This is a genomic window from Aminobacter sp. BA135 (genome assembly GCF_050859125.1).
Taxonomy (GTDB): domain Bacteria; phylum Pseudomonadota; class Alphaproteobacteria; order Rhizobiales; family Rhizobiaceae; genus Aminobacter; species Aminobacter ciceronei.
The window spans coordinates 1-227220 of sequence record NZ_CP139573.1 but is presented as its reverse complement, the minus strand read 5'-3'; the positions used below and the strand labels follow the sequence as shown (position 1 = coordinate 227220).

The 227220-nt window shown below is 63.7% G+C and carries 212 protein-coding genes, 8 pseudogenes and 1 riboswitch (1 of these 221 only partly in view); of the genes and pseudogenes, 124 read left to right on the top strand and 96 right to left on the bottom strand.

Features of this window, described 5'->3' with window-relative positions; translation table 11 throughout:
- The 5 genes in view from SLT36_RS29075 to SLT36_RS29055 are tightly spaced (at most 22 nt apart) and all read left to right on the top strand, a layout consistent with a single transcriptional unit that may run on beyond the window.
- Window positions 1-1103 carry the 3' portion of an FGGY-family carbohydrate kinase gene (locus tag SLT36_RS29075; RefSeq protein WP_432289133.1) on the top strand. Its footprint begins 175 nt before the window's first position, so only the last 1103 of its 1278 coding nucleotides appear in the window; its start codon lies beyond the left edge, outside the window; the stop codon is at window positions 1101-1103.
- On the top strand, window positions 1103-1939 hold the full coding sequence (locus tag SLT36_RS29070; RefSeq protein ID WP_432289131.1) for a TIGR01459 family HAD-type hydrolase: 837 nt from the start codon (window positions 1103-1105) through the stop codon (window positions 1937-1939). Before SLT36_RS29075 ends, SLT36_RS29070 begins: the two co-directional genes overlap by 1 nt.
- Before the next feature lie 22 nt (window positions 1940-1961).
- Window positions 1962-3251 (top strand): L-rhamnose catabolism isomerase, encoded by a 1290-nt coding sequence (gene rhaI / locus SLT36_RS29065; RefSeq protein WP_432289129.1) that lies wholly within the window; start codon window positions 1962-1964, stop codon window positions 3249-3251.
- Window positions 3252-3263: 12 nt separating this feature from the next.
- Entirely contained in the window at window positions 3264-3581 is a 318-nt protein-coding gene (gene rhaM, locus SLT36_RS29060) for an L-rhamnose mutarotase (RefSeq protein WP_192320604.1), read from the top strand.
- Window positions 3582-3584: 3 nt separating this feature from the next.
- Window positions 3585-4262, top strand: coding sequence for a class II aldolase/adducin family protein (locus SLT36_RS29055; RefSeq protein ID WP_432289127.1), 678 nt, complete (start codon window positions 3585-3587; stop codon window positions 4260-4262).
- A 31-nt stretch (window positions 4263-4293) separates the two neighbouring features.
- Here the strand turns inward: SLT36_RS29055 and SLT36_RS29050 are convergent, their stop codons facing one another.
- From SLT36_RS29050 to urtA, 12 genes are all read right to left on the bottom strand, one after another.
- A complete protein-coding gene (locus tag SLT36_RS29050; RefSeq protein WP_432289126.1) occupies window positions 4294-5355 on the bottom strand; it encodes an ABC transporter ATP-binding protein in 1062 nt (353 codons plus the stop codon).
- A gap of 73 nt (window positions 5356-5428) precedes the next feature.
- Window positions 5429-6250: a carbohydrate ABC transporter permease gene (locus SLT36_RS29045; protein ID WP_067967215.1), complete on the bottom strand. Its 822-nt coding sequence runs from the start codon at window positions 6248-6250 to the stop codon at window positions 5429-5431.
- Window positions 6250-7134: a carbohydrate ABC transporter permease gene (locus tag SLT36_RS29040; protein WP_432289124.1), complete on the bottom strand. Its 885-nt coding sequence runs from the start codon at window positions 7132-7134 to the stop codon at window positions 6250-6252. The genes SLT36_RS29045 and SLT36_RS29040 overlap by 1 nt, the downstream gene beginning before the upstream one ends.
- A gap of 241 nt (window positions 7135-7375) precedes the next feature.
- Window positions 7376-8704, bottom strand: coding sequence for an ABC transporter substrate-binding protein (locus SLT36_RS29035; protein WP_432289122.1), 1329 nt, complete (start codon window positions 8702-8704; stop codon window positions 7376-7378).
- A gap of 19 nt (window positions 8705-8723) precedes the next feature.
- Window positions 8724-9572, bottom strand: a complete 849-nt coding sequence (locus tag SLT36_RS29030) for an ROK family protein (protein ID WP_432289120.1) — start codon at window positions 9570-9572, stop codon at window positions 8724-8726.
- Window positions 9573-9577: 5 nt separating this feature from the next.
- Entirely contained in the window at window positions 9578-10264 is a 687-nt protein-coding gene (locus tag SLT36_RS29025; protein ID WP_432289119.1) for an N-acetylmannosamine-6-phosphate 2-epimerase, read from the bottom strand.
- Window positions 10265-10333: 69 nt separating this feature from the next.
- A complete protein-coding gene (locus tag SLT36_RS29020; RefSeq protein WP_432289118.1) occupies window positions 10334-11080 on the bottom strand; it encodes a GntR family transcriptional regulator in 747 nt (248 codons plus the stop codon).
- Window positions 11081-11178: 98 nt separating this feature from the next.
- Entirely contained in the window at window positions 11179-11874 is a 696-nt protein-coding gene (gene urtE, locus SLT36_RS29015; RefSeq protein ID WP_067967235.1) for an urea ABC transporter ATP-binding subunit UrtE, read from the bottom strand.
- Window positions 11875-12045: 171 nt separating this feature from the next.
- Window positions 12046-12792: an urea ABC transporter ATP-binding protein UrtD gene (gene urtD / locus SLT36_RS29010; protein ID WP_432289116.1), complete on the bottom strand. Its 747-nt coding sequence runs from the start codon at window positions 12790-12792 to the stop codon at window positions 12046-12048.
- Window positions 12793-12796: 4 nt separating this feature from the next.
- Complete coding sequence (gene urtC / locus SLT36_RS29005; protein WP_432289114.1) at window positions 12797-13948, bottom strand: urea ABC transporter permease subunit UrtC; 1152 nt, start codon at window positions 13946-13948, stop codon at window positions 12797-12799.
- The gene (urtB, locus tag SLT36_RS29000) at window positions 13945-15564 is read right to left on the bottom strand and encodes an urea ABC transporter permease subunit UrtB (RefSeq protein WP_432289112.1); all 1620 of its coding nucleotides are present in this window, start codon (window positions 15562-15564) and stop codon (window positions 13945-13947) included. Before urtB (SLT36_RS29000) ends, urtC (SLT36_RS29005) begins: the two co-directional genes overlap by 4 nt.
- Window positions 15565-15648: 84 nt before the next feature.
- The gene (urtA, locus tag SLT36_RS28995; protein ID WP_432289110.1) at window positions 15649-16920 is read right to left on the bottom strand and encodes an urea ABC transporter substrate-binding protein; all 1272 of its coding nucleotides are present in this window, start codon (window positions 16918-16920) and stop codon (window positions 15649-15651) included.
- Window positions 16921-17290: 370 nt separating this feature from the next.
- On the opposite strand from urtA, the gene SLT36_RS28990 reads away from it, so the two are divergent.
- Window positions 17291-18073 (top strand): SDR family NAD(P)-dependent oxidoreductase, encoded by a 783-nt coding sequence (locus tag SLT36_RS28990; RefSeq protein WP_432289108.1) that lies wholly within the window; start codon window positions 17291-17293, stop codon window positions 18071-18073.
- Between the two features lie 29 nt (window positions 18074-18102).
- Here SLT36_RS28990 and SLT36_RS28985 read toward each other — a convergent pair whose 3' ends face one another.
- A complete protein-coding gene (locus tag SLT36_RS28985; protein WP_432289106.1) occupies window positions 18103-18900 on the bottom strand; it encodes a DUF1365 domain-containing protein in 798 nt (265 codons plus the stop codon).
- The gene (locus tag SLT36_RS28980; RefSeq protein WP_432289105.1) at window positions 18897-20255 is read right to left on the bottom strand and encodes an NAD(P)/FAD-dependent oxidoreductase; all 1359 of its coding nucleotides are present in this window, start codon (window positions 20253-20255) and stop codon (window positions 18897-18899) included. The genes SLT36_RS28985 and SLT36_RS28980 overlap by 4 nt, the downstream gene beginning before the upstream one ends.
- A gap of 260 nt (window positions 20256-20515) precedes the next feature.
- On the opposite strand from SLT36_RS28980, the gene SLT36_RS28975 reads away from it, so the two are divergent.
- The 3 genes from SLT36_RS28975 to SLT36_RS28965 are packed head-to-tail and all read left to right on the top strand — an operon-like array spanning window position 20516 to window position 22156.
- A complete protein-coding gene (locus SLT36_RS28975; protein WP_432289207.1) occupies window positions 20516-21058 on the top strand; it encodes a sigma-70 family RNA polymerase sigma factor in 543 nt (180 codons plus the stop codon).
- Window positions 21055-21705 (top strand): ChrR family anti-sigma-E factor, encoded by a 651-nt coding sequence (locus SLT36_RS28970; protein ID WP_182574697.1) that lies wholly within the window; start codon window positions 21055-21057, stop codon window positions 21703-21705. Before SLT36_RS28975 ends, SLT36_RS28970 begins: the two co-directional genes overlap by 4 nt.
- A gap of 34 nt (window positions 21706-21739) precedes the next feature.
- Complete coding sequence (locus tag SLT36_RS28965; RefSeq protein WP_432289205.1) at window positions 21740-22156, top strand: DUF2177 family protein; 417 nt, start codon at window positions 21740-21742, stop codon at window positions 22154-22156.
- 141 nt (window positions 22157-22297) lie between these two features.
- Here SLT36_RS28965 and SLT36_RS28960 read toward each other — a convergent pair whose 3' ends face one another.
- Complete coding sequence (locus tag SLT36_RS28960; protein ID WP_432289104.1) at window positions 22298-22660, bottom strand: LysR substrate-binding domain-containing protein; 363 nt, start codon at window positions 22658-22660, stop codon at window positions 22298-22300.
- Between the two features lie 119 nt (window positions 22661-22779).
- On the opposite strand from SLT36_RS28960, the gene SLT36_RS28955 reads away from it, so the two are divergent.
- The 22 genes and pseudogenes from SLT36_RS28955 to SLT36_RS28850 all read left to right on the top strand — a co-directional run bounded on the left by SLT36_RS28955 (window position 22780) and on the right by SLT36_RS28850 (window position 43909).
- Window positions 22780-23184 carry a MarR family transcriptional regulator gene (locus SLT36_RS28955; RefSeq protein WP_432289102.1) on the top strand — a complete coding sequence of 135 codons (405 nt, stop codon included), beginning with the start codon at window positions 22780-22782 and terminating at the stop codon, window positions 23182-23184.
- The gene (locus SLT36_RS28950) at window positions 23151-23993 is read left to right on the top strand and encodes an ROK family protein (protein ID WP_432289100.1); all 843 of its coding nucleotides are present in this window, start codon (window positions 23151-23153) and stop codon (window positions 23991-23993) included. Before SLT36_RS28955 ends, SLT36_RS28950 begins: the two co-directional genes overlap by 34 nt.
- A complete protein-coding gene (locus SLT36_RS28945) occupies window positions 23990-25249 on the top strand; it encodes a M20 family metallopeptidase (protein WP_432289099.1) in 1260 nt (419 codons plus the stop codon). The genes SLT36_RS28950 and SLT36_RS28945 overlap by 4 nt, the downstream gene beginning before the upstream one ends.
- 28 nt (window positions 25250-25277) lie before the next feature.
- Window positions 25278-26339 (top strand): substrate-binding domain-containing protein, encoded by a 1062-nt coding sequence (locus SLT36_RS28940; RefSeq protein ID WP_432289097.1) that lies wholly within the window; start codon window positions 25278-25280, stop codon window positions 26337-26339.
- A gap of 72 nt (window positions 26340-26411) precedes the next feature.
- The gene (locus SLT36_RS28935) at window positions 26412-27470 is read left to right on the top strand and encodes a substrate-binding domain-containing protein (protein WP_432289095.1); all 1059 of its coding nucleotides are present in this window, start codon (window positions 26412-26414) and stop codon (window positions 27468-27470) included.
- Between the two features lie 37 nt (window positions 27471-27507).
- The gene (locus SLT36_RS28930) at window positions 27508-28485 is read left to right on the top strand and encodes an ABC transporter permease (protein ID WP_432289094.1); all 978 of its coding nucleotides are present in this window, start codon (window positions 27508-27510) and stop codon (window positions 28483-28485) included.
- Between the two features lie 10 nt (window positions 28486-28495).
- Window positions 28496-29710 (top strand): alanine racemase, encoded by a 1215-nt coding sequence (locus SLT36_RS28925; RefSeq protein WP_432289092.1) that lies wholly within the window; start codon window positions 28496-28498, stop codon window positions 29708-29710.
- Window positions 29707-30465 carry an ATP-binding cassette domain-containing protein gene (locus SLT36_RS28920; RefSeq protein ID WP_067967304.1) on the top strand — a complete coding sequence of 253 codons (759 nt, stop codon included), beginning with the start codon at window positions 29707-29709 and terminating at the stop codon, window positions 30463-30465. Before SLT36_RS28925 ends, SLT36_RS28920 begins: the two co-directional genes overlap by 4 nt.
- Before the next feature lie 573 nt (window positions 30466-31038).
- On the top strand, window positions 31039-31935 hold the full coding sequence (locus SLT36_RS28915; RefSeq protein ID WP_432289203.1) for a LysR family transcriptional regulator: 897 nt from the start codon (window positions 31039-31041) through the stop codon (window positions 31933-31935).
- Window positions 31936-32040: 105 nt separating this feature from the next.
- Window positions 32041-32844: a carbon-nitrogen hydrolase family protein gene (locus tag SLT36_RS28910; protein WP_154384453.1), complete on the top strand. Its 804-nt coding sequence runs from the start codon at window positions 32041-32043 to the stop codon at window positions 32842-32844.
- Between the two features lie 14 nt (window positions 32845-32858).
- Complete coding sequence (locus tag SLT36_RS28905; protein WP_067967307.1) at window positions 32859-33521, top strand: RraA family protein; 663 nt, start codon at window positions 32859-32861, stop codon at window positions 33519-33521.
- Between the two features lie 57 nt (window positions 33522-33578).
- Window positions 33579-34634, top strand: coding sequence for an ABC transporter substrate-binding protein (locus SLT36_RS28900; protein ID WP_432289090.1), 1056 nt, complete (start codon window positions 33579-33581; stop codon window positions 34632-34634).
- Entirely contained in the window at window positions 34634-35740 is a 1107-nt protein-coding gene (locus SLT36_RS28895) for an ABC transporter ATP-binding protein (protein WP_432289088.1), read from the top strand. Before SLT36_RS28900 ends, SLT36_RS28895 begins: the two co-directional genes overlap by 1 nt.
- Window positions 35737-36600 carry an ABC transporter permease gene (locus SLT36_RS28890; protein WP_154384454.1) on the top strand — a complete coding sequence of 288 codons (864 nt, stop codon included), beginning with the start codon at window positions 35737-35739 and terminating at the stop codon, window positions 36598-36600. Before SLT36_RS28895 ends, SLT36_RS28890 begins: the two co-directional genes overlap by 4 nt.
- A 10-nt stretch (window positions 36601-36610) precedes the next feature.
- Window positions 36611-37405 carry an ABC transporter permease gene (locus SLT36_RS28885; RefSeq protein WP_432289086.1) on the top strand — a complete coding sequence of 265 codons (795 nt, stop codon included), beginning with the start codon at window positions 36611-36613 and terminating at the stop codon, window positions 37403-37405.
- Between the two features lie 40 nt (window positions 37406-37445).
- Window positions 37446-37962 (top strand): annotated as a pseudogene (locus SLT36_RS28880) (molybdopterin dinucleotide binding domain-containing protein); the annotation flags it as partial.
- 92 nt (window positions 37963-38054) lie between these two features.
- Window positions 38055-38216 (top strand): hypothetical protein, encoded by a 162-nt coding sequence (locus SLT36_RS28875; protein ID WP_432289084.1) that lies wholly within the window; start codon window positions 38055-38057, stop codon window positions 38214-38216.
- 540 nt (window positions 38217-38756) lie between these two features.
- Window positions 38757-40283, top strand: a complete 1527-nt coding sequence (locus SLT36_RS28870) for an ABC transporter substrate-binding protein (protein WP_432289082.1) — start codon at window positions 38757-38759, stop codon at window positions 40281-40283.
- A gap of 77 nt (window positions 40284-40360) precedes the next feature.
- Complete coding sequence (locus SLT36_RS28865; RefSeq protein WP_432289080.1) at window positions 40361-41302, top strand: ABC transporter permease; 942 nt, start codon at window positions 40361-40363, stop codon at window positions 41300-41302.
- Window positions 41302-42177: an ABC transporter permease gene (locus SLT36_RS28860; protein WP_067967330.1), complete on the top strand. Its 876-nt coding sequence runs from the start codon at window positions 41302-41304 to the stop codon at window positions 42175-42177. Before SLT36_RS28865 ends, SLT36_RS28860 begins: the two co-directional genes overlap by 1 nt.
- 1 nt (window position 42178) lies before the next feature.
- On the top strand, window positions 42179-43384 hold the full coding sequence (locus tag SLT36_RS28855; protein ID WP_432289078.1) for an amidohydrolase/deacetylase family metallohydrolase: 1206 nt from the start codon (window positions 42179-42181) through the stop codon (window positions 43382-43384).
- 87 nt (window positions 43385-43471) lie between these two features.
- A complete protein-coding gene (locus tag SLT36_RS28850; RefSeq protein ID WP_067968411.1) occupies window positions 43472-43909 on the top strand; it encodes a RidA family protein in 438 nt (145 codons plus the stop codon).
- Window positions 43910-43918: 9 nt separating this feature from the next.
- Here SLT36_RS28850 and SLT36_RS28845 read toward each other — a convergent pair whose 3' ends face one another.
- The gene (locus tag SLT36_RS28845) at window positions 43919-44737 is read right to left on the bottom strand and encodes an IclR family transcriptional regulator (protein WP_154384458.1); all 819 of its coding nucleotides are present in this window, start codon (window positions 44735-44737) and stop codon (window positions 43919-43921) included.
- A 95-nt stretch (window positions 44738-44832) separates the two neighbouring features.
- On the opposite strand from SLT36_RS28845, the gene SLT36_RS28840 reads away from it, so the two are divergent.
- From SLT36_RS28840 to SLT36_RS28770, 15 genes are all read left to right on the top strand, one after another.
- On the top strand, window positions 44833-46029 hold the full coding sequence (locus tag SLT36_RS28840; RefSeq protein ID WP_432289076.1) for an aminotransferase class V-fold PLP-dependent enzyme: 1197 nt from the start codon (window positions 44833-44835) through the stop codon (window positions 46027-46029).
- A 37-nt stretch (window positions 46030-46066) separates the two neighbouring features.
- Window positions 46067-47899: an ABC transporter ATP-binding protein gene (locus SLT36_RS28835; RefSeq protein WP_432289074.1), complete on the top strand. Its 1833-nt coding sequence runs from the start codon at window positions 46067-46069 to the stop codon at window positions 47897-47899.
- A 185-nt stretch (window positions 47900-48084) separates the two neighbouring features.
- Window positions 48085-49038 (top strand): DUF1403 family protein, encoded by a 954-nt coding sequence (locus SLT36_RS28830; RefSeq protein ID WP_432289072.1) that lies wholly within the window; start codon window positions 48085-48087, stop codon window positions 49036-49038.
- Window positions 49039-49040: 2 nt separating this feature from the next.
- Window positions 49041-49718 carry an SMC-Scp complex subunit ScpB gene (scpB, locus tag SLT36_RS28825; protein WP_432289070.1) on the top strand — a complete coding sequence of 226 codons (678 nt, stop codon included), beginning with the start codon at window positions 49041-49043 and terminating at the stop codon, window positions 49716-49718.
- Window positions 49719-49906: 188 nt separating this feature from the next.
- On the top strand, window positions 49907-50278 hold the full coding sequence (locus SLT36_RS28820; protein WP_432289068.1) for an antitoxin Xre/MbcA/ParS toxin-binding domain-containing protein: 372 nt from the start codon (window positions 49907-49909) through the stop codon (window positions 50276-50278).
- Window positions 50271-50789 carry an RES family NAD+ phosphorylase gene (locus SLT36_RS28815; RefSeq protein ID WP_432289066.1) on the top strand — a complete coding sequence of 173 codons (519 nt, stop codon included), beginning with the start codon at window positions 50271-50273 and terminating at the stop codon, window positions 50787-50789. The genes SLT36_RS28820 and SLT36_RS28815 overlap by 8 nt, the downstream gene beginning before the upstream one ends.
- Before the next feature lie 477 nt (window positions 50790-51266).
- Window positions 51267-52376 carry a transporter substrate-binding domain-containing protein gene (locus SLT36_RS28810; RefSeq protein ID WP_432289064.1) on the top strand — a complete coding sequence of 370 codons (1110 nt, stop codon included), beginning with the start codon at window positions 51267-51269 and terminating at the stop codon, window positions 52374-52376.
- Between the two features lie 43 nt (window positions 52377-52419).
- Window positions 52420-53085, top strand: a complete 666-nt coding sequence (locus SLT36_RS28805) for an ANTAR domain-containing response regulator (RefSeq protein ID WP_432289063.1) — start codon at window positions 52420-52422, stop codon at window positions 53083-53085.
- 312 nt (window positions 53086-53397) lie between these two features.
- The gene (locus SLT36_RS28800; RefSeq protein ID WP_432289062.1) at window positions 53398-54435 is read left to right on the top strand and encodes an alpha/beta fold hydrolase; all 1038 of its coding nucleotides are present in this window, start codon (window positions 53398-53400) and stop codon (window positions 54433-54435) included.
- 87 nt (window positions 54436-54522) lie between these two features.
- Window positions 54523-55770 (top strand): urea ABC transporter substrate-binding protein, encoded by a 1248-nt coding sequence (locus tag SLT36_RS28795; RefSeq protein ID WP_432289060.1) that lies wholly within the window; start codon window positions 54523-54525, stop codon window positions 55768-55770.
- 76 nt (window positions 55771-55846) lie between these two features.
- On the top strand, window positions 55847-56713 hold the full coding sequence (locus SLT36_RS28790; protein ID WP_432289058.1) for a branched-chain amino acid ABC transporter permease: 867 nt from the start codon (window positions 55847-55849) through the stop codon (window positions 56711-56713).
- Window positions 56710-57741, top strand: a complete 1032-nt coding sequence (locus tag SLT36_RS28785) for a branched-chain amino acid ABC transporter permease (RefSeq protein ID WP_432289056.1) — start codon at window positions 56710-56712, stop codon at window positions 57739-57741. Before SLT36_RS28790 ends, SLT36_RS28785 begins: the two co-directional genes overlap by 4 nt.
- Entirely contained in the window at window positions 57738-58466 is a 729-nt protein-coding gene (locus SLT36_RS28780; protein ID WP_432289054.1) for an ATP-binding cassette domain-containing protein, read from the top strand. The genes SLT36_RS28785 and SLT36_RS28780 overlap by 4 nt, the downstream gene beginning before the upstream one ends.
- Window positions 58459-59151 (top strand): ABC transporter ATP-binding protein, encoded by a 693-nt coding sequence (locus SLT36_RS28775; protein WP_432289053.1) that lies wholly within the window; start codon window positions 58459-58461, stop codon window positions 59149-59151. The genes SLT36_RS28780 and SLT36_RS28775 overlap by 8 nt, the downstream gene beginning before the upstream one ends.
- Before the next feature lie 61 nt (window positions 59152-59212).
- Window positions 59213-59665 carry an urease accessory protein UreE gene (locus tag SLT36_RS28770; protein WP_432289051.1) on the top strand — a complete coding sequence of 151 codons (453 nt, stop codon included), beginning with the start codon at window positions 59213-59215 and terminating at the stop codon, window positions 59663-59665.
- 71 nt (window positions 59666-59736) lie between these two features.
- On the opposite strand, the gene SLT36_RS28765 is transcribed toward SLT36_RS28770, so the two are convergent.
- Together SLT36_RS28765 and SLT36_RS28760 are read right to left on the bottom strand one after the other, a co-directional pair.
- Window positions 59737-62154: a putative bifunctional diguanylate cyclase/phosphodiesterase gene (locus SLT36_RS28765; RefSeq protein WP_432289050.1), complete on the bottom strand. Its 2418-nt coding sequence runs from the start codon at window positions 62152-62154 to the stop codon at window positions 59737-59739.
- A gap of 10 nt (window positions 62155-62164) precedes the next feature.
- A complete protein-coding gene (locus SLT36_RS28760; protein ID WP_432289048.1) occupies window positions 62165-62695 on the bottom strand; it encodes a molybdopterin-dependent oxidoreductase in 531 nt (176 codons plus the stop codon).
- A 218-nt stretch (window positions 62696-62913) separates the two neighbouring features.
- On the opposite strand from SLT36_RS28760, the gene SLT36_RS28755 reads away from it, so the two are divergent.
- Complete coding sequence (locus SLT36_RS28755; RefSeq protein ID WP_067968412.1) at window positions 62914-63285, top strand: 6-pyruvoyl trahydropterin synthase family protein; 372 nt, start codon at window positions 62914-62916, stop codon at window positions 63283-63285.
- Window positions 63286-63321: 36 nt separating this feature from the next.
- Here the strand turns inward: SLT36_RS28755 and SLT36_RS28750 are convergent, their stop codons facing one another.
- Window positions 63322-64731, bottom strand: a complete 1410-nt coding sequence (locus SLT36_RS28750) for a PLP-dependent aminotransferase family protein (protein WP_432289047.1) — start codon at window positions 64729-64731, stop codon at window positions 63322-63324.
- 247 nt (window positions 64732-64978) lie between these two features.
- On the opposite strand from SLT36_RS28750, the gene SLT36_RS28745 reads away from it, so the two are divergent.
- The 25 genes and pseudogenes from SLT36_RS28745 (at window position 64979) to SLT36_RS28625 (ending at window position 87827) form a co-directional block, all read left to right on the top strand.
- A complete protein-coding gene (locus tag SLT36_RS28745) occupies window positions 64979-66115 on the top strand; it encodes an ABC transporter substrate-binding protein (RefSeq protein WP_210283806.1) in 1137 nt (378 codons plus the stop codon).
- A gap of 116 nt (window positions 66116-66231) precedes the next feature.
- Window positions 66232-67092 carry a branched-chain amino acid ABC transporter permease gene (locus tag SLT36_RS28740; protein WP_067967374.1) on the top strand — a complete coding sequence of 287 codons (861 nt, stop codon included), beginning with the start codon at window positions 66232-66234 and terminating at the stop codon, window positions 67090-67092.
- A 7-nt stretch (window positions 67093-67099) separates the two neighbouring features.
- On the top strand, window positions 67100-67609 hold the full coding sequence (locus tag SLT36_RS28735) for a branched-chain amino acid ABC transporter permease (RefSeq protein ID WP_432289045.1): 510 nt from the start codon (window positions 67100-67102) through the stop codon (window positions 67607-67609).
- Window positions 67597-68127, top strand: a complete 531-nt coding sequence (locus tag SLT36_RS28730) for a branched-chain amino acid ABC transporter permease (RefSeq protein WP_432289043.1) — start codon at window positions 67597-67599, stop codon at window positions 68125-68127. Before SLT36_RS28735 ends, SLT36_RS28730 begins: the two co-directional genes overlap by 13 nt.
- A complete protein-coding gene (locus SLT36_RS28725; RefSeq protein WP_432289042.1) occupies window positions 68120-68890 on the top strand; it encodes an ABC transporter ATP-binding protein in 771 nt (256 codons plus the stop codon). Before SLT36_RS28730 ends, SLT36_RS28725 begins: the two co-directional genes overlap by 8 nt.
- Window positions 68887-69603 (top strand): ABC transporter ATP-binding protein, encoded by a 717-nt coding sequence (locus tag SLT36_RS28720; RefSeq protein WP_182574681.1) that lies wholly within the window; start codon window positions 68887-68889, stop codon window positions 69601-69603. The genes SLT36_RS28725 and SLT36_RS28720 overlap by 4 nt, the downstream gene beginning before the upstream one ends.
- 9 nt (window positions 69604-69612) lie before the next feature.
- Entirely contained in the window at window positions 69613-70356 is a 744-nt protein-coding gene (locus tag SLT36_RS28715; RefSeq protein WP_432289040.1) for an aspartate/glutamate racemase family protein, read from the top strand.
- Window positions 70357-70394: 38 nt separating this feature from the next.
- Window positions 70395-71303 carry an allantoinase PuuE gene (gene puuE, locus SLT36_RS28710; protein ID WP_083948812.1) on the top strand — a complete coding sequence of 303 codons (909 nt, stop codon included), beginning with the start codon at window positions 70395-70397 and terminating at the stop codon, window positions 71301-71303.
- A gap of 25 nt (window positions 71304-71328) precedes the next feature.
- Window positions 71329-72576, top strand: coding sequence for an allantoate amidohydrolase (locus SLT36_RS28705; RefSeq protein WP_432289039.1), 1248 nt, complete (start codon window positions 71329-71331; stop codon window positions 72574-72576).
- Window positions 72576-73836 (top strand): annotated as a pseudogene (locus SLT36_RS28700) (ArgE/DapE family deacylase). Before SLT36_RS28705 ends, SLT36_RS28700 begins: the two are co-directional and overlap by 1 nt.
- 267 nt (window positions 73837-74103) lie before the next feature.
- Entirely contained in the window at window positions 74104-75258 is a 1155-nt protein-coding gene (locus SLT36_RS28695) for a transporter substrate-binding domain-containing protein (RefSeq protein ID WP_432289037.1), read from the top strand.
- Window positions 75259-75271: 13 nt separating this feature from the next.
- Window positions 75272-75880, top strand: a complete 609-nt coding sequence (locus SLT36_RS28690; protein ID WP_067967401.1) for an ANTAR domain-containing response regulator — start codon at window positions 75272-75274, stop codon at window positions 75878-75880.
- Window positions 75881-76369: 489 nt separating this feature from the next.
- Entirely contained in the window at window positions 76370-77617 is a 1248-nt protein-coding gene (locus tag SLT36_RS28685) for a transporter substrate-binding domain-containing protein (RefSeq protein WP_154384470.1), read from the top strand.
- A 73-nt stretch (window positions 77618-77690) separates the two neighbouring features.
- The gene (urtB, locus tag SLT36_RS28680; RefSeq protein ID WP_154384471.1) at window positions 77691-78581 is read left to right on the top strand and encodes an urea ABC transporter permease subunit UrtB; all 891 of its coding nucleotides are present in this window, start codon (window positions 77691-77693) and stop codon (window positions 78579-78581) included.
- A 25-nt stretch (window positions 78582-78606) separates the two neighbouring features.
- Entirely contained in the window at window positions 78607-79767 is a 1161-nt protein-coding gene (gene urtC / locus SLT36_RS28675; RefSeq protein ID WP_432289035.1) for an urea ABC transporter permease subunit UrtC, read from the top strand.
- Between the two features lie 3 nt (window positions 79768-79770).
- Window positions 79771-80565: an urea ABC transporter ATP-binding protein UrtD gene (urtD, locus tag SLT36_RS28670; RefSeq protein ID WP_432289033.1), complete on the top strand. Its 795-nt coding sequence runs from the start codon at window positions 79771-79773 to the stop codon at window positions 80563-80565.
- Window positions 80558-81253 (top strand): urea ABC transporter ATP-binding subunit UrtE, encoded by a 696-nt coding sequence (gene urtE, locus SLT36_RS28665; RefSeq protein WP_432289031.1) that lies wholly within the window; start codon window positions 80558-80560, stop codon window positions 81251-81253. The genes urtD (SLT36_RS28670) and urtE (SLT36_RS28665) overlap by 8 nt, the downstream gene beginning before the upstream one ends.
- A 51-nt stretch (window positions 81254-81304) precedes the next feature.
- Entirely contained in the window at window positions 81305-81757 is a 453-nt protein-coding gene (gene ureE, locus SLT36_RS28660; RefSeq protein ID WP_432289030.1) for an urease accessory protein UreE, read from the top strand.
- Window positions 81754-82224 (top strand): annotated as a pseudogene (locus SLT36_RS28655) (urease accessory protein UreF); the annotation flags it as partial. The gene ureE and the pseudogene SLT36_RS28655, both read left to right, overlap by 4 nt.
- A gap of 223 nt (window positions 82225-82447) precedes the next feature.
- Window positions 82448-83143 (top strand): urease subunit beta, encoded by a 696-nt coding sequence (locus SLT36_RS28650; protein WP_432289028.1) that lies wholly within the window; start codon window positions 82448-82450, stop codon window positions 83141-83143.
- 14 nt (window positions 83144-83157) lie between these two features.
- A complete protein-coding gene (ureC, locus tag SLT36_RS28645) occupies window positions 83158-84870 on the top strand; it encodes an urease subunit alpha (protein WP_432289027.1) in 1713 nt (570 codons plus the stop codon).
- Between the two features lie 25 nt (window positions 84871-84895).
- Window positions 84896-85522: an urease accessory protein UreG gene (gene ureG / locus SLT36_RS28640; RefSeq protein ID WP_432289026.1), complete on the top strand. Its 627-nt coding sequence runs from the start codon at window positions 84896-84898 to the stop codon at window positions 85520-85522.
- A complete protein-coding gene (locus tag SLT36_RS28635) occupies window positions 85519-86397 on the top strand; it encodes an urease accessory protein UreD (protein WP_432289024.1) in 879 nt (292 codons plus the stop codon). Before ureG ends, SLT36_RS28635 begins: the two co-directional genes overlap by 4 nt.
- 45 nt (window positions 86398-86442) lie before the next feature.
- Window positions 86443-87045: a HupE/UreJ family protein gene (locus SLT36_RS28630; protein ID WP_432289022.1), complete on the top strand. Its 603-nt coding sequence runs from the start codon at window positions 86443-86445 to the stop codon at window positions 87043-87045.
- A 68-nt stretch (window positions 87046-87113) separates the two neighbouring features.
- The gene (locus SLT36_RS28625) at window positions 87114-87827 is read left to right on the top strand and encodes a helix-turn-helix domain-containing protein (RefSeq protein WP_432289020.1); all 714 of its coding nucleotides are present in this window, start codon (window positions 87114-87116) and stop codon (window positions 87825-87827) included.
- Between the two features lie 30 nt (window positions 87828-87857).
- Here the strand turns inward: SLT36_RS28625 and pta are convergent, their stop codons facing one another.
- The 8 genes from pta to tauA form a co-directional block, all read right to left on the bottom strand.
- Entirely contained in the window at window positions 87858-88856 is a 999-nt protein-coding gene (gene pta / locus SLT36_RS28620) for a phosphate acetyltransferase (RefSeq protein ID WP_432289019.1), read from the bottom strand.
- Window positions 88856-89887: a YeiH family protein gene (locus SLT36_RS28615; RefSeq protein ID WP_432289017.1), complete on the bottom strand. Its 1032-nt coding sequence runs from the start codon at window positions 89885-89887 to the stop codon at window positions 88856-88858. Before SLT36_RS28615 ends, pta begins: the two co-directional genes overlap by 1 nt.
- A 74-nt stretch (window positions 89888-89961) precedes the next feature.
- A complete protein-coding gene (gene xsc / locus SLT36_RS28610; RefSeq protein WP_432289016.1) occupies window positions 89962-91737 on the bottom strand; it encodes a sulfoacetaldehyde acetyltransferase in 1776 nt (591 codons plus the stop codon).
- 68 nt (window positions 91738-91805) lie between these two features.
- Complete coding sequence (locus tag SLT36_RS28605; protein WP_432289014.1) at window positions 91806-93206, bottom strand: NAD(P)/FAD-dependent oxidoreductase; 1401 nt, start codon at window positions 93204-93206, stop codon at window positions 91806-91808.
- 23 nt (window positions 93207-93229) lie between these two features.
- Complete coding sequence (locus tag SLT36_RS28600; RefSeq protein ID WP_432289012.1) at window positions 93230-93616, bottom strand: nuclear transport factor 2 family protein; 387 nt, start codon at window positions 93614-93616, stop codon at window positions 93230-93232.
- A gap of 144 nt (window positions 93617-93760) precedes the next feature.
- Window positions 93761-94588 (bottom strand): ABC transporter permease subunit, encoded by an 828-nt coding sequence (locus SLT36_RS28595; protein WP_432289011.1) that lies wholly within the window; start codon window positions 94586-94588, stop codon window positions 93761-93763.
- On the bottom strand, window positions 94581-95393 hold the full coding sequence (locus tag SLT36_RS28590; protein WP_067968425.1) for a taurine ABC transporter ATP-binding protein: 813 nt from the start codon (window positions 95391-95393) through the stop codon (window positions 94581-94583). Before SLT36_RS28590 ends, SLT36_RS28595 begins: the two co-directional genes overlap by 8 nt.
- 83 nt (window positions 95394-95476) lie before the next feature.
- Window positions 95477-96496 carry a taurine ABC transporter substrate-binding protein gene (gene tauA / locus SLT36_RS28585; RefSeq protein WP_432289009.1) on the bottom strand — a complete coding sequence of 340 codons (1020 nt, stop codon included), beginning with the start codon at window positions 96494-96496 and terminating at the stop codon, window positions 95477-95479.
- A gap of 155 nt (window positions 96497-96651) precedes the next feature.
- On the opposite strand from tauA, the gene SLT36_RS28580 reads away from it, so the two are divergent.
- Complete coding sequence (locus tag SLT36_RS28580; RefSeq protein ID WP_432289007.1) at window positions 96652-98136, top strand: PLP-dependent aminotransferase family protein; 1485 nt, start codon at window positions 96652-96654, stop codon at window positions 98134-98136.
- Between the two features lie 16 nt (window positions 98137-98152).
- Here the strand turns inward: SLT36_RS28580 and SLT36_RS28575 are convergent, their stop codons facing one another.
- Window positions 98153-98449, bottom strand: coding sequence for a hypothetical protein (locus tag SLT36_RS28575; protein WP_432289006.1), 297 nt, complete (start codon window positions 98447-98449; stop codon window positions 98153-98155).
- A gap of 169 nt (window positions 98450-98618) precedes the next feature.
- Between SLT36_RS28575 and SLT36_RS28570 the strand changes: the two genes are divergently transcribed.
- The 12 genes from SLT36_RS28570 (at window position 98619) to SLT36_RS28515 (ending at window position 112443) form a co-directional block, all read left to right on the top strand.
- On the top strand, window positions 98619-99779 hold the full coding sequence (locus tag SLT36_RS28570; protein WP_432289005.1) for a mandelate racemase/muconate lactonizing enzyme family protein: 1161 nt from the start codon (window positions 98619-98621) through the stop codon (window positions 99777-99779).
- A gap of 36 nt (window positions 99780-99815) precedes the next feature.
- Complete coding sequence (locus SLT36_RS28565; RefSeq protein ID WP_067967471.1) at window positions 99816-100988, top strand: M24 family metallopeptidase; 1173 nt, start codon at window positions 99816-99818, stop codon at window positions 100986-100988.
- Between the two features lie 153 nt (window positions 100989-101141).
- Window positions 101142-102581 (top strand): amidohydrolase family protein, encoded by a 1440-nt coding sequence (locus SLT36_RS28560; protein ID WP_432289003.1) that lies wholly within the window; start codon window positions 101142-101144, stop codon window positions 102579-102581.
- Between the two features lie 66 nt (window positions 102582-102647).
- A riboswitch (glycine riboswitch) is annotated at window positions 102648-102750 on the top strand.
- A 145-nt stretch (window positions 102751-102895) separates the two neighbouring features.
- Complete coding sequence (locus SLT36_RS28555; RefSeq protein ID WP_192320497.1) at window positions 102896-104149, top strand: D-amino acid dehydrogenase; 1254 nt, start codon at window positions 102896-102898, stop codon at window positions 104147-104149.
- 10 nt (window positions 104150-104159) lie between these two features.
- Window positions 104160-106439, top strand: coding sequence for a malate synthase G (locus SLT36_RS28550; protein WP_432289001.1), 2280 nt, complete (start codon window positions 104160-104162; stop codon window positions 106437-106439).
- 220 nt (window positions 106440-106659) lie between these two features.
- Window positions 106660-107091, top strand: a complete 432-nt coding sequence (locus SLT36_RS28545) for a GlcG/HbpS family heme-binding protein (protein WP_432288999.1) — start codon at window positions 106660-106662, stop codon at window positions 107089-107091.
- A gap of 164 nt (window positions 107092-107255) precedes the next feature.
- Complete coding sequence (locus SLT36_RS28540; RefSeq protein ID WP_432288997.1) at window positions 107256-108344, top strand: NAD/NADP octopine/nopaline dehydrogenase family protein; 1089 nt, start codon at window positions 107256-107258, stop codon at window positions 108342-108344.
- Complete coding sequence (locus SLT36_RS28535) at window positions 108341-109228, top strand: dipicolinate synthase subunit DpsA (RefSeq protein WP_263005315.1); 888 nt, start codon at window positions 108341-108343, stop codon at window positions 109226-109228. The genes SLT36_RS28540 and SLT36_RS28535 overlap by 4 nt, the downstream gene beginning before the upstream one ends.
- Window positions 109228-110574, top strand: coding sequence for a dihydroorotase (locus tag SLT36_RS28530; protein WP_309402599.1), 1347 nt, complete (start codon window positions 109228-109230; stop codon window positions 110572-110574). Before SLT36_RS28535 ends, SLT36_RS28530 begins: the two co-directional genes overlap by 1 nt.
- On the top strand, window positions 110571-111254 hold the full coding sequence (locus SLT36_RS28525; RefSeq protein WP_067967491.1) for a resolvase: 684 nt from the start codon (window positions 110571-110573) through the stop codon (window positions 111252-111254). The genes SLT36_RS28530 and SLT36_RS28525 overlap by 4 nt, the downstream gene beginning before the upstream one ends.
- 2 nt (window positions 111255-111256) lie before the next feature.
- Window positions 111257-111454, top strand: a complete 198-nt coding sequence (locus SLT36_RS28520; protein ID WP_018431063.1) for a 2-hydroxymuconate tautomerase — start codon at window positions 111257-111259, stop codon at window positions 111452-111454.
- On the top strand, window positions 111454-112443 hold the full coding sequence (locus SLT36_RS28515; protein ID WP_182576175.1) for an isochorismatase family protein: 990 nt from the start codon (window positions 111454-111456) through the stop codon (window positions 112441-112443). The genes SLT36_RS28520 and SLT36_RS28515 overlap by 1 nt, the downstream gene beginning before the upstream one ends.
- 76 nt (window positions 112444-112519) lie before the next feature.
- Here the strand turns inward: SLT36_RS28515 and SLT36_RS28510 are convergent, their stop codons facing one another.
- Window positions 112520-113872 (bottom strand): cytosine deaminase, encoded by a 1353-nt coding sequence (locus SLT36_RS28510; RefSeq protein ID WP_432288996.1) that lies wholly within the window; start codon window positions 113870-113872, stop codon window positions 112520-112522.
- A gap of 250 nt (window positions 113873-114122) precedes the next feature.
- Between SLT36_RS28510 and SLT36_RS28505 the strand changes: the two genes are divergently transcribed.
- The 9 genes and pseudogenes from SLT36_RS28505 (at window position 114123) to SLT36_RS28465 (ending at window position 122788) form a co-directional block, all read left to right on the top strand.
- On the top strand, window positions 114123-114866 hold the full coding sequence (locus SLT36_RS28505; RefSeq protein WP_432288994.1) for a GntR family transcriptional regulator: 744 nt from the start codon (window positions 114123-114125) through the stop codon (window positions 114864-114866).
- Between the two features lie 25 nt (window positions 114867-114891).
- The gene (locus tag SLT36_RS28500) at window positions 114892-115359 is read left to right on the top strand and encodes a RidA family protein (protein ID WP_432288992.1); all 468 of its coding nucleotides are present in this window, start codon (window positions 114892-114894) and stop codon (window positions 115357-115359) included.
- 2 nt (window positions 115360-115361) lie between these two features.
- Window positions 115362-116360 (top strand): CobW family GTP-binding protein, encoded by a 999-nt coding sequence (locus SLT36_RS28495; RefSeq protein ID WP_432288991.1) that lies wholly within the window; start codon window positions 115362-115364, stop codon window positions 116358-116360.
- Between the two features lie 344 nt (window positions 116361-116704).
- Complete coding sequence (locus tag SLT36_RS28490) at window positions 116705-117697, top strand: ABC transporter substrate-binding protein (protein WP_432288989.1); 993 nt, start codon at window positions 116705-116707, stop codon at window positions 117695-117697.
- Between the two features lie 64 nt (window positions 117698-117761).
- Window positions 117762-118535: an ABC transporter permease gene (locus tag SLT36_RS28485; RefSeq protein ID WP_067968434.1), complete on the top strand. Its 774-nt coding sequence runs from the start codon at window positions 117762-117764 to the stop codon at window positions 118533-118535.
- A 71-nt stretch (window positions 118536-118606) separates the two neighbouring features.
- A complete protein-coding gene (locus SLT36_RS28480) occupies window positions 118607-119407 on the top strand; it encodes an ABC transporter ATP-binding protein (RefSeq protein WP_432288987.1) in 801 nt (266 codons plus the stop codon).
- A 201-nt stretch (window positions 119408-119608) separates the two neighbouring features.
- A pseudogene (locus tag SLT36_RS28475) lies at window positions 119609-120744 on the top strand (Re/Si-specific NAD(P)(+) transhydrogenase subunit alpha); the annotation flags it as partial.
- 225 nt (window positions 120745-120969) lie between these two features.
- The gene (locus SLT36_RS28470) at window positions 120970-121392 is read left to right on the top strand and encodes a proton-translocating transhydrogenase family protein (protein WP_432288986.1); all 423 of its coding nucleotides are present in this window, start codon (window positions 120970-120972) and stop codon (window positions 121390-121392) included.
- Window position 121393: 1 nt separating this feature from the next.
- Window positions 121394-122788: pseudogene (locus tag SLT36_RS28465) on the top strand (NAD(P)(+) transhydrogenase (Re/Si-specific) subunit beta).
- Between the two features lie 99 nt (window positions 122789-122887).
- On the opposite strand, the gene SLT36_RS28460 reads toward SLT36_RS28465, so the two are convergent.
- The 8 genes from SLT36_RS28460 to SLT36_RS28425 all read right to left on the bottom strand — a co-directional run bounded on the left by SLT36_RS28460 (window position 122888) and on the right by SLT36_RS28425 (window position 132251).
- Entirely contained in the window at window positions 122888-124126 is a 1239-nt protein-coding gene (locus tag SLT36_RS28460) for a phenylacetate--CoA ligase family protein (RefSeq protein WP_432288984.1), read from the bottom strand.
- 47 nt (window positions 124127-124173) lie between these two features.
- Window positions 124174-125010 carry an ABC transporter ATP-binding protein gene (locus tag SLT36_RS28455; protein ID WP_182574300.1) on the bottom strand — a complete coding sequence of 279 codons (837 nt, stop codon included), beginning with the start codon at window positions 125008-125010 and terminating at the stop codon, window positions 124174-124176.
- 62 nt (window positions 125011-125072) lie between these two features.
- Window positions 125073-126401 (bottom strand): ABC transporter substrate-binding protein, encoded by a 1329-nt coding sequence (locus tag SLT36_RS28450; RefSeq protein ID WP_432288982.1) that lies wholly within the window; start codon window positions 126399-126401, stop codon window positions 125073-125075.
- Between the two features lie 47 nt (window positions 126402-126448).
- Window positions 126449-127525 (bottom strand): branched-chain amino acid ABC transporter permease, encoded by a 1077-nt coding sequence (locus SLT36_RS28445; RefSeq protein WP_067967530.1) that lies wholly within the window; start codon window positions 127523-127525, stop codon window positions 126449-126451.
- Window positions 127526-127529: 4 nt separating this feature from the next.
- Window positions 127530-128504, bottom strand: a complete 975-nt coding sequence (locus SLT36_RS28440) for a branched-chain amino acid ABC transporter permease (protein WP_432288980.1) — start codon at window positions 128502-128504, stop codon at window positions 127530-127532.
- Between the two features lie 102 nt (window positions 128505-128606).
- A complete protein-coding gene (locus tag SLT36_RS28435) occupies window positions 128607-129386 on the bottom strand; it encodes an ABC transporter ATP-binding protein (RefSeq protein ID WP_432288979.1) in 780 nt (259 codons plus the stop codon).
- A complete protein-coding gene (locus tag SLT36_RS28430; protein WP_432289226.1) occupies window positions 129383-131269 on the bottom strand; it encodes an AMP-binding protein in 1887 nt (628 codons plus the stop codon). Before SLT36_RS28430 ends, SLT36_RS28435 begins: the two co-directional genes overlap by 4 nt.
- 307 nt (window positions 131270-131576) lie before the next feature.
- Complete coding sequence (locus SLT36_RS28425) at window positions 131577-132251, bottom strand: Crp/Fnr family transcriptional regulator (protein ID WP_432288977.1); 675 nt, start codon at window positions 132249-132251, stop codon at window positions 131577-131579.
- A gap of 512 nt (window positions 132252-132763) precedes the next feature.
- On the opposite strand from SLT36_RS28425, the gene SLT36_RS28420 reads away from it, so the two are divergent.
- The 3 genes from SLT36_RS28420 to SLT36_RS28410 all read left to right on the top strand — a co-directional run bounded on the left by SLT36_RS28420 (window position 132764) and on the right by SLT36_RS28410 (window position 135742).
- Window positions 132764-133450 carry a hypothetical protein gene (locus SLT36_RS28420; RefSeq protein WP_432288975.1) on the top strand — a complete coding sequence of 229 codons (687 nt, stop codon included), beginning with the start codon at window positions 132764-132766 and terminating at the stop codon, window positions 133448-133450.
- 314 nt (window positions 133451-133764) lie between these two features.
- Entirely contained in the window at window positions 133765-134820 is a 1056-nt protein-coding gene (locus SLT36_RS28415) for a porin (protein ID WP_432288974.1), read from the top strand.
- 157 nt (window positions 134821-134977) lie between these two features.
- Window positions 134978-135742 (top strand): IclR family transcriptional regulator, encoded by a 765-nt coding sequence (locus SLT36_RS28410; protein WP_432288972.1) that lies wholly within the window; start codon window positions 134978-134980, stop codon window positions 135740-135742.
- A 49-nt stretch (window positions 135743-135791) separates the two neighbouring features.
- Here SLT36_RS28410 and SLT36_RS28405 read toward each other — a convergent pair whose 3' ends face one another.
- The 3 genes from SLT36_RS28405 to SLT36_RS28395 all read right to left on the bottom strand — a co-directional run bounded on the left by SLT36_RS28405 (window position 135792) and on the right by SLT36_RS28395 (window position 139685).
- Complete coding sequence (locus SLT36_RS28405) at window positions 135792-136967, bottom strand: Rieske 2Fe-2S domain-containing protein (RefSeq protein ID WP_432288971.1); 1176 nt, start codon at window positions 136965-136967, stop codon at window positions 135792-135794.
- A gap of 14 nt (window positions 136968-136981) precedes the next feature.
- On the bottom strand, window positions 136982-137947 hold the full coding sequence (locus SLT36_RS28400) for a PDR/VanB family oxidoreductase (protein ID WP_432288969.1): 966 nt from the start codon (window positions 137945-137947) through the stop codon (window positions 136982-136984).
- A gap of 70 nt (window positions 137948-138017) precedes the next feature.
- Window positions 138018-139685, bottom strand: a complete 1668-nt coding sequence (locus tag SLT36_RS28395; RefSeq protein WP_432288967.1) for a thiamine pyrophosphate-binding protein — start codon at window positions 139683-139685, stop codon at window positions 138018-138020.
- Between the two features lie 316 nt (window positions 139686-140001).
- Between SLT36_RS28395 and SLT36_RS28390 the strand changes: the two genes are divergently transcribed.
- Window positions 140002-141186: an aromatic amino acid transaminase gene (locus SLT36_RS28390; protein ID WP_432288966.1), complete on the top strand. Its 1185-nt coding sequence runs from the start codon at window positions 140002-140004 to the stop codon at window positions 141184-141186.
- Between the two features lie 128 nt (window positions 141187-141314).
- Here SLT36_RS28390 and SLT36_RS28385 read toward each other — a convergent pair whose 3' ends face one another.
- From SLT36_RS28385 to SLT36_RS28335, 11 genes are read right to left on the bottom strand one after another with little or no spacing between them, the layout of a single operon-like run.
- Window positions 141315-142487, bottom strand: coding sequence for a 4-hydroxybenzoate 3-monooxygenase (locus SLT36_RS28385; RefSeq protein WP_432288965.1), 1173 nt, complete (start codon window positions 142485-142487; stop codon window positions 141315-141317).
- A gap of 46 nt (window positions 142488-142533) precedes the next feature.
- Window positions 142534-143202: a 4-carboxy-4-hydroxy-2-oxoadipate aldolase/oxaloacetate decarboxylase gene (locus tag SLT36_RS28380; RefSeq protein ID WP_432288963.1), complete on the bottom strand. Its 669-nt coding sequence runs from the start codon at window positions 143200-143202 to the stop codon at window positions 142534-142536.
- Complete coding sequence (locus SLT36_RS28375; RefSeq protein ID WP_432288961.1) at window positions 143199-143855, bottom strand: RraA family protein; 657 nt, start codon at window positions 143853-143855, stop codon at window positions 143199-143201. The genes SLT36_RS28380 and SLT36_RS28375 overlap by 4 nt, the downstream gene beginning before the upstream one ends.
- Window positions 143852-144514, bottom strand: coding sequence for an RraA family protein (locus SLT36_RS28370; protein WP_432288959.1), 663 nt, complete (start codon window positions 144512-144514; stop codon window positions 143852-143854). The genes SLT36_RS28375 and SLT36_RS28370 overlap by 4 nt, the downstream gene beginning before the upstream one ends.
- A complete protein-coding gene (locus SLT36_RS28365; protein ID WP_067967568.1) occupies window positions 144511-145527 on the bottom strand; it encodes a hypothetical protein in 1017 nt (338 codons plus the stop codon). Before SLT36_RS28365 ends, SLT36_RS28370 begins: the two co-directional genes overlap by 4 nt.
- Window positions 145528-145574: 47 nt before the next feature.
- A complete protein-coding gene (locus tag SLT36_RS28360) occupies window positions 145575-146600 on the bottom strand; it encodes an amidohydrolase family protein (protein WP_432288958.1) in 1026 nt (341 codons plus the stop codon).
- A 41-nt stretch (window positions 146601-146641) separates the two neighbouring features.
- The gene (locus SLT36_RS28355; RefSeq protein ID WP_432288956.1) at window positions 146642-148303 is read right to left on the bottom strand and encodes an FAD-dependent oxidoreductase; all 1662 of its coding nucleotides are present in this window, start codon (window positions 148301-148303) and stop codon (window positions 146642-146644) included.
- A complete protein-coding gene (locus tag SLT36_RS28350) occupies window positions 148300-148710 on the bottom strand; it encodes a Rieske (2Fe-2S) protein (protein ID WP_210252501.1) in 411 nt (136 codons plus the stop codon). Before SLT36_RS28350 ends, SLT36_RS28355 begins: the two co-directional genes overlap by 4 nt.
- Window positions 148707-149006, bottom strand: coding sequence for a hypothetical protein (locus SLT36_RS28345; protein ID WP_157097240.1), 300 nt, complete (start codon window positions 149004-149006; stop codon window positions 148707-148709). The genes SLT36_RS28350 and SLT36_RS28345 overlap by 4 nt, the downstream gene beginning before the upstream one ends.
- A gap of 11 nt (window positions 149007-149017) precedes the next feature.
- Window positions 149018-150271, bottom strand: coding sequence for an amidohydrolase family protein (locus SLT36_RS28340; protein ID WP_432288955.1), 1254 nt, complete (start codon window positions 150269-150271; stop codon window positions 149018-149020).
- An 11-nt stretch (window positions 150272-150282) separates the two neighbouring features.
- On the bottom strand, window positions 150283-151722 hold the full coding sequence (locus tag SLT36_RS28335) for an NAD-dependent succinate-semialdehyde dehydrogenase (protein ID WP_432288954.1): 1440 nt from the start codon (window positions 151720-151722) through the stop codon (window positions 150283-150285).
- A 164-nt stretch (window positions 151723-151886) separates the two neighbouring features.
- Here SLT36_RS28335 and SLT36_RS28330 point away from each other — a divergent pair, with 164 nt between their 5' ends.
- From SLT36_RS28330 to SLT36_RS28305, 6 genes are all read left to right on the top strand, one after another.
- Window positions 151887-152663 carry a FadR/GntR family transcriptional regulator gene (locus tag SLT36_RS28330; protein WP_067967588.1) on the top strand — a complete coding sequence of 259 codons (777 nt, stop codon included), beginning with the start codon at window positions 151887-151889 and terminating at the stop codon, window positions 152661-152663.
- A gap of 129 nt (window positions 152664-152792) precedes the next feature.
- On the top strand, window positions 152793-154322 hold the full coding sequence (locus SLT36_RS28325; protein ID WP_432288952.1) for an ABC transporter substrate-binding protein: 1530 nt from the start codon (window positions 152793-152795) through the stop codon (window positions 154320-154322).
- Between the two features lie 14 nt (window positions 154323-154336).
- Window positions 154337-155317 (top strand): ABC transporter permease, encoded by a 981-nt coding sequence (locus SLT36_RS28320; protein ID WP_246765456.1) that lies wholly within the window; start codon window positions 154337-154339, stop codon window positions 155315-155317.
- 3 nt (window positions 155318-155320) lie between these two features.
- Complete coding sequence (locus tag SLT36_RS28315) at window positions 155321-156130, top strand: ABC transporter permease (RefSeq protein WP_432288950.1); 810 nt, start codon at window positions 155321-155323, stop codon at window positions 156128-156130.
- Window positions 156127-157719 carry an ABC transporter ATP-binding protein gene (locus SLT36_RS28310; protein ID WP_432288949.1) on the top strand — a complete coding sequence of 531 codons (1593 nt, stop codon included), beginning with the start codon at window positions 156127-156129 and terminating at the stop codon, window positions 157717-157719. Before SLT36_RS28315 ends, SLT36_RS28310 begins: the two co-directional genes overlap by 4 nt.
- A 67-nt stretch (window positions 157720-157786) precedes the next feature.
- On the top strand, window positions 157787-159196 hold the full coding sequence (locus SLT36_RS28305; protein ID WP_432288947.1) for an aldehyde dehydrogenase family protein: 1410 nt from the start codon (window positions 157787-157789) through the stop codon (window positions 159194-159196).
- 123 nt (window positions 159197-159319) lie between these two features.
- Here SLT36_RS28305 and hpaI read toward each other — a convergent pair whose 3' ends face one another.
- The 6 genes from hpaI to SLT36_RS28275 are packed head-to-tail and all read right to left on the bottom strand — an operon-like array spanning window position 159320 to window position 164730.
- Window positions 159320-160126 (bottom strand): 4-hydroxy-2-oxoheptanedioate aldolase, encoded by an 807-nt coding sequence (gene hpaI, locus SLT36_RS28300; RefSeq protein WP_432288946.1) that lies wholly within the window; start codon window positions 160124-160126, stop codon window positions 159320-159322.
- A gap of 8 nt (window positions 160127-160134) precedes the next feature.
- Complete coding sequence (gene hpaH, locus SLT36_RS28295) at window positions 160135-160941, bottom strand: 2-oxo-hept-4-ene-1,7-dioate hydratase (protein WP_432288944.1); 807 nt, start codon at window positions 160939-160941, stop codon at window positions 160135-160137.
- On the bottom strand, window positions 160938-161810 hold the full coding sequence (locus tag SLT36_RS28290; RefSeq protein WP_432288943.1) for a fumarylacetoacetate hydrolase family protein: 873 nt from the start codon (window positions 161808-161810) through the stop codon (window positions 160938-160940). Before SLT36_RS28290 ends, hpaH begins: the two co-directional genes overlap by 4 nt.
- Window positions 161811-161818: 8 nt before the next feature.
- Window positions 161819-162799 (bottom strand): 3,4-dihydroxyphenylacetate 2,3-dioxygenase, encoded by a 981-nt coding sequence (gene hpaD, locus SLT36_RS28285; RefSeq protein WP_432288942.1) that lies wholly within the window; start codon window positions 162797-162799, stop codon window positions 161819-161821.
- Between the two features lie 15 nt (window positions 162800-162814).
- Window positions 162815-164332, bottom strand: coding sequence for a 5-carboxymethyl-2-hydroxymuconate semialdehyde dehydrogenase (gene hpaE / locus SLT36_RS28280; RefSeq protein ID WP_432288941.1), 1518 nt, complete (start codon window positions 164330-164332; stop codon window positions 162815-162817).
- A gap of 11 nt (window positions 164333-164343) precedes the next feature.
- The gene (locus SLT36_RS28275) at window positions 164344-164730 is read right to left on the bottom strand and encodes a 5-carboxymethyl-2-hydroxymuconate Delta-isomerase (RefSeq protein ID WP_432288939.1); all 387 of its coding nucleotides are present in this window, start codon (window positions 164728-164730) and stop codon (window positions 164344-164346) included.
- 155 nt (window positions 164731-164885) lie between these two features.
- Here SLT36_RS28275 and hpaR point away from each other — a divergent pair, with 155 nt between their 5' ends.
- The 3 genes and pseudogenes from hpaR to SLT36_RS28260 all read left to right on the top strand — a co-directional run bounded on the left by hpaR (window position 164886) and on the right by SLT36_RS28260 (window position 166336).
- Window positions 164886-165353 (top strand): homoprotocatechuate degradation operon regulator HpaR, encoded by a 468-nt coding sequence (hpaR, locus tag SLT36_RS28270; RefSeq protein WP_432288937.1) that lies wholly within the window; start codon window positions 164886-164888, stop codon window positions 165351-165353.
- 66 nt (window positions 165354-165419) lie between these two features.
- A pseudogene (locus SLT36_RS28265) lies at window positions 165420-165629 on the top strand (DUF6929 family protein); the annotation flags it as partial.
- Window positions 165630-165715: 86 nt separating this feature from the next.
- Window positions 165716-166336: a DUF6910 family protein gene (locus tag SLT36_RS28260; protein WP_432288935.1), complete on the top strand. Its 621-nt coding sequence runs from the start codon at window positions 165716-165718 to the stop codon at window positions 166334-166336.
- Between the two features lie 54 nt (window positions 166337-166390).
- Here the strand turns inward: SLT36_RS28260 and SLT36_RS28255 are convergent, their stop codons facing one another.
- Window positions 166391-166804, bottom strand: coding sequence for a VOC family protein (locus SLT36_RS28255; protein ID WP_432288933.1), 414 nt, complete (start codon window positions 166802-166804; stop codon window positions 166391-166393).
- Between the two features lie 91 nt (window positions 166805-166895).
- Here SLT36_RS28255 and SLT36_RS28250 point away from each other — a divergent pair, with 91 nt between their 5' ends.
- Window positions 166896-167765: a LysR family transcriptional regulator gene (locus SLT36_RS28250; protein WP_432288932.1), complete on the top strand. Its 870-nt coding sequence runs from the start codon at window positions 166896-166898 to the stop codon at window positions 167763-167765.
- 3 nt (window positions 167766-167768) lie between these two features.
- Here SLT36_RS28250 and SLT36_RS28245 read toward each other — a convergent pair whose 3' ends face one another.
- From SLT36_RS28245 to SLT36_RS28230, 4 genes and pseudogenes are all read right to left on the bottom strand, one after another.
- A complete protein-coding gene (locus SLT36_RS28245; RefSeq protein ID WP_432288930.1) occupies window positions 167769-168956 on the bottom strand; it encodes a hypothetical protein in 1188 nt (395 codons plus the stop codon).
- A gap of 20 nt (window positions 168957-168976) precedes the next feature.
- A pseudogene (locus SLT36_RS28240) lies at window positions 168977-169985 on the bottom strand (succinylglutamate desuccinylase/aspartoacylase family protein).
- Window positions 169986-169997: 12 nt separating this feature from the next.
- On the bottom strand, window positions 169998-170342 hold the full coding sequence (locus tag SLT36_RS28235; protein WP_432288929.1) for a RidA family protein: 345 nt from the start codon (window positions 170340-170342) through the stop codon (window positions 169998-170000).
- 42 nt (window positions 170343-170384) lie between these two features.
- On the bottom strand, window positions 170385-171689 hold the full coding sequence (locus tag SLT36_RS28230) for an alanine racemase (RefSeq protein WP_432288928.1): 1305 nt from the start codon (window positions 171687-171689) through the stop codon (window positions 170385-170387).
- A gap of 94 nt (window positions 171690-171783) precedes the next feature.
- On the opposite strand from SLT36_RS28230, the gene SLT36_RS28225 reads away from it, so the two are divergent.
- The gene (locus tag SLT36_RS28225; protein ID WP_432288926.1) at window positions 171784-172728 is read left to right on the top strand and encodes an amidohydrolase family protein; all 945 of its coding nucleotides are present in this window, start codon (window positions 171784-171786) and stop codon (window positions 172726-172728) included.
- Here SLT36_RS28225 and SLT36_RS28220 read toward each other — a convergent pair.
- The 10 genes and pseudogenes from SLT36_RS28220 to SLT36_RS28175 form a co-directional block, all read right to left on the bottom strand.
- Window positions 172696-173669, bottom strand: a pseudogene (locus SLT36_RS28220) (ABC transporter permease). The gene SLT36_RS28225 and the pseudogene SLT36_RS28220 overlap by 33 nt on opposite strands.
- Before the next feature lie 11 nt (window positions 173670-173680).
- Complete coding sequence (locus tag SLT36_RS28215) at window positions 173681-174652, bottom strand: ABC transporter permease (RefSeq protein ID WP_432288924.1); 972 nt, start codon at window positions 174650-174652, stop codon at window positions 173681-173683.
- Complete coding sequence (locus tag SLT36_RS28210) at window positions 174649-176157, bottom strand: sugar ABC transporter ATP-binding protein (protein ID WP_432288923.1); 1509 nt, start codon at window positions 176155-176157, stop codon at window positions 174649-174651. The genes SLT36_RS28215 and SLT36_RS28210 overlap by 4 nt, the downstream gene beginning before the upstream one ends.
- Window positions 176158-176176: 19 nt before the next feature.
- A complete protein-coding gene (locus tag SLT36_RS28205; protein ID WP_432288921.1) occupies window positions 176177-177226 on the bottom strand; it encodes an ABC transporter substrate-binding protein in 1050 nt (349 codons plus the stop codon).
- 357 nt (window positions 177227-177583) lie between these two features.
- Window positions 177584-179392: an aminopeptidase P family protein gene (locus SLT36_RS28200; RefSeq protein ID WP_432288919.1), complete on the bottom strand. Its 1809-nt coding sequence runs from the start codon at window positions 179390-179392 to the stop codon at window positions 177584-177586.
- Window positions 179393-179424: 32 nt separating this feature from the next.
- Window positions 179425-180438, bottom strand: a complete 1014-nt coding sequence (locus SLT36_RS28195; RefSeq protein ID WP_432288917.1) for an ABC transporter ATP-binding protein — start codon at window positions 180436-180438, stop codon at window positions 179425-179427.
- On the bottom strand, window positions 180435-181448 hold the full coding sequence (locus SLT36_RS28190; RefSeq protein ID WP_432288915.1) for an ABC transporter ATP-binding protein: 1014 nt from the start codon (window positions 181446-181448) through the stop codon (window positions 180435-180437). Before SLT36_RS28190 ends, SLT36_RS28195 begins: the two co-directional genes overlap by 4 nt.
- Window position 181449: 1 nt before the next feature.
- Window positions 181450-182319 (bottom strand): ABC transporter permease, encoded by an 870-nt coding sequence (locus SLT36_RS28185; RefSeq protein WP_432288914.1) that lies wholly within the window; start codon window positions 182317-182319, stop codon window positions 181450-181452.
- Window positions 182316-183257, bottom strand: coding sequence for an ABC transporter permease (locus tag SLT36_RS28180; protein ID WP_432288912.1), 942 nt, complete (start codon window positions 183255-183257; stop codon window positions 182316-182318). Before SLT36_RS28180 ends, SLT36_RS28185 begins: the two co-directional genes overlap by 4 nt.
- An 81-nt stretch (window positions 183258-183338) precedes the next feature.
- Window positions 183339-184913 (bottom strand): ABC transporter substrate-binding protein, encoded by a 1575-nt coding sequence (locus SLT36_RS28175; protein WP_432288911.1) that lies wholly within the window; start codon window positions 184911-184913, stop codon window positions 183339-183341.
- A 226-nt stretch (window positions 184914-185139) separates the two neighbouring features.
- Here SLT36_RS28175 and SLT36_RS28170 point away from each other — a divergent pair, with 226 nt between their 5' ends.
- Window positions 185140-185760, top strand: a complete 621-nt coding sequence (locus SLT36_RS28170) for a helix-turn-helix domain-containing protein (protein WP_432288909.1) — start codon at window positions 185140-185142, stop codon at window positions 185758-185760.
- A 2-nt stretch (window positions 185761-185762) separates the two neighbouring features.
- Here the strand turns inward: SLT36_RS28170 and SLT36_RS28165 are convergent, their stop codons facing one another.
- Window positions 185763-186794, bottom strand: coding sequence for a trans-3-hydroxy-L-proline dehydratase (locus tag SLT36_RS28165; RefSeq protein WP_432288907.1), 1032 nt, complete (start codon window positions 186792-186794; stop codon window positions 185763-185765).
- A gap of 227 nt (window positions 186795-187021) precedes the next feature.
- Here SLT36_RS28165 and SLT36_RS28160 point away from each other — a divergent pair, with 227 nt between their 5' ends.
- Window positions 187022-187696, top strand: a complete 675-nt coding sequence (locus tag SLT36_RS28160) for a GntR family transcriptional regulator (RefSeq protein ID WP_432288905.1) — start codon at window positions 187022-187024, stop codon at window positions 187694-187696.
- Between the two features lie 72 nt (window positions 187697-187768).
- On the opposite strand, the gene SLT36_RS28155 is transcribed toward SLT36_RS28160, so the two are convergent.
- Window positions 187769-188239, bottom strand: coding sequence for an Lrp/AsnC family transcriptional regulator (locus tag SLT36_RS28155; RefSeq protein WP_432288904.1), 471 nt, complete (start codon window positions 188237-188239; stop codon window positions 187769-187771).
- A 108-nt stretch (window positions 188240-188347) separates the two neighbouring features.
- Here SLT36_RS28155 and SLT36_RS28150 point away from each other — a divergent pair, with 108 nt between their 5' ends.
- Window positions 188348-189829 carry an aminotransferase class V-fold PLP-dependent enzyme gene (locus SLT36_RS28150; protein ID WP_432288902.1) on the top strand — a complete coding sequence of 494 codons (1482 nt, stop codon included), beginning with the start codon at window positions 188348-188350 and terminating at the stop codon, window positions 189827-189829.
- A gap of 3 nt (window positions 189830-189832) precedes the next feature.
- The gene (locus SLT36_RS28145) at window positions 189833-190711 is read left to right on the top strand and encodes an MBL fold metallo-hydrolase (RefSeq protein WP_432288900.1); all 879 of its coding nucleotides are present in this window, start codon (window positions 189833-189835) and stop codon (window positions 190709-190711) included.
- 45 nt (window positions 190712-190756) lie between these two features.
- Here the strand turns inward: SLT36_RS28145 and SLT36_RS28140 are convergent, their stop codons facing one another.
- The 3 genes from SLT36_RS28140 to SLT36_RS28130 are packed head-to-tail and all read right to left on the bottom strand — an operon-like array spanning window position 190757 to window position 195291.
- The gene (locus tag SLT36_RS28140; protein WP_432288899.1) at window positions 190757-191662 is read right to left on the bottom strand and encodes a DMT family transporter; all 906 of its coding nucleotides are present in this window, start codon (window positions 191660-191662) and stop codon (window positions 190757-190759) included.
- Window positions 191646-194051 (bottom strand): PIG-L family deacetylase, encoded by a 2406-nt coding sequence (locus SLT36_RS28135; RefSeq protein ID WP_432288898.1) that lies wholly within the window; start codon window positions 194049-194051, stop codon window positions 191646-191648. The genes SLT36_RS28140 and SLT36_RS28135 overlap by 17 nt, the downstream gene beginning before the upstream one ends.
- Window positions 194052-194076: 25 nt before the next feature.
- Window positions 194077-195291 carry an ROK family protein gene (locus SLT36_RS28130; protein WP_432288897.1) on the bottom strand — a complete coding sequence of 405 codons (1215 nt, stop codon included), beginning with the start codon at window positions 195289-195291 and terminating at the stop codon, window positions 194077-194079.
- A gap of 290 nt (window positions 195292-195581) precedes the next feature.
- Between SLT36_RS28130 and SLT36_RS28125 the strand changes: the two genes are divergently transcribed.
- Genes SLT36_RS28125 through SLT36_RS28100 form a run of 6 tightly spaced genes read left to right on the top strand, consistent with a single transcriptional unit; the run spans window position 195582 to window position 202121 of the window.
- Window positions 195582-196850 carry an extracellular solute-binding protein gene (locus tag SLT36_RS28125; protein WP_432288895.1) on the top strand — a complete coding sequence of 423 codons (1269 nt, stop codon included), beginning with the start codon at window positions 195582-195584 and terminating at the stop codon, window positions 196848-196850.
- 18 nt (window positions 196851-196868) lie between these two features.
- Complete coding sequence (locus SLT36_RS28120) at window positions 196869-197807, top strand: carbohydrate ABC transporter permease (protein WP_432289225.1); 939 nt, start codon at window positions 196869-196871, stop codon at window positions 197805-197807.
- A complete protein-coding gene (locus tag SLT36_RS28115) occupies window positions 197804-198655 on the top strand; it encodes a carbohydrate ABC transporter permease (RefSeq protein WP_432288893.1) in 852 nt (283 codons plus the stop codon). The genes SLT36_RS28120 and SLT36_RS28115 overlap by 4 nt, the downstream gene beginning before the upstream one ends.
- A 3-nt stretch (window positions 198656-198658) precedes the next feature.
- Window positions 198659-200173: an argininosuccinate lyase gene (gene argH / locus SLT36_RS28110; RefSeq protein ID WP_432288891.1), complete on the top strand. Its 1515-nt coding sequence runs from the start codon at window positions 198659-198661 to the stop codon at window positions 200171-200173.
- Window positions 200173-201210: an ABC transporter ATP-binding protein gene (locus tag SLT36_RS28105; RefSeq protein ID WP_115734638.1), complete on the top strand. Its 1038-nt coding sequence runs from the start codon at window positions 200173-200175 to the stop codon at window positions 201208-201210. Before argH ends, SLT36_RS28105 begins: the two co-directional genes overlap by 1 nt.
- Window positions 201207-202121 carry a carbohydrate kinase family protein gene (locus SLT36_RS28100; protein WP_432288889.1) on the top strand — a complete coding sequence of 305 codons (915 nt, stop codon included), beginning with the start codon at window positions 201207-201209 and terminating at the stop codon, window positions 202119-202121. The genes SLT36_RS28105 and SLT36_RS28100 overlap by 4 nt, the downstream gene beginning before the upstream one ends.
- A 26-nt stretch (window positions 202122-202147) precedes the next feature.
- Here SLT36_RS28100 and pcaF read toward each other — a convergent pair whose 3' ends face one another.
- The 9 genes from pcaF to SLT36_RS28055 form a co-directional block, all read right to left on the bottom strand.
- On the bottom strand, window positions 202148-203350 hold the full coding sequence (gene pcaF, locus SLT36_RS28095; protein WP_432288887.1) for a 3-oxoadipyl-CoA thiolase: 1203 nt from the start codon (window positions 203348-203350) through the stop codon (window positions 202148-202150).
- Complete coding sequence (locus tag SLT36_RS28090) at window positions 203347-205326, bottom strand: 3-hydroxyacyl-CoA dehydrogenase NAD-binding domain-containing protein (protein ID WP_432288885.1); 1980 nt, start codon at window positions 205324-205326, stop codon at window positions 203347-203349. Before SLT36_RS28090 ends, pcaF begins: the two co-directional genes overlap by 4 nt.
- A 2-nt stretch (window positions 205327-205328) precedes the next feature.
- Complete coding sequence (locus tag SLT36_RS28085) at window positions 205329-205724, bottom strand: RidA family protein (protein ID WP_432288883.1); 396 nt, start codon at window positions 205722-205724, stop codon at window positions 205329-205331.
- Window position 205725: 1 nt separating this feature from the next.
- Window positions 205726-206133, bottom strand: coding sequence for an acyl-CoA thioesterase (locus tag SLT36_RS28080; protein ID WP_432288881.1), 408 nt, complete (start codon window positions 206131-206133; stop codon window positions 205726-205728).
- 10 nt (window positions 206134-206143) lie between these two features.
- A complete protein-coding gene (locus SLT36_RS28075; protein ID WP_432288879.1) occupies window positions 206144-207337 on the bottom strand; it encodes an acyl-CoA dehydrogenase family protein in 1194 nt (397 codons plus the stop codon).
- 3 nt (window positions 207338-207340) lie between these two features.
- A complete protein-coding gene (locus SLT36_RS28070) occupies window positions 207341-208189 on the bottom strand; it encodes an enoyl-CoA hydratase family protein (RefSeq protein WP_432288877.1) in 849 nt (282 codons plus the stop codon).
- Window positions 208186-208962, bottom strand: a complete 777-nt coding sequence (locus SLT36_RS28065; protein WP_432288875.1) for an SDR family NAD(P)-dependent oxidoreductase — start codon at window positions 208960-208962, stop codon at window positions 208186-208188. The genes SLT36_RS28070 and SLT36_RS28065 overlap by 4 nt, the downstream gene beginning before the upstream one ends.
- Before the next feature lie 2 nt (window positions 208963-208964).
- Window positions 208965-211292 carry a bifunctional salicylyl-CoA 5-hydroxylase/oxidoreductase gene (locus SLT36_RS28060; RefSeq protein WP_432288873.1) on the bottom strand — a complete coding sequence of 776 codons (2328 nt, stop codon included), beginning with the start codon at window positions 211290-211292 and terminating at the stop codon, window positions 208965-208967.
- 174 nt (window positions 211293-211466) lie between these two features.
- Entirely contained in the window at window positions 211467-212015 is a 549-nt protein-coding gene (locus SLT36_RS28055) for a cysteine hydrolase family protein (RefSeq protein WP_432288871.1), read from the bottom strand.
- Between the two features lie 105 nt (window positions 212016-212120).
- Between SLT36_RS28055 and SLT36_RS28050 the strand changes: the two genes are divergently transcribed.
- Window positions 212121-213095, top strand: a complete 975-nt coding sequence (locus SLT36_RS28050; RefSeq protein ID WP_432288869.1) for a GlxA family transcriptional regulator — start codon at window positions 212121-212123, stop codon at window positions 213093-213095.
- 46 nt (window positions 213096-213141) lie between these two features.
- On the opposite strand, the gene SLT36_RS28045 is transcribed toward SLT36_RS28050, so the two are convergent.
- The 3 genes from SLT36_RS28045 to SLT36_RS28035 form a co-directional block, all read right to left on the bottom strand.
- On the bottom strand, window positions 213142-213666 hold the full coding sequence (locus SLT36_RS28045) for a MarR family winged helix-turn-helix transcriptional regulator (protein WP_182574331.1): 525 nt from the start codon (window positions 213664-213666) through the stop codon (window positions 213142-213144).
- 95 nt (window positions 213667-213761) lie between these two features.
- Entirely contained in the window at window positions 213762-214730 is a 969-nt protein-coding gene (locus SLT36_RS28040; RefSeq protein WP_432288867.1) for a pyridoxal-phosphate dependent enzyme, read from the bottom strand.
- Window positions 214727-215506 (bottom strand): GntR family transcriptional regulator, encoded by a 780-nt coding sequence (locus SLT36_RS28035; RefSeq protein ID WP_182574333.1) that lies wholly within the window; start codon window positions 215504-215506, stop codon window positions 214727-214729. The genes SLT36_RS28040 and SLT36_RS28035 overlap by 4 nt, the downstream gene beginning before the upstream one ends.
- A gap of 150 nt (window positions 215507-215656) precedes the next feature.
- Between SLT36_RS28035 and SLT36_RS28030 the strand changes: the two genes are divergently transcribed.
- The 4 genes from SLT36_RS28030 (at window position 215657) to kynU (ending at window position 219743) form a co-directional block, all read left to right on the top strand.
- Window positions 215657-216643 carry an ABC transporter substrate-binding protein gene (locus SLT36_RS28030; protein WP_432288865.1) on the top strand — a complete coding sequence of 329 codons (987 nt, stop codon included), beginning with the start codon at window positions 215657-215659 and terminating at the stop codon, window positions 216641-216643.
- 125 nt (window positions 216644-216768) lie between these two features.
- Entirely contained in the window at window positions 216769-217548 is a 780-nt protein-coding gene (locus SLT36_RS28025; RefSeq protein ID WP_182574334.1) for an ABC transporter ATP-binding protein, read from the top strand.
- A 5-nt stretch (window positions 217549-217553) separates the two neighbouring features.
- The gene (locus SLT36_RS28020) at window positions 217554-218477 is read left to right on the top strand and encodes an ABC transporter permease (protein ID WP_067967752.1); all 924 of its coding nucleotides are present in this window, start codon (window positions 217554-217556) and stop codon (window positions 218475-218477) included.
- Between the two features lie 18 nt (window positions 218478-218495).
- Window positions 218496-219743, top strand: coding sequence for a kynureninase (gene kynU, locus SLT36_RS28015; RefSeq protein WP_432288864.1), 1248 nt, complete (start codon window positions 218496-218498; stop codon window positions 219741-219743).
- Between the two features lie 46 nt (window positions 219744-219789).
- Here the strand turns inward: kynU and SLT36_RS28010 are convergent, their stop codons facing one another.
- The 7 genes from SLT36_RS28010 to SLT36_RS27980 form a co-directional block, all read right to left on the bottom strand.
- On the bottom strand, window positions 219790-220476 hold the full coding sequence (locus SLT36_RS28010) for an ABC transporter ATP-binding protein (protein ID WP_182574337.1): 687 nt from the start codon (window positions 220474-220476) through the stop codon (window positions 219790-219792).
- On the bottom strand, window positions 220473-221222 hold the full coding sequence (locus SLT36_RS28005) for an ABC transporter ATP-binding protein (RefSeq protein ID WP_067967763.1): 750 nt from the start codon (window positions 221220-221222) through the stop codon (window positions 220473-220475). The genes SLT36_RS28010 and SLT36_RS28005 overlap by 4 nt, the downstream gene beginning before the upstream one ends.
- Window positions 221215-222186 carry a branched-chain amino acid ABC transporter permease gene (locus SLT36_RS28000; RefSeq protein WP_192320633.1) on the bottom strand — a complete coding sequence of 324 codons (972 nt, stop codon included), beginning with the start codon at window positions 222184-222186 and terminating at the stop codon, window positions 221215-221217. The genes SLT36_RS28005 and SLT36_RS28000 overlap by 8 nt, the downstream gene beginning before the upstream one ends.
- A 25-nt stretch (window positions 222187-222211) precedes the next feature.
- A complete protein-coding gene (locus SLT36_RS27995) occupies window positions 222212-223132 on the bottom strand; it encodes a branched-chain amino acid ABC transporter permease (RefSeq protein WP_067967767.1) in 921 nt (306 codons plus the stop codon).
- Between the two features lie 268 nt (window positions 223133-223400).
- Window positions 223401-224537: an ABC transporter substrate-binding protein gene (locus SLT36_RS27990; RefSeq protein WP_192320331.1), complete on the bottom strand. Its 1137-nt coding sequence runs from the start codon at window positions 224535-224537 to the stop codon at window positions 223401-223403.
- Window positions 224538-224581: 44 nt separating this feature from the next.
- Window positions 224582-225418, bottom strand: coding sequence for a tryptophan 2,3-dioxygenase (gene kynA / locus SLT36_RS27985; RefSeq protein ID WP_432288862.1), 837 nt, complete (start codon window positions 225416-225418; stop codon window positions 224582-224584).
- Window positions 225415-227040: an AMP-binding protein gene (locus SLT36_RS27980; protein ID WP_154384312.1), complete on the bottom strand. Its 1626-nt coding sequence runs from the start codon at window positions 227038-227040 to the stop codon at window positions 225415-225417. Before SLT36_RS27980 ends, kynA begins: the two co-directional genes overlap by 4 nt.
- Window positions 227041-227220 lie beyond the last annotated feature (180 nt).

The following is a 227220-nucleotide window of genomic DNA, read 5'->3' as shown; positions in this document are numbered from 1 at the left end:
TGCTTGTCCAGGTCGACCGCACCTGGGTCCATGCCATTGCCGTCGATGCCACCTCCGGCACGCTGCTGCCTGTCGACGGCCAGGGTGTGCCGCTCGCCGAACCGCTGATGTATGACGACAAGGTCGGTGATCAGGCGTTGCTGGCCCGCATCGCCGCCGTCATCCCGGCCGAAAGCGCGGCCCACGGCACCACGTCGGGTCTGGCCAAGGCGCTGGTCTTCCAATCCGTGCCCGGCGTCGCAAAAATCTTGCACCAGGCCGACTGGATCGCGGGACGCCTCGCCGGTCATTTCGGCACCACCGACGAAAACAATGCGCTGAAGACCGGCTACGATCCGATCGACCGTCATTGGCCGGACTGGCTCGCTGCAGCTGGGCTCAGAACCGCACTTCTTCCACGCGTGGTGGCGCCGGGCGCGCCGATCGAAACCATCGAGCCAACCATGGCCAAGGCCCTCGGCCTGAGCGAAGAGGTCGAGATCATCGCCGGCACCACCGATGGCTGCGCCTCGTTCCTGGCAACCGGCGCCGACAGGCCGGGCGACGGCGTCACGGCGCTCGGCTCGACGCTGACGCTCAAGCTGCTGTGTGACCGGCCGATCTTCGCGCCCGAATTCGGCATCTATAGCCACCGCCTCAATGGCATGTGGCTCGCCGGCGGCGCCTCCAACAGCGGCGGCAAAGTCTTGTCCCACTTCTTTTCCGCAGATGAGATCGTACGGCTGTCCGCCGCCATCGACCCTGATGTTTCGACCGGTCTCGATTTCTACCCGTTGCTCGAACCGGGCGAGCGCTTTCCGGTGCTTGATCCCGCCTGGCCGCCAAGGCTCACGCCGCGCCCCGCCGATGATGCGGGCTTCCTGCAAGCCATGCTCGAGGGCATCTCCACCATCGAGAAGCTCGGTTATGACAGGTTGGCCGAACTCGGTGCGCCGGCTCTGCAGTCCATGCGCAGCCTCGGCGGCGGGGCATCCAACCCAGCCTGGACCGAGATCCGCCGGAACAGGCTCGGCGTGCCGTTCCTGTCGGCGCATTCCCAGGAGGCCGCCGCCGGCACCGCACGACTGGCGCTCATCGGCCTCGAAGCCGTGGGGGACCTGTGATGTCCGCCCTCCAGCTTGCAGGCATTCACGACCTGGCCGAGCGCTTCGACGTCTTCATCCTCGATCAGTTCGGCGTGTTGCACGACGGCGTGGCGCCTTACCCTGGCGCGATCGAGACGTTGGTGCGGCTGCAGGAGCTTGGCAAGCGGACGCTGCTTCTGTCCAATTCGGGCAAACGTTCGGCGCCCAACGAGGCACGGCTGGCCAGACTCGGTTTCGTGCCCGGCAGTTGGGATCATTTTCTCTCCTCGGGTGAGGTCGCCTGGCAGAGCCTGCGCAAGCAGCTCGGCAGCGAAGCAGGCCTGCGCTGCCTGCTCATCGCCCGCGATGGCGACCGGTCCGCCGTCGAAGACCTGCCGCTGACTTTGGTCGAAACGGGCGAAGAGGCCGACATCGTCCTGCTCTCGGCCAGCGAGGGCGACCGTTTCGACCTCGCCCATTACCGGCGGCTGCTTCAGCCTGCGGCTGCGCGCGGCGCAAGATGCCTGTGCACCAACCCCGACAAGATCATGCTGACTTCGGTCGGACCGCGCTTCGGCGCCGGACGCATCGCCGAACTCTACGCCGAGCTTGGCGGCGAGGTGACCTGGATCGGCAAGCCGTTTCCCGAAATCTACGCTGCTGCGCTCGATATGCTCGGCAATCCCGACCCGGCGCGCGTCGTCTGTGTCGGCGACAGCATCGAGCATGACATATCAGGCGGGCAAGGGGCTGGGCTGCGGACCGCCCTTGTCATGACCGGTGTGCTCGAGACGAGCAGCCAGGCCGAGCGCGAACAGCAGTTTGCCGAATACGGTGCTACCCCGGACTTTCTGGTGCGGACATTTGCGTGGTGAAGCCGCGCGGGAGGAGGATGTGATGGAGACGATGATTTCAGGCGACGCCGTCGAAAAGAGCAATGCCGGCAGGGAAAGGGCCTTGCGTGCCGACTTCGCCTCGCTCGGCGAGCAGCTCGACCGCCGCGGCATCGCCATCGACGCCATCCTCGCCAGGGTCGAGGCTTTCGGCGTCGCCATCCCGTCCTGGGGCGTCGGCACCGGCGGCACGCGCTTCGCCCGCTTTCCCGGCCAGGGCGAACCGCGCGACGTGTTCGACAAGGTCGAGGATTGCGCCGTCATCAACCAGCTGACGCGTGCGACGCCGACCGTCTCGTTGCACATTCCCTGGGACAAGGCGGACGCCAACAGGTTGAAGCAGGCAGCGGCGCGTTTTGGCCTCGGATTCGATGCAATGAACTCCAACACCTTCTCCGATGCTGTGGGGCAGAGGCAGTCCTACAAGTTCGGCTCGCTCAGCCACGCCGACGCCGCCGTCCGCCGTCAGGCGGTCGAGCACAATATTGAATGCATCGAGATCGGCCGGACGCTTGGGTCGAAGGCGCTGACGGTGTGGATCGGCGACGGCTCCAACTTCCCCGGCCAGGTCAATTTCGCCCGTGCCTTCGAGCGCTATCTCGAGGCGATGAAGGACATCTATGCGGCGCTGCCTGGCGACTGGCGGCTGTTCACCGAGCACAAGATGTACGAGCCGGCCTTCTATTCGACGGTCGTGCAGGATTGGGGCACCAACTACATCATATCAAAGGAACTGGGCGACAAGGCCTATTGTCTCGTCGACCTTGGTCACCATGCCCCCAACGTCAACATCGAGATGATCGTCTCCCGACTGATCCAGTTCGGCAAGCTGGGCGGCTTCCACTTCAACGACTCGAAATATGGCGACGACGATCTCGATGCCGGATCGATCGACCCCTATCGCCTGTTCCTGGTCTTCAACGAACTGGTCGACGCCGAGCTTTCCGGTGCCAAGGATTTTCACCCTGCGCACATGCTCGACCAGAGCCACAACGTCACCGACCCGATCGAAAGCCTGATGCTGTCGGCCGTCGAGGTTCAGCGGGCCTATGCCGCCGCACTGCTGGTCGACCGCAAGGCGCTCGAAGGCTTTCAGGAAGGCAATGACGCACTGATGGCGACGCAGACGCTGAAGGCGGCCTACCGTACTGATGTCGAGCCGATCCTTGCCATGGCGCGGCTGAACCGGGGCGGCGCCATCGATCCGGTCGCAGCCTACCGTGCCAGCGGTTACCGCCAGAAGGTCGCGGCCGAGCGGCCGGCGTCGGTCGGCGGTGGCGGCGGCATCGTCTGAGGGGGTCAGGACATGCCCGAGCGCATCGCCTTCCGCATGGTCCTCAATCCGGGCCAGGCAGCCGAGTACGAGAAACGCCACGACGAGATCTGGCCGGAGCTCAGTGCTGCGCTACGCGAAGCGGGCGTGTCCGACTACACGATCTGGCTCGATCCCGAGACCAATCACCTGTTCGCCACGCTGGTCCGCACCGATGACCACGATATGGACAGGCTGCCGCAAACCGAGGTCAACCGCCGCTGGTGGGACTTCATGGCCGACATCATGCAGTACACCGACCGCGACGAGCCGCTGGTCGTGCCGCTGCGCAAGGTTTTTCATCTGGAGTAGACAATGACTGACAAGGCACTGCGCGAGGAGATGGTGTCGATCTGCCGGCGCATGAATTCGAGCGGTATCAACCAGGGCACAGCAGGCAACCTTTCGGTGCGGTCGGGCCGCAGCTTCCTCATCACCCCGTCGGGTATGCCTTACGATATCATGGGCCCTAATGACATCGTCGAGATGGATTTCGACGGCACCTATGTCGGCCGCCGCCCGTCATCGGAATGGCGTTTCCACCGCGACATACTCAAGGCGCGCGAGGACATCAGCGTCGTTCTGCATTGCCATTCGGTCTATGCGACGACGCTCGCTTGCCACCACAGGACCATTCCGTCGTTCCATTACATGACCGGCGTTGCCGGCGGCACCACCATCCGCTGTGCCGCCTATGCCACCTTCGGCACCCAGGCGCTGTCGGACAACGCGCTTGTTGCGCTGAAGGATCGGCTCGCCTGCCTGCTCGGCCAGCACGGCCAGATCTCGCTCGGCACCAACCTTGAACACGCGCTGTGGCTGGCAATCGAGGTGGAGACGCTGTCGCGCATGTACGTCCAGGCGCTGACGCTTGGCGAGCCACCGATCCTCTCCGACGAGGAGATGGAGCGCGTGATCGAGCAGATGCGCCGCATGAGCTATGGCCTGGCACCGGATGCGGACGGCACCAACGACGTCGCCCGGCCGCGTTAGGCAGACGCGATGCTGCGGAGTCTATCTTGGCTCATGCCGCACGGGCGATAGCGGAGCCGCTTTCATCGAACAGCGACACTCGATTGCCGTCAATGGCGATGCCGACCGTCTCGCCGATGCGGACTGATGTGTCCGCAGGCGCGTTGACGTTGATCAGGCCGAGGCGGTCGTTGCGGATGAAGACGCTGGTGCTGCCGCCGAGATATTCGGCGACCTCGACCGTGCCGCGGCAGTTGCCGTCGTCGGGGGCGACGAGCGACAGGTGCTCGGGGCGGGCGCCGAGCTGGGTCGGCCTGCCAGCGAAGGTGAGGGACAGCGCGCCCTGCCCGGACAGGTCGAGCCTGCCGTCACCTGAAGGGGCGCAGGCGAGCACGTTCATTTTGGGGCTGCCGATGAACTGGGCGACGAACAGATTGGCGGGCCGCTCGTAGAGCTCGTGCGGACTGCCGTGCTGCATGACGCCGCCTTCCTTGAGCACGACGATGCGGTCGGCCAGTGTCATCGCCTCGACCTGGTCGTGGGTGACATAGACCATGGTGGCGCCGAGCGAGCGGTGCAGCTTGGCGATCTCCAGCCGCATGTCGACGCGGAGCGCTGCGTCCAGGTTGGACAGCGGCTCGTCGAACAGAAAGGCGACCGGCTGGCGCACGATGGCGCGGCCGATGGCGACGCGCTGGCGCTGGCCGCCCGAGAGCTGGCGCGGGTAACGATCGAGCAGATGGGTGAGCTTCAGCGTGTCGGCGGCCTGGTCGACCTTGGCCTTGATCGCATCCGGTGAGAGTTTCGCCAGCTTGAGCCCAAAGCCCATATTCTGGCGTACGGTCATATGCGGATAAAGCGCGTAGGACTGGAACACCATGGCGAGCTGGCGCTCGACCGGCGGCGCCCTGGTGACGTCGCGGCCGTCGATCAAAAGGTGGCCGGAGGTGGTTTCCTCGAGGCCGGCGATCATGCGCAGCAGCGTGGACTTGCCGCAGCCGGATGGGCCGACAATGACGACGAACTCGCCATCTGAAATGTCGAGGTCGAGATCCCTGATGATCTCGGTGCCGCCGTAGCGCTTGCCGGCTTTTTGGAGCGAAATCGTACCCATAGAATCCTCCTGGAAACTCTCTTCTGCACATCGCGCATGCCGAAAATCACGGGATTTTCGGGCTGATATGCGTTCAGCCCTTGACCGCGCCTGCCGTCATTGAGCCGCTGATCTGGCGATACATGATGAGGCCGAGCAGCATCGGCGGCAGGGCGCCGACGATCATGACGGCCGAGGCGACGCCCCACTGAACGCCGCCGCCGCTGGCGGCGAAGAAGAACGAAGCGCCGACGGTGATGGGCACGGCCTTGGACGTGGTCAGCATCAGGCCGAACAGGAACTCGTTCCAGGCGGTGATGAAGCCGAAGATCAGGCTGGTGACGATGGCCGGGCGACAGAGCGGCGCAATCACCCTGGTCAGGATCTGGAAACGCGTGGCGCCGTCCATCAGTGCCGCCTCGTCGAGTTCGCCGGGCAGGTCGCGGATGGCGTTGACCAGGATGACCAGCGCCAGCGGCAGATTGACGATGGCAAGGATCAGGCCGAGGCCGAGGCGCGTGTCGAGCAGCGAGAGCCACTGAAACATCATGTAGAGCGGAATGGCGAAAATGATCAGCGGCACGGCGCGCAAGTTGACGATGAGCGGCAACAGCGTGCGTTCGCCGAGCTTGCCGCGGGCGATCGCATAGGCAGCGGGCAAAGCCAGCGCCACCGCAAGCAGCGTGCCGAGGGCCGCGACAGCCACGCTGTTCACCAGATAAAGAAAAATGTTCAACCGGTCGGACACCGTAAACACGGTGGCATAGTTTTCGAGCGTCGGTGCGTAGACCCAGAGGCCCGGATTGGTCGACAGCTCGCGCGCGCTCTTGAACGAGGTCGAGAGCGTGACGAGGATTGGGAAATTCATCGCCAGTGCGGCGATGGCGAAGACGATCCAGCGGAGGGCGTTGATCATCAGCGGGCTCCCTTGCGACGGGCGGCAAGCGCGTTGAGGCCGTAGAGCACGGCAAACGACACCACGAACAGAATGACCGAAGCCGCGACCGCCTTGCCGATAGCTCCCTGTTTGAAGAAGGCTTCGTAGATGTAGATCGACAGTGAAGCGGTGGAGCCGCCCGGGCCGCTGCCTGTCAGCACATAGACATTGTCGAAGACGCGGAAGCCATCGATGAAGCGGATGAGCAGGGCAACCACGATCGTCGGCGCCATCAGCGGCAGTTCGATGTACCAGAGACGGTGGCGATAGCGCGCGCCGTCCATGGCGGAAGCCTCGATGATCTCCTTGGGGATGGCCTGGTAGGCCATGTAGAACAAAAGGAAGGCGAACGGCGTCCACTGCAGCGTTTCGACGGCGACCAGCGTCCAGAAGGCCGAGCTCGGTCCAAGGAACGAGAAGCTCGCGCCGAACCAGGTCCAGAGATAATAGGGCACCGGGCCGACGAACTCGTGCAGCACGAGGCGGTACATCAGGCCGACGAGCGCCGGCGCCACCATCAACGGCAACATCAGGATCGCCATCAGCCAGCTGCGCTTTTCGACGAGCGGCGACAGGAAGATCGCGAGGAACAGGCCGAGCGCACATTCGAGCAGCGCGGTCAGCAGGCCGAAGCGGAAGGAGAACCAGCTCGCCTGCCAGAACGACTGATCGTTCCAGACGGCGGCGAAGTTGGAGAAACCCGTGATCTCGGGGCTGCGCAGGGTCTCGAAACTGACCTCGGAGACCGAGTAGACGAGATTGACGATAGCCGGGAAGCCAAGGAAGACGAGCAGGAACAGCACCAGTGGCACTGCCAGCAGACGGAATTCGGACGAGGGGGCGCGTTGCGAAAGCGTTGTCATCAATCGATCTAAGGCTGGCGTTCCAATGGAAGCAATGGTGGCTGGCCGACCCCCGAAGCGGCGGTCGTGTCGGGGGCATGCACCTGGACGGGCTCAGGATTCGACACCTCGGACCCGTCCGGGCAGAACGGATGCCAGGATCGCCCGGCCATACCAGGGGCGTGGAAGCGCGGAGAAGTGCCGAAATCCCTAACCTGTAGGAGTGGCCGGCGACGGCCTGGTGCTGCCGCCGGCCAGCCGATTACTTGAGCAGCTCGGTCATGCCCTTTTCGGTGTTGGCAAGGGCATCGTCGAGCGACTGCTGGCCCGACCAGTAGCCGGTGAACTCCTTGGCCTGGAGTTCGTAGACCGAGAGCGCCTTGGCCGAGGTGCCGCCGTTCATGACGTAGCCATACTTGCTGGCGAACTCGCCGAGCTTGACCAGGTCGGGGCGCTCGGCCGCGACTTCCTTGACGACGTCGGGGGTGAGTGCCGGCGCGCCGCTGCTCCTGGCGTAGATCAGCGCTGCTTCCTTTGAAGACAGCCACTTGATGAAGGCCTTGGCGCCATCCTTGTTCTCGGCGTTCTTGTTGAGGCCGAAGCCGAGGCCATGGATGTGGGTGAAGCGGCCCTCGGGTCCGGCCGGCGGGGCGATGGTCTCGGTGACCTCGGCAACCGTCGGCGACTTCTCCTTGGAGGTCAGGTCGGAGGCAGCCGCGTTCCATTGCATCATCGCCGCAACCTGGCCCGAGGCGTAGGCGGCGTTGGCTTCGGCGAACTCGTAGGACAGCGAGTCACGCGGGGTGGCGCCGGCGTCATAGAGCAGCTTGTAGGTCTCGAGGCCCTTGCGATAGGCCTCGGAATTGACCGTCACCTTTCCGCTCTCGTCCATCCAGTTGCCGCCGTAGGAACGCGGCAGCGACTGGAACACCATCATGTTGAACAGGAGGTTCTTGAGCTGCAGTACGGTGCCGTAGCGGGTCGGGCTGTCCGGGTTGACGGCCTGGGTGAAGTAGAGCGCCGTCGCCGCGTAGTCGTCCCAGGTCCACTCGTCCGGGTTTTTCGGCTCGAGCTTCTTGCCGAGGTGCTTCTCGGAAATCTCGGCGAATCTGGCCTTGGCTGCGTCATCCTTGAGCAGCGCCTCGACCAGGTCCTTGCGGTAATACATGAAGTGCAGCGAAAGATCGGTCGGCACGCCGAACTGCTTGCCTTCATACTGCATGGTGGAGAGCACGGAGTCGCCATAGACAGCCTTGGCCTCGTCCGAAAGCTCGACCGGCTCCATGAACGGCGCATAGCGGCCGATGGAGTATGTGGCGAGCAGGTTGACGTCGAAGGCCTTCGAGCCGGCGGCGAGGTCGGCTTGCAGCTTGTCCCAGAAGCCGTCGCGGTTGAAGAACAGCAACTCGACCTTGTTGGCGTCGGACGTGTCGGATTTGGCATTGTAGGCGTCGGCGGCGGCGCGCAGCGCGGTCTCCTCTGGGCCGCCCGGCCAGCCGAGCACGGTCACCTTGGCGAAGGCGGGGCTCGCCATCAGGCTGGCGATCGCAGCCGCGATCAGGCCGCCCTTTCTGAGCGTCGAAAATGTCATGTCGTGTTCTCCCTCTAGTTCAGTTCTGACGTTTTGCTAGATCCGCGATGCCCACGACGCCGGCGCTCTCTCCGAGTGCTGCCGCGTGAAGCTGCGGGGTGAGCCGTGGCGGCAGGCTTCCCAGTGCCTGCCGGACGGATTCGAGATATCCGGGTGCCAGACCGATGCCGCCGCCGATGACGATGCGGGCAGGGTCGAGCATGAGCTGGATATTGCGGCACAGAAGGGCGGTCTGGCCCACCGATGCCTTGATGATGTCCTGCGCCCAGGCTTGGCCTGCAGCTGCTGCCTCGAAGACCTCGCGCGCGGTGGCACCGGCCTGGCGCGGTGCCGCTTGTGCCGCCATCCAGTTGCCGGAGACGTGGTCCTCGAGCACGCCGGCGTTCTCGTCGAGGCTGCGCAGCAGACCGAAATGGCCTGATAGACCGCCGAGCAGGCGGCCGTTGACGACGATGCCGCCACCAATGCCGGTGGAGATGGTGAGGAAGACGAGGTCCTCGCTCTGGCCGGCGCCGCAGGAGAACTCGCCCCAGGCAGCGGCCTGTGCGTCATTGGCGGCGAGCACTGCGTCGGTGCCGGCGAGCCTTTTGACGGTTGCGACCAGCGGGAAGCCGTCGGGGATATCGAGCGTCTTGCGGTTGAGCGGCGACCAGCAGCCGTCGTCGATTATGCCGGAAACGGCGACGCCTACCGTGTCGTAGCGACCCTTCCAGCCTGAAATGGCGTCGAACAGAGCCGTCAGCCATTGCTCCGGACCACCGCTGCGCGGCGTCGGCATCTTGTGCGTTTCGACCACCGTGTCTTCGCGCACCAGGGCTGCGAGCATCTTGGTGCCGCCGATGTCGAGCGCAAGAACGGCCTCAGCCATGGTGATCAGGCTCCGGCCTTGGCGATGGTTTCGTCGAGTGCCGAGCGAAACCACGAGGTCACATATTCCGGCCGGGTGATGGCAGAGCCGACGACGACCATCGAGGCTCCGGACGCCAGCGCCTGCTGCGCCTGGGCGGGGGTGCGGACATTGCCCTCGGCGACGACGTGAGGCGTCAGCTTCCGCATCGCTGCCATCAGCGCAAAGTCGGGCTCGGTCGGTTCGACCGGGCCGGTGTAGCCGGCGAGCGTCGAGCCGACGACGTCGGCGCCTTCGGCCAGCGCCTGCTCGGCGTCGGAGATGACGGAGCAGTCGGCCATGGCGGCACGGCCGTGGGAATGGATACGCTCGATCAACGCGTTGGTCGCAACCGGGCGGATGCGCTGGGTGGCATCGTAGGCGATGACGTCGGCACCTGCGGCGGCCAGCGCGTCGATGTCTTCGAGCCAGGGCGTGATGCGGACGGGCGTGTCATCGAGGTCGCGCTTGACCAGGCCTATGATCGGCTTGTCGGTGGCGGCGCGGACGGCGGCGACATATTCGGCGGATTCGATGCGCAGAGCAGCAGCGCCGCCGTCGATGGCCGCCAGCGCGAAGCCCACGACCATCTCGGCCTTGTCCATGGCGCCATCCTTCACCGGCTGGCAGGACACGATCAGGCCATTGTCGAGGGCTTTGAAGTCAAGCGGCACGCGGGCATCTCCTGTGATGCCCAGACGGTAGCAGTCTAATACCAGATTGCAACAGGCTTTAAACTGGTATTATCGCATCAACTCGATGACGAAGTCGTAGACGTCGCCGCGGTACTTGGTCTGGGTGAACTCGACGATCTGGCCGTCGGCGAGGAAGCAGCGACGTTCCATGACCAGCAAAGAGGTGTCCTCGGGCGTGGCGAGAAGCTGGCGCTCCTCGTCGGTGGCGGGCTTGGCCTGCATGCGCTGCAGTGCCCGGACCGGCAGGGCGCCGGTGGCCTCGAGATATTCGTAGAGCGATTCCCCGACCGCCTGGGGATCCGGCACGAAACGCGCCGGCAGCGTGGCGATCTCGATGGCGATGGGTGTGTCGTCGGCGGTGCGCAGGCGGCGCAGGCGCACGACCTTTTCGCTGCCGGAGATGCCCAAGGCCATCATTTCGGCTGGCGAAGGCCGTGAAATCTCTCGCGAAATCCAGACGCAGCCGGGTTCAAGCCCGCGCGAGCGCATGTCTTCGGAAAAGCTGGTCATGGTTGCCAGCGACTTCTCCAGGCGCGACGACACGACGGTCTTTGCGCCCTGGCGGCGGTCGAGCAGCCCGTCGGAGACGAGGCCGTCGATCGCCTTGCGCACGGTGACGCGCGAAATGCCGAGCGCGTCGCACAGCGTGCGTTCGCTGGGGATGACGGCGCTACGCTTGAGGTGGGAGGCACCGATCGCCTCCTTGATGGCGTCCTCCAGCCGCCGGTACAGCGGTTCACCGCTCTCGCCGGAAAGCTGTCTTGCGAGGAAGTCGAGGATTGCCTGATCGCCCATCGGAGCCACCTGTGGAAAGTCGCTCCTTTATGCAGAATTTTTATCAGGTGTTAAACTGGTATTGTCCTTGTCGGGTCGTTTTCCAGTCTCTTTGCGGCTCACACCGTCAGCAGCTTGCGGATTTCGGGCGTATCGAGGTCTCCGGCGGCGCCTGTATGGACGATCCTGCCACGGTCCATGATGTAGACGACGTCGGCGAGCTCGCGGCAGAAATCGAGATATTGCTCTACCAGGAGCACGGCGATGCCGGCGGTGTCGCGCAGGTAGCGGATGGCACGGCCGATGTCCTTGATGATCGACGGCTGGATGCCTTCTGTCGGCTCGTCGAGCACCAGGAGTTTCGGCCGCATGACCAGCGCCCGGCCGATCGCCAGCTGCTGTTGCTGACCGCCCGAGAGGTCGCCGCCGCGCCGTGCCAGCATCTGCTTCAGAACAGGAAACAGCTCGAAGACGTGTTCGGGCACCGTGCGTTCGCCCCGCTTCAGCGGCGCGAAGCCGGTCTCCAGGTTCTCCTGTACCGTCAGCAGCGGAAAAATCTCGCGCCCCTGCGGCACGAAAGAGATGCCCGACCGGGCGCGATCGTATGCCGCGCTCCGGTCGAGCGCCTTCCCCTCGAAGGCAACCGTACCCGATGTCAGCCTGTGCTGGCCGACGATCGATCTCATCAGACTTGTCTTGCCCACGCCGTTGCGGCCAAGCACGCAGGTGATCTTGCCGGCGTCGGCGCGCAGCGAGACGCCGCGCAGCGCCTCGGCCGCGCCGTAGTGGAGAACGGCGTCGTTGACCTCAAGCATCGCCCGGCTCCATCGACTGGGCCCCCCGCGCCCCCGTCGCCAGGACGGGGGTGGCGGCCCTTCCGGAGCGCCAGGGGAGGTTGGTGAATTTCGTTTGCGACATGGCCTGCGGCGATGCTGAAGTTTCCCGCTTTGGGACCGTCGCTAGATAAGTAACGCGCCACCACATCGTCAGCGCCCCAGATAGACTTCGACGACAAGTTCGTCTGACGAGACGAAGTCGAGCGTGCCTTCCGACAGCACGGAGCCTTCGTGCAGGCAGGTCACCTTGACGCCGAGTTCGCGGACGAAATGCATGTCATGCTCGACGACGATGACCGAATGCGTCTCTGCGATGTCCTTGAGCAGGCGGGCGGTCTCGAAGGTTTCGGCGTCCGTCATGCCGGCTACCGGCTCGTCGACGAGCAGCAGCTTCGGGTCCTGCGCGAGAAGCATGCCGATTTCGAGCCATTGCTTCTGGCCGTGCGACAGGCCGGCAGCCGGCTCGTTGCGCCGGGCTCCGAGCCGGATGACGCCGAGGATGTCGTCAATGCGCCGGCGGTCGGCTGCCGAAGAGCGATAGAAGAGTGCCGAGAAGATCGAGCGCTGCCCCTTGAGCGACAGCAGCAGGTTGTCCTCGACAGTATGGTTCTCGAACACCGTCGGTTTCTGGAACTTGCGGCCGATACCCATCATGGCGATCTCTGCCTCGTCATGACGCGTCAGGTCGATCTGGCCGTCGAAAAAGACCTCGCCGCTGTCGGGGCGGGTCTTGCCGGTGACGATGTCCATCATCGTCGTCTTGCCGGCGCCGTTGGGGCCGATGATGGCCCGCATCTCGCCCCTGTCGAGCACCAGCGACAGGTCGTTGATGGCGCGGAAGCCGTCAAAGGCAACCGACACGCCGTCGAGATAGAGGATGGTTCCGCTCATGCTCATCCCGTCACTCCGCCGGCTGGGGCTCGGTCCGCGCGGCGGCCTTTTCTTCGGCCGGCACCGCGCGCGTGGTCCGCATCTGCTGCCACCGGTCCCACAGGCCGACGATGCCGCGCGGCAATAACAGGGTGGAGGCGATGAACAGGCCGCCAAGTGCGAACAGCCAGAGTTCGGGCAAGGCGCCGGTGAACCAGCTCTTGGCGGCGTTGACGGCGATGGCACCGACAATCGGCCCGACGATGGTTCCGCGGCCGCCGACTGCGGTCCAGATCACGACCTCGATCGAATTGGCCGGATCGAATTCACCGGGGTTGATGATGCCGACCTGCGGCACGTAGAACGCGCCCGCTATGCCGGCCATCATGGCCGACAGCGTGAAGGCGAACAGCTTGACGTTCTCCGCCCGCCAGCCGAGGAAGCGCGTGCGGCTCTCCGCATCGCGCACGGCCATCAGAAGCTTGCCGTATTTCGAACCGACCACCAGCCAGGTGACCAGCACGCCGAGCGCCAGCGCTACCGCGCTCGCGGCAAACAGCGCCGAGCGCGTTTCGCTTGCCTGGACGCTGAAGCCAAGGATGTCCTTGAAGTCGGTCAGGCCGTTGTTGCCGCCGAAGCCCATGTCGTTGCGGAAAAAGGCAAGCAGCAGGGCATAGGTCATGGCCTGGGTGATGATCGACAGATAGACGCCGGTGACGCGGCTGCGGAAGGCAAACCAGCCGAAGACGAAGGCGAGCAGGCCCGGCACGGCCATGACCATCAGCGCTGCGAACCAGAAGTGATCGAATCCGAGCCAGTACCAGGGCAGTTCCTTCCAGTTGAGGAACACCATGAAGTCGGGCAGGTCAGGGTTGCCGTAGACGCCGCGCGCGCCGATCTGGCGCATCAGATACATGCCCATGGCGTAGCCTCCGAGGGCGAAGAAGGCGCCGTGGCCGAGTGACAGGATGCCGCAATAGCCCCAGACGAGGTCGAGCGCGAGCGCAAGCAGGGCATAGCAGAGATATTTGCCGGCCAGCGCCACGACGTAGCTCGGCACGTGGAAGGCACTCTCGGCCGGCACCGCGAGATTGAGCACTGGCACGATGACCGCAGCCGCGAGCAGCGTGGCGATGGTGACGGCGATACGTCGGTCGGAGGAAAACAGGCGACGCGCGATCATGCTTCCACCGCCCGTCCCTTGAGCGCGAACAGGCCGCGCGGCCGCTTCTGGATGAACAGGATGATCAGCACCAGCACCAGGATCTTGCCGAGCACCGCACCGGCGTAAGGCTCGAGGAACTTGTTCAGAACGCCAAGCGTCATCGCGCCGATGAAGGTGCCCCAGAGATTGCCGACACCGCCGAAGACCACGACCATGAAGCTGTCGATGATGTAGCCCTGGCCGAAATTGGGCGAGACATTGTCGATCTGGCTCAGCGCCACCCCCGCGATCCCTGCGATGCCCGAGCCGAGCGCGAAGGTGAAGGCGTCGACCCATGGCGTGCGGATGCCCATCGAGGCGGCCATGCGCCGGTTCTGGGTCACCGCGCGCATGCGCAGGCCCCAGCTCGTCCGCTTCATGATGAAGACCAGCAGAAGGAAGACGGCGAGGCAGAACAGCACGATCCAGAGCCGGCTCCAGGTGATTGTCAGCTGCCCGAGCTGGAACGCGCCGGCCATCCAGCTCGGCGCGCCGACCCCCTGATTGGTCGGGCCGAAGATGGTGCGGACAGCCTGCTGCAGGATCAGCGAGACACCCCAGGTTGCCAGAAGCGTTTCGAGCGGACGGCCATAGAGGAAACGGATCATGCCGCGTTCGATGGCGAGGCCGACGCCGCCGGCGACGAGGAAGGCGGCAGGCAAGGCGATGGCCAGCGACCAGTCGAACAGGTCGGGCGCGAAGGCGCGGATCGCCTGCTGCACGACGAAGGTGGTGTAGGCGCCGAGCATGACCATCTCGCCATGGGCCATGTTGATGACGCCCATGACGCCGAAGGTGATGGCGAGGCCAATGGCTGCGAGCAGCAGTACCGAGCCGAGCGAGATGCCGTACCAGACGTTCTGCGCCACCTGCCAGGCGGCCATGCTGGTCTCGATCTGCGCGACCGAGCGGGCGGCCGCCTCGGCCAGTGCGCCGGTGCTTGCGGCCTGGAAGGCGGTCAGCTGGGCCAGCGCGTCGCTGTCGCCGCGGTTTGCAAGAACGGCGATGGCAGCGCGTTTTTCGGCCTCGTCGAGATCGGAAACCAGGACTGCGGCGGCGCGGGCCTGGGCAAGCGCTGCTTTGACCTTGGCGTCGGTCTCGCCGGCAATCGCTGCGTCGAGGGCTGGCAACGCCGTCTTGTCGGGGCGCTTGAGCATGGTGCTTGCCGCCGACAGCCTCACAGTTGGATCGGCCGATCCGAGGGTAAGCCCACCCATGACGTCACGGATGGTGCGGCGGAGCGCGTTGTTGACCTTGACCTTGGCAATATCGGCCTTGCCAACCGTGCCGGCTGCTGTCCCGTCGAGCGGATTGGACAGCGAGACCGTTTGGCCGTCTTCCTTGCCTGCGAAGACGCCTTTATCGGACTTTCTGACATAGAGGTTGCCGTCGGCCAGAGCCGACAGGATGCGCTCGACTGCCGGTTCACCGGTGGCGGCAAGATCGCGGACGACGGCTTCCGTCTCGTGGAAGTTTTTTGTCGTGGCGAGCCGGGCGAGCAATGCCCGCAAGTCTGGCTCGTCCGCGCGGGCAAGCGACGGCAGGCCCGTGCAAGTGACGATCAAGGCCAGGATTAGTCTGCGGACGAACTGCATCTGGGATGGCACCTGTTGGGGCGATGGAAATTCGGTCACCGGGCGGCCGCGACAAGTGCCGCCCGTCGACCTCTTCGCAGAGCGCTAGTTGGTCGTGCCCTTGCCACCGCATTTGCCGGTAGCCACGTTGAAGTTTCCGCACGACATCGGCGCGCGCCAGTCGGCGATCAGGTCCTTGGAATCGGGCAGGTAGTCGGACCATTCGTCGCCGACCACGAGGCCTGCCGTCTGCCACACCGTCTCGAACTGGCCGTCGGCCTGGATCTCGCCGATCAGCACCGGCTTGGTGATGTGGTGGTTGGGCATCATGGTCGAGAAGCCGCCCGAGAGGTTGGGCACCGAGACACCAACGATGGCGTCGATGACGGCGTCCGGATCGGTGGTGCCAGCCTTCTCGACCGCCTTCAGCCACATGTTGAAGCCAATGACATGGGCTTCCATCGGGTCGTTGGTCACCCGCTTGTCGTTCTTGGTGTAGCCCTTCCAGGCCGAGATGAACTCGGCGTTGGCGGGGCTATCGACTGACTGGAAATAGTTCCAGGCGGCGAGATGGCCGACCAGCGGCGCGGTGTCGAGGCCGGCGAGTTCTTCCTCGCCGACCGAGAAAGCGACCACCGGAATGTCCTCGGCCTTGATGCCCTGGTTGCCGAGCTCCTTGTAGAACGGCACGTTGGCGTCGCCATTGATGGTCGAGACGACGGCGGTCTTCTTGCCGGTCGAGCCGAACTTCTTGATGTCGGAGACGATGGTCTGCCAGTCGGAATGCCCGAACGGCGTGTAGTTGACCATGATGTCCTCGGCGGCGACGCCCTTCGACTGCAGATAGGCCTGCAGGATCTTGTTGGTCGTCTGCGGATAGACATAGTCGGTGCCGGCCAGCACCCAGCGCTGCACGCCTTCTTCGTTCATCAGATAGTCGACGGCAGGAATGGCCTGCTGGTTGGGCGCGGCACCGGTGTAGAACACGTTGCGCTGGCTTTCCTCCCCTTCATACTGGACGGGATAGAACAGCAGGCTGTTGAGCTCCTCGAAGACCGGCAGCACCGACTTGCGTGACGACGAGGTCCAGCAGCCGAAGACGGCGGCGACCTTGTCCTGCTCGATCAGCTGGCGTGCCTTTTCGGCAAATAGCGGCCAGTCCGAAGCCGGATCGACGACGACGGCCTCGAGCTTCTTGCCCAGCAGCCCGCCCTTCTTGTTCTGCTCCTCGATGAGGAACAGCATCGTGTCCTTCAGCGTCGTTTCCGAAATGGCCATCGTGCCGGACAGCGAATGCAGCACGCCAACCTTGATGGTGTCGTCTGCTGCCCATGCCGGAGCTGCGAAGCTCAGGCCGGCACCGACTATCCCGGCCATGGCCGCGGCGGTCCAATTTGCTAGATGTCCCCTCATTACCAGTCTCCCATTTGGCTTTGTTGCACTGAACAATGTCATGCAATCGTCATGCCAATCGCTCAGGGCCGGTTTGGAGGTAGGGAAAGTCGCGCATTTCCATAAGGTTGGCCTAATGCACCCGAAGGCACGGCTGCTCATGCCGCCAACCGGCGTCCCAGGATTTGTGCATTGCACAGCAAATATGCCAGTTTTTTGCCCATATCGGATTTTTGCATAAACTATGAGCAAGAGTGCCCTCGCGGTAATGCCGGCCGTCGAGATGCTGGGAGCCATGAACCAATCGCCGGCTTTGCTCGTAAGAGAGGGAGAACGGGCATTCCGAGGAGCAGCCATGCGCCGGAACAACGATGCTGGGCGAGTCGTGAGCAACAGGCGGCTGGCGTGGGTCACTGGTGCCGGCTCCGGCATCGGCCGCGCCTTGGCGTTGCGGCTTGCCAGCGAAGGCTGGCAGGTCGTGGCAAGCGCGCGGACGGCGAGCGATCTCGCCGAACTGGCCGCCGAGGCGCCGGGTCGTATCCGTGCATTCCCGCTCGACGTGACCGCCGAGGCGACCGTACTCGAGACGGTTGCCCGCATCGAGGGCGAAATCGGGCCGATCGATCTCGCCGTGCTGAACGCCGGCACCTATGCGCGCGACTCCGCCGCTGAGTTCGACGCCGGCGCCTTTCGCGCCACCGTTGACGTCAATCTGATGGGTTGCGTGCATTGCCTGGCCGCGCTGATGCCGCGCATGCTGGCGCGCCAGGGCGGGCACGTTGCCGTGGTGTCTTCGGTTTCAGGCTTCGTCGGCCTGCCGGGCGCTGCAGCTTATGGCGCGACCAAGGCAGCGCTGATCAACATGTGTGAAGCGCTGCACCCTGAACTCGCGGCTCGGAACGTGCGGCTCAGCCTCGTCTGTCCGGGTTTCGTCGACACGCCCCTGACACGGAAGAACGATTTTCCGATGCCGTTCATGATCTCGGCAGACGCTGCGGTCGACCACATCATAACTGGCCTGAAATCGCGGCGTTTCATGACTGCTTTTCCATGGAAGATGGTGCTGTCGATGAAGCTCCTGGCGGCGATGCCAGAGCGGCTGCGCTTTGTGATCACGCGGCGCATGGTCCGTGACTGACGGCACGGCGAAGGTCGGTGGACCCGGCTCTATTGCGCGTGTTCAGGAACCCTTGTCGTCACGACGGTGGTGCTGATCTTTTGAACTGCGGCGTTGTGCCGGTGGACGGGGATGCCCTTCCACCAGATGCGCAGCGCCTCCCAGTGAATGCCAAGCGTCACCTTCAGCGTCATCAGCGGGTAGCGTAAGAGGGCGCCGAGCAAGGCGCGGTCGGTGAGCTCTTGACGCCTGCCGGCAAAGGAGGCGGCAAGAAGTGGGCCTTCGGCGTCCGATTCATCGATGCGCACCAGGACCCTGTCACCGGGCGGCTCGATGTGGAAGCGGTAGAAACATGCCATCGGCATGAAGGGCGAGACGTAGAGTTCCTTTGCGCAGCCTTGATGTATCGGGCCGCTCGCTCCGGCATCGACCGGAATGACGTAGGTGTGGCGTTCGCCGAAGGTGTTGCAGACCTCGTAGAGGATCGCCCTGAGCGGGCCATCGGGCGCGTGGCAGAAATAAACCGTCAGCGGATTGAAGACGTAGCCGAGGATGCGGGGATAGCAGAGCACCCGGATGCGCATGCCGCTCTCCAGCCTATCGGCCTTGGCCAGTTGCGCCTCGACCCAGCCGCGCAGGCCGCTGGGGCTGCCGTCGCCGTGGTCGGCATCCCAGAAGCTGAGGATTGCACAGCGGTTGTAGCCGAACAGCCGGGAAGTCACGCTGACACCGGGCATTTCGTCGAGATCGAGCAGCAGCGAGAAGACGCGGTAGTGTAGCCTGTGGCGACGTGGCCTGAGCCGCGTATGTGTGACCGTGCCAGAAAACAGCGCGGAGCGCAGGCTCATTCGGCTGCCTCCAGCCGGGGCATCAGCGCAATCCGCCCGGATTCGTCGCGCACCTTCCACGGTCGCCTGATGTCGGCGAGACTTTCGGCAACGGCGAGGCCGGATTGCAGGCCGTCCTCGTGGAAACCGAAGCCGAAGTAGGCACCGCAGAACCAGGTTTGGCGTCGGCCCTGCAGGCGCCAGAGCTGCTGCTGGGCGTCGAGCGCGCGCTGGTCGAACAGCGGATGAGTGTAGTCGTAGCGCCCGATGATCTTTGCGGGATCGATGTCACGTGTCGGATTGAGTGTCACGAACAGCGGATGGCGCATGTCGAGGTTCTGCAGCCGGTTCATCCAGTAGGTCACGCATAGCGGCTGCCTGTCTTCGTTGCGGTCCTCGCCGATATAGTTCCAGCTGGACCAGACCCTCTTGCGCCGCGGCATGAGGTTCTCGTCGGCATGCAGCACCGCCAGATTGTCGGTGTAGCGGAAGGCGCCAAGCAAAGCCCGCTCCTGCTGGTCGGCGTCAGAGAGCAGGTCGAGCGCCTGGTTGGCATGAGTGGCGATGACGATATCGGTGAAGGTGTCGGCATGTCCCTTGGTGTCGGTGACTACGACCCGGCCGTTCTTGCGCGCAATATTGCCGACAGCCGTGCTCAGCCTGATGTTGTCGGCGAAGTCGGCGCTCAGTCGGCGAACATATTCCCGGCTGCCGCCAAGCACGGTTCGCCACTTCGGCCGGTCGGCCAGGCTGAGCAGGCCATGGCTGGCGAAGAACCTGACGAAGGCGAGCAGTGGGTAAGCGCGCATGTCGCGTGCCGTTGTTGACCAGATCGCTGCTCCCATTGGCAGCAAATGGTCCTCGACGAAAGCCGGAGCATAATCGTTGCGATCGAGATATTCGCCGAGGCTGACGCCGTGCAGGTCGGCGCGAATGAGCAGCGCCGGCGCCTCGCGGTAGAAGCGCAGGATGTCACGCATCATTCGCCAGAAGCGCGGCCGGATGACATTGCCGCGCTGGCCGATCAGGCCGTTGAGGCCGGAGCCCGAATATTCGAGCTTGCCGCCTTCGAGCGAGGCAGCGAACGACATGTTGGAAGCTGCCGTCGGCACGCCGATTTCACGGAACAGGGCGACGAGGTTGGGATAGTTGCGTTCGTTGTAGACGATGAAGCCGGTGTCGACGGGCAGGGCGCCGTTGTTGGTCGGAACCATGACCGTGTTGGAATGGCCGCCAAGGCGAGGCTCGCTTTCGTAGAGCGTGACATCAAGCTTGCGGCCGAGCAGCCAGGCTGCCGAAAGACCTGATATGCCGGATCCGATGACGGCGACGCGGCGCGCGTGATCGGGCAATTCCTTGCTGGTGTCGATGCTCACGTCTCGCCTTTCCGCTGCGCCTTATGCTGCTAGATACGGAGCGCAGGCCCCGGCGGATCGCTGGGACGCGAAATTTTTCCGAAGCGAGTGATCCGGCGGTCGCTCGCCGGCGTACCAACAGCATGAACACGGTCGTTTCCATCGGCGTTCCGGCGTGGCAGAAACGCTTCAAGGCGGGGCATTGGCGCTCCGTGCCATGGCATGGTGATTTGGGAACTGCCGACATGAACCGCCCGACTGGCGTCGACGATGGTTCCGACATGCGAGAACTGCTGTGCGCTGTCGGTGCCCGGCGGGACATCGAGGCTTACGAACGTCTGTTTCGCCACTTCGCGCCGCGTGTGAAGGCCTACATGGCGAAGACGGGCGGCAAAGGCCAGCAGGCCGAGGAGCTGATGCAGGAAACCATGATCGCCGTGTGGAACAAGGCGGAGCGTTACGATCCGGCGAAGGGGGCGGCGTCGACCTGGATCTTCACTATTGCGCGTAACCTGCGCATCGACGCTTTCCGGCGTGAAAGGCGACCGGAATTCGACCCGGAAGATCCCGCCTTCGTGCCCGACGATGTCGCTCCCGCCGATGCCGAGCTCGACATGCGCGAGACATCGGAACAGCTTCACCAGGCAATTGCAGCCCTGCCTGCGGAACAGGCGTCGCTGCTCAAACTGTCGTTTTTCGAAGACCAGTCGCACAGCGCGATCGCGCAGCGCCTGAACCTGCCCCTCGGGACGGTCAAGTCGCGCATGCGCTTGGCCTTCGACAAGTTGCGGGCCGCGCTCGCCCGCTCCGGAGACGTGTCGTGACCATTCGTCACCATATCAGCGACGACCTGCTCATCAGCTATGCCGCCGGCAGCCTGGCTGAGGGCTGGAGCATTGCGGTGGCTACGCATCTCGCGCTGTGCCCAGCCTGCCGGCGTCGCCTGACAGTGGCCGAGGCCGTCGGCGGCGAGTTGCTCGATACGATGGAAGACGAGGCCTCGGTCGACCAGTCCTGGGCCAGCGTGCGCAGCCGTTTGCAGCAACCCGAGACCGCGGCCGCCCGCCAAAGCTCTGTTGGGCACAGCGGCGGCTTGCCGGAGCCGTTGCGCTCCTATGTCGGTGGCGATTTCGACACGCTTAAATGGCGGCCGCTCGGACGCGGCGCGTACCAGATCCCTATCAAGACGGGCGATCGCGAAACCATGGTCAGGCTGCTGCGCATTCCCGCCGGCAAGCCGGTGCCGGAGCACAGCCATGGCGGCCGCGAGCTGACGCTGGTGCTGGCCGGCAGCTTTCACGATGGCACGGGTCTGTTTGCGCGTGGCGACCTCGAGGACGCCGACGCCAGCCTGACGCACCAACCGGTAGCCACGCCTGAAGCCGACTGTATCTGCCTTGCGGTGACCGACGCGCCGCTGCAGTTCCGCAGCTGGATCATGCGGGCGATCCAGCCTCTGCTTGGGATTTGACCGGTCCGTTGTTCGAACGCAGCCAAAGGTGCTCATGATCGCCAGCTACGCCACTGCCTACGTCGCCACTGCCGTCGTCTTCTTCGGCCTCGATTTCCTGTGGCTGTCCACCATCTCGACGAACTTCTACCGCAGCCGCATCGGCGCCCTGCTTCTCGACCAGCCCCATTTCGGCGTCGCCGGCCTGTTTTACTTCGTCTATGTCGCCGGCATCGTGCACTTCGCGACGATGCCGGCGCTGAACGGCGCGAGCTGGACGACAGCGCTGCTCAATGGCGCTCTTCTCGGTCTCGTCGCCTACGGCACCTACGACATGACAAACCTGGCCACGCTGAAGAACTGGTCGGTGACGGTCAGCGTCGTCGACATGGCCTGGGGCGTCGCTCTCACCGGCACCGCCGCAACGATCGGGTATCTGGTCACCGCCTGGGCGATGGCCAGGCCGAGCTGATGAGGGCTGCCTTCGCGGCATAGCCAACAGGCAAGGCAGGAGCCGAGGTCTTCTTCATCGACTCGGTGGCGCCGGCAGGCTTGATCGCTCGCGATGACGGAGCGACAGCCGATCGGCCAGGCATGACCGTCGGGCGATCGCTTAGTCGTCGAGGCGACTTGCAACCAGTGCCGGGATTTCTTTCAGGGCGAAGGCACGGAAAGCAGCGGCCACGGGTGAGGGCGGGACGTCCCGCCGTTCGACCAGTCCGACCTGCCTGCTTGCCGCCGCATCGGCCAGTTCGAGCACCGCCACGCCATCATGGGCGCCGTGCATGGTAAAAGACGGCAGGATGGTCAGGCCGAGCCCGGCCTTCACCAGTGCCACCAGCGAGGTGACGTTGTAGACGGTCATCAGCGACCGTAACGAGGGCTGCTTGTGCGCCTCCGCATCGATCCTGTCGGATGCGCCGTTACGGATCAGCGTCGCATCGTGGAGGTCGATCCATCTGCGCTCGCGCCACACCGCGGACTGGCGCCGAAGGAGGAGGCAAGCCTTCGCTTGGCGAAACAGTTTGAAATCATCTTGACGAAAGATGCCGATTGATATTTAGTTCGGTGATAGAACGAACTAATAGAGCCGATATGACCGATGCACCTCGTATCTCCCGGCAATTCTCGCAGCGCTCCGTCATGGAAGCGATCGTTCAGGGTGGACCGATTTCGCGCGCGTCCATCGCCAAGCTGACGGGGCTCTCGAAGCAAACGATCTCCGAAATCGTCCGGGACCTGGAGGATGGCGGTTGGGTGCGCGAGACCGGGCGCACGAGTGGTCATGTCGGGCGTACGGCAGTTACCTATGAGCTGGTCGTCGATGCCGCATTCATCGTCGCCGTCGACCTGGGTGGCACCAAGGTTCGCGTGGCGGTGACCGACCTTGCCGGACAGATCGTCATCGAAGATGCAGCGCCGACAGATTGCGCGGAGGCAGGCCACTGGTCACGCAGATCGCCGGCATGGCGCTTTCGGCTGCTGAAAAGGCCAAGGTGACGCGCGAGAAACTGCGGCTTGCAGTCGTCGGCGTTCCCGGAGCGCCCGATAACCGCACCGGCCGCGTGCTGCTTGCGCCGAACATCCGCGATTTCGACAACATGGATGTGCTGGAGGCCTTCAGGCAAGCGCTCGGTTTTGAGGTCGTTCTTGAAAACGACGTCAACCTCGCGGCACTCGGCGAAAGTTGGCAAGGCCAGGGGCAGGGTATCGACAATCTTGCCTATGTGGCGCTCGGCACAGGTATCGGCAGCGGCCTCATCCTTGGAGGCAATCTCGTGCGCGGCGCTGCCAACGCGGCCGGCGAAATGGGCTTCCTGCCGATTGGCGCCAATCCATTCGATCCGGAGTCGCTTAGGGTCGGTGCCTATGAGCGCGCGGTCGCCACGCACGGTATCATCGAGCGCTACGAAACTACCACCGGCGAGAACATAAGCGTTCCCGTCATATTTGAACGCGCCGCAGCCGGAGACGCAGCGGCCGTTGCCGCCATCGACGAAACATCGCGCCAGGTCGCCTGCGGCATTGCCGCTATCTGCGCCATCGCCAACCCGCAACTCGTGATCCTCGGCGGCTCCATCGGCCTTCGACCAGAAATCCTGGAACGCGCACGCCATTTCCTGCCGCAGTGCTTTCCCTACCCGGTCGACGTCGTCTCCGGCGAACTTGGGGCGCGGGCGGCACTTGTCGGCGCGACGGCGGTTGGCCTCAGCCAGCTGCACAACACGCTCTTCGGCGTCGCAACGCCGAATGCCGGCCTTTCCCTTCCGCCTACCGGCGCGGAATCCCCCCAGGAGGCCGCAGAATGACGGTAGAAAGCGACCTTTTCGGCCGTCTTCGCGCGGCACTCGATGGCGATGCAGCCATCGACCTGTTCCGCGGTGCGATCCATCGCGACAGCATCACCGGCAACGAGGCCAATGTCGTCGCCTATCTTGCCGACGCGATGCGCAAGCTCGGCCTCTCCGACGTGACGACGGCAGATTTCCTGCCCGGGCGGCCGAATGTCTGGGGTGAGCGCAAAGGTGCCGGCGGCGGCAAACGCCTGCTCTTCATCGGCCATACCGACGTCGTCCATGTCGATGGCTGGCGCGAAAACTGGGCCGGTACGGAGCGTGAGGATCCCTTCGGTGCGGCCATCGTCGACGGCGCGGTCTGGGGCCGTGGCGCAGGCGACCTAAAAGCCGGCATCACCTCGTCGCTTGCCGCCTTGGCGCTGCTTGACGCGGCAGGCATCCAGCTTGCCGGTGACATCTCTTTCGCCTTTGTCGGCGACGAGGAGAGCGGCCAGCCGGGCACCGGTGTCTCGGCCGGGATCAAGGATTATGTGGCGCGCATCGAGGCCGGCGAAGTCGCGCGGCCCGATTTCGTCGTCTATGTCGAGCCGACGCAGCTTGCCGTCTACCCGGCGCAGATCGGTTTCTTCATCACCGATATCACCATTACCGGGCGCTCGGCCTATTTCGGCGTACCGGAACTCGGCAAGGATGCGCTGCGCGCCAGCCATGCGGCGATGAGCGCGCTGTGGAGGCACTCCGACGCAATTTCCGCCCGCGCCGAGCATTCACTTGTAGGTCGCTCCTTCCTGCTGATCACCGGGCTCAGCGGTGGTGGCTACATCGCCGTCCCCGAAAAATGCGAACTGTCGCTGATCCGCAAGCTTTTGCCGGGCGAGTCGCTCGACCAGGCGGCCGCGGGGATCGAGGACGCCGTGCGTGGCGCCATCGACGACCCGGAAATTGCGGTGGAGTTCTCCTACCCAGCCGGCCGAGACCATGCGCTTGGCGGCACGGCGGCTGAGATCGATGCGGGCTCTCCTGAGGTCGCGATGCTGTCACAGGCAATCGGTGGTGCGCTGTCCGGCCGCGGCAGCATTCAAGGCGCGCCATTCTGGTCGGAATCGCCGTTCTTCGTAAACCGGCTCGGCATTCCGGCGGTCTATTGCGCGCCCGGCGATATCCGGAATTGCCACACCTACAACGAACACGTCGAGATCGAAGAATTTCTCGCGGGCGTCATCGGCTTTGCGGCCTTCATGGCGCGTTTTTGCGGAACAGTTGACTGAACCATCCGAACCAAAAGGGAGTGAGACGATGCAGATGAAAAAATGGCTGACCGGAGCCCTGACCGCCGGCCTTATCATGAGCGCCGGAGCCGCCATTGCCCAGACCGTCGGCCCGGCCGGTGAGATGGCAACGCCGAGTTCCGAAGTCACGCTCAGCGACGCCGACATTGCGGCGCTAAAGGACAAGGGCTACAAGGCAGCACTCCTCTGGCACACCTCGTCCGACTTCACCAATGCGGTCGGCCAGGGTGCAACCGACGAGTTCAAGCGCGCCGGCATCGACATTGCGGTGACGACGGACGCTCAGTTCGACGCCGCGCGCCAGCGCAGCGACATCGAGACAGCACTTGCCGCCAAGCCGAACGTCATCCTGGCATTGCCGCTCGATCCGGTGACGTCGGCCGAAGCGTTCCGCCAGGCCGTCGCCGACGGCGCCAAGCTGGTGTTCCTGTCGAATGTGCCAAAGGACTACAAGCACGGTACGGACTACGCCGCGATCGTTACCGACGACCTCTACCAGATGGGCAAGCAGGCGGCCGATGCGTTGGCCAAGTCCATCGGCGGCAAGGGTACGGTCGGCTACATCTTCCACGACGCCACCTACTACGTCACCAACCAGCGTGACCAGGCATTCAAGTCGACCATCGAGAAGGACTATCCTGACATCAAGATCGTCGCGGAGCAGGGCATTTCCGATCCGGCGCGCGCCGAGGAGCTGGCCAATGCGATGCTGCTGAAAAATCCGGATCTCGACGGTATTTACGTCACCTGGGCCGAGCCGGCGGACGGCGTGTTGGCGGCGCTGCGCGGCGCGGGTAACACCAAGACGAAGATCGTCACGCTCGATCTCGCCGAGCCGGTCGCCCTCGACATGGTCAAGGGCGGCAATGTGACGGCGCTGGTCGCCGACAAGGCCTATGAACTCGGCCGCGCCATGGCGGCTGCCGGCATGAAGTCGCTGCTCGGTCAGGAGACGCCGGCCTTCGTCGTTGCCCCGGCGCTGACGGTCACCAAGGACAATGTGTCCCAAGGCTGGAAAGACTCGCTGAACCGCGACGCGCCGCAATCGGTGCTCGACGCAGCGAAGTGACCGCCTGACTGCGGCGGCGCCAGGCCGCCGCAGTCCCGTAACCCGAGTATCGCAGTTTCACGGGAGGAAACCATGCGCATTGCAACGACACTGGCCTTGATGACCGGCATTTTGGGCGCCCATGCCTACGCGGCAGACGGCGCGACGACAGGACCGCATGGCGAAGGGCCGACGTCCGCAAGCACCGTCACACTGACCGCTGAGGAAGAACAGAAGATCAAGGATGGCAGCTTCACCGCCGCCCTCGTCTGGCACGAGATGAGCGAATACACCAATGCGGTGAACGCCGGTGCCCAGGACGAATTCAAGCGCCTCGGAATCGAGGTCGTTGCGCAGACCGATGCCGGCTTTGACAGCGCGCGCCAGAAGGCCGATGTCGAGACGGTGCTGGCCAAGAAGCCGTCGATCATCGTGTCGCTTCCGGTCGATCCGGCCAGCGCCGCCGCTGTCTACGATCCCGCCCGTGCCGCCGGGGTCAAGCTCGCCTTCGTCGACAATTCGCCGGCCGGCTATGAACACGGCAAGGACTATGTGACGATCGTTTCCGACGACCTGTTCCAGATGGGCAGCAAGGCCGCCGTCGCGATGGCCGATGCCTTGGGCAAGACGGGCAAGGTCGGCTACATCTTCCATGACGCCGATTTCTACGTGACCAACCAGCGCGACCAGGCCTTCAAGAAGACCATCGAGCAGGACTATCCTGACATGAAGATCGTCGCCGAGCAGGGCATGGCCGATCCCGCCCGCAGCGAGGAGATCGCCCAGGCGATGGTGACGCAGCACCCCGACCTCGACGGCATCTACGTCACCTGGGCCGAGCCGGCTCTGAGCGTATTGTCCGCGCTGCGCGCGGCGGGCAACAGCCACACCAGGATCGTCACGCTCGACCTCAATGAGCCGGCGGCGCTCGACATGGTCAAGGGCGGCAGCGTCGCGGCGCTGATCGCCGACGAGGCCTACAATATCGGCGTAACCGCAGCCCGCTCGGCGGCCGGCGCGATGCTCGGCAAGGAGGCTGCGCCCTTTCTCGTCGTCGATTCCCTTGCTGTCACCAAGGACACGGTGAAGGAGGGCTGGAAGACGTCGCTGAACAAGGACGTCCCGCAATCCATTGCCGATGCCCTGAAATAAGCCACGTCCGGTCGGCTCTCATTCACGGAGATAAATCATGTCCAGTACCAATCAGGGTGCCGCGGTCCGCGCGGCGGGGCTGGCCGGTCGCGTCAACCTGCAGCAGTACGTCGTCTATGTCGGCTTCCTGGCAATCTTCCTGTTCTTCGCCATCGTGCTGAAGGACAGCGGGTTCCTGACCGTCCGCAACCTTTCGAACATCGTGCTGCAGACCGCGCCTGCGACGATCATGGCCATTGGCCTCGTCTTCGTCATGTCGGCGGGAGAGATCGACCTCTCCATCGGCTCGACGGTTGCCGTGGCAGCGCTTGCTGCCGCGGTCACCATGCAGGGTTACGGCCTCGTCCCCGGCGTCTTGGCGGGGCTCGGATGCGGCCTGTTGATCGGCCTCGTCAATGGTGTGCTCGTCGCCTATGTCAGGCTACCGTCCTTCCTTGTCACGCTTGCGACACTGGGGCTGTTTGCCGGTGTGTCGCGATCGATGACAGACCTGCGCAGCATTCCCGTCACTAATGAGGCCTTCACCGGCTTCTTCGGTTCCGGATCTATGCTCGGCATTCCCTCGCTCATCTGGTGGACGGCGATTGCCGTCGCCTTCGGTCATATCCTGTATCGTGAAACCCGTTTCGGCGCGCATGTCCTGGCGATCGGCGACAATGCCCGGGCGGCCAGTGTTTCCGGCATTTCGGTGCCGAAGATGCGGCTTGCCGTACTGATGATCTCAGGTGCGCTCGCCGGCCTTGCCGGCCTGCTCTATGCCGGTCGCCTGCAAGCCGCGAAATACACGCTCGGCGAGACCGACCTGATGACGGTCATCGCTGCCGTCATCGTTGGTGGCACGCTGCTCAATGGCGGCAAGGGCTCGATCATCGGCGCGCTCGTCGGCTCGCTGATGATGGGCATGCTCAACAATGGTCTCATCCTGATGGGCCTTTCCGTTTCCGACCAGATGATCGTTCGCGGTCTCATCATTCTTGCCGCAGTCGCCGTGTCGCTGCGCGAAAAGTCCCGCTGAGGAGGATCGAATGTTTCTCGACGTCTTGCGCCGGCGCAATCCAGGCTTCGTCGAAGCAGCGCAAAAACTTCACCGCGAGGGCAAGATCCCGGCCAATGCCTATGTGATCGACCTCGATACGATCGAGCGTAACGCCGGTATCCTCAAGGACGAGGCGACGCGGCTTGGCCTGAAGATCTTTGCCATGACCAAGCAGTTCGGCCGCTCGAGCTCGGCCTGCCAGGCGATCCTGCGCGGGGGCATCGAGCGTTCCGTGGCCGTCGATATGGCCTGTGCCAAGGCGACCCACAGGGCCGGCCTCAAGCTTGGCCATCTCGGCCATCTCCAGCAGGTCGCCCGCCACGAGGCCAATGGTGCTGCAAGGGTGCTTCAGCCGGATTACTGGACCGTGTTCAATGAGACAAAGGCGCGCGAGGCCGCAGCCGGCGCCAAGGCTGCCGGGCGCGTACAGAACCTGCTCGCCCGCATCCATGCCGAAGGCGATACGTTCTACCGCGGTCACGAAGGCGGGTTCGAGGCGGCCGACGTCGTTGAGGTCGCCAGCATGTTCGACAGCCTTGATGGCGGCCGTTTCGCCGGCATCACCACCTTCCCGGCGCTGCTCTTCGATCACCAGGCCCGCAAGGTCCTGCCGACGCCCAATCTCGCAACGCTGACGAAAACCGCTGAGGCGCTGGCGAGGGTTGGGCGCCGGAACATCGAGGTCAACGCTCCCGGCACGACCTCAAGCGTGCTGCTTGCCGCACTGGCAGAAGCCGGCGCCACGCAATGCGAGCCTGGCAATGGCCTGCATGGCACCACGGCCCTTCATGTCGTGGATGACCTGCCGGAGTTGCCCGCCATGCTCTATCTCACCGAAGTCTCCCACCTCTCGGGCGGCAAGGCCTATTGTTTCGGTGGTGGCTTCTACATCGACCCGATTTTCCCGGACTACGACGTCAAGGCCATCGTCTCCGACGAGCCGACGGTCGCGCCAGGCGCCTTGCGCAGCGTCGAAATCCCGCCGCCCTCGGCCATCGACTACTACGCGATGATCGACGCGACCTGCCCTGGCGCGCCAAAGCCCGGCGACACGGCCGTCTTCGGATTCCGCGGACAAGCGTTTGTCACCCGGGCCTATGTCGTCGGTGTGTCCGGCATTTCGTCAGGCGTGCCGAAGGTGGAGAGCATCGAGAATTCATTCGGCGAAACCACCGCCTGGCCGATCGAAGAGGGCAGAGCATGAACACGAACGCTGCCGTCAGCGGCCGCCCCGTTCTTGGGCTCAATGACATCCGCAAGACTTTCGGCGGCATCGTCGCCATCGAGAACTTTTCGCTGGAGGTCTATCCAGGCGAAATCGTCGCCCTGGTCGGCGACAACGGCGCCGGCAAGTCGACGCTGATCAAGATCATCTCGGGCGTGTACCTGCCGACTTCCGGGTCGATCGCCATCGAGGGCGAAACCGTCGCCATGTCCAATGCGACGATGGCGCGTGCGCATGGCATCGAGGTCGTCTACCAGGACCTCGCGCTCGCCGACCAGCAGACGGTCTATATGAACATGTTCCTTGGCCGCGAGCCGACGAATGCCTTAGGCCTTCTCGACCGGCGCCGGATGATCGCCGAGACGGAAAAGCTGGTGACGGAGCTCGATGTCCGCATCCCCTCCGCGCATTCAACGATCCGCGACCTTTCAGGCGGCCAGCGTCAGGGTGTCGCCATCGCCCGCGCGACGCATTGGGCCAGCAAGCTGATCCTGCTCGACGAACCCACCGCCGCGCTTGGCGTCGCGGAAACCGCTAAGGTGGAAGAGATCGTCGCCTCGCTAAAGACCCGCAACATCGGCGTCCTGATCATCAGCCACAGCCTCGATCAGGTCTTCAAGCTCTCCGACCGCATCTGCGTGCTTCGCCGCGGCAAGCAGATCGGCGTGCGCGAGACCAAGAAGACCGACAAGAACGAGATCATCGCCATGATCACCGGCCTGCAGCAGAGTTGACGGCGCGTCCGGGTGTTGGAGCCTGCAAAGCGAATGACTGAAACTCAAATGTCGCGTCAGATCTGAAATACTCGAGAGCTTGTCGAGCAGCAGGGGAATCTCGCCTGGGCTCCCGCTGGCGACGATCGGTTCTTCCAGAACGCCCCGTCCACGATGCGCCGCTGCGACTAGAACAAGCTGCCTTGCTGACAGTGTCCCCGCCGGCGGCCGTCCGGATTTGGTGAGGGGCTCCCAGTGTATTCGGATATGCCAAAACTATGGACCCGCGGTGTTGCCGCGGGTCTTTTTTGTAAGCGGTTTTGGCCGGTCGTCTTGACCCCGTTGCGGCACGCTGTGGGCGACGGCCTCTTTCGTCAACGATTAGAAAGCGGTCGTCGCTTGGCGCTGGAACGCACGTTGATGCAGGGCATTGTCGAAATGCTATGCTGAAAGTGCCTGACCAGTTGGGTGCCGACCTGCGGCGACAGCGGATTGTGATCGCCACTTCTCGTATGTCGAGCAGCTACAGGCGCGATGGTGACGAAGTGCCGACTTTGATTTGTCTTGGCCGATTGGCTGGACTATGGATCGGCGATGAACCTGCGCTTCGTCGAAACCTTCGTCTGGGTCGCCCGGCTGGGGAGCTTTCGCGCCGCGGCTGATCGGCTGAACGCGACGCAAGCGGCCGTTTCCAATCGCATCGCCAGCCTGGAAGCGGAGATGGGCTGCGAGCTGTTCGAGCGCTTGCCCGGCGGCGTGCGGCTGTCGACGATCGGGCAGCGGGCGTTGCAGCCGGCCGAGGAACTGCTCAAGGCGGCGACAAGTTTCAAGGTGGCGATCGGCAGCCCGCAGCAGCTGAGGGCAACGGTGACGATCGGCACCATCGATTCGATCGTGCATGCCTGGCTGCCCAACTTCATCGAACGCGTGAAGGAGCGTTTTCCCTCGCTCGGGCTCGATCTCAATGTCGACACGTCGCTGGCGATCGGGCGCGAGGTGAGCGAGCGGCGGTTGGACCTCGCGCTGCTGATGGGCCCGGTGCTGAGCCCGGGCCTCAAGAACATCGACCTCGGCAGCATGGAATGCGTCTTGGTCGCCGCGCCCTCCTTCGGTCTTGGCGACAGCAGGCTCAATCTGGAGGACCTCCGCGCCTATCCAGTGCTGACCTTCTCGCGCAACAGCGTGCCGCATATCTGGCTGCTCCGGCAGTTCGAGGAACTGGGTGTGTCGCCCCCCGTGATCTCCAATTCGAACTCGCTTTCGGCGATGTCGCGGCTCGCCTGCGATGGTGTCGGCGTCGCGTTGTTGCCGCTGCCGCTCGTGGCGCCGATGATCGCGTCGGGCGTGCTGCAGCTGCTCTCGATCACGCCGCAGTTCCCGGCGCTCAAGCTCCATGCCGTCTATGCCGACGATCCTGAAAATCTAATTCCATCAATGCTTTCGGTGATCGCGCGAGAGGCGTCGCTGCACACGATGGGCGTTTCGGCGTAGCCTTGGGTGCACAAGTTTTTTCTATCGGGGACGACAATTCTTTATCGTTTGTCATCACCTCGCCGAGGCCTGACGATACCTCCAGATGAGACTTGGAGGACTTCGATGAAGATCAGTATGGTGCAAATGAATTCCGGTTCCGACAAGGCGCGGAATCTCGACGATGCCGAGCGTTTGGTGCGCGAGGTGGTCGCCGCGGAGAAGCCGGAGCTGGTGGTGCTGCCCGAATATTTCGCCTTCCTCGGCGAGGGTCGCGACGCGGTCCACGGCAGCGGCGAATATTTCCCCGACGGGGCTTCCTACAAGCGCATGGCGTCGTTGGCGCGGGAACTCGGCGTCACCCTGCATTGCGGCTCCATGGTCGAGAAGGCCGGCAACAACCACTACAATGCGACGGTCGTGTTCGGGCCGAAGGGCGAGGAGATCGCCAAATATCGCAAGATGCACCTGTTCGACATCGACACGCCCGGCGGCGTCTCCTACCGCGAGTCCGATACGATCAGCCGCGGCGAAGACGTGGTGACCTACAAGGTCGGCGACACGACCGTCGGCTGCGCCATTTGCTACGACATCCGCTTCCCCGAGCTGTTCCGTGCCCTGCGCGACAAGGGTGCCGACGTCATCGTCCTGCCGGCCGCCTTCACGCTGATGACGGGCAAGGATCACTGGGAGCTTTTGGCCCGGGCCCGTGCCGTCGAAACCCAGACCTATTTTGTCGCCGTCGGCCAGACCGGCGCCCATGCCGAGGGCAAGAAATGGTGCTGGGGCCATTCGATGGTCATCGACCCCTGGGGCCTGATGGTCGCCCAGTGCTCCGACGGCGTTGGTTCGGCCACCGCCACGGTCGACCTGAACCGCGTCGCCAATGTTCGCCGCGACGTGCCAGTCGCCCAGCACCACGTCCTCTAAGGAGCTGCCCCCCAATGTTCGTCGTCAATGCCATGCCGCAGCAGATCGCGCCTGACCTCATCAAGAAGATGGAGCAGGTCGAGACAGCTACCGTCGGCCACTTCCTGCATTCGGGCTTCATGGATCGCGAGCTGCGCGCCGTGCTGCCGGAGAAGCGCATCGCCGGCACTGCCGTGACCGTGCGCCTGCCCCATGCCGACTCGACCATCCTGCACTATCTCACCAAGCTGGTCCGTCCGGGCGATTTCGTCGTCGTCGACCGTTGCGGCGACAACAAGCACGCCTGCTGGGGCGGCGTGGTGACTCATTCGATGAAGCTCGGCGGCATCGTCGGCGCCGTCATCGACGGCCCGGCGACGGACTTCTCGGAGATCCGTCGGGTCGATCTGCCGATGTGGTGCCGCGGCCCGTCGCCGATCACCACAAAGATCCTCGGCCTCGAAGGCGCGATCAACGTGCCGGTGTCGGTCGGCGGCCAGACGGTCAACCCGGGCGATGCCATCATCGCCGACGAGAGCGGCGTCCTTGTGCTCGATCCCGCGAAGGCCGAATGGGCGGCCGACAAGGCCATCGGCATGCAGCAGAACGAGCTCGTCCTGCTCGAGCGGCTGCGCAACGGCGAGAAGCTGCCGGACATCTCCGGCGCCACCAGGATCGTGGACGCCTCGGCCGCCTGAAGCGGCCCAATATCGACAAACGGGAACAATTTCGGTTCAGGAACGGAGGAATATCTGATGACTGCATTCAAACGCGCCGCCGGCGTGAGCCTGACAGCGCTTGCCATGTCCATCGCCGCATCGGCGGCGATGGCCGACACGGTGGTACTCACCGCCTATTCGGGCATCTTCCAGGAAAACTACGTGAAGGCCGTCGTCGAGCCCTTCATGAAGGCCAACCCCGACGTCAAGGTCGAGTTCTACGGCATGCCGAACTCGGCCCAGATGCTCGGCACGCTCCGCGCCCAGGTCAGCGCGCCGCAGATCGACATCGCCATCATGGACGTCTCGGTGGCCAAGGCTGCCACCGATGAGGGCATCTTCGCCCCGATGGACGAGACCGTCACCAAGCACCTCGCCGACCTCTACCCGCAGGCCAGGGCCGACGGCGTCAACGCCGTCGGCGTGACCTTCGACAACCTTGTCTTGCTCTACAACACCGACAAGGTGAAAGAAGCACCGACCTCCTGGAATGCGCTGTGGGACGCACAATACGCCAAGCAGGTCTCCATCCCAGCCGTGCCTGACATCCAGGGCACGACGCTGACCATCATTACCGACAAGATGGCCGGCGGCACCGACTACATCCAGAGCGTCGACGCCGGCATCAAGCGGCTCGAGGAACTGGCGCCCAATGTCCAGACCTGGGAACCGCGCCCCGACGTCTACCAGCCCATCTCCAGCGGCACGGCTGCCATCGGCATCGGCTGGAACGCACGCGCCCAGGTCTATTCCGACCTGTCGGTCGGCAAGCTCGGCGTCGTGCTGCCCCAGGAAGGCAGCGGCTTCCAGATCAACGTCATCGGCCTGGTCAAGGGCGGGCCAGCGAGCGAAAGCGCCAAGAAGTTCGTCGACTATGCGCTGAGCCCGGAGGCCCAGGCGGCGTTCACCGAACAGATGTTCTATGCGCCGACCAACGCGAAGGCCGCCGCACTGATCTCGGAAAAGGCGCTCGAACGCACGGCGGCCGGCGTGATGGACAAGATGATCGCCATCAACTGGCTCGAGGTCGCCAAGATCCGCGAGGCCATCACCGAGCAGTGGCGCCGCCGCGTCATCCCGCTCAGCCGCTGATGTTGGTCCGGGAGTCGCACATGCCCGTCTCTTCCGCCCCCGAAGAGCATCTCAGGCTGCAAAACATTGGCGTCAGCTTCGGCAACGTCAATGTCATCCCGTCGCTCGATCTTTCGGTCCGCAAAGGTGAAATGGTTGCGTTCCTCGGCCCGTCCGGCTGCGGCAAGACCACGACGCTCAGGATCATCGCCGGGCTCAACACGCCCTCCCGTGGCCACATCGTGGTGGGAGGGCGCGACATCACGCGCCTTCCCATCCATGACCGCGACATTGGCATGGTGTTCCAGAGCTACGCCCTGTTCCCGCACATGAACGTCTCGCGCAACGTCCAGTTCGGTCTGCAGATGCGCAATGTCTCGGGACGCGAGGCGGAGGAGCGGGCAGGCCGGGCGCTCGAAATGGTGCAACTCAGCCATCTCGCCCACCGCAAGCCCAAGGAACTTTCGGGCGGCCAGCAGCAGCGCGTAGCACTTGCCCGTGCGCTGGTGATCCAGCCGTCGATCCTTCTGCTCGACGAGCCGTTGTCCAATCTCGACGCCAAGCTGCGAGACGAGATGCGCGTCCAGATCCGCGCCCTGCAGCAGGAGAGCGGCATCACAGCGGTGTTCGTCACCCATGACCAGGTTGAGGCGCTGTCGATGTGCGACCGCGTCGTTGTCATGCGAAACGGTCATGTCGAGCAGTTCGGCACGCCGACCGAGGTCTATGAGCGGCCGGCAACGGCCTTCGTCGCCAACTTCGTCGGCCGCACCAACAAGCTCAAGGGCAAGATCGGGTCGGATGGCGTCCTCTTGGCTGCCGGACAACAGCTCCGCTCCGCCACCACGGTCGCCCCCGGGGATGTCGAGGTCCTCGTGCGGCCGCACCGGATCCATCTCCAGGGTCAGGCGGGCGACACCAGGGAAGCCGACAACAAGGTCAAGGGCACAGTGTCGGGCCTCACCTTCGTCGGCGACCTCGTCCAGTACGGGGTTCGTGTCGGCGACGACGAGATCGTGGTCGAAGAGGCGACGCGGCGCGAGCGCAGGCCGGTCGGCGTCGGCGACAGTGTGGTGCTCGGCTGGTCGGCCGAGGACACGCTGGTCTATCCGGGCGGCGGCCAATGAGCGCGGCAGCCACCCTCCCGCGCCAATGGCGCAACGGCGAACTGGCCGTCATGCTGCTCCTGCCGATCGCGCTGATCAATGCGATCGGTTTCATCCTGCCGGTGCTCAACCTCGCTCGCTATTCGTTCAACAAGTCGCGCATCGGCGGCGGCATCGAGAACGTTTTCACCTGGGACAACTGGGCCGGGCTGCTGAGCGATCCGTTCTATCTTGAACTGGTCTTCAACTCGGTCTGGATTAGTCTCGCCATCACGCTGACGACGCTGGTCGTCTCCTATCCGATCGCGCTTTACCTGCATCGTTCGACCGGCTCGTGGCGGACTTTCCTCACCGTGCTCGTCATCTCGCCGCTGCTGACCTCGGCGGTTGTGCGTACCTATGGCTGGATTGCCATTCTTGTCGACGACGGCCCGGTGGTCAGCGCCATCAAGGCCGTCGGACTGCCGGCGCCCAGCCTGATGTTCAACATCAAGGGTGTCTTCATCGGCCTGACCGAGATCCTGATGCCTTACATGATCCTGGCGCTGATGGCCGGTTTCGGGCGGCTCGACCCCCGCGTTGAGGAGGCCGCGCGGACGCTTGGCGCCACTCCGTCGCGGACCTTCCTGAAGGTGATCCTGCCGCTGACATTGCCCGGCATCGCCCTCGGTTGCCTCTTGTGCTTCGTGCTCGCAGTGTCGTCCTTCATCACGCCCAAGCTGATGGGCGGCGGCCGCGTCTTCCTGCTCGCCACCGAGATCTACGACCAGGCCATCGTGACGCTCAACTGGCCGTTGGCCTCGACGCTGTCGATCCTGGTGCTCATCGTCTTCGGGGCGGCACTCTGGGCATATTCCGCCGTGCTGCGGCGTCTGGACTGAGGAGGGCATCATGGAAATCCACAAGACATCCTGGCCGATGCGCATCCTCGTCTTCGTGCTGTTTGCCTATCTGCTTGCGCCCGTCCTGCTCGTCTTCCCGCTGTCTTTTTCGGGTGACCAGGTGCTGCGCTTCCCGCCGACCTTCTGGTCGACGCGCTGGTACGAGGCGCTGTTTGCCAACAGCCAGATGCTGAAGGCGTTCTGGACGAGCCTGTCGCTGGCGGCGATCGTCACGGCGCTGTCGATCGTGATTGCCGTGCCGGCGGCTTATGTGATGACGCGGCTGAAGTTTCTTGGGCGGGATCTTCTGTTCAACCTGTTCACCGCGCCGCTGCTTCTGCCCACCATCGTGCTCGGCCTCGCCATCCTGATCGTCTTTGCCTCCTTCGGATTGCTGGCGACGATGCAGGGACTGGTGTTCGCCCATCTGGTGGTGACACTGCCCTATGCGCTGCGCGTGCTGGCGGTGTCGCTCAGCACCCAGGATAGGTCCTGCGAGGAGGCGGCACGCACGCTCGGCGCCAAGCCGCTGACAGTGTTCTTCCGCGTCACGGTGCCGATGCTCACTCCCGGCATCGTCGCGGCTGCAGCGCTCTGCTTTCTCGTCTCCTTCGACGAGGTGGTGATCACGCTGTTCCTGACCGGCCCGCGCATCAGCACGCTCCCGGTCGAACTCTACAACTATGTCTACAACCAGGCCGACCCGCTGGTGGCCGCAGCCTCGGCGCTGCTGATCCTGCTGACGCTTGGCGTCATCATGGTCGTCGAACGGGCCATGGGACTGGGCAAGGCATTCGTGAAATAGGTGTCCGGCGGCCGTGACCGCCGGGTTCAACCGGATCAGCTACAACAGGCGGCTGCGCAAGCCGCGCGGCTTCCATCTGCGCAATGCCGCGGCGCATCGGGAATGGAACACGCAGGCCGGCAAGGCGACCTTCGCCACCGGGCCGCTGCCGGAGGAGACAATGCATCAGCGCGCCCGCAAGAGCGGTGGACGCTTCGCGCTGCAGACCTTCCGTTCGCACGACCAATACAACCACCACCGTCTACGGCCTCGACGACCGCTACCGCGGCGTCTATGGCGAGCGGGAGGTGATCTTCATCCATCCGGACGACCTTGAGGCGATAGGTGCCCGGGCAGGGGACCGCGTCGATGTCGTCGGTGCGCATGATGACGGTATCGAGCGCGTCGCCCGCAATTTCCGCTTCGTGCCCTACGACGTCCCGCGCGGTAGCCTTGCCGGCTATTATCCCGAGCTCAACGTGCTCGTGCCGCTCTCCAGCGCCGGCATCGAAAGCGCCACGCCGACATCCAAGTCGATCATGGTGTCGTTCCGGCTCCGCGAGGCCCAGGTGTCGTGAGTGATGGCGCCTTCATGGCGGCAGTGGAGCAGGTCCTGCAGGTATATCCCGATCTGAGCAAACTCTAGGCTGCCGTTGTCGCGGCAGACGAGATGGACATCGCCCATGACGGCCGCAGCTTCGCCCGCATCTTTGGCGTTGCGCACGCGCTGGTGTTGCGCCAGGTAAATGCGTTGGACGAGGCCGGGGCCTTGCTTAGGATCACCAAGCGCGAGCCAAGGACAATGCGCACGCATTATGTCGTGAGCTTGTGACGGAGACCAAACGCAGCATTCCAATCGCGCGGTGGGGGTGACCACTCAGGATGTCTGCGCCTGGCGCCGGGGAGGCGAGCATTCCGCGATCCTCGCGAAGCGATGCCGGCTTCGACGGGGGCGGGCTAGGTCGCCTGTGCCTAGGTTCCGCTACCGGTTCCATGCCCGTCATGCCAGCACAAACAGCCGCCCTTCACGCGGGGCTGGAGACAAGAGTGGATCCATGTCTGTGTGCTGGAACGCCCCAGTCGGTATCGATGTTGGAAGGCCTGATGGCTTCAAGATGAACGGGCGTTGGACGACAATTCGTAAAGTGTGTCGTCGACCTTGTAGTAGCCCAGAAAATTCAAGGTTTCCTTCATCGAGGCATTTCTTTCAAAGAAACTGGATGGATAGGTTGTGAAAAATGCCAGAGATACTTGGCATTGTACCCAGATTCCCAGCTTCTTCGTCACGGGCATTGACAGCGGAAATCGCTCATGTACTCTCTAATAACAGCTTATATTCCATAAAAATGGAATACGTTAGGGAGGACGTTCAATGAAGCTGAAACTTGCATCCTTGGCTGCAGCACTTCTGCTGGCGCAGTCGGGTTATCTGATGGCGCAGGAAAAGGGCGGCGTGATCAATGTCGCCACCATTGGCGAGCCGCCGACGCTCGATCCGATGACGTCGACTGCCGACCTGGTCGGTATCGTCACGCAGCATATGTTCGAGACGCTCTATACTTTCGATAAGAAATGGACCGTGACCCCGCTTCTCGGCGAGGCGCTGCCGGAGATCGGCGCCGACGGCAAGACCATGACCATCAAGCTGCGCCAGGGCATCAAGTTCCACGACGGCACCGACATGGATTCGGCCGACGTCGTCGCCTCGCTGAGCCGCTGGGTCAAGCTCGCCTCGCGTGGCAAGCAGGCCGGCAACTTCATTGCCTCGATCACTGCGACCGATCCGTCGACCGTCACCATCGCGCTCAAGCAGCCCTATGCGCCGCTGGCCTCTCTGCTCGCCTTCAACAACTCGGCCGCGATCATCATTCCGTCCGAGAAGCAGGCCGACACAATGGCCGAGTTTGTCGGCACCGGCCCCTACATGTTGAAGGAGCGCAAGGCCGACCAGTACATCCAGCTCGTGCGCTACGACGGCTACAAGGCGCGATCGGAAGCGAGCGACGGTTATGGCGGCGCTCGCCATGCCTATCTCGACGAAATCCGCTTCGTGCCGGTGCCCGACGCCAACACCCGCGTTGAGTCCGCCGTCTCGGGCCAGTACGATTATGTCGACGCTTTGCCGGTGGAATCCTTCGACAAGCTGAAGGGTGCTGCCGCGACGCAGCCGATCGTGCTGAAGCCGTTCGGTTATCCGGTGTTCGTCTTCAACACGGCCGAGGGATCGGCGAAGAACGTCGAAGTCCGCAAGGCGATCCGCCAGGCGCTCAGCATGGAAGACATGCTGGCTGCGGCTTTCGGCAGCACCGATTTCTACGGGCTCGAAGGCAACATCTATCCGGCGAGTTTCTCCTGGAGCACCGATGCCGGCGTTGAAGGCAACTACAACGTTGCCAATCCGGAAGGCGCCAAAGCGGCTGCGGCGGCTGCCGGCTACAAGGGCGAGCCTGTCCGTATCCTGACCAGCCGCCAGTACGAGTTCCACTACAAGATGGCGCAGGTCGCCGCCGAGTATCTCAAGCTCGCCGGCTTCAATGTCGATCTGCAGGTGGTGGATTGGGCGACGCTGACCCAGCGCCGCGCCGAGAAGGGCCTTTGGGACATCTACATCACCCACAGCCCGTTCCTGCCGGAGCCAGCACTGATCGGTTCGCTGTCGACGACGGCGCCCGGCTGGTGGGACACGCCGGAACGCAAGGCAGCGGTCGATGCCTTCACCGCCGAAGTCGACCCGGCCAAGCGTGTGGCCCTCTGGGCCGACGTGCAGAAGGTCATCTACGGCGACGTGCCCTTCATCAAGATCGGCAACTTCAATGCCGTGGGCTCGATTTCCAACAAGCTCCAGGGCGTGGATCCTGCTCCGTGGCCTTACTTCTGGAACGCTTCGATCAAGAAGTAAGACGCTGACAATAGCGGGCGCCGGTCAGACCGGCGTCCGCCCATTGCCGCGAAGCCAACGCGGATACGGGACCTGCCATGATACGCTACATCCTTCAGCGCATCGCCGGAATGATCGTCGTGATGTTCATCGTCGTGACGATCGTCTTCGTGATCGTGCGCGTCACACCAGGCGATCCGGCCGCCGTCATGCTGGGGCCCGATGCCACGCCCCAGGACATAGCGGAGCTCAGGACGCGCCTCGGCCTCGATAAGTCGATTTTCATCCAGTATTTTCTCTATGTCGCCCAACTGTTGAAGGGCGATCTCGGCCACTCGATCTTCCTCAACATGCCAGTGTCGGCAGCCTTGATGGAACGTGCTGAGCCAACCTTCTTCCTCACCGTCTTTTCGCTGTCCATCGCCTGCGTCATCGCTCTGCCCATCGGTATCTATGCCGCCTACCGGCGCGGGTCCTTCATCGACCAGGCCTCGACGCTGCTTGCCATGCTGGCTGCCAGCATCCCGAGCTTCTGGCTGGGCCTGATCCTGATGCAGGTGTTCGCGGTTCGGCAGCAATGGTTTCCGGTGTCCGGTTACGGCGGGCCGGATGCGGCGTTTCTCGACAGGATGTACCATCTCACCTTGCCCGCCGTGGCACTCGGCCTGGTGTCGTCGGCGCTGATCCTGCGCTTTACCCGCGCCTCGATGCTGGACGTTCTGGGCGACGATTACATCCGCACGGCGCGTGCCAAGGGCGTCGTCGAACGGCGCGTTGTGCTGAAACACGCACTCAAGAACGCCTTGATCCCGATCCTGACGGTGGTCGGGTTGACCGCCGCGGTGCTGATCTCAGGCGCTGTCGTCACCGAAACGGTCTTCGGCCTGCCTGGTGTCGGCAACCTTGTGGTCTCGGCGGTGCTGAGGCGCGACTATCCCGTCATCCAGGGTGCACTGCTGGTCATTGCCGGCCTCTATGTCCTCATCAACTTCGCCATCGACATGCTCTATCTGCTGGTCGATCCAAGGGTGCGTTACTGATGACCGATCTCGCTTCCGCATCCTTGCCGGCCCCGGAGCCGAAGTTCCTGTTCCTGCGCCGACTGTTGAAGCGCAAGACCGTTGCCTTTGGCGTCATCGTGCTGGCGGTCTTTGTCCTGCTTGCCCTGCTTGCGCCTTGGATCGCGCCTTACTCGCCGTCCAAGCTTTCCATCGTCAACCGACTGAAGCCGCCGAGCGAGATGTTCTGGTTCGGAACAGACGAATTCGGCCGCGATATCTTCTCGCGCACCATCTATGCGGGACGGCTGTCGCTTTTGGTCGGTGCTGCGGTGGTCACGCTGTCAGCGCTCATCGGCGTGACGCTTGGCTTGCTTGCCGGCTTCTTCCGTTCGCTCGACACGCCGATCGCGCGGCTCATCGACGCCATGATGGCGTTCCCCGACATCCTGCTGGCGATTGCTCTTGTTGCAGCACTCGGCCCGTCGCTGGTCACGGTGATCGTGGCGCTGTCGATCGTCTATGCGCCACGGCTGGCGCGCATCGTTCGCGCCTCGACGCTCGTCATCCGCGAGCTGCCTTATGTCGAGGCGGCGAAGTCGATGGGCATCTCGACCTTCCACATCATGACACGGCACGTGCTGCGCAACCTGGTGTCGCCGATCCTGGTGCAGGGCACCTTCCTGTTCGCCAGCGCCATGCTGGCCGAGGCTGGCTTGTCGTTCCTGGGGCTGGGCGTCAGCCCGGAAATCCCGACCTGGGGAACCATGATCGCCGGTGGACGCCAGTATATCGGCCAAGCCGACTGGATGACCTACTTTCCCGGCTTCGCCATCATTCTCTCGGTGCTGTCGCTGCAGCTGGTTGGCGACGGCCTGAGGGACATGCTCGACCCGAGACTGCGAAAGGACATGTAAGATGGCAGCCACAGCAACGGGCAAGCCCCTTCTCCTTTCCAATGTCAGGCCTGTCGCCCTTGGCGACAGCACGTCGCTGCCAACCGACATACTGGTGGGCGCGGATGGCATGATCGCAGCCGTCGGACCGTCGCTTCAGGCGCCTGAAGGCGCGGAACGCATAGACGCCAGGGGAGCCTGGATTTCGCCGGGCTGGGTCGATCTGCACGTCCATATCTGGTACGGCGGCACCGACATCTCGATCCGGCCGTCCGAATGCGGGGTCGAACGCGGCGTGACGACGCTGGTCGATGCCGGTTCAGCGGGTGAGTCCAATTTTCACGGCTTTCGCGAATATATCATCGAACCCGCGCGCGAACGCATCAAGGCATTCCTCAATCTCGGGTCCATCGGCCTCGTCGCCTGCAATCGTGTTCCGGAGCTGCGCGACATCAAGGACATCGATCTCGACCGCATCCTGCAGTGCTATGCCGACAACAGTGAGCACATCGTCGGCATCAAGGTGCGTGCAAGCCACGTCATCACGGGGTCGTGGGGCGTGACCCCGGTCAAGCTCGGCAAGAAGATCGCCAAGATCCTGAAGATCCCGATGATGGTCCATGTCGGTGAGCCGCCGGCCCTTTATGACGAGGTGCTGGAGATTCTTGGGCCCGGCGACATCGTCACCCATTGCTTCAACGGCAAGGCCGGGTCGAGCATCATGGAAGACGAGGACCTGTTCACGCTCGCCGAGCGTTGCGCTGCCGAAGGCGTGCGGCTCGACATCGGCCATGGTGGCGCATCGTTCTCGTTCAAGGTCGCCGAGGCCGCGATCCAGCGCGGATTGATGCCGTTCTCGATCTCGACTGACCTGCACGGCCACTCGATGAATTTCCCGGTATGGGATCTCGCGACGACGATGTCCAAGCTGCTGTCGGTCGGCATGCCGTTCGGCAGGGTCGTCGAAGCCGTCACCCATGCGCCGGCCTCGGCGATCAAGGTGGAAATGCCGAAATCGATCACTGTTGGTGCGCGTGCGGATTTCACCATCTTCGATCTCGTCGACGGCGACCTCGAAGCCACCGATTCGAACGGCGACACCTCACGGCTCAAGCGCCTGTTCGAACCGCGTTACGCAATCATCGGATCGGAGGCCGTTGCCGCCAGCCGATACGTGCCACGCGCCCGCAAGCTCGTGCGTCACAGCCATGGCCTGTCGTGGCGCTGAAACATGATCCCAGAGACTGGACCTGAATTGACCGCCTCCCAAGCCATCGCCGCCTCCGCAACCGCAAGTCCTGCCGACCGCCTGATCATGCTGGGTGTCCAGCTTCCGCCGGCACCGCCGCCGGTCGCTAACTTCGTCACCCATGTGCGCGAGGGGGACATGCTCTATCTCTCGGGGCAGGGGCCTCGCGAGGCGGATGGCAGGTTGTGGACGGGCAAGGTCGGCGAAGGTGTCAGCGTCAGCCAGGCCTATCAGCACGCCCGCCTTGTCGGGATCAACCTGCTGGCGGTGATGCAGGAAGCGCTCGGCGATCTCTCGAGGGTCAAGCGCGTCGTCAAGCTGCTCGGCATGGTCAATGCGTCGCCTGATTTTGAAGACCACCCACAGGTCATCAACGGATGTTCTGATCTCTTCATCGATGTGTTCGGAGAGGCCGGTCACCACGCGCGCTCGGCCGTCGGCTTCGGTTCTCTCCCCGGCAACATCACGGTGGAGATCGAAGCGATCGTGGCACTTCGGAGCTGAGCGATGACGCTAGCGGTTGCGCCAACCCATCGAGGTCTCGATCCGCTCGGCGGAGGCGCGCACGCGGTCTGTGTAGTGGCTCTCGTCGGACAGGACCTTCTGCTCCGGCAGCACGATGGAGATCGTCGCGACGCATTTCCCGTCGCGGTCGCAGACCGGCGAAGCAATGCAGGCCACCGCATAGTCGGATTCCGCGATCTGCATCGAAAGCCGCTGCTGGAACGCCTTGCCCGCGGCGGCCGAAAGGGCGGTCGCATCCACTTCTGCACGACCGGTCGGCGACATGCGGGCGCAACGCTTGAAAAGGTCGATGCGCTCGGCTTCGGGCAGATGGCCGACGAGCAGCCGGCCGGATGCTGTCCAGTTCAGCGGCACCCGCGTGCCGACACGGGAGGCGACCTGGAACGGGCTCGGGCCGTCGGCCATGGCGAGCACCAGCATGTGGTCGCCTTCACGGCCGCACAGCTGGACCGTTTCGCCGACGTCGCGGCAGAGATCGTGCATCTCGCGGTTGGCGACGCCCATGAAGTCGAGCGAGCGCGCATAGGCGAGGCCATAGTGGTAGAGCCGCGCGCCAAGCCAGATGGAACCATCGGGGCTGCGGGCCAGCATGTTCTTCTCGACGAGATCGTCGATGATGACGTAGACGGTCGACAGCGGCGCCTTGATCGCCTTGGCGATGGCATAGGCGCCCGCCGGCTCGCCGGTTTCGTAGAGATAGTCGATCACCTGCAGGGCGCGGTCGATGCCCGAAACCCGAGAACGCCTGGCGCCGTTTGCCGACGTCGGTTCGTCAGTCGCATCAGTGGATTGAGTTATCGCGTCCAAGGGCGTGCTCCTGATAGTCTGGGTAATCTATTACATTATTATGGCATATCTTGTCGAGCCGAAAGCCGACGCTTGCCGATGCACGGGAGAGGAAAATGACCGAAGACGTCCGCCGCAAGCTCGGCCTGCGACCGGTGATCAATGTGTCGGGAACGATGACGAGCCTCGGCGCCTCGATTGTCGTGCCGGAAGCGATCGCCGCGATGGCCGAGATCCTGCCGCAGTTTGTCGAGATCAACGATCTCCAACGCAAGGCAAGTGCGGTGATCGCCCGTCTCACGGGCGCCGAAGCCGGCTACATAACGGCGTCGTGCTCGGCCGGGATCTCGCTCGCCGTCGCCGGCGCCATGACCGGTGACAACCTGCTGGCGATCGAACGTTTGCCGGATCAGACGCCTGCCAGGAATGAAGTAATCATCCAGATGGGGCACATCGTCAGCTATGGCGCGCCTGTCGATCAGGCCGTCCGCCTTGCCGGGGCGAAGCCGGTCATCATCGGACAGGCGACATCCACCCACCGTTTCCACATGGAGAATGCGATCACCGACAAAACGGCGGCGGCTGTCTATGTCGTATCGCACCATGTCGTCGACTACGGCCTGCTCAACCTGCTCGAATTCGTCGAGATCGCACATGCCAGGGGCGTGCCTGTCATCGTCGACGCGGCGTCCGAGTATGATTTGCGCATCTTCCTCGCCCAGGGCGCCGATATGGTTCTCTACTCCGGTCACAAGTTCCTGGGAGGGCCGACGTCCGGCATCGTCGCCGGCAAGAAGGAATTGGTCCGACACGGCTACCTGCAGAACCTCGGCATCGGCCGCGGCATGAAGGTCGGCAAGGAAAGCGTCTATGGCGCCATGGCCGCATTGGAAGCCTGGGAGAAGCGCGACCACGCCGGCATCCGTGAACGCGAGACCGGCTATCTCAGGCTGTGGAAGGAGACGCTCGACGGCCGCTCCGGCGTCAACGCCGTGATCGAGCCGGACCCGACGAAGAACCCGCTCGACCGGCTGCGCGTCAACATCAGCGCGCAGGAGGCGCATATCACAGCCTGGGATCTGGCATCTGCGCTGGCGGGCGGCGACCAGCCCATCATCGTGCGTGACCACGAGGTCGAGCATGATTACTTCTACCTCGACCCCTGCAACCTGCATCCGGGCCAGGAGACGGTTGTCGCCCGGCGCCTGGCCGAGGAACTCGACAGGGCACGCGCCTCCAACGAGATCATCGCCACGCCGTTCGAGAACCGCAGCCGTCACCGCTTTGACGGCCTGCTGCGCTGGCCGGATTGAGCGCGCAGCCTGTCGATCAGGTCAGGGAGGAGAGATAATGAGCGTTCAGGAAAACAGCCTTGGCCAGACCGTCGATCCGGTTCTGTCGGTGCAGAAACTCACGACCTCGTTCATGGTCGACGGCGAATGGAAGCCTGTCGTGCGCGACATCTCCTTCGAAGTCGCGCCCGGCGAAACCGTTGCCATCGTCGGTGAATCCGGGTCGGGCAAGAGCGTGACGTCGCTGTCGATCATGCGCCTGCTGCCGCCCGACACAAGCCGCATCGAGGGCAGGATCGTCCTCAACGGCCGGAACCTGACCGACCTGCCCGAAGACAAGATGCGGCAGGTGCGCGGCAACGACGTCGCGATGATCTTCCAGGAGCCGATGACGAGCCTCAATCCGCTCTTCACCATTGGGGACCAGATCTCCGAGGCGCTGCTTTGCCATAATGCCATGTCCTTCGCCGACGCCAGGGCCGAGACCATCCGGTTGCTGGAAAAGGTGCGCATTCCCTCTGCCGCCTCGCGCTTCGACGAGTATCCGCACCGGTTTTCGGGCGGAATGCGTCAGCGCGTGATGATCGCCATGGCACTGGCCTCGCGCCCAAAACTGCTGATCGCCGACGAGCCGACGACGGCGCTCGACGTCACCATCCAGGGACAGATCCTCGACCTGATCAAGATGCTACAGGACGAACAGGGAACGTCGGTGCTGTTCATTACCCACGACATGGGCGTGGTGGCGGAGGTGGCCGACCGCACGGTTGTGATGTTCCGCGGCGATCAGGTGGAAACCGGTGCAACCGCCGACATCTTCCATCGCGGCAAGCACCATTACACCCGCGCGCTGCTCTCCGCCGTGCCGGTGCTCGGTTCGATGGAGCAATACGACCGCCCGCTCCGCTTTCCCATCGTCAACACCTCGACGGGCGAGTGCACACTGCCCGTGGAAAAACCCGATACGGTCGTTCGCGACAGACCGGTCCTGCAGGTGAAAAACCTGGTTAAGCGCTTCGACATCCCTACTGGCCTGTTCGGCCGGATCGGCGGGCGTGTGCATGCGGTGGAGAACGTTTCCTTCGACCTGTTTGCCGGCGAAACGCTGTCCCTGGTCGGCGAATCCGGCTGCGGCAAGTCGACCACCGGCCGCGCCATCATGCGGCTGATCGAGCCGACCTCGGGCGCGGTCAAGATCGACGGCAAGGACGTCATTGGCATGGACAAGCACGAGATGCGGCAGATGCGCAAATCGGTGCAGATGATCTTCCAGGACCCGTTCGCCTCGCTCAATCCGCGCATGACGGTCGGCCAGGCGATTGCCGAGCCCTATCTCGAGCACAGGATGGGCACGGCAAAACAGGGGCGCGAGCTGGTCGCCGATCTGCTCAGCAAGGTAGGCCTCTCGCCCGACATGGCGAGCCGCTATCCCCACGAGTTCTCCGGCGGCCAGCGGCAGCGCATCTGCATTGCACGGGCGCTGGCGCTCGAGCCGAAAGTCATCGTCGCCGACGAAAGCGTCTCGGCGCTCGACGTCTCGGTCAAGGCGCAGGTGATCAACCTGATGCTCGACCTGCAGCAGAGCCTTAACCTGGCCTTCCTGTTCATCAGCCATGACATGGCGGTGGTCGAGCGCGTCAGCCACCGCGTGGCGGTGATGTATCTCGGCGAAATCGTCGAGATCGGCCCGCGTGCGGCAGTCTTCGGCAATCCGCAGCACGACTACACCAAGCGTCTGCTGGCGGCTGTGCCGGTTCCGGACCCCGATCGTCGCCACGAAAAGCGTATGTCGGCCGCGGACGAACTGAAAAGCCCGATCCGTGCGCCGGACTACCAGGTCCCGCTGCGCCAGTTCCGGGAAGTATCAGGCGGCCATCTGGTGGCAGTATAGCCGGGCGGCGTCGGGTGTGCAGTGTTGCGCGCAATGCCTTGGGAAAGGGGGCGCGCTGCCGGCCGCAATGACGGATCGTTCATTGCGGAAGGGCGTGGTGTGAGCCATTTGCCCGGTGAAATGGCTGTGCGCTTTAGGCTGGCGGCCGTGGCAGTAAGCGCACTGCTCGAATACGCTCGTCAGCGATGATTCGAGCGATCCAACCACTTGCCGTTCCGTCTGCGCTGCCGCGCATGCCTGCGTGGGCGCTGCCGGATGGGCCAGTGGCCAGTGACGCCGATGCCGCGTTCTACGCAGGTGCTGCGCTGTGTGCGCTCGACAATCTGGTGCGCTCCGAGCCGGCCTGGGCCGGCAGCTGGCGCCAACGGTTGGCACTGAAATGTGCCGTCGCTGCCGTTCGGCTGGCCGGACGCACGGAGGAAGAGGCCGCATTGCGTGACGCCTGGTATCTGCGCCCGGCAAGCGGAGATCCCGGGCCTGCCGGCAGCATCCTCGGGGCATGGCGCCATCTGGCCTCGCGGCCGCCAACGATCGACGCCGGCGGGCTGGCGCAGATCACCGAATGGCTTGGCCTGCGCGTCGACGACAGGTACGACAAACTTGCCGAAACCGTCGAGGAACTGGCCGCGGGGGACAAGCCGGCTCCGCTGGCCGCGGCGGCGATCGCCGGTCACGTCGTTGCCGGTCGGGGAGATGCCGAACTCTTGGCCTGGTGGCTGGCCGATCTGGTTCTGGCGCGAAAGCTGGGCTGGTCCCGACCCGTGCCGCTTCTGGCCGCGCAGCTGTTTTCCCCGGCCTTCCGTTCCGGCGACGGCCGCGGCAAACGCATCCGGCCTGGGGACGCTGCATTCGGGCGGGCCGTGTGTGTAGCTCTGGCAAACGGGGCCGGTGACGGCTTGAGGCACGCGCTCGACATCGCCCGGCGCGCCGAGCGGCTTGCGGCGGCAACGCCGAAGCTGCGGGCGAAAGGAGCAGGCGAAGCGATCCGGCGATTGCTCGACGACGATGCCGTCCCCGGTACGCTGAGCACGCGCAATCTGTCGCGATTTGCGGCACGGCGTCTGTTCGAACGGCTGCAGACATTCGAAGCGGTGCGGGAACTCTCCGGGCGCGCCTCCTTCCGGTTGTACGGCCTGTAGCGATGACGGAAGCGCGCCGAAAGGACAAGGATCAGCCGACATTGCTCGACACCGAGCTCGAGCACCTGCCGCCGGAGCTGCGCTGGCGCGAATGGATGGGCCGGGTGGAGGCGGTGATCTTTGCCGCGAGCGAACCCGTACCGCGCGAGATGCTGGTTCGGATCGTTGGCAGGAATTGCAATCTCGACCTGATCATCGACGACATCAGGGCAGAGCTTGCCGGTCGGCCTTATGAGCTGGTTTCGGTTGCCGGCGGCTGGCAGCATCGCACCAAGAAGGCGTTTGCCGATGCCATTCGCGCGGCGACGGGGCAGGTCGATATGGCGCGCCCACTGTCGCAATCGGAAGTGCTAGTGCTGATGTGCATTGCCTATTTCCAGCCGATCACCCGAGGCGAACTGACGGCGTTTTTCGGCAAGGAGGTCAGCCGCGATCTGATCGGCGTGCTGAGGTCGCATGACTTCATTGCCTCGGGACCGCGCAGTCCGACGCCGGGCGCGCCCTACACCTTCGTTACCACCAAGACGTTCCTGTCGCAGTTCGGCCTCGATACGTTGCTCGATTTGCCCGACTTCGAAGCGCTCGAAGATGCCGGGCTGCTTAGCAAGGAGCAGTTGCTTGCCGGAAATGTTGCCCTGGGACTTGGAGGAGCCGGCGAAGTCGACCAATCCGAGGATTGACCGCTTGCCTGCCATGACGTGCCTCCGTGGAGGCGGCGATGGCGCCTGCACGACATGCGTGGGGGAGCGGGTCGAGCAGGGTAACATGCACGCTGGCATGACCCGGAGGTCATAATCCGGGCTTGAATTGAGCGCATGATGCGCACATATTGAACGAGTGGATATCAAAATACGTCAGGGAACGTGTCATGGCAGCTCAGAGTTTGGGAATGTCGGCGGCCCATTTCGGTGAGGCCCGGTCGCAGTTTCTCTCGGCTCGCCGCGTGTCGGAGCTGCTGGGTGTCACCCAGGCCGACCTGGCCCGGCTCGTTGGCGTTGCCCGCAACACGCTGACGGCGCGCTCCGGGGCACGCAAGGTCGACCAGGCGCTTAGCCCCGTTGTCCGCATCCTGGCGATGGCCGTCGAGATGGCGGGCGACGAAAGCCGCGCGGCCATCTGGTTCAAGCATCAGCCCATCCCGGGCTGGGCCGGCAAGACGGCCTATGACCTGGTTGGCGAGGGCAAGGCGGACAAGGTTCTGGCCTATCTGGAGGCGGTGCGCTCCGGCGTTTATGCCTGAAGCCGGCCTGCAGAAGCAGCGGACCTTGTGGCGGGCCTTTGTGCCGCGCTGGGCGCATATGCCGCTTTCGGGCGAAGGTGCCGCACGTTTCGGCGGGCGATGGAACCCGGTAGGGTCGCCGACGCTGTATGCGGCCTGCGAGCTGTCGACGGCCTGGGCCGAATACAACCAGGGTTTTGTCCAGCACCCGGCGCTGATCGCCCAGCTCGAGCTGTCGGAGGCGAGGCTGGCCGACCTGACTGTTGCCGCGATTTTGGATGAACTCAGCATTGACGCCAGTATCCACAGATATGAGTGGCGCGCCGATCTCGATGAGGGCAGGGTACCGGAGACCCATCGGCTTCAGCAACGCCTGCTGGCCGAGGGCTTCGACGGCGTCGTCTATCCGTCCTTCATGTCGCCCGGCGGCAGCTGCGTCGCCTTGTGGCGCTGGAACGGTCCGGGCCAGCCGTCGCTCAAGGTCATCGATCCCGATCAGCGCCTGCCGAAGACACCGGCGTCCTGGCTCTAAGCGCCGGCCAGATGAGCAGGTCTTGGCGCGCCGAACTGACGGCCTGTCGTCCTGAACCTGGAACGACGCGTCCCCAAGCACCTGCTGATGCCTGGCCTGACAAAGGGTCATGCCCATACTACCGCGAATCTCCTGAAAGCTTTGCTCGAAGACGTACCGGTGCGGGCTTTGCCATGTGGATCGAATCCAGCGACGCTAGAACGTGGCCACGGTGAGAATGGTGAATTTGCCAGCTGGCAGGCACTCGGGACCGCTCAAGCGACCAGCGCGTTTTCGGGTGGCTTCGAGCACATTACCCCATTTTCGATTGGTCTCCCCCTGCTTGTATGTTAGGAATATCTAATTCCTCGTAGGGGTGGTTTGCGGCAGCAGCGTCATAAGTTGCGCCGGGCCATGGCTGGAAACCGGCCGACGAGGGGCATGGAAGGCGGAGGATCGGATGCTCGCATTTCACCTTGCCGTGGACGGCAGTTGAGCATGGGCTCGACGGGCGAGCCCTGGCGCGTCGGCGTCCTCTTTTCGCAATCCGGAGACACCGGCGCGATCGAGGAGACGCAGCTCAAGGGCACGATGCTGGGCATCGCCGAGATCAATGCGGCGGGCGGCATCAATGGTCGCGAGCTCGTGCCGATCATCTATGATCCGACCTCCAGCACCGAACTCTATTCCCACTATGCGCGGAAGCTATTGATCGAGGATCGCGTCACCACGATCTTCGGCTGCTACACCTCGACAAGCCGCAAGGCCGTGCTGCCGCTGGTCGAGCGGGTCAACGCCCTGCTGTGGTATCCGACGCGATATGAGGGCTTCGAATTCTCGCCCAACATCATCTACACCGGATCGTCGCCGAACCAGAACACCATCGAGCTGATCAACTATCTGCTCGCGACCCATGGCAACCGATTTTACCTGCTCGGCACCGACTATTGTTATCCCCGGCGGACCAACCGGATCGTTCGCGATCTCGTCTGCGGCCAGGGCGGCATGATCGTTGGTGAGGAATATCTGGGTTTCGGTGCGGGCCCGAATGATTTTCGGCCGATCATCCGCGACCTGCGCAACAACAAACCCGACGTCATCTTCTCGACCGTCGTCGGCCAGGCGATCTCCCATTTCTACCAGGCCTACACTGACGCCGGCTTCAGCCCCGACAACATGCCCATCGGCAGCCTGAACACCTGCGAGGCGGAGTTGCGGCTGATGGGGACGGACGTTGGGGCGGGCCATATCACCGCTGCGACCTATTTCGAGAGCGTGGAGAATGAAGAGAACGACCGCTTCGTTCGTCTCTTCAAGCAGCGTTTCGGCGAGGCCGAGTCCACCAACATGTGCGCCGAGGCGGCGTATTTCCAGGTTCACCTCTTCGCCCAGGCCGTCACCGAGACGAACAGCATGGATACCGATACATTGCGCCCGGCTGTGCTCGGCCGGGAGATCGCAGCGCCGCAGGGCCGGATCGGCATCGACTACAAGAACAGCCACGCCGAGCTCTGGACGCGGATCGGCAGGGCGGACGATCGCGGCCGGTTCGACATCCTCAGGGAATCGAAGGTTGCGCTGCGGCCCGATCCGTTTCTCGTCACATGAGGGTGGCCGATTTGCCTGAGTGCACAGCATACGAGGTTCGGACATGAGCGGTCCTTCTCGCGGATCCCATGGAGTCGGTGCCGACGGCTCGCAGCGTGCGAGTGCTGCGCAACCACGGGCCACGCGTGGATCGGGTGGCGTGCAGGCGGAGCTGCGCCAGTCGACGGTGCTTCTTGTCCATCCGCGTGATGCCCAGGGCGATGCCGTGTTGCGCGAGATCAGACGGGTGGGATGCCGCGTCGAGATGGCCTGGCCGGCGCCGGCGCTGCCGCCGATCGGATTCGACTTCGCGCTGGTGGCAATCGACGCCGACGTGCTTGCGGCTGCCCCGTGGCTTTCCGGCGCGCCGCCGGTGCCGGTCGTGGCGGTCATCGATGGCGACAAGGGTGTGCCGGTCGATGTGCTCAGGCTTTCAAACGCCCAGGCCGTGCTGGTCAAGCCGTGCCAGCCGGCCGCGATCCTGTCCAACCTCGCGCTGGCGCGCCACATATTCAGCTACGAACGGCGGTTGCTGAACAAGGTGGCGAAGCTCGAAGAGACGCTGCATGCCTCACGGCAGATCGAGCAGGCCAAGCTGATCCTGATGACGCAGAAGAAGCTGCGTGCCAATGAGGCTTATGACTATCTGCGGCGGCAAGCCATGACCAGGCAGACGTCGGTTGCTGCAATTTCCGCAGCGCTGGTTGACGCCTACGGCTTGATGGAATAATGTTCAAGTGTTCGTGAGGCCTGATGGCCTCCGAAGGCTCCGAAAGAGCCCGTATCCGCAGCAAAAGCGCTGCGTTTCATAGAGGATCTAGATAGACCTCGCGCAAACTCAGGTTTCTGAGTGCGCGGGGTTTTTGCGTTTTTCTACCTGCTGAAACCTGGCTGGCTGGATTACGCGGAAAACAGCAGGAGAAGCTGAACCGGTTTCACCGAAGCCGGAATGAATACTTATTGCCTTCGAGAAAGACTTGCAGCTGGCGGTCCATGACGGAACGCCTGAACCCTGAACTATTGCCAGAAGCAGGAGGAACCTATGGCTGGATGGAAAATAGACAAGGAGATCGACTACGAGATCTTCGAGCTTGGCGATCTCAAGTTGCAGAAGGGGATGACCCTTCCCAACGCAAAGCTCGCCTACAAGACATTTGGCAGGCTCAACGCCGACAAGAGCAACGTCATCGTCCTGCTGACCTACATGGCCTCGACCCACTACGACAACCAGTGGGTCATCCGCGAAGGCGGCGCGCTCGACCCGAGCAAGTACTTCATCGTCATCCCCAACATCTTCGGCAATGGACTGTCGTCATCGCCGACCAATACGCCGCCACCCTACAACAAGGCGCGTTTCCCGCATGTCACCTATTACGACAACATCAAGGCGCAGCATCGCCTGCTGACCGAGAAGTTCGGTATCACCAAGATCAAGATGGTGACCGGCTGGTCTATGGCTGCCGCGCAGACCTTCCACTGGGCGGCGCTCTATCCCGACATGGTCGAGACGATCTGCCCGACCGCCGGCTCGGCGAAGACGGCCAAGCATAACCACGTGATGCTCGAGGGCGTGAAAGCCGCGCTGACGGCCGATGATGCCTTCAAGGAAGGCTGGTATGACGAGCAGCCCTTCAAGGGCCTGCGCGCCATGGGCCGCGTCTATGCCGGCTGGGGCTTTTCACAGGAGTTCTTCCGCAAGGAGGAGTATCTCGAGCTCGGCTATGCCTCGGTCGAGGACTTCATCGTCGGCTACTGGGAACAGTGGTTCAACCTGCGCGATGCCAACAACATGGTCGCGATGATCCGCACCTGGCAGTCCGGCGATATCAGCGACAACGAGCTCTACAACGGCGACTTCCGCAAGGCGCTGGGCGCCATCAAGGCCAGGGCGATCGTCATGCCGGGTGACTGCGACCTCTATTTCCCGCCCGAAGACAGCGCGTTCGAGGTCGAGCACATGCCGAACGCGGAACTGCGTCCCTTCCGTTCGAGCCATGGGCATTTCGCCGGCGGGTCCGGACTCAGGAAGGCGGATGTGAAGTTCCTCGACGAAGCCTGGCGGGAGTTGCTGGGCGCTTGACGAGGCAAAATATCGCGATGTGATTTTCAGGCATGAACCCAGCTGGCCGACGCATTGGCGTCGGCCGCGGAAAACAGGGGAACAAAAATGATAATGAATTCACACCTCAATCGCCGCACACTTCTCAAGACGGGCGCCGGAGCCGCGGCGGGGCTCGGTCTGGCCAGCATTGGTGGCCGCGCTTTCGCGCAAGAGGACACGATCAGGATCGCCAGCCTGCTCGACCTCTCCGGCGGTCTCGATGCGGCCGGAAAGCCGATGCAGGACGCCATCACCTTCGCCGTCGAGGAGATCAACCAGGCAGGCGGGCTGCTGGGCAAGCAGATCAGCCTGATCACCTACGACACCCAGACCGACATGCGGCTCTATCCGCAATACTCCCAGCAGGCAGCCTTGAAGGACAAGGTATCCGCCGTATTCGGAGGCATCACGTCGGCATCCCGCGAAGTGATGCGGCCGGTGCTTCGGCGGCTCAACACGCTCTACTTCTACAACACCCAGTATGAAGGCGGGGTCTGCGACCGCAACATCTTCTGCACCGGCATTACGCCGGCACAGAAGCAGTCCAAGCACGTGCCCTATGCGATGAACAAATGGGGCAAGAAGATCTACACGCTGGCCGCCGACTACAATTACGGCCAGATCACCGCGGCATGGACCCGGAAATATTGCACGGAAAACGGCGGCCAGATCGTCGGCGAGGACTTCTTCCCGCTCGACGTCACCAATTTCGGCTCGACGATCCAGAAGATCCAGGAAGCCAAGCCGGATTTCCTTTATCTCGTCCTTGTCGGCGGCGCGCACCAGTCGTTCTACCGCCAGTGGGCCGCTGCAGGCATGAACAAGCAGATCCCGATGGCCTCGACGACGATGACCATCGGCGGCGAGCAGATGGTGCTGTCGCCGGAGGAGACCAACGGTATCCTGCTGTGCTTCAACTATTTCGAAGCGCTCGACACGCCGGCCAACAAGGCCTTCCTCGATCGTTTTCACAAGCGCTTTGGTGCCGACTACCCCTATGTGACCGAACTGGCGATGGCCACCTACCAGTCCGTCTATCTGTGGGCGGAAGGCGTCAAGAAGGCAGGCACCGCCGAGCGCATGCCGGTGATCGAGGCGCTCGAATCGGGCATCAGCCTCGACCTGCCCAGCGGCAAGTTCTCGATCGATCCGCAGACGCATCACTGCGTCATGGATATCAACATCGGCCAGATCCAGGACCGCAAGATCAACATCCTGGAGAGCTTCTCGCAGCAGCAGCCGCTCGACACGTCGGGCGTCTGCGATCTCAAGAAGAACCCTGACGATAACTCGATGTACGTCATCAAGGTCTGAATGTTCCGAATGCGTGCGGGTCGTCCGTTCGCGTTGAAGCGAACGACCCGCGGCGATCCAGGAGGCTGTGCCCGATATGGACCTGCTCGTAGTACTTTTCTTTGAGGCTCTCAAAGCCGTCGCAAGCCTGGCGCTGATCAGTGTCGGACTGGCCATCATTTTCGGCATGATGCGGGTGATCAACCTCGCGCATGGCGAGTTCCTCATGCTCGGCGGCTATGCCGCGATCGTCGCGACAAAGGCGGGCATCAACATCTGGGTCGCCACGCTGTTGATCAGTCCCCTCGTCGTCGGGCTGATCGGCGTGGTCATCGAGCGGACGATCATCCGCTTCCTCTATGGCCGGCCGCGCGACACAATGCTTGCGACCTGGGGGCTGAGCCTGCTGCTTGTCGGATTGGCGACAACAGTGTTCGGCAATACCACCGAAGGCATCTCGGCGCCGGCCGGCTCGCTGCTGATCGGCGACTACCGCATCGCCGCCTATTCGCTGATCATCATCGTCATCGCAGTCGCCGTGTTCGCGGCCATCTGGGCCGTCTTCCGCTTCACGCGCTACGGGCTGATCGCGCGCAGCACGATGCAGAATGCCGACATGGCCGCCGCACTGGGTGTCAATCCGTCGCGCGTCTATGCCGTCACATTCGGTGTCGGCGCTGGGCTCGCCGGCCTTGCCGGCGGCGTCATGGCGCCGATCACCGGCATCGTGCCGACAATCGGCGCGGCTTACGTCGCCAAGGCGTTCATCACCGTCATCGGCGGCGGGCCGGCCATCCTCGCGGGCACGGTGTCGGCCTCCGTCATGTTTGGCGCGATCGACCAGATCATCACATATCTCTCGACCCCGGTTATCGGCGAGGTGGCTCTTCTGGCCGCCGCCGTCGTGCTGCTGCGGTTCATGCCGCAAGGCATCACCGGGCGCTTCTTCAGGAGGGCGGCATGACCGCGAATTGGCAAGGAAACGGCGGCTTGGTTGCCGCCACGGCGTTGGGGCTGGTGCTGTTGCTAGCCCTGCCGCAACTCGTCGACCCGGTCATGATGATCGAGCTGACGTCCTATGTGATCATGGCGATCCTGGCGCTCAGCCTCGGGCTGATCTGGGGCTATGGCGGCATCCTGTGTTTTGGCCAGTCGGCCTTCTTCGGCATCGGCGCCTATGCCTATGCCATCGCCGTCATCAACTTCGGCGACAGCACCATCCCGCTGCTGCTCTCGATCGTCGTACCCGGACTGTTTGCGGCGTTGCTCGGCTACTTCCTGTTCTACGCGCGCATCACAGACGTCTATTTCGGCGTCATCACGCTGACGGTGACATTGATCCTCTACAAGGTCATGGGCGCGACATCGGGTTCGCAATATGTCATCGGCGCAGCACCTCTCGGTGGCTACAATGGCATCCCGGCGGTTCCTCCGCTGAACCTTCCGGGTCGGCCCGACGTCGCGCTCTCCTTTGACGGCCTGTTCTATCTCTCCGGCCTCATATTGCTGGCCGTCTATGTCGGGCTGCGGCTGATGTTGAAGAGCCGCTTCGGTCAGGTCGTCGTTGCCATTCGCGAAAACGAACGCCGCGCCGAACTGCTTGGTTATGACGCGCGCTTCTACAAGCTGGCGACCTTTACCATCGGTGGCGCCATCGCCGGCCTGGCAGGATGTCTGTTTGCCAATTGGGGCATGTTCATCAGCCCTGATGTCTTCGGACTGGCGCAGTCGGCACAGGTGATCATCTGGGTGATTGTCGGTGGCACCGGCACGCTGCTCGGCCCCATCGTCGGCTGTTTTGCCATCCAGTGGATCGCCACCAAGCTCGGTGCCCAGCAACTCCTCAATGCCAATCTGGTGCTCGGCACGATCCTGATCGGCTTTGTCCTGCTGGTGCCGAAAGGCGTGGTGCCGACGGTTGGCGATGCCTTTCGGCGGCTGAAGTTCCGTCCTTATGTCGCGCCGCTCGTCGAGCAAAGGAGGGTGCCATGACCTCGTCCGACTGCATCCTCGAGACCCGGGGTCTCGAAAAGCGCTTTGGCGGCGTCGTCGCCATCGCCAGCGTCGACTTCAACCTGAAGCAGCGTGAGCTGCGCTGCCTGATCGGTCCCAATGGGGCCGGCAAAAGTACCTTCTTCAAGATGCTCACGGCGCAACTCAAGCCGACGACGGGCCAGATTCTGTTCGATGGCGTCGACATCACCCGCGCCCAACCGCATCAGGTCAGCCGGCTCGGCATCGGCATCAAGAACCAGGTGCCCGACGTGTTCAACAACCTGACGGTGGCGGAAAACATCTCCGTTGCGGCCAGGTCGCGCCACGGCAAGGCGCGCGCCGCGGCCAAGGGCAAGGACGTCATGGAGCGGCTGGGACTGACCTCGCTGACGGGCAGGCTGGTCGGCGAACTTGCTCATGGCCAGCGTCAATGGGTCGAGCTTGCCATGGTGGTTGCTCTCGAGCCCAAACTGATCCTGCTCGACGAGCCGGCAGCAGGAATGACGGCGGATGAGACCAACAAGACCGCCGAGCTCATTCGCGAGGTCAACAAGTCGGCGGCAATCGTCGTTGTCGAGCACGACATGCAGTTCATCAAGCAGATCGCGCAGACGGTGACGGTGTTCCACCAGGGGCGCGTGCTGATCGAGGACACGATGGACAAGGTTCAGGGGAACGAGCTTGTCCGTGAAGTCTATCTGGGGAAATCCGAAGATGATTGAGGTCAAGAACCTGCACTCCGGCTACGGCCGGATCCCGATCCTGCACGGCATCAACTTCGCCATGAAGCCTGGCGAGGTCATCGGCATCCTTGGCCACAACGGCATGGGCAAGACCACCCTGTTGCGCACGCTCGTCGGCCAGATCAAGACGACGCAAGGACGTATCGAGTTCGACGGCCGCGATGTCACTTTCGCCAGCCCGTCCGAGCGCGCCCGGGCCGGCATCGGCTACGTGCCGCAGGGCCGCGACATCTTCCCGCTGCTCTCCGTCATGGAGAACCTGAAGATGGGGGAAATCATGCGCGGCGGCGAAAGCGCGATACCCGAGATGCTCGGTCATTTCCCGGTGCTGAAGGATCTGCTCGAGAGACCGGGGCGAGGGCTGTCGGGTGGGCAGCAACAGATCCTGGCGCTGGCCCGCTGCCTTGCAGGGCGGCCGAAGCTGATCCTGCTCGACGAGCCGACCGAAGGCATCCAGCCGTCGATCGTCGATCTCATCGCCGAGAAACTCGGCGAGCTGAAGGTCACGCTCGGCCTTGGGATCATCCTCGTTGAGCAGGACATCCGCTTCATCCGCCAGTTGGCCGACCGTGTGCTGATCATCCAGAAGGGCGCATTCGTTGCCGAGATTTCTCCGGACCAGCTCTACGACAGGGAGACTGTCGACGCGCATCTGGGGATCTGACCTGGAAGCAAGCTGCAAATTGCCTTGTAACCCAGCGGCCTATCGCTCCAGGGAGCCTCGAATGTTGAAGCTGAATTCGATTGTCGGATTGGCGGCCGACCAGCAGCTGAGCGCCCGACTTCATCTGTTGGACCATGAAGGTCGTGTCGAGTTCATCATGCTCGACACCGACGAAATCGCGCGACGTCGCCTGTCGGCAAGAACCGATCGTGGCACGCTCTGCGCCATCTCCCTGCCGCGTACGCAGCGGCTCGTCGACGGCGCGGTGTTATTGATCGAGGACAAGCGCGCCATCGTCGTGCGCGCCGAACCGGAACGGTGGCTGGTTTTCAAGGCGGCCGATGCCGCTGCGGGTATCGAGCTGGGATATTGCGCCGGCAACATGCACTGGCCGGTTCGTTTCGAAGGTGACCATCTCTACGTCGTCGGCGAACTCGGTTCCGGACATGTTCTGGATCGGCTGCAGCATGTGCTCGATCAGGGCGCGGTTGTTTTCCTCGGCGAAGACAAATGAATGACGCTGGCTGATTTCGTCTGTTGAGGACCAGCGTACCGACCACCTGGCGCGACGTCCCGGTGCGCGTCTTATGCGAGCGTCAGCTTCGCACGCTGGTCTTCGAGATATCGCCGGAGCTGTGCAACCGACATTGGGGGACTGAAGAAGTGTCCCTGGACGGCGTCGCATCCGGTGGCCCGGACGATCAGCAGCTGTTCCTCGGTCTCGATGCCCTCGGCGACAGTGGTCATTTCCAGCGCATGCGAGAGATTGACGATCGCGCTGACGATCGCCCAATGGTCGCGATTGCCGGCGATTTCGGCGATGAAGGTGCGGTCGATCTTGACCTTGTCGACGGGGAAATTCCTGAGATAGCTGAGGGACGAATATCCCGTCCCGAAATCGTCGAGCGAAATCTTGACGCCAAGCGCATGCAGCCGGTTCAGGGCGAGCAGGGTTTCCTTGTTGTCGCCCAACAGCAGGGATTCGGTGATTTCGAGTTCAAGCCGCTCGGGGGCAAGGCCTGTCAGCTTTAATACGTTGGCGACAGTGTCGACGATGTTTCCCCGCCTGAACTGGCCCGGCGACAGATTGACCGCAACGTTGACGCTGCCCGGCAATTTGATGGCTTCCCGGCAGGCCCTTTCGAGCACCCAGGCGCCTAGCTGTACGATCAGGCCCGTGCTTTCGGCGATCGGGATAAACTCGTCGGGCCGGATTTGGCCACGCTGGCAACCGGGCCAGCGCAGCAATGCCTCGACCACGGCGACCTGCTTGCTCTTGAGATTGACGATCGGCTGGAAGACAAGCTCGAACTCCTTGTCGAAATCAGCGGCCCTGAGATCGAGTTCGAGCATGCGACGACGTTGCAGCCGGTCGTCCATCTCCGGCGCGTAGAACTGGTAACTGCCGCGGCCATCGCTCTTGGCACGGTAAAGCGCCAGGTCGGCATTCTTCACCAGGTCGTCGGCAACCCCATCGCAATCCGACGCCAGTGCGATGCCGATGCTTGCTCCAATGACGATGTGGTGGGCGTCGAGATGGTACGGTTCCTCGAGCGCCTCGATCAGCCGTTGCGCGACATGGGCGACATCGTCACGTCCGACCGCCGGCTGGATGACGATGAACTCGTCACCGCCGAGGCGTGCAACGACGTCATATTCACGAACCATGCCCGAAACGCGGTTGGCAACCTCGCGCAGCAATGCGTCGCCGACGGGATGGCCGAGCGTGTCGTTGACGTTCTTGAAGTTGTCCAGGTCGAGGCAGAGGACCGCGGTATCCTGGTGGTGCCTGCGGCCATGCGCCAGCTCCTGCTCCAGTCGCTCGCGCAGCATCAGGCGGTTTGGCAACCCGGTCAGAGGATCGTGGCGCGCCATATGGGCGATGCGTTCTTCCGAGAGATGGCGTTCGGTGATGTCCTCATAGGTGGCAACCCACCCGCCCGAATCCATCGGCTGATGCAGGATCGAGACAATGCGGCCGTCGACGAGCTTCTGCAACAGGACGCCGGGCTGGCCCTTTTCAATCAGCTGTTGCTGGGAGCGATGGGCAAGTTCGGCACTATGTTGAGTTGACGTTGCGGCATCGATCGACGCCTGCATGATCTGCTGGGGCGTGGTTCCGGGTGCAAGGCTGTCGTCCGACAAGCCGTACATGGCGGCGAATTTGCTGTTGCTGACGATGAGCCGCTGGTCGGCATCGAACATGCACAGGCCCTGGGACATGTTGCTGAGCGCCGCATCAAACAGGCCGTTCTGGGTGGCGAGCGCGTGGTTCGCGCCGAGCACCGCGGCGTTGGCCGTCTCCAGGTCGTCGGAGGTACGGCGCAGATCGTCATTGGCCGCATTGAGGGCATCGAACGTCTGCGTCAGCAGCCGGTTGTGCCACCCAAGAAGCGCGATGAAGGCAAGGCTGCACAGGAAGAAGCCGATCGCCACGGCGGAGAAGCCGCTATGGAGGCGCAACAGCTCGTCGTCGACCTTGGCCGCCTGGACGGCGCTGTACTGGTTGGCCTCCGAGGCGAGGCCGATCAGTTCAGCCTCCAGCGCGCGCATCGACGTAAGTATGGATTGCGCCTGGCCCGGGGTGTCGATCCTGGTAATGACGCCATCCATGTCCTCGACGAACTTGGACAGCTGGGCGACTGTTGCCTTTCGCTCGGGCGCCTCGGCGACAAATTCCTTGAACTGGCCGGTGCTGAAGCCACCGAGCCGGCTCTTCAGAATCTGAAAGCGAAGCTGCGTGTCGGCCTTGAGCTGATCGTTTGGCGAAGCGGCCAGCGTGGCCACCCGCTGGTAGAGGCGCAGATATTCGTTGACGCCCTGGCTGGCACTCCACGCCACGTCGTATCGCGAGAGCTTCCCGATAGATGCCTGACGTTCGAAGATGACGACGGACAAATAGGCAGCGGCGACAGCGAAGACGGCAATCGTGCCAATCAGCAGTGCCTTGAGCAGATGGAATGCAAATGCACGGCGGGATCCAGGCGCTAACAAAGCGGCCATGACATCTTCCCTACCGGATGATCAACCGGGCCAGCTGCCAAACCGAACGCGAATAGAACTTCTGGCTCTGAAGCTCCGGCTTGCTGTCATAAGGATAGACGATGAACAGCGGGCCCTTGTCGCTGACCTCCATGTAGTGGCCGTCGCGCTTGAGTGCCAACAGCACGTTGTGGAGCGCAAAATCCTCCGTCGGGATCGTTGTCTTGTAGTCGTTGAGGGCAACTGCAACGGCCTCCTTGCCGTCGGCGCCCACGAGTTCCATGATCTTCTGGAGCGGAACGCCCTCGAACTTGACCATGCCCGTAAACCACGGTGTCGTGGTCTCGATCGACGTAACGCCGAGCGCTTCGAGCATGTCGCGGTCAAACGAGGCCACACCATTGCCATTCGTGACGCTGATCTTGCCTTCGATGACCAGGATCGGGGTGCCCTTGGGTGCCTGCAGTTTGCTGTCTTCGGCCTGAGCCGACGACAGCGCGAAAAGTGCCAGTGACGTAGCCACCGTCACCGCGCGGATGATTGAAGACACAAGATGATTCATTAGCACGTACTCCCCGGCACCGTCAGTTTGCATCGGACCATGCCAAAGGTCACTGAAAAACACATTAACGACGTTGAATATGCCACAATAATCAGCACCATATCGTGCATCAGCAAGTAGCAAGCGGATGTTTCTTGTTCTGATCGAATTGACCGGCTCAGAAGCCGGTGGCAGATATCCGGCACCAGGTTGAGCATGACGATGGGCAGGACGGCAAAATGATCGAGACTTACAAGGAGTTCACCTTCGAGGCAGCACACCAGCTGCAGCCTTTTTCGGGCCTCCACGGTCACTCGTTCCAGGTCAGCGTCCACCTCGTCGGAGACCCCGACCCGGTCTTTGGCTGGCCGGCCAATCTCTATGAGCTGGAACAGCAGATAGAGGTCGTCCGGATGACCCTCGACCACAAATATCTCAATGAGATCGAGGGGCTGTCCGTGCCGTCGCTCGAGAATGTCGCGCGCTGGATCTGGGACAAGCTGGAACCCCAGTTTCCGCAGCTCGATCGCGTAGCGGTTCGGCGGGGCGCGCAAGGTCAGGCCGAGGGTACGGTTTACAACGGGCGCGCCCTGCAAAAGGCTCGCGCATAAGCGGCTCCAGCTTCCGCTCTCCGTCCGCCTTCCCGGCTACACATAGCCGATCGATTGCAGATCCATGTGCGGCTTGGGCTGCGAGTTGAGCAGGCCCATCAGCCGGTTCAGGCCCAGCGCGATCTGCGGCAGGGAGTGTGCTGCTCCCAGGCAAAGCCGCACCGCGTGCGGTGCGTGATCGCGTTTCACCGCAAAGGCGTCGGCGGTGATCACCCTGACGCCCTCGCGCAGGGCTGTGGCGGAGAACGAATCCATTCGCCAGGGTTCGGGAAGCTGCAGCCAGAGGTGATAGCAGGATGTGGACGCGTGCTCCGCATGGTGGCCGAGGATTCGATGGGCCACCTCCTGGCGCTCATGCGCCTGGTTGCGGTGCCAGGCGATCAGCTTGTCGGCATAGCCATTTGCCATCCAGTTGGTCACGATCGCCGCCATGAACGGTGGCGACATCCAGTTGCTCATGGTGACGATCTCCTGGACGGAGCGGCTGAGCTTGGCCGGTACCACCAGGAAGCCGATACGCAAGCCAGGCGCCATGCTCTTGGAGGCGCTGGTGAGGTAGATGGTCCGTTCCGGGATGAGCGACGCGAAAGGTCGCGGCCGGTCCTTGGCCAGGAAGCCGTAGACGTCGTCTTCGATGATCCAGAGGCCATACTCCTCGACGATCTTGGCGATCTCCCGCATCCGTTGTTCGGACATGGTGATCGTCGTCGGGTTCTGCAGGACGGGCATGCAATAGAGCGCCTTCGGCCGCTTTGTCTCGCAGAGTTCGCGAAGGGCCGCAGGGTCCAGGCCCTCTTCGTCCATTTGAACCGCGGCAAGATTGATGCCGAGCTGATGCGCGATGGCCCTTGCACCCGGATAAGTCAGCTGTTCCGTGGCAATTGACTCGCCATGGCCGGCCAGCGCCATCATGCTGATCAGAAGGCCGTGCTGTCCACCATTGCAGATGATGACATTGTCCGGATGCGCCCTGATCCCGATACCCTCCAGCCATTGCGATGCGACGGCGCGGTGCGAGATCATGCCCGCGCTGGGCTGATAGGTGAGAAGCGCGTCGAGCGAGCCTGAGCGCGACAGATCCTTCAGGGTCGACCTGAGGATTTCGTCGGCTTCACCAATGGCGGAAAGGTTCAGTCCGAGGTCGATTACCTCCGGTTGGGGTTTTTCCGGCACCACCAGCCGGGTGATGTCGTCGCGATGATTGTCGAAGTCGTTGATGAACGTGCCGCGGCCGACCTCGCCGACGACGAGGCCTCTTACCGCCGCTTCGGTGTAGGCTCGCGCAATCGTCCCGACCGTCACGCCCAGCCGATAGGCGAGGTCGCGGTGCGGCGGCAGCTTCTCGCCGGGCTGCAACTGACCTTCGGCTATTCCGCGCTCGAGCGCATCGCAGATCGCCACGTAGATCGGCCCGGCGCCCTTCCTGATCTCCGGCTTCCAGTTCATGCGGCTCTCGCTACTTTGACACCGTGTCAATGAAGTAATTGACACCTTCAAGTGCCAGACATACGCTCAAATAACAACAAAAACAAGGGAACATAACTGCGTAATCTGAGCATATTGAACCAATTGACATGGGTTCAATTGCAGATGAAGGCCGAGTATCACAATGGAGGACAAGATGATTTTGCGTCAGCAGAGACAAAGTGCCCTGCGCAGGGTGCTTATATTAGGAACGGCAACCGGAGCATTGGTGTTTGGATCTTCGGCATATGCCGAAGAAACTCTGAAGATCGGTGCCCTGGGCGTGATGAGCGGGCCGTTTGCCGGCTGGGGTGGCGTCATGTGCCAGACGTTCAAGTCACGGGCCGGCATGTGGAACGACGACGGCGGCGTGGCGATCGGTGACAAGACCTACAAGATCGAGGTCGTGTGCGTCGACGACAAGGGCGATCCCAAGGGCGCCCAGACCGGTGCCGAAAAGCTGGTGTCGGAAGGTGTCAAATATATCCAGGGGCCGAACACTGACTCCACGGCGGAAAGCGCCAAGACCGTCATGGAGGCGAATGGCACGGTCAACATGCCCTACGCCTTCTCCAAGTCGCTCTACAAGGCACCTGCCTCCCAGTCGATCCTCGGCATGGTGGCATCTTACCAAGTCGGCCCGGTCATCTACAAATGGCTGATGGACAACAAGGGCGTGAAGAAGATCGCCTTTGTCTCCGAAAACAACGCCGATCCCATCAAGCAGCGTGACGAAGGCTCAGCCGGCGCCAAGGCGCTCGGCCTGGAGGTCGTCTCCGACCAGGAAACCTACGAGTCCGGCACCACCGACTTCTTTCCGATCCTGACCAAGGTGATCGGTACCTCGCCGGATCACATCGTGCTGTCAGGCGTATCGCCCTCGGATGTCGGCCCGCTGATCAAGGCGGCGCGTGAACTTGGCTTCACGGGAACCATGAGCACCGAGACCGGGCAGGACCCGAAGGCCATATACGAAGTGGCCGGCGACGCGTCGAACGGGTTCATTGCCGCGGGCGGTGCCAGCACCGAGGCGATCCGCAGCGACTTTATGGTCAAGTTCATCGAGCGCTACACCAAGGACTGGGGCGAGTGGAACGATGTCGCCGGCCTCTATGTCTACGGTCCCGAGATCATGATCCAGACGCTGCAGAGCGCCGGACCCAAGGCGATCGAGGACACCAATGTGTTCAAGGCGGCACTCGACGGCTTCGTCGGCAAGAACCCGTTCCTCAAGGACGGCGGCGAGTTGAAATATGTCGGCCGCACCGACTACGGCCAGCCGCGTCAGGTCTCCGTGCCGATCGTCGTGCAGCAGGTCGAAAACGGCGAATACAAGCCGCTGTTCGTCGGAAAACTCCCTGACTGACGAACACGGGCGGCGGTTCGCCCCCAATGACCGCCGCCCGCACTTCCCTCGCATGAGGTCCGCATGACGCGGACCGCGGATGGGCGGAAGGTCCATCCTCGCACAGGAGACTTCGCATGACGCAGGTTATGCTCAATGCACTTGTCGTCGGAACGACTTACGCGCTGATCGCGCTCGGCATCACCATCATTTTCAGCATCATGAAGGTGGTGAATTTTGCCCATGGTCAGCTCTACATGATCGGCGGGTTCGTCGTTTACTACTTCAATGTCGTGTTCGGGCTGCCGTTCTGGTTCGGCCTCGTCATGTCCTTCCTGATCGTCGGCCTGCTCGGCGTGGCCATGGAGCTGTTCCTGTTCCGACCGGTGATGCTGCGCGTCAAGCGCGAGGAGGTGACGATGCTGCTGGCCATGGGCACGGCGGTGTTCCTCGAAAGCCTGGCGCTGATCGTCTTCGGCGAAAAGCAGCGCGGCGTTCCCCCAATCGCGACCGGCGTCATCGAGGTTTTCGATGCCAGGCTACCCACCGGACGCATCGTCGTCATCGTCGTCGCAGCGATGCTGATCGCCGCCTTGATGGCCTTTATCGGCTACACCAAGACCGGCCGGGCGCTGAGGGCCATGGCACAGGACCGCGAGGCGACCGCTCTTCAGGGCGTCAATCTCAAGTGGCTCTCGGCCATGGGCTTCGGCCTCGGGACCGGCCTTGCCGGCCTGTCCGGGGGGCTGCTCGTGGCAATCTTCGCCGTCCACACCGGCGCCGGCACGGCCATCTCGATCAAGGCATTCCTGATGATCATGATCGGTGGTGCGGGCGTGCTCTCCGGCGCCATCCTTGGCGGCTTCGTCCTCGGTTTCCTCGAATCCGTCGGCTACGCGCTTTTGCCGGGCTCGCTGACCTTTCTCATCATCTTCCTGATCGTGATCTGCTTCCTCATCGTGAGGCCGAACGGGATCATGGGTAAGCCCTGGGGCTGAGACGACCATGCAAAAGACCATATCCATGCCAAATGTGAACCTGTCCCCAAGCGAGCAGCGAAGCTCCTCGCTGAAGCCCATCGGGCTGGGGCTGCTGATTGCGGCAGGTTACTTCCTTGCCATTCCGCTGGTCTTCGGCGCCAATGGCTACCTGCTCAACGTGTTCACCACCATGGCTGCCGTCAGCTTCATCAGCTTCGGTGTCTGGCTGACCTTCGCCATCGGTCGCATCAACCTTGCCCAGGCAGGATTTGCGCTGATCGGCGCATACGTAACAGCCATCCTGGTGTCGCGGCTCGGCGTCTCGTTCTGGATCTGCCTGCCACTGTCGGGAGCAGTCGCGGCCCTGCTCGGCGGCCTGATCGGCTGGCCGGTGCTGCGTCTCAAGGGCGTCTATTTCGCCATGATCACGCTCTGCATCACCGAGGCCTGCCGCCTGACTGCGTTGAGTTTTCCGGCCCTGACCAATGGCGCCCAGGGCATCGTCGTCCCAGCGAATTGTCGTTGTTCGGCCTGACCATCATTCCGGCCTTCGAAAAGGGCGCGCGGCTGCCGTTCTTCTACCTCGCCGGCACGCTTATGCTGCTTGGCCTTTGGTTCATGTGGCTTCTCGACACCAGCCGCGTCGGCGCCGTGTTCCGCTCGCTCAGGCAGAACGAGGATTTGGCGTCGAGTCTTGGCATCAATGTCGCCAAGTATCGTGTCGTCGCCTTCATGGTCAGCTGCTTCTATGCCGGCGTCGGCGGTGCCTTCTTCGCCACCCTGCAGCAGAACGTCTACCCCACCACTTTCCAGGTGCTCGATAGCGTCTACTTCATGGTCTACTGCTTCGTCGGCGGTCTCGAATTCGTCGTTGGCCCGCTGGTCGGCGCCGTCGTCATGATGAGCAGCTTCGAACTCCTGCATGAGTTCCAGCGCTATCAGACCGTCATTTTCTCCGGCCTGATGATCCTGTGCATCCTGCTCATGCCGAACGGAATCCTGAGCGTCATCAAGCGGCGCTCCGGCAAGTCAGAGGAGGCATCCAATGCTTGAAGTTCGCGGATTGACCAAGATCTTCGGCGGCCTGACCGCAGTGAACGACCTGAACTTCACGTTGGATGCGGGCGAGATCCTTTCCATCATCGGGCCCAACGGCGCCGGCAAGAGCACCTGCTTCAAGCTGATCGCCTCCTTCCTCAGCCCGACGAGCGGAACCGTCCGTTTCAACGGCAAGGACATTACCGGCATCGGACCGCACGCGGTTGCCCGCCACGGCATCGTCAGGACGTTCCAGGAAAACACCAGCTTCCAGGACATGACCGTGCGCGAGACGGTGCTGCTCGGCTACCACAAGGACTGCAAGGCCTCGCTCGCCGGCATGATCTTCCGGACGCCGCGCGCCAGGAAGGACGAGCGGGAAGCCGGCGAATACGCCGATCACGTACTCGACCTGCTCGGCATGGCACATCTTGCCAATACGGTGTCCGCCGCCTTGCCGCACGGCATGCTGCGCAATCTCGGCATCGCGGTAGCGCTTGCTGCCAAGCCAAAGCTCATCCTGCTCGACGAGCCGTTTGCCGGGCTGAACTCGGACGAGACCAAGCGCGGCGTCGAGCTGATCCGCAAAATTCGCGACGAGGGCGTCACGCCTATCCTGGTCGAGCACGACATGGCCGCGGTGATGTCGGTCAGTGAACGCATCGTGGTCGTCAGCTTCGGCAGCAAGATCGCCGAGGGCACGCCGGCGGAGATCCAGCAGAACGAGAAGGTCATCGAAGCTTATCTCGGCGCGGAAGACACGGAGATCGGCCTATGAGCGCGCAATTCTCGATCCGGGACCTCGCCGTGTCCTATGGCAGGGTTCGCGCCGTGAAGGGTGTTTCCCTCAATGCCGGCGAGGGGGAGATCATTTCCCTCATCGGCGCCAACGGCGCCGGCAAGTCCTCCATCCTGCGCGCCATTACCGGCCTGACCGCGCCTGAGAGCGGTGAGATCTGGTTCGACGGCGAGCGCATCGACGGCAAGGGACCCGACCAGATCGTGGCACGCGGCGTGGCGATGGTGCCGGAAGGGCGACGCATCTTCCCGTTCATGAGCGTGCGCGACAACCTTCTGATGGGCGCCTATCGTCGCAAGGACAATGCGGGTGTCGCTGCCGACCTCGAAGGCATTCTGACCCGGTTTCCCCGCTTGCGCGAGCGCATCGGCCAGCAGGCCGGCAGCCTGTCGGGCGGCGAGCAGCAGATGGTGGCGATCGGTCGCGCGCTGATGTCCAAGCCGCGGCTTCTGCTGCTCGACGAACCGTCGCTCGGCATCGCGCCGATCATCGTCCGCGAGATCGCCCGCTTCATCACCAGCATCAACCGCGACAATGGCGTCAGCGTCATTCTCGTCGAGCAGAACTCGCGCATGGCGCTCAAGCTCTCCAGCCACTCCTATGTGCTCGAGACGGGCAAGATCGCCTTGTCTGGGCCTTCGCATGAGCTGGCCGAGAACGACGACGTCCGCCGCGCCTATCTCGGCGGCTAGGGGCAGATCATGAAGATCGAGATCATCAATCCCACGACCACTTCCGCATTCGCCAGGAAGAACCTGGCTGCAGCGCAAGGCGTTGCCTCGTCGGGCACCGAGATCCTGTCAGTCTCGGTCGAGAGCGGCCCGCCGTCGATCGAAAGCCACTATGACGAGGCGCTGAGCACGATCGGCATCCTCGAGCGTATCCGCGAGGGAGAGAACGCCGGTGTCGACGGCTATGTCATCGCCTGCTTCGGCGATCCCGGCTATCTCGCCGCCCGCGAGATCGCGCGCGGGCCGGTCGTCGGTATCGCCGAGGCGGCCTTCCATGTCGCCAGCATCGTGGCGACCCGCTTCTCGGTGGTCACCACGCTCGCCCGCACCAAGATCATCTGCGAGCACCTGCTGCAGGTTCACGGCTTCGAGCATCAGTGCCGCAAGGTCCGGGCTTGCGGGCTCGAGGTTCTCGAACTCGAGGAGACCGGCATGGCGGCCTGCCGTGACATCGTCGAGGAATGCCGCCGCGCCGTCGCCGAAGACGACATCGGCGCCATCGTGCTCGGCTGCGCCGGGATGGCCGACCTGGCCTCGCATATCCAGGAGCAGATCGGCGTTCCGGTCATCGAAGGCGTTACCGCTGCGACCAAGCTCATTGAAGGCATCGTCGCCCTGAGGCTCGGCACCAGCAAATTCGGTGACCTCGCCTATCCGCTGCCCAAGCGGCTGAGCGGATCAGTCAAGCATCTTGAAATCGCACCGCGCGACTAGGCCGGCGTCCGTCCGGAACAGGTAGAAAGGATCGAACAATGTCATACCCCCGCGATATGGTCGGCTACGGCAACAGGCCGCCGATGGCCAACTGGCCGAACGGCGCCAAGCTCGCGCTGCAGTTCATCGTCGCCTTCGAAGAGGGGTCCGAGAACTGCGTCCTGCACGGCGATGCCCATTCGGAGAACTTCATCTCCGACATCATCGGCGCGCCGCAACTGTTCGGCGTGCGCAACATGAACATGGAGTCGCTCTACGAGTATGGAACGCGCGTCGCGTTCTGGCGGGTGTTCGACGAGTTCAAGCAGCGCGGCATCAACACCACTGTTCTGGCCAACGGCCTGGCGCTGCAGCACTACCCCGAGGCCGGCAAGATCATGCACTCCCTCGGCCACGAGATCGCCAGCCACGGCTGGAAGTGGATCGACCACCAGTGGATGGGCGAGGACACCGAACGCGCCCAGATGAAGCTTGCCATCGACACCATCACGCGGGTGACTGGCGAGCGGCCGGTCGGCTGGTACACCGGACGCTGCAGCCCCAACACGCTCAAGCTGGTGGTGGAGGAGGGTGGCTTCCTCTACGATTCCGACACCTATGCCGATGACCTGCCCTATTGGGAAAACGTCAACGGCAAGCAGCATCTGCGCATTCCCTACACACTCGAAGCCAACGACATGCGTTTCGTGGCGGCCGCCGGCTTCAACTCCGGCGACCAGTACTTCACCTATCTCAAGGACACGTTCGACGTGCTCTATCGCGAGAGCGACAGGACCCCACGGATGATGTCCACCGGGCTCCACCTGCGCATCGTCGGCCGTCCCGGGCGTTGGGCTTCGTTCCTGCGTTTCCTCGACTACGTCCAGAAGCACGAAGGCGTCTGGATCTGCCGGCGCGACGAAATCGCCCGCCATTGGCACAAGCACCATGCACCTGAGCGGCAGTAGCGGCGCAAGGCTCCGGGATAGCATCATGCCGACTTACCTCAACGAAACCGACGCCGGGCGGCGCATCATGCGGCGCTGCGACGAGCTTGGCAGCATCAGCGAGCCGGGCGTTGGCGTGACGCGGCTCTATCTGTCGCCGCAACATCGCACGGCCGCCGAAACCATTGCCGGATGGATGCACGATGCCGGCATGGACGCGCGTATCGACGAGGCCGGCAACGTCGTCGGCCGCTACCATTCCGAAAGCGGCGGCGGGCCCTATCTCGTTACTGGCTCGCATATGGACAGTGTTGTCCATGCCGGCCGCTATGACGGTCCGCTCGGCGTGATCACCTCGCTCGACTGCGTTGCCGTGCTCAACGGTCGCGGCCGCCGCCTGCCGTTCGGTATCGAGGTCGTCGCCTTCGGCGACGAGGAGGGTACGCGGTTCCGGACGACGCTCGCCGGAAGCCGCGCGATCACGGGACAGTTCGGTGACGACCTGTTCAACGCCAAGGATGCGCACGGCATCAGCCTTCGCGAGGCCATGATCGCGTTCGGTCTCGATCCCGAGGCCGTCGCCAGTGCAGCCCATCGGCCGGGCGACATGATCGGCTATGTCGAGCTTCATATCGAGCAGGGACCAGTGCTCCAGGCTGAGGGTTTGTCGGTCGGCGTGGTGACCGCGATCAGCGGCCAGACGCGCGCCGTCGTGACGCTCACGGGTGCGGCCAATCATGCCGGCACGGTGCCTATGGGCATGCGCAAGGATCCGCTCCTGGCAGCAGCCGAGATCGCGCTGGCGGTCGAGCGCATCGCCTCGGTCCATCCCCATACGGTGGGCACAGTCGGCTTCGTCAAGGCCGACCCGGGACTGATCAATGTCATCCCGGGCGAGGTCTCTTTGACCGTCGACCTGCGCTCGCAGGCTGACGGTGTCCGCCACGCTGCCTTCGACGAACTCGGCGTCGCTGCCCGGGCCATCGCGGCAAGGCGCGGAGTGGAGATCGACATCGACAAGATCCTCGATCTCAAGTCCTGCCCATGCGCGCCCGATTTCGTCGACCGTATCGCGGCCGCCGTCGAAGCGGCCGGAACGCGCCCTCTGCGCCTGCCCAGCGGTGCCGGCCACGACGGCATGGCGATGAGCGGGATCACCGATATCGGCATGATCTTCGTTCGCTGCAAGAACGGCATCAGCCATTCGCCGGAGGAGTCGGTCACCGCGGCAGACGTTGCAACGGGGGCGGCTGTGCTCTTGCATTTCATCGAGAATTTTCAGGGAAAACCCTAATGGAACCGAACCCTATCAAAAAAAGCCCCGGCCTCGGTTCAGAGAGTCTGCTGGATTACATCCGTTCGCATCGTGACGACCAGGTGCGCATGCTGGCGGAGCTGGTCAAGGTGCCGTCTGACAACCCGCCCGGAGATTGCGCAGCGCATGCCGATCGCGCTGCCCAATTGTATGAAGGCCTTGGTTTCACCGTCGAGCGACACAAGGTGCCCGATGCGCTGGTTGCGAGCGTCGGCATGATCAGTGCCACCAACCTGATTGTCCGCCATAGGTTTGGGCCCGGTCCGACGATCGCGCTCAATGCGCATGGAGACGTCGTGGCGCCTGGCGAAGGCTGGACCGTCGATCCCTACGGCGCCGAGATCAAGGATGGCTGGATGTACGGCCGGGGCGTGGCAACCTCGAAGTCCGACTTTGTCACCTATGCCTATGCGCTGCTGGCGCTGCGCGCATTGGGCGAGAAGCTGTCGGGCACGATCGAGATCCACCTGACCTACGACGAAGAGGTCGGCGGCGACATTGGCCCGCTCCATCTGCTTCAGCAGGGTTTGACCAAGCCGGACTATGCGATCTGCGCCGGCCTGTCCTACGGCGTCGTCACTGCCCACAATGGCTGCTTGCATCTCGACATCGACGTCCGTGGGAAGTCCGCCCATGCGGCGCGGCCCGAAACGGGCATCGACGCACTTGAGGCGGCAACGCACATACTGAGCCGGCTCTATTCGTTGCGCTCGGGTTTTTCCGAGCAGCGCTCGTCGGTCGAAGGCATCACCACGCCATCGCTGGTGGTGGGGCTTATCTCCGGCGGCATCAACACCAATGTCGTGCCCGACAAGATCGTGATGCGCGTCGATCGCCGGATGATCCCGGAAGAGAACGGTCCGGAGGTGGCGCGCGACCTGATCGCCTTCATTGAGGCGACCGCGCGCGAGATGCCGGGCGTCGAGTGCCATGTCCGCCAGTTGATGCTGGCCAATCCGCTGAAGCCGCTCGTCGGGCAGGAGCGCCTGGCCGGTGCCTTGCAGAGGCATGCCTCGGAGTTGGCCGGCGAGGCCGTCCCGACGCATGGCGTGCCGCTCTACACCGATGCGCGGCACTACAGCAATGCCGGCATTCCGACCGTGTTGTACGGCGCCGGTCCGAACGATGCTCGAGGCCAATGCGCACCGTGCCGACGAAAAGCTCAAGATCGACGACCTCGTCCTGGCAACCAATGTGGTGACGCTGGCGCTTTACGACATGCTCACCGGCAACGCCTGACGATTTGTGGCTTGGGCATTCGAACAAGACGGTAGGCGGTCATGGACCGCCTTCCTGCCGGCAATGGCTCGGAACACGCTGTACACGGACACTCCTCTCCTTCGCGGCAGATACGCAGAGCCGCGTTGCCTTTCCCGAGCTGTCAGGATATCTCTATGGGACTGGAAACAGTGGCGTTTCCCAAATCTCCCAAAGCAGACTCCGCCCGGCTCGCGCCGATGACCGGGTAGTATTCTATCGACCTGCTCAATAGGTGGCTTATAGCGCATGGCGACTGGTGACTGGCGGATTGGCGTCCTGTTTTCCAACAGCGGAGTGACCGCGGCGGCCGAGACGGCCGAAGCGAACGCGACGCGCCTTGCGATCGAGGAGATCAACGCGGCCGGCGGCGTTCGTGGGCGGCAGATAAAGGCGGTCTTCTACGATCCGGAATGCTCGGCCAAAAAGTACCAGGAACTCGCCGTTCGCCTCCTCGCCGAGGACGGCATCAAGATCATCTTCGGCTGCTACATGTCGTCGGCGCGCAAGGCCGTCCTGCCGGAAATCGAAGCCTATCGCGGCATGCTGTTTTACCCGACCTTCTATGAGGGGTTCGAGTATTCGACGCGTTGCTTCTATACCGGTTCGTCGTCGAACCAGAACGCGGTCCAGCTCGCGCGCTATCTGATCGACAACTACGGCACGCGCTTTCTGCTGGTCGGCTCCAACTACGTCTTCCCCTACGAATACAACCGCGTCGTCATGGACCTTGTCATGAGAGCCAAGGGGACCATTCTCGACGAGCTCTATGTGCCCGTTGAACCGGTGCGCAAGGATTTCAATCGTGTCATCAAGCAGATCAGCAAGCTGAAGCCGGACATCGTTGTGTCGACGGTCGTCGGCACGGGTGCGGTCATGCTCTATGAGGCCTACAAGGAAGCCGGTTTCGACGTCGCCACGATGCCGATCGCCAGCCTGACGACAACGGAAGCGGAAGTCGCCGAGATGGCGCCTGACATCGCGGCGGGACACCTGACCTCGGCGTCGTTCTTCGAGACGCTCGACACGCCGCAGGCGCGCCGATTCGTATCGTCCTTCAAGCAGCGGTTCGGCGCCGACGCCCCTGTTACGGCGGGCGCCGAGGCTGCCTATTTCCAGGTTCATCTCTATGCCAAAGCGCTGGAGCTGGCCGGTACGGACGAACCGGAAGCGCTGGCCAAACATCTCGCCGGGCTGGAGTTCGACGCGCCGCAAGGGCGGATACGCATCGACCCCGACAACCACCACACCGAATTGTGGTCGCGCATCGGGCGGGTCAATGACGACGGCAAGTTCGACATTATCTGGCAATCCGAAACGAGGATCAGGCCCGACCCCTACTTCGTCACGGCGACATTCGATGATTGGATGAGCAAACCCCATCAGCTGAAACGCAAGGCTTAGCGGATCGTTCTCGGTGGCAACCAGCATTCTCCAGGACCTGAAGGGCCTGCGCGTCCAAGTCATCCACCCGCCAGATGCGGCGGGGCTGGCGCTGGTCGAGCATCTCAGGCGCATCGGCTGCAGTTGCGAAACGACATGGCCCTTGCCCGATGCGATAAACCCGTCGGCGGTGGTGGTGCTGGTGTCGATCGAGCAGGAGAACCGTGACAAGATCCTGAGCCTGTTCCGGCCGGTGGAGCCATCCGATCCCGCCTTGATTGCGGTCGTCACTTATGAGGATCCAAGCACGCTGCAGGTGGTGCTGGAGTGCGGGGCGCTGGCGGTCATCGAGCGGCCGATACGCCCGTTCGGCCTGTTGACCAATTTGACCATCGCGCGCGCGCTCTGGCTCGAGCGGCAGAACGCCAGCAAGCGCATCCGCAAGCTTGAGCGCAAGCTTGCCGGCAACAACCGCATCCTGCGTGCGAAGAACATTCTCATGGAAACGCAAGGGCTTAGCGAGCAGGACGCGTATGAGAACATCCGCCGGCAAGCGATGGCGAAACGCGTGCCAATGGACGATCTGGCGAGTGCGATCATCAACGCGCATGAGCTCTTGACGTTCAAGGACATGCGTGACTAATATGAAAAATAATTGACGCCGGGTGAACCTCGGATGTCGATACGGTGTGAGACAATGTGGTCCGCGCCGAGTGGCTATGTAGCCCGCAAGCTCCTCGTCGGAGTTGGCGGGCTTTTTTGTTTTTCGGCTCCCGACAAGGCCGTTGGCAGCCGTTGGTTCGATTTGCAGCACTTTCTTGACGCTCTTTGGTCAGCGCGTGCGAACGCGTGCGCGGCTCCGTTTTGTCCGATGTCTGGAGACATGCTGCCCTACTTGTGAAAGGATTCACTAAGTAACGTCGCAAAAGAAAATACTATCAGAATATTTACTTGCAATTCTGCACAGTAAAATGTGCTGGATATAGACGTATACGTGTCGAATAATTTGGTATGATGAAAAATATACTTATAGATGTATTGACTATTAGGAGTTTCTAATAAAGCGTGCAGGTGGTCGCGAATGGGGCGGCTTCACAAAAATCAACGCACAACGATGCGAACAGGAGGACCTATGAAGAACCATGATCGGCGTACATTTCTGAAAGCGTCGGGCCTCGCGGCAATCGGGCTGGCCGCTCCTTCAATCCTGCGTCTCGGCGACAAGGCCTGGGCAGCCGACGAGATTCCCGTCGGCATCATGTATTCACTGACCGGAACCACCGCGATCGTCGAGAAATCGATGAACCAGTGCGCCCAGATGGCAATTGACGAAATCAACGCCAAGGGCGGTGTTCTTGGTCGCAAGCTGCGCGCAATCATCGAAGATCCGGCGTCCGAGCCGCGCATCTACAGCGAAAAGGCCCGCAAGCTGACGATTGAGGACCAGGTCCCGGTGATCTTCGGCTGCTACACCACCGCCAGCCGCAAGGCGGTGCTGCCGGTCGTCGAGCGGCGCAAGGGCCTGCTCGTCTGGCCGACCTGGTACGAAGGCGAGGAGTGCTCCAAGAACGTGCTCTATGCCGGCTCCGCTGTGCCCAACCAGCAACTGGAAAACTCGCTGCCGTGGCTGCAGAAGAGCCTGGGCAAGAACAAGGTGTTCATCGTCGGCTCCGACTATGCGTTTCCGCGCGGAATGGCCAAGACATCGAAGACGATCTGCGAAAAGATCGGCATGCAGGTGGTCGGCGACGAGTACCTGCCACTCGGCCACACCGAGTGGGCGTCGATGGTCTCCAAGATCGGCTCGAGTGGGGCCGACGTGATCTTCTCCAACGTGGTGGGTGACTCGATCGTCGCCTTCTACAGGGAGCTGCGCAACCAGGGCTACGATTTCGACAAGCTGCCGCTCTGCGCTTCGACGACGACGGAAGTCGAGATCAAGGCGATGGGCCCGGAATACGCGCTCGGAAGCTATGTTTCGCTGCCCTATTTCCAGACCGTCGACACGCCGCAGAACAAGGTTTTCGTCGAGGCGTTCAAGGCCTACGCCGGCGCCGACGCCGTAACCCACGCGGCGATGGAGGCGGTCTATATCGGCGTCAACATGTGGGCGATGGCCGCGGAAAAGGCAGGCGACCTCGCGCCCGATGCGATCGTCGCCAATGCCGGCGGTCTGTCCTTCGATGCACCCCAGGGCAAGGTCACCATCGACCCCGACAACCTGCACAGCTACCTGACGCCGCGCATCGGCAAGACCCGCGCCGACGGCCTGCTCGACATCGTCGACCAGTACGCCGAACCGCTGGTGCCGCTGCCCTATTCCAGCGTCGGTGAGACAGCCGACAAGCGGGTCTGCACGACGAGCGGGGCAACACTCTAGTCCCGGACTGCCAGCTGTGCCGGCGCGGAATCCGCGCCGGCACGCCCCCCCGACCAACGCGGATGGAAGCGGCATGGAAACCTTTGTCATCGGCCTGAGTATCGCATCGATCTTGTTCATGGTCGCCCTTGGCCTGGCGATCATCTACGGCACCATGAACGTCATCAATCTCGCCCATGGCGAGATGGTGATGATCGGCGCCTACACCACGGTGCTGGCGACCAAGCATCTCGGCTTCAACATCTATCTCTGCCTGCCGCTGGCGTTTCTGGTGACGGCGACATTCGGTCTGATCATCGAACGCACCGTGGTGCGCAGGCTGTACGGCCGACTGCTCGATACATTGCTGGCGACGTGGGGGATCGCGCTCATCCTGCAGCAGCTGATCCGAATCCATTTCGGGCTCGGCCTGTTCGGCGTCGAGATCGACGGTCTGGGCTCCGACCTGCAGAACGTTCCGGTTCCTGCCGAACTGCAGCAGGCCATTCAACTGTTCGGCGCCAATATCCCGGTCTACAGGGCCTTCGTCTTCGTCACCGCGCTAGCGCTCGGCGCCATCACCTGGCTTGTGATGTACAGGACGCGCTTCGGCAGCCAGTTGCGCGCTGTTTCGGTCGCCCGGAACACCGCCGCGGCCTGCGGCATCAACGACAAGCGCGTCAACATGCTGGCCTTCGCCTATGGCTCCGGCCTTGCCGGCATCGCGGGGGTTCTGGTGTCCGGCTTCAAGACCGTGTCGCCCGACATGGGCACGCCCTATGTCGTCGACGCCTTCCTTGTCGTCGTCGCCGGCGGTGTCGGTCATCTGCTCGGCACCTTCGCCTCGGCAGGCATTCTCGGCGAAGTCCAGAGTTTCGTCGCCACCTGGGCAAACGACGTTTACGGACGGACGGTCCTGTTTGCCGTCGTGATCTTCATTCTCCTCTTCAAGCCTCAGGGCCTCTTTGTCACCAAGAGCCGCTGAGCTTGGCTGCAACATGGACGAGCGCATGACTTACCGCACCGCTTCCATCATCGCCTACATCGCCTTCTTCGCCGTTGTGCTCGCGCTTCCGCTTGTGCTCAACAGCTTCTGGACCAACCGCGTCGCGATCTATCTGGTCTATTCGATCTGCGCGATCGGCATCAGCATGTCGTGGGGCTATGCCGGCATCCTCAGCCTCGGGCAGGGCCTGTTCTTCGGCATGGGCGCCTACATGCTGGCGATGTCGCTGACGCTTGCCGTGCCGGAAAACAATCCGGTGCCGCAGCTGATGCTGCTCAACATGGAGCCCAATGCGGTTCGTGACCTGTGCTGCGTCACGACGGGATCGTTCCTGTGGATCCCGTTCCGTTCGGTGGCGGTCGGCATGATCGCGGGCATCGTCGTGCCCTGCATCCTGGCCGCCGGCATCGGCTACGTCATGTTCAAGCGGCGCACGACCGGCGTCTATGTCAGCATCATCACGCTGGCCTTCGCGCTGATCGGGCAATTGCTCATCATCAACAACCAGCCGCTGACCGGCGGCTTCAACGGGTTGGCGGACCTTGCGCTGCTTGAGATCGGCGGCTTTGAATTCGACCCCTACGGACCGAGCGCCTATTATGCCGTTGCGCTGACGTTGATCGCGGTGATCCTGCTCGCCCGCTACATGCTGACCGGACGTATCGGCCAGGTGCTCAAGGCCATTCGCGAGGACGAGGCGCGTGCGCGTTATCTCGGCTACGACGTCGAGAACTACAAGCTCTTCATCTTCTGCGTCTCGGCCGGCGTCGCCGGCCTGGCGGGAATGCTGTTCACGGTCACCTCGGAATTTGCCACGCCGTCGCTGATGGCGACGTCGCTCAGCATCTCGATGGTGATCTGGGCGGCGACCGGCGGCCGCGCCTCTTTGCTCGGGGCCTGCATCGGAGCGCTGATCGTCAACTTCGTCGGCTCGCTGGCCAGCGAAAGTGCGACTTTCCAGCCGGTGTGGCCTATCATCCTGGGGCTGCTTTTCGTCGTCGTCGTGCTGTTCATGCCGAACGGAATAGCCGGGATCTTCAAGGCTTTCATCGATCGTCCCGGCAAGGCTGAGCGTCTCGGCGGAGCCAAGCTCTCCGGCAAGACCGAGCGCCCCGACAAGGCCGAGCTTCTCGTCAAGTCTGAGCTGTCGGCAAGGGAGGCGTAACCGATGAATGCCGTTCATAGGCCATCCCAAGCAGGCGCGGTGTCGACTGCACCGATCCTGCGGACACAAAACCTTACCGTGCGCTTCGATGAATTTCCCGCCGTGCGCGACGTCGACCTGTCGATCGCCGATGGCGAGCTCAGGGTGATCATCGGCGCTAACGGCGCCGGCAAGTCGACCTTGCTGGATCTCCTGTGCGGCAAGACGCTGCCGTCCGAAGGCGAGATCTGGCTGCGCGACCGCAACATCACCGGCATCGGCGAGGCCGCAATCGCCCGCAGCGGCGTCGGTCGCAAGTTCCAGACGCCGACGGTGTTCAAGGACATGACGGTGCTGGAAAACCTGCAGGTGGCGAGCAATCGCCGTGTCCGCGTCTTCGAGAACCTGTTCGAGCGGGTGAAAGGGAGGCCGAGCGACAAGGAGGTAGCGGTTGCCGAGCGTACCGGGCTTCTCGGCTCGATGAAGCGCAAGGCCTCGGAGCTGTCGCACGGCCAGCTGCAATGGCTCGAACTGGCGATGGTGTTGAGCCAGGAACCCAAGATCATCCTGCTCGACGAGCCGGCCGCTGGCATGACGGCGGCCGAAACCGACAAGACGGCGGAGCTTTTGCTCGATCTCGCCGGCGGTCACACCGTGTTGGTGATCGAGCACGACATGGCCTTCGTCCGCCGCATCTGCCGGACCATCACCGTGATGCACCAGGGAGCGGTGCTTGCCGAGGGAACCGCCGAGGAGATCGAACAAAACCCCGCGGTGATCGAGGCCTATCTAGGATCGGCGACACTCAGCCATGCTTAAGTTCAAAGACCTCAACGCGTTCTACGGAACCAGCCACATCATCCACGATCTCAACCTTGAAATCCGCGAGGGCGAGGTCTTCTGCATCATGGGCCGCAACGGCGTCGGCAAGACGACGCTGCTGCGCAGCCTGCTCGGCATCGGCGTGCAGACCAAAGGCGCCATCGAGTTCGAAGGCGCCGACATCAGCGGCGACCTGACCTACCAGCGGGCACGGCGCGGCATCGGCTACGTCCCGCAGGGGCGCGAGATCGTGCCTGGTCTCAGCGTGCTCGATAACATCCTGCTCGGCTGCAACGCGCGCACGGATGGCCAGACGTCGGTGCCGCCGCTGGTCTGGACGCTGTTTCCGTTCCTGAAAGACCACCTCCACCGGCGTGGCACCAACCTCTCGGGCGGACAACAGCAGCAGCTGGCCATTGCCCGTGCGCTCGCCACCGATCCGAGCATCCTGGTTCTCGACGAGCCGACCGAGGGTATCCAGCCCAACATCGTCGAGCACATCGAGGAGGCCATCGTATCGCTCAACCGTGACCATGGCCTGACCATCATCCTGGTCGAGCAGAAGATACGCTTCGCCCGCACCGCGGCGCATCGTTTCGCCATTCTCGAGAAGGGACAGATCGCGGCGGCCGGCGACACCGCCGATCTCAGCAATGAACTGATCCACAAGCATATGGGCCTCTAGCGGCGAACGCGACCGGCGGTCCGAAACGTCAAGCGCAGAAAGGATTTTGAGATGCTCCGAGTTGAAGGCGTGCTTGGCAGCCGAAGCGATCCGGCAATGCATGAGGCGATCCATCATCTCGAACACCACCACGCCGTGGAGTTCGTGACGGTGGCCGTCGGCGATCTCGACCGCCGGCGGCTGATGGCGCGAACCGACAAGGGTGAGGAGGTGGCGATCACCTTGCCGCGCGACCAGAAACTGCATGACGGCGCCGTGCTGGTGCTCGACCATCATCGCGCCGTGATCGTACGCGCTGGCGAGCAACGCTGGCTGAGATTCACGCCGCGTTCGGCAAGAGACGCGCTTGAACTCGGCTATCACGCCGGCAACCTGCACTGGCGGGTGCGTTTCGACGGCGAGCATCTGCTCGTCGCCCAGGATGGTCCGGCTGCGGCCTACGCCGCGCGCATCGAGCCGCTCATCTCGGGTGGCCGCGTCGAGATGACCGAGGAGGCCGAATGAGCGTTCCATCGGCACATCTGCTCGTCGCCCTGCAGCATGCAGACGGGCAGTTCCCTTCCGGCGGCTTTGCCTTCTCGCAGGGGCTGGAGGCCTCGTCCACGCTTGCCGGAAAACTGGGTGCCTTCGACTTCGCTGCTTTCGTCGACATCCAGATCCGCCATCGCTGGGCCGATGCCGACCGTGTCGCGCTGGTTCGGGCCCACCGGCTCGGCGGCGATCTCGAGGCGTTGGCCGAACTCGACCGCGAGGTCGAGGCCTCGACCTTCGTCGAGGGGCTGCGCTCGGGCTCGCGCCGCAACGGCATGGCGCTTCTGACCACGCATGAGCGGATCGGAACCCGCGGCGCTGCCGCCTATCGCGCCATGGTCCGCAAGGGCGAAGCCTGCGGCCACCTGCCGGTCGTCCAGGGCCTCGCCTGGCAGGCGCTCGACCTTGACGAGGCGAGTGCCGTAGCGATCGGCGGTTACCAGATGGTGGCGTCGCTTTCGACTGCCGCCGTGCGGCTTGGCGTGATCGGCCATCGACGCCCAGAAGGTTGTCTCACGCGCTTTGCCTGCCATCGAGGCCGCGGCCCGCTTGCCTGTCGGCGACGACGAACCGCTGCGGTCGTTCACGCCGCTCTGCGAGATCGCGGTCGCCATGCATGGCGCTTCGGGCCAGCGCCTGTTTTCGAATTGAGGAGCACCCACGATGTTGCTGACACCGACCGAACTCGAGCGCCTGACGATCTATACGGCGGCCGAACTGGCGCGCAAGCGGCGGGCCAAGGGGCTCCTGCTCAACTATCCCGAAGCGGTGGCGATCATCACCGACGAGATCCTTGAAGGTGCCAGGGAAGGGCGCTCGGTCGCCGAGATGATGTCGATCGGCTCGGCCATCCTGACCCAGGCCGATGTCATGCCCGGGATCGCGGCAATGCTGCCGATGCTGCAGGTTGAGGCGACGTTCCGGGACGGCACCAAGCTGGTCACCGTGCATGAGCCCCTGCGCCCGGCGGCGGGTGCAGCGGCCGACGACGTCGAACCTGGGGCAATCGTCGCCGAGGATGGCGACATCGAGCTCAATGCCGGACGCCGCAAGCTGACGCTGAAGGTCGTCAACACCGGTGACCGGCCGGTGCAGATCGGCAGCCACTATCATTTCTTCGAGGTCAACAAGGCGCTCGACTTCGACCGGGCGGCTGCCTTCGGCATGCGTCTCGACATCGCCGCCGGTACCGCCGTTCGCTTCGAGCCGGGTCAGGAGAAGGATGTGCCGCTGACCACCTTTGGCGGACAGCAGCAGCTTTCCGGCCTCAACGGACTGTCGAACGGCTCGGCCAACGATCCGGCGGCCAAGGCCGCGGCTCTTGAGAATGCCCGCGCCCGCGGCTTCCGCGGCGCCTGAGGGGAGGAACGATCATGGCAACCCTGTCACGCCGCGACTATGCGGCAATGTATGGCCCAACCACCGGTGATGGCTTCCGTCTCGGCGACACCTCGCTCGTCGCCGTCGTCGAAAAGGATTTCGCAGTCTATGGCGACGAATGCCTGCATGGCGGCGGCAAGACGCTGCGCGACGGCGCCGGCCTCGCCGCCGGCGTCACCAGCGCCGAAGGCGCGCTCGACTTCCTGTTGTGCAACGTCACGGTGATCGATGCCGTCGTCGGCATCGTCAAAGGCGATCTCGGCATCCGTGACGGCAAGATCGTCGGCATCGGCAAGGCCGGCAATCCGGCCACCATGGACGGCGTCGACCCGCGCCTCATCGTCTCGGCGGCGACCACCGTGCGCGACTGCGAAGGCCTGATCGCAACTGCCGGTGCGCTCGACGTCCATGTCCATTTTGACAGCGCACAGCTCTGCGACCATGCAATCGCCTCCGGCATCACCACCATGCTCGGCGGCTCGCTGGGTCCGATTACGGTCGGCATCGACTGCGGCGGCCCGTTCAACGTCGGCAAGATGCTGCAGGCGGCCGAGCACTGGCCGATCAATTTCGGCTTCCTCGGCCGAGGCAATTCGCACCGACCTGCGTCGCTCGTCGAGCAGATCGAGACCGGCTGCCTCGGCCTCAAGCTGCACGAGGACTGGGGCACCATGCCGGCCTCGATCGACACCTGCCTGACGGTGGCCGACGAGCTCGATTTCCCGGTCCAGATCCACACCGACACGCTGAACGAGTCCGGCTTCCTCGAGGATACGCTCGCCGCCATCAACGGCCGCACCATCCACATGTACCATACCGAGGGGGCAGGGGGCGGGCATGCGCCCGACATCATCAGCGTTGCCGGCGTGCCGTGGTGCCTGCCGTCATCGACCAACCCGACCAACCCCTACACGATCAACACTTTCGACGAACATCTCGACATGACGATGGTGTGCCACCATCTCAACCCGGCCATCCCAGAGGATGTCGCCTTTGCCGAAAGCCGAATCCGCGCCCAGACCATTGCCGCCGAGGACATCCTCCATGACATCGGCGCGATCTCGATGCTTGGCTCCGACAGCCAGGGCATGGGCCGTATCAACGAGGTGATCTGCCGGACCTGGCAATTGGCCGACAAGATGAAGAAGCAGCGTGGCCGCTTGCCCGAGGAGGCGACGCGTTTCGGCGACAACGAGCGCATCAAGCGCTATGTCGCCAAATACACCATAAATGCCGCGCGTACCTTCGGCATCGCGGAACATGTCGGCTCGCTCGAAGACGGCAAGATGGCCGACATCGTCATCTGGCGCCCGGCCTTCTTCGGCATCAAGCCGGAGCTCGTCATCAAGGGCGGCTTCATTGCCTGGGGCGCGATGGGCGACAGCGCTGCTTCGCTGATGACCTGCGAGCCGCTGCTGCTGCGTCCGCAATGGGGTGCCTTCGGCCGGGCCAAGCAGGCACTGTCGGCATGCTTCGTCAATCCGCTCGCCATCGAGCGCGGACTGGCCGGGACGCTCGATTTGAAGAAGGCATTGCTGCCCTCACGCGGCAATCGCACCCTGTCGAAGAAGGACATGCTGCACAATGACGCCTGTCCCAACATCCGCGTCGATCCGCAGACATTCGACGTCTTTGTCGATGGTGAGCTGGCGACATGCGAGCCGGCTTACGAGTTGCCGTTGACCCAACGCTACATGCTGAGGTGACATCATGGACACCAGGACGACCTCAATGAATCCGCCTCCCTCGCGCGTCGGCGCCGCCCGCATCGGCATCGGCGGTCCCGTCGGCTCCGGCAAGACCGCGTTGATCGAACGGCTGATCCCGGCCTTTGCGGCGCGCGGCGTGTCGCTGGCGATCGTCACCAACGACCTTGTCACCGCCGAGGACGCCGAGCGCATCCGCCGCTCGGGCCTGATCGACCCGGCGCGCGTCGCGGCTGTCGAGGCGGGCGCGTGCCCGCACACCGTCATTCGCGAGGATCCCACCCTCAACATCGCCGCCGCCGACGATCTCGAGGCGCTGTTCCCGGATGTCGAGCTGATCCTGATCGAAAGCGGCGGCGACAATCTCGCCTCGACCTTTTCGCTCGACCTCGTCGACTGGTGGATGTTCGTCATCGATGTTGCCGGCGGCGATGACATTCCGCGCAAGAACGGCCCCGGCGTGCTCAAATGCGATCTGCTGGTCGTCAACAAGACCGACCTTGCCCCTTATGTCGGCGTCGACCTCGCGGCGATGGCAGCACAGGCTGCCACCGCGCGCGCCGGCCGGCCGATGGCGCCCACAAACTGCCGCAGCAATGAAGGGGTCGACACGATCGCCGACCGCATCCTCTCGGACGTGTTGTTCAGATGACCAGCCACTGGCCACAACTGCGCCCCGAGCATGCCACGCCGCATCCGCGCCAGGCCGGGGCGCGCAACGGCCGCTTCGAGCTGTCGCTGTCCCGTCATGGCGCGCGTACGCATATCGGGCGCCAGTACGTCTCCTACCCGTTCCACATGACGCGGCCGTTTGCATTCGATGTCGCCATCCCGTCCCTGCTCACCGTCTACCAGCAGTCTTCCTCGGGCGGGCTTTACCGGGACGACAGGCTTTCGAGCCGCTTCGATGTTGGGACGGGCGCCGCCGGCCACGTCACCACCCAGGCGGCCACGGTCGTTCACGACTGTTACGGCCAGCCGGCTCACCAGACGACCGAGATCGTGCTGCAGGAAGGGGCGTTCCTGGCGCTGACCCCCGATCCGCTGGTGCTGTTTCCCGGTGCCGCGTGTTCGAACATCACCCAGGCCCGGCTCGCGCCCGGTGCGGTGCTGTTGCTGTCCGACGCCTTCGCCCTGCACGACCCGCAGGCGCGCAACCGTCCGTTCGAGAAGTTGGAGGCGAAGGTCGAGATTCGGAACGCCGACGGAGGGCTGCTCGTGCGCGACAATCTTGACATCGCCGGAGCGGACCTTGCCGGACCCACTTCCCCCGTCGGCGGATGGAAAGTCGTGTCCAGTTTCATGCTCGTTGGCGCGCCTGACCGGCTGCCAACTGTCGATGAGCTCGCCGGCCTCGGTCGAGCGGAACGCCAGATAGCCGGTGTCACCGCGCTGCCCAATGGAGCTGGCTGGGGCGTGCGCTGCCTGGCGGCGGACGCGATCGCCGCGCGCACCATTGCCGAAGATCTCTTTGCGCTCGCCGTGGTTGCGGCCTTCGGACAGCAACCTGCGCGGCGGCGCAAATGACGACCAATTCGCATCTGATCTGTGAATGATGAAAGGAACAGGATCATGAACAGCAAATCTCTCATTCGGACAGCGGCACTGGCCGCCTTCTTACTGGCGCCCGGTCTCGCCAGTGCCCACACCGGCATCGGCCATGTCGAAGGTTTCGCCCACGGCTTCGTCCATCCGCTCGGCGGGCTCGACCATGTGCTCGCCATGGTGATGGTTGGGCTCTTTGCCGCCCAGCTAGGCGGCCGGGCCCGCTGGCTCGTTCCGGCAAGCTTCGTGTCCGTGATGATCGTGGGTGGCGCACTTGGTCTTGCCGGCATTGCCGTGCCGTTCGTCGAACTCGGCATCGGCCTGTCGATCGTCGTTCTCGGTGGTGTCGTCGCCTTCAACCTGCGCGCCGGAGTGGCAGCGGCCATGGCGCTGGTCGGCTTCTTCGCGGTCTTCCATGGCTATGCCCACGGCGCCGAGATGCCCGAAAGTGCCAGCGGCCTGGCCTATGGCGCAGGCTTTGTGCTGGCGACGGCGATGCTGCACGCGGCCGGACTTGGCTTCGGCCTGGCTCTCGACGGCAAGGCCGGCGTACGTGGAGCGGTCGTGGTCCGTTCGCTTGGCGCGCTCGCCGCTTTCGGCGGTATAGGCGTGGTGACCGGCCTCGTCTGAAACAGGCAGTTTCAGCGGCCGCCCCCACGGGGCGGCGGCTGCAGGCTTAAAAGCAACGAGGTGCCAGGATGAGCAGTTCAGTTCTCACGCGTCCGGCTCGTGCCGCGGGCTTCCTTGCGCGCGGAGCTACGGCATTCGCCAGGACGGCCGCGCCGGCTGCGCTTCAGCAGGATCCGCACGCGGTCCGGGCACCCAGCGAGAACGAACTGCAGGCCGCGATCGGGCGCGAGGTACGGGCCTGCCGCAAGCGCCGCGGCATGACGGCAACCGAGCTTGCGGGGGTGGCAAACATCTCGGTCGGTATGATGTCGAAAATCGAAAACGGTGTCATCTCGGCGTCGCTGACCACGCTGCAGGCCCTGTCTCAGGCGCTTGGCGTACCGATGACTGCGCTGCTCAGAAGCTTCGAGGACGAGCGCAGCGCGGTCTTCGTCCGGGCGGGCACAGGCGTCGAGGTGGAGCGGCGCGGCACCCGCGCCGGCCACCATTACAATCTGCTCGGCTACATCGGCTCGTCATCCAGCACTGTCTCCGTCGAGCCCTATCTCATCACCTTGACCAGCCACACCGACACCTTCCCGCTGTTCCAACACGCGGGTATGGAATTCCTCTATCTGCTCGAGGGCGAGATCACCTATCGCCACGGCCCGACGCTCTATCACATGTCGCCCGGCGACAGCTTGTTCTTCGAAGCCGACACCCCACACGGTCCCGAACAACTGACAAAGCTGCCGATAAGATTTCTGTCGATCATCTCTTATCCGCAGGGCGGAGAAGACTGACTTGCCACATGGCTGGTGTCGGTGGTCCCCTTACCGGACCTGCGCCTGGACCACCGTCACCGCGATCATGTGAAAGGCGTCCTCTGCCGTGCAGCCGCGAGAGAGGTCGTTGGCCGGCTTGGCCAGGCCCTGGAGGATCGGGCCGATGGCGTTGGCGCCGCCGATGCGCTGGGCGATCTTGTAGCCGATATTGGCGGCGTCGAGATTGGGGAAGACGAAGACGTTGGCTTCGCCATGCAGCGCCGAATTGGGCGCCTTGGAGGCGCTGACGGCTTCGACGAAAGCGGTGTCGAACTGCAGCTCGCCGTCGATGACAAGGTCGGGGTCGGCGGCATGCGCCAGCCGGGTTGCCTCGACCACCTTGGAGACGCGCTCGTGGGCCGCACTGCCATTGGTCGAGAACGACAGCATCGCGACCTTGGCCGGTGCGCCGGCAAGCGCCTGGTAGGAGCGGGCGGACATGCGGGCGATGTCGGCGAGGCCGGCGGCATCGGGATCGACCACCAGGCCGCAGTCGGCGAAGACGAAGGCGCCCTTTTTGGCGTGATGGGGTTGGCACAGCATCATCAGGAAGAAGCTCGATACCAGCCCGACGCCGGGCGCCCTGCCGATGGTTTGCAACGCTGCACGTACGGTGTCGGCAGTGGTGGCGACGGCGCCGCCCACTGTGCCGTCGGCCTCGCCTTCGCGCACCATCATTGCGGCAAAGATCAGCGGCGAACGCAGCGCTTCTGCCGCCGTGGCCTCATCGACGCCCTTGCTTTTGCGAAGTTCGAAATAGGCGTTGGCGAGGCGAGGTGCGAGCGGGGAGGATGCGGGGTCCTCGATGCGGAGATCGAGGTGGCTCGCGCCTGCATTCGCAAGCGCCTGCTCGACAATGCGGTGGTTGCCGACCAGGGTGATCTCGGCGATGCCTTCACGCTTGGCCCTGACGGCGGCCTCGACGATACGCGGGTCCTCGCCTTCGGGGAGAACGATGCGCCTGGGGGCCTGTTTCGCCGTGGCGAGGATGCGTTCCAGCGGCTTCATCAGGCGTGCCCCAGATAATAGATGCCGGCGAGGATGAAGAGACCGATGAAGATGGTCTCGGCGACGATCAGGGCGACCGCGTCGCCGCCGACGTCGAGCACGCGACGCAACGAGGTCTTCATGCCGACAGCGACGATGCCGGCGAGCAAGGCCCAGCGCGACGTCTCCATGCCGACCTTCGATACCGCCTCCGGAACGAGGCCAAAGGAGTTGATGGCGGCGAGTATGAGGAAGGCGATGACGAAGCCGGGCAGCAGCGGCGGGCGCTTGCCGCTCTCACCGGCCGAGCCGACATTGCGGGTGGCGAGCGAGAAGATCAGCACCACGGGCGCCAGCATGGTAACGCGGATGAGCTTGACCAGCGTTGCCGTCTCACCCGCCTCAGGCGACACGGAGAAGCCGGCGCCGACGACCTGGGCGACGTCGTGGATGGTGCCGCCGAAGAAGATGCCGGTGGCGCGCGCGTCGAGGCCGATCCACTGCGCGATCATCGGGTAGAAGATCATGGCGAGTGTCGACAGCACCGTCACCGACAGCACGGTGAAGATCAGGTTGCGCTCGGAAAACTCGTTCTTGGGCAGGACTGCGGCGATCGCCATGGCCGCGGATGCGCCGCAGATGGCGACCGAGCCGGAGGTAATGAGGGCAAGGCGCCAGCCGCGGCCCAGAAGTTTGGCGGCGGCGAGGCCGAACAGGATGGTCGCGGCGATCGCGGCAATCAGAAGCAATATGGTGCTGGCGCCAAGCCCTATCAGCAAATCGACGCTGATGCGCATGCCGAGCAGGGCGACACCGATGCGCAATACTTTCTTGGCGCAGAAGTCGATGCCGGCGACGCAGCGTCCTTCCTCGGACAGGAAGTGGAAAGCGATGCCGAGCAGCAGCGCCATCAGCATCGCCGGCGCGCCGTAATGATCGGAGAGGAACTGTGCCGCGATCGCCACCGCAGCGGTGACGGCAAGGCCGGGCCAGTAGACCTGCACCACCGAAGGCAGGCCATTGAAGCGTTGTGTCGCAGCGGCGGTGTTCATTCAATCATTCCCGGATCATGAAACGTTGGCGTCCCGCCCGCCCGGCGAACCGGGCAGGCGGCCTTGTTGCGAAGTCAGGCGCGCTGTTGCGGGCGCATGTCGGCGCGGTCGATGCCAGCCACCGGCACCGGCTTCTTCATCGCGTCACGGCGGAAGGGCTCGCCCAGTTCCTGGTTGAGGATGACCTCGACGAAGGTGGTGATGCCCTTGGCCTGATCGTCGATGGCCTTGGCCAGCGCCTCGGTCAGCTTGGCCGTGGTGTCGACGACGACGCCCTTGAGACCACAGCCATCGGCCACCTTCGCGTAGCTGAGGTTGGGGTTGAGTTCGGTGCCGACGAAGTTGTTGGAATACCACAGCGTGGTGTTCCGCTTCTCTGCACCCCACTGGTAGTTGCGGAAGATCACCATGGTAATCGCTGGCCAGCCTTCACGGCCGATCGCGCCCATTTCGTTCATCGAGATGCCGAAGGCACCATCGCCGGCGAAGCCGACCACCGGCACGTCGGGGCAGCCGATCTTGGCGCCGACGATCGAGGGGAAGCCGTAGCCGCAAGGACCGAACATGCCCGGCGCGAGATACTTCCGGCCCTGTTCGAAGCTCGGATAGGCGTTGCCGATGGCGCAGTTGTTGCCGATGTCGGTTGAGATGATCGCTTCCTTGGGCAGGGCGGCCTGAATCGCACGCCAGGCCTGGCGTGGCGACATGCGGTCGGCCTCGCGCAGGCGGGCGGTGGCGTTCCATTCGGTGCCGACGTCGTCCTCTTCGTGGTCCATCGACGATAGCTGCTGCAGCCAGGCCGAGCGGTTCTGGTGGATCGCCGCCTTGCGCTGCTCGCGGCCTTCATTGCCGGCCGAGGGCGCCAGTTGCTCGAGGATCTGGCGGGCGACCTGCTTGGCGTCGCCGCAGATGCCGACGGAAACCTTCTTGGTCAGACCGATGCGATCGGCATTGATGTCGACCTGGATGATCGCGGCATTCTTCGGCCAGTAGTCGATGCCGTAGCCGGGCAAGGTCGAGAACGGGTTGAGGCGGGTGCCGAGCGCCAGCACCACGTCTGCCTTGGCGATCAGCTCCATCGCTGCCTTCGAGCCGTTGTAGCCGAGCGGTCCTGCGGCGAGACGGTGGCTGCCGGGGAAGGCGTCATTGTGCTGGTAACCGCAGCAGACCGGCGCGTCGAGACGCTCGGCCAGCGCCATGGATTCGTTGATGGCGTTGCCGATGACGACGCCGGCTCCGTTCAGGATGACCGGGAACTTTGCTTCCGACAGCAGGCGCGCTGCTTCCGTGATCGCCTGCGGGCCACCGGCGGGGCGCTCGAAACGCACGATTGAGGGCAGGTCGACGTCGATGACATGGGTCCAGAAGTCGCGGGGGATGTTGATCTGCGCTGGGGCGCAACCGCGCCAGGCCTTCTCGATGACGCGGTTCAGCACCTCGGGAATACGTGAGGGATCCCGCACCTCTTCCTGGTAGCAGACCATGTCCTCGAACATCGCCATCTGGTCGACTTCCTGGAAGCCGCCCTGGCCGATGGTCTTGTTGGCTGCCTGCGGCGTGACCATGAGCAGCGGCGTGTGGTTCCAGTAGGCTGTTTTCATCGCGGTGATGAAGCCCGTCACACCTGGGCCGTTCTGGCCGATGGCCATGGACATGGTGCCGGTGGCGCGGCTGAAGCCGTCGGCCATCATGCCGGCATTGGTCTCATGCGCGCAGTCCCAGAACTTGATGCCGGCCTTGGGGAACAGGTCCGACACCGGCATCATGGCCGAGCCGATAATGCCGAAGGCATGCTCGATGCCGTGCATCTGCAAGACTTTGACGAAAGCTTCTTCGGTGGTCATTTTCATTTTCTGGGTTCCTTTCGATGGGGGCAGGTCTGGTCTTGGGAGTCGGGTCCGATTTTCGGGCAGATGCGCTAGAGGATTTCGTCCTTGAGGTAATACCAGCGGTACATTCCCCACTGGCCGAGGCGCCGAAACGGTGTCAGCAACCCGTGGCTGGGCAATGGGGAGGTGAAGATCGGCAGGTCGAGTTCGCCGCCCTTGCCGGCGACCATCTGGGCCATGCGGCGGCCGGCCTGGGCCGAGTACATGACGCCGTTGCCGCCATAGCCCATGGCGTAGAACAGCTGTTGCTTGGGATCGGGCCGGAAGATGCGGGGCATCATGTCGTGGCTGACGTCGACCCAGCCCCACCAGGAGTAGTCAACCTCGATGCCGCGCAGGATCGGAAACTTGCGGTAGAGCCCTTCGAGCAGACGGTCGAGGTGACTTGCATTGACTGCGTCCCGCCCCGTGATGGCGCTGCGGCTGCCGATCTGCACACGCCCGTCGGGCAGCATCCGATAGTAGTGGCGCAGCGTGCGTGTGTCGGTGAGCGGGATGCGGGTCTGGAAGTTCAGCGTCTCACGCTCGCTGTCCGTCAGCGGCCGCGTCACGATCGAGTTGGACAGGATCGGCATCAGCCGATGGCGCGTCAGCTCGTGCAGGCCGGGCGAGGTGTAGCCGGCGGTGGCGATGCAGACTGCGCGCGCCCTGACGATGCCGCCCGGCGTGCGCAGGTGATGTATGCCGCCCTTGATTTCGCTGCCGAGGACCGGGCTTGAGGTGTGCACTTTCGCACCCAGCTTGCGGGCGAGCCTGAGATAGCCGAAGGCGAGCTTGGCGGCATGGATGCCCATGCCGTCGGGCTCGTACATCGCGCCCTTGGCCTCGGCGTCGCGAACGAAATCGCTGTGGACCTCGTCGCGGCCGACCATGCGGGCGCGGTAGCCGAAGATGTCGTTGAGCAGGCGCGTTTCCTTTTCCAGCGCCGGCAGAACCTTGTCGCGATGGGCGATGTAGAGATGGCCGCCATCCTGAGGATCGCAGTCGATCTCGGGCTGGCTGATCAGGTCGCGAAACAGGTCGAAGGCTTCCGCCATCTCGACATGCATTTTCCTGGCGACGTCGACGCCCCAGCGCTCGATCCACTGCGAACGCTTGAGCCGGCCGGCCGAAATCTGCGCCTGGCCGCCATTGCGGGTCGAGCAGCCCCAGGCGACGCCATTTGCTTCCAGCACCGTCGCCTTTATACCGTGCTCCTTGGCCAGATGAATGGCACAGGACAGGCCGGTATAACCCGAACCGATGATGGCGACATCGACGTCGATGTCCTGCGTGACGGGGCCATCGTCCTCCGGCTGCGGGCCGGCGGTGGCGATCCAGTAGGTCGGCGCGTAGTCCTTGCCGGCGCCCGGGTTTGGTGCATGGACCGGGTCATAGGCCGGATCGAACGGCAGACGTTGTGCCGCGGACCTCAAGAGTTGATGTTCCATTGACGTGGTCCTCCCGAGACCGCTCAGGCACCAGCCGCAATCAGCGGCCGGTTCTTGCGGAAGGCCTGCTTGCGGACGATCTTGCCGTCATCGAGCGTGAACAGATCGCAGCCCTCTGCTTCGACGCGGCTGCCGTCGACGTTGGTGCCAGTGAACGTCCATTCCGAGACGGCGCGATCGCCATGGACGAAGTGGCCATGATGGGCCCAGTGCGCGTCCGGCATCGCCTTCCAGACGCCGCTGAAAGCAGCGGCGATCGCCGCGGTGCCTTCGAAGCGGGTACCGTAGGCTTCGGGGCCGGCGACGCCGTTGAAGACGCAGTTGCCGGCGAAGAACTGCATGACGCCGTCGATGTCGTGGCGGTTGAAGGCGTCGAAGAGGCGAGCCAGGCCGTCGGCGGTGAGTGACATGTCGTGGTCCTCGTATCTGTACGGCAGAGCCTTTGGGCATGGCTTCGCCGTGGCCGGACAAGCCGGCGGATTGGTCTGTCTGTTGGTAAGATCAGGTTTGGCGTCAGCCGGGTGGCGACGTCGCCGGGTGTGTGAGCTTCGGCATCAGATCTTGCCCTTCCAGGGGATCATCGCCTTTTCCAGGTAGCGCAGCATGAGGTCGAAGGCGAAGGCGAAGATGCCGATGACGATGATGCCCATGATGACCGTATCGCTGGCGAGGTACTCGGCGGCGTTCAGCACCATGAAGCCGAGACCGCGGTGGGCGGCGACCATTTCTGCGGCGACGAGCGTGGTCCAGCCGACGCCGATGCCGATGCGCATGCCGGTGAAGATCTCGGGCAGGGCGGCCTTCAGGATCACCTGGGAGATGACCTGGGCGCGGGTGGCGCCCATGGCATAGGCGGCATGGATCTGTTCGGTCGACACCGAGCGGACGCCGGCACGGGCGGCGATCGCCATGGGCGCGAAGATGGCGAGATAGATCAGGAACACCTTCGGGAATTCGCCGATGCCGAGCCAGATGATGATCAGCGGCAGATAGGCGAGCGGCGGCAGTGGCCGGTAGAACTCGATGATCGGGTCGAACAGGCCGCGCACCGTGCGGTTGACGCCCATCAGGATGCCGACCGGAACGGCTGTGATCAGCGCCAGGAAGAAGGCGCCGAGCACACGGCCAAGGCTGGCCAGCGTGTGCTGGATGAGCGTCGAGTTGGAAACGCCATCGGTCATGGCGACGACGAACTTGTCCCACACGGCAAGCGGCGAGGGCAGGAACAGCGGCTTGACCCAGCCCATCTCGGTGATCAGCAGCCAGAGACCGAACAGCACAAGCGCCGTGATCAGGCTGATATGGCCGCTCATGCCGTCGCCGGGCGCGCCATAGATCTTGCCCGGGCGTACGGACTTGGCCCGTGAGAGGCGCTCAAGCATGGAGGTGTTCCGGATTGCCGGACTGGCGCTCGTCGCCGTAGATGATGCCGAGGATCTGCTCGCGCATGTCGATGAAATCGCGGCTGGATTTGATTGCACGTGCGTTGCCCTCCTCAAGGAAGCGCCGATTGAAATCGAGCTCATAGGTGTGGGTGATGCGGCCCGGACGCGGCGACATGACGATCAGCCGGGAGCCGAGGAAAAGTGCTTCTTCGACACTGTGCGTGATGAAGAAGAACATCTTGTTGGTCAGCTGCCAGACCTTGAGCAGCAGCTCCTGGATGGTCTCGCGGGTCAGCGCGTCGAGCGCCGCCATCGGCTCGTCCATCAGAAGCATCGCCGGGTCGCAGGTCAGCGCACGGGCGATGCCGACGCGCTGCTGCATGCCGCCGGACAGGTGGTAGATCATGTGGCGGTGAAAATCCTGCAGGCCGACAAGGGCGAGATTCTTGGTCGCCAGCTCGCGCCGGGTCGCCTTGTCTATGCCACGCAGCTTGAGCCCGAATTCGGTGTTGTCGATGACATTCAACCAGGGCAGCAGCGCGTGCTTCTGGAAGACGACGCCACGGTCGGCGCCTGGGCCGACGACTTGACGTCCGCCAAGTGTGATATCGCCGTCGGTTGGTGTCATGAAGCCGGCCATCAGGTTGAGCAGGGTGGTCTTGCCGCAGCCGGAGGCACCGAGGGCGACGACGAAATCGCCGCTCTTGACCTCGAGGTTCACGCCCTTGAGCGCAATCACCGCCTGGTCGGAGTAGAGGCCTGGATAGGTCAGGCTGACATTGCTGACGTTGAGGGTTTCCATCGCGTCGAGCCTTTCGAAGAAAATGCATTCGAGTGGTGGAGAAAGTGCCGCCGACCGGCATCCGGCCGGCGGCACGTCCAATGTTACTTGGATGCGTCCTTGGCGTAGCTACTGTTGACGAAGGGCGCGTAGTCGTCGAGCGCCTTGTCGATCTGCTTCTGGGCAACGAGGAACTTGGCGCTTTCATTCAATGCCTTGACGGCGCCGCCGCCGAGCCAGGTTTCGGATGCCTGTTCGTCGGCATTGGGGAACGACAGCAGGTTGAGCGCTTCGACCGCACCTGCGCCGTCACCGCCGATCAGCTTGACGATGCCCTGCACCTGAGGCGAGTCCGCCGTCCAGCTTGCCTTGTTCTTGTTGTAGTCGGCGTAGGATTCAGCCAGTACCTTGGTGAAGGCGGCCATGAACTTCGGGTTCTCGGCGGCCCACTTCTTGTCGGCGACAAGGCCGTCGAAGGTCGGTACGCTGGCAGCACCGATGGTCTCTGAATCGGCGATGGTCTTGCCGTTCTTGAGCAACTCGGTCAGTGCCGGCGGCCAGACATAGGCGGCGTCGATATCGCCACGCTGCCAGGCGGCGATGATCTGTGGCGGCTTCATGTTGAGGATGTTGACCTCGCGCGGATCGATCTTCCACACCTGCTCGAGGCCGACAAGAAGATGGAAGTGCGAGGTCGACACGAACGGTACGCCGACATTCTTGCCCTTCAGATCCTCGGGCTTTTCGATACCCGAGCCGTTGCGGACGGCAAGCGCTTCCGACTTGCCGATGTTGTCGAGGATCCAGAACAGTTCGAGATTGACGCCGCGCGTGGCGGCGGCGGTTGTGCCGGTCGAGCCGATCACGCCGATCGGCACGCTGCCGGAGGCGAGGGCCGTCGAGATGTCGCCGCCCGAGCTGAACTGGCGCCAGTCGACGGTGTAGCCCGCTTCCTTGGCGGCGGCGTCGAAACGTCCGTCGGCGATGGCCGTGACGAACGGCCCGACGATCTGCTGATAGCCGACGACGACCGTCGTTTCGGCATAAGCGAGGCAGGAGGTGAGGACGCCGGCCGCTACGGTTGCGGCGCCGGCCAAATGCTTGAAATGCTTAAAGTGTATCATCGTTACCCTCTTGTTTTGTTAGCCACCGGTTATTCCGGGAACTTGCCGGCTTTGATGCCGGTCTTGGTTCTGGACATAGGGTTAAATGGAACCTTTGAATTGCCTTATATCCAGATTGGAAGTTGAATGACTCCAGATTGAACCTGCGTGGGACCATGGCACAGGCGACAGTTTCGGAGACGATCTTCTTTCTCGACCGGGCGAGCCGCATCGGCCTGCAGGCGCAGATCCGCGAAACTGTGGTCTCGGCGGTGCTGTCTGGCCGGCTGCAGCCTGGCGCTCAGCTGCCCTCGACCCGCAAGCTTGCGGAATATCTGAACATTTCGCGCATCACGGTGACGCTTGCCTATCAGGAACTGGCGTCTCAGGGTTATGTCGAAACCGCCAGCCGAAGCTCCTATCGTGTTGCCGGCAACCCGCCGACGACCGTGCTCGAAGCGGCAGTGTCCGGCGTCGGCGCTGACGAAATCGACTGGTCGACGAAACTGCGGTCGAGTTTCATCGTTGCCAAGCAGATGCGCAAGCCGCTCGACTGGCGCCGCTATCCTTATCCGTTCCTCTACGGCCAGATGGATCCGTCGCTGTTCGATCTCGGCGCCTGGCGCGACTGTGCCCGGCGTGCGCTGGCGCGCGAGGATTTTGAACTGATGGCCGGCGACTTTGCTGCCGCTGATGACGTGCAGCTGGTCAACTACATCTGCTCCAGGACGCTGCCCAGTCGCGGCATTCGCGCCACGCCCGATGAAATCCTCGTCACGGTGGGAGCGCAGAATGCACTGTGGATCGTCACCCAGCTGCTGCTGCGGCAGGGCGCGCACGCCGTGTGCGAAAACCCCTGCCACCCTGACATGAGTGCGTCACTGAAGCTGAGCGGTGCCGATGTCACCGCCATCGACGTCGACAAGGAAGGCCTGCCGCCCGAGGTCCTGCCTGCCAAGGTCGATGCGGTCTTCGTCACGCCGAGCCACCATTCGCCGACCGGCGCCACCATGCCCGTCGAGCGCCGCGCAGCACTTCTGGCAGCTGCCGCCAGCAGAGACTTCATCATCGTCGAGGACGATTACGAGTTCGAGATGAGCTTTCTCGCGCCGCCGTCTCCGGCGCTGAAGTCCTTCGATCGCAGCGGCCGGGTGTTCTACATCGGCAGCTTTTCCAAATCGCTTTTCCCGGGCCTGCGGCTGGGCTATCTCGTGGCGCCGGCGCCGGTCATCCGTGAGGCGCGAGCGTTGCGTGCCCTGATGCTGCGTCATCCACCCGGCCATCTCCAGCGCACCGCGGCCTACTTCCTCGCGCTCGGCCACCACGATGCGGTGCTGCACCGTATGCGTGGCGAATACCACAAGCGCCACATCGTCATGGCCGAAGCGCTGAAGCGCGAAGGCTTCACCATCGCCGGATCGTCAGCCTTTGGCGGCACGTCGTTCTGGGTCGAGGGGCCCGATGGGCTGGATGCCGACCTTTTGATGAACGAACTCAAGCAGGACGGCGTGCTGATTGAATCCGGCTCGCCGTTCTTCCCCGATGCGGACGGGCCGTGCCGCTTCTTCCGCATGGGGTATTCGTCGATCCCGCGCGACAATATCGCCGAGGGTGTTGTCCGTGTGCGGGCAAGGATGAATCGGCTGCTGGCACAGGCTTAGATCGGGACCTGCCGCTCTATTCGACCACTTCGTAGACGTGGCGCTCAAAGCGCTCGAGCAGCGTGTGCATCCGCTTGCGTGCGGCTTCGAAGTCGGGCGATGCTGCACGTGCAGCCCGGTCGGCGTCATAAGCTTCCCTTGAGGCGAAGCTGCATTCCCAGCGTATGTCAGGTCCGTTTCCTTCCGTCCGCACGAGGATGCGCCCAGGATCCAGGTCGAGCTGGCGCCTGATCTCTGTCGCCTTGCGGCGCTGCTTCAGAACCTCATCGGCCTGATCCTCTTTGGCGAAATAATTGGTCGCTTCGACAATCATCTTTTCCTCCGCTGCCTTCTTACCATGCATCACGGCCGTTTCGGTCGGCTATGAAAAATCGATCCCGGGATCGCTTGACATCCAAAAATATGATCATAAAGTGTGATCACACTAGATGATCGCATCGTACAGAGATGCCTCTGCGGTGACAAGGAAAAGGTAGAGACCGGTGCCCACGATCAAGTCCATCGAAACGCTCATTGTTCAACTGCCGACGCGGCGCGAGCACAAATGGGCCGGCCTGACCGAGGTCATCGGCCGCTATGTTATGGTCAAGATGACCGACAGCGACGGCCGGGTCGGCTGGGGCGAGGCGCCGGCGCTGAAGGACTGGGGCGGTGAGTTCGGCCGCTACTTCGGCGAGTCCGCCATGATCACCCGCAGCGTCATCGAGACCTACCTGGCGCCTGCCGTCATCGGTCTCGAACTCGGCAATTTTGCCGAGCTTCATGCCCGCATGGATGCCATCATCCGCGGCTATCCCTATTCCAAGGCGGCGGTCGAATTCGCGGCCTATGACCTCGCCGGCCGCTGGCTGAACGTTCCCGTTCATACGTTGCTCGGCGGCAAGGCGCGCGACAAGATCGCCATCACCCATTCGATCGGCCTGATCTCGATCGAAGAGGCGAAGGTCGAGGCAGCCAAGCTTGCTGCCGAAGGCATCAGGACGATCAAGGTCAAGATCGGCGTCGACCCGGCGCGCGACGTCAAGATGGTCGCGGCGGTCCGCGACGCCGCAGGCGAGGCGATGGAAATCTGCGTCGACGCCAATGAGGGCTACAAGACGCCTGGCGAGGCGGTGCAGACCGTGCGCCAGATGGAAAAGTACCGGCTCAAATATGTCGAGCAGCCGGTGATGGGCATCGAGCGCATCGCCGAAGTCGGCCGCCGCATCGATGCGCCCGTCATGGCCGACGAGTCGGCATGGAATGCCCATGACGCCATCCAGATCATACAGAATGGCGGTATCCAGATCGTCTCGATCTACACCACCAAGGCCGGTGGCTTGTACAAGGCGATGGAAGTCGGCGCGGTCTGCCGCGCCGCCGGCATCATCTGCAATGTCAACGGCTCGATCGAAACAGGCATCGGCAACCTCGCCAACGTCCAGGTCGCGGCTGCCTCGCCGGCGGCGACGCTGTCCTGCGTCATCCCGATCTCGACGCCGGCCGAGGCGCAGCACGGTCAGGTCGGCGGCATCTATTACAAGGACGACCTTTTGGTCGAGCCGATGCAGGTCGTCGACGGTGCGGTCGTCGTGCCGTCGGGGCCGGGCATGGGCATCGATGTCGACCTTGCCAAGGTCGAGAAATACCGCGTGCGCGACTGAGCGCCGGTCAAGAAACTCAAGGAGAGGAACCAAATCATGCGGGCAGAAATCGTAGCCAAGCAGGTGAGGGCAATGGCCGAGCATGGGCTCGACGCCATCATCTGCTCGTCGCCCGAGAACTTCGCCTATACCACAGGCTTCGTCGTGCCGTCGCAGCCGCTGATCCGTCACCGCCATGCGATGACGATTGTTACGGCCGATGGCCGCACTGCGATCTTCGGCGTCGACATGGAAGCATCGACGATCAAGCGCCGTTTGCCCGACATGCCGGCCCGTATCTGGGCCGAATTCTCCGACGATCCGATGCTGGTGCTGGCAGACCAGCTCGCCGGCCTCGGTCTTGGCAAGGCGCGCATCGGCCTCGAGATGGACTATCTGCCGGCCGGCGATTTCGCCCGGCTGATCGCGGCGATGCCCGGCGCGCGGTTCGAGCATGCCGAGCCGATCCTGGCGCGGCTGCGTCAGATCAAGACGGCTGAAGAGGTCGCATTGCTCAGCAAGCTCTCTCGGATCGCCGACCAGGCGATCACCGACACGCTCGCCGTGGTCGATGCCGGCGACTCCGAGATGGACATTGCCGGTCATTTGACCCGCAACGTCTATTCGCTTGGCGCCGAACACTTCAAGCTGCTGATCGTCGCTACCGGCGAGCGCTCGGTGCTGCCCAATGTCGGCCCGTCCGACCGCATCCTCAAGCGTGGCGATGTCTGCCGTGTCGAGATTTTCTCGGTCATCAACGGCTACCAGGCCGGCGTCTGCCGCACGGCCATCGTCGGCGAGGCGCCGCCCATGGCCGACAAGATCTGGGCTCACCTGGTCGAGTGCAAGTATGAGATCATGGAGAAGGTGAAGCCCGGTGCGAGCTGTCGCGAGATCTACGACGCCTTCATCGCCAAGCTCGCCAAGCTCAACCTGCCGCCGATCTCGTTCGTTGGCCACGGCATTGGCCTGCACCTGCACGAAGACCCCTATCTCGGCCTGACGCCGGTGCTCGGCAAGCCGGGCAGCGATGCGCCGCTGGAAGAGAACATGGTGCTTGGTTTCGAGCCGCTCTGCTACGACACCGGCTATGGCTACGGCATGCAGAACAAGGACATGCTTTTGGTGACGTCGAAGGGATCGGAGCTGTTGTCCGATTACGCTGACACCGACAAGCTGATCCTCTGCGGCACCGCCAAGCAGGGCGGCAAGGTCAAGGCGGTGGCCTAAGGGCTGCCGCTTGCGAAATGGCGGCCGGGGTGGTTGTTGGCCCGGTCGTCGCGTTCCGCTCGGAAGAGTGTGCGAATGCTCGGATATCGCCCGCCGTCACGGACCGGCGACGCGATCTGGAGGGTCCGTGGGTAAAGCATTGGGTGGAGCCGCATGCGTACGCTGATCGAAAATCTGAACTTCGCTTTCACCGTCGACAAGAACGACACGGTGCTGCGCAATGCGAGCGTGGTGGTCGAGAACGACCGTATCGCCGACATCGGAGCGGCCCACGATGTGGCATCGCGCCATAAGGGCAAGAGCTTCGACAAGGTCATCGACGGCACCATGCTGGGGATCTGCCCGGGCTTCGTCGACAGCCACGTGCATCTGTCCGAGACCCTTTCCCGCGCGGTCTTCCCCGATAATCTCAACACCCGCGCCTGGGTGTTCCACTGGGCCAAGCCGTTCTACGCTCACATAACGGAGGAAGACGAATATTGGGGCGCGCTGCTCGGCATCACCGAGATGCTGCGCTGCGGCACCACCTGCTTCCTCGACATGGGCTCGCAATACGATCCCGGCATCGTCATCCGCGCCATGGACAAGACCGGCATCCGCGGCATCACCGGCCGCCACGCCGCCGATAATCGCCCGTCGGAGCTGCCGCGCGGCTGGACCGAGGAAATGGCCGAGCATCACTTCTTCCCCGACGCGCAGACGGCGCTGAAGGTGCTCGAGGAAAACGTGCTGCGCTACAACAACACGCTCGACGGTCGTGCCCGCTGCTGGGTCAATATCGAGGGCAAGGAGCCCTGCAGCCTCGAACTGCATGTCGGAGCCGTGGCGCTGGCCGAAAAGCTGGGTGTCGGCACGACCTACCACCTGGCGACCTCGATCGAGGAGGCAAAGGTCTGTGAAAGCAAGTATGGCTGCTGGCCGATCACCCGCGTCGACAATGCCGGCGGTATCCGCAAGAACCTGGTCATCGCCCACGGCGCGGCCGTGTCGGACGAGGAGGTCAAGCTTCTGGCCGAGCGCGGCGCCAGCGTCGCCTTCTGCCCATGCTCGTCGTTCAAGCTCGGCAAGGGTGCGACATCGATCGGCAAATACCCCGAGATGGTCAGGGCCGGCGTCAAGGTCGGCCTCGGCACCGACGGTGTCTCGGCCGCCGGCAACATGAACCTGATGCGCCAGATGCTTGTCGTCGCCGGCATGTTCAAGGACGCACGGCTGAAGCCTGACATTTTCACCGCCCGCGATGCGCTGCGCGCGGCCACCATTGAGGGCGCGCGCGCCCTGATGTGGGACGACGAGATCGGCTCGCTGGAGATCGGCAAGAAGGCCGACTTCATCCTGTTCGATCTCGACCATGTCGAGTGGACGCCGTTCTACGATCCGCTGCAGGCGTTGGTGTTCTCGGCCTCGACGGCCTCGATCACTCAGACCTGGGTCGACGGCAAGGCGGTCTATGCCGACGGCAAGGTGCAGGGTGTCGACGAAGCGGGCATCCGCCGCAAGGCGCGCGAACTGGCGGCTGCCGCCGTGGTGCGCGCTGGCCTGCACGAGGAGGACGTCGAGACGACCACGACGCTGTACGACGAAGGCAACTGAGGGTTGGAACTTGCCGCGTCTCGCGTTGCGGAAGGGTGCGGCACCAGCTATGAAGACATACGTTCAAGAGGCTGCATGGGAGAGATCGGCCGCTGCGAGATGACACCGGCCGACGCCGACGGAGCAACCCCCCAGGAAACTCTCAGGCAAAAGTGACCATGCAGTTGAACGATCTGGAGAGAGGCGCCTCGAGCGTCCACCGAAGGGGAAAGCCGCACCGGCAAGGCCGACGCGGTTAAGCTCTCAGGTACAGCGACAGATTGGGGAAAACAGCGGGCTTCGGCCCGCACCCAACTTTGATCGCGGAGAGTGAAATGCCCCATATTGCCGTTATCGGCGCCGGTATCACCGGCGTTACCACTGCCTATGCCCTTCTGGAGCGCGGCTACACCGTCACTGTCGTCGACCGCCAGCGTTACGCCGCGATGGAAACGTCGTTCGCCAATGGCGGCCAGTTGTCGGCCAGCAACGCCGAGGTCTGGAACCACTGGTCGACCTTGCTCAAGGGCATCAAGTGGATGCTGCGCAGTGATGCGCCGCTGCTGATGAATCCCCGGCCTACCTGGCACAAATATGCCTGGCTGGCTGAGTTCGTCTCAAACATCGCAAATTACCGCGACAACACGGTGGAGACGACGCGGCTGGCGATTGCCGCGCGCAAGCACCTGTTTGCGATTGCCGAGCGCGAGAACATCGACTTCGACCATGTCCGTCGCGGCATCCTGCATTTCTACTGGGACAGACCGAGCTTCCAGCACGCGCTGAAGGTCAATGCGATGCTGGTCGAGGGCGGTCTCGACCGCCGGCCGGTGACGGCGGAGGAGGTGAAGTCGATCGAGCCGACGTTGAATGGCGATTTTCATGGCGGCTTCTACACGCCGTCGGACTCGACCGGCGACATCCACAAGTTCACCTTCGGCCTCGCCAAGGCCTGCGAGCGGCGCGGTGCGCGCTTCGTCTTCGACGCCAATGTCGACCGTATCGCCCGGGATGGCGTGTTCTGTATCGGCTATACGACGTCAGGTGCCGACGGCCAGCCCGACTACAGGGTCGTCGAGGCCGACGGGATCGTCATCTGTGCCGGTTCCGCCAGTCGCCATTTCGCAGCGATGCTCGGCGACCGGGTCAATGTCTACCCGGTCAAGGGTTATTCCATAACAGTGCATCTCGACGACGAGCGCAGCCAGGCTGCCGCGCCTTGGGTCAGCCTGCTCGACGACCGCGCCAAGATCGTCACCAGCCGCCTTGGCGCCGGACGCTTCCGGGTTGCCGGTACCGCCGAGTTCAACGGCATGAACCGCGACATCCGCGATGACCGCGTCAGGCCGCTGGTCGACTGGACTCGCATGCTGTTCCCCGATGTCGACACCAACAGGGTCGTGCCCTGGGCAGGTCTCAGGCCGATGATGCCCAACATGATGCCGAGGGTCGGCAAGGGCCGCCAGCTGGGCGTGTTCTACAACACCGGCCATGGTCATCTCGGCTGGACGCTGTCGGCCGCCACAGCCCAGATGGTCGCAGAGACCATTTCGGGCGAGTTCCGCCCCGACGCTGCACTTGCAGCCTGACCCGGGAGTTATGACGATGAACATGATGAACCGGATAAACGACAGCGTCTCCCTTCATGGCCTTTCTGTTGCGCGCGCGCTCCACGACTTCGTGGTCTCGGAGGCTCTGCCTGGGACGGGTGTCGATGCGGAGGCGTTCTGGGAGGGCTTTGCGTCGATCGTGCATGATCTCGCGCCGAAGAACCGGGCGCTTTTGGAAAAGCGCGACGACTTCCAGCTCAAGCTCGACGCCTGGTACCGCAAGCATGGCGCCCCGCACGACATGGCCGCCTACAAGGCGTTCCTGAGCGAGATAGGCTATCTGGTCCCCGAGGGGCCAGCCTTTGCTGTCACGACGGAGAATGTCGATCCCGAGATCGCCACCGTCGCCGGGCCGCAGCTTGTCGTGCCGGTGATGAATGCGCGTTATGCGCTGAACGCCGCCAACGCACGCTGGGGTTCGCTCTATGACGCGCTCTACGGCACCGATGCGATCCCGGATGCCGACGGCGCCGAGAAGGGCAAGGGCTACAATCCCAAGCGCGGCCAAAAGGTCATCGCCTGGGCCAAGGCCTTTTTGGACGCGTCCGCACCGCTGGCGTCGGGCAACTGGTCTGACGTGACTGCGCTTGCCGTCGAAGGCGGGCAGCTGAAGCTTGCCACCGCTGCCGGTTCGGTTGCGCTGGGTGATGCAAAACAGTTCGCCGGCTATCGCGGCGAGGCCAACAATCCCGATGCGGTCTTGCTGGTCAAGAACGGCCTGCATGTCGAGGTGGTGGTCAACCGCGACAGTGCGATCGGCAAGACCGATCCGGCCGGCATTTCGGACATGATCCTGGAGTCCGCTCTCACCACCATCCAGGACTGCGAGGATTCGGTCGCAGCAGTCGACGCCGAAGACAAGGTCGCCGTCTACCGCAACTGGCTCGGCCTGATGAAGGGCGATTTGTCCGAAAGCTTCGACAAGGGCGGCAAGCTTGTCACCCGCAAGCTCAACGCCGACCGTTCCTACACCGGCCCCGATGGCAGGACCGTCTCGCTGCCCGGCCGCTCGTTGATGCTGGTGCGCAATGTCGGTCACCTGATGACCAACCCGGCGATCCATGACCGCGACGGCCACGAGGTGCCCGAAGGCATCATGGATGCGGCAATCACCGCACTGATTGCCCTGCACGATGTCGGCGCCAATGGGCGTCGCATGAATTCCCGCGCCGGCTCGATGTATGTCGTCAAGCCGAAGATGCATGGTCCCGAAGAGGTGGCCTTTGCCGTCGAGATCTTCGACCGCGTCGAGCGCCTTGTCGGCATGCCGCGCAAGACCATCAAGATGGGCATCATGGACGAGGAGCGGCGCACCACGATCAATCTCAGGGAATGCATCCGTGCTGCCAAGGAACGCGTGGTGTTCATCAACACCGGCTTCCTCGACCGCACCGGCGACGAGATCCACAGCTCGATGGAAGCCGGCCCGATGGTGCGCAAGGGCGACATGAAGCAGGCGCCTTGGATCAATGCCTATGAGGCCTGGAACGTCGACACCGGTCTCGAATGCGGTCTCTCCGGCCATGCCCAGATCGGCAAGGGCATGTGGGCGATGCCCGACCTGATGGCAGCGATGCTGGAGCAGAAGATCGCCCACCCACGCGCCGGCGCCAACACCGCCTGGGTGCCGTCGCCGACGGCAGCGACGCTTCATGCCACCCACTACCACAAGGTCGACGTGCACGCCGTGCAAGACCAGCTGAAGAGCCGGCCCAAGGCGCGGCTCGACGACATCCTGTCGGTGCCTGTGGTCGTCCGTCCCAACTGGACGCCCGACGAGATCCAGCGCGAGCTCGACAACAACGCGCAGGGCATCCTGGGTTATGTCGTGCGCTGGATCGACCAGGGCGTCGGCTGTTCCAAGGTTCCCGACATCAACGATGTCGGGCTGATGGAAGATCGCGCCACCTTGCGCATCTCGTCGCAGCACATCGCCAACTGGCTACGCCATGACGTCTGCTCACACATCCAGGTGATGGATTCCTTGCAGCGCATGGCAGCGATCGTCGACCGGCAGAATGTCGGCGATCCGCTGTACAAGCCGATGGCGCCCGAGTTCGACCAGTCGACCGCCTTCCGCGCCGCCTGCGACCTCGTCTTCGAAGGCCGCGCCCAGCCCAATGGCTATACCGAACCGGTCCTCCACAAGCGCAGGCTCGAGCTCAAGGCGAAGCTGAGAGCAAGTACCACTAGTCAGCGGAGCTCAGGGCCGGCAGCTGTGCTCGACGTTGCGGCTATCTCCCCCTCAAGGGGGTGGTCAGCCTCGTAGACGGCAGTGCCCATTCTGTTCGGAAGAAGGGCGCGACACCGCTACCTCGGCGATTGGCCGCGGCGCCTATGCCGGCCATCTCCACCCTTGAGGGGGAGATGGCCGGCAGGCCAGAGGGGGTGCAAAAGCGCCCGGACTTCAGAATCTGCGGGCCAAGGTGATCGCTTGAGCCATTAGCCAGCGGCGCTGCACGCCCCCACGAATCCCAAAGGAGAAAGACATGACCGACCTGACACTCGCTGCCGCCAATACCATCATCGCGGCGGCCCTCGCCAAGGGCGCGGTCGCCAGGATGAAACCTTTGACGGTCGCCGTGCTTGATGCCGGCGGCCATCTCAAGGCATTTCAGAAGCAGGATGGGGCTTCGATGCTGCGCTACGAGATCGCTTCCGGCAAGGCCTATGGCGCGCTCGCTGTCGGCATGGGTTCGCGCTGGCTCGACCAGACGGCGAAGGAGCGGCCGCACTTCATGGAAGGCCTCAACGCCGTCTCCGGCGGCCGCATCGTGCCGGTGCCCGGCGGTGTGCTGATCCGCGACCAGGCGGGCAAACTCATCGGCGCGGTCGGCATCACGGGCGATACGTCAGACAATGACGAACTCGCGGCAATCGCAGGTATCGAGGCGGCGGGGCTCAGGCATCAGGCAGCTTGAACAGCGGGAAGCACATTCTTCCGCTTGACAATTCTTGGTGTGATCATAAAGTGTGATCAAACTGGTTGGTGGTTATCAATTGGCGCGAGGCGCGGGGAGGAGTACCCGTTCCGAGCATGAGGTCGTGCGGCCGGCAAGCCGTAGCTCGGCCCCCGGAGGAGAGAATGAAAGTTGCAGTATTAGGAGCGGGTGCGGGCGGTGCAGCCTCGGTCGCAGAGTTGGTCCAGGCGGGGCACGATGTGCATTTCTGGGCGCGGTCGGCGGAGACGTTGGAGCCGCATATCAAGCTGGGCGGCGTCGCTTATGAAGGCAAGCTCGGCGAGGGCGTGGCGAAGCCGGCGCTGATTACCACCGATCTCAAGGCAGCGATCGATGGCGTCGATGTCGCGGTCGTCGTCCTGCCGACCTTTTCGCACTCGGCGATCGCATCGGCGCTGGCCGCTGCCGGCTGGTCGTCGACCAGGCCGGTCGTGCTCAACCCTGGCCACACCGGCGGCGCGCTGGAATTCGCCGAGACTTTTTCGCGTACCGGCCGTGCGGCTCCCCCCGTCGTCGAGTTCTCGACGCTGACCTATGTCGCGCGCAAATACCGTCCCGATGGCGTGACCGTGTCCGGCCGCGCCAAGCAGCTCAAGGCAGCAGCTCTGAAGGGCGGTTCCGAAGTGCTGGAGATCGCCGGCAAGCTCTATCCGGGCCTGACCCCTGTTGCCGACGTGATCGCGTCGGACCTGTCCAACGTCAACATGGTCCTGCATCCACCCGGCGCGGTACTGGCGGCGGCCTGGGTCGAGGCGACCGGTGGCAACTTCACCTTCTATGTCGACGCCATGACACCTGGCGTTGCCCGCGTCATGAAGCAGCTCGACGACGAGCGTCTGGCGGTCGCCAAAGCCTTCGGGCATGATCTGCCCAATCTGGTCGAAGAGATGAAGCTGCTCGGCACGGTCGAGGCTGAGGTAACGGACACCAGCGATTTCCGCGCCGCGATTGCGGGCGGCGAGGCCAATAAACGCATCAAAGGCCCTGACTCGCTGGAATACCGCTACTACAAGGAGGATTTCGGCCACGGACTGCTGCCGTTCCTCGAATTTGCCCGCATTGCCGGCGTCGACACGCCCGTGGCGCATTCTCTCTACAGCCTGGCGCAGATCGCCGTCGGCACCGACTATCGCAAGGGCGGCCGCACCGCCGAGGCGATGGGCATTGCCGGCATGTCCAGGGATCAGGTCATTCAGAAGGTCAGGGCGAAATGAGCTGGAACAACACTGTCATCGCCGTCGTCGCTGGTGACGCCCGCGAACAGGAAATCGCCCGCTGCGCCGTGCGCGCCGGCGCCACCGTCCGGGCCTTTGGCTTTCCCTGGCCGGGGGAAGGTATCGAGGGCGTCTACCATGCCAGGGATGCAGCGGATGCGCTGAAGGGGGCCGACATCGCCCTGTTCCCGATTCCCGGCATCACCGCGGAGGGTGCCCTGTTTGCGCCGAAGTGTCCTGACAAGATCATCCCGACTCGCGACATGCTGGCCGGTATGCACAAGCCTGGCCACATCATCCTCGGCTGGGCCGATGGCAATCTGAAGGGGCATTGCGAAGCGCTTGGCATTACCCTGCACGAGTATGAATGGGACGTCGACCTGATGCTGCTGCGCGGCCCGGCGATCGTCGAGGGCGTGCTCAAGGTGATCATCGAGAACACTGAGATTACCATCCACAAGTCAAATATCTGCCTGGTTGGGCAGGGCACCATCGGCTCGCTTTTGACCAACACGCTGGTAGCGCTCGGCGCCCACGTCCATGTCGCGGCGCGCAACCCGGTTCAGCGTGCGGCGGCCTATGCGGCGGGCGCGGAATCGCTGACGCTCGAACAGTTGCCCGAGTTCCTGCCCAGGATGGATATCGTCATCGGCAGCGTGCCGAAGCGGTTGCTCGACCGCGACCAGCTCAAGCTGCTGCCCAAGCATGCGCTGCTGGTCGACGTCGCGGCCCCGCCCGGCACCATCGACAGGGAGGCCGCCGCCGAGCTCGGGCTGAAGGCGATCTGGGCCCGTGGCATGGGCGCACGCGCGCCGATCACCGTCGGCCGCAGTCAGTGGAGCGGCATCTCGAGACGCATCGAAGGCATACTGGAGCAGAAGTGATGAAGGCGGATCTGGTCATCAAGAACGCGCGGGTGGTTCGCCACGACGGCGAATTTCACGGCGGCGTCGCGGTCAAGGACGGCAAGATCGTGCTGACCGGCGCCGACGAGGTGCTGCCGGACGCGACCCGCACCATCGACGCCGAGGGCAAGGTGCTGATGCCCGGCCTGATCGATCCGCACTGCCATCTGGGCGTGAAGTTCCCCTATCCAGAGGATATGCGCACCGAGACGGCGGCCGCGGCTTCAGGCGGCGTCACCACGGCGCTGCTCTACATCCGCAACCTCAAGGAATCCTACCTGCCGTTCTACGAGGAGCGGAAGGCGCTGGGCGAGGAGAACTCGGTCATCGATTTCGGCTTCCACTTCGGCATCCAGCGCGAGGAGCACATTGCCGAGATCCCTGAGATCGTCGCCAAGACCGGCGTGAAGTCGTTCAAGTGCTATTTCGGCTATGAGCCCGACAATCCGATCGGCATCGTGCCGGCGACGGACGGCTGGGTCTATGCCGCAATGCGCATCCTGTCGAAGATCCCCGGCGGCGTCATCAACGTCCATTGCGAGAACACCCAGATCGCCTCGTGGATCAAGAAGGAGATCGCCGCGACCGGCCGTCAGGACCTCGGCGCCTACACGGAATCGCGCCCGGCCTTCTGCGAGGTCGAGACGATCAGACGCATGATCTTCCTCGCCGAAAAGACCGGCTGCTCGCTGCATCTGGTGCATACCTCGGTCGGCATGGGCCCGGTGCTGGCTGCCGAAGCGCAGGCGCGCGGCGTGCATGTCACCGTCGAGACCTGCCCGCACTATCTGACGCGCACCTGCTATGACGAGGATCTGGACATGCGCGCCAAGATCTCACCGCCGCTGCGCGACCGCAACGAGCTCGAAGGCCTGTGGGCCGGCATGCTCAACGGCTCGGTCTACAGCCTCGGCACCGACCACGTGCCGTTCCTGCCCAAGAAGCTCGAGGACTTGTGGACGGAATTCCCCGGCGTCGTCAGCTTCCCGTGGGAGCTGTCGCTGATGCTCCATTTCGGCGTGCACCAGCGTGGGCTGCCGCTCAGCCGCCTGGTCGCGCTCAATTCATTCAACCCGGCGCGGCGCTTCGGCCTTTGGCCGCGCAAGGGCCATATCGACGTCGGCTTCGATGCCGACCTCGTGCTGGTTGATCTCGACGAGGAGCGTACTGTCGAGCACACCGGCAAGGGCACCTGCATCTATGAGGGCTGGAAGCTCAAGGGCTGGCCGGTGATGACGATCGCCCGCGGCGACGTGGTCTACGAAAATGGCGTGGTTGCCGACAGCCACTATGGTCGCGGCCGCTGCGTGACGGTGCCGTCATGACCCAAGGGGTCTCCGATCATCTCGACCTGGCCGGTCGCATTTCGCTGACACCGGCGCGTCTGCCGGTGCGTGAGGCGGTCGACAGGATCGTCGCCCGCAAGTCGACGATCCGCCAGGAGAGGCTGTCGGGGATCCACAATCCATGGGGCCATTGCATCGGCCTGACCGATCCGTGGAGCTTTCTCGACCTGTGCGAGAGCGCTCTCGTGATCGATGCCGCGAAGACGGTCATCGGGCCGGATGTCATCCTCTGGGACAGCGAGTTTTTTCCCGAGGCAGGCCGTTACGGCGAGTTTGTCGGCGAGGGTCGCGAAGGTCGCTACTGGCCGGTGACGCCGCTGGCTGGCGCCGTGGTGCTGGTGGCCGTCGGCAGGAAAACCCCGGAGGTCAGGGCAGTCGGGCTGGAGGAAATAGGTTCCGACGTGCTCGCGAGCTTTGATGCTTCGGAGCCGCTCTATGTCGTCAGGCTGATGCCTGCGACGAGCCGCTTCGAGCGCGATCCAAACCATGCGGCCAACCGCGCCTGCATGGAAGAGCAGGTGCTGGTCAACTATTCCAACCGCCCGCTGTGGCTGCTCTCGGGCACCGACCGGGCCAACAACGATCTGGTTTCGGGCTTTGCGCCCGCCGTGCCTGTCTGGGCCTCCGGCGCCATGCCCAGCGAAAGAGAGGAGAAATAACAATGCCGTTCGTCGTCGTAGAGATGTGGGAGGGGCGCACTGTCGAGCAGAAGCGCAACCTCGTGAAAGCCATTACCAAGGCCATGGTCGAGGAAGCCGCCTGCAAGCCGGATCACCTGCATGTGGTGATCCATGAGACGCCCAAGGACAGCTGGGGTCGCGGCGGCGTGCTCGGCATCGACATGGTGGAGCACAAGTGATGGGTCTCGACGTTCTCGATTATCGCAAGTCGGCGCTGCTGGTCATCGACCTGCAAAACGCCTTCATCCACGAGAAGGGCACGCTTGGTGTTTCCGGCGTCGACACCAAGCGCCTGTCGGCGATCGTGCCGCCGCTAGCGAAGTTGATCAAGCGCTGCCAGGACACCGGCATCCCGGTCATCTGGACGATGCAGGAGCACTTCGCGGTCGACCAGAACCGCGCCAAGAAGAAGCTGCTTGGCCATACAGCGCGCCGCAAGCAGGTGTCGGCGCTGGCCGGCAGCTGGGACGAGCAGATCATCGACGAGCTGAAGCCGCTGGCCGATTTCGATCCGGCCTTCGTCATCCGCAAGCACCGCTTCGGCGCCTTCTACGAGACGCGCCTCGAAATGATGCTGAAGATGCTCGGCACCCAGCACCTGTTTGTCACCGGTGCGACCACCAACGCCTGCGTCGAGACCTCGATCCGCGAGGCCTATCTGCGTGACCTCGACGTTATTGCGGTCGATGACTGCGTGTCGGGCGTCAATGCCGAATGGGAAGCGACCGCCAAGCAGGTCTGGAAGCAGTATTTCTGCGAGATCGCCCACTCGTCCGAGGTCCTCGACTGGATCGGCGAGCAGGTCAAGCCGCGTGTCACCAACTATGGCCACCAGCTGATCATGGTCAACGACATCGACACCTCGGTGGCCTTCTACACCAACCAGCTCGGCTTCACGATCCGTCCGGCCAAGCCGCTGGCCGACGGCCGTCCGTTCACCGCCTTCCACCAGGGCATTGCGCTGATCCACGGCAAGGCTTCGGACCACCGCCAGCTCGATCACATCGCCTTCGAGGTCAACGATGTGCGCGCCATGGATGCCAGGCTGAAAAAGGCCGGGGTGAAGTACTACACCGACCTGCATGATGGACCCTATGGCCTGACCATCTACATCGCCGACCCCGACGGCACCAAGGTCGAGCTCTACCAGGTCGGCGCCACTGCCTGATCCGCTCGTGTATAGTGATGTAAAAAGGCCGCCGGATTTCGGCGGCCTTTTTCTTGGTCGCTGACGTCGTCCCTACTCAGCCGAGCGTCAGGCCTTCAAGCCCGTCGAGTTCGGCGTAGGAAGGCAGTAAGGTCGAAATCGGTGTTCCATTGCGGATGACGATGCGGTTGCTCTCCGCGCGCGAAAGCACCTCCGACCAGCTGCGGCCTTCATAGAGAATGAAATCAGCGGGTTGCCCATTGGCGATGCCGCCCTTGGCTCCGAGACCCATGACCTCGGCCGGGGTCGTGGTCACGGCCCTGATCCAGTCGCCGCTCGGGTGGTCGAGATGCAGCACGCGCGTGCCCAGGCGGAACGTGTCGAGCATGTCGAGATCGCCGTAGGAATGGAACGGGTCGCGCGTGTTGTCGGAGGCGAGCGCCACAGGGATGCCACGCTTTTTCATCTCATGCAGCAAGGTCACGCCGCGCCATCTCGGGGTCGCGTCATTGCGGCGGTCCTGCAGATAGAGGTTGCAGGTCGGCAGCGCCACGACGGCAAGGCTTGCGGTCGCGACCGTGTCCAGCGTAGCATCGACGATTGCCTGATCCTGCACCGCCAGCGAACAGCAATGTCCGACCAGCACATTGCCGACAAAGGATGCGCGGAGCTTGGCCTCGGCGATGCGCCGAAGCGCGTCGGCTGTTGGGTCGGAGGTCTCGTCGGCATGGAAGTCGAGATCCAGGCCAGTCCTGGCCGCGGCAGCAAACATGCGGTCGAGCAGGTCGTCGATGTCGGGAGCAGGATAGGCAACCGCCCCAAGTATGCCGCCGGCGGCAGCCACCCGCCTGGCCATGCCGTCGAGGAAGGCATCGTCGCGAGCCATGTCGATGGGAAACAGGCAGGAGGCCTGCAGGTCGATGCGACCGCGCCAATGCTGCCGGAGTTCCGTGAACACCGGCCAGGAAATGGCGTCCTGCGGCGGCTGCGAGTCGATGTGGGTGCGTATCGCCGAGGTGCCGTGGTGGAAAGCCGAGCGCAAGGCGAAGTCCATGCGCTTGAAGACATCCGCGGCAGACCAGTTGGCGGTCCGGTCGGCGCGCGTTGCGGCCAAGGCGCCCTCGAAGGTCCCGTTGGCTGAGGGCGTGCGTGGCAGGATGTGGCCCTTGTCGAGATGGGTATGGCAATCGACGAAGGCGGGCAGCGCGACGCGTCCGCCGGCGTCGATCGCCAACAGGCCGTTGTCGCTTGTTTCAATGGGTTTGCCGGGTGCTGGAGTTGTTGCCAAGATCCTGCCGTGCTCTACAGTCAGGTCAGCAAGAAAGAACCCAGCGGCATCCATGGCACTCCAGTTTGTCACCGCACTGTTGAGACGCACATTGCGCAGCACGTACCGGTTCAGCTTGGCGCCGCTGGCGAGTTGTTCGCGCAATGCAAGCTGTGCAGTCATGGACGGACTCCCTAGGGGCTGATGATGCCTCGGTGCTTCAGGCGCTCGGGGTGTTTGTTGGCGAACGAGCCGGGCACATAAAGGTTGCCGTTTCGGCAAAGATCATTTATTGATCACAATATGAGATCACAGATTGCGGCCTGTCAACTTCTGCCCCCGGCCGGCGACTGTCTGCGGCAAGCTCGCCGCCTGACGCCGTTCCTCGTACAGCGCAATTCTTGAGGAACCTTGCGAGCGGCGGAGAAACAGAATGCGGATAGATAAGCCTGAGGACGCCAGCAACGGCGGTACCGAAACTGTCAAGAAGGAGCGTGGCCATGTCCACGGGCATGTGCTGCGCTACATGCGCCGCGGCTTGATGGTCGGTGCCTTCCTGCCCGGCCAGGTGATGAGCCTGCGCAAGCTGGCGGCGGGCTTCGGCACCAGTCCCATGCCGGTACGCGAAGTGCTGAGCCGCCTGGTTGCGGCAAATGCGCTCGAGGAAACCAAGGGCGGTTCGGTGCGCGTGCCCAGGCTGAGCCCGGAAAAACTAAGCGACCTGTTTGCCGTGCGCGAGATGCTCGAAGGAATGGCGGCCGAGCTTGCCGCCAAGAGGGCGACGCCGGCCCTGATCAGCGAACTCGCCGCGATCAACAAGCAGCTTCTGGTGGCGATCGAAAAGCGCGACATTCTCAACTGCCTTTCCTTCAACCAGAAATTCCATTTCACGCTCTATGAGGCGGCCGCGTCCGATGTGCTGATGCCGCTGATCGAGTCGCTGTGGCTGCAGTTCGGCCCGACAATGTACATGTCCTTGCTGATCCCCTCGATGCCGTGGAACGCCTCGGACCATGAGGACATTCTTGGTGCGCTGAAAGACGGTAATGCCGCCGCTGCCAAGAAGGGCATCGTCCACGACATCCGCACCACCTGCAAGGCATTGCTCAGCGTCGCCGGTGCGCAGGGCATCGAGCTGCCCTTCGCGCAAGGGGCGGACCTGCAATTCGATTACTGACATTACGATCTGGGAGGATCCCGCCATGGTGGGCAAAGTTGAACGAAATCTTGCGCGACTCGGCATCAGCTTGCCGGCAACCGTGGCGCCTGCCGCCAACTACGTGCCGGCCCGTCGGCTGGGCAACCAGGTCTATGTCTCGGGCCAGGTTCCTGCCGAAGGCGGCAAGGACAAGTTTACCGGCAAGCTCGGCTCCGATTTCACCGTCGAGGAGGGCCAGGCAGCCGCGCGGCTCTGCGCCGTAAACATCCTGGCACAGCTCAAGCAGGCGCTCGACGGCGATCTCGACCGCGTCGTAGGGGTCATACGTCTTGGCGGCTTCGTTAATGCCGAGCCCGACTTCAGGGATCATCCCAAGGTCATCAACGGTGCCTCCGACCTGATGGTCGAGGTGTTCGGCGAGGCTGGCCGTCATGCCCGTGCTGCCGTCGGTTGCTACTCGCTGCCGCGCAATGTGCCTGTCGAAGTGGATGCCATATTCGAGGTCAACTGACCATGTTGCCTGCCGCTGCGACGACTGACGACAGAATCCCGGTTCATGTGCTGACCGGGTTCCTGGGCAGCGGCAAGACGACCTTCCTCAGGCATCTTCTGGGTGAGCCTGAGCTTGCCGACACGGCCGTGATCATCAACGAGTTCGGCGAAGTCGGGCTCGACCATCTTTTGGTGCGCGAGGTTTCCGAAGACGCCGTGCTGTTGTCTTCGGGCTGCCTGTGCTGCGCCGTGCGCGATGATCTCGTATCCACTCTGGCGGACCTTCTGGCGATGGTCCGTCGTGGCGAGGTGGCGCCGTTCCGCCGGGTCGTGGTGGAGACCACGGGCCTCGCCGATCCCGCACCGATCATGCAGGCGGTGATGAGCGACATAAAGCTCCGCCGCGGCTATCGGGCGGGCAGTATCGTTGCCACCGTCGACGGCGTCAGCGGCGCCAACAGCATCGGCAGTTTTGCCGAGGCCGTCCAGCAGGTTGCGCTCGCCGACTGCGTGGTGATCACCAAGTCAGACCTTGTCGAACCATGGCGGCTGGATGCGCTTGGCCAGGAGGTGGGCAAGCTGAACCCGCAGGTTCGCCAGCTTGTTTCCAGTCGCAGTTCCATGCCCGGCGCCGGCGATATCTTCCGTTACGACGAGGACTGGGAACCGCGTCACTTCGAGATGGCCGAAACGCCGATGGCGGGGCAGCACAGCGATGGCATCGAGACCTTTGCCGTCGAGATCGACAGGGAGGTCGACTGGCCGGCCTTTGTCGACTGGCTCGAGCTGCTGCTTGCCGGCCGGGGTCAATCGATCCTTCGGGTCAAAGGGTTGCTGGCGGTCAAGGGTGATCCCCGGCCGGTCATCATCCACGGTGTCCAGCACGTCGTCTACCCGCCCGAATATTTGCCGCGCTGGCCGCAGGATGCGGCGCGCGGCTGGCTGGTGTTCATTGCCCGCAACCTGAGCCGAAGCGCCATCGAACGCTCATTGCCGAGCACCTTCGCCGCTGCGAACTGACTGCAGTCGTTTCGCATTTTTCAGGCAATTCCAGGACGTTCATTGATCTGTGATCGCGCTCGCCCGGCAACGGGCGGGGTTGCGTCGTCTCGACGCGTGGTGAATCCGCCAGCAATTTCCGATGCTTGCCGCTAAGGCAGGAGGTTCACGCCGAGACATTGATCGAACACGCGAATTCGTGCGCCGCTTCACCCGATTCATCGCTTGACAATCATAAAATGTGATCACACTATGAGATCAAGAATGAGGATTGAGAGCGAAAGCTGTCGCGCCTCGTTCCGGGGAGAGAGGCAGGCCTTCGGGCCATAGGGGCGCCCGCAAGGTGCTCGTTAGGGAGGAGAGAAATGTTGTACGCCACAGGTCTCATTCGCGGCACGGCGCTCATCGCCACGGCTGCTGTCGCCACCGTTCTTGCCAGCCACAGCGCCATGGCGGAAGACGTCAACGTCCGCTTCAGCTGGAAGCTGAAGGGCGAGTATGGCTTCTTCTATCTCGGTGAGCAGAAGGGTCTCTACAAGGATGCCGGCGTGACGCTGAAGCTCGGCGAAGGTGCGGGCTCGCAGGCAGCACTTGGTTCGCTGATCCAGGGCCAGGAAGACGCCGTCATCCTGCCTGGCATATTCGCCATCTCGGCGATCCAGAAGGGCATGCCGGTCAAGATCATCGCGCTCTACCAGCCTGAATCGCCGATCGCGCTGATCTCGCATCCCGACAAGGCGGTGACGGCCCCGAAGGATCTTGAGGGCAAGACGATTGCCCACGCCGTCGGCGAAACCGGCACTTCCTATCTCGGCGCCTTCTGCGAGATCAACAAGATCGACTGCAGCAAGGTCTCGAAGGTCCAGATGGACTCGCAATCGCGCGTGCCGCAGTTCCTGCAGAAGCAGGTCGACGTCGTCAGCGTCTACAAGACCAACGACCTGCCGGTGCTCGAGGACAAGACCGGCCAGAAATTCCCGACCCTTGACCTGACCGAGTTCGGCCTGGCCGTGCCCGGCATGGCGGTTGTCGCCAGCGATGACGGCATTGCCAAGAAGGGCCCGGCGCTCAGGAGCTTCCTCGCCGCCAACGCCAAGGCGATCGAGATGACGAAAGCCGATCCGGCCGCCGCCACCGCTGCGCTCAAGGCTGTCTGGCAGGCTGGTCCTTCCGACAAGGTGGTGCAGCAGCAGATCGAGGCAACCTCGGCATCGATCCATTCGCCAGCCGGTACACCGATCGGCCACATCGACGAGAAGGCGATTGCTGATGCCATCAAGCTGATCGGCAGCGTCGAGGAAATCGGCGACGCCAAGCCGATGTCGTCCTTTTATACCAATGAACTTCTGACGCAGTGAGGCTACGGTGGCGAGCACGGATGTAATCGGCGCCGCTCAGGCGCAGAAGAAGCAAGGCAAGGGCATGAGCAGGAAAAAATCACGTGGGCCATGGCTGGAGCGCTATTCGGCGCTGATCCTGGCGGTTGTGCTGCTTGGCGCCTGGCAGGTGCTGGTCCCGCTTTCCGGGCTTTCGGAGTTCGTTCTGCCGACGCCGCTGGCAATCGCCACACGGATCGTCAACGAGATCCCTCTGCTCGCCACCCACGCCTATGTCACGCTGTTCGAAGTCGTCGCAGGCTTTGCCATGGGCGTCATGATCGGCATCCCGCTGGCGCTGGCGATCTTTTACTCCAGGGCTTTCGAGCGTGCGATCTACCCGATCCTGGTGGCATTGCAGACGGTGCCCAAGGTGGCGCTGGCGCCGCTGCTTGTGCTTTATCTCGGCTATGGCTGGGCGCCCAAGATCACGCTGGCCTTCCTGATCTCGTTCTTCCCGATCGTCATCTCGACGGTCGTCGGCCTGCAGTCGCTCGACAAGAACCTGGTCAACCTGGTCCGCTCGATGGGCGCCAGCGAATGGCAGACCTTCTTCAAGGTCCGTCTGCCGGCAGCTCTGCCCAACATCTTCGGCGGCTTCAAGGTTGCGGTGTCGCTGGCGGTGATCGGTGCAGTCATCGGCGAATATGTCGCTGCCGAACGTGGCCTCGGCTATCTGCAGCTGCAAGCCAACTCGCTGTTCGACACGACGCTCAACTTCGCCACAGTGGTGACGATCTCCGGCCTCGGCGTGATGCTCTACTTCATCATCGACACCATCGAAGCCCGCGTCACCTACAAGCGCGACGCTGCCAAATAGCCAGGCCGCAAGTAATCAGTTCGGCCGCCTGTGCGGCCGAACAACGACAACAGCTTCAGTGAGGCAATCCCATGAGTGCCACTACCCAGATGGGCGCGGCGGTCGACATTTCGCGGCTTTCCAAAATCTACAAGACACGCGAGGACGATGACGTCCTTGCCCTCGACAAGATCGATCTCAAGATCGAACCCGGCAGCTTCGTTGCCGTCGTCGGTCCCAGCGGTTGCGGCAAGAGCACGCTGCTGTCGCTTCTCGCCGGCCTGACGCCTGCCTCGACGGGCAGCATCGCCATTGACGGCGACGGCGTCAGCCGGCCGCATCCGAAGACCGGCGTGGTCTTCCAGTCGGATCTTCTGCTCTACTGGCGCACGGTGCTCGACAATATCCTGCTGCCGATCGAAATCAAGAAGCTCGACGTCGCCGAGTACCGGGCGCGCGCCGAAGAATTGCTTGCCCAGGTCGGGCTCGAAGGCTTCGGCAACAAGTACCCTTCGGAACTCTCCGGCGGCATGCGCCAGCGCGTGGCGATCTGCCGAGCGCTGATCCAGGAGCCGGGCCTGCTTCTGATGGACGAGCCCTTCGGCGCGCTCGACGCACTGACCCGCGAACAGATGATCATGGATCTGCAGTCGATGTGGCTGCGCCTGCGCAATACGGTGCTGTTCATCACGCACGGCATCGACGAGGCCGTGTTCCTCGCCGACCGCGTCCTGGTGATGTCGCCCCGTCCGGGCCGCGTCGACCTCGACCTCAAGATCGACCTGCCCAGGCCGCGCCAGTGGAGCAAGACTCACGAGGACAAGGACTACCACGCCTATGTCCGGCAGATCCGGGCGATCTTCGAGGCCAAGGGCATTCTTGTCGCCCACTAGACCAGCAGTCCGAAAATCGGAAGTGATTTTCGGATAGGATCAGCACGGCGCCTAAGCTCTGCTGCATCCTTGGCGCCTCCTTATGGACGCGCGGCTCTCTAGTCGGTTCGGCCGATCCGCAAAATCGGCGAATACTGCAGTAACGGCATCAACGCCGCCGGGAGGCTTCCCGGCGGGCGAACATTTGCGCGGAGACCTCGGATGTCCGGGACGATATTCATACCCAGAGAGTTGGATGCGATTGAGAGCCGTGTGGGTGCTTCACCGGATACGGTGAAACGCCTTGTGGGTCTTGGCTTCGAGGTTGTTGTCGAGACGGGTGCAGGCACCTTGTCGCGCATTCCCGATGCCGATTATGCGGCGGTGGGGGCTGTCATCGGCAAGGCCGGTGATGCCGCCAAGGCCGATGTGGTGCTCAAGGTGCGCCGTCCCTCGGAGGCCGAGGTCAAGGGCTACAAGCCGGGCGCTGCCGTGCTTGCCACCATGGATCCTTATGGCAACGAGGCCGGTGTGGCGGCGATGGCCAAGGCGGGGGTGACGGCGTTTGCCATGGAGTTCATGCCGCGCATCACCCGAGCTCAGGTGATGGACGTGTTGTCGTCGCAGGCAAATCTCGCCGGCTATCAGGCGGTCATCGACGGTGCTGCCGAATATGATCGGGCGCTGCCGATGATGATGACGGCAGCCGGCACGGTTCCTGCTGCCAAGGTGTTTCATCATGGGCGTCGGCGTTGCCGGCCTGCAGGCGATCGCCACCGCACGCCGCATGGGCGCGATCGTGACGGCCACCGACGTGCGTCCGGCTGTCAAGGAGCAGGTCGCCTCGCTCGGCGCCAAGTTCCTCGCCGTCGAGGACGAGGAGTTCAAGGCCCGAAAAACCGCAGGCGGTTACGCCAAGGAGATGTCCAAGGAGTACCAGGCCAAGCAGGCGGCGCTGACTGCCGAGCACATCGCCAAGCAGGACATCGTGATTACCACGGCACTCATCCCGGGCCGTCCGGCGCCGAAGCTGGTGTCGGCGGCTATGGTCGCCTTGATGAAGCCGGGTTCGGTGCTTGTCGACCTCGCCGTCGAGCGCGGCGGCAATGTCGAGGGTGCGGTGCCGGGCAAGGTCGTCACGTCAGCCAATGGGGCAAAGATCGTCGGCCATCTCAACGTGCCGGGCCGGGTCGCGGCGTCCGCCTCGCTGCTTTACGCCAAGAACCTGTTCGCCTTCCTCGAGACCATGGTCGACAAGGCCACCAAGCAGATCGCCATCAACCGCGACGACGAGCTGGTCAAGGCGACCATGCTGACCGATGGCGGCAAGGTGGTGCATCCGAACTTCGCCAATGCTGCAGCGGTTGCCGCGGCGGACAAGCCAAAGCCGATCGTGGCCGGCCAGAACCGCGGCGACGACCCGGCGAGCGATAGTGCTGCACCTGCCAAGGCAGCGGCAAAGAAGCCGGCCGCCGCCAAGCGGACAAATCGGCGGCTGCGAAAAAGCCCGCTGCCCAAAAAGCCACTGCCAAGAAGTCGGCGCCAAGCGCCGGCGCGAAGACATCATCTGAGGGAGACGCGTGATGGAAGGTCTTCAGAAAGCCCTCGACCAGCTCGACCAGGCGGTTGCCGCCGTCCGGCTCGGCGTCCAGGATCTCGCCACATCTGAAGGTGCGGCCGAAGCTGCCGGCAATGCGGCACATGCCGTGTCAGGCGGGGCGATCGACCCGTTCGTGTTCCGCTTCGCCATCTTCGTTTTGGCGATCTTCGTCGGCTATTACGTCGTCTGGTCGGTGACGCCGGCCCTGCACACGCCGCTGATGGCCGTCACCAACGCGATCTCCTCGGTCATCGTCGTCGGTGCGCTGCTCGCCGTCGGCATCGCCGCTTCCGGCCTTGCCACCGGCTTCGGCTTCGTCGCCCTGGTGCTGGCCTCGGTCAACATCTTCGGCGGCTTCCTCGTCACCCAGCGCATGCTGGCGATGTACAAGAAGAAGGACAAGTGACGTGACCCTGAACCTTGCTTCCTTCCTCTATCTCGTCTCCGGCATCCTGTTCATCCTGGCGCTGCGTGGCCTGTCGCATCCGACCACCAGCCGCAAGGGCAACACCTACGGCATGGTCGGCATGGGCATCGCCATCGTGACCACGCTGGCGCTGGCCAAGCCCTCTGCCGGCGGCCTCGGCCTGATCGTGCTCGGCCTCGTCATCGGCGGCGGCGTCGGTGCGGTCACCGCCCGGCGCATCGCCATGACCTCGATGCCGCAGCTGGTCGCTGCCTTCCACAGCCTCGTCGGTCTGGCCGCCGTGATGGTCGCAGCCGCAGCCATCTATGCACCCGAAAGCTTCGGCATCGGTGCCGTCGGCGCCATCCACGGCCAGGCGCTTGTCGAGATGAGCCTTGGCGTTGCCATCGGCGCCATCACCTTCACCGGCTCGGTCATCGCCTTCCTCAAGCTCGATGGCCGCATGTCGGGCAAGCCGATCATGCTGCCGGCCGCCACCTGATCAACGCAGCCCTCGGCATCGGCCTGGTCGTGCTGATCGTGCTGTTGGTCACCACCCAGTCGACGACCATCTTCTGGCTGATCGTGGCATTGTCGCTTGTGCTCGGCGTGCTCCTGATCATCCCGATCGGCGGCGCCGACATGCCTGTCGTGGTGTCGATGCTCAACTCCTATTCGGGCTGGGCAGCTGCGGCACACGGCTTCACGCTGGGCAATCTCGCGCTGATCATCACCGGTGCGCTGGTCGGCTCGTCCGGTGCGATCCTGTCCTACATCATGTGCAAGGGCATGAACCGCTCGTTCATCTCGGTCATATTGGGCGGCTTTGGCGGCGAGACGGCGGCAGCTGTCGACGATGGCATCCAGCGCACGGTCAAGACAGGTGCCGCTGACGCGCCGCTATCTGATGATGAACGCCCAGAAGGTCATCATCGTGCCGGGCTACGGCATGGCTGTGGCCCAGGCCCAGCATGCGCTGCGCGAGATGGCCGACAAGCTCAAGGCCAATGGCGTGGAAGTCAAATACGCCATCCACCCGGTCGCCGGCCGCATGCCCGGTCACATGAACGTGCTGCTCGCCGAGGCCAACGTGCCTTATGACGAGGTCTTCGAGCTCGAAGACATCAACTCGGAGTTCTCGCAGGCCGACGTCGCTTATGTCATCGGCGCCAACGACGTCACCAACCCGTCGGCACGTGACGACAAAAGCTCGCCGATCTATGGCATGCCGATCCTCGACGTCGACAAGGCCCGCACCTGCCTGTTCGTCAAGCGCAGCCTCGGCTCCGGCTATGCCGGCATCGACAACACGCTGTTCTACAAGGACGGCACCATGATGCTGCTCGGCGACGCCAAGAAGATGACCGAAGAAATCGTCAAGGCCATGGATCACTGAGACAACACATCAGCCCATCCACACCCTGACAAACAAAAGCCCGGCAACGCCCGGGCTTCTTTCTACAGACGGTGGTTGCTGGCGAGCTTCTGCCTTGGATTATTCGATCGGCCGCTCGTCGGCGATGACCTTGCCGTCATTGGGCAAGGTGCCGGGGGCGACGATTTCGACGCCGCCGCGCATCTTGGTCGCTGCCTGCAAAGCCGCCTCGAGTTCTGCTTGCAGCCCGCCGTTGGCTGAACCGGCTTCGGCCTTCAGCAGCATGACGTCCTGTTCGGCCTGGCGACTGACGACGAGGCGAAGCCGGCCAAGGGCGGGGAATTTTCTTCCTATGGCGGCGATCTGGGCCGGGTCGACGAACATGCCCTTGATCTTGGTGCGCTGGTCGGCGCGACCCATCCAGCCGGCGAGCCGCATGTTGGTGCGGCCGCAGGCGCTCGGGCCGGGCAGGACACGCGACAGGTCGCCTGTGCCGAAACGCAGCAGCGGGTATTCCGGGCTGAGCCGTGTCACGACGACTTCGCCGACGTCGCCATCTGGGACAGTCTCGTTGGTGCCCGGGCGCACGATCTCGACGATCAGGCCTTCGTTGACGACAAGGCCCGAGCGCGCCGCCGTTTCATAGGCGGCGACGCCGAGTTCGGCGGTGGCGTAGGCTTGGTAGGCGTCGATGCCGGCGTTGACGATCTCCTGCTGCAGCGTGGCCGGAAACGCTGCGCCCGAAACCAGCGCGTGGCGGAACGGGCTGGCGGCTCCTGATGCCGCCACGCGGTCGAGCAGGATCTTGAGAAAATCCGGCGTGCCGATGTAGCCGGTGGGCTTCAGCACTGTGATCGCCTCGACCTGTTGTTCGGTGTTGCCGACACCAGCGGGGATCACTGCGCAGCCGAGCGCGTGTGCGCCGGCTTCCATCATGTGTCCGCCTGGGGTCAGGTGGTAGCTGAAGGCGTTGTGGACAACGTCTTCTCCACGCATGCCCGAGGCGAACAGGGCGCGGGCTGAGCCCCACCAGTCGTCGCCGCGCCCCTCCGGATCGAAGATCGGTCCGGGGGAAACGAGCAGGCGCTTGAGTGCGCCGGGCCTGGTGGGCGTGAGGCCGGCGAAAGGCGGGTTCTCGGTCTGCAAGGCAAGCAGCTCGCTTTTGCGGATAACCGGCACTTGCTGCAGGGCAGTGCGGTCGATGAGCCTGTCAGGCGCAATCCCCTCGAGCTGCCGGCGCAGGGCCGGCGTCGCGGACAGCGCGGCGTCGACAAGCGAACGCAGCCGGGCAAAAAGTGCCGCCTCGCGGGCCGCAGGATCCTGGGTTTCCCCGGCATCGTAATATGCGTTCGTCACCATGGTTCACCTGGAGTTTGAACAAGGGGCAGGGCGCCGTCGGGAACAGGTCACGCCAGCCAGCGCTTGCGCCGCTTGTAGCTCTTGACCTCGCGGAACGACTTGCGGCCTTCGCCGCCAATGCCGAGGTAGAATTCCTTGACGTCTTCGTTGTCGCGCAGGGAAGCGGCGTCGCCATCCATGACGATGCGGCCGGTCTCCATGATGTAGCCATAGGTGGCGTATTTCAGCGCCATGTTGGTGTTTTGCTCGGCCACCAGGAACGACACGCCCTGCTTGCTGTTCAGATCCTTGACGATCTCGAAGATCTCGTCGACCACCTGCGGCGCCAACCCCATCGACGGCTCGTCGAGCAGGATCATCTTGGGCCGGCTCATCATGGCGCGGCCGATGGCGCACATCTGCTGCTCGCCGCCCGAGGTATAGCCGGCCATCGATGAGCGGCGCTGCTTCAGCCTGGGGAAATAGTCGTAGATCATGTCGAGATCGTCGCGGATGGCACGGTTGCCGTCGCGACGCGTGAAGGCGCCGGTGAGCAGGTTTTCCTCGATCGACAGATGGCCGAAGCAGTGGCGTCCCTCCATCACCTGAATGCAGCCGCGCCGCACAAGTTCGTTTGGGCTTAGTCGGTCGACGCGGTCGCCGTCGAACTCGATCGAGCCCTTGGTGACTTCGCCGCGCTCGGCCCTGAGCAGGTTGGAGATCGCCTTGAGCGTCGTCGTCTTGCCGGCGCCGTTGGCCCCGAGGATGGCGACGATGCCGCCCTGCGGCACATCAAGCGACACGCCCTTGAGGACGAGGATGACGTGATCGTAGATCACCTCGATATTGTTGACCGACAGCATCGGCCGGGCCGGCTCGACCGCTTTGGAAGCATGTTCAGACATCAGCAAGCTCCGGGGCATCGTCCCTTCCCCACGTGGGGAAGGGACCGGGTTCGGGGTGAGCCTCAGGAGGCGTCGCAGGCCTCGGAACGGGCCGGCCATGGCGCGTTCTTCTCGGCATAGGCCTTGGCGTCGGCATCGAGCAGCGGACCGACCTTGTCGCTCAGAGGGGCGATGTAGTCGGACACCTTTTCATAGGTGGTGCCGTTCCAGCTCTGGACGAAGGTCGAGAAGTGACCGTTGTGATCGGCGCAGGAGAGCTTGACCGCACCGGTGAAGCCTTCGAGGCCGATTTCCTTGAGCCGGGCGTCGTCGATGTTGAGGCCCTCAAGACCGCGGCGTACGTCCTCGCCGGTGACGACCTTGTTGCCGGTGATTTCCTGGGCTCTGCGGATCGCCTCGGCAATCAGCATCGAATTGTAGATGCCGCGGTTGTAGAGAACCTGGCCGACCTTGTCCTTGCCCGAGACCTGGCTCTTGCCGGCGTCGACGACGTGCTTCTGGATATCGGCAAGCAGCGGGAAGTCTGTGCCCACGGCATGCCAGTTCAGCGTCTTGAAGCCCTTTGCGCCATCGCCGGCGCCCTTGGCGTCATCCTCGCTTGGCCACCAGATCGAGATGAACTTCTCCATCGGGTAGTTGGTCTTGACAGCTTCCTTGACGGCGGTGGCGTTGAGCGCGCCCCAGCCATAGAGGATCATGTAGTCAGGCTTGTCGCGGCGGACGCTCAGCCATTGCGACGACTGGTTCTGCATGTCGGCGGCTGCAACCGGATACAGCTTGGCTTCGAACCCGAGTTCCTTCGACAGCTGCTCGATCAGCGGCAGCGGCTCGCGGCCGAAGCTGGCGTCGAGATAGATGTAACCGATCTTCTTGCCCTTGAGCTTCTCTATGCCGCCGCCTTCCTGCGTCGCGATGTATTGCAGGATCTGGGTGAAGCCGTCCCAGTAAGTCGCTGGCGGGTTGAAGATCCAGGGGAAGGTGTCGCCCTTGGCCGAGGCCGACAAGCCGTAGGCCATCGACAGCACGGGAATCTTGTCCACGGCTGCCTTGGGGATCAGCGGCAGGGTGATGCCGGTCGACCACGGATTGACGATGACCGGCTTCTTGGGCTTCACCGATTCATAACATTCGAGGCCCTTCTTGGTGTCGTAGCCGGTCTCGCATTCCTCGACGATCAGCTTGACGCCGCCGATGCCGCCATCGCGCTCGTTGAGTAGCGTCAGGTAGTCGTGCATGCCGTTGGCGATCGGCGTGCCGGAGCCGGCGAACGGGCCGGTGCGGTAGGTGAACAGCGGCACGTAGATCGAGTCCTCGGCCTGCGCGTCGTGGACGGCCGGCAAGGTCAGTGCTGCTGTTGCGGAAAGTGCGTATAACCAGTTCTTGAGTGACATGACGTTCTCCTCCCTACTTGTTTGCATTTCCGTCTTGTGGGCAGCCCCTAGTAAGGGAAGGGCCACACACGAAGCTTCTGCTTGGCGATCTGCCAGAGCCGCGCGAGGCCGTGCGGTTCGACGATCAGGAAAAAGATGATGAGGGCACCGACGATCAGATAGGTCAGGTGCTCGACGGTCGCGGCTGCGATCGGCAGGCCGAGCGCCTCGGGAAGCCCGCGGATGACGATCGGCAGGATGTGGATGAGGGCGGCGCCGAAGAAGCTGCCGATCATCGAGCCAAGGCCGCCGATGATGACCATGAACAACAGCAGGAACGACAGCTTGATGTCGAAGGCCGACGGCTCGGCGGCGCCGAGCCACAGGAACACCATCAGCGCGCCCGAGACGCCGCAATAGAAGGATGACACGGCGAAGGCCAACAGCTTTGCCGGCAGCAGGCGGATGCCCATCAGTTGGGCGGCGATGTCCATGTCCCGCACTGCCATCCAGGTGCGGCCGATCCGACCGTGAACGATGTTGGAGGCAAGTAGGGTCATGACCACGACGATGACGAGCACGACCAGATAGCGTGTCACCGGCGTGGCCGACGGGCCGGTGATGGCGAGGCCGAACAAGGTGCGCGCCGGCACCTCGATGGCGCCTGACGGATTGTCGTTGTAGAGCCAGCTGATGCGGACGAAGCACCATTGCAGGAAGAACTGTGCGGCGAGCGTCGCGACCGCGAGATAGAAGCCCTTGATACGCAGCGACGGCAGGCCGAACAGCACGCCGATGCCGGCTGCGAAGAAGCCCGAGCAGAGAATCCAGACCAGGATGTTGACGCCCGGAAAGATCGTCGAAAGCTTGTAGGCGGCATAGGCGCCGACGCCCATGAAGGCTGCCGAGCCCAGGGACAACAGGCCGGTGTAGCCGACGAGGATGTTGAGCCCGATCGCGCCGAGCGACAGGATCAGAAACGGCACCATCACCGAAGCGAGCAGGAACTCGTTGCCGAACAAAGGCACGACGACGAAGGCAACGAGCAGGATGGCGGCCAGGCCCAGCCTGTCCTGCAGGATCGGGAACACCGCCTGGTCGGCCGCGTAGCTTTGTTTGAACTGGCCCGTCTCGCGATAGAACATGGTGTCAGATCCGCTCGATTATCTTGTCGCCGAACAGGCCTTGCGGCCGGTACAGCAGGAACAGCAGGGCGATGGCATAGGCGAACCAGCTTTCGATGCCGCCGCCGAGCAAAGGCCCCCAGTAGAACTCGCCGAGTTTCTCGCCGATGCCGATGATCAGGCCGCCGACGATCGCGCCGGGCACCGAGGTCAGTCCACCCAGCACCAGAACGGGGAGCGCCTTGAGGGCCACGATCTCGAGCGCGAAGGAGACGTCGGAGCGGGCACCCCACATGATGCCGGTCACCAGCGCGACCAGGCCTGCGGCGAACCAGACGATGACCCAGATCTGGTTGAGCGAAATGCCGACCGAAAGTGCTGCCTTGTGACTGTCGGCAACGGCACGCAACGCCCGGCCGATGCGGGTCTTCTGGAAGAACAGGGCGAGCCCGACGATCATCGCTGACGCGATGATCGCGGCGGCGATGTCGATCTTCTGGAAACTGACGAGGCCGCCGAGCATCTCGACGTCGACCGAACCGCTGGGCAGGAACAGTTCGCTTGTTATCATCTGCTTGGGGTCGCCGCCGAACACCATCTCGCCGAGGCCGATCAGCACATAGGTGATGCCGAAGGTCGCCATGAACAGGATGATGTCGGGCTGGTTGACCAACGGCCTGAGCACGACACGTTCGACCAGCATCGCCAGCACGAACATCACGCCCGCGGTCAGGATCAGCGCGACGAACGCGGCAGTGTGGCCCGAGAAGCCTGCGGCCGAGAACTTCTCGTAGAAACCGACGAGGGTGAGCGCCGAAAACACCACCATGATGCCCTGGGCAAAATTGAACACGCCCGAGGCCTTGAAGATCAGCACGAAGCCAAGCGCGATCAGCGCATAGAGCACGCCCGAGACCAGCCCTTCCCACAGGGTTTGCACCAGCAGGTCGGGCATCTGCACCATCTGGACGAAGGGGTCGATGAAGATGTTGTAGAGCATCTGTTACCCCTCAGCCGAGCCGGCAGATGGCGCGAGCCGGCCGGCATGTCGTGCGTCTCGTGTTCATGCGGAATTTCTCTCTTCCACCAGACTGCTGCATGCTCAGTGCCCCACGCCGAGATAGGCTTCGATGACCTTCGGGTCGGCCTTGACCACGTCGGGCGTGCCGTCGGCGATCTTGTGCCCGTATTCGAGCACCACCACGCGATCGGACAGGTCCATCACCACGCCCATGTCGTGTTCGATGAGAGCGATGGTGGTGCCGAAATGCTTGTTGAGGTCGAGGATATAGCGGCACATGTCCTCCTTCTCCTCGATGTTCATGCCGGCCATCGGCTCGTCGAGCAGCAGGAGCTCCGGCTCCATCGCAAGCGCCCGGCCGAGCTCGACGCGCTTCTGCAGGCCGTAGGGCAGTTTGCCGACAGGCGTCTTGCGGATCGACTCGATCTGCAGGAAGTCGATGATGTCCTCGACCACGCGGCGGTGTTCGATCTCCTCGCGCATCGCTGGCCCGTAACGCAGCATCTGCCAGAACAGGCCGCGGTGCATTTTCAGCGTGCGGCCGACCATGATGTTGTCGAGCGTGGTCATACCCTTGAACAGCGCCACGTTCTGGAACGTGCGGGCGATGCCCTGGCTCGCTGCCTGGTAGGGCCGCATGCGCGGACGGGTCTTTCCCTTGTAGGTGATGCGGCCGTGCTGGGGGTGATAGAAGCCGTTGACGACATTCAGCATCGAGGTCTTGCCGGCACCGTTGGGACCGATGATGGCGCGGATCTCGCCCTTGCGGATGTCGAAGGAGACGTCGGTGATGGCTTTCACCCCGCCGAACGACAAGGATACGCCATCGATCGCCAGCAAAGTTTCCGATGTCGCGGTCATGCGGCGGCCTCGAGCTTTGCGGTTGGCATCGCCTTGGTGTCGGCGATGCGGACCCGGGCCGAGATCACGCCCTTGCGACCGTCTTCGAAGGTCACTTCGGTCGAGATGTCGGCAGCGTCGGCACCGTTGTAGAGCGCGTCGACCAGCGGCTTGTAGCGTTCGGCGATGAAGCCGCGCCGCACCTTCTGGGTGCGGGTCATCTCGCCGTCGTCGGCGTCGAGTTCCTTGTGCAGGATCAGGAAGCGATGGATCTGGGCGGCAGCCATGCGCGGCTCGGCCGCGAGCGCGCGGTTGACCTCGGCGACATGCTCGATGAACATCGCATAGACCTCGGGCCGCTGTGCCAGTTCCTGATACGAGCCGTAGGCGATGTTCTTGCGCTCGGCCCAGTTGCCGACCGCCGTGAGGTCGATGTTGAGCATCACGGTGACGAAGTCGCGGTCCTGGCCGAAGGCCACGGCTTCCTTGATGTTGGGGAAGAATTTCAGCTTGTTTTCGATGTATTTCGGCGCAAACAGCGCACCCGACCTCAGTTTGCCGACATCCTTGGCCCGGTCGATGATGTTGAGGTGGCCGTCGGGGTCGAAGAAGCCGGCGTCGCCCGTCTTCACATAGCCATCTGACGTCACCGTTTCGGCCGTCTTTTCCGCGTCCTTGTAATAGCCGACGAATTGGCCCGGCGAGCGGTAGAGCACCTCCCCGTCGTCGGTGATACGGATGTCGACATTGGGTGTTGCCGGCCCGACAGTGCCCGCACGGATCTGCCCGTCCGGCTGCGCGGTGACATAAAGGAATGCTTCGGTCTGGCCATAGAGCTGCTTCAGGTTGAGGCCGAGCGAGCGATAGAACGAAAACAGATCCGGGCCGATCGCCTCGCCGGCAGTGTAGGCGACCCGGATGCGAGAAAAGCCGAGTACGTTCTTCAGCGGCGCGTAGACCAGCAGGTTGCCGATGGCATAGCCGAGGCGAGCACGAAGCGGGACGTCCTTGCCGTCGAGGATCTGTTCGCCCCAGCGTTTGGCTATGCCGATGAAGTAGTTGAACATCGAGCGCTTCAGCGCGCCGGCATCTTCCATGCGGATGGTGATGCGGGTCAGCAGGGTTTCAAACACGCGTGGCGGCGCGAAATAGAAGCTCGGGCCGATCTCCTGGGTATCCGCCTCGGCGGTCTCGCGACTTTCGGGACAGGCGATGCAGAAACCCGCGACCAGCGACTGTGCATAGTTGAGATAGTGGTCGCCGACCCATGCCAGCGGCAGGTAGGCAAGCACCTCGTCGCGGTCGGTCAGCTTGTCGAAGGTGACGGTATCGCGCGCCGCCGCAATCGAGCCGCCGGCAGTCAGCAGCACGCCCTTGGAGCGACCTGTCGTGCCCGAGGTGTAGAGGATGATCGAGATGTCGCTGGCCTGACCATGATCGCGCTCGGCGTCGATCGCGGCGCGCGCAGTGGCGTCGGAAGCCAACAGGGCACGGCCGTTTGCTATGATGGTGTCGATAGCGTGAAGCCGGCTGTGATCATAATCGCGCAGGCCGCGCGGCTCGTCATAAAGCACGGTGCGGAGCTTGGGCACACGATCTTGGACCGAGATCAGCTTGTCGACCTGCTCCTGGTCCTGCACCGCCGCAAATGCGACGTCGGCATGGTCGAGCACATAAGCCATCTCGTCGGCAACTGCGTCGGCGTAGACAGGGACAGGGATGGCGCCCAGCCACTGCGCGGCGAGAATGGTCCAGTACATGGCCGGCCGGTTTTCGCCGATGACCGCGATGGTCGCGCCGCGCTGGAGACCCAACTGCTGCAGGCCTGCAGCGTAGGCGCGAATTGTTTCGGCCAGTTCGCTCCAGCTCCACGTCCGCCAGATGCCAAGATCCTTGTGGCGCATCGCCGGACGGTCTGGCCGCACTTGTGCGTGCTCGCACAACAGCTTGGCAAACGTGTCGTGTCCGCGCGTCTCGCTCCCTTGTGCCAAAGGCACGCCTCCCGTTTCGTTCCCTCGTATGCCGCCGGGTATTCCCGGTCGTTGCATCGAGGCTCGCAACCTTGGCAGGCTTTTTCAAGGGCTGGCTTGACAGACACGACGCCAATGTTCAGTCTTGGCTACCGGCCTTGTGTCGCCGAGCCGCCAAAATTCCCCTAAGTTATTGATTTTGCTGTGCTGCCGGCGTTGGGGGACACCAAGCGCCGCGGTGCTAGTCGCCGTAGTGGCGCAGCTTGTCGAGGTCCAGGATCGTCACGCCGCCACCTTCACTGCGGAGCAAACCTTCCTTTTCCAGTTCCTGCAGGATTCGGTTGGCGACAGGCCGAGACACGCCGGCCAGCAAGCCGATCTCTTCCTGACTGATATCGATGTGTTTGCCGACGAATGGGCTGATCACCGGGTTGAACAGCGAGGCCAGACTGCGCGCTACCTTGCCGGTCGAATCGAGCGTGCGGTCATGCTCCACCTGCGCAATGAACTGCCCAAGCCGCTCATTGATGAGCCGCACCAGCAACCGGTCGAAGGCGACGCTGTTTTCGAACAGCCAGAAGAAGGTCGCGCGATTGAGAAGCGCCACCTGCGTGCGGCGCAGTGCAAGGACGTCATACTGGCGAGGCTCGTCCTTGAGCAGAGACCCTTCGCCGAACCAGCAGCTTGGCGGCAGGCCGGCATAGGTCACCGCCTTGCCCGAGGTGGTGATCGAACCCAGCCGCAACAGGCCACTGACCACACCGATCCAGTTGTCTATGCGATCGCCGCGATGGATGAAATAGGTGCCCGGCTCAAGGACGCGCAGCATGATACCGCGTCGTGCACGCTCGCGCTCATCCTCCGGCAGTTCGCGCGCCCAGAACACCGAGGCCAGAAATTGCTCCGGGCTTATCACGCGCGCTCCCATTCCTCATGACGAGTCGTGCGTACCATGTCTTTGTCACGCTCGCCATGCCGCGTGTGTGGCCGCGTGGTGTGCCGGTCGCTTCCCCACCCAGGCGCGTCGCCCATGCCCGTGGGGAATGTTAGCGGGCGCTCAAAGAATGGCAGGGGCATCGTCCGGATCGACTATGCCAACTGTGCAGAAGTCATTGTAGGCATGATCTGCCAGCAGCATCGATTGGACGACGGTGCCTGGCCGAGCAGCCCCGACCGCGGAGGAGCCTCATGGGTGCGGATCGTGGCGCGGATCGCATCGAGGGGAGGGTATCGATGAACGCTGTCTTGCATATGCGTGGCCGACGACCGGGCCTGGCACTGCGTGCCGCTGCCGGCATTGGCCGGTGTTGAGCCGGCCTCGTTAGCCGCCGGTCGGTCCGCGGGACCAACTTCGCGAAAAGCGATAGCGCCTCAAGATTGGATCTTCAGCTTGATGCTCTCTTTTGCATTGGCAAGGATTGATTGGAAATGGTCGAAGATATTCATGCGCATGGAATAACACTTGTCAACAAATACACCGAATTCTTCTTCAGAGAACTGAAGAACATACTCGCAGTTGATCGTGACAATTCTGGATGGCCGGAGCGGCAGCGGAGATCGCGCGATGGTGTGGCTTGCCCGGCGGCGGCGCAATTGCCGAGCAGCATATCGCCCGAGCTGCCTGACCTCGCCTCGCAATTTATCCGAGCCCTGGCTGTCGAAGCGTCGCGCCAGTGCCTGGCAAATGAGGGCGGCGATCCAGGGCTACTGGCGCAGCCGTCAGCCTTGTCGAAGCGGCAAGGCCAAATCCGTGGTGGTGACCTCGACTCCATGACTATTGAGGAGTGGGCAGGCCGCGTAGCGGGGGCTACCTATCTGGAAGAGAACCTCCGCATACCACGATCCACCTTGCACCGTTGGTTCCGTTGCAACGAGGTCATCGCGTTGCGAAAGGGGCGGCAGCGCCACGTATTCCCCCTGGCGCAGTTTGTCGACGGAAGGCCAGCGTCGGGTATTCGCGAGGTCCTGGAGCATATTACCCATCCGCGTCAGGCCTGGCACTGGATGATCCATCCTTCGCCAATGCTCAATGGCCGGACCCCGATCGACTTGCTCAAGCAGGATCTGGTTGGTGACGTCGTTTTGGCTGCGAAAGAACATTCTTTGGCATCGTAAATTCCATAGAGCGCTCTCCATAGGGCGATTTGGATAGAAAGAGTGCGAAAAAACAACGTTTCATTTGTGCCAAATGTATTTGCTGTTTCGTTTGTACAGTATTGTTGTTGTTTTTATATCACTAATCATTTTGATTCATCGAACTTGTGACGAAGAATCGAAATTTGATGTTTATCAATCCAATCATATGTCGATATTCAAGCTGACCGGAAGCGGTATATCAGAAAGTGTTTCTGGCGGATCGGTACTGGAGGTGCTTTCAATATAAGAAAGTACTCTGTGCCATTTGAGTTAATTCTACTGGAGGTTGGATAATGAATATCAAGAGCATTCTTCTCGGCTCTGCTGCGGCTCTGCTCGCAGTTTCTGGCGCTCGTGCGGCCGACGCTGTCGTTGTCGCCGAGCCGGAGCCGATGGAATATGTCCGTATCTGCGACGTCTACGGCGCGGGCTTCTATTACATCCCCGGCACCGAGACCTGCCTCAAGGTAGGCGGCCTGGTTCGCTACCAGATCGACTGGAAGGACACGGACGACGGTTGGAAGAAGTATTCGGCTGCCCGCCTGAAGCTCGATGCCCGTTCGGAGACCGAGTACGGCACCTTCCGTCGCTACATCGAACTGCACTGGCAGAACGACGGCGGTAGCTTCGGTACGACCTCGACCACGCCGCGCCCCTTCACCGACGCGACCGATATGTGGATCCGCTATGCCTACTTCGAGGTCGGTGGTCTGATGATCGGCCGCAACGACACGCTGTTCGACGGCGGTATCGACGGTGAGTTCGACAAGGGCGGCGGCACCTTCATCAACCAGATCCGCTACACCTTCGACGCTGGCAACGGCATCGCGGTGTCGGTCGGCCTGGAAGAGGAAGACAACAACTTCGATTACGTGCCGCTCGTGACCGGCAAGGTGTCGATCGCCCAGGGCTGGGGTTCGGTCAACCTGTACGCCGCTTATGACGATCGCTTCTCCGAGTTCGCCCTGAAGGGCGTCGTCAACGTCAAGGCGACCGACGCCCTGACGCTCCAGGCAATGGCAACCTATGAGTCGGGTGCGACCTGGCTCGGCCTGATTGCCCCGTATTCGGGCTACGACTGGTCGATCGGCGGTTATGTGAAGTACCAGGTCAACGCAAGCCTGTCGGTCGGTGCCGGCGGCCAGTACTTCGGTGATCGTCACTATGGCGACTTCGTCACCGGCCAGACCGTCGACCTGAACGCCAACGACTGGGCCATCGGCGCTGTTATCGACTACAAGATCGTCGAGAACCTGAACGCCAAGCTGGCCCTCAACTACAACGATGGCGACAGCTATCCGGTCGACGGCTCGTTCTCGGGCTTCCTGCGTCTCGACGCTTCGTTCTGATCTGCTGAACTGATCTTGGCAAACCCGGCTTCCAGTCGCCGGGTTTGTCTTTTTCCGCCGACGAACCCAGGGAATTTTCAGGTCGGCTGTCTCGAATTTCGTGAATACTTCTTGCTATGCGTGACATATAACAGGCCATGCGCAGCGGAAGAACAGCATGAGACGGTCGAACCAGGACAATGACGACGAGCAAGGATCCTCGTCAACGGTAAAAAGCGTCGAGGTCGCGGTGCAGATTCTCGATGCACTGGCCGACGCGCCGGGACCGGTGCGCGTGACCGAACTCGCTCGCTCGCTCGACATGACCAAGGCAAGGGTGTCCAGGCACCTGCAGACGCTGACCAGGCTTGGTCTCGTCGACCATGCCCGGGAGGGCGAGGGTTACGTCTTCGGCCGCAAGCTGTTCAAATTCGGACGAGCTGCCGTCTACCGCAGCAATGTCGTCGAGATCGCGCGGACTTATCTCAATGAACTGTGTGCGCAGACGGGTCATACCGCCTTGCTGACGACGCCGATCAAGGGCGGCGCGATGGTGGTACACGCGGTGCCCAATCCGTTCGAGCCGGGTATCATGGTGCAGCCCGGCATGGTGCTCAGCTTGCCGGGATCGCCGGCAGCCCGGCTGTTTTATTATTTCGAGAACAAGAAGCCGGTGCCGCCGCGGGTGGTCGAGAACCTGACGGCATATGGGGTCGATTTCGAGACCGACACGCGCGGCAACGGGCTCGGTGGCATCGCCGCGCCGATCTTTGAGGCCGACGGCCAGATCTGTGCCGCGCTGGGTGTCATCCTGTCGTCGTCGCTGCTGGTGCCCGAGCCCGATGTCCAATTGCTTGCGACCGTGAGATCGGTCGCAAGCGAAATCCAGAAGCGCTACGCCGACGGCGTCAACCCGCCTCTGATGCCCAAGCAAGCAAGCTGATCACCGTGCTTGCCGGTTCGCCGGCGATGCCGCTGAGCCGGCTGTTCGATCATGCCCTGGGCACGACGCGTGATCCGGCCTCGAGCTCGACCAGCGCTCTGGTCGGATCGAAGACGACGCCGATCGGATCCTTGCCGTTGGCAACGGCGTCGACCTGCTGGCGCAGGACGCGGCGCAGCATGCCGATGCCCTGGTCGGTCGAGGTCAGGTTTTCCTCGGAATGGAGGGTGATCGGCCCCTGGCCGACCTGCGCCTCGTAGTCGCCCGGCAGCTTCTGGTGCTCCTGCTCCGTCAGCTCGTGCCAGAGCTTGCCGGCATATTTCGAGCGGATCTTGGCCAGCGTACCGGCTTCGCTGACGCGGCCGACCGAATAGATGCGGAACGACGTATCGTCCATGGGGAGGACCCAGCCGAGCAGGCTGCACGGCCCGTCGACGGTTGCGACCGGACTTGCCACCGCGCGCACGGTCGGCAACACCGCCTCGGTGATGCGCTGATGCTCGCCGGTTTCGAGATCGCGCAGCTGCAGGCTGGAGACGCCGCGCGGCGTGTAGTGAAAGCTCACGCGCGGCATCAGACTCATCTTGGAATTGAACTGGTCGCCGCTGAAGGAGCCGTGCAGGATCGGCACATGGAACGGGTCGAGCACGTTTTCATAGTGCTGGAGCCAGTTGCAGTCGACGATGACAGGCCCGCCGCTGCCGATGCTGCTGTCGTCCGTTTCAAGGAACTCGCCGTCGCCGAGCTTCTCCAGCACGTCATAGCGCGGCAGCGCGGGCTTGCGGTCGAGCGGGCCCAAATAGGCAAAGATCAGGCCGTACTTCTCTTCCAGCGGATAATGCGGCTGACGGATATGTCCGCGTGTCTTCGCGCCCATTTCGGGCTCGCAAGGCTGTTCCAGGCAGTTGCCTTGGGTGTCGAACAGCCAGCCGTGATAGCAGCAGCGAATGCCCTGCTCCTCGACCCGGCCGTAATAGAGCGATGCGCCGCGATGGGCGCAGCGAGGATGAACAAGGCCGGGCCGGCCGGTGCCGTCGCGAAACAGGATGAGCTCTTCGCCCAGCGCCATGATCTTTCGTGGCGTTGCTGTTGCGTCCTCCGACAGACCAACAGGATGCCAATAGCGGCGCAGCAGTTCGCCCATCGGCGTTCCACGTCCGACCTCGGTCAGCTCGGCGAAATATGTCGGCTTGGGCAAGGCATAGGCCGATCCGTCTTTCGTCATTGCAATATCCTCCCCTAGCGGTCGAGCCGCAGCAGCGCCGTCGTGGCGCGTGAGCAGCAGATCATCATCGTATTCCCCGCCGCGCGTTCAGCGTCGCTCAGCACCTTGTCGCGGTGGTCGGGCACACCCTCCAGCACGCGGGTTTCGCATGTGCCGCAGACGCCGTTGCGGCACGACGAGGGCGCATGCACCCCGGCCTGTTCGAGCGCATCGAGGATTGTCTGGTCGGCACCGATCTGGATCGAGAGCCCCGACTTGTTCAGGATGACCGTGAAGCCGCCATCATCGGCGGCTGGTACGCTCGGCGTGAAGGATTCGGAATGCACTGTCGAGGCATCGCGGGACGAGGCGGCGTCCTGGAACGCATCGAGCATCGGCGCGGGACCACAGCAGTAGAGTTGTGCATCCGGCGGTGCCTGAGCGACGATACGCGCGATATCGAGCAGACCATCTTTTTCGCTGTCGACGTGAAGCTGGATGTTGTCGCTGAGCGCCGAGAGCTCGTCGAGAAGTGCGCATTCGGCTCGCGAACGCACAGCATAATGTAGCGTCCAGTCAGCCCCGGCCTTGTGCAGCTGTCGCGCCATGGCGAGCAGGGGCGTGATGCCGATGCCACCTGCAATCAGGATCGAAGTGGCTCTGGAGTCCGCCAGCGCGAAGGTCGAACGGGGCTGCGAGATCCTGATGCGATCGCCGGGCCGCGCACTTGTATGCAGCCAGCGCGAACCGCCGCGTGTTGCCCGGTCGAGTGCGACGGCGATGCGGTAGTCTGAAGCATGCGGCGCGCCAATCAGCGAGTATTGCCGCACCAGACCATCGGGAAGATGGACGTCGATATGGGCGCCCGCGTCGAAGGAAGGCAGGCGCGCGCCGTTGGTAGGCCTCAGATCGTATGAGAGGACCGTCGGCGTTTCGTAGGAAATCCGACGGACGATCACCTCGATCGTCGCGTCGGCAGTCTGCTGGTGACCGTCGTTCATTTTTGCGGCCATCCCAAGCCGTTCGAGGAGGCCCGGCCGCGCGTCCGCGGGATGCCGGGCCCGGTGAGGTTCAGCCCAGCGGGTTGGCTGGTGGCGTGACGGGCGAGGGTACGAAGGGGTGGATCAGCGCCCAGGGGCTCGGCATTTCGCTGACCGAGACGGCGATCAGGGCCGGGCCGTTGCGGTCCTTTGCCCGCACAAGTGCGTCGTGAAGTCCCGATGGTGAGTCCACCTTTTCGAAGGGCAGGCCGAAGGCGCTTGCCAGATGGGCGAAGTCCGGGTTGGCGAGTTCGACCGCGAAGGTGTCGCCGAAGGTGCGCTGCTGGATGCGGCGGACATTGCCATAGTGGCCGTCGACGAAGACCACGACCGACATGTTGCAGCCGTCGCGCGCCAGCGTCGCCAGCTCCTGCATGCCCCAGCCGAAGCCGCCATCGCCATTGAGCGAAACGACGCGCCGGTCCGGATTGCCGTGGGCCGCACCCAGGGCAGTGTTGAAGCCGTAGCCCAACGTGCCCTGGTAGCCCGGGGTGACGTAAGAATTGGCGGCGTGGACCGGGAATGCGATGTTGGAGAAATAGCCGACCTGGGTCAGCTCGCTGACGAGGATGTCGTCCTTGGCCATGCTGGAGCGAATGGCCCTGACATAGTCGGTCTGCGGCTGGATCGCATCGGTCTGCGAAGCCGACCAGGCCTTGACCTTGCCGATCTTGTCGGATGACGAAGCTCGTGGTTCGGAAGGCAGTGCGGCGAGCAAGGCTTCGGCGGCAGCCGTCGCGTCGGCCTGAACCAAAGAGCCTGGTGCGCGTGGCGCGCCGGCGGCACCGGCATCGACGTTGACATAGACATATTTGCTGTCGCCACTGGCGTGGGTCGGCTTGGCGATGCCGTCGATGAACCGGGTTCCGATCGCGACGATCACGTCAGCATGCGGGAAGACCGCGCGTCCGCCAAGCGACGTCAGGGCAAGCGGGTGGTTGTCGTCAAGCAGGCCGCGCGCGCCGTCGGTCATGACCACGGGCGCCTGCAGCCGCTCGGCGAGCGCCTGTATGGCTTTGCCGGCACCTGAAGCAGCGGCACCGCCACCAACCTGGATGACCGGGAATTTCGCCTGCGCCAGGATTGCAGCTGCTTCCTTGATGGCGCCGGCCTGCGGCTCGAGCCGGCTGAATTCGGCACGGGGCAGGACTTTCGTCATGCCCTTGGCCTGCAGCACGTCGGGCGGCAGCTCGATGGCCACCGGGCGCGGATGGCCGGAGCGCAACTGGACGAAGGCTTCATGGACGAGCGCGGGCACGTCTTCGGGGCGATGAGCGATGCCGTGCCATTTGGTCAGCGACTTGAGGATGCCGCTCTGGTCGGGAAGCTCGTGCAGCATGCCATGTTTCTGGCCGATCAGCGTCGAGGGGATCTGGCCCGAAATGCAGAGCACACGCGAGCTGCAGGCATAGGCGGTGGCGAGGCCGGACAGAGCGTTGAGCACGCCGGGGCCGGGCACGACCATGAAGACGCCTTCGCGGCCGGTGGTACGGGCATAGCCGTCGGCCATGTAGGACGTCGCCTGCTCGTGGCGGGGCATGATGTAGCGAATGCGGTCCGGCTGGCTGCGGATGGCGTCAACCGCCCAGTCGAGCTGAATACCGGGAATGCCGAAAATGTCGGTCACGCCTTCTTCCAGGAGTTGGGCGACCAACGCCTGTCCTCCGGTCAGCTCCATAGGTTCGTAGTTCCCGTTCACGCCGCTTTTCTCCGATTGGTTTCGCTTGCAGGGCGGGCTCTGACCTGAGGCCGTTTTGCCGGCCCAGGAGCGTCCCAGAACCCTGCGAAGAGTCACATGAAATGCAAAGTCGTCTCATAATGCGTTACATCGTCTCGCTAGTCAACGACAAAACACGATAGCTGGTCCGCGTTGGAATCCGCCTGGGCTGGTTGTCGTGTAACATCAGGAAAAATGCTAGAGGACGCGCGCCACAAGAGGTCAGCTTGATGAGTCCGAGTTGACCATGTTCAAAATGCGCGATAAAGTCTCATAATACGAGACAATAGAGGGTGATATGTTTTCAAATCTCTCCACGCCGACAGCCGACCCGCTGCTCGGAATGATGCAGCAGTTCCGCGACGACCCGAGCGCCGACAAGGTCGATCTCGGCATCGGCATCTACAAGGACGGGCAGGGCAACGCGCCGGTGCTGGCAACGGTCAAACAGGCGGAATCCTTCCTGGTGGAGAACCAGAAGTCGAAGGCTTATGTCTCTTCGGCCGGCAATGAAGACTATAATCGCTTGACGCGGGAACTCATCTTCGGCCCCGACAGCAGCCTGCTCGCGCGCTCGCAAGCGATCCAGACGCCGGGCGGCACCGGGGCGCTGCGTGTCGCAGGCGATTTCGCCCAGAGCGTGAAGCCGGGCGCCAAGGTCTTCCTGCCGGATCCGACCTGGCCGAACCATCCTTCTCTGCTGGCTGCTGCTGGCCTCCAGGTGGTCCGTTACCCCTATTACGACGTCGCGTCAGGCAAGCTGCAGTTCGACCGGATGATCGAGGCGTTGCGCGCCGCGGGTCCCGGCGACCTGGTGCTGTTCCACGGCTGCTGCCACAACCCCGGCGGCGCCGACCCGAGCCTGGCGCAGTGGGCCGAAATCGCCGAATTGCTCGCCTTGACCGGTGCCACCCCGCTGATCGACCTCGCCTATCTCGGTTTCGGCGACGGGCTGGCCGAGGATGCCGCCGGCGTCCGGCTCCTGGCCGAGCGCTTGCCGGAAATGCTGATTGCCAGCTCCTATTCGAAGAACTTTGCGCTCTACCGCGAACGCGTTGGCGCGCTCACTTTGGTGGCCAAGGACGAGGCCACGGCCAGCCGCGCGCACGGCCATCTGTTGCCGGTCGTTCGTACCAACTATTCGATGCCGCCGGACCACGGTGCTTCGGTCGTCGCTCACATTCTTGGCAATGCGGCTCTGCGCACGACCTGGGAAGGCGAGGTCGCCGAAATGCGCGGACGCATCAACGGCATGCGCGAAAAGCTGGTGGCAGCGCTTGCCGGTCGCACGACGCGCGACTTCGGATTCCTCGGCGTACAGCGCGGCATGTTCGCCATGCTCGGCATCACCCCTGCCGACGCCGAGCGGATGAAGGTCGAGCACCATGTCCACATCACCAGCTCGGGCCGCGTCAACGTCGCCGGCTTGAACGACAGCAATGTCGGCCATGTCGCCAACGCTATCGTCGCGGTCTGCGGCTGACTTCGGTGACGGCGGGCTTTGGTCCGCGTGAATGAAAGAAGGGCGGCGTTCCATCGGAACGCCGCCCTTTCCCTTTGAAGGCCTATCGCCGGGATCGGCTTGTCGCCGTGTTCCGGAATTGGTCCGGATCAGATTTCGTAAGGCAGGCCGAGCTGGGCCTTGCGCAGCCGCTGCTGGCCGATCTCGGTATTTCCCCAGTGGTTCAGCGTCTGGTACTGCATCCGGGTCTGGAAGCTCGTCTGGCCGGGGAAGATGTGCAGCGCCTCGCACATCGAGCAGGCCCAGTGGACCGTCGGCCAGATCCGGCGCAGGCACATCTCCGAATAGCTGTCGAGCAGGGTGGTGTCGTTGGTCGTCAGCAAACGGTGGATCGCTTCGGCCATGATGCGCGCATCACCAACCGCGAGGTTAAGCCCCTTGCCGCCGCTCGGCGGAACGATATGCGCTGCGTCGCCGGCAATGGCCAGGCGGCCGTGGCGCATCTTCTCGCAGACATAGCCGCGCAGGCGCGCCACCGAACGTTCGATGATCGGACCACGGTTGAGTTGTGCGGCCGTGCCGTCATCCATGCGGATGTCGAGTTCGTCCCAGATCTGCTGGTCGCTCATCGCATTGGGGTCGGCGTCTGTTGCAACCTGCAGATAGAGCCGACCGACCGACGCGGATCGGGCGGAGGCGACAGCCAGGCCGCGCGTCGAATGGGCAAAGCCGCGGCGGGCGGCGAGCGGTGCCGCCTCGGCGAGTATCCCGAGCCAGGCAAAAGGATATTCGGTGAGGAAAACATGTTCGTCCGAACCGGGAATGTGCCGGCGACTGACGCCATGGTAGCCGTCGCAGCCGGCGATGAACTGGCACTCCAGCACCTTGTCTTCGCCATTCTGGCGATAGTGGATGCGCGGAGCGTCCTCGATACCGTCGAGCCGCGATACGTCGGCTTCGAAGACGATCGGCAGGCCGTCGGCCTCGCGTTGAAGGATCAGGTCCTCGACGATCTTCTGCTGGCCGTAGGTGGTCAGGTGCCGGCCGGTACCGTCGTCGAGCGAGATATCGGCCTTCTGCCTGTCCCAGCACAACTGCATCGAGCGCATCGGAATGCCCTCACGGTTGAGGCGCTCACCCATACCGTAGGTGCGCAGCGTGTCGACAGTACCCGATTCGAGAACGCCCGCCCGCACGCGCTCGAGCACATAGGCCCGCGTGCGTCGTTCGAGGATCACCGAGTCGATACCGTTGAGCTGGAGAATGCGCGCCACAAGCAGGCCGGCTGGCCCCGCGCCGATGATCCCGACCTGAGTTTTCATGAGTTCACCCATTGCTGCTGACTGGTTTGCGGCGCCGTGTCCGGCGTCAGTATTCGAGGCCCTTGTCCTTCAGGCGCCCGCGCAGATTGAAGAGGTCGAGGCTGAGGACGCCCTTGGCGAGTTCTGTGCGCTTGGCTTCCTCATCGGCGATGCGCCGCTCGGAAAGTTGTGCGACGGTATCGGCCAGTTCGCGCGGGATGATCACGACGCCGTCGTCATCGGCGACGACGACGTCCCCGGGATTGACCACCGCACCGGCACAGGAGACCGGAACGTTCACCGAACCGATTGTTTCCTTGACCGTTCCCTGGGCACAGATCGCTGTCGACCAGACCGGGAACTTCATCTGGGTGAGGTCGCGGATGTCGCGGACGCCTGCGTCGATGACCAGGCCGATGCCGCCGCGCGCCATGACCGAGGTCGCCAGCAAGTCACCGAAATAGCCGGCGTCGGACGGCGAGAAAGGTGCCACGACAAGGATGTCGCCTGGCTTGATCAGCTCGATGGCCACATGGATCATCCAGTTGTCGCCGGGCGGCACCAGGACGGTGACGGCGCTTCCCGCTATGGCGGCACCTGGATAGATCGGCCGCATGCGCGAGCTCATCAGGCCGGTCCGGCCTAGCGCTTCGTGGGTGGTGGCGACGCCGGCCTTGGCCAGCCGGGCGATTGTCGCGCTGTCGGCGCGTTCGATGTTGCGGACGACCTTGTTCATGACTGGCGCGTCTGCAGTGAGTGGTAGCGGTACTTCACGCGGGCATCGCGCAGCGACATGCCCTCGGTGATGGCTTTCCGGATGGCGTTTTCGGCGATGGCGATCTCGTCGGCGAGGTCGAGAACTTCGGTTGCACGTGCGCTCGGAATGACGACGACTCCGTCGGCATCACCAACCAGGATGTCGCCCTGGCGAACCAGCGCACCGCCGATCTCGACCGTGATGCCGGTGGCGTCGACCTGGACACGGTCCTTGCCGGTTTTCATCGAATAGCTGCGCGAATAGATCGGATAGCCGAGTCTGAGGCAAAGATCGACGTCGCGGCAGGCGCCGTCGATGACAGTCCCGGCAAGGCCCTTGTGGCTGGCCAACTGGGTCATGATATCGCCCCAGACGGTGCAGTCCTCACGGCCACGATTGTCGAGCACCACGACGGTGCCGGCCGGCAGGTCGTCGATGAAGTCGCCGACATTGCCCGGTGCCAGCACGTCGACCGGCACGTAGCGGACGGTGAAGGCGCGGCCGACAAGCCTGAACTTGTGGTCGCGTGGCTTGATGCCCCGGCAGACACCTTCGATGCCAAGCCGGTCCATGGCGTCGGACAAGGTGGCGCAGTCGTGTTTTCCGGCGCGTTCCACGGCCTGGTCGGTCATTGCATTGCCTCGAGCATGTCTTCGTAATCGGCGCCGAGCACTTGGGAGACCCGCTTGCCGGCCTTCAGGGCTTCGATCATCAGGCGTTCCTTGGCAGCGATACGCTCGCCGGTCCGGATCACCTTTTCCGCATTGTCGGCGGTGATGAACACCGCACCCGAACCGTCTGAAATGACGTAGTCGCCGGGCGTCACCATCACCGCGTCGATGGTGACGGGCACGTTGGTTGCGACCTCATGGACGCGGCCGCGAGCCGTGCGCACGGTGGTCGCGCGGGCAAAGATCGGAAAGTCGAGCCCGTTGGCTTCGTCCATGTCACGCAACGGCCCATCGACGATCACGCCCTGGATGCCGACAAGGCGCGCGGCCTGGGTCAGCACTCCGCCCCAGCCGCCGGCGTCGATGCCGGGATGGGAAACGACGATCAGCGAGTTGGCGTCGCCGGCTTCGATGGCGCGGGCACCAAGATGGACCTTGGGTGCGCCTGCCGGCGCCGGGCCTTCGGCGAGGGCGACAGTGACAACGCGCCCGGCCACCACGCCGCCGCCGGAGCGACGGGCGATGCCGGTGACCGCACCAGGCAGGCCGAGTGCGTCGAGCGCGTCCGAGACCGTGCAGGCATCGAGCCGTCGCAGCCGTTCAAGCAACTCTGCGCTCATGACTTGACGCCCCACCAGTACATGCCCTGGGCGGTGCCGGTACCGGCCGGTGAGCGGTAGCAAGGCACATAGGCCACTTCATGGAATTCTGTGTCGTAGGCTTCCATGACACCTGCGGTGGTGATCCAGCTCTTCATCTCCGAAGTGCCCGACTGGAGCTCCGAAAGCGGGATGTTCTTGAGGAACTCGGCATCCTTTTCGCGCATCGCCTGCATGAAACGGGCGTCCCAGTCCTCATCGATGGTGAAATGGCTCATGCCGCCTGACCCGAACACGACGACACGGGCGTCGCTGTTCCAGGAGCGGATGGCCTCGCCGACGACCTGGCCGAACTTGTAGGAACGGCGGGCGGTCGGCTGGTTCGGCGGGAAAAAGGTGTTCTGGTAGATCGGAACGTTGGGGATGACCTTGTCGCGCATCACCTGGCGGTAGATATGGCCGAAGGCGTGGCTGATGCCGGTCGTGCGCGGATTGTGTGTCGGCAGTTTTGGCGAGACCGTGATGTCGAACTCGTTCTCGACCAGATTGCCGATGATGTGCTTGGCGAGCTCCGGCACCGTATCGTATTCGCGATACTCTTCCGGCGCGTGCCCGGCCTCGCCCTCGGCGACACCAGGCGGCATCAGGCGGCGGCCCTCTTCGGTCGCCGGATGATGGCGGATCTTGTCGCCGTAGTAGATCATGTAGGGCGGGCTCAAATCCTCGCCGTAGATCTCGTGCTGGTCGTTGCCAAAGATGATGGCGACGTCGGCCTTCATGGCATCGAAGGCATCGGCCAGTCGTTCGCTGGCGATGTGGCACTTCTCATAATTGGCAGTCATCGCCGCCATGGTGCTGCGTTCGGCAAGGTTCTCGTCCTTGCGCAATTCGCAGAGCTGGTCGAACGAATAGACGCCGCCCCGGAACGGGTGCATGCGGGTTCGGTCCGACTGGACGCGCAGCAGCCATTTGTCAGGCGTGGTGTGCAGTTGCGGCCCGTGGGCCGTGCAGATGAAACCGACTATTTTCGCCATAGGTAGCCTCCATGCTGTTCCAAGGCTGCGCTTCAGGTGACCTGGCTTCAGGCTTCGATGCTGAAAAGCCGCGCGGCATTGCCGCCCAGGATTGCCTTGCGTTCATCATTCGAGATGAACGACAGACCGTTGATGTGCGGGATGATGGTGTCGAAGGTCTCGCCGGTCTCGGGATCGATCGACGATCCGACGCCGGGCATTTCCGCGCCGTAGAGGCACTGCGAGGCGCCGACCACCTTGACCAGGAGTTCGATCGCGTCGCGCGAATAGAGCACGGTGTCGAAATAGAGCTTCTGCAGCCTGTCGCGGAAACGCACACCTGATGTCGACATGCCATTGCGCGGCACCGTGGTCGCGTCGAAGCGGCCGAGCTGGTAGGGGATCGCGCCGCCGCCGTGGCTGACCAGGATCTTAAGCTCGGGAAAGTCTTCCAGCACGGTCGACTTGCACAGGCCGTAGACCGCGGTGGTCTCTTCGTTGATGAAGTGCAGCGAATAGGGTTCGCGCTCAGGCGCCCGTGAGCTTGCCGAATGGATATGGCCGACGACGTCGAGTTCGCAGAGCTTTTCGTAGAGCGGGTACCAGTAGCGATCGCCCATCGGCGGCGCCATGCGGCCATTGTTTTCGAACGGATCGGGGTTGATCAGGCAGCCGCGGAAACCGAATTCCTTGACGCAGCGTTCGAGCTCCGGCAGCGCCTCGGTGATCGGGCTGTCACCGGTCTGCGGCAGGCCGGCGACGCCATAGAAGCGCTCCGGATAGAGTGCGCATTCCTGGGCGATGATGTCGTTGGCGTATTCGACATACCAGTGCACCAGCTTCTTGGGTTCTTCGGAATGCATGAGCTGGAACGGGCGCGGCGACAAAAGCTGGATGTCGACGCCGGCCTGGTCGAGACAGGCGAGGTGGCCCATCGGCGCCATCTCGACGCGGTTGAAGGCCTGTTCCAGCGCCTCGTTGGAAACAGGCGGCGCCTTACGGCCATGCGCGCCGCGATGCGACAGGATGCTGGCCTTGTAGGCGGGAAGCTGATGCGGCACCGCCATATGTGCGTGACAGTCGATGATCTTCATCGGGCACTCCAGAATTCCAGAAAATTTCGCATTGATCCGCCTCAATTCACCGAGGCGGCAGTGCCGGTGATGGTATCGAGCAGGGCGTTGGGGTCGGTCGGGCAGGCATCGCCGCGCCACGCGACGTGCCTGTCGGGCCGTGACAGCACGAAGGCTTCGGCATACGGGCCTGAGCCATCCTTGCCGGGCACGACGTCGAGCAGCCGGATCGGGATTCCGCGTGCTGCTGCCGTTGCCATCAGGGGCTCTGCGTCCTGGCTCGGGTCGAAGCGCAGCAAGGTGTAGTCGGGGCCCATCGCGTCATAGAGCGAACGCTTGTCCGCCAACCAGATGTGCGGCGTGCGACAGCCGGGCACCGTCGACGGCGTGAACTCGGCCATCGAGTAGGCCGGCTGCGCCTGCCCGTCATAGGAGATGATCGGCGAGCGGTCGTAATAGTAGCCGAAGTTGAGGCCGCCGCAGCAATATTGCTGGACGTTCAGGTCGTAGATCTTGCGTCCCAGCGCCTCGCGCGCGGCGGCACCTTCTGCCGTGTCGTCTTCGATGTCGACAGGCACGACCTTGCGTTCCTTGGCCATGGCATGGGCATGGTTCATGGCGAAGACCGAGACCTGCTCGGTGATCGGCTGGCGCTCGGCGGCATAGGCATCGAGCATGCCTGCATTGCCCCATCCGGCGATGTTGGCGGCAAGCAGCCAGCCCAGGCACTCGGCGTCGGCGATGCCGGCGTTCATGCCGTAGCCGGCGTAAGGCACCCACAGATGTGCTGCGTCGCCGCAGATGAAGACCCGGCCTTTGTGGAAGCTGTCGGCGACGAGGCGACGGCCGAACCAGTCTTCGTTGGACAGGACCTCGTAGGAAAAGTCCGGTCGGACGCCGAGGATTTCGCGGATCGACCAGTCGCGGTCGACGCTGTCGAAATCCGGCTCGTCGTCACGCAGATAGTTGTGCACCAGCCAGGTCTCGCGGCCGTCGATGGCATAAACATTGCCGCTGCGCCGTGGATTGAGCGAAAAGCTCGCCCAGGCCGGCGCGTCGTTCATCATGCCGAGCAACTGCGGCGCACGGATGTAGGTCGACTGCACGCGCTGCACGACGGCGTCGCCGACGAGCTTGGCGCCGATGTCGCGGCGAACCTGCGAGCGGCCGCCATCGCAGCCGGCGAGATAACGCGCCGTGATCGTCGTCTGTTCGCAGCTGTCTATGTTGCGGGCGCTGATCTGCACGCCATCCTTGGTTTCGGCATGCGACAGATATTCGGTGCGGTTGAGCACCGTCAGCCCCGGCATTGCCACTGCGTGTTCGAACAGGATCGGTTCCAGGAACAGCTGGTTGATACGGTGTGGCGGCTCGGCCGTCGGCCAGTCGGTATCGGGCCCGCCGGTTGCCGTGAAGCGGTCGCGTCGGCAGGGGATGGGGATGCGCGTGATCGCCTTGCCGGTCATCGAGGTGCGGTAGGCGATGTCGTTGGCATAATCCTCGGGCAGGCCGGCATTGCGTGCCGCGCCGGCGACGCCCAGCCGCCTCAGTATCTCCATCGAACGTGCCGAGACGTGATTGCATTTCACGTTCGGCGGTTCGCCATGGTGACGTGTCTCAAGGATCGTCACGGCGACGCCGCGCTGCGCCAGGATCATGCCCAGCGTCAGCCCGACCGGCCCGGCGCCGACGATGAGGACGTCGGTTTCCACCATCGCCGTCATGCCCGTGGGCTCCCGACTGTCACCACGACGTTGCCGTCGGTTACCTGCACGGGAACAGGAGTCAGGCCGACCTTTGGGTCGATCGGGTGACGGCCGGTCAACATGTCGAACTCGAAGCCATGCCAGGGACAGACGATGTGGAGCTGTTCCTTGGAAAAGCCGAGGCCGAGGCTCTTGCCGTTGTCGGCCACCAATTCCAGCGTTCGCGGCATGATCTTGCCCTGACACACCGGTCCGCCCATATGCGGGCAGATGTTGAGATAGGCGCGCACTTCTTCGCCGACGAAGTAGATGCCGATGCCTGTGCCGTCGACATCGATGACCATGCGTTGGCGCTTCTTGAGCTCGTCGTGACGGCCCAACACGATCTGTTGCGACGCTGCCGTCGCCATGTCAGGGGCGCTCACGATGCCCTCCGGAACCACATTGCGAGGTCGAAGACGTTGAGATCGGCGGCGCGCAGCAGTTCGCTGACCAAGACTGCTGTCTCGGTGGCGGTCAGCGCGTCCTGGCCGACAGGCGGAAAAATCTTGTCCGACTTCTCGACTTTGGTTGCGTAGAGCTTGCCGAGCGCTGTGAGTGCTACGGCGATATCGGCCTCGCTCACCCTGTCGAGCGTTCCGGATGCCAGGGCCTCCTCAGCAGATGCGGCTATCGCTGCGGCGGCCGCGCTGAAACCAGCGCCATGTTCTGATGTCGTCATGTTCTGTGCCATTACGATGCGGTTTTGGGGCGATTGGCGAGGACGTCCTCAGCCAGCGGCTTGCGACGGGTCGTGTCGAGCTTGAACAGCCGCGCGGCGTTGAGGCCGAGGATATTGCGCTTGGCCTGCTCGGAGAGGAACGGCAGCGAGTCGATGGTCGCCGGCGAATCCCAGTCCCAGTGCGGCCAGTCCGAGGAGTAGAGCAACTGGGTCTCGGCGTTCATCGCCTCCATGGTCGCTTCGAGAAGCTTCATGTTGGTGCGCTCGAGCGGCTGGCTCGTGTAGTACATCTCGCGCATATATTCGCTCGGCAGCCGCTTCAGGCCAGGGGCCTCGCTGGGGCGCATCAGCACTTCATGGTCGAGCCGCTGCATCAGGAACGGGATCCAGGCGAGGCCGCTCTCCACCCACAGCATGTTGAGCTTGGGGAAGCGCTCGGGCATCGCGTTGACGATCCAATTGGTGAGATGGATCTGGTTGTAGTGGGTGAACGAAAGCGCATGCATCGACAGGAAGCGGTTGAGCTGCGCGAAGGACGGATCGCCCCAGTGATAGCCGGAGTGGAAAGCCAGCGGCTTGTCCAGTTCCTGGATCATCGAATAGAGCCGCATGTAGCAGTCGTGGTGGACCGGCTTGTTGCGGGTCGAGCAGACGGTGAAGCCGATGATGCCTTCGGTGTCGCCGTAGCGCTCGACCAGCTCTTCGCACGCCTCGGGCGTGTTGAAGGGCAAATAGAGCAAGCCCTTCATGCGGCTGTCGATCGGCAGGATGCGTTCGATCATCCAGCGGTTGAACGCCTTGGCCAGCGCCACCTCGATCTCGTCCTGCGGGTGCATGCCGAGCAGCAGCATGGCGCTCGGGAACACCACCTGGTAGTCGAGACCCATCGCATCCATGCTGCGGCGGGCGGTCGAGATGAAGCGGTGGACACTGTCGTCGCTTACCGGCTCGCGCCGGCCCTGGTGGCCGATGCGGCCGCCGACGCTTTGCAGCGACAGGCCCGGTGAGATGTTGAGCAGCGCGTTCTGGCCGCCAAAGCCCTTGACCTGGTGCTGGCCGATCTGACGCAGCACGTCATTGTCGATCAGGTCGATGATCTCCGACCAGAAATGATCTTCCGAAACATGGGCGTCGACGTCGACGATGAGATAGTCATCGAAATTCCTGGCGGCCTGCTTGGTGGCGTGCGCCAGCACGTCGCGGGAATCCGTCGACCCGGTGATTTCGCCGATCTCACGGAAGTTGGGAATGGATTGCTCGGTCATTGCGCTGCGCTTCAACCCTGTGTCACGAATTTGGTCACGAGATAGCTATCAAGGCCTTCCGACCCGCCTTCGGAGCCATAGCCGCTCTCCTTGACCCCGCCGAACGGGGTCTCGGGCGTCGTCAGCATCATGTTGTTGATGCCGACCATGCCGGATTCGAGTTCGTCGCCGATGCGCGTGGCGGTCGTCGTGTCGCGGGTGAAGGCATAGGCGGATAAGCCGAAAGGAAGCCTGTTGGCCTCGGCAACGACCTCGTCGAAGTCCTTGAATCGACGTGTCACAGCGACCGGGCCGAACGGCTCCTCATTCATGATCCGCGCCTCGTTCGGTACGTCGGTCAGTACGGTCGGCTGCCAGAAGTAGCCGCGCTCGCCCTTGCGTTCGCCGCCCAGCTCGATGCGGGCGCCGGCGCGCTGCGCGTCCGAAACCAGGCTTTCCATGGCGTCGATGCGGCGGCTATTGGCGAGGGGGCCCATCTGCGTTGCAGGATCGAGGCCGTCACCCAGCTTGAGTGACGCAGCGACGGCGCGGAATTTTGCGACGAACCGGTCATGAATGGCTTCGTGCAGGTAAAAGCGTGTCGGCGTGATGCAAATCTGCCCGGCATTGCGATACTTGGACCGTGCCGTCATCTCCGCGGCCTTCTCGATATCGGCGTCGGCGAAAACGATCGTGGGAGCGTGGCCGCCGAGTTCGAGCGTCGCCGGCTTGACGCCGTCTGCCGCCAGCCTGGCGAGGTGTTTGCCGACGCGGGTCGAGCCGGTGAACGAAATCTTCTTGATGATCGGCGATGCGATCAGGTGCGTCGAAATATGGTCTGGCACGCCGAAGACGATGTTGAGCACGCCGTCGGGAAGGCCGGCATCTGCGAGCGCCTGGGCAATCGCCAGCGTCGGCGAAGGTGTCTCCTCAGCCGGCTTGGCGATGCAGGAACAGCCGGCGGCAAGGGCAGCGGCGATCTTGCGCGCCGGGATGGTGACCGGGAAATTCCACGGCGTGAAGGCTGCGACCGGGCCGATCGGCTCGCGGAACACCAGGCTGCGGACACCCGCTGTGCGCGACGGGATGATGCGTCCATAGGCGCGTCGGCCTTCCTCGGCATACCAGTCGAAGATGTCGGCAGCACCTTGCACCTCGGTCATGGAATCGCCGACCGGCTTTCCTTGTTCGAGCGTCATGAAGCGGGCGATGGCAGGTGCGCGTTCGCGCAGCAAGGCCGCCGCCTGGCGCAGGATCTTGTAGCGCTCGAAGGCCGAAACCTTGCGCCAGGAGCGGAAGGCCGTATCGGCCGCGGCCAGTGCATTGTCCAGGTCGACGGTGGTCGCAACCGGGATTTCGGCGACGGTTTCACCGCTGGCGGGGTTGATGACGGGCAGGATCTCGCGATCGGCCGCCCGAACCCTCTCGGAGCCGATGCGCAACGAGCGATCTATCAGATGTTGTGTGACCATATCCAACTCAACTGATTGAAATTGTTGAAGGCGGGAGCTCGTCACCGCCAATCTTGAAATATATGATAGTTTAAAAAAATTGGCGCGCGCAATCGTCATTTTTCGCTTGATATTTGGCTTGGAATGATCTTTTTTGTCCTAAATATCTTATCAAAGGGATCGACATGCAAAAGGCACCTGACGCCGAAGGTAGCGGTCTTACCCAGATGGTTGGCCCGGCCGAGCGGCTGTGGTCTTCGGGCAAGCAGACGACGCTGTCGGCGAGTGTGATCGACCAGATCCGGACCGTGCTGTTTGCCGGCAGGCTGGCGCCCGGTGATCGGCTGGGTTCGGAAGCTTCGCTTGCGCTGCAGTTCGGCGTCAGCCGCATGACCATGCGCGATGCCTTGCGTTCGCTGCAGGCGTCGGGCGTGATCGAGGTCAAGGTCGGCATCAAAGGCGGGATCTTTGTCGCCGAAGGCAATTCGGAGCGGCTGGCCGAGACCATCGCCATCCAGCTGAAGCTGATCGGGATAAGCACCGAGGAACTCCTCGACACGCAGATCGCCATCGAAGTGATGGCGGCGGGGCTTGCCGCCAGCAATGCGACCGGTGCCGACATCAAGGCGCTGCATGATGCGCTGGCCGAGGCCGAGCGTCTGGTCGACGACGCCGAGGAGTTCACCTGGGCGGCGATCAACTTTCACGGCTGCGTCGTCGCCGCCTCACACAATCGGGTGCTGGCAGCGCAATTCAGGGCGCTAAGCCATGTCCTGATGCCGCTCTATGTCAGGGGATCTTCGCCTGACGTGGCCCGTCGTGCGGTGGCGTTCCAGCGCGCGCTAATCGCCTGCATCGAGGCGCGTGAGCCCGATGCGGCCAGAAACCTCGTTTACGGACGTCTGCAGTTCGTCAAGTCGCGTCAGTTGGGCGACCTGGCGAAAGGAGAAGCCGGCGACTGACCACGGAGGAACGGCAGGGTCTGCGTCCTGTCGCTTTGGTTCCAAGCCGAAATGCAGAGGGGAATGCCTGCTGAACGCCGCAAGAGAAGCGGCGTTGCGGGTCAATTTGCGAAAAAGGGAGTGAGGAAGATGTTTACGATTTCGCGCCGAAGCCTGCTCAAGATCTCAGCGGCTTCCGGCCTGATGGCGGCTTTGCCCGGCGGTGGCGTATGGGCGGCCGAGCCCAAGCGCGGCGGGCACCTTGTCGTGGCCAGCGGTGGCGCTTCGACGGCGGATTCGCTGGATCCGCGCACGTTCGGTTCGCCCTATACCGCGGTCATGTCCGGCATCACCTACAATTCGCTGATCGAGGTCCATGGCCTCGACATGGAACTGCGGCCCGGCCTCGCCAAGAGCTGGGAGCCGTCCAATGGTGGCAAGAGCTGGATCTTCGACCTGGTCGAGGGCGCGACCTTCCACAACGGCAAGGCGTTTACCAGCGAGGACGTGGTGTTCTCCCTGAAGCGCCATGCCGAAGAAGCGTCGCGCTCCAACATGCGCAGCATCATCAAGGGCGTGAGCGATATCCGCGCCGATGGGCCGAACCGCGTCATCATCGACCTGCCCGAAGCCAACTACATGTTCCCCGCGATGCTGACGGCGTTCTCGCTGGGCATCGTTCCGGCCGGGACGACGACCTTCGACGGTGTCGGCACCGGCCCTTACAAGCTGAAGCGGTTTTCGCCGGGCGAGGTTCTCGAAGCCGAGCGCAACGAAAACTACTTCAAGTCGGACGCAGCTTTCGTCGACAGCCTCGAATTCCTCGCCATCAACGATGCCTCGGCGCTTGGCAGCGCGTTCCAGAGCGGCCAGATCCATCTGACCACGCTGCTCGACGCTCGTACCGCGCCGCTGATGCGCCAGATGCAGAACCTGAAGATCTACAACACCGAAGGCCGCGGCTTCATCTGCTTCAACATGCGCACCGACATGGCGCCGTTCGACAATCCCGACATGCGCATGGCGCTCAAGCTCGCCGTCAACCGTCCCGACATGCTCGAGCGTGTCTCGGTCGGCGTCGGCCGCATCGCCAACGATACGCCGGTTGCACCGAGCGATCCGGTCTTTGCCGCCGACCTGCCGCAGACGGAATACGATCCGAAGCGCGCCAAGGAGCTGTTCGACAAGACCGGCTTCAAGGGTCCGCTGGTGCTGCAGACCTCGGAAGCGATCTCGTCGCGTGCCGTCGACATGGCGGTGATCTTCCAGGAGCACGCCGCCAAGGCGGGTATTCCGATCGAGGTCAAGCGCGAGCCGTCGGACGGTTATTGGGAAACCATCGTCGGCCAGACGCCGTTCCATGTTTCGGCCCGTTCCGACCGGCCGACTGCCGATGCGATCTTCTCGGTCGCCTTCCTCAGCACATCAGGAAACAACGAGTGCAAGTGGGTGAACAAGGACTTCGACGCCGCCGTTATCGCCGCGCGCGCCGAGCCTGACCTCGAGAAGCGCAAGGCCTTCTATGCGACCGCACAGAAGATCTGCCGGGAAGATGGTGGCACCATCATTCCGTTCTTCTCCAGCACGGTTGAAGGCACGACCAGCGACCTCGACGGTTTCGTGCCGTCGGCCCTGCAGATGGCCGGCTACCGCGCCATCGAGCAAGTCTGGTTCGCCTGACAGGACAAGACGGCATGACTCTGTTCGCCAATTCCCCGGTGAAATCGTTCGTAGTCGCCAGGGTTGCGTCCGGGCTCGTGTCGATCTTTTTCATTTCGTTCCTGGTTTTCCTGGGAACGTCGATGTTGCCGGGCGACGCAGCCAATGCGTTGCTCGGCCAGAATGCCACCCCTGAAACGGTCCTGGCCCTGCGTACCGAGCTGGGCCTCGATCAACCTTTGCCGGTGCGCTACTTCCACTGGCTCGGCAATGCGCTGCACGGCGATTTCGGGACTTCGCTGTCCAATTCGCAGCCGGTCATCAACCTGTTGGTGCCGCGGCTGATCAACTCGCTGATCCTTGCCTTTTCGGCGGCGGCGATCGTTCTGCCGCTGGCCGTCGGCGTCGGGCTGCTCGCGGCGATCAACCGCGGCAAGGCGATTGACACCGCCACCGGTTCGATCTCCGCGATCTTCCTGTCGATGCCGTCGTTCCTGATCGGCTACCTCTTGGTCTTCATCTTCGCGGTCAAGCTGGGGCTGTTTCCACCGCTGTCGATGGTTCGCTCCAGCGCCAGCCTGCCGACATGGATTTCGGCGCTGACATTGCCGGTGCTGACCCTGGTGCTGGTGGCCCAGGCCCATGTGATGAAACTCACCCGCGCTGCCGTGCTCGGAGTGATGAGTTCCGACTATATCCTGATGGCCGAGACCAAAGGCATTCCGCGCAACAGGATCATCCTCAAGCACGCGCTGCCCAACGCACTGTCGCCGATCGTCTCGATCTGCATGATCACCATGGCCTATCTGATCGTCGATGTCGTGGTGATCGAGGCGGTGTTCAACTATCCCGGCATGGGCAAGCTGATGGTCGACGCCGTTGCCTATCGCGACATTCCGATGGTGCTGGCCTGCGGCGTGCTGTTTTCGACGATCTTCATCTCGCTCAATTTTGCCGCAGACTTTTTGGCCATGCTCGTCAATCCGCGTCAGCGCCTGCCCAGGAAGGGGAACTGAATCGTGTCGAGCAAGTTGACGCTGACCGTTTCCCTTGCCGTCCTCGCAACGATGGCGGCAGCCGCCATCCTTGCGCCGGTGCTGGCGCCGTTCCCGCCGAACGAGATGGTCCATGCCGCTTTCGATGCGCCCGGCGTGGGCGGTCTGCTGGGTGCCGACGGCCTCGGCCGGGACATGCTGTCCCGCATTCTCTACGCCACGCGCTACACCTTCGTTGCGACGCTGATCGCCACCACACTTGCCTGCATGATCGGCGTGTCGCTGGCCATCATCGCTGGCCTGAGCAAGGGTTGGGTCGATATCGTCATCGGCCGTGCCGTCGACATCCTGATGTCGATCCCGCAGATCATCTTTGCGCTGATCATCCTGGCCATCGCCGGCGTGTCGCTGACGACGCTGATCCTGACCATGGCAGTGCTGCAGTCAAGCACCTATTACCGCGTGACCCGGCCGATCGCCGGCGACCTCGCGGCGATGGAATATGCCGAGGTCGGTCGCCTGCGCGGCGAACGGCTGCACTGGTATTTGTTCAAGGAAATACTGCCTAACATGGTGCCGTCGCTTTTGGCGCAGTTCGGACTGGGGCTTTCCTCCGCGGCACTCTTCATCAGTTCGCTCAGCTTCCTGGGCATCGGCATCCAGCCGCCTGCGGCCGATCTCGGCGGACTTGTCCGCGAGAATGCGCTCGCCCTTTCTACCGGCCGTCTGACGCCGCTGATCCCGGCATTCTGCATCGCGCTGTTCTGCCTGAGCGTGAACGGGATCGTTGATTGGCTTGTTGGCCGCTTTTCAGACAAACCGGACGTGAAATGAGCGGAAATCGGGTACTGAGCATCGACAATCTACGCGTCGAGACAAAGTCGGGCGTGCTGCTCGACGACGTCTCGATCCATGTCGATCGCGGCGAAGTTCTTGGCATCATCGGTGAGTCAGGGGCCGGCAAGAGCACGCTGGCGCTGAGCTCGATCATGCTGTTCAAGTCTGGGTGCAGGCCGACATCAGGCTCGATCGAGCTGTGTGGTCAGTCGCTGATGGAACTCGGAACCACCGAGCTCGAAACCATCCGGCGCACCAGGGCGTCCTACGTCGCCCAAAGTGCCGCGGCTGCGTTCAACCCGTTCTACCGGCTCGAGGACCAGGTCACCGAAATCCCTGCCATGGCGCAGAAGCTGACCTCAGCCCAGCGGCGTCGCATGGCAGTCGAGCTGTTCGAGGAGCTCCAGCTTCCTGACCCCAAGAATTTCGGCCGGCGCTATCCGCATCAGGTCTCGGGCGGCCAGTTGCAGCGGGCGATGATCGCCATGGCGCTGATCAACCAGCCCGACCTGATCATTTTCGATGAGCCGACCACAGCACTCGACGTGACGACGCAGATCGAGGTGCTCAGGCTGATCAAGAAGGTGGCGAGCGCCCACAATTGCGGCGCCCTCTACATCTCGCACGACCTGGCGGTGGTGTCGCAGATGGCCGACCGCATCGTCGTCATGCGCAACGGCAAGATGGTCGAGCAGGGGCCGACGCGCCAGCTCGTCGACAACCCGCAGACGGAATACGCCCAGCGTCTTGTCGCGCACCAGGGCGATGGCAGCTACGCCAGTGCAAATGGCAGCGACGAAACCCTGCTCGACGTCCGCAACGTCGATGTCGGTTATGGCGGCGTCACGGCGGTCAAGGACGCGTCGATCAGGCTTGGCGCCGGCTCGGTGCTGGCACTCGTCGGCGAGTCCGGCAGCGGCAAGACCACTTTGGCGCGCAGCATCGCTGGCCTGCAGCCAGCGCGCACTGGGCAGATCCGCATGCGCGACAGCGTGTTGGCGCCTGTGGTCGAGCGCCGCAGCTTCGATCAGCGGCGGCTGATCCAGTACATCCACCAGCTGCCCGACCTCGCGCTCAATCCGCGCCAGACCGTCCGCGATGTCATCGGGCGTCCGCTCAGCTTTTTCTACGGATTGCGTGGCGCCGCCGCCGAGCAGCGGCTGCTCGAACTGATGGAGGCGATCGAACTTCCGGCGGCCTATCTCGACCGCTATCCGGCATCGCTTTCGGGCGGGCAGAAGCAGCGCGTCTGCATCGCCCGTTCGCTTGCCGCAAAACCCGACATCCTGATCTGCGACGAGATCACCTCGGCGCTCGATCCGCTGGTCGAGGAAAGCATCGTCAAGCTGCTCACCCGCCTGATCAAGGACGAGGGCCTCAGCATCCTGTTCATCACCCACAATCTTGGCCTCGCGCTGCGCTTCTCGCACAAGACCGCGGTGATGCAGGCAGGACGTATCGTCGAGCATGGCGATACGCGCGCCGTGTTCGAACAGCCGCAGTCCGACTATACGCGCAGCCTGATCCGCGCGGTGCCGCAGCTACGTGAAGGCTGGCTGGACGGCTTTTCCGCCGATGCCGCCTGAAGGAAGCGTGGCCGCTTGTGTGGCCAGTGCCGCGATTTGCGGTGGTTCAAATTCGAGGGAGACAACCATGACGCAGTCCCATGCGATGATCATCAATGGCGAAAGGGTGGAGGCCGCAGGCACGTTTGGCGTCATCGATCCCGCACGGGCGGAGGTCTTCGCCGACTGTCCTGCCGCCAGTCCTGAGCATCTCGACGCAGCGGTCGCAGCCGCGCGTAAAGCGTTCCCGACATGGCGTGACACGGTGATCGAAGAGAGGGCACGCCTGCTCAACGAGATCGCCAACGCGGTTGAAGCCGACAAGGATGCCCTGGCGGTGCTGCTCTCGACCGAACAGGGCAAACCACGCGCCAGCGCCCATGGCGAGATTGGTGCCGCCATTCACTGGATGCGCGAGACGGCAAAGCTCAGGCCACCGGTTGAAGTGATCCGTGACGACGAGAAGAACAGGATCGAGGTACACCGCAAGCCGCTCGGCGTTGTCGGCTCGATCACGCCGTGGAACCATCCGGTGCTGATCGCCACCTGGCACGTCATGCCGGCGCTGATGGCGGGCAATTGCGTGGTGATCAAGCCGTCGTCCTACACACCGCTGAGCACGCTTCGGCTCGTCGAGCTTGCCAATGTGCATCTGCCGCGCGGCGTGCTCAATTCGGTCACCGGCGAAGGCGGCATTGGTCGCGCCATCACCGGCCACCCCGGCATCGACAAGATCGTCTTCACCGGCTCGACGCCGACCGGCCGCAACATCATGTCGAATGCCGCCGACACGCTGAAGCGCCTGACGCTCGAACTCGGCGGAAACGATGCGGCAATCGTCTTGCCCGACGCCGACATCGACGCCATCGCGCCGGTGATCTTCGCCAAGTCCTTCGGCAATAGCGGCCAGACATGTGCCGCGCTCAAGCGCCTTTACGTGCATGAGAGCCTGCATGACGCGCTCGCCGAAAAGATCGCTGTCCTGGCGCGTGCCGCCAGGGTCGGTCCGGCCAGCGATCCGGCCAGCCAATTCGGGCCCCTGCAAAACAAGGCGCAGTTCGATCTGGTGCGCGCCCTTGCCGACGACGCCAAGGCTAATGGCGGACGCTTCCTGGCCGGCGGCGAAGCTTCAGATGAAGCAGGCTACTTCTTCCCGCTGACCGTCGTCACCGAGGTGACGGACGGCATGCGCATCGTCGACGAGGAGCAGTTCGGCCCGATCCTGCCGATCGTGCGCTACAGCGACGTCGACGATGCGATCGCGCGTGCCAATGCCAGCGAAAACGGGCTGGGCGGTTCGATCTGGTCGACCGACATCAAGAAAGCGGAAGCGCTGGCGCGGCGTCTCGAATGCGGAACCGCCTGGGTCAACGACCACAGCTCGATCTCGCCGGCGGCACCCTTTGGCGGCGCCAAACAATCGGGCATCGGCGTCGAGTTCGGCCACTGGGGGCTGGAGGAGTACATGCAGATGCAGACGGTCCACATCACGCGCTGAGCGGGATGTGGTTGCAGGTCTGAGCTGTACCGTAGCTGTTTTCCGGCTGGCGCCGGCAGACGCAGGTCGGCAGAGAAAGGGCGGCTCCAGGGCCGCCCTTTGCAATTCAGATGAATTGGTTTCTCAGTAGCCTGAACCAGTCGCCTGCGGCTCGCCTTTGCCACCGGTCCTGAACTTCGTCGCAAGCGCACTGGTTGCTTGTGCCAGCAAGCCGACGTCGTTGCCGACGGCAACAAAGGTGGCGCCGAGGTCCAGATAACGCTGCGCCAGGCTGGCGTCGGAAGTGAGGATACCGGCAGCCTTGCCAGAGATGCCGATGCGGCGGATGGCGTCCTCGCCGGCTGCCTGCACCTCCGGTGCGCCCGGCTTGCCGAGGTAACCCATGTCGGCGGCGAGATCAGCGGGCCCGATAAAAATGCCGTCGACGCCGTCGACAGCGGCAATGGCTTCAAGCTGCGCCAGCCCGGCCCGGCTCTCCAGCTGGACCAGCAGACAGGTCTGGTCGTTGGCGGTGGCCAGATAGTCGGGGATGCGGTTGAAAGCGGAAGCGCGGGCAAGCGCTGCACCCACGCCGCGCACGCCATGCGGCGGGTAGCGCATCGCCTTGACCAGCTCGCAGGCTTGATCTGCAGTTTCGACCATCGGCACAAGGATGGTCTGGGCGCCGATGTCGAGCAGTTGCTTGATGATCCAGGTATCGCCGATTGGCGGGCGCACGACGGCATGGGAGCCGGAGGCGGCGATGGCCTGCAATTGCGCCGCCATGACCGGGATGTCGTTCGGGGCATGCTCGCCGTCGATGACCAACCAGTCGAACCCGGCGCCGGCACAGATCTCGGCCGTGTAGGCATTGGCCAGGCCGAGCCACAGGCCGATCTGCGCGTTGCCGTCCAGCAGAGCGGCTTTGAAAATGTTGCGTGGTGCGGGCATTGATATCCTCAGGCGAAGTAGGCGCTGACGGTGCCGAAGGGGCCGAAGTCGGCCATGATGGTATCGCCGTGGCGCGCTTCGACGGGGCGGATGAACGAGCCCGAGAGCACGATGTCGCCGGCCGCAATCGAACCGCCGAACATGGCGAGCCGGTTGGCCAGCCAGGCTATGCCGGCTGCAGGATGGTTGAGCACGCCGGCACCAAGGCCGGTTTCCTCGACTTCGCCATTGCGCGATACGATGGCGCCGATCCAGCGCATGTCGGCCTCGGTCGGACGCATCGGCCGGCCGCCGGTGATGATGCCGGCATTGGCGGCATTGTCGGAGATGGTGTCGACGATGGTGCGGGTGCGGCCCGTTGCCGGGTCGCTGCGCAGGATACGCGTGTCGAGGATCTCGATGGCCGGTGCAATGAAATCGGTGGCGTTGAGCACGTCGAAGACGGTCGTGTTTGGACCTTCCAACGGCGCCTTCATGACGAAAGCGATCTCGGCCTCGATGCGCGGCTGGATGAAGCGGTCGGCCGGGATGGTTGCTGCATCCGGGAACATCATGTCGTCAAGCAGGACGCCTGAATCGGGGATGTCGATGTTGAGCGCATATTGCATTGCCTTGGACGTCAGGCCGATCTTCCAGCCGATCCTGCGCCGACCCTGGGCGAGCTTGAGCTGGACCCATGCGGCCTGCACGGCATAGGCGTCCTCCATGTCCATCTCGGGGTGATCGAGCGACAACAGCCCGATCTGCTTGCGCTGCTTTTCGGCCTGGTCGAGGCGTTGCGCTGCTGTCTGATGCTGCTCTGGCTCAAGCTTCATGGCTGTTCGTCCATGACGGTGTTGCGCAATGTGCCGATGCCTTCCGCTTCGACTTCCACGATGTCGCCGGGGACCAGCCAGCGCGGCGGATCGAAGCGCGCGCCGGCGCCGGTCGGTGTGCCGGTGACGATGACGTCGCCCGGAACAAGCGTGGTGAAGGTCGAGATGTAGCTGATCAGCTTGCGGAAGCCGAAGATCATGCGGCTTGTGCGGTCATCCTGCCGCAGCTCGCCATTGACCTTCGTCGTCAGGCGAATGTCGGCAAGCTGGGCTTCGTCCGTATAGGGCACCAGCCAGGGGCCGATGGCGCCGGTGGCGTCGAAGTTCTTGCCCTGGGTCACGTTGAACTTGGCGTGCCGGACCCAGTCGCGGATCGTGCCTTCGTTGCAGAGCGAAAGTGCTGCGATATGGTCGAGCGCGTCGCGCTCGGCAATGCGGCGGCCGCCTTTGCCGATGACGATGACGATCTCGCCTTCATAGTCGAACTGCGGTGACTCCGGTGGCCGGACGATGGCCGCGCCATGGCCGACAAAGGAACGCGGGAAACGGATGAACAGCGACGGATTGCCGGGCGCCGCCTGGCCGTCCTTGTACTCTTCATTGCGGTCGGGGAAGTTGACCCCGACGCAGACCAGCTTCTCCGGCGCCGGGATCGGGATCTGGTAGGTGATCTCGGCTTCCGAAATGTCGGCCGCGCGCTGTTCAGCGGCTTCCGTGAGCCGAGCGAGACCGTTCGCCGCGATAACCTCGCGCAGCGTCGGCCATTGCGGGAACTGTGGTGCCAGGTCGACAATACCTTTGGCGATCACCGCGCCGTAGCTCGTCTTGCCGGCGTGGGTGTAAGTGGCGAAACGCGGCCGTTCGGTCATGTCTGATCTCACGGTGCGATGATCGGCGAGGCGGCAAGTGCCGACGGCCTTGGCTCGGTACCGGCGAATGTGCTGCCTTCCTCGAACCACGAGCGCGGGGCAGGGGCGCCCCACAGCGTCTGGCGCTGCGGATCCGTGAGGTCCCACTTGATCGGCTCCAGGTCGGGATCGACCGTCTGGTAGTCCGAGCAATAGATCTCGATACGGTGACCATCGGGGTCGCGGATGTAGAGGAAGAAGGCGTTGGAGATGCCGTGTCGGCCGGGTCCACGCTCGATGTTGCCGACGTAACCGGTGGTCGCCATCAGGTCGAGCAGGTCGATGATGTTGAGCGGCGTCGGCACCCAGAAGGCGACATGGTGCAGGCGCGGTCCGAGCCCGTTGGTGAAGGCGATGTCGTGCACGCCGCCCTTGCGGTGGGTCCACGCCGCCCACAGGCGACCGGTCTCGTTGTCCTCGGTGAATTCAGTGACGCGGAAGCCGAGCTCGTTGTAGAAGGCGACCGACTGGTCGACGTCGGGCGAGAAGCAGTTGAAGTGATCGATGCGCAGCGGCTTCACGCCCTTGTAGAGTGCGTATTTCTGGTGGATTGGCGCCAGCCGGTCCATCCTGGAATAGAACTCCAGTGGAATGCCGTGCGGGTCGCGGGTGCGCAACGTGCGCGACTGGTACGGCCGCTCGACCCATTCGACCGGCAGTTCCTTCGCCCTGAAGAAGTGCTCGGCCTTGTCGAGATCTTCGTCCGAAAACACCTTGAAGCCGAGGTCGCGGGCTTCGGCCCGGTCGCTCTTTTTCAGCACGATGCAATGGTGGCCGCGCTCTTCCATGGCGCGCAGATAGATGGTGTCGGCGGTCTCGTCGGTGACCTGCAGGCCGAGCGTGTCGACATAGAAGGCGCGGGACCTGGCAAGGTCTGTCACCGCCAGTTCGACATGGCTCAGCCGTACGATGTTGAAGGCGGGATAGAGGTTTGGTGTGGGCAATGGCATGTCTAGTGTTCCCGCTCAGCCGCCGAGCTTCTGGATGTTGTGGGCCGCCGTCGCGAAGGCGATGTTCTTTGTTTCCATGTAGAAGTCGAACGACCAGTCGCCGCCGTCGCGGCCGATGCCGGAATTCTTGACGCCGCCGAACGGCGCCGGCAGATGCCGGACGTTCTCCGAATTGACCCAGATCATTCCCGCAGCCAGCCCTTCGGTGAAGCGTAGGGCGCGCGTCACATCCGATGTCCACAGATATCCGGCAAGACCGTATTGGGTGTCGTTGGCAATCGAAAGCGCTTCGGCTTCAGTCTCGAACGGGATCGCCGTCAGCACCGGCCCGAAGATCTCTTCCTGGGCGATGCGCATGTCGTTGCGCGCGCCGGTGAACAATGTCGGCGCGACATAGCAGCCGCCGCCGGGCCCTTCGACCTTGGTGCCGCCGGCGGCGATGGTAGCACCTTCCGAGCGGGCGAGTTCGATGTAGGACAGCACCTTGGTCTCATGCACCGGGTGGATCAGCGGGCCGACGACAGTCTTCGGATCGAGCGGGTGGCCGACGTGGATACGCTTGGCCTTTTCCGCCACCGTGGCCACAAACGTGTCGTGGATCGAGGCTTCGACCAGCAGCCGTGACGACGAAGTGCAGCGTTCGCCATTGAGCGAGTAGATCATGAACACGGCGGCGTCCGCTGCGCGCTCGAGGTCGGCATCGGCAAACACGATCACCGGGTTCTTGCCGCCGAGCTCGAAATGCACGCGCTTCAGCGTATCGGCGCCCTGGCGCATGATCATCGAACCGGTGCGACTTTCGCCGACGAAACCGATCGCCTTGATATCGGGGTGCTCGGTCAGCGCCTTGCCGGCATCCTCGCCCAGGCCGTTGACCAGGTTCCAGACACCCTTGGGCAGGCCCGCCTCTTCGGCGATCTCGACGAGCAGCCGTGCTGTCAGCGGCGAGAACTCGGCTGGTTTGTGGACGATCGTGCAACCTGCGGCGAGCGCTGGGGCGATCTTCCAGGTCGAAAGCATGAAAGGCGTGTTCCATGGCGTGATGACGCCGATTGGGCCGATCGGCAAGCGGGTGGTGATGTTCAGCTGGCCGGGCGCCTGCAGCGTGCGGCCGTCGCGCGCCTCTGGTGCCTTGTCGGCGTAGTAGCGGAAGTTCTCGGCGCCGCGCAGAGCTGCTTTGGCCATGAACTTCAGCGACTGGCCGGTATCCATGCATTCGACGAAGGCGATTTCCTCGGCCCGCTTGACGATGGCGTCGGCGATGGCGTGAAGCAGTCTCTTGCGGGCATCGCCCGATTGGGCGGCCCATGCCGGGAACGCCGCCTTGGCTGCCTTTGCCGCCATGTCGATGTCAGCCGCCTTGCCATGCGCCACCCGGGCGAGCGGCTTGAGGTCGACCGGCGAGATGGTCTCGAAGGTCGTGCCGTCGAGCGCAGGCATCGCCTCGCCATTGATGTGGTTGCTGACCCCGCCTGTCTTGAAGCGTTCGAGATAGGCTTCAGCCTTGCGCAGGTTGTTTTCGAAATCTGACATTGAGGTTTCCGTCACTTGTTCCGCAGACGCGGGTGGATGGCGTTGTTTTTCCAGCTCAGCTCGGCGTCGATCTCGCGGATCTCGAGCGAAAGCGCGAAATGAGGCGTGGCGAAAAGAGGCGCGAGGAACGCGTTCGCGGCAGCGAAGATCGCTGTGCCGGCACTCTTCTTGTCGGCGGCGGTGCGACCGGCGCCGATCCTGAAGCTCATGTCGATGAAGGCGTTCTCCGGCAGGCGGTCGGCAACCGCATAGGCGTCGGCGCGCAGCGCGCGCACTCTGACCGCACCATGTTCGAACAGGCCGGTATCGAGGATCGCCTGCTGCAGCTCTCCGCACAGTGCCGGCATGTCGACGCGGCCGTCGAGATTGGCGGAATATTCGAGCGTGAGGTGAGGCAAGGGCGTGTCTTCCCGCACAATTGGCGTTTCAATATTTAACATGTTAAGTAGTTATGTGGGCGGCTGTCAAGGCCGCTTGTGTGTGCGGAATTCGGCTGATTGCCGCCTCTCGGCGTTGATCCGTCGGGGCGCCGGTATTATCGGAGTAGAGTGGAATGCCGGCCAAACCGTCGCCAGCCATCAGGAGTTCGCCCTTGCTGCAAAGCACCCGACGTTCGTTGCCGATGTCACTGCTGCGTGCGCGCGAAGTGGTGATGGCCCAGTTCCGACCCATTCTCGCTCAGCATGGCGTTTCGGAGCAGCAATGGCGCGTCATTCGCGTTCTGGGCGAGCAGAGCCCCCTCGATGCGACGGAACTTGCCGAACGCGCCTCGATCCTGGCGCCGAGCCTGACGCGGATCATCAAGGCGCTTGAGGAGCGCAGCCTCATCACCCGCGGCAAGGTCGAAGGCGACGGCCGGCGGGTGATGCTTTCCATCGCGCCGAAAGGGCAGGTCCTGATATCGGAAGTGTCGCCGGAGAGCAGCGCCATCTATGATGATGTCCAAAGGCGCATCGGGCACGAGCGCTACGAACAGTTGCTCGACCTGCTTGAGGGGTTGATCGATCTTGAGAAGAAGTGACGGTCAGGCGGCCGTCGGGCGGCCGGCAAGGAGCGAAGTCCGCTCACAGGCAGCTGTTGTCGCCGCATGATCGCGCTGACCAAACTGCGTGACCTCATCCTCGCGGCAGCGCCAAACCCCGGACGGCCGCTGTATCTGAGCGCCGCAAGCGGCCTCGTCTGTCTCAATTCGACGATGTATGTCGTTGCCGACGACGAACTCCATCTCGGTGTCTTCTCCACGACGGACGACACTCCCGGCCGGCTGCTGCGGCTGTTCGATGGTGTGCTGCCGGACGAGAAGGTTGTGCGCAAACGGGAGAAGCCGGACTTCGAGACATTGACGCTGCTGCCCGCTTTCGAGGGTTTTGCCCACGGGCACTGTTGGCCATCGGCTCGGGTTCGCGGCCCAACCGGCGGCGCGGCGCATTGCTTGCTCTCGACCCGACGGGCGCCGTTTCCGGTGCCGCACGTGGCCTCGACCTTTCGGCCATGTTGGTTCCGCTTGGCGCTGCCTTTGCCGAGGCTAATGTCGAAGGTGCCGTCGTGGTCGAGGACGAATTGCGCCTGTTCCAGCGCGGCAACACGCAGCATCCCGACAATGCCATCATCCGATATCCGTTTGCAGCGGCCATCGACCTCGTGACCGGCAGACGTTCCGCGGCGCTCAGGCCGATGACAATCGACAGCTTCGATCTCGGCCATGTCGATGGCGTACCGCTGTGTTTTACCGATGCCGCAGCGCTGCCTGGTGGCGACATGGTGTTCAGTGCGGTCGCCGAGGATACGGACGACGCCTTCAACGACGGCGCATGTGTCGGGGCTGCCATCGGCATCGTCGGGAATGATGGGCGGCTGCGTTTTGTTCGCCGGCTCGATCGGCCGTACAAGATCGAGGGCATTCACGCCGAGCTCGACGGCAACCGCCTCGACCTGCTGGCAGTCACCGACGCCGACGATCCGGACGTTGCAGCTGCGCTCTATTCGGCGACGATCGCGATCTGATTACGCCGGTCACGCGATCTCATCCCTGAACTTGCCGAGCGTGACCTGTCTCGTTTAGGCGGCGAAGACGCTGTCGAAATCCTTGAAACCCTTTACCTCGATCGGATTGCCCGAAGGGTCGAAGAAAAACATCGTGCGCTGTTCGCCGGGTTCACCTTCGAAGCGGATGACAGGCGGAATGTCGAATGCGATGCCGCCTCTTTTCAAGCGATCGGCGAGCGCGAACCAGTCGTCGAGCGGAAGCACGATGCCGAAATGCGGCATCATGACGAGGTGCGTGCCGACCTTGCCGGTGCGGGTAACCTCGAACGGTTTGCCGAGATGCAGCGACAGCTGATGGCCGAAAAAGTCGAAATCCACCCAGCTGTCGGTCGAGCGCCCTTCGACACAACCGAGCACGCCGCCATAGAAGCCGCGCGCCGCGTCGAGGTCGGTGACGTGGATGGCGAGATGGAACAGTGACTTCATGGCCAGTGGCTCCCAGTGTTTGACCGACATCTAATGGGTCCGCTAGGAAAAGAAAACTACGGAATTGTTTTCCTCAGCATAAGGAATTCCATTGGATATCCGGTTTCTGCAGAGCCTTGTTGCGGTGGTCGAGACCGGCTCCATCGTTGCCGCCGCGCGGCGGGAAGGGCTGACGCCGGCGGCTGTCAGCCAGCGCATCCAGGCCCTTGAGCGGACGCTTGATTGCCCACTTCTGGTGCGCGGCGCCCACACCGCGCGGCCGACGGAAGCCTGCCTGTCGCTGCTGCCGCGTGCCCGCGCGCTGGTTCGCGATGCCTCGCTGCTCGTCGATGACCTCGACGCCAGCGGCCTGTCCGGTGACCTCAGAGTGGGGGCGATCTCGACCGTCCTGACCGGGCTTGTGCCGGTGGTTCTGGGCAAGCTGACGGCGCGCGCGCCGTCGCTGAAACTGCGGCTAACGCCGGGGACATCAGAACACCTCTACGATCAGATGCTGGCTGGCCAGCTCGATGTCGCCGTTCTCGTCGAGCCGCCCTTCGCGCTGCCCAAAATGCTCGACGCCACCTGCATGTCGCGGGAGCCACTGGTGTATCTGACGCGCGATGCCGTTGCGCCTGCTGATATCATCGCACATGCGCGGGAAACGCCGTTCATCCGCTACGACCCGTCGTCATGGGGTGGCCGGATCGTCGCCGCCTACATGGAGAAGGTAGGGCTCTATGCCGACGTGCGTTGCGACATGGACGCGCTGGAGACGATCGCGATCCTGGTTGCCAAGGGCATCGGCAGTTCGCTGGTGCCCCACTGGCCGGGGCTCGTTGCCAACGGGTTCAACATCATTCCCGTGCCGCACGCGCATGCGCATGAACGTTCGTTGTCCTTTCTCGCGCCGAGCGTGCCGCAAAAGCCGAACGCCATCCGGCTTTTGCGCGATCTGCTTGTCGGGGCCGCGAACGCCTGAAGCTCAGGCCCTGCCTCGCCCGATCGAGGCGCCAATCCAGTCGAGCCGTGCCGCCGGGATCAGGCCGTAATTGTAGAAATTGATGCTGTCGACTTCCGCCGCAAGTGCCGGCGCGACCTTGGCTGCGAGCGCCTCGGAGCTGCTCATCTCCGGATAATAGAGGCGGTAGCAGGTGCCGAGAAACTTGTCGGGACCGAGCAGCTGGCGTCCGGTGGCGAGCAGTTCGGGCACCTGGTCGGCTTCCATGCCGTAGGCAGAGAGGATGACGCCGTCGCAGGCCTTGCCGATCGAGGCGAGGTCGGAGCCGCCGAGCCAGCCTTCCTTGAGGTCGATGACAACGACGCGGGTGGCCGGATGGGCAACCTCGCGCAGTTCGGCGACGAGGCTCGTGACGGGCTGGAAGCGCCAAGCCAGAAAAGCGTGGAGTTGCGGCCATGGCGCGAAAGTATCGAGCCCGCGCGCCGGGAAGTCCGGGAAGCGTGGTGACGGCGTGGCACGTTCGCAGGCCTCGTTGATCCACTCGCAAACCAGCCGGCGCGCTGCCTCGCCATCGGCGCCCGCTTTTGCCGCGCTTGCCAGGCAGGATAGACAGAAGCAGAGCGAGAGCAGGAAATCGTCTTCAGCCGTCAGGCCGACGCCGTCCTTTTCATGATGATACTCGTGGGCGAAACCCATGAAGGTCGGCGTCTCGAGCTCGATCATGTCGGGCCGGTAGGTGTGGCTGATATCCTCGACCAGTGCCCTGACATAAGCGCGGGCATCGGCATTGGCCGGGCAAAGGCTGTAGTAGTTGGGATCACCGAAGGCATTTCGGGTGACGGCGTCAGGATGCAGCATGCCGAGCCGGGTGTTGTGCAGGCAGACTGTCCAGCACGACACCTTAAGGCCACCGTCATCGCGCCGCCGGATCAGCTCGGCAAGAACGTCGCCGCCTTCCGAGATCACGTCGGCGATCTTCGGCTGAATCGTGAGCTTGTCCCAGCGACTGGCCGTCGGCTGGAAATAGATGGTCCCGTCTTCCGGGAAATAGGCCTTGCGGCGTGGGCTGCGCGGCTGCAGGAAACGTCCGGCATGGTAGGACGTCGCCAGGCTGACCGTGTTCATGCCGGCGCGCTCGACCAGTTCGCGCGCGACCGTGTCATGGCCGATATCCTGGATGTCCCAAGGGTAGGTCCACATCGAAAGCTGCATCGGGTTCCTCGCGGATTTCGTCATGCCTGGACCGGCTCGGCGACTTGCATCAGGCAATCACCGGCTTCGCACATGGTATGCAGCCGGCGCGACAGGACGATGCCGGTCTCGGCGAAATGCAGCGCCTCTTCCGGCGCATCCAGCCGCTCGAGATCGTGATACCAGCCGGCCAGCTGTCCGGCAGCGACGCGGTCGCCGAGTTTTGTCGCCGGCTCGAACCAGCCGCGGCGTGTGGCGTAGATGCCCTGGCTGTGACGCGACAGCGACAGCAGCTGCGTTGCGGCGTCGTGCCCGGAGGGTGGAGCCAGCACGGGTTCGTCGACCGCCTCGGCAGCAAGCAGAAGGTTGTCGATGGCACGCGCCGTGATCGCCATCGATTCGACGGTCGCCGTGCCGCCGCCGCCGAATTCGCCCGAAATGCCGATGGCGCCGGCGCGCCGCGCCGCCCCCATCGAGGTGGGCGAGGCAGCACCATTGTCGGCGATGAAGCCGTAAGGCATGCCGAGTGCCTGCATCAGCGCCACGGTGCGGTGGTGGCGACCGGGTTCGCCGTTGCGTTCGACGAGAGCGTCGGCAGGTGCTCCATCGACGTGCCGCCCGATGCAGGTCGAAGACGATCTCATGGCGTGGGAACAGTTCCTTCTCAAGGAAATGCGCCAGCCGGCTCGTCGGGTTGCCGGCCGGGTCGCCGGGGAAGGCCCGGTTGAGGTTGCCGCCGTCGAGCGGCGAGCAGCGCTTGGCTGCCATCACCGCCGGCGCGTTGGCCATCGGCAGGATGGTGACGCGCCCCTTGATACGCGAGGGCTCGAGCTTGCGGATCAGCCGCGCCAGGGACAGCTCGCCTTCATACTCGTCGCCGTGATTGCCGGCCATCAGCAGCACCGATGGTCCCTCACCATTGCGGATCAGGCAGATCGGAACCTTGACCTGGAAATAGGGCGAGCGGTCGATCGAAAACGGAATGCTGAGATGCGTGAGCACCTTGCCGTCGCAGTCGAAATCGAGATCGTGGACGAGGCCGGAATGCATGGTCGATCCCTTTCAGACGGCGGCGACTGCAGTGATCTCGATCCTGAGATCGGGATCGGCGAGGCGGGCTTCGACGCAGGCACGGGCTGGCAGGCGCTCCGGGTCGACCCACGCGTCATAGACGCTGTTCATCGCCTCGAAGTCGCCGATCTGCGGCAGGAAGACGTTGACGGCGACGAGCCTGGACTTGCTGGTGCCGGCCTCGGCCAGCAGCTGGTCGATCTTTGCCAGCACGTCTCTGGTCTGGCTCTCGATGCAGGCCTTGCGGTCGTTTGCGACCTGTCCGGCAATGTGGACCATGCCGCCATAGACGACAGCCTGCGACATGCGCGACCCCGACTGGAAGTATTGTATCATTGCAGCTCCTTTCAGTTTCTCGGTTCGGCGTGTCGGGGGCGGTCAGCCGAAATAGGTTGGGAAGGCGTTTTTGACGCGGCCCGCCTCGTCGACGCCGAAGATGACGCGATAGCGATCGAGGCAGGTGCAGGGGTGTGAAATTCCGAACTCCAGGACATCGCCGACGGCGAGCTCGCTGTCCGGCGCAAGCGCAAGGAACGCATGCTGGTCATTGAGCTTGACGACCGTCGGGAGGGCGTTGGCCAGCGGCAGTGGCGCGCCGTTTCGATAGCGGTTGAGCACGACAGGAAAACCCTGGTCGAAAGACACGTCGCGCATGCCCATGCCGCAAACGGCTGTGCCAGCTTCGGGGCGCGACAGCACCTCCGCCCAGAGCCGGAGGGCCGGGCGGAACGACTGCTGCGCCGAGACGGCCGTGCCATCGAGTGTGAAGCCGTGGCGCTCGTCGACAGCGGCCATGGCGCGGTCGTAGACGCCGTTGTCGTGGAAGAAGATGGCGCCGCTGCGCAGGACCAGCTTGGCGTTGCCGTCCCGTGCGACGGCGGGAGCCAGTGTGGAAACGACCTTGTCGAAGAACACCGAACCGCCCGCGCTGAGGATCAGCGGAGCATCGGCGCCAACCCGCCTGCGCAGCGCGGTAAAGGCAGCCGCCGTCAGTTCGAGCAGCCCCGCAATCGCCGCGTCGGTCTCCGCCTGGATCGGGCGTCCGGCAGCACCTTCGTAGGTCGCTACGCCGGCAGCGACCAGGCGGTCGGCGCTGCCGAGGATCGCGTCGAGGATGGCCTCCGCATCACTGAACGTGCGTGCGCCACCCCGTCCAGCGCCGGTCTCGACCAGCACGCGCAGCGGCGGCAGGGCGTCGTTGGCGCGCCACACCTCGGCCAGTGCGTCGACGGCCGCGACTGAGTCGGCGAAGACATGGATGTCGGCTTGCGGGTTGGCAGCGACTAGCATGGCGAGGCGGCCCGCGCCGCCCTTGCCGCCGACTTCATTGGCGATGATCAGCCTGTCGAGCCCAGCACCCAACATCACCGAGGCCTGCCTGATGTCGGCGACTGTGGTGCCCCAGGCACCCGCGTCGACCAGCGCGCGGGCAAGATCGGGGGCCATCGGCGTCTTGGCATGCGGGGCGATCTCGGCGCCGGCCTGCCTTAGGTAGCGGAAGAACAGGTCGCGATTGCTGACGAAGGCCTGCTCGTCGAGGGTCAGCACCGGCAACGACATCGCGCCGTCGGCAGGGTGCCAATTTTTGGTGCTTACCTTGTCGGCGGCGAACGCCTTCGTCCCGGGCGGCACGCCGCGGATGCGATCGTCGAGCATGAAATTTTCGCTGGGGCCTGTCAGCATGGCTGGTGTTTCCGTTTCATCCGGTGCTACCCCTGCGCGCGACTGGAAGATGGGTTCCGGTGCGAAGTCGTTCAGGGCGAAACAAGGGGGCCGCGTGGCGTATTATTCCGGTCCGATCATCGATGCCCATCATCATCTGTGGGATCTCGGAATGGGCCGTCATCCGTGGCTGGTCCCGGCGGCCGGCGGGCGCGACAGCCTGGGCGACCTTGGTCCGTTGCGCCGGAACTATCTGCCCGGCGACTATTTGCGCGACGCGCGCGGGCATAACGTCATTGCCACCGTCCATGTCGAGGCTGGCTGGGCCAGCGACGACATGACGGATGAAACGCGTTGGCTGGAAAGCCTCGACAAAACAGGCGGCGTGGCAGCGCGTTATGTGGCGCAGGTGCCGCTGGCCGACAGCAATGTGCAAGAACTGCTTGAAGAGCACGCGGCCTTTGCCCGTGTCGTCGGTGTGCGTGACATCTTGAGCTGGGACCTTGACCCGGCGCGGCGATTTGCATCTAGCGACGGGATCATGGACGAGCCTGTATGGCGCGCCGGCCTCAGACTTGTGCAGCGTCATGGCCTCGTGTTCGACCTGATGGTCTTTCCGCGTCAGCTGGCGTCCGCAGCCCGGCTGGCGTCCGCCTTCCCCAATCTGCGCTTCGTGCTCAACCATTGCGGCAGTCCGATCGACAGGGACGGCGAAGGCATGCGTGTCTGGCGCGACGGGCTGCGCCAGCTTGCGCGCCAGGACAATGTCGCCATCAAGATCTCGGATCTCGTCGCCTACGATCATGACTGGACGCTCGACAGCCTGCGGCCGGTGGTCATGCATTGCATCGACTGCTTCGGTGCCGAGCGGGCGATGTTCGGCAGCGACTTTCCCGTTGCCGGTTTGCATGCGACATTCGGCGAGGTGTTCGACAGCTTCAAGGCGATCACCTCCGAGCTTTCAGCAGCAGAGCAGGGCGCGCTCTTCTTCGACACCGCCAGGCGCATATACAGCTTCGATGAGCTTTCATCGGCGAGCGGCCTCGCGACCGGAGAGTAGCAGCAGGCCGAGGATCAGCGAACCGAACAGGATGCTGCGCCAGCCGGGCGACGCATTGACGACGGTGATCAGTGCAGTGATCGTGACCAGGAGGATCGAGCCCGGGATGGTGCCGGCATAGGTGCCGAGCCCGCCGAGGATCGACGTGCCGCCAAGCACGACGGCGGCGATCGAGGCCAGCAGATATGGGTCGCCGATGCCGACATAACCCTGGCCGTTCATGCCGAGAACGAGCACGCCGGCGAGGCCGGCGGTCAGGCCGCTGATGCCGTAGATGGCGATGGTCGTGGTGGGGACCGGTACGCCTGAGAGCTCGGCGGCGCGCGGATTGGCCGATGGCGAAGATCCGGGCGCAAACGGTGTGGCATGCATGACAAACAGCACGATCGCCGACAGGCCTGCCCACAGCAGAACGCCGGCCGGAATGCCGAGCGGCCTAGCATTGCCGAGCCAGCCGACGAGCGGGTTCTGCAGCGACACGGCGCTGCCGCCGGCGATGATGATGAGCAGGCCCTGCAGGAAGGTCGCCATCGCCAGCGTCATGATCATCGGGTGGACCCGGAGGTAGGCGACGCCCAGTCCGTTGACCAGGCCGATGGCGGTGGTCGTCGCCAGGACCAAAAGGATCGCCGACACGCCCGTCGGGTCGGCCGAAGAGGAGACCAGGGGCAGGCCGACGGCGGCAACGGTGACGATGGCCGCGACGGAGAGATCGATGCCGCCGGCGATGACGACGAAGGTCTGTCCGGCGGCGACCAGGCCGATGACGGCGGCAAGCTCGACCAGATAGCGGAGGTGACCGAAGGCGCCGAAGCCGCGCGTGGCAAAGCTGGCGACGATCAGACGGCGGCCACGACGAGCACAGTCAGGAACGGGCGGCTGCGCAGGACGGCGCCGAGGCGGATTTTTGTAGAGGGGGTGGTCTGGTTCGCGCCAGGCATTTTTGCACCGGTCATCTTTGCACCTTGCGGAATTGCGGCAGCGCAACCGCGCCGATGATGATCAGGCCCTGCGCGACATATTGCGCGACCGGCGTGAATCCGAGGAAGAACATGACCGAGATCATCAGGCTGAGCAGCAGGCTGCCGGCGAGCGCGCCGCGCATGGTGCCTTGGCCGCCGAGGAAGCCGATGCCGCCGAGCACGGCGGCGGCGATCGAGTTGAGCGTGAAGGCCGTGCCGATGACCGGATCTCCCGATCCTGTCTGAGCGGCGACGAACAGGCCGGCGCTTGTCGAGAGCAGGCCGCTCAGCGCATAGGCGGCGATGCGTGCCGCATCGACGGGCACGCCCGAACGGTAGGCGCCGACGGGATTTTCGCCGGCGGCATAGAGGCTAAGCCCGAGCGGCGTGGCAAGATAGAGTTTCCACAACAGGACGATGACGACCAGCAACAGGAACGCCGCCGGCGTGTTGCCGGCCAGCAGGTCGGACAGCCATTCAGGCATGGCGCCGCCAGGCCTGGGCAGGATGAGCAAGGCGGCGCCGCCGATGATGAAGGAACCGGCAAGCGTCACCACGATCGCCGGCAGACGCAGCTTGACCACGATGAAACCGGTGACCGCGCCGATGCCGAGGCCGGCTGCCGCGACCAAAGCAGAGCCGCCGCCGACGCCGAGCGGCCCGGTCATCGTCGTTGCGGCGATGACGGCGCCGAGGCTGACGGTCGCGCCGATGGCAAGGTTGATGCCACCGGTCAGCATCAGCAGTGCCTGTGCCATGGCGACAAGCGCCATGGGAAACCAGCTCTGGGTGAACTTGGCAAAGCCTGAGATGGTGAACAGGCCCGGGAACAGGAAGCCGTAAGCGACGATGAAGGCGCAAACGACAAGGAAAAGGCCGCGAACGCCGACGTTTCGCCCGGCCTGAACCGTCCAGTAGAGTCCACCGGAGCCTTGCCCTGGTGTCGATGGGACGGTGCTCATGCGGTGACCTCCGGCTTGTCGGCACCGACGGCTGCGGCAACGATTGTTTCTTCACTCAGCGCGCCATGCTCAAGCATGGCGGCGATGCGGCCCTCGCGCACGACGGCGACGCGGTCGCACAGATGCACCAGTTCGGGTGTGTCGGAACTCATCAGCACGACCGCCTTGCCGGCCGCAGCGAGCTGGCGCAGCATGATGTAAATCTCGCGCTTGGTCTCGACGTCGACGCCGCGCGTCGGATCGTTGAGCAGCAGCACCAGTGGATCATGCGGCATCCATTTCGCCAGCGCGACCTTTTGCTGGTTGCCGCCCGACAGCGCCTGGGCCGCCCGACCGAGATCGCCCTTGATGCCGAGCTGGGCCGCAAGGCTACGCGCCAGGTCGCGCTCTTCGCCGCGATGGCGTGGCTTGAGCGCCGGCAGCCGTGCGAAGGCGGGCAGCATCAGGTTGGTGATGATCGGATGGATGAGGTGCAGGCCCTCGCGCTTGCGGTCGGCGGGCACATAGGCAAGGCCAAGCGCATTGGCCTTGGGCACGCCGCCGGGCAGGGCCAGGTGCCCGTTGACTGCGGCTGATTTGGCCGTCGCCGGGATCGCGCCATAGAGACCGAGCAGCAGGTCTTCCTGCCCTTGTCCGACCAAGCCGCCGATGCCGAGCACCTCGCCGGCCCTGATGTCGAGATCGACGTCCCGCATCAGCCCGGCCGACAAGCCGCGGACCGAAACGGCCGCTGTTGTTGACGGCGACGGCTGCCATTTGGGAAACAGGTCGCCGGGGTCGCGGCCAACCATCAGGCGCACGAGCCCTGCGGCATCTGTTCCCTCCAGCGGTCGATCCGACGTCACCGAACCGTCCTTGAGGACGGTGACGTGCTGGCACAGCGCCATCACTTCGTTGAGCCGGTGCGAGATGTAGAGGATTGCCGTCCCCTGGCTGCTCAGCCTTTCCAGCAAATCGGTCAGGACACGGGTCTCGGTTGCCGACAAGGATGATGTCGGCTCGTCGAGGATCAGCACCCGGGGTTTGCGATAGAGTGCCTTGGCGATCTCGACCATCTGGCGCCGGCCGAGCGAAAGCTCGCCAACCGGCGTCGACAAGGGCTCGTGCAACCCGACCAACGCGCAGGCCTCGCGAGCACGCGATGCCAGTTCGGCATAGTCGATGAGGCCGAAGCGGCGCGGATAGGCGCCGAGGCCGATGTTTTCGGCAATCGACAGGTTGGCCGTCAGCGATAGTTCCTGCTGGACAACTGCGATGCCGGCTCGCCGCGCCTCTGGCGGTGTCATGTACCGCAACGCCTCGCCGTCCACTTCGATGCTGCCGCCGTCCGGCCGCAATGCGCCGGACAGCATGTTGATCAAGGTTGATTTCCCGGCGCCGTTCTCGCCGAGCAGCGCATGCACGCGCCCCGGCAGAAGTGCGATGGAAACGTCGCGCAGGACGGGGTTGCCGAAGAAAGCCTTCGACACCCCCCGCGCGGCAAGAAGCGGAGCCGTATTCGCCACGTCTTAGGATCCCTGGAACTTACTTCGCGGCGAGGATCTTCTCGAACAGGGCCTGATCGTAGGGCGAATAGATGTAGCCGTCGGCCGGGAAATCGCCGGCGCGCGCCAGATAGTCGCCGATGTTGGCGTTGTCGATCACCGGCAGTGGGATCTTGACGAAGGCCGGCACGTCCTTGCCTTCCAGCGCCTGAACGGAAAGCCAGGTGGCGAAGGCACCGAGCCAGTTGGGCTGCATGGTGGCCCAGCCCTTCAGGTCCTTTTCCTTCCACAGTTCGAGGAACTGGCGCGCGTTCTCGCCGGTGATCGGAACCTGCGTGCGGCCCTGCTTGTCGAGCGCCAGCACGGCACCCGCCGAAAGCGCGCCGCCGAGCGACAGGATGCCGTCGATCTCGGGATTGGCAAACAGCAGGCTGGTGACGGCTTCCTGTGCCGGGGCGACGTTGTAGGCGGTGTTGGTCTCAGCCAGGATCTTGATGTCGGGGTTGGCTTCGAGCACTGGCGTCGCGCCCTTGCGGCGGTCGTCGCTGACCGAAACGCCGGCCGGACCGTTGAGCACCAGGATGTTGCCCTTGCCGCCCATCTGCTCGACGAGGAACTTGGCCGCCTGTTCGCCCCACTGGGCCGAATCCGTATTGACCTTGGCGGTCACCTGGTCGGTATCGACGAGACTGTCGAAGTTGATGATGGCGATGCCCTTGGCGCAGGCATCGGCAAGCACGCGCGCCGGAGCCGTCGACGAGCCGGCGATGAGGATGATCGCATCGACATCGGAATCGATCATGGACTGGATCTGCTGGATCTGGACGTTGGCATCGCCCTGGGCGTCGGTGATGACGAGCTTGTCGACGAGGCCCTGCTTCTTCAGGTCCTCGACCTGGGCTTCGAGCGTGCCCTGGGTCTGCTTCATCCAGGTCGGAACCGAATAGATGTTGGCCCAGCCGATAGTATAGGGCGCCTTGCGGTCACCCTTGATGCAGTTGGCGGCAGCCTCTGCTGCTGATGTTGTTGCGAAGCTGAGAGCGAGGCCCAGGCAAAGGGCACTCGCGGATGCAAGATATGACAGTTTCATTGTTCTCTCTTCCTCAAAACTTGAGCCTTGGGCGCCCTGCAAAGACGGCTCCGCCTCTCGGCTTCTGCATGGCAGAAGCCGTCAGCGTTGGCCAACTTTCAAGATACTTGGCCCTGGAGCCGGCGAAAAAAGTCGAGGGGACCTGGGTCGAGGGCGGGCAAAATATCGAGCCGTGGCTTCAGGACAGCATGCGAGCGATGAGGCGGCCCGTGCCTGCCATGCACGCTGGCGCGGCGATGGAGAGCACATGCATTCGCGCGAGCACTTACGCCCGAAACGCAAACAGGCCTCCAATTGGAGGCCTGTGCCGGGCGCCGTCAGGGTGATCGGCTTGTGAATGGACTGGTCGCGGTCGGTTCAGATGGCGGCCTCGCAGGGCGTGCACATGCGTTGCAACCACTCGATGTCATCGCGGCCGAGCAAGGGGCTCAGCGCCGACCTGACCACCTCATGATATCGGTCGAGCCATCGTCTCTCCGGCGGGGTCAGCAACTGGATGTCGGCGAGGCGCAGGTCGAGCGGCACCAGCGTCAGGCTCTTGAAGGCCATGAAGCCGTCGCCCGCCGCGACAACCTCGACCTGGTTTTCGAGCCGGATGCCGTATTCTCCCGCCTTGTAGTAACCGGGTTCGATTGTGGTAACCATGCCGGGCCGCAAGGCAATCTCGTTGACCCGCTTGTCGAAACGCTGTGGCTGCTCGTGCACCGACAGGAAGTGGCCGACGCCGTGCCCGGTGCCGTGGTCGTAATCGAGGCCGAGGTCCCAGAGCGGGCGCCGGGCGAAGGCGTCGATCTGGTGCCCGCAGGTTCCGGTCGGGAACTTCAACGTCAGCATCGAGATCAGCCCCTTGAGCACGGCCGTATAGGCGCGGCGGATTTCCGGGCTGATGCTGCCCAATGCCGTCGTACGCGTGGCATCGGTGGTGCCGGTCAGGTACTGCCCGCCGCTGTCCAGCAGATAGACATCGGCCGAGGTGATCGGCGTGTTGGTCTCGATGGTGGCGTTGTAGTGGCACATGGCAGCGTTGCCGGCGGAGGCCGAGATCGTGCGGAAGCTCGGCTCGACGAACAGCCTGCTGTCGCGGCGATAGGTCAGGATGCGCTCTTCGGCCTCCAATTCGCTCACCGGCATGCCTTGGCTTTCGCGCGTGCGGCCGTAGCGGTCGAGCCAGGCCAGGAAACGCACCCAGGCCGCGCCATCCTGCTGATGGCAGTCGCGGAAACCTTGCAGCTCGATGTCATTCTTTTCCATCTTGGCGAGTGTGATGGGGCTGCGGGTCAGCTTGATCTCGCCGCCACTGTCACGCGCCGCATGGACAACCGCCGACGGTGCGAACCCGGGATCGACGAGCGCTGTTCGCCCCTCGGCGAAGGCCGCGACGCGTTCCAGAAGGCGCGCCGGCTCGGCGATTGCGACCCCGTCGAGCTCCAAATCGGAGAGATCGTTGGGCAGCTTGCGGTGGTCGACCAGCCACTCGGTGCGGCCGTCCTTGTCGAGGATCAGGAAGGAATGCGGCATCGGGTTGAACGCCACGTCGCGGCCACGCACGTTGAGCAGCCAGGAGATGTTGTCGGGTTGGGCCTCGACGAGGAAGTCGGCGCCCTGCGCCGCGACCAACTCCACGATACGACGCTTCTTGTCCGCAACGCTCTCGCCGGAATACTGGCGACCGAAAGCCATGATCGACCCCAGCGGCTTTTCCGGCTGGTCTGGCCAGATCGCATCGACGAGATCGGCCGGGGTCGCGACCCAGCTCCCGCCAGCTGCTTCCACGGCGCGACCGCAATCCTGGTCCCAGGTCGAGGGCAAAAGCATCGCATTGAAGCCTACGCGCTGGCCTTCATCTATGTTCTTCGCCAGCCAATCCTTCAGCGGCGCATCGTGGAAATGCTCGACGGTGAAGGTGCCGAGATCGACCTCGTCGCGCACCTGCACCTGGTAGCGGCCGTCGACGAAGATTGCCGCCTTGTCGCGCATGACGATCGCGACGCCCGCCGAACCGGTGAAGCCGGTGAGGTAGGCGAGCCGGCAGTCATGTGGCGCGCAATACTCGCTCTGGTGCTCGTCAAAGCGCGGCACGACGTAGCCGTCGAGCCCTTCTTCGGCGAGCTTGTGGCGCAGCGCTTCAACGCGGCCGGTCATGTCCAGCCTGTCGGTCGGTGTCATGTCGTCTGTCCTTGATCTGCAGATGGTCGCGGTCACGCCGCTGATATGGTTTCGGCGAAATGGCAGGCGGCCATACCGGCGCCGACAGGTCGCAGCACCGGCTTTTCGATACGGCAGCGCTGGGCGGCATGCGGACAACGCACATGGAACGGGCAGCCCGGCGGGATGTCGAGCGGGCTCGGCAACTCGCCTGACAGCGCCGGCGCGCGCTTGCGGTCGGCCGGATCGAGCGACGGTGCCGCAGCCAGAAGCGCCTGCGAATACGGATGGCGCGGCCGCGAGAACAGCGCCTCGGACGGGCCGACCTCGACGATGGCGCCGAGATAGATTACCACGACCCGATGCGAGACGTGGCGCACCAGTCTGAGATCATGCGCAACGAACAGCACCGTCAGTCCGAGATTGTCCTGCAGCTCAAGCAAAAGATTGACCACCTGCGCCTGCACCGAGACGTCGAGCGCTGACACAAGCTCGTCGGCGACGAGACAGACCGGCTCGAGCGACAGCGCACGCGCGATGCCGATGCGCTGGCGCTGCCCCCCGGAGAATTCGTGCGGGTACTTGTCGGCGGCACCCTCGGGCAGGCGCACGAGATCGAGCAACTCGTCTATGCGCCGCTCGATGGCAGCGCCTTCGCGCATCCTGTGCACCGAGATCGCCTCACACAGTGTATCGCGCACCGTCATGCGCGGGTTGAGCGAGGTGTAGGGGTCCTGGAACATCATCTGGACGCGCTTGTTGTAGGCGCGGCGTTTCAGTCCCTTGAGCCCGCCGACGCTCTCGCCCTCGAACAGAATGTCGCCGCCGCTTGGCCGATGCAGGCCGGCGATACAGCGCGCCAGGGTCGACTTGCCGCAGCCGGACTCACCGACGATGCCGAGCGTCTCGGCCGGCATTACGTCGAGATCGACGCCGTTGAGCGCCGACACGACCTGGCGCGGGCGGCGGGCGATGACGTCGGATAGCGAGCGCGGTTTTTCGAAGCGCATGGTGAGGTCGCGGATGGATAGCAGCGGGCTGGCCGGCTCCATGGTCAGCATGTTCATGACGCCGCCTCGTGTTGACGGAAGTGAGCGAGCGCCTCGGCGCGACGATGACAGGCCACCTGGTGATGCTGGCCGACGGCGGCAAGCGGGGGACGAACATCGCCGCATTCCAACCCGGCGACCGGACACCGCGCGGTGAAGGCGCAGCCCGGAGGCAGCGCGCTGAGTGACGGCGGTGCGCCGGGGATCGAATAGAGCGGCGTGCGCGGGGCGACGTCGCGCGGGATCGAACGCAGCAAACCCAGCGCATAGGGATGGCGGGCGTCGCCGATCACCTGGGTCGTCGTTCCGAGTTCGCACAGCCTGCCGCCGTACATCACCGCCACCCGGTCGCAGGTCTGCGCCACCACGCCCATGTCGTGGGTGACGAGGATCACCGCCATGCCGAGATCGCGGCTCAATGACTGAATCAGGCGCAGGATCTGGTCCTGGATCGTAACGTCCAGCGCCGTCGTCGGCTCGTCGGCGAGCAGCAGCTGCGGGTTCGACGCCAACGCGATGGCGATCATGACGCGCTGGCGCATGCCGCCAGAGAACTCGTGCGGATAGTCGCCGAGCCGGTTGCGTGCAGCGGGGATGCCGACCATCTCAAGCAGTTCGACTGCCTTGGCCTTGCGGGCGCGGGCGTCGAGGTCGGTATGGGCGGCGAGGTTTTCGGAGATCTGTAGCCCCACCGTGAGCAGCGGATTGAGCGAAGACATCGGCTCCTGGAAGATCATTGCGATCTCGCGGCCGCGCACCTTGCGCAACGCCGCTTCGTCGAGCGCTGCGAGATCGCGGCCCTTCCAGAGGATTTCGCCGCCGACGCGGCCACGCGGACGGACGATGCCGAGGATCGAGCGCAAGGTGATGCTTTTGCCCGAGCCGGATTCGCCGACGAGGCCGAGGATCTCGCCGGCCTTGACGCTGAAGGAGACGTCGTCGACGGCTATCAGCGGCTGTTCTCGCGAACCAAATTCGGTTCTGAGGTGGCGCAGTTCGAGCACCGTATGTTGCCCTGATACGGACATCTCAGCGCCCCTTCGCTCGCAGCAGGTCGGCCAGCGCGTCGCCGAGCAGGCTGAAGCCTAGGCCGGTGAGCACGATGGCGACACCCGGCATCAGGCTCATCCACCAGGCCGTGAGCAGGAAGTTGCGCCCCTCCGAAATCAGCACGCCCCATTCGGCCGCCGGCGGCTGCGCGCCGAGGCCGAGATAGCCGAGCGAGGAGCCGAGCAGGATGGCCAGCGCCATGTCTGTCATCCAGTAGACGATTACAGGCGAAATCGCGTTGGGCAAAAGGTGGCGGAAGATGATGCGGCGGTCGGAAAAGCCGAGCACACGGCCGGCGGCAGCGTAGTCGTTGGCCTTCTGCGTCATGATCTCGGCGCGGGTGAGCCGGGCGTAATAGACCCAGTTCACCATGGTGATGGCAATGTACATGTTGACCAGGCCCGGCCCGAGCACGGCGACGATGGCGATGACCAGCACCAGGAACGGGAAGGTGATGATGGCATCGACGCAGCGCCCGAAGATGGTGTCGGCGATGCCGCCGTAATAGCCGACGAAGGCGCCCGCCGTGACGCCGATGGTCAGCGCGAAGATGGTCGCAAACAGCGCCATCTGCATGTCGACACGGTAGGCCCAGATGACGCGTGAAAGAACGTCGCGGCCGAAATTGTCGGTGCCGAATGGATGGGCGAGGCTCGGGGGTTGCTGGATCGCCGTCATGTCGAAGGCGAGCGGATCGTAGGGTGCAAAGACCTGCGGACAGAGCGCCAGCAGGATCGAACAGGCGATGATGGCGAAGCCGATGACAAAGGATGGCCGGGCGAAGGCACGGCCGAGGAAGGCCAGCAAGCGGTTTGGCCTGCGCTGTGAAGTGTGACCGAGTGCACTCATGACTTGCGAAGCCTCGGATCGAGCAGCGACTGGACGACGTCGGTGAGCAGGAAGACGACCGAGACCATCACCGCGAAGGTCAAGGTCAAGCCCTGGATCAGCGGATAGTCGCGGGCAAAGATCGCTTCCAGCATCAGCCGGCCGACGCCGGGAATTGCGAACACCGTCTCGGTCACCAGCGTGCCGCTCATCAGGTTGCCGATCGACAGGCCGAGCAGGGTCACCGTCGAGACCAGCGCATTGCGCAGCACGTGGCGGGTCATGACGATGCGCGGCTTAAGCCCCTTGGCGCGGGCGAACTGGACATAGTCGGCGTCGAGCACCTCGATCAGCGAGGCGCGCAGGTTTCTGACGATGATGGCGGAGGTGTAGAGTGCCACGCTCAACGCCGGCAGCATCAGATGGTGCAAATTGCCGAGGAAGGTCGTGCCATAGCCGCCGACGGGGAACCAGCGCAACTGCGCGGCAAGCACGGTCAAAAGCACCAGCCCGATGTAGAACACGGGCATCGACAACCCGACCTGGAAGACGCCGCGGATGACGACGTCAGTCGTGGTGTTGGCGCGCATGGCGGCAAGAAAGGCGAGTGGCCCGGCCAGGAGCACAGCAAGTGCAACGGCGTAGAGCGACAGGAAGATGGTGGTCGGCAATCGGCTGAGGATCACCTCGCTCACCGGCGCCTTCATCATGATCGAGCGGCCGAGATCACCCGACAGCGTGTTCTTGACGAAGACAATGAACTGCACCGGTAGCGGCTGGTCGAGGCCGAGATTGCGGCGGATCTGCTCGACCTGCGCATCGGTCGCCTTGGCCTCGGCCATGGCGATGGCTGGGTCACCGGGCAGCATGCGCACGAGCAGAAAGATGAAGACCATGACCAAAAGGAAAGTCGGGATGATCTGCAGCAGCCGCGCCACGAGATATGAGAGAGAGGGCATTGGCTTCGCCTCGAAACACTCGCCTTGCAAACAGGCGCGCCGGACGGATGGCCCGTCCGGCGCGCAGCGGTCACGCTTGGGTTACTTGGCGCGCCAGGCTTCCGAGAAGTCGTTAGCACCGAGCGGGGTCTGGACGTAATTCTCGACCGACTTCGACACGGCGACTGCGAAGGGCGTCTCATAGAGGAAGAGCAGCGGCGCTTCTGCGGCGTAGATTTCCTGCATGCGCTTGTATTCGTCCTTGCGCTTGGCTGGATCGACCTCGGAGTTCGACGCCTCGAACAGCGTGTTGAATTCCTGGTTGTTCCAGCCTGTGCCGACGGCCTGGCGCTGCTTGTAATAGCCGAGCCATCCAGTGACCTGGGCAGGGTCGTTGACGTCGTTGGCCCAGCCATAGGTGTGGATGTCGAACTCGCCGGAGCGGTTCTTGGCGCCGCGCGTCGGGTTGTCGACCTGCTCGACCTTCAGATTGACGCCAAGCGGCGCCCACATCTGCTGCAGCGCGGTGAACAGCGTGGCGTCGTCGGCGCTGCCTGCGAGCGTGGTGAAGGTGATGTCGAGGCCGCCATCGGCGCCCGCTTCAGCCAGCAACTGCCTGGCCTTTTCCGGGTTGTAGGGATAGAGCGGCTCCGGTCCATAGTGCAGCTGGGTTGCTGCCGACATCAGCGAGGTCATTGGCTTGCCTGTGTCGAAGGTCACCAGCTTGATCAGCATGTTCTTGTCAGTGGCGTAGTTCAGTGCCTGCCGCACCTTGACGTCGGCGAGCGGGTTCTTGGCCCCGTCGTTGAGCGTCTCGCGCGTGTTGATCGGCGCGTAGATGATGCGCGTCGAGGGGAAGAGCTCCATTTTCAGTTTGGCGTCGGCACCGAGCTCGCCGACCCGCGCAAACGGAATGAACTCGGCGACATCGACCTCGCCGGCCTGCAGCTTGAGGATGCGGGTAGCGTCGTCGGGGATGACGACGAAATCGACCTCGTCGAGATAGGGCAGCGGTTTGCCGTCCTCGCCGTCGCGCCAGTAGTTCGGGTTCCTTGCGAAGCTCATCGAACTGCCGGCGGTGCGGCCCTTCATGGTGAAGGGGCCAGAGGTCACCGGGTTGTTGTCGAAATAGGCCTTGGCCTTTTCCTGGTCGTTGGCGCCCGCGGCCTTCTCGAAGGCCGCCTTGGAAACGATGCCGGTGTTGAAGGTGGCGAGGATCGAGGGGATTGTCGGGTCGGGTTGCTTCAGCGACAGCGTCACTGTTGCGCCGTCCGCAGTCACCTTCTCGACCGAGCCGAGCAGGCCGCCCCATGGGCCGTCGGGGTTGCGGGCGCGGTCCAATGAGAAGACGACGTCGTCGCCCGAGATCGGCGAACCGTCGGAAAACTTCAGGCCGTCGCGCAGCTTGAGCGAGATCGACTTGCCGTCGGCGGCGACCTCGTGACTTTCGGCCAGGCCGGCCTCGATCGCGCCGTCGGCGCCGTTGCGCAGCAGCGTCTCATACAGGCTGGTGATCATCCACAGGTCGGGATTGCGGTCGGCCCAGACCGGGTCGATGACGGTGGAGTCGTCATAACGGGCAAAGGTCATCGAGCCGCCGCGCTCGATCGCCAAAGCCGACGTTGCGGCGCCAAATCCCAGAGCTGCGCCGAGCAAAAGCGGCAAAAAGCGTTTCATGTCTTCTCCTCCTCTTGGCCTGCCGGCAATGCCGGCGCTACGCCTCGACGACCAGTTCGGATATTTTATCCAATCTTGCAGGACAATTTTCTTTGCGTCCGGATAGCCGCGAAGGCATTGTGTAGTTCCCCGTCAAAGCGGCGGCGCGGCTGCCATCTGGCTTGCGTTACCAACTTTAGCTGGACTAAAGTTCATCGAAATTGTGAAGTCAAGCGGAAAGACAGTGATGCCCCTCGATATCGATGACGTGGCCGCAGGCAACGGGGACGCGGCGCATCAGGACATGCCTGCCACCCACTCGATCGGACAGATGTTGCGGGCGCGCCGCAAGCTGATCGGCAAGACCATGAAGCAGGTCGCGGCCGAGGCGGGCCTGACCGAGGGCTTCATCAGCCAGATCGAGCGCGGGATTTCGACGCCGTCGCTGATTTCGCTCTACAATGTCGCCAGTGCGCTCGAGACCAGCGTCGACACCTTCCTGTCGCAACCGCCGGAACATGCCCACTCGATGGTCTCCCATGCCGGTGCGCGCCGCAGCTACAATGTCGAGACCAAGGAGCGGGTCTATGAACTGCTCGAACGCGGCTTTCCAGGTGCCCAGCTCAATGGCTGCATCACCCACATGCCACAAGGCTATGCCTCGGAGATCACGACCCATCAGGGCGAGGACTTTCTTTATCTGATCGAGGGCGAGATGCTCTACGAGATCGATGGCAAGGAGTACCTGCTCAAGGCCGGTGACACGCTGCATTTCCCTGCTTCGCTGCCGCATCGTGCCCGCAACGTCGGCCCGGGTCCGGCGCGCGAGCTCTGGGTCGGCACCACGCGCATCATCTCCGAGACCTGACCCTACTGCTTTCGCGGCCAGGTGTCGGCGAGCCGGTAGCCTGCCGGCCAGGGATCGTCGGGATCGAGCATCACCTGGTGTGTGCCGGTGATCCAAGCGCGTCCGGAGATTTCCGGAATGATCGCCGGCCGGCCGGCGACTGACGTCTCGCCGACGATGCGGCAATCGAAGGTCGAATCGATGATCGAATGGCCGCTGAAACGCTGACCGACCTTCATCAGTCCGCGTGCGTGCAGCACGGCCATGCGTGCCGAGCAGCCGGTGCCCGTCGGCGAGCGGTCGAGCTTGGCAGGCTGGATGACGACGGTGTTGCGACCATGCAGGACGCCGTCCCTTTCCTCGACCGGAAGCGCCAGCTGGCAGAAGGAGATGTGGTCCCATTCGCGGTTCTCGGGATGCGAGAAGCCGAGCTGATCATTGGCGGCGCGCGTGATCCTGATGCCGGTTTCGGCCAACTCGCGCGCCTCGTCGGGCGTGACGGAAAATCCCAGCGCCTTCGCATCGGCGATGACGAAGCTGTCGCCGCCATAAGCGGTGTCGACGGTCAACGTGCCCAGGCCCTCGACTTCGAGCTTTGCATCCAGCCTGTCGGCAAAGGACGGCACATTGGTGACGGTGATCCGCTCGGCCTTGCCGTAGCGGCAACTCGCTACGATCTCGACAAGACCGCCCGGCGCCTCAAGGGAAAAGCGGGTCTCCGGCTCCTGCATCGGCACGATGCCGCTGTCGAGCAGCACTGTCGAAACGCAGATCGAGTTGGAGCCCGACATCGGCGGCGTGTCTTCCGGCTCCATGATGATGAAGCCCATCGCGGCACGCGGGTCCTTCGGCGGCACCAAAAGATTGATGTGGCGGAACACGCCGCCGCGCGGCTCGTTGAGCACGAAATTGCGCAGCGTCCTGTCCTCGGCGATGAAGCGCCGCTGTTCCCACAAAGTGTTGCCGGGCGGTGGCGCAACGCCACCGACGATGACGTCGCCGACCTCGCCCTCGGCGTGGCACGACACGACGTGGATCACCTTGCTTGTGCGCATCCTTCGCCTCCTCGCGAATTCGCTATGTTCCCTGCCGCCACGATGCCGGGTCCGCACATCGTGCCTCGGTCATGCGGATCTTGCACCCATAGAAAAATCGGATCCAATATACAATCTGGAATATGCAATTGTGCGGGAAGAAAATGCTGGGCATGTTGCCCCCTGCTGCCACAGCACCTATCACCGAGCCTTGGCCGTTTGCCGCAATCCTGCAAGGTTGGACCGCAATGAAACTGGAGACCGTCGATATCAGGCAAGCCGCATCGGCGGCCGATATCGTCTACGAGGCGCTGCGCAAGGCGATCATCGAAGGCGAACTCGCGGAGGGCGAAAACCTCAGGCAGGACCAGATCGCCTCGCTGTTCAACACCAGCCGCATCCCGGTGCGCGAGGCGCTGTCTCGGCTCGAACAGAACGGCCTGATCACCACCCAGCGCTACAAGGGCGCGGTCGTCGCCGGCCTGTCGATCGAGGAGATTGAGGAGATCTTCGAGTTTCGCGCGCTCATCGAGGCGGAAGTCATCAGGCTTGCCGTGCCCAACATGAACGCGAAGACGCTTGATATGGCCCGGCGTTACTGCGCGGCGTTCGACAGCGAAGCCAATTCGGCCAAGTGGGGCGAGATCAACCGCAACTTCCACTACAGCCTCTATGAGGCGGCGCGGCGGCCCTACTATCTGCAGATCGTGCGCGCCTCGCTTGACCGCATCGACCGCTATCTACGCGCCCAGCTGACATTGACCGACGGCATGAATCGCGCCCGGCGCGAACACCAGGGCATCCTCGACGCCTGCATCGAAGGCGATGCCGACAAGGCAGCCGAGCTCACCCGCGACCACATTCTCGGCGCCGGCCGCGCGCTGGTGTCGTTCCTTGAGGAAACGCGTGGCAAGAACGACTGAATAACGCTCAAGCCGCCTTCTGGCTGTCCGGCGGCCGTCAGACCATGCTCGACACTGTGCTCTGAGTGCTGGTCAGCGTAGCCGGGCCAGATCCGCGGCGCGGTTTTCGATGATCGCTTCCATGGAAAAGAAACCGGTCACCGTCGCCAGGTCGAAGTTGGTGATCAGTTTCTGGTAGAAGGCGTCGTAGCCCGACATGCCCCTGGTCACCACCTTGATCAAATAGTCCCAGTCGCCTCCGATGCGATAGAAGTCGGTCACCTCGGGCATGCGTTCAACATGCTTGCGGAAATTGTCCGCCCATTCCTTGGAGTGGTGGCGGGTGCGGATCATGACGAACACGGTCAGGTCGTAGCCGAGTGCCGCAAGGTCGATGTCGGCATGGGTGCCGCGGATCAGGCCGGATGCATTGAGCCGCTGCAGGCGGCGCCAGCAGGCGTTTTGCGACAGCCCGACACGCTCGGCCAGGTCGCGCTGCGAGATCGCACCGTCCTTTTGCAGGCACGCCAGAATCTTGTTGTCGATTTCGTCCATTTTTTCCATGATTCAGATCATATGACCCAAGTTGACCGCAAAGTCGCGCGAAAATGATGAGGTTTCATCTCCCACATCCGATTAGAATCGCCTTGAGTTTGTTGCGGGAGAGATTCGATGAAGATCGAGCGCTGCGAAAAGCCTGGCGGCACCGGCTTGCTGGACAAGTTCAAGGAGTGCCTTGCCGTACGTGACGTCGTCGCGGAGCTGCGCAGCGGCCTTGTCGGCAAGGACGCGAAGATCGACGGGCCGTTCGGTCTCAAGCCCATGGTCTATGCCGACTATGTCGCATCGGGCCGGGCGCTGATGCAGATCGAGCGCTTCGTGCTCGAGGAAGTCTTGCCCTATTATGCCAACAGCCACACCGAGGCTTCCTACTGCGGCGGCATGATGACCCGCCTACGCCGCGAGGCGCGCGCGGCGATCGCCGAGTGCTGCGGCGCGAGCGACAGGCATGCGGTCATCTTCGCCGGATCGGGCGCGACGGCCGGCATCAATCGGCTGGTCAAGCTTCTGGGCGTTACCGATGCGGTTGCTGCCGGCAAGCAGGTCCGTGTCATCATCGGCCCCTACGAGCACCATTCCAACATCCTGCCCTGGCGCGAAAGCGGGGCGGAGGTGATCGAGATCGCCGAATGCGCTGCCGGTGGACCTGATCTCGTCGCACTGGACGAAGTGCTGCAATGGGAAGCTGACCTCACCGTCTGCGCGTTTTCGGCTGCCTCCAACGTCACCGGCATCATAGCCGATGTCGCTGCCATCACCAGTCAGGTGAAAGCGGCTGGCGCCAAGATCGTCTGGGACTACGCCGGTGCCGGACCCTACATGCCGATCGCCATGTCGCCGGTATCAGGCGCCGAAATCGATGCCGTGGTCATTTCGCCGCACAAATTCCTCGGCGGTCCGGGCGCTTCGGGCGTGCTGATCGTCCGCCGCGATGCGGTTATGACTGACAAGCCGTCATGGCCGGGCGGCGGCACCGTCAAGTTCGTCTCGCCCTCGGGCCACGACTACAGCACCAGCCTGGAAGCGCGGGAAGAGGCGGGCACGCCCAACGTGGTCGGCGACATCCGCGCGGCCCTAGCCTTCCTGGTCAAGGAAGCGCTCGGCGCGGACGCGATGCGGGCTCGCAATGCCGAACTGACCAGCCGCGCCATGTCGGCCTGGAACGGCGCCGGCAACATCGAGCTGCTCGGTGCGCTGGAGCCGCAAAGGCTGCCGATCTTTTCGTTCCGGGTCAGGGACGGCAAGGGCAGCTATGTTCACCAGCAACTGGTGACCCGCATGCTCAGCGATCGTTTCGGCATCCAGGCGCGTGGTGGCTGCGCCTGCGCCGGACCCTATGTCCATCGCCTGCTGTCGATCGGCGAGACGGAATCTGAGCGCATGCGCCAAGCGATCCTGGCCGGCGACGAGATCAGCAAGCCGGGTTTTGTCAGGCTCAACTTCAGCGTGCTGTTGCCGGAAGAGAAAGTGCAGTTCATCCTCGATGCGGTGCTGAAGCTGGCTTCGGACGCGGTGCAGTATCAGGAGCGCTACGATTTCGATGCCAGCCGTGCGATCTTCTATCCGCGCGCTGCCGAAATGGCCGAGGCTTGAGAGATGGCAAGACCAGACGTCGCCGCCTTTTTCGACCCACGCACCTGGTCGGTGCAGTATGTCGTCTCCGACCCGCGAACCCGAAAATGCGCGATCATCGATCCGGTCCTCGACTTCGACGAGAAATCGGGCGCAACCGCAACCGTCAACGCCGACAAGCTGCTGGACCATGTTCGCGACCAGGATCTGGAAATTCAGTGGATCCTCGATACCCATCCGCATGCCGACCACTTCTCGGCGGCGTCCTATCTGAAGGCAACGACCGGTGCGCCGACGGCGATCGGGGCGCGCATCGTCGACGTGCAGAAACTTTGGGCCGGCATCTACAACTGGCCTGAGCTCCGCACCGACGGTTCGCAATGGGACCGCCTGTTCGACAAGGGCGACACCTTCGAGATCGGCGACATCAGGACGGGTGTGATGTTCTCGCCCGGTCACACGCTGGCATCCGTCACCTATGTCGTCGGCGATTCAGCTTTCGTCCACGACACCGTCTTCATGCCGGACAGTGGCACCGCGCGGACGGATTTCCCCGGCGGCAGCGCCAATGCGTTGTGGTCGACGATCCAGGACATCATGGCGCTGCCTGGCGACACCCGTATTTTTGTAGGCCATGACTACCAGCCTGGCGGACGCGCCCCGTTGTGGGAGAGCAGCGTTGCCGCCCAGAAGAGCCAGAACATTCACCTGACGCGCTATGAGCGGGAAGAGGACTTCGTGGCGTTTCGCAATGGGCGCGACGCCACGTTGCCGATGCCGAAGCTGATCCTGCATGCACTCCAGATCAACATCAATGGTGGGCGGCTTCCCGAGCCCGAAGCCAATGGCGAGCGCTATCTCAAATTCCCGCTCAATGCCCTCGACGGAGCCGCCTGGGGTTGATTTCCCTCGCCTCCGGGAACAGGACGCTCCCGGATCTGGCGGAGGTTACTTCCGCTTGGCGCGGCGTTCGAGATAGGCGGTAGTCTGCAACGCGACGAGGATGACGATTGCGCCTATGACGATGCGCTGGTCGGGCACTTCGCCGAAGAAGACGTAGCCGGCGGCAGTCGTGACGACGATAGAGAGATAGCCGATCGGCGCGAGCACGCTCGCGTCGGCAAGGCGATAGGCGCGCAGGAAGCAATATTGTCCGGCCTGCGCCAGAAGTCCGATGGCGAGCAGGGGCACCCAGTCCAAGGTCTTGACCGGCTGCCAGACGAAGATGGCCGGGACAGCGGTGATGACCGCAAGGCCGACGGTGTAGAAGACCATCATCACGGTGGTGTTTTCGTCGCGCAGCATGCGGGTCTGGATGATGGCGAGCGAGCCGAAGACGACCGTGGCAAACACTGCAAGCAGACCGAGATTCCACTCGACGCCGCCAGGCGCCAGCATGACGAGCACGCCGGCGAAGGCGAAGGCGGCACCCACCCAGCGCAGCCGCGAAACGGTCTCGCCGAGGAAGGCCACCGCCATGGCCATGGTGACGAGCGGCCTGGAAAAGCTCAGCGCGTTGACCACCGCCAGCGGCAGCAGCGTGTAGGCCATGAACTGGCTGGTCAATGCGACCGCGTTGCAGCTGATGCGTGAGATGTTCTTCCAGGGATGCCTGGTGTGGCGGATGTGGTGACGATGGCGCCAGATCAGCGGCAGGATGAACAGCAGCCCGATCATCGCCCTGACGAAGACGAGCTGGAACGCCGGATAGACGAGGCCTTGCGCCTTGACGAGCGCCGTCATGCCGCCGGAGACCAGCAGCATGTCGGCGAGCACCCAGACGATGCCCTCGCGGTTGGCCTTCTGCCGCTCCTCTTCCGCTCGCGGCAACAGCTGGTCAGGCTGGCTGGACAAGATTTGCCATCAGGCGGAATGCTCCCGGCACTAGCTTGTCCATCTGATGATGCAGGACGAGGCTGGTATGGGTATGGCGGCCCTTGCCGATCTCAGCAGAGACCAGAGCGCCCATCAGCGGCTGTTCGTTGGTGTCGTGCATCGCCAGAAGCGGCTGGTAGGCCTCGTCCCAGCGCGCGGCGAAGTAGAGCCCGCGCTCCTTGTTCCAGCCGGACCAGTCCTGCGGGCCGATATTGTTCGGCCCCTTGAGCAGGACGTGGTCCGGCACCAGCACCGTAACCTCGGCGGTCGGATCCGTTACGCGCCAGCGTAAAGACGGCGAGCCAATCTCGAGTTTCCTCGGCGGCGTCGCTAGTGGATCCCAACCGTCGGTCGGGCGGTGGTAAAGGGTGACAAGGTGGCCGCCATTTTCAACGAAGCGGTGCAGCTTCTCGGTGCTTGCTGCCAAGTCCTTGCGAATGCCGAAGGCAAAGATGCCGACGACGATGGTGGTGTAGCGGCTGAGGTCTCCGGCCAGCGCCTTGGCGTCGAGTTCGGTGACGTCGAGCCCGATGCGCGACAGCCAAAGGCCGACGCGATCGGCGCCTGCGCCGACATAACCGACGACAGCGCCTTGCGGGAGCTTGAGGTCGAGCGTGAGCACGCGCAGCGCTTCCGGCTGGCGATGGGTGACGCGGCCGACATGCGAATAGGCAATCGGGGACAGCCGCAATGCCGGCCTGCCGCCGACCAGCGGCGTGATGGTGGTTAGCCCGGCAACACGTGTCTCGGGAGCGCGGATGACCTGGCCACCTTCCGCCTGGGCGAGTGACCAGCCGTCTTCCATGTTGAGCGAGACGGGCGCATCCTTGCCTGCGACCACTGGCTTGACCGGCCATTCGCGTCTGGTGCCGTCGAGCGGCACGATCAGCGCTTCGGGCTCCATCACGACCGAGCTTGCCGGCAGCACGGCAAATGGCTCCTCGAGGTCATAGGTGGCGCGGGCGGTATGATCGCCGAACGTCGCCGAGATGACGACATGGGCGTCACCATTGCCGCCAAGTGCTGACCATGACGGCGGATAGAGTTTTGTGTAGGCGGCGTCGGCTGCAGCCACAATCTTCAGGCTGCGCCGTCGTCCGGTGATGGTCTCCGCCCTGGCCGTGACACCATTGGGCAGGACAGCTTCGACCTCAACAGAACGACTGTCGCCGGCGGGGGCCAGATCGACAGTGAGTTCAGCCGTCTCATCAGGCGACATTGCCGACGGCGACAGCGTCGCGCGGTCGAAGATGCCGGCGGCTTCGATCAAGGCGGCGTCGATCTCGCGCGCCTTGTGGTCGAGGCGGTGGCGATTGAGCTCGAGGAAGGCGGGCGATGCACTGTTGCGGGCAGCGGCAAGCTTGGCAGCCGCTTCGGTGAGGGCTGCGATGATGGCATCGGCGTGTGGGAATGCGGCGATGGCCTTGTCGACGGCCAAACCGGCGGCCTTCAGTGCCTGCGCGGCTTCATAGGAGAGGTCGCGTGATGCGGCAAGATCGGCGAGCGTCGCCGGCAGCGCGTCGAGCACCGACGTCTCGGCCTTTGTGCCGTTGGCGGCCAGCAGCAGGTGCAGCGGCCAGCGTGTCTTAGGTGTATTCGGCCAATATCCCATGCCTTGCGAGGCATGGTAATAGCGCGACCATTCGCCGATGCGGTCATATTCCACCCCGGTCGCCGGCTCGCGGCCGGGCGCGTCGACGACAACCGTCGCATCTGGCGGCGGCACTTCGTCGTCATAGGTGTCGCCACCACCCGACCAGGCCGGCAGATAATACTTCGCCACCTGCCAGGGGCTCATGCCTTCCTTGAAATGTTCCGGGAACGCCTGCGGGTCGGCGGCAAGCCTGATCGCCTTTTCGGCGGCGCGGGTCATGGCGCGGTGGTGGCCGTGCTGGCCGGGGACATCGAGGAAGGTCGGAATGACGATGTCCGGCCGTTCGCTGCGATAGGCGCGCACCAGCCGTTCAACCGTTCGCATCTCGCCCCAGCGGGTGAAGGTCTGGTCGCCGTCCTTGGAGAAGCCGAAATCATGCACCTCGTCGTCGGGGCCATGGCCGAGCCAGACGACGTCGGCATCGAGTGCGCGCGCCGCTTCTTCCATTTCGCGGGTGCGCATCATGCCGAGCACGCCAAGGCGCTCCGGCCCGAGCGAATTCTGCCCGCCTTCGCCACGCGTCGAGCAGGCGACGATGACGCGCATGCCGAGGCCGAGGCGGAAATACGCAAGCAGGCCGCTCTGCTCGTCATCGGGATGAGCGCCGGTGTTCATCATGGTGACGGTAGAGCTGAGACGGCTGAGGGCACGGTGAAGCCTGAGCAGCGACGGGCTGGCCTTTTGTCTTTCGATACGTTCGCGGGCGCTCGGCATTCAGGTCCTCCGGTATTCCAGTCTGCTATTCGGTGTGTGCTGTGGCGGCAGTTTCGAGCTTGGGCGTGACCACCTCGAACAGCGGCAGCGCGGCGGCACCGAGTGCCGCCGTGTATTGCCCGGTCTGGCCGCGCATGACGCGGGGCAGGGCGCGGGTCCGTCGGCTGGCAACGGAAATAGGCAACGGTCCCATCCGCTCGATCAGCTCGTCGATGATCGCGTCCGGCAACACGCCGCCAAGGATCACCGTTTCGGGGTCGAGGATGTTTTCGATCATCGCGATCATCGGCGCGAGATAGGTCGCGGTCTCCTCCATCCACGCCAGCAGCACCGGATGGCGCTTGGCATGGAGTTCGGAGAAGTCGGCGAAGTCGCAGTCGGGGATGCCTGCCTCGCACAGCTTTTCGCGCAGCGCATGGACCGAGGCGTAGCGCTCGAGGCAACCATGCTGGCCGCACGGGCAGGCCCTGCCCTTGGGTACGACGACAACATGGCCGATTTCGCCGGCATTGCCGAAGGCGCCGCGGAAGGGCGTGCCGTCCTGGATCATGCCGAGGCCGAGACCGGCGCCGAAATAGACCATGCAGAAGCTGGAGATGGTGTGGCCGGCGCCGAAGAAGCGTTCGCCGACGGCCGCCGCATTGGCGTCGTTTTCCACTGTCACCGGCTCGCCGCAGGCTTCGCTGAGCAGGCTTGCCGCATCGATGTTTGCCCAGCCCGGCAGCGTCGTCGGGCCGACCGAGGTCATGCCTTCGATCTCGAACGGGCCGGGCATCACCACGCCGATGCCGAGCAGCCGCGACTTGAACGTCGACCTGACCGTATCAAGCTCGGCGCGCAGATGGGCGATGACCTGGCTCGGGCTGGTGTCGCTGACCGGCATGATTCGCCTGGAACGCGGCTGGCCCGACAGGTCGAGCACTGTCGACACCATGTGGTCGGAGGCCATCTCGATGCCCATGGTCATGGCGCCGTCGGGGTTGACGGCGAACTGGATTGGCGGCTGGCCACGGCCCGAACGCAGGCGCCCGGTCTCCATCAACAGGTTTTCGCTGACCAGCTCGTCGACGATGTTGGCGATGGCTTGCGCTGTCAGATGCGTCAGCCGGGCAATATGCATGCGCCCCAGGGCGCCGTTCCGGCGCACGACGTCGAGCACCACGCGACGGTTATGGTCGCGGCTGCGCTCGGGGTTGTTGCCCAATGTGACCTGATGCGTGCTGCCCGGCTGAAATGCCATTTCGCCCATCCTGACCTCGGTTGCAAAATTGATAACGCGGAAGGCCCGAACCCCGCAACAGATTAATTCAAGTAAATTATCTTATTGACAAAAGGCGTTCGGCAGGAAAGCGTATAGGCAGTGTGCGGGGAGGATCCGCAGCTTTGCTGGTGCCTGATTTTGGCGAGCGTGATCCGCTCGCGCCTGAAAGGCATTGGAGTTACGAGACGGCCCGGGCCTCGATTGCATGCGAGGCTGCGGTCCAAGGGGATAATCACCGCCCAAGGTCCGGAATTTTCCGGCGGGCGCAGATGGAGGTTTACATGCGTAGAGCAACCCTGTTTGCCGGACTGATTGCTGGTTTCAGCACGTTGGCAATCAACGCGGCCCAAGCCGTCGAGATCGAATATTGGCAGTATGTCTTCGACTCGCGCGTCAAGGCGATGGACCAGCTGATCGAGAACTTCGAGAAGGCCAATCCTGACATCACCGTCAAGCAGACGACCTTCCCCTATGCCGACTATCAGACGCGCGTCATCGCTGCGAAGATGGGCGGCCAGGGCCCCGACGTGATGCAGCTGTTCTACGGCTGGCTCGACAAGTTCGTTGCCGGCGGTCTGCTGCAGCCACTGCCGACCGATGCGTTCCCGCACGACAAGATCGAAAGCGAATTCTTCCCGATCGTCAGCGCCATGAAGCGCGGTGAGGACTATTACGGCCTGCCGACAGCCGTGCGTTCGCTGGCGCTGTTCTACAACAAGAAGCTGTTCACCGAAGCCGGCCTCGACCCGGCGAATCCCCCCAAGACGCTTGACGAGTTCGTCGCTGCCGCCGAGAAGGCGACCAAGCGTGACGCCGCCGGCAACCTGATCGTCGCCGGCTCGACCCTCGACATGGCCGGCCAGGACCACCAGTGGTGGCGTGAAGTGCTGGTGCGCCAGTTCGGCGGCGAGCCCTATACCGACGGCGACCGCAAGGTGGCCTACAACACCGAAGCCGGTGAAAAGGCGCTGAAGTTCTACACCGACCTGCAGACCGAGAAGAAGATCGGCCAGGCCGGCTTCATGGACGAAGGCCAGGCAGCCTTCCGTGCTGGCATGGCGGCGATGACTATCGACGGCACCTTCCGTCTCGGCGCCTTCAAGTCGATCGAGGGCTTCGAATGGGGCGTGACCGAACTGCCGGCAAATGCCGATGGTACCCGTTCCAACTATGCCAGCTATTTCGCCAACGGCATCTCGGCGACGACCAGCGGCGAGAAGCTCGAAGCCTCGAAGAAGTTCCTCGCCTACATCTCCTCGCCTGAGGCCATGGACGTCTGGCTGAAGACGGTCGGCGAGCTGCCGGCACGCCGTTCGGCTGCCATGACCGAGGCCAACCTTGCCGATCCGGTCTACGGCCCGTTCCTCAAGGGGCTCGAATACGCCCGCACCACCATGTTCGTTGATGAGGCAGCCCAGCGCCAGACCACCATCGACATGGCCAACCGCGTGCTGCTCGAAGGCCAGTCGGTGAAGGATTCGCTCGCACAGGCCGCAGCGGCCGAGCAGGCGATCATCGACGCAGCAGCCCCGAAGTAAGGCGAAGGCTTGATGTCTGTGACAGCGGATCAACAGGGGGCGGCGCTGAGCCGCCCCGGCGCGACCTTCTGGGAACGCCGTTCCATGCGGACGAAGCGGCTGGTCTGGGTGTGGAGTTTCCTCGCTCTGCCGATCCTGTTCTATTCGGTGATCCGCTTCTACCCGACCATCGAAGCCTTCTGGCTTTCGCTGACCAACTGGGACCTTTTGAAGCCGCCGCAGTTCATCGGCCTGGCCAACTACGAGAAGCTGTTCGCAGACCCGCAGTTCTGGAAGGTGTTCAAGAACACCTTTGCCTATCTGCTCGTCGGCACGCCGATCAGCCTGTTGCTGTCATTTGTGATTGCCTATCATCTCGATCGCGTGCGCTTCATGCACGGGTTGATCCGCGGTCTCTATTTCCTGCCCTACCTGACCACGGCTGCCGCGATGGCCTGGGTGTGGCGCTGGTTCTACCAGCCGGCACCGATCGGCGTGATCAACAATGCGCTCGGCACGGTCGGCATTCCCCAGCAGCCATTCATCCGCTCGGTTGATCAGGCCTTGCCATCGATCATGCTGACGGCGATCTGGGCCGGCCTCGGCTTCCAGATCATCATCTTCATGGCCGGCCTGCGGTCGATCCCCAATACCTTCTACGAGGCTGCGCGTATCGACGGCCTCGGCGAATGGGCGATCCTGCGCAAGATCACGCTGCCGCTACTCAAGCCGACAACCGTGTTCCTCGTCGTGTTTTCGTCGATCGGCTTCCTGCGCATCTTCGACCAGGTCTACAACATGACCACCAACGACCCGGGCGGCCCGCTCGGCTCGACCAAGCCACTGGTGCTGATGATCTACCAGACGGCGTTTTCGTCCTACGCGATGGGATATGCGGCGGCCCAGACGGTGGTGCTGTTCACCATTCTGCTGTTCGTCTCGCTGTTGCAGCTCTGGATCCTGAGGGAAAAGAAATGAGTGCCGTCACCCAAACGCCGGCGCTGTCCCACGCCAACGTCAAGCCCGGCCGCATCCTCGCCTGGACGCTGTTGTTCATCGGCGGCCTGATCATGGTGACGCCGCTGGCCTTCATGTTCTCGACGTCGTTCAAGACGGCCGGCCAGGTTTATGACCTCAAGCTCATTCCAGCAGCGCCGACCTTGGCCAACTACATAGCCATCCTGGCCGACGGGCGCTTCATGCGCTGGTTCTTCAACTCGATGTTCGTTGCCGTCATGGTGACGCTGTCGAACGTCTTCTTCGACAGCCTTGTCGGCTACACGCTTGCCAAGTTCGAATTCCGCGGCCGCTATTTCATCTTCCTCGCCATCCTGTCGACGCTGATGATCCCGACCGAGATGCTGGTTATCCCGTGGTACCTGATGTCGAGCAAGCTCGGCTGGCTGGACAGCTACTGGGGCATCATGTTCCCCGGCATGATGACGGCCTTCGGCACTTTCCTGATGAAGCAGTTCTTCGAAGGCGTGCCCAACGACTTCCTCGAGGCAGCGCGCGTCGATGGCCTGAACGAGTTCCAGATCTTCTGGAAGGTGGCGATGCCGCTGGTGACGCCGGCACTGTCGGCGCTCGCCATCTTTACCTTCCTCGGCAACTGGACGGCCTTCTTCTGGCCGCTGATCGTGACCACCAGCAAGGAGCTCTACACCTTGCCGGTCGGCCTATCGAGCTTCGCTGTCGAACAGTCCATCCAGTGGGAAATGATCATGACCGGTGCGGCGATCGCCACCTTGCCGACGCTGATCGTCTTCCTCGTTCTCCAGCGTTACATCGTCCGCGGCGTCATGCTTGCCGGGCTCAAGGGATAGAAAATGTCTGAACTGAACCCCAGGCTCTCTGACAAGAGCGTCTTTCCCGATCCCGTCTACAAGGAGACGGTGCTTCGGCCGCTCTTCGACGGCGCCAAGACCCACCATGTCGACGGCTTCCGTGCCATCGACCGGGCGCATCTGGTGATGCTGACCGAGACCGGCATTCTCGATGCCAAGCAGGCGTCGGCGATCGCCCGCGCTCTCGAAGCCATCGACCGCGAAATCGAACCGGAGAAGCTGGTCTATACCGGCGAGGTCGAGGACTTCTTCTTCCTCATCGAAAAGGAACTGAAGGCCCGTCTCGGCGCTGATGTCGCCGGACGCCTACACACCTCGCGTTCGCGCAACGACATCGACCACACGCTGTTCAAGCTTGGACTCAAGCAGCGCATTGATGCGTTGATGGTCAAGGCGCGGCATCTGCTGGCCGCGATGATCGACGCGGCCGAGCGTGAACAGGCGACGCTGATCGTTGCCTACACGCACGGCCAGCCGGCGCAGCCCTCGACTTTCGGGCATTATCTGTCGGCTGCCATCGAGGTGCTGATCCGCGACATCGAGCGCTTCGAAGAGGCGCGCAAGATCGTCGACCTGTCGCCGATGGGTGCCGCCGCCATCACCACGTCGGGCTTCCCGATCGACCGGCAGCGCGTCGCCGATCTGCTCGGCTTTGCCGCACCCTTGCGCAATTCCTACAGCTGCATCGCGGCATCCGACTACATCACCTCGACCTATTCGGCGATCGAGCTGATGTTCCTGCATCTCGGCCGCCTGATCCAGGACTTCCAGTTCTGGACCAGCTTCGAGGTCGGCCAGGTCTATGTGCCGAACGCTTTCGTGCAGATCTCCTCGATCATGCCGCAGAAGCGCAACCCGGTGCCGATCGAGCATATGCGGCTGCTCGCCAGCCAGACGATGGGCCGTGCCCGCACCGTGCTCGGTGTCATCCACAACACGCCATTCACCGACATGAACGACAGCGAGGGCGAAACCCAGTCGATGGGCTACGAGGCGTTTACCGCTGCCTCCCGCGTGCTCGACCTGCTCGCGGCCTTCGTCGGCGCAATCCGCATCGATCCGGAGCGTGTGGCTGACAACATCCGCCGCTCCTGCATCACCATCACCGAACTTGCCGACTCGCTGGTTCGCATCGAAGGCTTGTCCTTCCGCGAGGCGCATGAGATCGCTGCGACCGTCGCCAAGGCTGTGGTCGCGGCTGGCGGCGGGCTCGCCACGGACGGCTACGCGCCGTTTCTCGAAGCCTTCAGGCATTCGACCGGACGCGAACCGAGCTTCGGCCGCGACAAGTTCGCAGAGATCGTCTCGCCTGAACATTTCGTTGCCGTGCGCGACCGTTTTGGCGGTCCGGCACCAGCGGCGATGGCCGAGGCGATCGGCGTCTACAGGAAGAAGGCAGCGGCACTGGATGCCGTTGCGCAGGAGCATGCCGGGCACGACGCGAAAGCCGCAAAAGAACTCGGTGAGAAATTCAAGGCACTGGCAGGGGCGCTCTGATGGCGACGATCGAACTTGAAAAGCTGGTCAAGCGCTACGGCAAGGTAGACGTCGTCCAGGGCATCGATCTTGAAATCGCCGATGGCGAATTCGTGGTCTTCGTCGGGCCTTCGGGCTGCGGCAAGTCGACGACCTTGCGCATGATCGCCGGGCTCGAGGACATCTCCGGCGGCACGCTGAAGATCGGCGGCGAGGTGGTCAACGAGCGTGACCCCAAGCAGCGCAACATCGCCATGGTGTTCCAGAACTACGCCATCTACCCGCACCTGACCGTGCGCCAGAATATCGGCTTCGGTCTCTACACCTCGAAGCTGTCCAAGGCCGAGAAGGACCAGCGTATCGAAGAGGCGGGCAAGATCCTCGGCCTGGAGAAGTATCTCGACCGCCGTCCGGCGGCGTTGTCGGGCGGTCAGCGCCAGCGCGTCGCCATCGGTCGCGCCATGGTCCGCAATCCTTCGGCCTTCCTGTTCGACGAGCCATTGTCCAATCTAGATGCCCAGCTGCGCGCTCAGATGCGCATCGAGATCAAGCGCCTGCACCAGAAGCTCAAGACGACCACAGTCTATGTCACCCACGACCAGGTCGAGGCGATGACCATGGCCGACCGTATCGTGGTCATGAAGGACGGGCACATCCTGCAGGTGGGCACGCCGACCGATCTTTATGAAAACCCTGTCGATGTCTTCACCGCCCGCTTCATCGGCAGCCCGTCGATGAACCTGGTGCCTGGCCGCAAGAACGGCAAGGGCATCGAGCCTGCTGCCGGCGGCGATATCCTGATCGGCGTGCGCCCGCACGAGCTGACCGCAGCCATCGAGAAGTCGGAAGGTGGTCTGGAACTCACCGGAACGGTGACGGCGGTCGAGCCGCTCGGACCCGAGACGCTTGTGCATCTCGATGTCGATGGCAGTGCCGTGATTGCCACTGCGCCGAGCAAGTTCATCCCCGCGACGGGCAGCACGCTGACCTGCCGCGCGGCGCCGGGCAGCCTCTATCTCTTCGACGCCAAGACCGAGAAGAGCCTGGGCCGGCAATGACATCGGAAAATGCCAAGCGTCCGGCGGTGCTCAGCATCGGGCGGATTTACTGTGACCTGATTTTCACCGGCCTGGCGTCGTTGCCTGAGCCGGGGCGCGAGGTGTTTGCGCAGGACATGAAGATGGCTGCCGGCGGCGGCGCGTTCATTGCGGCCGCCCACATGGCCCATGCCGGGCGTCAAGTCGCTCTGGTGGCGCGCCTTGGCACGGACGCGCTGTCGACAGGGATCGAGGCTGAGCTCGGTGCCAGCAATGTCGACCTGCGCTTCGTCGAGCATTCGCCCGGTGCCGGGCCGCAGGTTACCGTCGCCTCGGTGATCGGCAACGACCGCGCCTTCCTGTCGCGGCGCGCCGGGACTGCACTTCCGACGACGCTCGATGCCGCGCTCGACTGGAGCGATGCCGGCCATCTGCATATCGCCGAATATGCCACGCTGCACGAGATCCCCGATCTGGTCAGCCGCGCCAAGGCCAGGGGGCTGACCGTCTCGCTCGATCCGAGCTGGGACGAGACGCTGATCTACGAAGCCGAACTGCTCGATCGTTGTGCCGGCGTCGACATCTTCCTGCCCAACATGGAAGAGGCAACCGCAATCACGCGGGAAAACGATCCGATGGCGGCAATCGAGATCCTGTCCAAGGACTTCCCGGTCGTTGCCCTGAAAGCGGGCGGCGAGGGCGCATGGCTGAAGGCCAATGGCCAGTTGCTGCACCGACGGGCAGAAGTGGTTCCGGTTGTCGATACGACGGGTGCGGGCGATGCCTTCAATGCCGGCTTCATCGACGCCTGGCTTTCGGGTCAGTCCGAGCAAGCCTGCCTTGCCGCCGGCATCACTTATGGCAGCCTTGCCGTCCAGGCGGCGGGAGGTTCGGCGATCCTGCGCCAGCCGCTGCGCAGGGCTGCTGGCTGACGGTTACGAACGAGGCGCGCCGCCTGCTACGGCCGGCTAATCAAAAGCGAGATGCCCTGGCCGACACCGATGCACATGGTGGCGAGCGCGCGTCTGGCGCCACGCAGGTCGAGTTCCAGTGCAGCGGTCAGTGCCAGACGTGCGCCCGACATGCCGAGCGGGTGGCCAAGCGCGATGGCGCCGCCGTTCGGATTGACGTGGCCCGCGTCGTCGGCGAGGCCGAGCTGGCGCATGCATGCCAGCGACTGCGCGGCAAAGGCTTCGTTGAGTTCGATTATATCGATGTCTGATATGACAAGGCCGGCGCGGTCCAGAAGCTTTTGCGTCGAGCCGACCGGGCCGATGCCCATGATGCGCGGCGCTACGCCTGATGTCGCCATGCCATCGACCTTGGCGAGCGGCTTGAGACCGTGGCGTTCGATAGCGCGCGCAGATGCGATGATCACGGCTGCGGCCCCGTCATTGACGCCCGACGCGTTGCCGGCGGTCACCGTGCCGCCATCGCGGAACGGTGCCGAAAGGCTCGCAAGCTTTTCGATCGTCGTTTCGCGCGGATGCTCGTCGTGTTCGACGACAGTCGCTTCGCCCTTGCGGCCCTTGATCGTGACAGGCGCGATTTCGCGGGCAAAACGGCCGCTTTTCTGCGCTGCGGCGGCACGAGCCTGGCTGCGCAGGGCGAAGTGATCCTGATCCTCGCGTGAAATGGAAAACTCGGCGGCAACGTTCTCGGCTGTCTCAGGCATGGAATCGATGCCGTACTGCTTCTCCATCAACGGATTGACGAAACGCCAGCCGATGGTGGTGTCGAAGATCTCGGTGCTGCGCTGGAATGCGCTTGAAGCCTTGGGCATGACGAAGGGCGCGCGCGACATGCTTTCGACGCCGCCGGCAATGATGATGTCAGCTTCTTCGAGCTTGATGGCGCGTGCTGCATAACCAACCGCGTCGAGGCCGGAACCGCAGAGGCGATTGATCGTCGTTCCGGACACCGATACCGGCAGGCCCGCAAGCAGGGCAGCCATGCGGGCGACATTGCGGTTGTCTTCGCCGGCCTGGTTTGCGCAGCCGAGCACGACCTCATCGATCTGGTCGACGGGGATTCCAGGGTGCCGCGCCAGCGCTTCGCGAATGGCGTGAGCGGCGAGATCATCAGGGCGCACAGAGGCAAGCGCGCCGCCATAACGGCCGATCGGGGTGCGGACGCCGCCTACGATGTATGCTTCGGTCATGGTGTGATGTCCTTGTGCGTTTCGGCTGCAAACATCGGCCCGCCCTTTTGCGCCGGAAAACCGTAGCCATTGATCATCGCCAGATCGATGTCGCTCGATCGCGCGGCGATGCCCTCGGTGAGCAAGGCAGCGCCTTCGTCGGCCATGGCGCGCAGCAACCGGTCGACGATCTCGTCGACCGTAAAGCGGCGGGGCGAGATGTCCTTGGCCGCGCGTGCGGCGGCGATCAGCGCAGTGACCTCTGGATCGACGGCCTTTTCGCCTGACGCATAGTCGTACCAGCCCTTGCCTGTCTTGCGACCGAAACGGCCGGCTTCGCAAAGCTTGTCGGCGATCTCGACATAACGCGCGTTTGGATCGCGCGTTGCCGCCTGCCGCTTGCGTCGCGCCCAGGCGATCTCCAGCCCGGCCATGTCGTAGACGGTGAAGATGCCCATCGGAAAGCCGTAGGCTTCGAGTGCTGCGTCGACCTCTTCGGGGGCTGCACCGTCCTCGACCATGAACTCCGCCTCGCGGCGATAGGCCGAGAAGATGCGGTTGCCGATGAAGCCTTCGGTTACGCCTGAGACCACCGGCAGCTTGCCGAGTCTCCTGGCGAAGGCCAATGCGGAAGCGAGCACGTCGGGCGCGGTTGCCTTGCAGTCGACGACCTCGACCAGGCGCATGATGTTGGCCGGCGAGAAGAAGTGCAGGCCGACCACGCGCCCGGGGTGAGCAGTCGCCGCTGCGATCTCGTCGGGGTTCAGGTAGCTGGTGTTGGTGGCGAGGATCGCATCCGGCCTGACGATGCCGTCGAGGCGCTGGAACAGCTCGGTCTTGACCGCGAGATCGTCGAACACCGCCTCGATGACGAGGTCTGCTGCGGCGAGTTCGCCGATGTTCGCAGCCACCACCAGCCGGACGAGGCATTCGTCGCGAACTGTCGCCGCAAGGCGCCCTGACTGGACCGCCTTGTCGAGAATGCCGGCGATGCGCTCGCGCCCCTTGGCGGCGGCGTCTTCGGTCTGCTCGATGCCGACGACGCGGTAGCCAGCTGTCAACGCTGCGACCGCGATGCCGGCGCCCATCAGACCTGTACCGACGATGCCTGCTGTTTCGATCCTGCGTGGGGCAACGCCCTCAAGCTTGTCGACCTTGCCGGCTTGCCGCTCGGCGAAGAAGACATGGCGCAGGGCTGCCGCCTCACTGGAATCCCGCAGGCGCAGGAAGGTGGCGCGCTCCTCCGCGACGCCGTCTTGGAAAGTCCGTTCCGAAGCCAGCCGGACAAGGCGAACGGCTTCCGCTGGTGCCGATTGGCCGCGCGATCTGGATAGGATCTTTTTTGACGCCGCATCGACCGCGGCCAATTCGGCGATCGGGACATCGAGCAACCCCGTGCGCCGTTGCGACTGACCAGCGAGTTGATGGACAAGGGCGATGGCTGCCGCGAGATGATCGGCTGCGACGCCATCGACAAGGCCGAGCTTGATGGCTTCATCAGGCCTGACTATGCGGCCGCTGCCGATCAGGTCGATTGCCGCGACGGTGCCGATGAGGCGCGGCAGGCGCTGGGTGCCGCCGGCACCCGGCACGATGCCGAGCTTGACCTCGGGCAAACCGAAACTCGCCGCCTCGCCGGCAACGCGCCCATGGCAGGCAAGCGCGATCTCACAGCCGCCGCCGAGGGCAGCCCCATTGACGGAAGCAACCACCGGCTTGCTGCAATTCTCGATGCGCTGCATGACCTCGGGAAGCGTCGGCTCTACCGGTGGCTTGCCGAACTCCCTGATGTCGGCGCCGCCGACAAAGGTGCGGCCGGCGCCGGTGATGATGACGCCGATTACGGTGCCAACGGCTGACGCATGGTCGAGTGCCTTGACCAGCCCCTGCCGGACATGCGCCGAGGTGGCGTTGACGGGCGCATTGTCGATGATGACGACGAGCACGCCGTCACGGACGCTGCCCGAAACGCTCTCCGAAAACCGCGTCGCGCTCATGGCTATGCCGGGATGACCGCGGTGGCCTGGATCTCGATCTTGGCGCGGTCCTCGACCAGCGCCACCACCTGCATGGCGGCCATGGCGGGGAAGTGGCGGCCGATCACGTCGCGATAGGCCTGGCCGAGGCCGCGCAGGTTCTCGGTGTATTCCTTTTTGTCGGTGAAGTACCAGGTCATCGTGGTGATGTGGTGCGGCTCGGCGCCGCCGGCCTTCAGCACGGCGACGACGTTTTCCAGCGTCTGGCGCACCTGGCCGACGAAGTCGTCGGTCTCGAACTGGCACTGCGCGTTCCAGCCGATCTGGCCGCCGACGAAGACGGTGCGGCCGCTCGCGGCGATGCCGTTGGCATAACCGATGGGCTTGGCCCACCCTTCGGGTTGCAGGATCTCATGCATCTCAAGTCTCCAGGCGGCTTTCGAGCGCGGCGCGGAGGTCGTCCGGCCAGGCAAGCGATTTGTGGGTATCGAGCGAAGTGGCGACCACGCTGTGGCGGGCGCTCCATAGCAGCGTGCCGGCGGCCGAAACCTTGTGCTCGAGATCGAGCGAGGAGCGGCCGATGCGGCGGACGAACAGCTCGAAGTCGAGCGTGTCGCCATGGAAGCCCGGATGGACGAAGGTGAGGTCGAGGCGAACCGTCGGCGTGCCGATGCGGCGCTCGCCGACGAGCTGTTGCCACGGTGCGCCGGCATCGCTGAAGAACTCCTCGAGGACGCCCACAAGGATGTTCAGATAGGACGGGAAGTAGGCGATCCCCGAGGGATCGCAATCTCCGAAACGCAGCGGCCGTGAGGTGCGGAAGGGCACGTCAGCACTCCTACTTCGCAGCCTTCATCAGCTCGCGGCCGATGATCAGCTTCTGCACTTCGGTGGCGCCTTCGTAGATGCGCAGCGCGCGGATCTCGCGATAGAGGCGCTCGGTGATCTCGCCGACGCGGACGCCGCGGCCGCCGAACAGCTGCAGTGCCTGGTCGATGACCCACTGGGCGTTCTCGGTCGCCGTCATCTTGGCCATGGCGGCCTCGCGGGTGATCGGCAGCTTTTGCACGTCGCGCCGCCAGGCGGTACGCACGGTCAAGAGCGAGGCTGCGTCGATGGCAGTCGCCATCTCGCCCAGCGTGCTCTGAGCGGTCGGCAGGTCGGCCAGCGTCGCCCCGAACATCCTGCGGGACCTGGCGTGCGCTACGGCCTCGTCGAGGGCGCGGCGGGCAAAACCGAGGGCTGCGGCAGCCACTGACGGCCGGAAAATGTCGAGCGTGCGCATGGCAATCTTGAAGCCTTCGCCCGGTTCGCCCAACAGCTGGGATGCCGGGATGCGGCAATTGTCGAACCTGACGCGTGCCAGGGGATGCGGGGCGATCGTCTCGATGCGCTCGGCGATCGAAAAGCCCGGCGTGTCGGCATAGACGACGAAGGCCGAGATACCGCGCGTGCCGGGCGCCTCGCCGGTGCGGGCAAAGACGGTGTAGACGTCGGCGATGCCGCCATTGGAGATGAAGACCTTCTCGCCGTCGAGCACATAGGTGTCGCCGTCGCGGCGGGCGGCGGTCGCCATGGCGGCAACGTCGGAGCCGGCCTCCGGCTCGGTCAGGGCGAAGGCCGAGATCAGTTCGCCTCGGGCAATCCTAGGCAAGATGGCCTGCTTGAGTTCGTCCGAACCGGACAGGCTGATCGCCCCGGTGCCCAGGCCCTGCATGGCAAAGGCGAAGTCGGCGAGACCGTCGGCATAGGCCAGTGTCTCGCGGATCAGGCAGAGCGAGCGGCTGTCGATCACGTCCGACGCGCCACCGAAGGCGGCTGGCACGCAGTGGCGCAGGATACCCGCCTGGCCAAGCGCCGCCACCAGCTTCTTGCAGGCGCCGTCGGCATTGCCATGGTCGATCTCGCCCAGCCCGCCGCTGGCGATGAAGGCGTCGAGTTCAGCCGCCAACGCGCGGTGGCTGTCGGCGAAGAACGGCCAGTCGAGGTGGTCGCGGGTTGGCGCACTGGTCGGCATCAAATGCGCGGCCATGGCTCAGTTCCCCTTGAATTCGGGCTTGGCTTTGGCGGCGAAAGCCTCGAAGGCGCGGCGGAAGTCGCCGGTCGCCATGCAGATCGCCTGGGCCTGCGCTTCGGATTCGATCAGCTGGTCGATGCCCATCGCCCATTCCTGGTCGAGCATCTTCTTGGTCATGGCATGCGCAAACCAGGGGCCGTCGGCCAGGTTGCGGGCGAATTTCTGCGCCTCGGCGAGCAGTGCGCCACGCTCATGCAGCGCGTTGTAGAAGCCCCAGGCATGGCCCTCGGTCGAGGTCATGACGCGGCCGGTAAACAGAAGTTCGGCGGCGCGGCCCTGACCGATGATGCGCGGAAGGATGCCGCAGGCGCCCATGTCAGCTCCGGCCAGGCCGACGCGGGTGAACAGGAAGGCGGTCTTCGCCTCCGGGGTGGCGATACGATAGTCGGACGACATGGCGATGATCGCGCCGGCGCCGGCGCAGATGCCGTCGACGGCCGAGATGATCGGCTGCGGGCAGGCGCGCATCTGGCGCACCAGGTCGCCGGTAAGGCGGGTGAAGTCGAGCAGGTCATGCATCGGCATGCGGGTCAGCGGCTCGATGATCTCGAAGACGTCGCCGCCGGAACAGAAATTGTTCTCGGCACCCGTGATGACGATGGCGCGAACGTCGCTGGCCCGGTGCAGGGCGCGGAACAGGTTGCCGAGTTCCTCGTAGCTCTCGAAGGTCAGCGGGTTCTTCTTCTCTGGGCGGTTCAGCGTGATCGTCGCGACCTTGCCGTCGGCATCGGTCTCGAACTTGAAATGCTTGGCCTGATGGCCCTGGAAGGGATGCTTCTTGTCCTGCATCGGGTTGGTCATGATCATCCTCCCAGAACTTCGCCGCCGGCGACCGGGATCGCCTGGCCTGTGATTGCGGTTGCCTTTTCCGAGGCGAGCCAGAGCACGGTGTCGGCCACTTCCTCTGGCGTCACCAGCCGCCCTTGCGGATTGGCGCGGGCGAGTGTGGCGCGTGCCTCTTCGGCCGAGCGCCCGGTCTTGCCGGTGATGGTTTCCACGGCGCCGTCGAGCAGCGGCGTGTCGGTGAAGCCGGGGCAAACCGCGTTGACGGTGACGTCGGTGCGGGCAAGCTCAAGAGCCAGCGCGCGAGTCATGCCGACCACGCCATGCTTTGAGGCGCAATAGGCTGAGACATAGGCATAGCCGGTCAGGCCGGCGGTGCTGGCGACATTGACGATGCGGCCCTTGCCGGCGCGCTTGACCGAAGCAAGCGCTGCCTGTGTGACCAGGAACGTGCCGGTGAGGTTGATGCCCATCACCCGGTTCCACAATGCGAGGTCGGTTTTGTCGAACGGAGCCGACGGCGCTTCGCCGGCGCAGTTGACCAGCACGGCGATGTCGCCTGCATGCGCAATCGCCTTGGCGATACCTGCCTCGACCGAATGCGCATCAGTGACGTCGAAGCCATCAAGGACGAAGGCCTCGCCGCCTATCTTGGCGATCTCGTCGCGCACCGCCTCGAGCGGCGCGGCACGCCGTCCGCACAGGCTGACGCCGTGGCCGTTGGCGGCGAGCGCTAGTGCGATGGCGCGGCCGATGCCGCTGCCGGCGCCGGTGACCAGGGCGTGACGCTTGGCCATGCTCATGCCTTGCCCGTGGGGGCCGCCGCCGCGGCGCGGGCGAGGTTGTTCACATATTGGGCACGGGCCGAATGATACTGCTTTGGCCAGGCCTGCTCGGCATAGCCGATCTTTGCCGCCTCATGCATGACGAAAGACGGGTCCGCGAGGTGCGGGCGGGCGACGGCGCAGAGATCGGCGCGGCCGGCGGCGATGATCGAGTTGGCGTGATCGGCTTCCGAGATCGCACCCACGGCAATTGTCGGTACCTGGATCTCGTTGCGAATCTTGTCGGAGAAGGGCGTCTGGAACAGGCGGCCATAGACTGGCTGCTCTTCCTTGACCACCTGGCCCGACGAGCAGTCGATCATGTCGGCGCCGGCGTCCTTGAACATCCTGGCGAAGATCGCCGCGTCTTCAGGCGTGTTACCGCCTTCGTACCAGTCATGGGTGGAGAGACGCACCGAGATCGGCTTGTCCTCAGGCCATGCAGCGCGCACGGCGCGAAACACTTCGAGCGGATAGCGGGCGCGGTTCTCGTGGCTGCCGCCATATTCGTCGTCGCGCAGATTGGTCAGCGGCGACAGGAAGGAGGACAGCAGGTAGCCGTGGGCGGCATGCAGTTCGAGGATGTCGAAGCCGAGGTCGCGGGCCCGCTCCGTTGCGCTAACGAAGTCGGCCAGAACGCGATCCATATCCTCGCGGGTCATGGCGCGCGGCATGTCCGAATGCTTGAGATAAGGCAGGGCGGAGGCCGAGATCAGCGGCCAGCCACCTGAGGTTACCGGCTGGTCGATGCCTTCCCAGGCAACCTTGGTCGCGCCCTTGCGGCCGGCATGGCCGATCTGGATGCCGATCTTGGCCGGTGTCTGCTGGTGGACGAAGTCGACCATGCGCTTGAAGGCTTGCGCCTGCTCGTCGTTCCACAGGCCGAGGCAGCCCGGCGTGATGCGCGCGTCTGGCGACACGCAGGTCATCTCCGGGAAGACGAGTGCCGCGCCACCCATGGCGCGTGCGCCGATATGGACGAGGTGGAAGTCGTCGGGCAGGCCGTCGGTGGCCGAATACATCGCCATAGGCGACATCACGATGCGGTTCTTCAGCGTCAGGCCACGAATCGAAAACGGCGTGAACATCGGCGGCGGTACCGAGCCGTTGGGGGCAGGCGACACGCCGGCGCGTTCGGCGAACCAGCGCTCGAAACCTTCCAGCCAGTCCTTGTCGCGCAGGCGCAGATTCTCATGGCTGATGCGCTGCGAGCGGGTCAGCATCGAATACATGAACTGCTCGGGTTCGAGCGTGTCGGCATAACGCGTGCCGACCACTTCGAACCACTCCATGGCGTTGCGCGCCGCATTCTGGATGCGGGCGACGTCGACGCGGCGTACCTCTTCATAGGCTTCGAGCACGGCCGGGATGCTGGCCTTGTCGTGGCCGATGAGGTCGAACTGGCGGGTCAGCTCGATGGCGTCGTCGATGGCAAGCTTCGTGCCGGAGCCGATGGCGAAATGCGCGGTGTGAGCGCTGTCGCCCATCAGGACGACGTGGCTCCGGCCATTGAAGTGGCTCCACTTGTCGCAGATGAGGCGGCCGAAATTCAGCCAGGCCGAGCCGCGCAGATGGCGCGCATTGGTCATCAGCTTGTGGCCTTCGAGCGTCCCGGCAAACAGCTTCTCGCAAAACGCGATCGACTGATCCTGGTCCATCTCGTCGATGCCATGCGCCTTGAACACTTCGTCGGTGGTTTCGACGATGAAGGTCGAGGTGTTGTCGTCGAAACGATAGATGTGCGCCTGGAACCAGCCGTGCTCGGTGCGCTGGAAGTCGAAGGTGAAGGCGTCGAAGCGCTTGTCGGTGCCGAGCCAGATGTAGCGGTTCGGCCGCATCACCATGTCGGGCTTGAAGATGTCGGCATATTTGTGCCGGATGCGCGAGTTCACGCCATCCGACGAGATGATGAGGTCGGCTTCGGGGAAGTCCTGGTCGCCCTGGACGTCGGTCTCGAACACCAGCTCGACGCCGAGCTCGATGCAGCGCTCCTGCAGGATGTTCAGCATCTTTTTGCGGCCGATGCCGACGAAGCCGTGGCCGGTGGTGCGGATCTTGCGACCCTTGAACACCAGCTCGATGTCATCCCAGTGGTTGAAGGCGTCCTCGATGGTCTCGGCAGTGGCCGGGTCCCACTGGCGCATCGACTGCATGGTGGCGTCTGAGAAGACCACACCCCAGCCGAAGGTGTCGAAGGGACGGTTGCGCTCGACGACGGTAACCTGATGCTCGGGGTGCTGCTTCTTCATCAGCAGGGCAAAATAGAGACCGGCCGGTCCGCCACCGATACAGACAATGCGCATGCCGTCCTCCTCCTGAAGCCGTTCGGTCAAGTGGACATGCGTGCCCGACCCTGACCATGGAGGTACCATGGACGCTTTCAAAAAAAACTTCAAGCTTAAAGTTATTTTGGAACTGAACGCAAAAAGGCCCCGGTCGGCGAGCGCGCGACCGGGGCCAGAAGGGGCCTGAATGTACTAGCGCGACAGGTACGTCGTGGTATCCACGATTTCGCCATAGCCGAAGGCGATCGCAGCCATGACGGCGTCGTGGACCTGGGCGGCCGGCACCGTCTTGCCGTTGAACTCGAGATCGCGCGTGGCGCAGGCATCGTGAACGACCGATGTCTTGTAGCCGAAGTCGGCCGCAGCACGGGTGGCGCCTTCGACGCACATGTGGCTCATCGCGCCGATGATGACGACTTCCTCAATGCCCTTGGCGTCGAGCGTCGCCTTGAGGTCGGTCTCGCGAAATGAATTGACGAAGTTCTTGGTGATGACCTTCTCGCCGTCGGCCGGGGCGACGGTGGCGTTGATCTCGATGCCCGGCGTGCCGGGCGCAAAGATCGGAGCGTCAGCGGTCTTCGAGAGATGGCGGACATGGATGACGGTGTCGCCCTTGGCACGTGCCGCCGCGATGATGCGGGCGGCATTTTCAGTTGCCTGTTCGATGCCGACGAGCGGCATGTTCCCGCCCGGGAAATATTCGTTCTGGATGTCGATGGCGATCACCGCGCGTTTGCTCATGTCCCTGATGCCTTTGCTGTTGGGAAGGATATTGCCTGCAGGATGCAATGGATTATGGTGCCGACCCATTGGCGATATCGACATAACAAGGGGTGATTTCGACAAATGCCAAAAGCTGGCGTCATCGAGATCGGGCTGGTGTTGTACCCCGGTGCGCAGATGTCGGCGGTGCTTGGCATGACCGACCTGTTCGAGCTTGCCAACCGCACCGCCAACCGCAAGAGCCATGGTGTGCCGCCAAACCAGCTGCGCGTCAGCCACTGGCGCGCGGACCAGGCGGAGCATGCGCCTCAGCGGGTGTTCGACACCCATCCCGACGCTTCAGGCGTAGCTGAGGTCTATGTCGTGCCGCCGGCGCTCGGCGATCCGATCTCGCGAGAGACTATCGCGTCGCTCGCCGGCTGGCTGCGCCAGCGCCATGGTGCTGGCAGCGTGCTGGCGTCCGTCTGTGCCGGCGCCTTCGTGCTCGGCGAGACCGGGTTGCTGGCCGGGCGGGCGGTGACGACGAACTGGGTCTATGACGAGGCGTTCCGGTCGCGTTTTCCCGGGGCCAGGCTCGACACCGACAGGCTGCTCATCGATGACGGTGACATCATCACCGCCGGCAGCCTGATGGCCTGGACCGACCTGGGTCTTCGACTGGTCGACCGCTTCCTCGGGCCGACCGTGATGATCGAGACCGCCCGGATCCTGGCACTCGATCCTCCCGGACGCGAGCAGCGCTACTACAGCGCCTTTGCGCCGCGGCTCAGCCATGGCGACGCGGCCATCCTCAAGGTGCAGCATTGGTTGCAGGCGGGCGAGGGCAAGGAGCTGAACCTGTCCGTGCTGGCATCGTTGGCTGGATTGGAAGAGCGCACGTTCCTGCGCCGCTTCCAGAAGGCGACCGGGCTGACGACGACCGAATATGGCCAGCGCCTGCGTGTCGGCAAGGCGCGAGAGCTGCTGCAATTCACCACGCAGACGGTCGACAAGGTGGCCTGGGAGGTCGGCTATGGCGATCCTGGTGCTTTCCGAAAAGTCTTTGCTCGCATCGTCGGGCTGACGCCGAGCGATTATCGCGCGAGGTTTCGGGCATAGAGCAATTCAGAAACGCGGTTTTCCGTCAGGAATTGCGTCGAAGAACCTAGCTGCCCTTGGCCAGCGACGCGACGATCGAGCGCTTCAGCTTGCCGAGCTCGTCGAGCAGGATGCCGCCGTCCTTGGCCGACAGAGTGCCGAACAGGTCGCCGATCCAGTCGGCATGGGCGGCCGCCATCTTCTCGAATTCGGCGCGGCCGAAGGGCGTCAGCGCGATGATCTGGACGCGGCGGTCGGTGGGCGAAGTGGTGCGGCTGATGTGGCCGCTCTCGGCCAGCCGCTCGACCAGGACGGTGATGTTGCCCGGCGATACCATCATGCGCTTGGACACCTCGCCCAGCACCATGCCGTCCTGGGCTCGTTCGAGCTGCGCCATCAGGTCGAAGCGGGGCAGGGTGGAATCGAACTCTTCGCGCAGGCGGCGGCGGACCTCTGTCTCAACCAGCGTCGAGCAGGTCAAAAGGCGCAGCCAAAGGCGAAGTTCGGTGCCGTGATCCGCAGGCGCTTCAAGCACCTTGGTCTCGCCGTCCACCCAGCCCTCGGCGCCGGCCGTATCCTTGCGCTCTTCCATCTGTGTCAGGGTCTTTCTTCGCCACGGCCGGCGCGCCGGCTATCCTATCGGGCAATTGTAGTGCCGTTTCGCGCGATAGTACAAGCTTGAAAGGTTCAAGGGACGGGAATGTTGCCGGCGAGCACAGCCGCATAGGCCGCAGCATCGATGTTGCCGCCAGAGATTACGCAGACGATGTTGCCCCTGGCATGTTCGCTGGTCAGCGCCGCAGCCAGCGAAGCTGCCCCCGCGCCCTCGGCGACGACCTTGGACTTGGTGAACAGCAGCCGCATCGCTTCGGTCACCTGCTCCAGGCTGACCTGCACTGCGCCATCGATCAGCTCGCGCGCAACAGGCCACAGTTGCGGCACCAGCGACGGGCCGCCGATGCTCTTGATAAAGGAAGGGCGCGTCTCGATGTCGACGATGCGGCCGGCCGCAAGCGCCGCCGTCACCGGGGCGGCGTTCTCGTCCTCGACGGCGAAGACTTTTGCCTCGGGTCGCAAGGCCTTGACGGCGCTCGCCACGCCCGTGGTCATCGAGCCGCCGCCATAAGGCGTCAGCACGACGTTGACCTCGGGCAGGTCCTCGACAATTTCCATGCCGATGGAGCCGTTGCCCGACAGCACCGCCTGGTCCGTCACCGGGTTGATCAGAAGCTCGGGGAAATCGGGTCGCTCGGCGCCGATGATGTATTGCCACCATGTTTCCATGGAGATGAAGCGGACCTCGCCGCCGAGGCGGCGCACGCCATCGATCTTGGTCTGTGGTGCCCCCGAATACATGTAGGCGGCCATCGGCACGCCGAGCCTGCTGGCGGCCCAGGCCATGCCATAAGCCATGTTGCCGGAACTCGTGGTGGCGACGCCCCGCGCGAGCGTCTCACGGTCGCGCGACAGCAGTGCGTTCAGCGCCGGGCGGAGCTTGAATGCGCCTATGGGAGACAGTGTTTCGAGCTTGAGGAAGATCTGCCGGTCGGGCAAGCCGAGATCGAGGTGGACCATCGGGGTGCGCCGAACATAAGGCGAGATCCGGGCGCGGGCGGCGCTGATCTCGTCCAGAGACGGGCGATAGGGGGCGGTCATTCGGCGGCCGAGGGTGTTCTGAGGCTGCCGGCGCGGGCGGCGTGTCTGCTGCCGCTGTAGTCCTCGGTGTGGACATAGACATGCAGCGTGTAGCCGATGTGATCGATCATCAACGCCTTGGCCTTTTCGAGATCGCGGTCGAGTGCGGCTTCCATCAGGGCGGTGTGCGGTCCGATCGACTGTGCCTCGTTAAGGGCTGCCATTGCCTCTTCGTAGCCCTGCTTCTGGCCTGCGGCCGCGCGCAAGGTTGGTGCTAGTCCTAGGAACCTGTGATGGCGCCGGAGCTGGTCGGAGATTGTCGAACGGAATCGCAACAGCCAGTTCGAGGTTGCGGCGCTCAACAGCGCCGAATGGAACGCCTCGTGCTTTTCGTCCCAATCATCGACGGAGGCGTCGGAAGGATCCTCGACTGCGGTCTTGCAGCGCGACAGGCGGTAATGCGCGGTAACCACAGCCTCTTCCCAGTCGCTGCCACCTTTCTCGATCGATTCCAGCAGAAGGGGCAGTTCGACCACCATCCTGGCTCGCGCCAGATCTTCCAGCTCCTGGCGCGAAACCGAAGCCACGGTGAAACCGCGATTGGAAATCGCCGTCACCAGCCGTTCAGCCTCAAGTCGCGACAATGCCTCGCGCAGCGGCGTCCAACCAACGCCATAGGCCGTGCGCAGGGCGCTCAGCTTAAGCGGAGCTCCCGGCATCAGCCGGGTGGTCAGGATGTCTCGGCGCAGCAGCCGGTAGGCTGCTTCCGTCTTGGTCGAATGCTCGTCATCCTGCATCGTGATCCGTCCCTGTCTCTGCAAAAAATTATATATCATGGTGGCTCATGGCAAGAATAATATATAATGTTTGACAGAGCCCTCCGGACTGCTCATGATTGCCTCCATGCCGCCGCTAGGGGTGTGGCGCAGTCAATCTGGGAGGAATCGATGAGAAACTTGAAATCCGGTCTGATGTCGGGCCTGGTTCTGGCCGGCGCGCTTGCCGTCAGCCTTGGTGCAGCCGTTGCCGACCCGATCAAGATCGGTATCGCCAATTTCGGCGAGCACCCGCAGCTCAACGCCGCCGTCGCCGGCTTCAAGAAGGCGCTGGCTGACAATGGCTATGTCGACGGCAAGGACGTCGTCTTCACCGAAAGCCACACCAATTTTGACGCGTCGCTGGTCCCCCAGATGATCGCCAAGCTGCAGGCCGAACAGCCCAAGCTGATGTACACCGTCACCACCCCGGTGTCGCAGATCGCCAAGAAGGCGCTCGCCGGCTCGGGCATCAACATCGTCTTTTCGGCTGTGACCGACCCGGTCGCCGCCAAGCTGGTCCCGTCGTGGGAAGCCGGCGACGAAGGCATGACGGGTGCTACCGACCTGCAGGACGTCAAGGCGGTGATGGAATTCACCAAGAAGCTGCTGCCGAACGCCAAGCGTTTCGGCGTGCCCTACAATCCGGGTGAAGCCAACGACGTCGCCCTGATCGAGAAGATCAAGGAAGCTGCGCCTGCCGCAGGCTTTGAGGTTGTCGAAGTCGGCATCGACAACGTCAACGACATCCAGCAGCGCATCGCTTCGCTCGCCGGCAAGGTCGACGTGATCTACGGTCCGACCTCGAACCTGATCCAGCCGGCCATCCCGGCCGTTGCCGCTGCCGCCCGCCAGGCCGGCATTCCGGTCGTCAATGCCGACGACAATGCAGTGCGCGACGGTGTCGTGCCTGCCAGCTTCGCGGTGAACTACGAGCAGGTTGGCATCAACGCCGGCAAGATCGCCGCCGAAATCCTGAAGGGCAAGGACCCCAAGACCATCGCGCCGTCGCGCCCGGCCTATGAGGACCATGCCGCGACGATCTCGAAGAAGGCCATGGCTGCCTTCGGCATCGAGATCCCCGCGTCGCTCGCTGATTGCGGCTGCATCGTCGACTAATACTCGACTTCGTCAAAACTGGTAGCGGCGTCTGGCGCATCGGCCCAAGAGGCACGATGCGCAGGTTCAGAAACTTGGAGCGCCCTGGCGCTCCAAGGCGCCGTTACCTTTTCCGGGAGGGACGGATGCTTGAAATCCGATCTGCACGTAAAGTTTTCTACAAGGGCCAGGCCGACGAAAAAGTCGCGCTGGACGGCCTCAGCCTCAAGCTCGCCACCGGTGAATTCGGCGTCGTCATCGGCTCCAACGGTGCCGGCAAGAGCAGCATGCTCAATGCCATTTCGGGGGCGCTGGTGCTCGATTCCGGCCAGATCCTGATCAATGGTGACGACGTCACCGGCATGCCCGTTCACAAGCGCGCCATTCGCCTGGCTCGCGTTTTCCAGGATCCGATGAAAGGCACCGCCGCCTCGATGACGGTCGCCGAAAACATGCTGCTCGCAGATCTGCGCAGCAAGAAACGTACCTTGCGCCAGGGGCTCAATGCTTCACGTCTCGCGGCCTACAAGGAGCGTCTGGCACTTCTCGGCCTCGGTCTCGAAAATCGCCTGGACACCCGCGTCGAACTGCTTTCGGGGGGGCAGCGCCAGTCGCTGTCGCTGATCATGGCGGTCGGCGGCTCTCCGGATCTGCTGTTGCTCGACGAGCATACCGCGGCGCTCGATCCGCGCACCGCCGACATCGTCATGCAGGCGACCGTGCGCGCCGTCGATGCCCTGAAGCTCACCACGCTGATGGTGACGCACAACATGCAGCATGCCGTCGATTTCGGTCACAGCGTCATCATGCTCGACGCCGGCAAACTTCGGCTCGAAATCTCCGGCGAGGAAAAGGCCAAGGTTACGGTTGTCGACCTGATCGGCCATTTCTCGGTGAAAACCGACCGCATGTTGTTGGCGAGCTGATCATCATGGACTTTATCCAGACCGTTTTCACGAGCTTCGTCTCGCTCATTCCCGTCACCCTGGCGCAGAGCCTGATCCTGGCATTTGTCGTGCTTGGCATCATGATTCCGTTCCGTACCCTAAATTTCCCCGACCTCACCAGCGAAGGCGCATTCCCACTCGGCGGCTGCGTCTGCGGCGTGCTTCTGGCGGCTGGTGCTTCTCCGCTGACGGCGCTTGCAGTGGCGCTGATCGCCGGTTTCCTCGCCGGCTGCTGCACCGCCTTCATCCACCTGCGCTTCCGCATCCACACACTGCTCGCTGGCATCCTGATGATGACGATGCTGTACAGCATCAACCTGCGCATCATGGGCAAGTCGAACCTGTCCGTGTTCGGCGCGCCGACGGTTTTCGACTGGGCGCCCTTCGTCCAGCCCGGCTTTCCGGCCGCCAAGATCATCGTTGCCGGCCTCATTGGCGCGATCGTCTTCATCCTGCTCAACATGTTCTTCAAGACCGAGAAGGGCACCGCGATCCGCGCCGTCGGCGCCAATCCCGACATGGCCGAAGCGCAAGGCATCAATGTCTGGGTCGCCACCATCGGCGGCGTCGGCCTCGCCAGTGCGTTCTCGGCGACCAGCGGTGCGCTGATGGTGCAGAGCCAGGGCTTTGCCGACGTCAATATGGGCCTCGGCATCCTGATCAACGGCCTTGCCGCGCTGATGATCGGCGAAGCCATCGTCGGCAAGCAGACTGTGCTGCGCCAGCTCGCTGCCCCGTTCGTCGGCGCTGTCGTCTACTACCAGCTGGTCTCGTTCTGTCTTGCCGCCGGCATGCCGCCCCCCGACCTGAAGCTCGCCACCGGCCTGTTCGTGCTCGCCATGCTGGCACTTCCAAGCCTGCGTCGCAGCCGGGGCCCGGCACAAGCACGCGAAACCATCCGCGAATAAGCAAGGATAGCCCGCATCATGACTGCATTTCCCGATCTCGCCGCTGTCGAGGCGATGGACGCTGCCGACCCGCTGCGCTCGATGCGTGATCGCTTCATCCTGCCGGAAGGAGTGATCTATCTCGACGGCAACTCTCTGGGCGCCGCGTCGCATGCTGCCTTCAGCGAGCTCCAGGCAGCTGCCTCCAAAGAGTGGGGGCAGGATCTGATCCGCGCCTGGAACACCGCCGGCTGGTTCGACATGCCGACCGAGCTGGGCGACCGCATCGGCCGCCTGATCGGTGCTGCACCTGGCCAGACGGTTGTCTGCGACACTACGTCGACCAACATCTACAAGGTGCTGCATGCAGCCCTTGCGATGCGACCCGACCGTTCGGTCATCGTCGCCGAAGGCAACAGCTTCCCGACCGATCTCTACATGGCGGAAGGCGTTGCCTCGACGCGGGCCGGTGCCGTGCTCCGGCTCGAGGGCGTCGATGCGCCAAGCATCGAAGAGCTGATCAACGACAAGGTTGCGGTGGTTCTCGTCAACCACGTCAACTACAAGTCGGGCGAGCTGCGCGACATGGCGGCGCTGACCAGAAAGGCCCAGGCGGCAGGTGCCCTGATCGTCTGGGATCTCTGCCACTCGGCAGGTGCCCTGCCGGTTGATCTCGACGGTGCCAATGTCGATTTCGCCGTTGGCTGCACCTACAAGTATATCAATGGCGGTCCCGGCGCCCCGGCCTTCATTTACGCCGCCACGCGTCACCTCGCCGACGTTCAGCAACCGCTGAGCGGCTGGTGGGGACATGCCAGACCCTTCGCCTTCGAGCAGGGTTATGCGGCGGACGCCGGCATTCGCCGGTTCCTGTGCGGTACCCAGCCGATCCTGACCATGCGGGCGCTCAAGGGCGCGCTCGATGACTGGGACAACGTCGACATGGCAGCGCTGCGCAAGAAAAGCATTGCCCTGACCGACCTGTTCATCCAACTGGTAGAGGCCAGGTGCGGCGCCTACGGCCTCAAGCTGGAAAGCCCGCGCGACGGCACGAAGCGCGGCAGCCAAGTCTCGTTCGAGCACGACAACGCCTATGCCATCATGCAGGCGCTGATCGCGCGCGGCGTCATTGGCGACTTCCGCGCACCGGCTACGGTGCGCTTCGGCTTTACGCCGCTCTATGTCGGCTTCAAGGACGTCTGGCAGGCGGTCGAGATCCTCGAAGACATCATGCGGACCGGCGCCTGGAAGGAAGCCCGTTTTGCCGTCAAGTCGGCAGTGACCTGATCTCAGGTCGAATGGAAACGAAAAGGGCGGCAGATGCCGCCCTTTTTCATACACCGAGATAGCGGTCCTGGATGTCAGGCGTCAGCCGGTCCGGCGTGCCTTCGAATACGGTCACGCCCTTCTCCAGCACGAAGCAGCGGTCGGCCACCGGCAGCAGCTCCGACAGCGTCTTGTCGACAACCAGGATCGACTGACCCGCAGCCTTGAGCTTGCGGATCGCCGCCCAGATGTCCTGACGGATGACGGGTGCAAGACCCTCGGTCGCCTCGTCCAGAATGAGCAGGCTGGGATTGGTCATCAGCGCGCGGCCAATCGCCAGCATCTGCTGTTCGCCGCCCGAGAGCGTGTTGGCATACTGGTCGCGGCGTTCGCCGAGGCGTGGAAACAGCTCGACGACTTTTTCCAGTGTCCACTCGCTGCCGCGCGCTGCGGCAAGCAGGTTTTCCAGAACGGTCAGGTTGGGAAAGCAGCGCCGTCCCTCCGGAACCAGACCCAGGCCGAAGCGGGCGATGCGATGTGGACGCATGCCGGCGACCTGGCGGCCGGCGAAGCTGATTGAACCGGAGCGCGGCTTCGCCAGGCCGAGAATGGAGTTGATCGTCGTCGTCTTGCCCATGCCGTTGCGGCCCATGAGCGCCACGACCTCGCCCTCCTTGACGTCGAGCGAGACGCCGAAGAGCGCCTGCGATGCGCCGTAGAAGGTTTCGACGCCTTTGAGTTCGAGCAGGCTCACGCGGCTTCTCCGAGATAGGCCCGGCGGACTTCGGGGTCGTTGCGGATCTGGTCGACAGTGCCGGTGGCAATGACGCGGCCGTAGACAAGCACGGAGATTCGGTCGGCGAGGGCGAAGACGGCATCCATGTCGTGCTCGACCAGCAGGATCGGCGCTTCATGGCGCAGACCGTCGAGGAATCTGGTCAGCGCTTTCGAGCCCTCCGGACCCATGCCGGCCATCGGTTCGTCGAACAGGAAGGCCTTTGAACCGAGCGCCAGCGCAATTGCGATCTCGAGCTGACGGCGTTCGCCATGCGACAGCTCGGCAGCGGGCAGGTGGGCGCGTCCGGCGAGACCGACGCGCTCCAGCATCGCCATTGCCGGTTCGGTCAGGCTCTTGTCGCTCATGACAGGGCGCAAGAATCGGAAGCTCGTGCCCTGGCGTGCCTGCACCGCCAGCATGACGTTGCGCAGGGCGGAAAACTCCTGCGCCAGCGACGAGATCTGAAAGCTGCGGCCGAGGCCGAGACGGGCGCGCGCGGCCATGTCGAGCCCGGCCATGTCCTGGCCGAGGAAGCGGATGCTGCCGCTGTCCGGCCGCAACGAGCCGGAAATCTGGTGGATCAGCGTGCTCTTGCCGGCGCCGTTGGGCCCGATCAGCGCGTGGATTTCGCCGGGCCTGAGTTCAAGGCTGACGCCATCTGTCGCCTTCAGGGCGCCGAAGGTCTTGCGGAGGTCGCGGATTTCGAGGATCGGCTCAGCCATGACGCGCCTTTCCGGCCAGCAGGCCGAGCAGCCCGCCGCGGGCAAACAGAACGACACCGAGCAGGATCAACCCAAGGAAGAACTGCCAGCGTTCGGTGATGCCGCCAAGGGCGAATTCGAACAGGACATAGAGCATGGCCCCGGCGACGGGTCCGAACAACCGGCCCTTGCCACCCAGGATGATCAGCACGATCAGTTCGCCCGACATATGCCAGGACAGCATGGAGGGGCTGACGAATTTGTTGAGGTCGGCAAACAGCGCGCCGGCGAGGCCGGTGACCATTGCCGAGATCGCGAAGGCAACCAGCCTGATGTTGAATGGAGCGATGCCGACAGCGGACAGCCGCGTTGCGTTCTGCCGGGCCGCCTGCAAGGACGCGCCGAAGCGCGAGCCGCGCAGCAGCCAGAACAGACCGAGCGCCAGCATCAGAACTGCATAGCAGATCAGGAAATAGGACAGCGGCTGGGCGGTGTTCACACCGGGGAATTCGTTGCGCACATAGATCGAAAGCCCGTCCTCGCCACCATAGGCCGGCCAGGACACGGCGAAATAATAGATCATCTGCGCGAAGGCGAGCGTGATCATGATGAAGTAGACGCCCGCGGTGCGCAGGCTGATGGCGCCGATCGGCAAGGCGATCAGGCCGCAGACGAGAACCGCGACGAGCCAGATGATGGGCATCGATGCGGTGCCGGGGATACCGGCGAACAGCGGCACGCCGTCAAAGGCATGGGTGGCGAGGATACCGGCAGCATAGCCGCCGAGGCCGAAGAAGGCGGCGTGGCCAAACGACACCAGCCCGCCAAGGCCAAGTGCGATGTTGAGGCCGACGGCGGCGAGCGCCAGGATGGCGATGCGCGTTGCGAGCGTGATGTAGAACGGCTCGCCCATCGTCTGCGCCACCAGCGGCAAGCCGAGCAAAAGCAATGCGAGGCTGACGTTGACGATGGTTTCGGGGGTCATGATGGGTGCGTTGGTCATGACGTCCTCACGACTGCGTCGCAAACAGGCCGCTAGGCCTGAAGGCAAGGATGAGCGCCATGACGATGTAGATCAGCATCGAGGCAAGTGCTGCACCTATCGGGCCGGCCTGGGCGGCGGGGATCATCAGCGCCAGAGCCTTGGGCAGCAGGAAACGCCCCATGGTATCGACGACGCCGACCAGGATGGCGCCGAACAAGGCGCCCTTGATCGAGCCGATTCCACCGATGACGATGACCACGAAGGCGAGGATCAGCGCCGGCTCGCCCATGCCGACCTGCACCGACTGCAATGCGCCGACGAGCGCGCCGGCAAGACCGGCCAGTGCAGCGCCAAGTGCGAAGACGACGGTGTAAAGGGTGCGGATATCGACGCCGAGTGCGGCGATCATCTCGCGGTCGGACTCGCCGGCGCGGATACGCATGCCGAGCCGCGTCCGCGAGATCAGCACATACAGGCCCAGTGCTACCACGACACCGACGCCGATGATGGCGAGACGGTAGAGCTGGTACTGGCCGCCGCCGGGCAGGGGGACTGCGCCTTGCAGCAGCGGCGGAATGTCGAGATAGAGCGGGAACGAGCCGAACAGCCAGCGCGTGCCTTCGGAAAAGATCAGGATCAGCGCGAATGTCGCCAGCACCTGGTCGAGATGGTCGCGGTCATAGAGACGGCGTATGACCGTCACTTCGATGATTGCGCCGGCCGCTGCCGCAGCAACGAGGCTCGCCGCCAGGCCGATCCAGAACGAGCCGGTGGCAGCCGCGACCGCAGCACATGCGAAGGCGCCGATCATGTAGAGCGATCCATGGGCGAGGTTGATCAGGCCCATGACGCCGAAGATCAGCGTCAGGCCGGCGGCCATGAGGAACAGCATCACCCCGAGCTGCAGCCCGTTGAGAAGTTGCTCGAGGAGCAGTGCTATGGACAAGGGGACGCTTTCGCTGGCTGGATTGTCGTTTCAGTGTGGCGGGACGCCTGCAACTCTTCAAATGCGCCGCTGAGGGAATTCGACCCCCACTCCGGGTTGCTTCGCAAACCACCTCTCCCCCGTTCGACGGTGGAGAGGAAAAGCCGCTGCGGCTTGGCTCCTTTCCTCTCCCCTTATGAGGAGGAGAGGTGCCGAGCGCCGCGAGGCGGAGTGGGGGTCGGACGCTTCGTTTCAAGGCTGGCCTGCAACGAGCGGGCCTGAACCCATCCTACATCTTGCACTGGTCGGCGTAGGCGTCCTTGTGGTGCTCGAAGGCAGTGGCGACGATCTTGTTGGTCAGCACGTCGCCCTCCTTGATCACTTCACGCACGTAGATGTTCTGCACCGGGTGGTTGTTGGTGTTGAAGGTGAACTCGCCGCGCACCGACTTGAAATCGGCGGCCTTGAGTGCTGCGCGGAAGGCATCCTTGTCCTTGACGCTGGCCTTGCCGAGCGCCGAGAGGATCAGGTTTGCCGTATCCCAGCTCTGGGCGGCATAGACCGAGGGCAAGCGCTTGTATTCGGCCTGGAAGGCCTCGACGAACTGCTTGTTGGCCTCGTTGTCGAGATCCTTGGACCAGCTCGCCGAGTTCTTGACGCCGAGGGCTGCGTCGCCGACCGCCGGCAGTATGTCCTGGTCGAAGGAGAAGCCCGGGCCCATGACCGGAATGTTCACGCCCGACTGGGCGTACTGCTTCATGAACGAGATGCCCATGCCGCCGGGCAGGAAGAAGAACACCGAGTCGGCGCCGGAATCGCGGATCTGGGCGATCTCGGCGGCGTAGTCGGTCTGGCCGACCTGGGTGTAGACTTCGCCGGCCAACTCGCCCTTGTAATAGCGCTTGAAGCCGGTCAGCGAATCCTTGCCGGCCGGATAGTTGGGCGCGAGGATGAAGGTCTTCTTGTAGTCCTTGTTGGCGTACTGGCCCATCGCCTCGTGGAAATTGTCGTTCTGGTAGGCGACGTTGAAATAATTCTTGTTGCACTTGGCGCCGGCGAGCGCCGACGGGCCGGCGTTGGGCGACAGGTAGATGACGTCCTGCGCCACAGCGTTAGGCACCACGGCCATTGCGAGGTTCGACCAGATGATGCCGGTCAACAGGTCGACCTTGTCGCTCTGGATCATTTTTTCGGCGAGCTGGACGGCGATCTCGGGCTTCTGGGCATCGTCCTCGACGACCAGTTCGACATCCTTGTTGCCGGACTGCTTCATGGCCAGCGCAAACGCGTCGCGCATGTCGACGCCGAGGCCCGCACCGCCGCCCGAAAGCGTGGTGATGACGCCGATCTTCACCGGTTCGGCATAGGCAAGGCCGGATGCCGCCAACGAGAGGCCGAAAATTCCTGCCGCAATGATTTTCTTCATTAGGTTACTCCTCCCAAGTGTTCCTGATTATTTGATTTGAAGTCCTAGAGCCGGGTGCGAACTTTCCAGAGTTCGGGAAACAGTTCAACCTCTAGCATCTTCTTCAGATACGAGGCGCCAGACGTGCCGCCGGTGCCGCGTTTCATACCGATGATACGCTCGACCGTGGTGACATGGTTGAAGCGCCAGCGCCGGAAGTAATCCTCGAAATCGACAAGCTTCTCGGCGAGCTCGTAGAACATCCAGTAGCGTTGCGGATCGCGATAGATCGCCTGCCAGGCGACGAGCACTTCTTCGCTTTCGCTGCGCGTTTCGCGCCAGTCGGTGCGCTTGCCGTCGGCGCCGATATCGAAGCCGTTGCGACCAAGCAGCAGGATCGCCTCGTCATAGAGCGAAGGCTGGGCGAGAACCGCCTTGAGCTTTTCGCTGAGTTCGGGCTGGTGGGCGTGCGGGCGCAACATGGCTGTGTTGCGGTTGCCGGCCATGAACTCGATGGCGCGATACTGCCAGGACTGGAAACCCGAGGACTGCCCGAGCGAGTCGCGAAATTCGGTGTATTCGCTCGGCGTCATCGTCCTGAGCACATCCCAGGCGCTGTTGAGCTGCTCGAAGATGCGCGACACGCGGGTCAGCATCTTGAACGAGGGCTCAAGCTTGTCGGCACGAATCGAGCGGATCGCCGAGCCGATCTCGTGCAAAGCGAGCTTCATCCACAGCTCGGACGTCTGATGCTGGATGATGAACAGCATCTCGTCATGGGCGGTCGACAGCGGCGCCTGAGCGTCGAGGATCTTTTCGAGATGCAGATAATCGCTGTAGGACATGCGGTCCTTGAACGACATCTGCGCGCCCTCGACGGAGGGATCGTAAGGCTTGCTCAATTCATCTTCTCCGCACGCAACCGGAAGCGCTGGATCTTGCCGGTCTGGGTCTTGGGCAGGGCGTCGATGAACTTCACCGAGCGCGGGTATTTGTAAGGCGCGATCGTTGCCTTGACGTGATCCTGAAGGCGCTTGACGGTCGCGGCGTCGGCGGCGACGCCGGCAACCAGCACGACATAGGCCTCGACGATCTGGCCGCGTTCGCTGTCAGCCGCGCCGATGACGGCGCATTCGGCGACTTCGGGGTGCGAGAACAGGGCGGCTTCAACCTCGGGACCGGCGATGTTGTAGCCGGCGCTGACGATCATGTCGTCGGAACGCGCGGCGAAGTGGAAGAAGCCGTCGGTGTCCTGGATGAAGGCATCGCCGGTCAGGTTCCAGCCGTCGCGGACATATTCGAGCTGCCTGTCATCGGACATGTAGCGGCAGCCTGTCGGGCCACGCACGGCAAGCTTGCCGACAGTGCCGCGTGGCACCTCGTTCATGTCGCCGTCGACGACCCGCGCTTCATAGCCGCCGACCGGCTTGCCGGTGGAGGCGGGTTTCATGTCCTCGAAGCGGTTGGAGATGAAGATATGCAGCATCTCGGTGGCGCCGATGCCGTCGAGGATCGGCTTGCCCGTCTTGGCCAGCCATTCCTCGAACACCGGTCCGGGCAAGGTCTCGCCGGCAGAGACCGCGACGCGCAGCGACGACAGGTCGGCGCCTTCGTCCATGGCCTTCAGCATGGCGCGATAGGCGGTCGGCGCGGTGAACGAGATCGTCGCCTTGTAGGTCTCGATGATGTGGATCATGTTCGGCGGCGTTGCCTGCTCGAGCAGGGTCGCGGCCGCGCCGAAGCGCAATGGGAAAATGGCCAGGCCGCCAAGACCGAAGGTGAAGGCCAGCGGCGGCGAGCCGACGAAGACGTCGTCGGAGGTGACCGAAAGCACCTCCTTGGCATAGGCGTCGGCGATGATCAGCAGGTCGCGATGGAAATGCATCGTCGCTTTCGGCACGCCCGTGGTGCCCGAGGTGAAGCCGAGCAGGGCGACGTCGTCGCGGCCGGTCTTGACCGCTTCGAAGATGACGGATTTGTCGAGCGCGACCCGGTCGAGTTCGGCGTCATGGTTGGCGGTGCCGTCGAAGCCGATCACCTTGGTCAGGAAGGCGCTGTCCTTGGCGCAGGCGATCATCTCGTCCATCAGGCGCGTGTCGCAAAGTGCTATGGTAATCTCTGCCTTGTCGACGATCTTGGCGAGCTCTCCGGCGCGCAGCATAGGCATGGTGTTGACGACGACAGCGCCTGCCTTGGTCGCGGCCAGCCAGCAGGCGACCATGGCCGGGTTGTTGGCCGAGCGGATCAGCACCCGATTGCCGGGCTTGACGCCGTAGTTCTCGACCAGCGCATGCGCCAGCCGGTTGGTCCAGTCGGACAGCTCCTTGTAAGTGCGGCGGCGGCCGTTGCCGATCAGGGCGGTGTGGTCGCCCAGGCCTTTTTCGACCAGGCGATCGGTCAGTTCGACGGCGGCATTGAGATGCTCGGGATAGTCGAAGCCATCGAGTAGAAACGCCGGCCACTGCTCCTGAGGTGGCAGGTTATCGCGCGTGAAGGTGTCGATATGCGCTGACGGTCCAAGCATTCTGCGGCTGTCCCCTACCTGCTCATCGGCATGGCGGACGCCATGCGTGCGTTGGAATGCGTTACTTCGGGGGAAGGTGCTGCGCCGCAACAGGTAGCCGTTCGGCACAAGCCGCGGCTATGCGCGATCGACATGCGATCGGCGTCTGGCACAGCGAGACCTCCCACGTTCTCGACTGAT

Excerpts from the sequence above, each read along its gene's own strand:
- SLT36_RS28535 (WP_263005315.1), top strand. The coding sequence starts at position 108,341 with ATGAGCTGGAACAACACTGTCATCGCCGTCGTCGCTGGTGACGCCCGC.
- SLT36_RS28875 (WP_432289084.1), top strand. The coding sequence starts at position 38,055 with ATGGACATCGCCCATGACGGCCGCAGCTTCGCCCGCATCTTTGGCGTT.
- SLT36_RS28550 (WP_432289001.1), top strand. The coding sequence starts at position 104,160 with ATGACGATGAACATGATGAACCGGATAAACGACAGCGTCTCCCTTCAT.
- SLT36_RS28030 (WP_432288865.1), top strand. The coding sequence starts at position 215,657 with ATGAGAAACTTGAAATCCGGTCTGATGTCGGGCCTGGTTCTGGCCGGC.
- SLT36_RS28780 (WP_432289054.1), top strand. The coding sequence starts at position 57,738 with ATGACCTCGTCCGACTGCATCCTCGAGACCCGGGGTCTCGAAAAGCGC.
- pta (WP_432289019.1), bottom strand. The coding sequence starts at position 88,856 with ATGAAGCCGCTGGAACGCATCCTCGCCACGGCGAAACAGGCCCCCAGG.
- SLT36_RS28490 (WP_432288989.1), top strand. The coding sequence starts at position 116,705 with ATGTTGTACGCCACAGGTCTCATTCGCGGCACGGCGCTCATCGCCACG.
- SLT36_RS28935 (WP_432289095.1), top strand. The coding sequence starts at position 26,412 with ATGCGCATTGCAACGACACTGGCCTTGATGACCGGCATTTTGGGCGCC.
- SLT36_RS28365 (WP_067967568.1), bottom strand. The coding sequence starts at position 145,527 with ATGGCGAAAATAGTCGGTTTCATCTGCACGGCCCACGGGCCGCAACTG.
- SLT36_RS28635 (WP_432289024.1), top strand. The coding sequence starts at position 85,519 with ATGACCAGCCACTGGCCACAACTGCGCCCCGAGCATGCCACGCCGCAT.
- SLT36_RS28755 (WP_067968412.1), top strand. The coding sequence starts at position 62,914 with ATGATCGAGACTTACAAGGAGTTCACCTTCGAGGCAGCACACCAGCTG.
- SLT36_RS28870 (WP_432289082.1), top strand. The coding sequence starts at position 38,757 with ATGAAGCTGAAACTTGCATCCTTGGCTGCAGCACTTCTGCTGGCGCAG.
- SLT36_RS28565 (WP_067967471.1), top strand. The coding sequence starts at position 99,816 with ATGCGGGCAGAAATCGTAGCCAAGCAGGTGAGGGCAATGGCCGAGCAT.
- SLT36_RS28320 (WP_246765456.1), top strand. The coding sequence starts at position 154,337 with ATGACTCTGTTCGCCAATTCCCCGGTGAAATCGTTCGTAGTCGCCAGG.
- hpaH (WP_432288944.1), bottom strand. The coding sequence starts at position 160,941 with ATGAAGCTTGAGCCAGAGCAGCATCAGACAGCAGCGCAACGCCTCGAC.
- SLT36_RS28390 (WP_432288966.1), top strand. The coding sequence starts at position 140,002 with ATGTTTTCAAATCTCTCCACGCCGACAGCCGACCCGCTGCTCGGAATG.
- SLT36_RS28595 (WP_432289011.1), bottom strand. The coding sequence starts at position 94,588 with ATGCTTGAGCGCCTCTCACGGGCCAAGTCCGTACGCCCGGGCAAGATC.
- urtC (WP_432289035.1), top strand. The coding sequence starts at position 78,607 with ATGACTTACCGCACCGCTTCCATCATCGCCTACATCGCCTTCTTCGCC.
- tauA (WP_432289009.1), bottom strand. The coding sequence starts at position 96,496 with ATGATACACTTTAAGCATTTCAAGCATTTGGCCGGCGCCGCAACCGTA.
- SLT36_RS28720 (WP_182574681.1), top strand. The coding sequence starts at position 68,887 with ATGAGCGCGCAATTCTCGATCCGGGACCTCGCCGTGTCCTATGGCAGG.
- SLT36_RS28945 (WP_432289099.1), top strand. The coding sequence starts at position 23,990 with ATGACGGTAGAAAGCGACCTTTTCGGCCGTCTTCGCGCGGCACTCGAT.
- SLT36_RS28255 (WP_432288933.1), bottom strand. The coding sequence starts at position 166,804 with ATGAAGTCACTGTTCCATCTCGCCATCCACGTCACCGACCTCGACGCG.
- SLT36_RS28470 (WP_432288986.1), top strand. The coding sequence starts at position 120,970 with ATGGAAGGTCTTCAGAAAGCCCTCGACCAGCTCGACCAGGCGGTTGCC.
- SLT36_RS28575 (WP_432289006.1), bottom strand. The coding sequence starts at position 98,449 with ATGATTGTCGAAGCGACCAATTATTTCGCCAAAGAGGATCAGGCCGAT.
- SLT36_RS27980 (WP_154384312.1), bottom strand. The coding sequence starts at position 227,040 with ATGCTTGGACCGTCAGCGCATATCGACACCTTCACGCGCGATAACCTG.
- SLT36_RS28435 (WP_432288979.1), bottom strand. The coding sequence starts at position 129,386 with ATGACCGCGACATCGGAAACTTTGCTGGCGATCGATGGCGTATCCTTG.
- SLT36_RS28230 (WP_432288928.1), bottom strand. The coding sequence starts at position 171,689 with ATGCTGACAGGCCCCAGCGAAAATTTCATGCTCGACGATCGCATCCGC.
- SLT36_RS28810 (WP_432289064.1), top strand. The coding sequence starts at position 51,267 with ATGGGCTCGACGGGCGAGCCCTGGCGCGTCGGCGTCCTCTTTTCGCAA.
- kynU (WP_432288864.1), top strand. The coding sequence starts at position 218,496 with ATGACTGCATTTCCCGATCTCGCCGCTGTCGAGGCGATGGACGCTGCC.
- SLT36_RS28850 (WP_067968411.1), top strand. The coding sequence starts at position 43,472 with ATGCTGGGTGTCCAGCTTCCGCCGGCACCGCCGCCGGTCGCTAACTTC.
- SLT36_RS28000 (WP_192320633.1), bottom strand. The coding sequence starts at position 222,186 with ATGACCCCCGAAACCATCGTCAACGTCAGCCTCGCATTGCTTTTGCTC.
- SLT36_RS28540 (WP_432288997.1), top strand. The coding sequence starts at position 107,256 with ATGAAAGTTGCAGTATTAGGAGCGGGTGCGGGCGGTGCAGCCTCGGTC.
- SLT36_RS29055 (WP_432289127.1), top strand. The coding sequence starts at position 3,585 with ATGACTGACAAGGCACTGCGCGAGGAGATGGTGTCGATCTGCCGGCGC.
- urtD (WP_432289033.1), top strand. The coding sequence starts at position 79,771 with ATGAATGCCGTTCATAGGCCATCCCAAGCAGGCGCGGTGTCGACTGCA.
- SLT36_RS28185 (WP_432288914.1), bottom strand. The coding sequence starts at position 182,319 with ATGAGTGCACTCGGTCACACTTCACAGCGCAGGCCAAACCGCTTGCTG.
- SLT36_RS28515 (WP_182576175.1), top strand. The coding sequence starts at position 111,454 with ATGGGTCTCGACGTTCTCGATTATCGCAAGTCGGCGCTGCTGGTCATC.
- SLT36_RS28440 (WP_432288980.1), bottom strand. The coding sequence starts at position 128,504 with ATGCTCTACAACATCTTCATCGACCCCTTCGTCCAGATGGTGCAGATG.
- SLT36_RS28205 (WP_432288921.1), bottom strand. The coding sequence starts at position 177,226 with ATGAAACTGTCATATCTTGCATCCGCGAGTGCCCTTTGCCTGGGCCTC.
- SLT36_RS28370 (WP_432288959.1), bottom strand. The coding sequence starts at position 144,514 with ATGAGCGCAGAGTTGCTTGAACGGCTGCGACGGCTCGATGCCTGCACG.
- SLT36_RS28020 (WP_067967752.1), top strand. The coding sequence starts at position 217,554 with ATGGACTTTATCCAGACCGTTTTCACGAGCTTCGTCTCGCTCATTCCC.
- SLT36_RS28150 (WP_432288902.1), top strand. The coding sequence starts at position 188,348 with ATGAAGATCGAGCGCTGCGAAAAGCCTGGCGGCACCGGCTTGCTGGAC.
- hpaR (WP_432288937.1), top strand. The coding sequence starts at position 164,886 with ATGCCGGCCAAACCGTCGCCAGCCATCAGGAGTTCGCCCTTGCTGCAA.
- SLT36_RS28830 (WP_432289072.1), top strand. The coding sequence starts at position 48,085 with ATGATTCGAGCGATCCAACCACTTGCCGTTCCGTCTGCGCTGCCGCGC.
- urtB (WP_432289112.1), bottom strand. The coding sequence starts at position 15,564 with ATGCAGTTCGTCCGCAGACTAATCCTGGCCTTGATCGTCACTTGCACG.
- SLT36_RS28615 (WP_432289017.1), bottom strand. The coding sequence starts at position 89,887 with ATGAACACCGCCGCTGCGACACAACGCTTCAATGGCCTGCCTTCGGTG.
- SLT36_RS28860 (WP_067967330.1), top strand. The coding sequence starts at position 41,302 with ATGACCGATCTCGCTTCCGCATCCTTGCCGGCCCCGGAGCCGAAGTTC.
- SLT36_RS29020 (WP_432289118.1), bottom strand. The coding sequence starts at position 11,080 with ATGGGCGATCAGGCAATCCTCGACTTCCTCGCAAGACAGCTTTCCGGC.
- SLT36_RS28290 (WP_432288943.1), bottom strand. The coding sequence starts at position 161,810 with ATGACCGAACGGCCGCGTTTCGCCACTTACACCCACGCCGGCAAGACG.
- SLT36_RS28405 (WP_432288971.1), bottom strand. The coding sequence starts at position 136,967 with ATGACGAAAGACGGATCGGCCTATGCCTTGCCCAAGCCGACATATTTC.
- SLT36_RS28985 (WP_432289106.1), bottom strand. The coding sequence starts at position 18,900 with ATGAGCCTGCGCTCCGCGCTGTTTTCTGGCACGGTCACACATACGCGG.
- SLT36_RS28940 (WP_432289097.1), top strand. The coding sequence starts at position 25,278 with ATGCAGATGAAAAAATGGCTGACCGGAGCCCTGACCGCCGGCCTTATC.
- urtA (WP_432289110.1), bottom strand. The coding sequence starts at position 16,920 with ATGGCCGGGATAGTCGGTGCCGGCCTGAGCTTCGCAGCTCCGGCATGG.
- SLT36_RS29030 (WP_432289120.1), bottom strand. The coding sequence starts at position 9,572 with ATGGCTGAGGCCGTTCTTGCGCTCGACATCGGCGGCACCAAGATGCTC.
- SLT36_RS28590 (WP_067968425.1), bottom strand. The coding sequence starts at position 95,393 with ATGGAAACCCTCAACGTCAGCAATGTCAGCCTGACCTATCCAGGCCTC.
- SLT36_RS28480 (WP_432288987.1), top strand. The coding sequence starts at position 118,607 with ATGAGTGCCACTACCCAGATGGGCGCGGCGGTCGACATTTCGCGGCTT.
- hpaE (WP_432288941.1), bottom strand. The coding sequence starts at position 164,332 with ATGTCAGATTTCGAAAACAACCTGCGCAAGGCTGAAGCCTATCTCGAA.
- SLT36_RS28695 (WP_432289037.1), top strand. The coding sequence starts at position 74,104 with ATGGCGACTGGTGACTGGCGGATTGGCGTCCTGTTTTCCAACAGCGGA.
- urtE (WP_432289031.1), top strand. The coding sequence starts at position 80,558 with ATGCTTAAGTTCAAAGACCTCAACGCGTTCTACGGAACCAGCCACATC.
- SLT36_RS28165 (WP_432288907.1), bottom strand. The coding sequence starts at position 186,794 with ATGCGCACAAGCAAGGTGATCCACGTCGTGTCGTGCCACGCCGAGGGC.
- SLT36_RS28360 (WP_432288958.1), bottom strand. The coding sequence starts at position 146,600 with ATGAAGATCATCGACTGTCACGCACATATGGCGGTGCCGCATCAGCTT.
- xsc (WP_432289016.1), bottom strand. The coding sequence starts at position 91,737 with ATGAAAATGACCACCGAAGAAGCTTTCGTCAAAGTCTTGCAGATGCAC.
- SLT36_RS28160 (WP_432288905.1), top strand. The coding sequence starts at position 187,022 with ATGAAACTGGAGACCGTCGATATCAGGCAAGCCGCATCGGCGGCCGAT.
- SLT36_RS28920 (WP_067967304.1), top strand. The coding sequence starts at position 29,707 with ATGAACACGAACGCTGCCGTCAGCGGCCGCCCCGTTCTTGGGCTCAAT.
- SLT36_RS28890 (WP_154384454.1), top strand. The coding sequence starts at position 35,737 with ATGAGCGCGGCAGCCACCCTCCCGCGCCAATGGCGCAACGGCGAACTG.
- SLT36_RS28495 (WP_432288991.1), top strand. The coding sequence starts at position 115,362 with ATGTTGCCTGCCGCTGCGACGACTGACGACAGAATCCCGGTTCATGTG.
- SLT36_RS28070 (WP_432288877.1), bottom strand. The coding sequence starts at position 208,189 with ATGATCATGACCAACCCGATGCAGGACAAGAAGCATCCCTTCCAGGGC.
- SLT36_RS28075 (WP_432288879.1), bottom strand. The coding sequence starts at position 207,337 with ATGGCCGCGCATTTGATGCCGACCAGTGCGCCAACCCGCGACCACCTC.
- SLT36_RS28965 (WP_432289205.1), top strand. The coding sequence starts at position 21,740 with ATGATCGCCAGCTACGCCACTGCCTACGTCGCCACTGCCGTCGTCTTC.
- SLT36_RS28105 (WP_115734638.1), top strand. The coding sequence starts at position 200,173 with ATGGCGACGATCGAACTTGAAAAGCTGGTCAAGCGCTACGGCAAGGTA.
- SLT36_RS28765 (WP_432289050.1), bottom strand. The coding sequence starts at position 62,154 with ATGGCCGCTTTGTTAGCGCCTGGATCCCGCCGTGCATTTGCATTCCAT.
- SLT36_RS28950 (WP_432289100.1), top strand. The coding sequence starts at position 23,151 with ATGGCGCTTTCGGCTGCTGAAAAGGCCAAGGTGACGCGCGAGAAACTG.
- SLT36_RS28990 (WP_432289108.1), top strand. The coding sequence starts at position 17,291 with ATGCGCCGGAACAACGATGCTGGGCGAGTCGTGAGCAACAGGCGGCTG.
- SLT36_RS28580 (WP_432289007.1), top strand. The coding sequence starts at position 96,652 with ATGGCACAGGCGACAGTTTCGGAGACGATCTTCTTTCTCGACCGGGCG.
- SLT36_RS28045 (WP_182574331.1), bottom strand. The coding sequence starts at position 213,666 with ATGGAAGAGCGCAAGGATACGGCCGGCGCCGAGGGCTGGGTGGACGGC.
- SLT36_RS28115 (WP_432288893.1), top strand. The coding sequence starts at position 197,804 with ATGAGTGCCGTCACCCAAACGCCGGCGCTGTCCCACGCCAACGTCAAG.
- SLT36_RS28740 (WP_067967374.1), top strand. The coding sequence starts at position 66,232 with ATGACGCAGGTTATGCTCAATGCACTTGTCGTCGGAACGACTTACGCG.
- SLT36_RS29070 (WP_432289131.1), top strand. The coding sequence starts at position 1,103 with ATGTCCGCCCTCCAGCTTGCAGGCATTCACGACCTGGCCGAGCGCTTC.
- SLT36_RS28840 (WP_432289076.1), top strand. The coding sequence starts at position 44,833 with ATGACCGAAGACGTCCGCCGCAAGCTCGGCCTGCGACCGGTGATCAAT.
- puuE (WP_083948812.1), top strand. The coding sequence starts at position 70,395 with ATGTCATACCCCCGCGATATGGTCGGCTACGGCAACAGGCCGCCGATG.
- SLT36_RS28195 (WP_432288917.1), bottom strand. The coding sequence starts at position 180,438 with ATGAACATGCTGACCATGGAGCCGGCCAGCCCGCTGCTATCCATCCGC.
- SLT36_RS28835 (WP_432289074.1), top strand. The coding sequence starts at position 46,067 with ATGAGCGTTCAGGAAAACAGCCTTGGCCAGACCGTCGATCCGGTTCTG.
- SLT36_RS28555 (WP_192320497.1), top strand. The coding sequence starts at position 102,896 with ATGCCCCATATTGCCGTTATCGGCGCCGGTATCACCGGCGTTACCACT.
- SLT36_RS28130 (WP_432288897.1), bottom strand. The coding sequence starts at position 195,291 with ATGGCATTTCAGCCGGGCAGCACGCATCAGGTCACATTGGGCAACAAC.
- SLT36_RS28245 (WP_432288930.1), bottom strand. The coding sequence starts at position 168,956 with ATGCAGCTTTCGATGTGGACCTACCCTTGGGACATCCAGGATATCGGC.
- SLT36_RS28600 (WP_432289012.1), bottom strand. The coding sequence starts at position 93,616 with ATGTCACTCACCGCCGACGGCCTGGCTCGCCTCTTCGACGCCTTCAAC.
- SLT36_RS28895 (WP_432289088.1), top strand. The coding sequence starts at position 34,634 with ATGTTGGTCCGGGAGTCGCACATGCCCGTCTCTTCCGCCCCCGAAGAG.
- urtB (WP_154384471.1), top strand. The coding sequence starts at position 77,691 with ATGGAAACCTTTGTCATCGGCCTGAGTATCGCATCGATCTTGTTCATG.
- SLT36_RS28630 (WP_432289022.1), top strand. The coding sequence starts at position 86,443 with ATGAACAGCAAATCTCTCATTCGGACAGCGGCACTGGCCGCCTTCTTA.
- SLT36_RS28190 (WP_432288915.1), bottom strand. The coding sequence starts at position 181,448 with ATGTCCGTATCAGGGCAACATACGGTGCTCGAACTGCGCCACCTCAGA.
- SLT36_RS28910 (WP_154384453.1), top strand. The coding sequence starts at position 32,041 with ATGAAGATCAGTATGGTGCAAATGAATTCCGGTTCCGACAAGGCGCGG.
- SLT36_RS28520 (WP_018431063.1), top strand. The coding sequence starts at position 111,257 with ATGCCGTTCGTCGTCGTAGAGATGTGGGAGGGGCGCACTGTCGAGCAG.
- SLT36_RS28460 (WP_432288984.1), bottom strand. The coding sequence starts at position 124,126 with ATGGTGACGAACGCATATTACGATGCCGGGGAAACCCAGGATCCTGCG.
- SLT36_RS28975 (WP_432289207.1), top strand. The coding sequence starts at position 20,516 with ATGCGAGAACTGCTGTGCGCTGTCGGTGCCCGGCGGGACATCGAGGCT.
- SLT36_RS28525 (WP_067967491.1), top strand. The coding sequence starts at position 110,571 with ATGACCCAAGGGGTCTCCGATCATCTCGACCTGGCCGGTCGCATTTCG.
- SLT36_RS28795 (WP_432289060.1), top strand. The coding sequence starts at position 54,523 with ATGATAATGAATTCACACCTCAATCGCCGCACACTTCTCAAGACGGGC.
- ureG (WP_432289026.1), top strand. The coding sequence starts at position 84,896 with ATGAATCCGCCTCCCTCGCGCGTCGGCGCCGCCCGCATCGGCATCGGC.
- SLT36_RS28770 (WP_432289051.1), top strand. The coding sequence starts at position 59,213 with ATGTTGAAGCTGAATTCGATTGTCGGATTGGCGGCCGACCAGCAGCTG.
- SLT36_RS28065 (WP_432288875.1), bottom strand. The coding sequence starts at position 208,962 with ATGGCCAAGCGTCACGCCCTGGTCACCGGCGCCGGCAGCGGCATCGGC.
- SLT36_RS28905 (WP_067967307.1), top strand. The coding sequence starts at position 32,859 with ATGTTCGTCGTCAATGCCATGCCGCAGCAGATCGCGCCTGACCTCATC.
- SLT36_RS28145 (WP_432288900.1), top strand. The coding sequence starts at position 189,833 with ATGGCAAGACCAGACGTCGCCGCCTTTTTCGACCCACGCACCTGGTCG.
- SLT36_RS28750 (WP_432289047.1), bottom strand. The coding sequence starts at position 64,731 with ATGAACTGGAAGCCGGAGATCAGGAAGGGCGCCGGGCCGATCTACGTG.
- SLT36_RS28785 (WP_432289056.1), top strand. The coding sequence starts at position 56,710 with ATGACCGCGAATTGGCAAGGAAACGGCGGCTTGGTTGCCGCCACGGCG.
- SLT36_RS28955 (WP_432289102.1), top strand. The coding sequence starts at position 22,780 with ATGACCGATGCACCTCGTATCTCCCGGCAATTCTCGCAGCGCTCCGTC.
- SLT36_RS28090 (WP_432288885.1), bottom strand. The coding sequence starts at position 205,326 with ATGAGCGCGACGCGGTTTTCGGAGAGCGTTTCGGGCAGCGTCCGTGAC.
- SLT36_RS29045 (WP_067967215.1), bottom strand. The coding sequence starts at position 6,250 with ATGATCAACGCCCTCCGCTGGATCGTCTTCGCCATCGCCGCACTGGCG.
- SLT36_RS28375 (WP_432288961.1), bottom strand. The coding sequence starts at position 143,855 with ATGACCGACCAGGCCGTGGAACGCGCCGGAAAACACGACTGCGCCACC.
- SLT36_RS28430 (WP_432289226.1), bottom strand. The coding sequence starts at position 131,269 with ATGCGCCACAAGGATCTTGGCATCTGGCGGACGTGGAGCTGGAGCGAA.
- SLT36_RS28930 (WP_432289094.1), top strand. The coding sequence starts at position 27,508 with ATGTCCAGTACCAATCAGGGTGCCGCGGTCCGCGCGGCGGGGCTGGCC.
- SLT36_RS28775 (WP_432289053.1), top strand. The coding sequence starts at position 58,459 with ATGATTGAGGTCAAGAACCTGCACTCCGGCTACGGCCGGATCCCGATC.
- SLT36_RS28345 (WP_157097240.1), bottom strand. The coding sequence starts at position 149,006 with ATGACGACATCAGAACATGGCGCTGGTTTCAGCGCGGCCGCCGCAGCG.
- SLT36_RS28005 (WP_067967763.1), bottom strand. The coding sequence starts at position 221,222 with ATGGCTGAGCCGATCCTCGAAATCCGCGACCTCCGCAAGACCTTCGGC.
- SLT36_RS28050 (WP_432288869.1), top strand. The coding sequence starts at position 212,121 with ATGCCAAAAGCTGGCGTCATCGAGATCGGGCTGGTGTTGTACCCCGGT.
- SLT36_RS28865 (WP_432289080.1), top strand. The coding sequence starts at position 40,361 with ATGATACGCTACATCCTTCAGCGCATCGCCGGAATGATCGTCGTGATG.
- SLT36_RS28760 (WP_432289048.1), bottom strand. The coding sequence starts at position 62,695 with ATGAATCATCTTGTGTCTTCAATCATCCGCGCGGTGACGGTGGCTACG.
- SLT36_RS28725 (WP_432289042.1), top strand. The coding sequence starts at position 68,120 with ATGCTTGAAGTTCGCGGATTGACCAAGATCTTCGGCGGCCTGACCGCA.
- ureE (WP_432289030.1), top strand. The coding sequence starts at position 81,305 with ATGCTCCGAGTTGAAGGCGTGCTTGGCAGCCGAAGCGATCCGGCAATG.
- SLT36_RS28035 (WP_182574333.1), bottom strand. The coding sequence starts at position 215,506 with ATGCAGGATGACGAGCATTCGACCAAGACGGAAGCAGCCTACCGGCTG.
- rhaM (WP_192320604.1), top strand. The coding sequence starts at position 3,264 with ATGCCCGAGCGCATCGCCTTCCGCATGGTCCTCAATCCGGGCCAGGCA.
- SLT36_RS28025 (WP_182574334.1), top strand. The coding sequence starts at position 216,769 with ATGCTTGAAATCCGATCTGCACGTAAAGTTTTCTACAAGGGCCAGGCC.
- SLT36_RS28510 (WP_432288996.1), bottom strand. The coding sequence starts at position 113,872 with ATGACTGCACAGCTTGCATTGCGCGAACAACTCGCCAGCGGCGCCAAG.
- SLT36_RS28790 (WP_432289058.1), top strand. The coding sequence starts at position 55,847 with ATGGACCTGCTCGTAGTACTTTTCTTTGAGGCTCTCAAAGCCGTCGCA.
- SLT36_RS28800 (WP_432289062.1), top strand. The coding sequence starts at position 53,398 with ATGGCTGGATGGAAAATAGACAAGGAGATCGACTACGAGATCTTCGAG.
- SLT36_RS28560 (WP_432289003.1), top strand. The coding sequence starts at position 101,142 with ATGCGTACGCTGATCGAAAATCTGAACTTCGCTTTCACCGTCGACAAG.
- SLT36_RS28415 (WP_432288974.1), top strand. The coding sequence starts at position 133,765 with ATGAATATCAAGAGCATTCTTCTCGGCTCTGCTGCGGCTCTGCTCGCA.
- SLT36_RS28545 (WP_432288999.1), top strand. The coding sequence starts at position 106,660 with ATGACCGACCTGACACTCGCTGCCGCCAATACCATCATCGCGGCGGCC.
- rhaI (WP_432289129.1), top strand. The coding sequence starts at position 1,962 with ATGGAGACGATGATTTCAGGCGACGCCGTCGAAAAGAGCAATGCCGGC.
- urtD (WP_432289116.1), bottom strand. The coding sequence starts at position 12,792 with ATGAGCATGAGCGGAACCATCCTCTATCTCGACGGCGTGTCGGTTGCC.
- SLT36_RS28915 (WP_432289203.1), top strand. The coding sequence starts at position 31,039 with ATGAACCTGCGCTTCGTCGAAACCTTCGTCTGGGTCGCCCGGCTGGGG.
- SLT36_RS28815 (WP_432289066.1), top strand. The coding sequence starts at position 50,271 with ATGCCTGAAGCCGGCCTGCAGAAGCAGCGGACCTTGTGGCGGGCCTTT.
- SLT36_RS28055 (WP_432288871.1), bottom strand. The coding sequence starts at position 212,015 with ATGAGCAAACGCGCGGTGATCGCCATCGACATCCAGAACGAATATTTC.
- SLT36_RS28340 (WP_432288955.1), bottom strand. The coding sequence starts at position 150,271 with ATGACCGAGCAATCCATTCCCAACTTCCGTGAGATCGGCGAAATCACC.
- ureC (WP_432289027.1), top strand. The coding sequence starts at position 83,158 with ATGGCAACCCTGTCACGCCGCGACTATGCGGCAATGTATGGCCCAACC.
- SLT36_RS28735 (WP_432289045.1), top strand. The coding sequence starts at position 67,100 with ATGCAAAAGACCATATCCATGCCAAATGTGAACCTGTCCCCAAGCGAG.
- urtC (WP_432289114.1), bottom strand. The coding sequence starts at position 13,948 with ATGATCGCGCGTCGCCTGTTTTCCTCCGACCGACGTATCGCCGTCACC.
- SLT36_RS28235 (WP_432288929.1), bottom strand. The coding sequence starts at position 170,342 with ATGATACAATACTTCCAGTCGGGGTCGCGCATGTCGCAGGCTGTCGTC.
- pcaF (WP_432288887.1), bottom strand. The coding sequence starts at position 203,350 with ATGACCGAAGCATACATCGTAGGCGGCGTCCGCACCCCGATCGGCCGT.
- SLT36_RS28355 (WP_432288956.1), bottom strand. The coding sequence starts at position 148,303 with ATGACGGCGATGGTGGAAACCGACGTCCTCATCGTCGGCGCCGGGCCG.
- SLT36_RS27990 (WP_192320331.1), bottom strand. The coding sequence starts at position 224,537 with ATGAAGAAAATCATTGCGGCAGGAATTTTCGGCCTCTCGTTGGCGGCA.
- SLT36_RS28135 (WP_432288898.1), bottom strand. The coding sequence starts at position 194,051 with ATGCCGAGCGCCCGCGAACGTATCGAAAGACAAAAGGCCAGCCCGTCG.
- SLT36_RS28705 (WP_432289039.1), top strand. The coding sequence starts at position 71,329 with ATGCCGACTTACCTCAACGAAACCGACGCCGGGCGGCGCATCATGCGG.
- SLT36_RS29050 (WP_432289126.1), bottom strand. The coding sequence starts at position 5,355 with ATGGGTACGATTTCGCTCCAAAAAGCCGGCAAGCGCTACGGCGGCACC.
- SLT36_RS28685 (WP_154384470.1), top strand. The coding sequence starts at position 76,370 with ATGAAGAACCATGATCGGCGTACATTTCTGAAAGCGTCGGGCCTCGCG.
- SLT36_RS28385 (WP_432288965.1), bottom strand. The coding sequence starts at position 142,487 with ATGAAAACTCAGGTCGGGATCATCGGCGCGGGGCCAGCCGGCCTGCTT.
- SLT36_RS28715 (WP_432289040.1), top strand. The coding sequence starts at position 69,613 with ATGAAGATCGAGATCATCAATCCCACGACCACTTCCGCATTCGCCAGG.
- SLT36_RS28060 (WP_432288873.1), bottom strand. The coding sequence starts at position 211,292 with ATGCGCATTGTCTGTATCGGTGGCGGACCGGCCGGTCTCTATTTTGCC.
- SLT36_RS28445 (WP_067967530.1), bottom strand. The coding sequence starts at position 127,525 with ATGTTCTATCGCGAGACGGGCCAGTTCAAACAAAGCTACGCGGCCGAC.
- SLT36_RS28305 (WP_432288947.1), top strand. The coding sequence starts at position 157,787 with ATGACGCAGTCCCATGCGATGATCATCAATGGCGAAAGGGTGGAGGCC.
- SLT36_RS28500 (WP_432288992.1), top strand. The coding sequence starts at position 114,892 with ATGGTGGGCAAAGTTGAACGAAATCTTGCGCGACTCGGCATCAGCTTG.
- SLT36_RS28325 (WP_432288952.1), top strand. The coding sequence starts at position 152,793 with ATGTTTACGATTTCGCGCCGAAGCCTGCTCAAGATCTCAGCGGCTTCC.
- hpaI (WP_432288946.1), bottom strand. The coding sequence starts at position 160,126 with ATGCCCGCACCACGCAACATTTTCAAAGCCGCTCTGCTGGACGGCAAC.
- argH (WP_432288891.1), top strand. The coding sequence starts at position 198,659 with ATGTCTGAACTGAACCCCAGGCTCTCTGACAAGAGCGTCTTTCCCGAT.
- SLT36_RS28180 (WP_432288912.1), bottom strand. The coding sequence starts at position 183,257 with ATGCCCTCTCTCTCATATCTCGTGGCGCGGCTGCTGCAGATCATCCCG.
- SLT36_RS29035 (WP_432289122.1), bottom strand. The coding sequence starts at position 8,704 with ATGACATTTTCGACGCTCAGAAAGGGCGGCCTGATCGCGGCTGCGATC.
- SLT36_RS28820 (WP_432289068.1), top strand. The coding sequence starts at position 49,907 with ATGGCAGCTCAGAGTTTGGGAATGTCGGCGGCCCATTTCGGTGAGGCC.
- scpB (WP_432289070.1), top strand. The coding sequence starts at position 49,041 with ATGACGGAAGCGCGCCGAAAGGACAAGGATCAGCCGACATTGCTCGAC.
- SLT36_RS28085 (WP_432288883.1), bottom strand. The coding sequence starts at position 205,724 with ATGCATGAGATCCTGCAACCCGAAGGGTGGGCCAAGCCCATCGGTTAT.
- SLT36_RS28310 (WP_432288949.1), top strand. The coding sequence starts at position 156,127 with ATGAGCGGAAATCGGGTACTGAGCATCGACAATCTACGCGTCGAGACA.
- SLT36_RS28335 (WP_432288954.1), bottom strand. The coding sequence starts at position 151,722 with ATGGTCACACAACATCTGATAGATCGCTCGTTGCGCATCGGCTCCGAG.
- SLT36_RS28505 (WP_432288994.1), top strand. The coding sequence starts at position 114,123 with ATGCGGATAGATAAGCCTGAGGACGCCAGCAACGGCGGTACCGAAACT.
- SLT36_RS28100 (WP_432288889.1), top strand. The coding sequence starts at position 201,207 with ATGACATCGGAAAATGCCAAGCGTCCGGCGGTGCTCAGCATCGGGCGG.
- SLT36_RS28805 (WP_432289063.1), top strand. The coding sequence starts at position 52,420 with ATGAGCGGTCCTTCTCGCGGATCCCATGGAGTCGGTGCCGACGGCTCG.
- SLT36_RS28215 (WP_432288924.1), bottom strand. The coding sequence starts at position 174,652 with ATGAGCACCGTCCCATCGACACCAGGGCAAGGCTCCGGTGGACTCTAC.
- SLT36_RS28530 (WP_309402599.1), top strand. The coding sequence starts at position 109,228 with ATGAAGGCGGATCTGGTCATCAAGAACGCGCGGGTGGTTCGCCACGAC.
- SLT36_RS28200 (WP_432288919.1), bottom strand. The coding sequence starts at position 179,392 with ATGACACCGACCGACAGGCTGGACATGACCGGCCGCGTTGAAGCGCTG.
- SLT36_RS28410 (WP_432288972.1), top strand. The coding sequence starts at position 134,978 with ATGAGACGGTCGAACCAGGACAATGACGACGAGCAAGGATCCTCGTCA.
- urtE (WP_067967235.1), bottom strand. The coding sequence starts at position 11,874 with ATGCTTGAGGTCAACGACGCCGTTCTCCACTACGGCGCGGCCGAGGCG.
- SLT36_RS29040 (WP_432289124.1), bottom strand. The coding sequence starts at position 7,134 with ATGACAACGCTTTCGCAACGCGCCCCCTCGTCCGAATTCCGTCTGCTG.
- SLT36_RS28420 (WP_432288975.1), top strand. The coding sequence starts at position 132,764 with ATGGTCGAAGATATTCATGCGCATGGAATAACACTTGTCAACAAATAC.
- SLT36_RS28450 (WP_432288982.1), bottom strand. The coding sequence starts at position 126,401 with ATGTCACTCAAGAACTGGTTATACGCACTTTCCGCAACAGCAGCACTG.
- SLT36_RS28170 (WP_432288909.1), top strand. The coding sequence starts at position 185,140 with ATGCCCCTCGATATCGATGACGTGGCCGCAGGCAACGGGGACGCGGCG.
- SLT36_RS28155 (WP_432288904.1), bottom strand. The coding sequence starts at position 188,239 with ATGGAAAAAATGGACGAAATCGACAACAAGATTCTGGCGTGCCTGCAA.
- SLT36_RS28625 (WP_432289020.1), top strand. The coding sequence starts at position 87,114 with ATGAGCAGTTCAGTTCTCACGCGTCCGGCTCGTGCCGCGGGCTTCCTT.
- SLT36_RS28885 (WP_432289086.1), top strand. The coding sequence starts at position 36,611 with ATGGAAATCCACAAGACATCCTGGCCGATGCGCATCCTCGTCTTCGTG.
- SLT36_RS28855 (WP_432289078.1), top strand. The coding sequence starts at position 42,179 with ATGGCAGCCACAGCAACGGGCAAGCCCCTTCTCCTTTCCAATGTCAGG.
- SLT36_RS28900 (WP_432289090.1), top strand. The coding sequence starts at position 33,579 with ATGACTGCATTCAAACGCGCCGCCGGCGTGAGCCTGACAGCGCTTGCC.
- SLT36_RS28485 (WP_067968434.1), top strand. The coding sequence starts at position 117,762 with ATGAGCAGGAAAAAATCACGTGGGCCATGGCTGGAGCGCTATTCGGCG.
- SLT36_RS28925 (WP_432289092.1), top strand. The coding sequence starts at position 28,496 with ATGTTTCTCGACGTCTTGCGCCGGCGCAATCCAGGCTTCGTCGAAGCA.
- SLT36_RS28455 (WP_182574300.1), bottom strand. The coding sequence starts at position 125,010 with ATGTCTGAACATGCTTCCAAAGCGGTCGAGCCGGCCCGGCCGATGCTG.
- SLT36_RS28605 (WP_432289014.1), bottom strand. The coding sequence starts at position 93,206 with ATGGAACATCAACTCTTGAGGTCCGCGGCACAACGTCTGCCGTTCGAT.
- SLT36_RS28380 (WP_432288963.1), bottom strand. The coding sequence starts at position 143,202 with ATGAACAAGGTCGTCCGCAACATCGAACGCGCCGACAGCGCGACAATC.
- hpaD (WP_432288942.1), bottom strand. The coding sequence starts at position 162,799 with ATGCCATTGCCCACACCAAACCTCTATCCCGCCTTCAACATCGTACGG.
- SLT36_RS28400 (WP_432288969.1), bottom strand. The coding sequence starts at position 137,947 with ATGAACGACGGTCACCAGCAGACTGCCGACGCGACGATCGAGGTGATC.
- SLT36_RS28175 (WP_432288911.1), bottom strand. The coding sequence starts at position 184,913 with ATGAAACGCTTTTTGCCGCTTTTGCTCGGCGCAGCTCTGGGATTTGGC.
- SLT36_RS28330 (WP_067967588.1), top strand. The coding sequence starts at position 151,887 with ATGCAAAAGGCACCTGACGCCGAAGGTAGCGGTCTTACCCAGATGGTT.
- SLT36_RS28125 (WP_432288895.1), top strand. The coding sequence starts at position 195,582 with ATGGAGGTTTACATGCGTAGAGCAACCCTGTTTGCCGGACTGATTGCT.
- SLT36_RS28650 (WP_432289028.1), top strand. The coding sequence starts at position 82,448 with ATGTTGCTGACACCGACCGAACTCGAGCGCCTGACGATCTATACGGCG.
- SLT36_RS28040 (WP_432288867.1), bottom strand. The coding sequence starts at position 214,730 with ATGACCGCCCCCTATCGCCCGTCTCTGGACGAGATCAGCGCCGCCCGC.